This window comes from Marinobacterium nitratireducens (assembly GCF_014645375.1).
GTDB lineage: Bacteria > Pseudomonadota > Gammaproteobacteria > Pseudomonadales > Balneatricaceae > Marinobacterium_A > Marinobacterium_A nitratireducens.
Map to the genome: position 1 here is coordinate 1 of NZ_BMLT01000001.1, position 228,527 is coordinate 228,527.

The following is a 228,527-nucleotide window of genomic DNA, read 5'->3' on the forward strand; positions in this document are numbered from 1 at the left end:
CGTACATCGGGTTGATCGCCGCGCCCGGCAGGCCGAAGGCGGTATCGATGCCTTCGCGCTTCATAACTTCAACCGCGGCTTCTATTGCTCTCATTCTGGCCATTTGTAACCTCTACCTCTTGGATTCCTGGTCTGTCGTCAAAGGAAAAACAGCATGTCCCTTGGCTTTCTTGTTGTCGTTTTCGAATGTTGTTGCCGCTTTTTTCGGCGTCAGGCCTGCAGCAGGCCTGCGTAATCCAGCGTCAGCTGGCGCTCATCGTCGAACCAGTATTCGTCGCAGTTGGATTCGGCGGTGATCAGGTCAACGAGGACGAAGTCCTGGTCCGCCGACAATGCCAGCAGCGAGTGATGCCAGACGCCGGGGTGGTAGTTCACGCCCTGACGCCCGTTGCTGACGAACGCCCGGATGGAGCCCGCGTCTATCTGCTCGCCGGCCGGCGCCACCACCACCACGAACGGGCGCTGATCCTGCGGGATAAAGGCCTGGCTACCCAGTGGATGGCGCTCGAGCATGCGAATGCGCAAGGGCGACGGCAGTGGCTGGGAGCGCGCCAGACTGATGGAGGCGTAGCCTTCGGTGGCCTGTGCGAACACCCGCGCGGTGTCGTGAAAACGCTCTGTAGCCCCGTTATTGATCGGAAAATGGCGGCTGCCTTCCATCTCGATCACGTCACCGAAGGCGCTGAAGCCATCGCGGGACAGGGGTTCGATCTTAAGCTCTCGGTTCATGCTGCGGGTCCTCCAGCAGGTGTTCGGGCGATACCGCTGCTCTGTGTCGAGCGAGTCGGCGCCTCACCTGCATTGCTGTTGTTGTTGTTTCAGGCGTGTCCTTCACCCGGCGTTCGTAACCCTTGATTGAAATCGAGTCTATGACGATCCAGGGCTCGAGGCAATATTAAATTATCAAAAAATGTTTAAGTGAAAATAAAAAATCGGTTTGGGGTTTGCGGCGGTCCAGAGCTACCTGGTCAGGCCGGCAAGGGTCCTTCAACGGGCGGTCGAGTCGAGAGGGACCTCTGTCAGCGAAATATGGTTACAAATGTATACAAAAAATTACTTGAATGAACCCAATATTGTGTCATTTTATTGCTTGTTTTGAATACAAAATGAAAAGGAATTTTTATCTTGAAAATAACTGAAAAAGAAATATCATCTGGTTGAGGTCCTGGGAGTCCCGCCTGCAGATAGGGGCACCCGGTGGCCGTGAACAGCGAAGCGGTCGCATCGGGTCAGAGAGTACCGACACGGCCGAAATCGAATCCGCGGCCGGTGTCAGAGGCAGCGCCGGACCGAGGGACGACAGGTCTTCGCGTTCCAGGGGAAAACAATAAGAACTCGAATTGAGGTAGAGAAAATGGCAGACGCCAACTGCAATACCGATACTGTGAATCAGTGGGGCGATAACGCGCCCAGCTCGAAGGAGACGGCCGTGAAAAAGAAAGGCTTCGAGATGCCGCATATCTACGCCATCCTGTTCGTCTTCAGCGCCATCGCGGCGGTGCTGACCTACTTCGTGCCGGCCGGCGTTTATGATCGGGTCCCGGGGCCCAACGGTCGCGTCACTATCGATCCCGAGTCCTTCAGGATCATCGAATCCACCCCGGTCGGCCTGGTCGACTTCATGCTTGCGGTGCCCAAGGGTCTGATCGATGCCGGAGTGGTGGTGTTCTTTACCTTCATCATCGGCGGCATGTTCATGGTGCTGCGGCGGACCGGCATCATTGAAATCGGCGTCGACAAGCTGACGCGGCGCTTCGCCAACAACAGCATCCTGGTGGTTCCGGTGCTGATGGTGACCTTTGCGGTGATAGCGACGCTGATCGGCACCCAGGAGCTGGCACTTGTTTACGTTCCGGTGATTTTGCCGCTGATGATCGCGCTGCGCTTCGATTCGGTAACCGCCGCGGCGACCGCGCTCTGTGCCACGACCGCGGGCTTCACCGCGGGCGTGCTCAATCCCATCAATACGGGCCTGGGTCAGCAGCTGGCCGGCCTCGAGGTGTTCTCCGGTCTGGGGCTGCGTGCGCTGGCATTCGCCTGCATCCTGATTGTCGGCGTCGTGTACGTTATGCGCTACGCGCTGATGGTGCGACGCAACCCCGAGCTGAGCCTGATGAACGGCGACGCCAAGGAAGCGGATAAGCGCCAGCGCTATGTGCATAATGCGGAGGAAGGTGCGCTGACTGCGACCTCCCGGCAGAAGCTTGCGGCTGTCGCGACTTTCGGTTTCTTCGGGCTGCTGGTCTGGGGCGTACTGACCCAGGGCTGGTTCATGCTGGAAATGGCAGGCCTGTTCGTGATCATGGGCGTGGTGGTTGGCCTCATCGCCGGTCTCAAGACCGCCGATATCTGCGAGGGCTTCAATGAAGGCTTTCGGGATGTGCTGGTCGGCGCCATGATCTGCGGTATCGCCCGCGCCGTGGCGGTGGTGCTGGAAGAGGGCCAGATCATGGATACCCTGGTTTACGGCCTGGGCAACCTGGTGGGTGGCTTCCCGGCGATGCTCTCGGCGATCGGCATGTTCTTTTCGCAGCTCGGCTTCAACTTCGTTGTTCCGTCCGGCAGCGGCCAGGCGCTGGTCACCATGCCGATCATGGCACCGCTGTCCGATCTGGTTGGCGTAACCCGTCAGACGTCGGTCCTGGCTTACCAGTTGGGTGACGGCCTGGGTAACATTCTGTACCCGACCTCGGGCTACTTCATGGCTACCCTGGCGCTGGCCGGCGTATCCTGGAACAAGTGGGTGAAGTTCTTCCTGCCGCTGTTCGCGATTTGGGTCGGTATCGCCATGTGCTTCCTGATCTATGCCCAGGCGACCCAGTGGGTGGGCTGAGCCTATCGCTGCTGGCCGCTTTCTGCCGCGAATCCGGGACCGTGCTTTTCCCTTCGCGGCGGGGAAGTGCCCTTTGGGCATGCCGGCCCTGCTGATCCCTGTCCCCGCACCCCGCAAGGGTGCGGGGATCGGTCGTTTAGGCGGCAGGACTCTGTTACAGTTGACTGAAAATTAATTTTCGGTCAACGGAAGAGGAGGGCAGGATGAAGTTGCCAATCGAGGACCGGTTGCGGGAAATCTACGAGGAGCTGCCACGCAGCGAGCGGTTGCTGGCGGACATCATCATCGATTTCCCCGGCGATCTGGCAACCCATTCCATCTCCGAGCTGGTCGAGCGCGCCAATACCTCCAACGCCGCCGCGACCCGACTGATCAAGCGGCTGGGCTACAAGGATTTTCGCGAGATACGCAAGCAGGCGCGCGACGCCAAGGCCGAGGGCTCGCCGCGCTATCTGAATACCTTCGATCACCACTCCGGCGACTTCCAGAGCGAGATAAAGCAGCATGTCGACTGCGAGATGCAGAATCTGTTGCGCAGCTTCGAGAGCCTTAACGAAGACACGGTCCGCGAGATCACCGGTTGTATCGAAAAGGCACGCAATATCTGGGTCATCGGTTACGGCAACAGCTATATGCCGGCCATGTATCTGCGTCAGCAACTGGTGCAGCTGCGGCCCGGTGTCGAGATACTGCCACGCCCGGGACAGGCGATAGAAAAAGACCTGTCCGGCCTCACCGAGGGCGACCTGCTGGTAGTGGTGGGCTTTCGCCGCCGCAAGGAGGTCATCTACAAGCTGATGAAGTATGCCCAGGAGGTAGGCGCGGGGGTGCTTTACGTCACCGATCAGTCCGAAGACAAGACCTCCGGACTTGCCAACTGGACTCTGCGCTGCGTGGTCAGGAGTACCTCGCTGTTCGACTCCTATATCGCCGCTTTCAGCCTGCTCAATTATATCTGCGCCTCGGTATCGGACCGGCTGGGTCGAGCCGCATCGGACCGGCTGAGCAAGGCCGAGCGACTGCGCGATGTCTTCAGGTGTCCGGACTGATCCTGCAAGCGGATACGGCAGCGGGCAGCGGCCGAAGACCGGTTGCTCATCCTTTCACCGTATCGGTGGGCGCCGTAAGCGCCTGCTTCAGGGCGCGCCACTGTCCGGCGCCGATCACGCCGTCCGGTGCCAGCAGCCAGTAGGTATCCGGGGTTAGCATCTCTTCCTCGCCAAGTCTGACCAGGCATCCCTGAGCCAGGTCATCCGCGCACAGCGGCAACGATGCCAGTACCACCCCCAGCCCTTTTCTCGCGGCCGCCAGCGCCGCGCAGAGCGAGTCGAAACGGTAGCGGGGCACCGGTGTTGCCGGATCACCGGTTTGCCGCACCCATTCCTGCCACCCGGCGCGCGGACCCGAAACGGCAATGCGCGGCAGTTCACGCCAGTCAGTGCCGCTTTGCGCCAGCGTCTTCGACGCCACCGGGGCGATCCTTTCCTGGTACAGCGGTGCCTTGAACCGGTAGGCCCAGTCCCCGGTACCATAGCGTACCCGCAGCACGTCCTCCTGCAGCGCGGCATCGGCCGAGAGTACCATCGTTCTGAAGGTGTACTGGGTGCTGTCGGCCGCCGCCAGCTGCGACAGCCGCTGCGTGATCCAGAGTTCGATGACCGTAGCACTTGCCGATAGCACCAGCTGGTTGCGCTTCATGCCGAAAAGCTGTTCCGAACTTTGCTGCAGCGTGCGCAGCGCGCTGCTGACATAGGGCAGCCAGGTCTCGCCGTCGACAGTCAGTACCACGCCCCGGGCGCCCCGCAGGAACAGCTGGGTGCCGAGCCTGCGTTCGAGGTTGCCGATGCGCTGGCTGATCGCGGACTGGGTCAGTCCGGTTTCCTGAGCCGCGGCGGAAAAGCTGCCGGTGCGTCCGGCGGCCTCGAAGGCGCGGACCCACTCCAGCGGAAGATTGTCCAGTGATGAGCGAGGTATTAGCAAAACGGAGTCTCAGTTGGCAAAAGTCTAATTTGTAATGATGGAGGCTGCGGCGAAAAATGGCATCTCTTTTATTCGATTCCACGAGGATCTCATGTCCAGCGTTTCAATACTCGAACAGGGGCGCTCGCTGTCGCTTCAGCTGGGCGGCAGCACGACCCGCTTCCATGCCGTGTGGCTGCGTGATAACGCCCAGGATGTCGACACCCGCTGTCCCGGCAACGGCCAGCGGCTGATCACCCTGCAGGATATCCCGGCGTACACCCGCATCCTTGCGGCAAGTATCAAGGGCCGGGTGCTGTCGCTGATGTTCGCACCGGAGGCCAAACAGGTCGATTACGACATCGACTGGCTGCTGGCCCATGCCTATGACCGTGACCATTCCCGGGCGCCGGGATGGCTGGGGCCGGAGCTGGAGACCTGGGACTCGGCAATGGCGGGCCTGGTGCCCAGCGCGGACTTTGCGGGCGTGGCGGCCAATCCGCAAGCGCTGCGCGTCTGGCTCGGCCAGCTGGCGCGTTTCGGCGTTGCCAGGCTGGAGAAGGGGCCGGTAGAAGATCGGTCCCTGTTTCGGGTGGTGGATCTGTTCGGATACGTGCGCGAGACCAACTATGGTCGCCATTTCGAGGTTCGCAGCGAGGTCAATCCGACCAGCCTGGCCTACACCAGCCTGGGACTGCAGGCGCATACCGACAACCCCTACCGGGACCCGGTGCCGACGCTTCAGGTGCTTTATTGCCTGGAGAACTCCGCGGACGGCGGTGACAGCCTCGTGGTCGACGGCTTCCGTGCGGCGTTGCGATTGCGCGAGGAGTCGCCGGAGGGCTTCGAGCTGCTGTCCCGCTGCTGCGCCCGGTTCGAATACCGGGGCGAGGATGGTGTCATTCTGCGTGCCCGCCGGCCGATGATCGAACTGGATCCCGACGGGCGTCTGATCGCGGTGCGTTTCAACAATCGATCCGCCGCCGCCATCACCGATGTGCCCTACGACCGGATGGAGGCCTACTATGCGGCCTATCGGCGCCTCGGTGAAATCGTCGACGACCCGGCGATGGCGGTCAGCTTTCGCCTGGAGCCGGGTGAGTGCTTCGTCGTCGACAACACCCGCGTGATGCATGCCCGGACCGCGTTTTCCGGCGCCGGCCTGCGCAGGTTCCAGGGCTGCTACGCCGACAAGGACGCAATGTTGTCGCGGCTTGCGGCGCTGGAGGAAAAACTGGCGCTGGAGGGAGCGGCATGAAAACCGAACCAGCTGCTTTGACGTCTGCCAATATCGTCGCCTTTATCAGCGGTATTTTCGATCGCAGTCACGATGCCTACCTGGGCGAGCAGGTGACGATGCCCCAGCACATGCTGCAGGGCGCAACCATCGCGCAGGAGCAGGGCATGGCCGATGAGGTTGTTGTCGGCGCGCTGTTGCACGATATCGGCCACTTTGCCCCGGAGTTCGGCACCTTCGCGATGTCGGACACCCGGGACCGCTATCACGAACAGCTGGGTGCGCGCTTGCTATCGGACTTTTTCCCCCGGGTGATCCTTGACTGCGTTCGCTACCACGTCGCTGCGAAGCGTTATCTCTGCGCGACCCGACCCGAGTATTTCTCGCGCCTGTCCGAGGCTTCGGTGCATTCGCTGAAGCTACAGGGCGGCCCGATGAGCGATGAAGAGGTTGCCGAATTCGAGCGCTTGCCCCATCTCGAGGCGATTATCCAGGTCCGCTACCTCGACGAAGCCGGCAAGGACCCGAAAATGACGACGCCCGATTTTGCGCACTTCGCGCCACTGGTCCAGCAATTTGTCAACTTGCACTCTGGAGAACACCGATGAACCAGCCGCAATACATCTTTGACGCCGATACCAAGCCTTCACTGCCCTGGCACGAGGTGCCGCTGATCCGGGCCACGGACAGTTCGGTCAAGGGCTACGGTTGCCTGGTCGACGATCCGGACAGCTTCGAGATCGAAATCACCCGCTGGCCTCAGCAGGGCTGGCGTCCGGTGGACGAGGGCACCGGCGACGAAGGCGGCTGGGTCGAGGGGATTTTCCGCGGCGAGTGGAAGGGCGACGTGCTGTACGGGGAAAACGAGGCGGTATCCGGTCATTACGTGCTCGGCTGGTCGGCCGACCCGCAAATTGCACAGACGCGGCGGCAGACCTCACCGCGTAATCAGGTGCTGCTGTGGCACATGAACTATCACCCGGACGGTGGTCAGCTGTTCTATCCGCTGGACCGCAAGCCATTCATCGTGCCGGTGGCGCTGCCGGGCGACGACCTGAAGCCGGAGAAGGTGGTGGCATTCTGGTGCGACGGCAGCCGCGGGCTCTATATCCACGCCGGCGTCTGGCACGAAGGTATCTTCCCGGTCGAGGACGAGCAGCGCTTTCTGGACCGCCAGGGTCGTGTTCACGCCCGCGTCAGCGCCGATATCGGCAAGGAATACGGCGTTTACCTGTCCTGTCCATTGGTTGAGGAGAAAGTCAGGGGCCTGTAACTCTTCGTGGCGGGGAAGTGCCCGTAAGTTTGGGTACGCGGCTCCTGCGATATTGACCCGGGGGTGCCAGCCATAGGAGCCCAGTCCTCTGGGCCAACCCCGTGCCATTCGCTCGCGGAGCGAGCTCCTACAAAAGCGAACCGGGACAGGCCAGCTGTAGGCCCGCCGCCCCGGTGTCAATCGCTGCCCTGTGCCGGCCATATTCGCCGTGGGGCGGGGCCACAATACGCCGCTCCTGCAATCGGGTGGGCGGGCTCTGGATGCTGCCCGTATACCGTTCCGCTTGATGGGTTTACTCGACAAGGGTGTCTTTTCTGTAGCGGAACGGGTGGGCAGGGTAGGTACCCATGATACGCACATTCTTGGCGAAAAAGCCCAGTTCCTGCAGCGCGTACTGCATCGAGCGCTGTTCCGGATGGCCCTCGACGTCGAGGTGGAAGCTGGTCGCCTGCATGGTGTCGGAGGCCATGTAGCTTTCGAGTTTCACCGCGTTGACGCCGTTGGTGGCGAAGCCGCCGAGCGCCTTGTAGAGCGCCGCAGGCAGGTTGCGCACCTCGAACATGATCGAGGTCATGTAGGTGATCGCGGGGTCGAAGGTCGGTACGTGGCTGTCCTTCGACAGAATCAGAAAGCGGGTGGTGTTGCCGCTTTTGTCCTGGAAGTTCTCGCGCAGAATATCGAGCCCGTAGAGCTCGGCGGCGAGGCTGGAGGCGATGGCGGCGCGGGCCCTGTCGGGGCTCTGCGCCAGTTCGGCGGCGGAGCCTGCGGTATCGAGACTGGCGATCGGCTCGATACCGAGTTCCTTGATATGGCCGTCGCACTGCGCCAGCGCCTGGGGGTGGGATGCGACGTAACGGATATCGTCGAGTTTGCTGCCTGGGATGCCGAGCAGGCAGTGGTTCACCGGCTCGAAGTGCTCGCCGATGATATGCAGTTCGGTTTTCGGCATCAGCCGGTAAATTTCCTCGACGCGGCCGGCGGTGGAGTTTTCCAGCGGAATCATCGCCACGCTGGCGTCGCCCCGCACGACCATGAACATCGCTTCACTAAAGGTCTCGCACGGAAAGGCCTCCATCTCCGGATGAACCCGGACGCAGGACAGATGCGAGTAAGCACCCTTGTGACCCTGAAATGCGATGATCTTGTTGCTCATGATGACGATGTCCAACCTTGGAATAGCTGATTGACGAAATGGGCGAATATTATGGCACAGCCCCCGGCGGCGGCATACCGGACCGCGGTAGACAAATCGCTGCACTTTGGTAAGGTCGCGCTTTCGCTGATCAGAAAAAGCCAACCATGACCCCGCAACGCAAGGCCCGCTTGCTGGCGACCCTCAACCGTCGCCAGCCCGACCTGACGCTGATCGCCGAGCAGGTCCACAAGTCCCGGAACATCGCCGCGCTGGTGCGCAACTGCGACGCCGTGGGGATTGCCCGGATGCATATAGTGGCGCCAAAAGAGGGCTATCGGGACTACAGCGGTACCGCGCTTGGCAGTGATCGCTGGGTGCGGCGCCATGTCCACGAGGATGTGGAGCATGCGGTCGCGACGGCGCGGGGGCAGGGCATGAAGGTCTACGCCGCCCACTTTTCCGATCGCGCCCGGGACTACCGCGAGGTCGATTACCGTATCCCCTGTGCGCTGCTGATGGGGGCTGAGAAACAGGGCATCAGCACGCGGGCGGCGGAGCTCGCGGACGAGCACGTAAGCATTCCGATGATGGGTATGGTGAGTTCGTTCAATGTGTCCACCGCCGCCGGGATCATCCTGGTCGAAGCGCAGCACCAGCGCCTGCAGGCCGGGTTCTACGACCAGCCGCGCCTGCCGCGGGACGAGATCCGTCGCACCCTTTTCGAGTGGGGGCAGCGGGAGGTTGCCCGTTTCTGCCGCCAGCGGGGACTCGCCTATCCGCCGCTCGGCGACGACGGCGAAATAATCGACGCCCCGGGCTGGTATGCCTCGGTGCGTGACGGCACCGCGCCGGCGCAAGTCTGGCCCAACGATGAATGGCTGTAACCTTTGCAGCGTCACAGGGATCGGCGATAATCGCGATCTGTCCGGACCGCCCGATGTGGCGGCGTTTCACTGTCAGTCGAGTCTTCCATGAGCCAAGCCATTTCCACCCTGCAGGATCGTTTCGAGCGGCTGCGCGCCAACAAGGCGTTCGAAGCCGTCGTTATCGCCATAATCGTCATTTCGGCACTGCTGATCGGCGCCAAGACCTATGAGGAAACCAATCGCTTCGAGCAGGCGCTGCTGATCGCCGACATGGCCGTGACGGCGTTTTTCCTGGTCGAGATTCTGATTCGCATGGCGGCCGAACGTCGCTTTCTGGACTTCTTCAAAAAGGGCTGGAACGTCTTCGATTTCGTGATCGTGGTGGCCAGCCTGGTGCCGCTGCAGGAAGGTGAAATGGTGCTGCTGGCGCGCCTTTTGCGGATCTTCCGCGTGCTGCGACTGGTGTCGATGATTCCTGAGCTGCGGCTGCTGGTCACGGCCCTGTTCAAGGCGATTCCGCGTATGGGCTACGTCGCCTTGCTGATGTTTATCATCTTCTACATCTATGGTGCTGTCGGCAGCTTTTTGTTCCACGGCGTCGACGAGAAGCTCTGGGGCAATATCGCGGTGTCGATGCTGACGCTGTTCCAGGTCGCGACCTTCGAAAGCTGGGCCACCGCGGTGCTGTACCCGGCAATGGAGCACTTTCCTTACGCCTGGATCTATTTCATCAGCTTTATCTTCCTCAACGCCTTCGTGTTCCTCAACATGATGATCGGTATCGTGCTCGACGTCATGCAGAAGGAAAGCGTGCAGATGGAACTCGAGAGCGGCGAAGGGGAGGCCGCCGAGCTGCATGGTCTGCGTGACGACGTGCGTCAGCTGCGCGAGCAGCTCGATCGCATGGAGACGTTGCTGGCCAAGCGCGGCTAATACGCCACAACGCCCTCTGCACGCGGTGCCCCGGCCCGGGCGGCCGGGCCGTGCGTCGTCCCGCAACTGACCGCTCAGGCGCTGACCTGCGCCGGCGTCTCCGTCACCGTCTCGCTCCAGTAACAGGACTCGCCAATCGCCTCGATCAGGCGTGCCATGTCGGCCGGCTGGATATCGCCGATATTGCCGATGCGGAAGCAATCGGCGTCCGACACCTTGCCCGGATAGATGACAAAGCCGCGGGCCTTGAGCAGCGCGTAGAAGCGCTTGAAGCTGTAGTCCGGGGACTCCGGGCTGTAGAAGGAGGTGATGATCGGGGACATCCGGGCGTCGTCCAGCAGGGTCCTGAAGCCCAGTCGGCGCATGCCCTCGACCAGGGTCCGGTGGTTGTCGCGGTAACGCGCGGCGCGAGCCGCGATCCCGCCTTCCTCATCCAGTTCGTTCAGTGCCTGGGCAAAGGCGCGTACCACGTGCGTCGGCGAGGTGAAGCGCCACTTGCCGTTGTTGTCTTCCATGCATGCCCACTGGTCATGCAGATCGAGGCTCAGCGAACGGGCACGGCCCCCGATCTCCGCCATGCGCTCGCGACGGGCGATAACGAAACCGAAGCCCGGCACGCCCTGGATGCATTTGTTGGCGCTGCTGATCAGGAAATCGATCTGCAGTGCGTCGATGTCCATCTCGATGCCGCCGAAGCTGCTCATGGCATCGACGATGAAGACCTTGCCGGCGGCCCTGGCAATCCGGCCCACCTGCTCGATCGGATTGAGCATCCCGGTGGTGGTTTCGCAGTGCACAACGGCGACGTGGGTGATGGCGGGATCCTCGGCCAGCAGGCGCTGCAATGCCACCAGATCCGCGGACGCTGTTTCACCGGCGTCGATCAGGTGGTGGGGAATGCGAAGGTACTGCGCGATCTGGGCAATGCGCCGGCCGTAGACGCCGTTGGCGACAACCGCCAGCTTGCCGTCTTCCGGGATCACCGAGCCGATGACCGATTCGACGCTGGCGGTGCCGCTGCCCTGCATCAGCACCGAGGTGTAGCCGGGGGCGGACGTGGCGAGTTCCACTAGGCGGGCGCGGACCTGCTGCACGACGTTGTTGTAGTCGTCGTCCCAGGTGCAGGCATCGGTCATCATCCTGCGCTTGACGCTGGCGGTGGTGGTCAGCGGGCCGGGCGTCAGCAGCAGGTAGGGGCTTTCGGGTAGTGCGATCGGCGTCATGTTTTCACCCTCGGAAGTTGGTGCCGGCGGGCCGGCGGATCGGTTTTGCGCTTCGGGAATATTTGTAATAACTTCTGAGACGTCGAACAAATCGATATTTCGTATTCTTGTCATAGGAACTTTCGATGAATTACGCGCAGCTCCGGGCCTTTCACGCCGTCGCCAGCCAGGGCAGTTACACCAAGGCGGCGGAAATGCTGCATGTGACCCAGCCGACACTGTCCGATCACGTCAAATCGCTCGAGGAGCGTTACGGCGTCAAGCTGTTCCGGCGACAAGGGCGTGGCGTGGTGCTCACCGGGCTCGGCCGTGCGCTGCTGGAGATCACGCGTCGCCAGTCCTACCTCGAGGCGGAAGCGGAGCAGCTGCTGTCACGCGCCCAGGGCCTGGTGACCGGCAAGATCAGCGTGACCGCGGACAGTCCCTACCTGGTGGTGCCGCTGCTGGGTGACTTCTACCGCCGCTACCCCGGCATCGAGCTGACGGTACAGTTCGGCAACAGCGAGCGCGTACTGCAGGACCTGTACGAGCTGCGCGCCGATATCGGCCTGATGCCGGAATCCATCGACGACAGCCGGCTGCATGCGCTGGCGTACCGCAAGGACCAGATCGTCATCCTGGTGCCGCGCGGCCACGAGTGGGCGCGACGCAGCAGCATCCATTTCGAGGAGCTCAACGAGCGCAGGCTGATCTTGCGGGAAAAGGGATCCAATACCCGGGCAATTTTCGAACAGGCGATGCGCCGGCACGACATCCGCGCCGGCACGATACTGGAAATCGGCAGTCGAGAAGGCGTGCGCGAGGCGGTCGCGGCGGGCCTCGGCATCGGCCTTATCTCCGACAGCGAGGTAGGTAACGACAGCCGCCTTCATCCCATCAGAATACGGGATGCAGCGCTCAACCTGACCGAGTACTTCGTGTGCCTGCGGGAGGCCTATCCCATGCCGGCGGTGCGTGCCTTTTTCGAGCTCGTCGAGACGCGGGTGAATGCTCCGGCCGGAGGCTTGTGATAGGCTGGCGGACCCCTTTCCGGTTATTGGATCCAATAGGCGCGCCATGTTCGAGTCCGTTTCGCTGCAGTTACTGCTGATACTGCTGGTCAGCTTTGGCCTGGCCGGTTTCATCAAGGGGTTGGCGGGCTTCGGCATGCCGCTGGTGGCGGTGCCCGCCACGACACTGATGGCCGGTGTGCCGGTGACCACCGCGATGGCCTGGAGCCTGGTGCCGATCATGGCGACCAACCTGCTGCAGGCGATTCAGGGGCGGATGCATCTGGCGGTGTTGCGCAGGCTTTGGCCGCTGTTCGCCGGGCTGCTGCTGACGCTGATGCTGTCGACCCGGTTGCTGGCCGAAATCAGCTCGCAGTTGCTGTCCGGGCTGGTCGGCATGATGCTGCTGTTCTCGGTTGCCGCCCAGCTGCTGCGGCCGAAACCGGTCAAGGTCCGCTGGCAGCCGTTGTATCTTGGGGCCAGCGGCGTGATCAGCGGGGCGTTGGGGGGCGTAACGTCCTTTTTCAGCTTTCCGGCGCTGCAGTCGATGCTGTCGGTGGGTATCGGCAAGGATGAGTTCATCTTCGCCGCCAGCCTGCTGCTGATGTCGGGCAGCCTGGTGATCGGCTCGGCGCTCGGCAGTCACGGTCTGATGGTCGGCCGTGATCTGCTGGTGTCGGCGGCGGTCCTGCTTCCGGCCCTGGCCGGTCTGTGGCTCGGCCAGAGGGCCCGCAGTCGCGTTTCGGTGCAGAGCTTCCGGCGCATCGTGCTGCTGGTGCTGCTGGCGACCGGACTCGGCATGATGGCCAACAGCTGGCTGTAAAGGCGAGGCACTGCCGTGTCCACGGAGCGCTGGCGCGGGCGTCATTCGACCTGTCCGGCCACTCGAACATTTCCCGCTAATTCGCGAAGAACCATAAAAAAGGGCGACCGGTGGTCGCCCCAAGGGAGCTACGAACCGGATGCGAGGCCGGTTGCGCAGTGCCGGTGACGGGACGGGGCGCCACCGGGGTAGACGGTCAAGGGCGTACAGCGCCAGGCGCAGGGCGCGGATCACCGCGCGTCCTCTGACTCACCACTGACCGATCACCTGGGCAGCGAGGAAGTCTTAAGGTTGGTGTAGTGCTTCATCGCCTCTAGCACGCCTTCCTTGTAACCCAACCCCGAATCCTTGATGCCGCCGGCTTGGGGGGACGCACATTTCGATGCGTGCCTGTTCAAACGCTGCTCTTACCAGGGCAACGAATAGGTTTTCAGGTTGGTGTAGTGCTTCATCGCCTCCAGCACGCCTTCCTTGTAACCCAGCCCCGAGTCCTTGATACCTCCGAACGGAGACATTTCGATCCGGTAGCCCGGTACTTCCCAGACGTTGACGGTGCCGACCTCCAGGCCCTCGATGAAGCGGGTGATGTACTTAAGATTGTCGGTGCAGACGCCGGACGAGAGGCCGTAGGCCGTCGAATTGGAGATGCGGATCACCGCCTCGATGTCGTTCGGGCAGCGGATAATCGGGATCACCGGGCCGAAGGTTTCCTGCAGCACCACTTCGGCTTCGGGGGCGACCCGGTCGATCACGGTCGGACAGTAGAGGGCGCCTTCGCGCTGGTGACCGTGCTTGAGCTCGGCGCCGGCGGCGATGGCGTCGTCGACACGGCGCTGAAACAGCCGCGCGGCTTCCTCGTCGATCACCGTGCCCATATCGCTGTCCGGCGACATCGGATCGCCGCAGCGTATCGCCCTGGCTTTGTCGGTGACCAGCTCGACGAAGCGGTCGGCGACCGACTCGACTACCAGGATGCGCTTGACCGCGGTGCAGCGCTGGCCGGAGTTCTTGGTGGCGCCATTGACCGCCAGGGTGGCGGCGCGCTCGAGATCCGCGTCCTCCATCACGATCAGCGGGTCGTTGCCGCCGAGCTCGAGCAGCTGGCGCTTGTAGGCGGCCTTGGCGGCGATGTACTTGCCGATCGACACGCCGCCGGTGAAGGTGATCATGTCGGAGTATTCGCTGGTGAGCATCTCGTCGCAGATCTCGGCGGGATCGCCGGTGATGACCGAAAACATCTCCGGCGGCAGGCCGGCTTCGTACAGCAGGTCGGCGAGCAGCAGCGCGGTCAGCGGCGTCTTTTCCGAGGGTTTCAGCACCATGCAGTTGTTGGTGGCGATGGACGGCGCGATCTTGTGCGCTACCTGGTTCAGCGGGTGGTTGAATGGCGTGATGGCGGCGATGGCGCGCAGCGGCGCGCGGGTGGTGTAGATCTTGCGCTTCTGGCCGTTGGGGGTGATATCGCAGGAGAACACCTCGGCATCGTCTTGCAGGCACAGCAGGCCCGACAGCATGAAAACGTCGTAGGCGCGTGTGACCTCGTAGCGCGAGTCCTTCTTGCTGATGCCGGCCTCGAGGGTGATCAGGTCGGAGATATCCTCCTGGTGCGCCAGCAGCAGTTCGGCGGTGCGCTGCAGGATGCGGTGGCGGTCGTAGCGGGTCAGCGTCGGCTGGTAGGCCGCGGCGGTGCGAAAGGCGGCGCGCACGTCGTCGAGCGTGGCCTTGGGCACGGTGCCGACCAGTTCGCCGGTGAAGGGATAGCGCACTTCGATGCGGCGCTGGTTGTCGACGCGGCGACCGGCGATGCGCAGCGTTTCGTGACGCACGTTTATCGTTGTCATGGTTGCGGACTCCTTGGCGGCCGCCCCGGGGCGGCCGCGGTGATGGCGAATGGAACCTCAGGCGTTCAGCGCCGCGAAGTAAATATCGAAATTGCGCAGCCGGTTGCTGTCCCAGTCGATCTGGCGGTTGAGCAGGAAGGGCACGCGCTGCTCGGACAGACCGCCGTGGGAGCGCAGCGGCACGTCGAGACCGGACAGGTCATGCTGATCGGGGCTGCTGCCGAGCGCCCAGCCGGCGCGCGAGACGATCACCAGGTCGCCGATACGGTCCGCGGGCAGTTCGAAGAGGTCGGCGGCCTCGTCGCGGCGGTAGACCGTCTCGATGCCGGCGTATTCCCTGAGCGCGGGGATGACGCGCTCGGCATCCGCCGGGTTGTCGAGGTAGACGGTGGCGAAGCCGCCAAGCGCGCCGTGGTGCACGACATAGGGGTCGGTGATCGGCAGGATCACGCGGCTGCCTGCCTCGCCGAGCAGGGCGTCGAGCTCGCGCTGCAGGTAGAGCACCTCGGGCCGGCCCTCGTCGTTGTGCTTGGCCTTCATGCCATGGTCGGCGGTGACGCCGATGATGGCCCCCATCTCGTGCAGCTGCGCCAGGTAGCGGTCCATCATGGCGTAGAAGGCATTGGCTTCCGGTGTGCCGGGGGCGTGCTTGTGCTGGATGTAGTCGGTAGTCGAGAGGTACATGACGTCGGGGCGCTCCTGGGCCATCAGCTCGACGCCGGCGGCAAACACGAACTCTGAGAGGTCGGCCGAGTAGACCGACGGCACCGGCAGGCCGACACGGTCGAGGATGTTGTCGATACCGTTGTCGGCGACGCTGACGTCGTCGGCCTTCTCGGCGGAGAAGGCGATGGCGTTGCCGCGGCTGAAGTCCAGACCGTTGCCGAGCAGTTTGCGCAGTTTGTCCTTGGCGGTGATCACGGCGACGCTGGCGCCCTCGCGCTGCAGTGCGGCGAACAGGGTCGGCGCGCGCAGGTACTTCGGATCGTTCATCATCACTTCCTGATTCTGCTCTGTATCGAGGAAGAAGTTGCCGCAGATGCCGTGGACCTTCGGCGGCACGCCGGTGACGATGGACAGGTTGTTGGGGTTGGTGAAGCTCGGCACCACCGAGTAGGCGGTGCGGTAGGTACCGGTTTTCATCATCGATTCGAAGAAGGGGGCACAGCCCGCCTCGACGGCACGCTCGATGTAACCGCCGTTATCGCAGCCGTCATAGGCAGGTTCCGAGCCATCAATGCAGACCACTACCACCGGCGCCCGGGTGGGCAGGTGGTACTGGCGGCCGTTAACGTCGAAGGATTTGTCGCTCATATCGTTGTCTCCCTGTGCTGCGTCTTTGCTTTAGCGTGATGGTGTCGAACACGGAATTCACTGTAACCGGCGGCAAGGTATCGAACCAATCGTTAGTACGTATTTTTGGTATAGGTATGGTCGATGTAATGTCGGGCAGCGACCCCTATATTCCGCGACAGCTCAGCATAGGGACGGTTGCCACGAGGCCATAGGGCCAGTTCTGGTCCCGATCTGGGCCCTGGCTGGGGCTCGAGGGACAGATCGCAAAAATGCAAAAGGACGTCCAGGGACGTCCTTTTGCGGTTGGCGTCAGAGGCTGTCACTAAGCGACGCCGCACGACGATGGCGAACTAAAGTCGGTGCTGGATGCCCGTCGATAAAGCATCAGGCCGCTTTATCTCCGGCCTTCGCCAGGGCGCTCGCTACTGGCTGCGACGGCCTTTTTCGGTGCGCTCAGGTGGTCGCGGGTGCCGCCGGTACGCCCAGCGTATCGCCCTGCGCCGGGGCCTGGGAGTTGGGCAACAGGTGCCACAGGGGCAGCAGCAGCAGGCCTCCAATAAAGGTACAGACCGCGAAGCCGGTAAAGATGGCCTCGGTTTCGAAATAGCCCGGCAGCAGGCCCCCCAGTACGGCACCGATGGAGCCGCAGCCGTTGACGAAGCCAGTGGCGGTGCCGGCGCCCCTGCGGGTGCCGAAGTCGACCGCCGCCGAGCCGCTGATCATCGAGTCGGGCCCGTAGAGGGTGATGCCGATCAGGAACAGCATGCCAACCACCAGCGGAATGCTGCCGCTGTGCACCGCCGGAATGAAGGCGGCGAGGGTGGCGGTCAGCAGTAGCAGGCTGATGGCGCACACCGGCATACGCTTGGCGCGGAACAGCTTGTCGGAGAGGAAGCCGAGAATGATCGGTCCGAACAGGCCGGCGAACTCGAAGGCGGCCGGGATCGCCGCCGCTTCCAGCTTGGAGACGTTGTTCAGTTCCTGGTAGACGATATAGGGCCCCCAGAGCAGGATCGCGTAGCGGGCGGGCTTTAGCAGAAAGTAGATAAGGCCGAGCAGCAGCACGATACGGTTCGACAGTACGGCCTTGACCTCGGCCCAGCCGTGCGCCTGTTGCGGTTCGTCGAGGTCGAGCACCTCGGCCGGTTCCCGGTGATAGTCGTCAATGGCCGGCAGCCCGACATCTTCCGGCTTGTTGCGCTGGAACAGCAGGATCAGCAGTGCGACCACGCCGACGACCGCGGCGCAGGCGAAAAAGGCCAGGCGCCAGTCGTTGAAGAGGTCATAGGCGACCCAGCCGGCAAAGGGCGTGGCGACCAGTCCGCCAAAGGCGTAGTTCGTGCACCAGAGCCCCATGACGCGGCCGCGTTCGCGGCGCGAGAAGAAGTTGCCGACGTTCTTGCACAGCGACGACCAGCCGGTCGATTGTGCCAGGCCCTGGATAAACATGAAAATGAGGAAGATCATGGCGCCGTGGAACAAGCCCATCACCACCGCGGCGACGACGGAAGCGATCAGGCCCCCCAGCACCACGGCGCGGGTGCCGAAGCGATCCGCAAACATGCCCCACATGAACTGACCGATGGCATAGGCGATCAGGTAGGAGGCATCGATGTTCGCCATCATCTCGCGGGTCAGTTCGAAGGTACTGTCCTCCTCTATACCGATCTTCGCCACCGAGAACGCCTTGCGGGTGAAGTAAAAGGCGGCGTAGGCCAGCCAGGTGACCGCGAAGATCTGCCAGCGCCAGCGCTCGAATCTCGGGTTGCGAACCGAAAACAAACTGCTCATCTGCGTACCTCGTCTTGTTGTTTTTGTGTGATCTGGACGCACCAAACATCCGCCAACTGGCCCTTGACAACAAATCGTTTGTAGAAATGGTTTTTATAGGTCATTTCTATGACACATCCACATAGTATCGAAACTTATGGGGCGTTCGGGCATTGGATGCGCCCTTCTGGGGCGTTATCGTCCCTGTGCCCGCTTCCGATCCGCTTGGATGCACAGATCTGGTGAATGCACAGACAGCGGCAGGAGGCACGTCCTTCGCCCTGTCCACCCGTCCTGTGTGCCGCAGGATTCCCGGGGCGTCCTGTATTGCCGCAGGCGACTATGCAGGTGGCGTGCCAGGACTGTCGCGATGCCTTCGTCGCGACGTCGGATAACGCGGCACGTTATTTGCCTTCATTTCCGTAACGTCGTTCCGGCGATCCCGAAGGTGGTCGCGACCGGGTGCAACGGCGCGATCGCAAAGCGTCGCAGGTGTCAGGGGGCTGTTAACGGCAATTCATCAGCGTGAAAAAGCGTCCAGGGACTGGAATTCAGCCTGGCAGTTTATACAGATACTGATTCAGAATACGGCGATCATAAAGGGTCTTCGTTTTCTGTTTTATTCCGCTCGCTTTAAGATATAGAAATTTTAAGGCGGGCTTTTTGTTGTTTTAAATTATATGCATTCATTGATCCAGTCTATACGTCGTATAAGTACATACGATTTGTCAGATTTTTAGGGTTTTCCTACAAAATAGAAATAGCGGAAAAACACTGCGCAAAATTCATTTTTGTCACTGGCTAAAAAGGACTGAATCATGAAGGTTTCCTTGGCAATCCCTGAAAAGACTGGCAATAAAAAATATGCAGCGGCACTACTGGCGGCGCTCGCCAGCCTCAGTGCCTCGGCGGAACAGGCGGAATTGACCGTTTACACCGCGCTTGAGGCAAACGACCTGAAAAAGTATGCCGATCGTTTCAATGAGGACCACCCGGATATCAAAATAAACTGGGTGCGTGATTCGACAGGTATTATTACGGCCAAACTGCTGGCGGAGAAAGAAAATCCCCGCGCCGATGTAATCTGGGGACTGGCCGGTACCAGTTTGCTGGTTTTGTCGGATCAAGGCATGCTGCAACCCTACGCGCCGGTCGGTGTTGAAAAACTGGCGAAAGGCTTCCGCGATGCCAATGATCCGCCGGCCTGGACCGGCATGGATGCCTGGGTGGCCGCTCTCTGCGTCAACCGCTACGAGATGGAAAAAAACGGGCTGCCGGTACCCAAGTCGTGGAAGGATCTGCTGGATCCGGTCTACAAGGGCCATGTCATCATGCCGAACCCGGCTTCGTCCGGCACCGGATATCTGGATGTGTCGAGCTGGCTGCAGCTATTCGGAGAGGACGAGGGCTGGAAGTACATGGACGGCCTCCACGCCAATATCAGCCGTTACACCCATTCCGGCTCGAAACCCTGCAAGCTGGCCGCCACCGGCGAGACCGCGATCGGCGTTTCCTATGCCTACCGGGCGGCGAAGCTCAAGAACCAGGGGGCACCGCTGGACGTCGTCGTGCCCGAAGAAGGGGTCGGCTGGGAGCTGGAAGCGAGCGCTATCGTCAAGGGCACCCATAATCTGGACGCGGCGAAAAAACTGATGGATTGGTCCGTCAGCCTCAGGGCCAATGAGCTTTACAACGAAGGCTATGCCGTCGTTGCGCTGCCCGGTGTTGCCAAACCGGTGGCGCATTTCCCCCCCGAAGTGACGGAGCGAATGATCGAGAACGACTTCAGCTGGGCGGCGGCCAACCGCGCCCGGATTCTGGAGCAATGGTCGTCCCGCTATGACGCCAAGTCCGAGGCGGAATAATCGCTAACTCCGGACGATACCGGGGTTCTTCACATATCGTCCGGCTTTTGTCCCGATCTTGGCAGGCTGTTGAAAATCTATCTGCGTTGCCGAATGCTTCGTCAAAACCAGGCTCAAAATGCTCTTTTAGTGCACTAAACTGCGCTTTTTCGCCTGTTTTTTCATTGCCTCGGCGGCCTCGAAAACGTTTTTCAGCACCCTGTTAGGGGCCGCGAATCAGTGCCGGCGGGTCGCTTTTTGCAGCCTGACTCGCGCCGGTCACAGGTTCCCTCAACAATCAGCGGAGTTACCATGTCCCAAGCGCACAGTTTGGATCTGTTTTCAGATCAGCTTTCCGAGGGTCCGGCGGTCGACGGCGGCGCTGCGCAAATGCACCGCACGCCATCCCCTCCTTATCTGCAGGTGTTCGACCTGGTGAAAAAATACGGTACTTTTTCGGCGCTTGACGGCGTCTCCCTCGCCATTGCCGCCGGCGAGTTCATCAGTTTTCTCGGGCCATCGGGCTGCGGTAAGACCACATTATTGCGGGCGATCGCGGGTCTGGACTTTCAGACCTCGGGATCGCTGTACCAGGACGGTGCCGATATCTCCTGGCTGCCGCCTGACCAGCGCGATTTCGGCATCGTATTTCAGTCCTATGCGCTGTTTCCCAATCTGACGGTGGCGGAGAATATCGCCTACGGTCTCGAGAATCAGGGCACGAAAAAGCACCAAATCGCCGAGCGAGTCGCGGGGTTGCTGAACAACGTCGGATTACCGGGCGCGGAGAAACGATTTCCGGGCCAGCTGTCGGGCGGACAGCAGCAGCGTGTCGCCCTGGCCCGGGCGCTGGCGCCGTCGCCAAACCTGCTGCTGCTGGACGAGCCGCTGTCTGCGCTCGATGCCCGCGTGCGTGTGCATTTGCGCCGCGAAATCAAGGCGCTGCAACATCGTCTCGGCATCACCACCATTATGGTCACCCACGACCAGGAAGAAGCGATGACGATGGCCGATCGGATTGTGGTGATGAACCAGGGCCGTATCGAGCAGATCGGTACGCCAAGGGAAATCTATGAGAATCCGGTGTCCGTTTTCGTGGCGCAATTTGTGGGCACCATCAATTTGTTGCCCTTCACGCCGTGCGGCCCCGATACCGTCGAAGTGGCGGGGCTGAAGTTCCGCTGTCCGCACAGCGGGCGGCACAAGGGCACAGGCGGCGTGCTGGCGATCCGTCCCGAAGATATCGAGTGCACCGATGTGCATGACCACGACGCGAACTGCATCGATGTCCGCGTGGAGTCCAGCGAGTTTCTTGGTGCAACGATGCGCCTGAAACTGGTTCAGGGCCCGGATCTTGCGCTGATCGCGGATGTGCCGATACGGGCGTTGCGGGGCAGCGATATCCGTCCCGGTCAGGCGATGCGGGTGCGGCTTGATGCGGAGCGCATCCGTCTTTTCGATGAGGCCGGCAACTGCTAGCGCACTGGAGAACTTCCATGGATACACTGTACAAAAGGCCGTTGCGCGCACCGTTCCGTGCCGGTCCGGTGACGAGCGGCGACCAGCTTCTGCTGCGCGGTCTGGCGTTGCTGTCTGCACTGTTGCTGGTGGTGACGATCCTGTTCCCCCTCTACAGCATGCTGGCCAAGAGCTTCCACGACGCTTCGGGGCTGTTCATCGGACTGGAGAACTTCCAGCGGTATTTCAGTGAGGCTTCGCTCTACAGGGCGGTGTCGAACTCCTTTGTCATCGCCGGGATGGCGACACTGATCAGTCTGTTGCTGGCATTTCTGTATGGTTACGGCCTGACGCGCACCTGCATGCCGTTCAAGCCGCTGTTCCGTGTTGTCAGCCTGATTCCGCTGCTGGCGCCGTCTCTGTTGCCGGCGATCAGCCTCGTGTATTTCTTCGGTAATCAGGGCGTCGCCAAAGAGCTATTGATGGGCCACAGCATCTACGGCCCCATCGGTATCGTCCTTGGGCTGGTGATCTGGGTATTCCCGTCGGCGCTGATGATACTGATGACATCGCTGTCGATGACCGACGCCAGGTTGTACGAAGCGGCGTCGGTGCTGAAGGCAGGACCGATCCGAACCTTCTTTACGGTCACGTTGCCGGGGGTCAAGTATGGCCTGATAAGCGCGGCCTTCGTGGTGTTCACCCTGACACTGACCGATTTCGGCGTCGCCAAGGTGATCGGTGGGCAGTACAACGTGCTGGCGACCGATCTGTTCAAGCAGGTCATCGGCCAGCAGAACTTCCAGATGGGGGCGGTGGTCGGTCTGATGCTGCTGCTGCCGGCGATCCTCGCATTCTTCGTCGACCGCTATGCCAGGCGCAAGCAGGTCGCGATAACCGGCGCGCGGGCGGTACCCTACAGCCCGAAACCGCACGCGCTGCGGGACCGGTTTTTCCTGCTTTACTGCAGCCTGATCGGATGCCTGTTGATCGCGATGCTGGGGATGGCGGCCTACGCCTCTTTCGTCACCTTCTGGCCCTACGACCAGACGCTGTCGCTGAAAAACTACCAGTTCGACATGATGGACGGCGGTGGCTGGGCGGCGTTCTACAATTCGCTGCAAATGGCGCTGCTGACCGCGGTATTCGGGACCCTTTTCATCTTCCTGACCGCCTACGTCAGCGAACGCTGCCACGGCTGGCGGCCTGTCCTGAACCTGATCGGCGGCCTGACGCTGCTGCCGATGGCGGTGCCCGGCATGGTGCTCGGCCTGGCCTATATCTTCTTTTTCAACGCCCCGGACAATCCGCTCAATGGCTTCTATGGTGGCATGACGATCATGGTGATCAGCACCATCGTGCACTATTACACCGTGAGTCATCTCACGGCGGTGACGGCGATCAAGCAGATGGATCCCGAGATCGAGGCGGTCGGGGCGTCGCTCAAGGTGCCGCAGTACCGTACCTTTTGCAGGGTCTCGCTGCCGCTTTGCCTGCCGGCCGTGCTGGATATTTCCACTTACCTGTTCAGCACCGCCATGACCACCATTTCGGCCGTGATCTTCCTCTATTCGCCCGATACCTTCCTGGCGTCGATCGCGATGCTGCACATGGAAGGCGCAGGCGACATTGCACCGTCGGCGGCGATGGCGATGGTGATCGTGCTGACATCGACCTCGGTGAGGCTGCTGCACTGGTTGCTGACCCGGCGTCTCAGCGCACGCCTGCAGCGCTGGAAGGGGGCATGAGCTGAGGTTGGCGGACGCTGCCAGCCGTTGAACTGGCAACGGCGGCGGGGATTGGCCATGTTCAGTGCGCGCCGCGACCTGAGTTTCAGGAGGGCAGGGATGCGATATCGATTGGGTGCGCCGACACCCGACATTGGCGAAAGGTCGCCCGGGAACCTTGCGGGAGTGCGCGACTGATGCCCTTGTCCGCACTGGTGCTGGTGCTACTCTCCTGCCTTCTTCACGTCGGCTGGAACCTGTTCGGCAAAAAGGTCAGCCCGACGCCGGCGTTCTTCACCCTGGCCTTTGCCTTCGGTTCACTGTTGCTGCTGCCCTTGGTCGGCCCGTCGCTCCCGCTGGTGGCACAGGCGCCGCCGCGGTTCTGGGCGCTGCTGGTCAGCTCGGCGCTGTGTCAGGCGCTTTACAGCTGGTCGCTCGCAGGAGCCTACGCCAGCGGCGAGATTTCCCTGTGCTATCCGCTTGCGCGCGCGCTGCCGGTGGTGATGGTGGCGCTGGCCGGCGTCTGGCTTTACCCCTCGGCGCCGCTGACCGCGCTGCAGGTCGGATGCATGTTGCTGGTGGTGGTCGGCGCCCTGCTGCTGCCGATGCGCCACCCGGGCGACCTGCGTCTGGCACACTACCGCAATGCGGCCACCGGCTGGGCACTGCTGGCGGCGCTGGCGACGACCGGCTACTCGTTGCTGGATGCCGTGGCGATCAAACTGCTGCGCGCAGCGGTCAGCGAGTACGCGTCGGACATGGCGCTGGCGCTGCTCTACATCTGGCTGCAGGCGCTAGGCACGCTGCTGGCCCTGTTGACGCTGCAACTGGGGCGCCGTCGCCGCGCGCTGCTGGAGGTCGGCAAGCGCCGCTGGCGCGTCGCCGCGCTGTCCGGCGCCATGATGCTGTTGACCTACTGGCTGATTCTCTGGGCCATGCAGTACGCCGACAACGTCAGCTACGTCGTCGCTTTTCGTCAATTCAGCATTCCCCTGGGCGTTTTGTTGGGCATCTGGCTGCTCGGCGAGCCGGGGCCGCGCATGAAATGGATCGCCGTGCTGCTGATGCTTGGCGGACTGGTGGTCCTGGCGCTGTATCGCCAGGGATAGGCCGGGGCAGGGCAGGCTTCGTTCGGCGTGATCGGCCAACAGCCGCGGTGGCTCCCGATAGAGCACCGCCGGGGAGACTGTCACGGCTGTCCGGTTTGGCTCGCGGGCAGGCGATTGAGATTGACAGCGGCTTGTGTAAGGAATTATTAATTACTTAATTATGTGGATTCGGTATTCATCATCCTGACACCGGGGCTCCTCTGCCGCCACCCCTGGCAACAGAAGCAGGCGCCGAGTGCCAGTCTCTCGAGGCCGTAGAATGAAACTAGTGACATTTTTGAACCCGGTGGGCGTCAAGCGCGTCGGGGCACTGTACCGGGATTCCGATTCCGAAAAGGTGGTGGATCTGAATTACGCCTACGCGGCATATGCGCTCGACGTCAACCGCGACCCGCGCCCTCAGGCGATGGCCGATGCGCTGGTGCCGTCCGACATGCGTGAACTCTTTGCCGGCGACGACCGGAGCCTGGACGCGGCCCGTACCGCCGAGACGTACGTCGTCGAGCGCGATGATCCGCAGCTGCGGGGTGTGAACGGCGAAAAGCTGCGGTTCGCGCGTGACGAGGTCAGGCTGCTGGCGCCGATTCAGCCGACCAAGCTCTGGCATACGGCCGGCAACTTCCTCGAGCATATCGACGAGATGGGCGAAGCGGGTTTCGAGTACGAAGTCGAGAAGCCCTGGATCGGTTTCTACCAGAATACCACCGGGTGCATCGGTCCCGACGACGACATCGTTTATCCGACGCGGCTCACCCGCGAGCTCGATTACGAGCTGGAGATCTGTGCGGTGATCAAGGGCGTCAAACACAAGGATATGACGCCCGGCGAAGCGGCGGCGGCGATTGGCGGCTATCTGATTTTCAACGATGTGACCGCGCGGGATATTCAGGCGACCGAGTTCCCCAATCGCAGCTACGGCTACAGCAAGGCGCTGGATACCTTCTGCCCGATCGGCCCCTGGATCGTGACGGCGGACGAGGTCGGTGACGTCGGCAACCTGAACATGAACCTGAAGGTCAACGGCGAGATCCGCCAGCAGTCGTCGACCGGCCGGATGTGCCGTACCATGCCGGAAATCGTGGCCTACTACTCCGGCCAGGGGTTTGTCGGCGGCGACCTGATTAGTTCCGGCACCCCGAGCGGCTGCGCCGTGTTCCACGAGGATCCGCACGCCTGGTATCTGAAGCCGGGCGACCTTGTCGAATGCGAAGTCGAGAAACTCGGTGTCCTGCGAAACCGGGTGGTGGCGGACAGGGATTGATCGGATTGCCATTTTTGTGACCCTCGCGGTGCCGCGGCACCGCCGAGCCGTCCGCGATGCACCGGGGCGCCTGCTCGCTCCCCTGTTTCCCGCCATCGGCACCCACTGCGACTACTACCAACGAACGAGTTTCGAAGCGCCAAAGTAGAATTCTGGCGAGGCCCCTCCTCACCCTATGATGATCTCAGGCTGGCGGGCAGAGTTTGTGCCCGGCGACGCATGAATACAGTTCTTGAATCGAAAAGGGTGCTAGGTCATGACGAACAACAAGATACTCGGACTTGCCGGAGCTGGAATGCTGACACTGATGCTGTCGGCGCAGGCGCTGGCCCATGGTGACGTTACACCTCAGGCGGTCGATACGGCCGGACTCGACCCGCTGGGCGAGGAATGGCTGGATCAGAACCCCTACGGCGAGGATTACGAGCAGCGCGACCTGGCGGTCGAGATTGGCGCCTCGGCCTACAACCAGAACTGCGCCCGCTGCCACGGTCTTGAAGGGGTTTCGGGCGGTATCGCGCCGGACCTGCGCTATCTGGCCCCGGGCTTCGACGGTGACGAGTGGTACAAGTACCGGGTCGTCAACGGCGCCGTGCGCGATGGCCGCGTCTATATGCCCAAGATGGCCGAGCATCTGAGTCAGGAGGCACTCTGGGCCATCCGTGCCTGGCTGGAGACCAAGTATGTGGAGGAATAGGCTTCGCCGTTGCGCACTCTCGGCCGCGGGCCTGCTTGGGGCCTGCCTGCTGGCCCTGCCGGCCCAGGCCCGCTACTACGACGACGTCATCGACAGCGGCTATATCCGCATCGGGCTTTATCGGGACTTTCCGCCATACTCCTGGCTGGAGAACGGCGAACCCCGCGGCATCGACGTCGAGATCGGCAAGCGCATCGCGGCCGGGCTCGGGGTGCTGTTCGAACCGCACTGGATCACCCCGGATGAGAACCTCGAGGACGATCTGCGCAATAACGTCTGGAAGGGACACTATCTCGACAAGGACGACACCCGGCCGCTGGCGCCGAAGCAGCTCGCCGACATCATGATGCGGGTGCCCTACGACCGCGAGTACGCCTACATGCGCGACTCCACCGGTGAGATCGTCAACGAGCAGGTGGTGATGTTCGGCGCCTACCAGCGCGAACGCTGGCAGGTGGCCTACAACGGCGAGCGCCTGGACAGCGTCGCCACCCTGGCCGTGTTTCAGTACCACCCGATCGGCGTCGAGATCGACAGTCTGCCGGATTTCTATCTGACATCGGCGTTCCAGGGCCGGATGCGTGAACACACCCGCCACTACAGCAATGTCCGCGAAGCCTTCGCCGCGATGCGAAAGGGCGAGGTGGATGCGGTGATGGGAATGCGCGCAGAAATCGACTGGCTCGTCGAAAGCGCCGCAGACGGACGCATTCGTCTGGGCGACAACGGCTTCCCGATGATGGGCAAGCAGGAGTGGGATCTTGGCATGGCGGTCAAGCAGACCTATCGCCAGCTCGGTTACGCCGTCGAAGCTGTGGTCGACGATCTGATCCGCAGTGGCCAGATGGAAAAGCTCTACGCGAACTATGGCCTGCGCTACGAGCTGCCGGGGCTGTACCAGGAGGTCGCCGAAGGCTATTGAGGCGGGTGACAGGCGGACGCTGCCCAGGGAGGAAACAATATGGACAGATGCAGACCGGCATTGCTGCTGGCGTTGCTGTTATCTTGCGGCCTGGCACAGGGCGCCGGTGCGCCCGATCCGCTGGGCTCGCCGATGTGGGACTACCTGCGCGAGCGCTTTCTCGGCGACGACCGCTACCGCTTCGATGACCGTGTCCGTGTGGAGCTGCCGCCCTTTGCCGAGGACCCCACCCAGGTGCCGGTCACCATCGACGCGACCGCGCTGAAGGTGCCGGTCGAGCGCATACTTATCTGGGCCGACCTCAATCCTATACAGCATATTGCGACCCTGTATCCGCTCAGCGATCGCGTGGCGCCGGCGCTGTCGCTGCGCATCAAGGTGCAGCAGGCGACGGTGGTCCGTGCTGCGGTGCTGGCGGCGGACGGCACCTGGTATCTGGGCGGGCGCCATATCGACGCCGCCGGCGGCGGTTGTACCGCGCCCAGCCAGGCAGCCGCCGACCCTTACTGGGAAAGCCACCTCGGGGAAATGCAGGGGCGCCTGTTTCCGCCGCACAGCCCCGATGTCTCGCAACGGGCGCGTTTTCGGGTGGTTCACCCGATGGATACCGGCCTGGTCGATGGAATTCCCGAGTTCTACATCGAGCGGGCCCGGCTCGAGGACGAGCACAGCCATGCATTGATGCGCCTGGAGCTGTCGCCGCCGGTCAGCGAAAACCCGATGCTGAGTTTCGATACCCGTGGCGTTCGTGAACTGCGCCTCTGGCTGCGTGACAACAACGGCAACGAGTTTGCGACCGGCGTTGCCGCGGGAGGAGAGTGATATGCGCGCCTGCCTGCTGTTGATCTGGGTGTTGCTGGTATTACCGGCGCACGGCGCCGCTTTCGACTACGGCCTGGAGCCGCGACTCATCGCCCCCGATACCTGGCTGGTGGAGGGGCGGCGCGAGGCGTTCAGCGAGCACAACGGCGGTCATATCGTCAACGTCGTTTTTCTTGCGACCGATGAGGGTGTGCTGCTTTTCGACACAGGCCCCTCGCGTCGATTCGGCGAGCAGTTGCGGGCGGCCATCGGACGTATCACCGACAAGCCCGTGGTGCATGTATTCAACAGCCATGCCCATCCCGACCATTTTCTCGGCAATCAGGCCTTCGATGACGCTGTCATCTGGGCTCTGCCGGCGGTGCGCGAGCTGATGGCGCGCGACGGAGAGGCGCTGGCCGGGAACCTCTACGGGCTGGTGGGCGACTGGATGCGCGGTACCGCGGTACGACTGCCCGACCGCAGCATCGAGCAGGAGCGCTTCGACTTCGGCGGACACCGCCTGCGTCTGATCGCGCTGCAGGGGCATACGGGTGCGGACCTGGCGTTGCTGGATGAAACCACCGGCGTGTTGCTGGCCGGTGACCTGGTGTTCCATCAGCGTGCGCTGACGACGCCGCAGACGCCGGGAATCGGCGTCTGGCTGGACGATCTGGAGCGCCTGGAAAAGATAGGCTACCGCCTGCTGGTGCCCGGGCACGGTCCGCCGGCCCCTGACGCGCGCGCATTGATCCAGACGCGGGATTATCTGAACTGGCTCGACCGGCTGCTGCGTGAATCGGCCGAGGCCGGCCTGACCATGAACGAAGCGATGCGCGCAGCGCTGGATCCGCGCTTCGAGGGCGTGGCGCTCAGGCGCTACGAGTTGCAGCGCAGCGTTTCCCATCTGTACCCGAGCTACGAACAGCGGGCGCTGACGTCGCCGCCCGGGCCAAAGTACCACGAAAAAGCGCACCGGTAGCTGGATGTGGCACCGCGCTGGCACCCGCTAACAGCGTACGACAGTGTTAAAGCGGCGCAGCCCGTCTCCAGTACCTGCGCCAGACGTCAATTACCGGCAAACCGAGAGAGCCCTATGACTCCCGAAAGCCCCAACTGGGTGCCCAGCCTGGCGCCCGGCATTCGACTTTATTTCGACGACCAGTCCCGGCGCTGGGTAGTCAAGGCCCCGCAGCAGGTGGTGTTTCTGGACCCGCTGTCGCTCGACGTGCTGCGCGCCTGCGATGGCCGGCGTTGCCTGACTCAGATCGCACTTTACATGGACAGTCTTGAGCACCGGCCCGGTCGCGCCTGGCTGGAGGTCGTGAGCGAAATCGTACGGCATTTCGAGGGGCGCGGCATGCTGCGCTGCCGGCTGGCGTCGGCCGCGCTGGCATTGCCAATGCGCTGACTCCATCGGGTCGTACTACCAAGGTACCGGTAATCCGCTACCCGGGATCAATTGTTGCCGGGCATGACGATACGAAGAATGTACAGCAGGATTCGGGGAAATCTTCCGGGTCGACACCAAGAATAAATACTGCTCGAAGGAGACAGCGATGAACAGAATTGGCCGCATCCCAGGCTTTGCCGCAACCGCACTGGTTGTTGCCATGGCCGCGTCCGGCGGGTCCCAGGCCGCCGTTACCGACGAGGATATCATCAACGACCAGGCCACGACGACGGATGTCGTCAGCAATGGCATGGGCTTGCGGGGCCAGCGCTACAGCCCGCTGACCAAGGTCAACGCCGAGACCGTGCAGGAGCTGCGCCCGGTCTGGGCGTTCTCCTTCGGCGGCGAGAAGCAGCGTGGTCAGGAGTCCCAGCCGATGGTCAAGGACGGCGTCATGTACGTGACCGCGTCCTATTCCCGCGTCTTTGCCATCGACGTCGCGACCGGCGACGAGCTTTGGGAATACAACGCCCGCCTGCCGGACGGCATCATGCCCTGCTGTGACGTTATCAACCGCGGCGTGGCGCTGTACGACGATCTGGTGTTGTTCGGCACCCTCGATGCCAAGCTGGTGGCGCTGAACAAGGACACCGGCAAGGTGGTCTGGAAGAAGACCGTCGAGGACTACAAGGCCGGCTACTCCATTACCGCGGCGCCGATCGTGGTCAACGGCAAGGTCATCACCGGCGTCTCCGGCGGCGAGTTCGGTGTGGTCGGCAAGGTCGAGGCCTACGACGCCAAAACCGGTGATATCCTCTGGTCGCGTCCCACCGTCGAAGGTCATATGGGCTATGTCTGGAAAGACGGCGAGAAAGCCGAAGCCGGCATCTCCGGCGGGCAGCCGGGCCAGACCTGGCCGGGCGACATGTGGAAAAGCGGCGGTGCCGCGACCTGGCTGGGCGGCACCTACGATCCGGACACCAACCTGCTGTTCTTCGGTACCGGCAACCCGGCGCCCTGGAACTCGCACATGCGCCCGGGCGACAACCTGTTCTCGTCTTCGCGCCTGGCGATCAATCCGGACAACGGCGAGATCGTCTGGCACTTCCAGACCACGCCGCATGACGGCTGGGACTTCGACGGCGTCAACGAGCTGATCTCGTTCGACTACCAGGATGGCGGCAATACCGTCAAGGCCGCGGCAACGGCGGACCGCAACGGCTTCTTCTACGTGCTCAACCGCGAGAACGGCGATTTCATCCGCGGCTTCCCGTTCGTCGACAAGATCACCTGGGCCAAGGGCCTCGATGACAAGGGCCGCCCGATCCTGATCGAAGAGGGCCGCCCCGGCAACCCGGCCGATGTCGCAGAAGGCAGCAAGGGCGAGTCGGTATTCTCCGCGCCGTCCTTCCTCGGCGGCAAGAACTGGATGCCGATGGCCTACAGCCAGGACACCGGTCTGTTCTACGTACCCTCCAACGAGTGGGCGATGGATATCTGGAACGAGTCGGTATCCTACAAGAAGGGGGCCGCCTACCTCGGTGCCGGCTTCACCATCAAGCCGCTGAACGAGGAGTACATCGGCGTGCTGCGCGCCATCGACCCGAAAACCGGCGAGGAAGTCTGGCGTTACCAGAACTACGCACCGCTCTGGGGCGGCGTGCTGACTACCGCCGGCGGCCTGGTATTCATGGGCAACCCCGAAGGCTACCTGATGGCGTTCGACGCCAAGAGTGGCGAGATGAAGTACAAGTTCAATACCGGCTCGGGCATCGTCGGCTCGCCGATCACCTGGGAACAGGATGGCGAACAGTACGTCTCCGTGGTCTCCGGTTGGGGCGGCGCGGTTCCGCTCTGGGGTGGCGAAGTCGCCAAACGCGTCAAGCACCTGAATCAGGGTGGCACCGTCTGGACCTTCAAGCTGCCGCAGTCGGCTGAAGTCGCCAGCCGCTGATCGACCCCATCGACGAAAAAGGCCGCCGCTGATCCGGCGGCCTTTTTGCGTTTGTCGCGCTTTGGCGTGAAGATGGCGGAGTGGCCTGCGGTCTGGGACGGCGTTGCAAGGTTCCTGCCCGTCTATACCGATTCGACACCGTTCTACGGGATCAGGGAGGAACTCATGGCAATAGCGGCCGGAAGGCAGAGTCAGAGTCAGAGGCGTCTGGCGGTCACCGCTATGGCGATCGCCCTTTGTGGCTGCGGCCCCCAACCGGTCAGTGTGGAGGAGGCCTACCGCAGGGCGGTACAGGACGCCGCGATCGCCGAAGCATCGGAGATCGCAACCGATCTGGTCGCCATCCGCCGGGACAATCCGCAGCTGGTCTGGAATGATGCAGGTGACAGAATTCTGGTGGCCACCTGGAAGTCGCGTCAGGCCTATGAGCAGTTCCTGCAGCCGTACGACAGTACCTCCGAAAATCCGGATTACGCCGTCTGGGTGACAACGGTGCCAGAGGTCAGGGCGCACTGTGCCGCCTGGGCGCGGCAGGCCGGAGTCGGCGAGGTGGGGCTGGACCTTCGACTCAAGCAGTACCTTGGCCTTGCGCCCGCCTGGCACTACGATCTTTTCGTCGAGTTCTGGGTGGAACCGCAGCGACTGTTCCGTCCCTGCGTCGATCCGCAAACCGACGACAGCAGCTGCCGGCTGCATTTCGATGGCGAAACACCCGTTGTGGCGAATATTCCCGACTATCGCGACTTCTATCGCGACCTGTATTTCAGAAGCTTTCGTGGCAGCGACGGAGTTCCCTGGACCGGACTCGGGTACACCTACGACTGGGGCAACCCCGACACCGAGGTCGGCGCCAGCGAATTCATTCTGATGCCCGGCGCACCCTACGAGATCAAGTCAGTGACGCCAACCGCGCATTACTGCGGCGGTTGATGCGCAGCTACGCATGACCGGGTACGCATCGCCCGTAGGAGCGCCTCCCCGGCGCGAATCACCGCCGTGAGATTCCCGTTCGCCGCGGGGCGCGGCTCCTACGCAAAGCCTCACGCCGCCGACCGTAGGAGTGGCGCCTCGCCGCGAACTCATCCCACACGATCCCAAAACAATTCGCCGCGGGGCGCGGCTCCTACGCAAAGCCTCACGCCGCCGACCGTAGGAGTGGCGCCTCGCCGCGAACCCATCCCACACGACCCCAAAACAATTCCCCGCGGGGCGCGGCTCCTGCGAAAGTCCGGCGGCCCCTCCGCGAACCGGTCAGTCGCCGTGCCAGGTGAGGTTCAGCGCGCGATCGGCGACCAGCCGTACATCCTCGTCCTGGTGGGTGACCAGCAACAGTGTCTTCTTGCCGGCGCGGGCAACCTCGCGGGTCCAGCGCGCGGCGGTTTCCCGGCTCTCGGGATCGAGTTCGGCGAAGGGCTCGTCGAGCAGCACGATGGGCTCCGGGCGCAGCAGCGTTCGGATCAGCGCGATGCGCTGGCGCTGGCCGCCCGACAGTTCACCGGGCTTGCGTTGTAACAGCGCGTCGACACCGAGCCGGGTGCAGGCATCGAGCAGCGCGCCTTCAGGCACCCCGTCGCCGAACCCGAGCCGCAGGTTGGCGTCGATGGCGAGGTGTTCGAACAGGTTGTGGTCCTGGAACAGCATGCTGACCGGCCGGCGCTCGGCCGGCAGCTTCAGCAGGGAGCGGCCTTGCCAGCGGATATCGCCGTTACGGGCCTGCTCGAATCCGGCGATGGTATCGAGCAGCGTGGTCTTGCCGACACCGCTGCGCCCCTGGATGGCCAGGATTTCGCCGGCGTCGACGTCGAAATGGTAGTGCAGCGGCATGCCGTCGCGCATCACGTCGAGGCGGTCTATCTCAAGCATCCGGTCGCTCCCGTTCGAATATCAACAATACCAGGGCGCAGAGACCCAGCAGCAGCAGTGACGCGACCGAGGCTTCCTCGAGTCGGTAGGTGCCGGCGTAGCCGTAGATGAGCCAGGGCAGGGTGGTCCAGTCGGCGCTGCCGAAGATCGAGAATATCGCTACATCGCCCATTGCCAGCAGCATCACCAGCCCGAGGCTCGCCAGGCAGGCGCCGCGCGCAAAACGCCATTCCACCGCCAGTCGCGCCCGCACGCCGAGTTTGAGACTGCGGCCCAGTCGGTCGTAATGGCGGTCGAACTGCAGCAGGCGCGGGCGCAGTTGCTGCACGGCAAAGGGTATCACCACGGCGGTGTTGAGCAGCAGCACCAGCAATATGCCGTAGCGGTCGAGATCCAGCCGCGGCAGCAACAGGATATAGAGGCCAACCGAGAGGACCAGCGCCGGTGCAACCAGCGTGTGGGTCGACAGCCATTCCAGTGCCAGGGCCCGTTTGGTCTGGTGCTGTATGCGCGCACGGCGGACGGGCAACAGCATCAGGTAGGCGGCGCCGAGGGCGCCGAAGCCCGCACCAAGGCCCAGTATCAGGGTGATCAGTGCCGGGCGCAGTATCGCCGGCCAGTCAAAGCGCTGCAGGTCCGCGTCGAGCAGGCCCGGCAGGAGCGCAAGGATTGGCAGTGTCAGCGACAGCCAGGCGGTCGCGTACACCAGCAGGTGCAGTGTGCGCGCTGGTGCGGCGGGTCTCGGCGCACGCGTTCTGCGGGCGCTGTCGACGCCCAGCCAGTGCGCGGAACCGAGTCGCGCCAGCAGCAGGAACAGCGAACCTGCAATCAGCAGCTGTATCCACGCCAGGGTCAGCGCTTCAGGGATATTGAAGTCGTACTTGAGTGCCTGATAGATCGCCACTTCGATGGTGGTCGCGCGGGGGCCGCCGCCGAGCGCCAGCACCACCGCGAAGCTGTTGAAGCAGAGCACGAAGATGAAGCCGAACAGCGGCAGCAGGCTGATCTGCAATGCCGGCCACTCGATCAGTCGCAGCCGCTGCCAGGGGCCGAGTTTGAGCTGGGCGGCAAGACGCCAGCTGGAGTCCGGGATATGCTGCAGCGCCAGCAGCAGGGCGCGCACCGCGAACGGCAGGTTGAGGTAGACGTGGGCGATCAGGATGCCGCCCAGGCCGTACAGGTTCCAGTTCTCGCCGAGCAACGGTGTGAGCAGGCCGTTGCGACCGAGCAGCGCTACCAGGCCTGTGATCAGGACCAGCGTTGGCATACAGAAGCCCAGCAGACAAAGCCGCAGAAAGCTGCGCTGCAGCGCCAGGCCGGGATGGTAATACAGGGCTCGTGCGACAGGCCAGGCCAGCAGCAGGGACAGCAGGGCACTGAGACCGGCCTGCTTGAACGAAAACTGCAGCAGCGAATGAAAGTAGGGGTCAGCGAGCAGCCTGGTATCGAGACCGCCGCGTCCGAAACCGATAAGGCCGTAGAACGACAGGGCGGTCAGCAGCAGGCACAGTGCAAGAACCGTGGCGCCGGCCAGCCCTGCCCTTGCCCCACAAATCCCCCTCAGCGAACCGCCAAGGGAGGCAGCCGCACGACGCATTTTTAAAGGCATAGTGGGCCTATGTCGAGAAAATGCAACTAGCGGCTGGCGGCGCTACGCCATTCACGCAGCCAGTCGCGCCGGCTCTGCTCGACCTGCTGTGGCGTGAAGCCGATGCGTTCGGGGCGGATCAGACTGTCGAAGGCGTCGGGGAGCTCGACGTCGTCGACCACCGGCAGCATCCAGTTGGTCACGGGGATGATGGCCTGCGCCTCGGCCGAGATCAGAAACTGCAGGAAGCGGCGCGCCAGTTCCGGATCCTGCGCGTTGCGGGTGATGGCGCCGACCTCGATCTGGGCGACATGGCCTTCGCTGAATGCTGCGGCCCGGTACTGGTTCTTGCCTTCGGCCACCTGGTGGTAAGCCGGGGAGGTGCTGTAGCTGAGTACGTAGTCGGCATCCCCCTCCAGGAAGAGGCTGTAGGCTTCCCACCAGCCCTTGGTCACGGTCACCGTGTGGCTGGCCAGGCGGGTCCAGGCCGCGGCGGCGTCATCACCGTACACCGACTTGACCCAGAGCATGAGCCCCTGGCCCGGAGTGCTGGTACGGGGGTCCTGGTAGATCACCGAGGCGTCGGATTCGATCAGAGCCCGCAGCGAATCGACGGGTTGCCCGACCCGGGTGCTGTCGTAGATGAAGGCGAAATAGCCGTAGTCGAACGGGACGAAGTCACTGTCGTGCCAGTTCAGCTCGGCCTTGAGGCCCGACAGGTCCAGCGCGTGGGGCGCGATCAATGACGTGGCGCGGGTTTCTTCGATCAGAGCGTCGTCGATGCCGAGAATGACGTCGGCCTTGTTGCCTTCGCGTTCGATCCTGAGGCGGTTGAGGATGCTGACGCCGTCTTCCACCGCGATGAACTCCAGGTCACAGTCGCACTGAGCCTCGAAGGCGCTTTCGATTTGCGGCCCCGGACCCCATTCGGATACGAAAGAGTCATAGGTATAGACCCGAAGATCGGCGCTTTCGGCCGCTGCAGAAAGTGCCAGGGTGCCGAGCGCGAGACCAGTGCAGAATGACAACGGTGTTTTCATGCGGATCCTTCGGATTGGGGCAGACGAGCCGACGCCCGGGCGTTACACTGCAACGCCCTGATGGTGTTGGAAAAACAGGGGCGAAATTTTAACGCAGTTGAAGGGTAACCGCCATGCAGGATGAGGTTTTCACCGCCGTTCAGCGTCATATCGGCGCCATTTGCACCTGGCGTCCGCTGGGCCAGGGCTGCAGCAATGGCCTGTACCGCAGCCAAAACGATGGCGGTGCCCGGGTATTGCGGATCAACGCCGGGGCTGAAGCCGTGCCGGGTGTGGACCGCATCAGGGAAGCCCGGCTGCTCGAGCGGCTGCAGGGCTTCGACTGGGCGCCGCGTATCCAGGGATGCGACCCTGCAGCGGGCTGGCTGCTGATGGACTGGCATGGCGACTCACCTGCGGCACCGCTGGCCGGCGACCAGCGCCAGCAACTGCTGCAGGCGGTGCGGGACTGGCAGGTGCTCGAAGACGCCGGAGCGGCGGTCGATTATCCGGCTCTCTACGATCACTATCGCCTCGAACTGCGCGGCCTGCCGCTGGGCAAGGCGTTGCTGCAGCTGATCGAGGCACTGGAGACGAACTGGGAAAGCCTGCCGGACGTGGGGCATCGGTTGACTCACCACGATCTGCACCCGGGCAACCTGTGCTGGATGGACGGACGCCTGGTCGTGGTCGACTGGGAGTATGCCGCGATCGGCAACCCCTGGTTCGATGCCGCGGCGCTGGCCAAGCACTTCGAGGCCTCGCTCGTCGAACTGTCATCGCTGCCGGCTTTCGCGGACCTGGATGCGGACACCCTGGCCGAGGGGCTCGGTCGCGCCTGCTGGATGTTCGATGCCCTCGGCTGCCTCTGGTACTGGGCGCGGGGCCTCTCCGGCAGCGGTTACGATATGGCGTGGCTGATGCGCGAAACCCTGCGCCTGCTGAAAACCTCGGAGCCCGCGGGCTGAACCGGCTTGCGCTGCGCGATGCGGAGCGGGACACTCGTGCACTTCAGGCTTCAGGCTTCAGGCTTCACGAAAGCACTACAATCACTGCAGATTGCGGCAACGTTAAAAGGTGGCAATGAACGTACTGCTGATTCACGGTATGGGGCGCACTCCGGTTTCAATGCTCTGGCTGCGCCACCGGCTGCAGGCCGACGGTCACCGGGTACTGCTGTTCGGCTATTCACCGACACTGGAAACCCTCGAAGGCGTCAGCGGGCGATTATTGCGGCGGATCGGGCAACTGGAGGCCGGCGCGCCCTATGCCCTGGTGGGGCACTCGCTGGGGACTGTGATTATCCGTAACGCGCTGCAACGGCTCGGCGACCGGCCGCCGGCTCTCTGCTTCTTTCTGGCCCCGCCGCTGACCGCCAGCAAGGCCGCGCGACGCTGCTCGCGCTGGTGGCTTTACCGCACCCTGACCGGGGAAATGGGGCAGCTGCTCGCCGACGAGGCCTTCATGGCGCAACTGCCGATGCCGGATCCGGTGCGCATCTACGCCGGTACCGCGGGGCCGCAGCACGACTGGCTGCCGCTCGGGCGCGAACCCAATGACGGTGTCGTCACTCTGGACGAAGCCCGCGGAGACGTTCCCGAGGCGGTGCTCGAAGTGGACGCCGTGCACACCTTTATCATGAACGACGCCGCGGTGATCGCGGATATCCGCGCGCAGCTGCGCGCCTGCCAGCCCGGCTGATGCGCAGCTACCGCGCAGCGGATCAGAGCATCCAGTCGATCGGCAGCAGCGACATGATCGAAACCCCGGTCCGCTTCAGGAAGCCGGTATTGGGTTCGCTGTCGTAGCGGACCTGCTCGTCGCCACGGCGGTCGATCCAGTAAAGGTCGCCATTTTCGTCGAGCATAACCTCGTAGGCGCTCTCGGGAATACGGTTTTCGAACAGCCTGTCAATTCGCTGTGCCAGGTCCGGGCTTTCGATCAGAAAGCCAAGCTCGGTATTGAGTTTGGCGGAGCGCGGGTCGAAGTTGAAGGAGCCGACGAAGACGCGATTGCCGTCTATCGAAAAGGTCTTGGCGTGGAGGCTCGAATCGGAACTCGAGAAGGGCAGCGCGCGTCTGGAGGCGCTGCCTTCGCGGCCGTCGCCCGGCAGGCGCTGCAGCTCGAAGAGGCGGATGCCGGCCTCGAGCAGCGCCTCTCGATGCTTGGCGTAGCCGGCGTGAACTGCGGTGACGTCGGTCGCCTCCAGAGCATTGGTCAGGATCTCGATATCGACGCCGCGTTCTGCAAGACGCCGGAACATGGCGGTGCCGGTATCGGTCGGCACGAAGTAGGGCGATACCAGCCGGATGCTGGATTCCGGCTTGCCCAGCGCCCTGACCAGGCGGTTCATCAGCAGGTCCTGCCGATGGGCGAACCCCTGGCCCTTGGACGGATCGTCGCTGACCATCCGGGTCGGCGCCCAGACGAGTTCCAGCTGGTGGTCACGCAGCTGCTGCATCAGCGGCGAGCGATCGAGCGCGAGCTGGTACTGTTGCGCATCGGGCGTGGCTCTGAGCTTTTCGATACTGGCCTGCAGTCTTTCGCCGTCGCCATCCTCTGGTTCCGGTAACAGGCGCTCCACCGGATAGGAGGACTGGCCGTCCCAGTAGCGGTCGAAATCGCGGGACAGGTCCCGCACCACCGGACCGATTGCCAGCACATCGAGGTCGGCGAACTGAACATCGTCGGTGGCGGCGAAGTACTCGTCGCCGATATTGCGACCGCCAATGATGGTGGCGCTGTTGTCGGCGGTAAACGACTTGTTGTGCATGCGCCGGTTGGCATGGGCGAAGTCGGTGGCGAAGCCGAGCAGGCGAAAGCGCCGGGTGGTAAAGGGGTTGAACAGCCGGACCTCGATATTGGGATGCCCGTTGAGCGTGGCCAGAGTGTGGTCCAGACCGACGGTGTTGGTGTCGTCCAGCAGCAGTCGCACCCTCACGCCCCGTTCGGCGGCGGCATACAGCTCGCCGGCCAGCAGGCTGCCGGTAATGTCGTTGTGCCAGATGTAGTACTGGACGTCGAGCGTTCGCTCGGCGCGCCGCGCCAGTTCGATGCGTGCGGCGAAGGCATCGCGGGGATCGTGCAGGGGGTGGATGCCGCTGAGCCCGGGATTGGCCTCCGTCAGCGGGACCGTCGCCCGGCCCAGGCTGGTCGTGGCAGCGCTGGTCTCGGACAGCGCGATGCTCATTGTCCGGCCTTCCTGCGAAGGCAGCGAGCTGCAGCCTCCGATCAGAGTAACCAGCACGAGCACAAGTACGGAGATGGGCAGGCGGGTGACTGAATGCACGGTCATGGGCAGCTCTTTAATAGGCTTGAAGTCAGGTAAACAGAATAGATGATTTCACGGCTTTAAGCCCGGGGCTCGGCCGCCTGCGGCCCGTTGTCCCGCAAGCGCCTACTATTGAGGGGGACGAATCGGCAGGTCCGGCCGTTGGCAGGGCAGGGAGGAAAGGTGAAATCGATCGTTGCAGGGATTTTGTTGCTGTTGCTGGCTGGCTGCGCGCCGCATCAGCAGTATCGGCCGGACTACGCACCCTGCCAGCTGGCCGATGCCGGCGACCGGGCGCGCTGCGCCGGCCATTCGCGTCAGCGGGTGTCCGTACCGGGGGGCGACGGCTATAGCCTCAGCTTCATCGAATTCGACGACCAGGGCAGTCTCTGGGATCGCACGCAGATGTCGGCGGCGCTGGATACGCTGGCCGAGGACGCCACCCGGGGCGAACTGCTGCTGGTGGTTTTCGTTCATGGCTGGAAGCACAGTGCCGCGCCCGGGGATCCGAATATCGAAACCTTTCGCCAGGTGCTGCAGCGGATCAGCGCCAACGAGACCTACATGGCCGGCCTTACCGGGCAGCCGTTGCGCAAGGTGGCCGGGGTTTACCTGGGCTGGCGCGGGGGTTCGGTACCGCTTCCCTGGCTCGAGAATCTGACCTTCTGGAATCGCAAGAAAACCGCCGAGAAGGTCGGTCACGGTGACGTGACCGAGGTGCTGTCGCGACTGGAAAAGCTGAAACGGGACCGGGGCAGCATCGACGGCGACTACGGGGCGGTCAGGCTGGTGGTAGTGGGACACAGTTTCGGCGGGCTGGTGGTGCAGACCGCGCTATCGCAGATCCTGGCGAACCGCTTCGTCGTGACCACCGGGCCCGACGGCGTGCAGGGGGACGTCGAGAATTTCGGTGACCTGGTGGTGCAGATCAACCCGGCCTTCGAAGCGCAGCTCTACGCTTCGCTGCGCGACATGTCGAGTGAAAGGGGGACCTATTTCGAGTCCCAGCTGCCGGTCCTCGCGATTCTCACATCGGAGGCGGACAATGCCACACGCTATGCCTTCCCGGCCGGGCGGCGGGTATCGACGCTGTTCGAAAAGACGCGGCAGGTCGAGCGCTGGAACGGCGCGACGCAGGACTACGATTCGATCGACGAGGGGGACGCGAACGTGACGGCGGTGGGCCACTTCCGGCCCTATCGCACTCACCGGCTCTATCCGGCGCAAAAGGGAGGCGACGTGTCGGCGATGAGTCCCGGCGAAAGCCTCGACGCCGCCATGGTGGCCGCGCGGGGCTGGCACAACGATGCGCCGGGGCGTCGCATCCCGTTCGGCAGCCTGATGCTGGAGCGGGAAGCCGGCACCGCAGCGCGCAATCCGTATCTGGTGGTGTACGTCGACCGGGCGATCATCCCCGGGCACAACGAGATCGACGACCCGAGGGTTCTCGAGTTCGTAACGCAGCTGATCATGATCTCGACCGTGCCCGATGAGCGCAAGGCGGACCTTTATCGGGCGCTGCGCGCGAACTGAGCGCCGCCGGTCCGCCGGGTGAGCCTTACAGAAGCTTTTCGATCGCGGCTTCGAGACTCGCCGGTGTGGCGGTCGGGCCGAAACGCGTGATTTTCTGACCGTCGCGGCTGACCAGGAACTTGGTGAAGTTCCATTTGATCGACGTGCTGCCAAGCAGACCCGGCGCGGCCTTTTTCAGGCTGTCGTAAAGCGGAGCGGCGTTGGTGCCGTTGACGTCGACTTTGCTGAACATCGGAAAAGAGACGTCGTAATTGAGCGAGCAGAACTCCTTGATCTGCGCCTCGTCGCCCGGCTCCTGGCTACCGAACTGGTTGCACGGGAAGCCGAGAATCTCGAGTCCGCGGTCGTGATACTTTTCATACAAGGCCTGCAGTCCCTTGTACTGCGGGGTGAAGCCGCACTTGCTGGCGACGTTGACGATGAGCAGGACCTTGCCCTGGTACTGTTCGAGACCGACTTTGTCGCCGTCGATTCCGGTGACCTCGAAGTCGTAGAGTTGGGTCATTTTGAGATTTTCCTTTTTAGCAGCGAATTTCGGTCTGATTAAGACCTGTTAGCTGAACATGGTAGCTCATTTCGCACCTGCAGCAAAATCTTGTGTGCAGCTTTTATTGGCGGTTCCGGAAAACGACGGTACCGTGCAAAGCGGCGCTGCTTGCCCGCCGCCGGCGTGGGTGTTACAAGTTGCCTGACTATTTAAAAACTCAATAAGGCCAGGAGTGGCAGTTGAAACGTGAATAGAAGGCTGTTCGATCTCGATCTGCTGCGGACCTTCGTCATGGTCGCGGACTGTGGCAGCTTCACCACCGCCTCGGTCAGGCTGAATTCAACCCAGTCCACGGTGAGTCAGAAAGTGCGCCGGCTGGAAGAGCTGGCAGGACACCGGCTGCTGCATCGCGGCCACCGCGACATCCAGCCGACCGATGCCGGAACCACGCTGCTGGGTTATGCCCGCCGGCTGCTGTCGATCAACGACGAGGCGTTCGAAGTGCTGTCCGGGGCGGCGTCGCTGACCATACGGCTTGGCGTCCCGGACGATTTCGCCGCCGGCAGGACCACCCATGTGATCGCGGCCTTCAACCGTCGCCATCCCCAGGTCAAGCTCGAGGTGACCAGCGGGCTCAGTCAGGACCTGTGCGACGGCTACGATCAGCGGGAACTCGACCTGGTGTTGCTGAAGCAGCGCCGCAACAGCCGCGAGGCCGTCGCGAGCTGGCCCGAAACGCTCTGGTGGATCGACAGCGCCTGCAATCCGGTGTTCGATCAGGATCCCGTGCCGCTGGTGACCTTCCCGCCACGTGGCCTCTATCGCGACGATATCATCGGCGCCATCGAACGGCTTGGCCGGCGCTGGCGCATCAGTTTCACAAGTTCCAGTCTCGGCGGTATCCAGTCTGCGGTCGCCGACGGCATGGGCATCAGCCTGCTGCCGGCGCGAGCGGTGACCGAGGAACACCGCATGCTGACCAACGACAGCGGGCTGGCGTCGGTCGATACCATGGAAATCGCCGTCATCCACCGTCCGACGGCCGACCCCATGGTCCGGGAACTGGGCCAGGATCTGGCGCGAATGCTGGAGCAGGAGCGCCGCTGAACAAAAAAAGCCCGCAGTCGATCGACGGCTGCGGGCTTGGGGGGTGATCTGTTGCTGTTTTAGCGCGGGTTGCTCAGCTGCAGGTTCATATGACGGTTGACGTCCTTGTACAGCAGGTAGCGGAACCGGCCCGGACCGCCGGAGTAGCAGGCCTGCGGGCAGAAGGCGCGCAGCCACATGAAGTCGCCGGCTTCCACTTCGACCCAGTCCTGGTTGAGACGGTAGACAGCCTTGCCCTCGAGCACGTACAGACCGTGTTCCATGACGTGGGTTTCGGCGAACGGGATGACGCCGCCCGGCTCGAAGTTGACGATATTGACGTGCATGTCATGACGCATATCGGCCATGTCGACGAAGCGGGTCGTGCTCCAGCGGCCTTCGGTGTCCGGCATCACCAGCGGTTCGATATCCTGCTCGTTGGTGACGAAGGGCTCGGGATGCGGCAGGCCCTCCACCGCCTGGTAGTGCTTGCGGATCCAGTGAAAGCGCACCGGCTCGTCGCCGTTGTTGCGCAGACGCCAGTCGGCGGCCGGCGGAATGAAGGCGTAGCCGCCGGGCTGCAGGCGATGGACTTCGCCCTTGAGCGTCAGGTCGACCTCGCCCTCGACGACGAACAGCACCGCCTCGGCGTTGGGATCCAGTTCCGGCTTGTCGCTGCCGCCACCGGCACCCACCTCGACGATGTACTGGGAGAAGGTCTCGGAAAAGCCTGACAGCGGGCGGGCAATAACCCACATGCGCATGTTGTCCCAGAACGGCAGGTGGCTGGTGACGATGTCCTGCATCACGCCCTTGGGAATCACGGCGTAGGCTTCGGTAAACATCGCGCGATCCGTCAGCAGTTCGGTTTGCGCCGGGTGACCGCCGTGGGGTGCGTAGTAGCTGGTCTTAGACATAGAGCCCTCTTCGGTTTATTAGTGTCGATCCGCCGTCGCGGCACTGGCGCTCGGTCGGTCGCTTCCCTGCTCGGACGATAGCAGAACCGCCGCCACCGAATACCGGTGGATGGGGCCGCGCTTAACGCCGTCGTTTCAGATAGCCGTTGGCTGCATTAGGTGCTGCCGTTGGGTCAGGCACAGCCGCTTCGTTCGTGCTGGTCAGTCTTGGCTGGATATCCATACCTTATAAAACAACCCTACGAATTCGCAAATTAAATGTTTGGATGGATAGTATTCGATAATTAAATGATTGGTGCCGCACTTCGGAATTCGCGGTTCGCGCTTCGTCAGGAGCAGGGCCTGTGTTGATCTCGACGGGGTGAAAAGGGTTCTGCCTGGCGCTACAAGGCTCGTTCGCAACGGACTGAACCTGGCCGTGCCCCGGACGCGAGTCTGTGGGGGAACCATAAAAAAGGCGAAACCCCGAGGGGTTTCGCCAGCAGGTGCGGCATGAGGTGCTATGCCGGTAAAGCGTGGGTGATTGAGGTGCGGATGACGCCTGGCCTGGTCCCGGGCAGGGGGATCAGAGGTAACCGTCCGCCTTCAGGTCGCTCTGACAGGCGGAGCAGGGGACAGCGCCACCAACCTGGTGGCGCCGACCATCCTGGATGGCGTGACGCCGGATATGCGGGTCGCGCGCGACGAAGTGTTCGGGCCGGTGCCGGCGCTGCAGTTGCCGGACGGTACCCGTCTTTGTGACAGCAGGCTGATTCTCGACTATCTCGACTTTCACCTTTCCGCCATCGACTGGCGTGCCATCTGTCCGCGCCTTGCGGGCTGGTTCGCCACCTACTCTAAGCGGCCGTCAGTGCTGGGGACGGCACCGCGCTGAGGGGCGGGCGCAGAATGGAGAAGGTAAGCCGGCCCTCTTTTGGCAAAGGGGGCCGGATGCACATCGGGGATCAAGTCCTGAAGCGGCCGACCTCGCGCTGCAACTCGCTGGCAAGGCGTGACAGCGCACCGGATGCGTCGCTGGTTTCGCGGGCGCCGTCCGCGCTGTTAGTCGAGAGGTCGCTGATATGGTGCACGTTGCGGTTGATCTCCTCGGTCACACTGCTCTGCTGTTCCGAAGCGGCGGCGATATGGGTGCTCATCTCGCTGATCGAGGCCACCGCGGCGGTGATGGCGGCGAGCGCCTGTTCGGCATCGGCGGCCTGCTCGACGCTGGCGCGCGCGCGGGCCTGGCTGGCTTCCATGACCTCCACCGCGCTGCGGCTGCCGCCGCGCAGCTTCTCGATGCTGCGCTGAATCTCTTCGGTCGACTGCTGGGTGCGGCTGGCCAGTGTGCGTACCTCGTCCGCCACCACGGCAAAGCCGCGGCCGTGTTCGCCGGCGCGGGCGGCCTCGATGGCCGCGTTCAGCGCCAGCAGGTTGGTCTGTTCGGCAACGTTGCGGATGACATCGAGCACCAGGCCGATGCTCTCGCTGTCCTGTTCGACAGTGCGCAGCGCGTCTGTGGCGCGATCCACGTCGTCCGCCAGCTGTCGGATACCGGTTATGGTACGGCCCACCACCTCGCGACCGTGCAACGCATCCTGGTCGGCCTGGCGCGCATGCTGGGCTGCATCACCGGCACCGCGGGCGACTTCCTGCACCGACGCCGACATCTCGTTGACCGCTGCGGCGACCTGATCGATGGCCGCATGCTGGTCATTGATATTGCGGGTGGTGGTGGCGGTAATGCCGTTTAGCTGCTCGGCGGATACGGCGACCTGGGTCGAGGTGGATTTTGCCCGGCCGATGATGCCCTGAAGCCTGGCCAGGAACTCGTTCAGTCCGCCGGCCAGCTGGCCCAGCTCGTCGCGGCTGTTGACCGGCAGGCGTGCGGTAAGGTCGCCGTCGCCGTTGGAAATGTCGTCGATGCGGGCCAGCACCTGCTGCAGCGGCCGGGTGATCAGGCGCGGGAACAGCCAGATCAGCAGAATGCAGATCACCAGGCCGACCGCGAATCCCACCAGTTGCAGGTTACTGCCGGTTTTCGACAGACCGATTGCCTGCTCGACCTCGCTGTTGGCGGCGACCTCGGTCCATTCGGTCAGCTGGTCGATCAGTTCGCGCGCCGACTCGAACTCCTCGGCGCCGCGACCTGTCGCTATTCCTGCGCTGGCCTGGCGAATCACGGACTGGCTGATCTCTTCCCAGCGGTCCAGGCGCTGCTGAAAGCTGTCGGCCAGTCGCTTCGCTTCATTGTCCGTAATCAGTTCGGCAAAGCGCATCACCCGGTCCCGGGCCTGACCGATATTCTCGTCGTGGGCCTTGAGCAGCGCGGCCCGCTCGGAACTGCCGCCCGGCAGCATCCGCAGTGACTGTTCGGCGACCAGTGCCTGGTACAGATCCCGGTCGGCCTGGATCAGCGAGTTGACCGCCGGCAGGTAGACCTTGCCGAGGCGGCTGGTGCCGTCGCTCAGGGAGTGGGTCATGCCGATTCCCAACAGGGCGTTGCCCAGCAGCAGCAGCGCCAGCAGGGCCATCGGTAGTATCAGCTTGGTGCGAAAAGACAGGTTGTTGAACGCGTTCATGGCAAAGTTCCGGCCATCGGTTATTGGCGGTGCGGACGGGCGAGCGGCCGTACCGGGATTCCCTGCTGTATCGGCCGAAAACGGTTGAAATTTAGTGGTAATTTTCGCAAAGCCGCGGCGCTTGCCCAAGCGCCGCGGCCTGACTGCCGGTTGTGGTCAGTTGGCGGTGTCGCCGGCGGTCGCGTCGGCCGCCGGCCGTTGCTTCGCTTCGCTACAGCTGTCGCCAGCCGGCAGCAGCAGACTCAGCAGGATGGCGGCGAGGCCGCCGGTGGTAATCGGCGATCCGAAGATGTTCTGAACAAGCGTCGGCATCTGCGCCAGCAGTTCGGCGTTCATCACGCCCAGGCCCAGACCAAAGGCTACGGCCATGATCAGCAGCTTGCGCCGGTCCAGCTCCTCGTTGGCGAGGATCTTGACCCCGGCCGCGGCGACGGTGCCGAACATCACCAGCGTCGCCCCGCCGAGCACGGGCTTTGGAATCTGCTGCAGCACGCCGCCTATCACCGGGAACAGGCCCAGGAGCACGAGAATGGCGGAGATATAGTAGCCGACGTGGCGGCTGGCGACGCCGGTGAGCTGGATCACGCCGTTGTTCTGGCTGAAGGTGGTGTTGGGGAAGGTGTTGAATACGGCGGCGAGCGCAGAATTGATGCCGTCGCCAAGCACACCCCCGCGGATCCTTCGAATATAGACATCGCCCTGGATCGGCTGGCGACAGATCACGGAGTTGGCGGTCAGGTCGCCGGTCGATTCGATGGCCGTGATCAGGTAGATCAGTGCGATTGGCGCAAAGGCGCCCCAGTCGAACGAAAAGCCGTACCTGAAGGGTACCGGTATGCTGACCAGCGGCAGGTTGGCGAGGTGGTCGAAGCTGATCTTGCCCATGAAGAACGCAATCGCGGATCCCGCCAGCAGGCCGATGACGATGGACGACAAACGCAACCAGGCGTTGCTCGAGAAATTAAGGGCGATGATCAGCACCAGCACGAAACCGCCCAGCGCCAGGTTCGCGGGGCTGCCAAAATCCGGTGCCTTGAAGCCACCGGCCAGGTCCGTCATGCCGACCTTGATCAGGCTGATGCCGATGATGGTAATCACGATGCCGGTTACCAGCGGTGTGATGATGCGTTTGAGCTTGTGCAGGAACTGGCTCAGCACGATCTCGACGAAGGCGCCGAGAAAGCAGACACCGAAAATCAATGACAGAATCTCGTCAGGACCGCCGCCCCTGGCCTTGGCGATGAAGCCGGCCGCCAGCACGGAGCTGAGAAAGGCGAAGCTGGTGCCCTGAACGCAGATCATGCCGGCGCCGACGCCGAAGGGGCGGCGCGCCTGAATGAAGGTGCCGACGCCGGAAACGATCAGCGCCATGCTGATCAGGTAGGGGATGTGCTCGGCCAGGCCCAGGACGCCGCCGATGATCAGCGTCGGCGTGATGATGCCGACAAAGCTGGCCAGTACGTGCTGGATGGCGGCGAAAGTCGCCTCGGCATAGCCGGGTCTGGCGTCGAGGGGGTAGAGCAGTTCGCCGGACGCGTGTTGGGACATGGTGTTCTCCGCTGGCCGTCATGGCCGTTTGTCTACTTGGTCAGTTTTTGTGTAAGCAAAATATAGGCCATTTTGTAGACAATGCGGTTTTCCTATAAAAATAACTATATAACAGTGGCTTAGGTGTTTTGTGTAGTGTCTTCAGGTACTGCTGTTGAGTGTCCGTAGCAGGCTGGAGAGGTGCTTTGCTCAGTATTGGTGCGGAATTTTGTACCGCAGAGGGGCGTCGCGGACCTGTTGCCGCGACGCCCGAGGGGGGAGATCAGGCCGTTAAGGGCCGGGTGATGTGCTTGACCTCCAGGTAGGCCGAGAGCCCCCAGGGGCCGAGTTCACGGCCGATGCCGCTGCGCTTGAAACCGCCCCAGGAGGTTTCCGGGCAGACGACCTGCAGGCTGTTGATCCAGATATGGCCTGCGCGCAGCTGCTCGGCCACGCGTTGCGAGCGGTTCGGGTCGCGGCTGATGATGCCGGCGGCCAGGCCGAAATCGCTGTCGTTGGCCTGCGCGATGGCGTCTGCTTCGCTTGCGAAGGTGCGCACGCAGAGCACCGGGCCAAATATCTCCTCGCGCCAGAGGGCCGAGTCGGTCGGCACGTCGATAAAGATCGTGGGCTCGACGAAATAACCGGTTTCGAACTGTTCTGCGCGCTGTCCGCCGGTCAGCAGCGTCAGGCCTTCGGTCCGACCGCGCTCGATGTATCCCAGTACGGTGTCGAGCTGAGCGCGGCTGGTCAGCGGGCCCATCTGGACACCCGGCGTAAAGGCGTCGCCCAGTTTCAGCGATTCGGCGGCCGACTTCAGGCGCTCGATCAGCGCATCGGCGATCCTCTCGTGCACCAGCAGACGCGAGGTGGCCGAGCACATCTGGCCAGCATTGTAGAAGATGCCGCCAAGGATCCAGTCGCAGGCCTGATCGAGATCGGCATCCTCGAACACCAGCATCGGCGATTTGCCGCCGAGCTCCAGGCTCAAGCCCTTGACCTGTTTTGCCGCGCTCTGCATCACGATCTCGCCCACGCGGTTGCTGCCGGTGAAGGAGATCTTGTCGATATCCGGGTGCCCGGTGAGCGCACTCCCGACCTCCTGGCCGGTGCCGCAGACGATGTTCAGCACGCCGGCGGGCAGGCCGACTTTCTGCGCGATGTTGCCGAGTTCGAGTTCGATCAGCGGGGTGACCTCGGAAGGCTTCAGCACCGCGGTGCAGCCGGCGGCGAGCGCGGGCGCCACCTTCCAGGCGGTGGTGACGAAGGGGAAGTTCCAGGGCACGATCAGGCCGACCACGCCGGCGGGCTCCAGGCGCGTGCGGGCGCTGAAGCCGGGCATCCCCAGGGCGACGTCGGCGTTCTGGCGGCCGTCGAGCTGCTCGGCCAGCCCCGCGTAGTAGTCCCAGGTCGCAACGGCGTCGGCGATATCGAGCTGCGCCTCGGCCAGCGGCTTGCCGTTGTTGCGCGATGAAAGTGCGGCGAGTTCGGCGGCGCGGGCTTCTATTTCCCGGGCGATGGCCCGCAGGTACTGTGCCCGTTCCGCGCCCGAGGTCCTGCCCCAGCCGGCGAAGGCTGCTTTCGCGGCCTGGACGGCGTGATCGACGTCTTCGGCGGTGCAGGCGACGACGTTGGCAAGGGTTTCCTCGGTGGAGGGGTTGATGACCTGAAGACGCTGCTCGGAGCCGGAATCGACCCAGGCGCCCCCGATAAAGGCTTTGCTGTACATCCAGTCTGTCTCCTGACAGTCATGGGACGGGCTGTTGAATGCCAATCCAAGTGACGCTCAGCAGCGGGTCCCATGACCGTGCTTTCAAGTGTTGAGTGCGAGCGCGGCGATAAAATCGGCGTCTTCGCGAATCTCGATCAGCGTCGGTCGGTCGGCTGCGGCTGCCGCTTGAAGTTGTTCACTGAGCTGCTCCAGGCTGCGCGCCGCAACGGCGTTGCAGCCGAACCCCCGCGCGATGGTGGCGAAGTCCGGCGTATAGATATCGACGCCGATGGCCGGGATATCGCGATTGACCATGTAGCGCTTGATCTCGCCGTAGCCGCTGTTGTTCCACAGCAGCACGATGATAGGCGCGCCGGCCTCGACCGCCGAGGCCAGTTCCGGCAGCGTGAACTGGATGCCGCCGTCGCCGATCAGGGCGACCACCGGGCGTTCCGGGCGGGCGAGCTTGGCACCGATCGCGGCGGGCAGGCCGTAACCGAGCGTGCCGTAGCCGGTGGATGAGTTGAACCAGGTGCGCGGCTCCGCGGCTTCGAAGAGGTGGTTGCCGGAGTAAACCGGCTGGGTGGAATCGCCGGCGATAATGACACCGGGCAGCGCCTGTTGAACCGTTTTCAGTACCTGCTGCTGGGCCAGGAAGGCCTGCGGCCAGTCGCGATTGAGCTGCTCGAGTACCGCGGCCGTACGCTCTGAGCCCCTGCGTTCCAGGGTGCCATCGCCGAGGGCGTTCAGCAGCGCGGTGATCGACTCGCCGGCGTCGCCGAGGATGGCGAGATCGGCGGTGAAGTTGCGGCTCAGCTGTTCGGCGTCGATATCGATACGGATCAGCTTGCCGGGAATGTCGAAACCGCCGTCGAATACCACGTCGTAATCGGTTTCGCCAAGCTCGGTGCCGATCGCCAGTACCAGGTCGGCGTCGCGCACCAGTGCGCGTACCGGCTCGAGCGACTGGTTGCTGCCGAGCGACAGCGGATGCCCCGGTGGCAGCACGCCCTTGGCGTTGATGGTCAGCAGGGTCGGGGCGTCGAGCGCTTCGGCCAGGCGCTGTGCGGCCCCGGCGGCATCGGCGCAGCCGCCGCCGAGCAGCAGCACCGGCTTTTCGGCGCCCCGCAGCAGCCGTGCCGCGCGGTCGATTGCGCCCGCCGCCGGCGCGGGCCGGCTCGGCAACGCGGCGATGCGGCGACTGAGGTGATCGGCCGGTGCGGTGATGACGTCGAGCGGAATCTCGATATGCACCGGGCGCGGCCGGGCGCCCGAGAAGATCGCGAAGGCGCGCGCCAGCACCGCCGGCAGTTCGTCCGGGCGCATCAGGGTATGGCTGAAGGCGCTGACACCGGACATCAGCTCACGCTGGCCGGGCAGTTCATGCAGGCGACCGCCGCCGAGTCCCAGCTCGTGGCGGTGGTTGACGCTGGAAATCACCAGCATCGGCACCGAGTCGGCGTACGCCTGCGCCATGGCGGTGGCGATGTTGGTCATGCCGGGGCCGGTGATGATGAAGCAGACCCCGGGCTTGCCGGTGACGCGGGCGTGGCCGTCGGCCATGAATCCGGCACCCTGTTCGTGGCGCGGCGTAACGTGGCGGATGCCGGTGTTCGGCAGGCCGCGATAGAGTTCGACGGTATGCACGCCCGGAATGCCGAAAACGGTATCGACGCCGTAGGCCTCGAGCAGCTCGACCAGTACCTCTCCACAGGTTTTCATCGATCTCTCCAATTAGATGTATCAACGCGGAACGGTGCCGGTGGGTGAAACGAACCGCACCACCACCGCACCACTTATCGTCAGGCGGCCCTGTTGGTCAGAGCCGCAGGGGGGCTTACCGATCAGAACACCAGGGTGTGGGCGATCAGCGCGATGATCGGCAGGGTGATCAGGGTGCGCAAAATGAAGATCGCGAACAGCTCAAGCAGGTTCAGCGGGATCTTGGACTTGAGCAGCAACACGCCCACTTCCGACATGTAGATCAGCTGGGTCAGGGAGACGCAGGCGACGACGAAACGGGTCAGTTCGCTTTCGATGCCCTTGCCCAGGACCGCGGGCAGGAACATATCGGCGAAACCTACCAGCATGGTGGGCGCGGCGGCGTGCGCTTCCGGCAGCTGCAGCAGCTCGAGTAGCGGAATGAACGGATAGGACAGCCAGGTGAAGATCGGGGTGTATTCGGTCAACGCCAGCGAGACGGTGCCGATCGCCATCACCAGCGGCAGCAGGCCGAACCAGATGTCGGTAACGTTCATCAGGCAGGTTTTGCCCAGTGCGCCCGGGCTCGGCGCGGTGGCGGCGCGGCGCACGGCCTGTTCCAGTCCCCAGGAGAACAGCGAATGGCCGTTCGGCAGTTCTTCCTTGATCTGCTTGCCGGCGGATTCGTTGTACTCGTCCTTCTTCCAGCACAGCGGCGGCAGGCGCGGCGTGATGATGGCGGCGACCAGGCCGGCAACGACCACGGTCAGGTAGAAGGGCACGAACAGGTGGTCCAGGCCGATAAAGCTGGAGATCAGCAGGCTGAAGGCGATCGAGGCGATGGAGAAGTTGGTGGCGATGACCGCGGCTTCGCGCTTGGAGTAGAAGCCCTGCTCATACTGCTGGGTGGTGATGAGCACCCCGACGGTGCCGGAGCCAAGCCAGGAGGCGACGGCGTCGATGGACGAGCGGCCCGGCAGCCTGAATATCTTGCGGAAGACGTTTCGTACCAGGGTGCCGATGAACTCCATGAAGCCGAAGTCGACCAGGAAGGGCAGCAGGATGGCGGCGAAGAAAAAGAAGGTGATCAGGACCGGGGTCAGGTCGAGCAGCATGACGCCGCCGGTATTGCGGTTCCAGACCCATTCCGGGCCGACCTGAAACATTGTCATGGCGGCGAAGGCTGCGCCGACGACCCGGAGCCACAGCCAGATACCCTTCGGCGTGAAGATCTCGACCAGGGTACTGTCCCTTTGAGTCCAGCGGGGCTTGAGTAGCGCCGCGTACAGCGATACCAGCGCCGAAATCACCAGCAGGGAGGTGGCGAAGGCCGGCAGGTAGTCCTTGGCCGCTTCCTTGAGCATATCGGCGAGCACGCCCATGCCGATGGTGACCTTGCCGTCGACGACGATGGGGGTCAGGAAGAAAAGAATGCCGATCAGCGACGGTATGATGAACTTCAGGTACGCGGTCAGGCTGTGCTTCGGATGGGGGTCATCGCGGTCGGTGAGCAGCAGGCTGCCGGCTTCTTGTTGGTCCAGATGTTGGTTCATTCGCAAGCCCTTCGGGGTCTAATTATAGGTTGGTGAGCGAAAGTGAGGGCCTCGGACACGGCCGGGGCCCGGATTCTCAGCGGTCGTACTTCACGCCCGGCAGTACGCAGAGCATCTCGAACAGCAGGTTCGCGCCCAGCAGCGCGGTGTTGCCGGTGGTGTCGTACGGCGGCGAGACCTCGACCAGGTCGCCGCCGACGATGTCGAGGCCCTTGCAGCCGCGCACGATTTCCAGGCCCTGGGGCGCGGTCAGGCCGGCGATCTCGGCGGTGCCGGTGCCCGGCGCGTAGGCCGGATCGAGGCCGTCGATATCGAAGCTGATGTAGACGGGGCCGCCGGCGACCTTGGCGCGGACTTCCTCCATCAGCGGCGTCAGGGACCTGTGCCAGCACTCTTCCGCCGGCACCACGCGGAAGCCCTGGTCCCGCGACCAGTCGAATTCGTCGGCGCTGTAGCCGGTGCCGCGCAGTCCGATCTGCACCACGCGTTCGCAATCCAGCAGGCCTTCTTCGACGGCGCGACGGAAGGGGGTGCCGTGGGCGATCTTCTCGCCGAACATATGGTCGTTGATGTCGGCGTGGGCATCGACGTGGATCAGTCCGACCGGACCGTACTTCTTTTTCAGCGCGCGCAGGATCGGCAGCACGATGGTGTGGTCGCCGCCGAGGGTCAGCGGCTTGCAGTCGTGTTCGAGCACTTCATCGTAGAAGGCTTCGATAATGTCCATGCTCTTGAGCAGGTTGAAGGTGTTGATCGGCACATCGCCGATGTCGGCGACCTGCAGGCTCTCGAAGGGCGCCGCGAAGGTGGCGACGTTGTACGGGCGCAGCATGCGCGACTCGTCGCGGATCTGGCGCGGGGCCAGGCGCGAGCCCGGGCGGTTGGAGGTGCCGATGTCGAGGGGCACGCCGATAAAGGCCGCATCGAGGCCCGCCGCGGTGTTCTGGGTCGGCAGGCGCATCATGGTGGCCGGACCGCCGAAGCGCGGCATCTCGTTACCGCCCAGGGGCTGGTTGAAGCGACGTTCTGACATGGTATTTCCTTCTCGCTGGGTATTCTGGTTTTTCGTTACATATGTCTAAGCGAGTATCGTGCCAGTTTTATAATTATCTGAATTTAAACAAAAAATCAGGCTGATCGACGCCAATGATCCAACTTTGAATTGAAAGATTTAATTCAATTGTGAATAATAATTCCAAGTTGAATTGGAGTTTGGCGATGACGCAGTCCTACACCGAGCGTGAACTTGAAATGGTACTCGAGAAGTCGCGCGACAATATCATGATCACCGACGGCGAGGGCGTGATTCTGCGTGCCGGCAGCAACTGTGCCCGTATCTACGGTCGCGAAATCTCGCAGCTGCTCGGTGTCTCGGCACAGCAGCTCGAGCGCGAGGGGCTGTTGAGGCCGTCGGTGACGGTGCAGGTGCTGAAGCGGCGCGAGCCGGTCCAGGTGATGCAGTCGACCGATACCGGGCGCACGGTGATGGCCGAGGGGTTTCCGGTCTTCGACGAGAACGGCACGCTGATCAGGGTGGTGAGTTTCTCCCAGGATCTGACCGACCTGCACCTACTGCAGAAGGAATACGAGCTGCTGCAGCAGAAGCTGGCAAAGCGGCGTTATCCGGGGGACGCCGAGACCGTGCGGGTGGATGCGCTGGGCTTTCGCAGTCCCCAGGTGCGCGAGCTCTACGAGTTGCTGCAGCGTATCGCGCCCACGGACGCCAGCCTGCTGCTGCTGGGGGAATCGGGTGTCGGCAAGACCGCCTTTGCGCAGCTCACGCACCGGCTCAGCCCGCGCCGGGACGGCCCGTTCATCGAGGTCAACTGCAGTGCCATTCCGGAAAACCTCTTCGAATCGGAGATGTTCGGCTACGCCCCGGGCTCCTTCACCGGTGCGGCACGTCAGGGCAAGCCGGGGCTGATCGAGCAGGCGCAGGGCGGCACTCTGTTTCTCGACGAGGTGGGCGACCTGCCGCTGCCGATGCAGGTCAAGCTGCTCAAGGTACTGCAGGACGGCAAGGTGACCCGGCTTGGCAGCACCGAGCCGCGGGCGATCGACTTTCGCCTGATCAGCGCCACCAATCATGCCCTTGACGAGCAGGTGGCGGCGGGCTCCTTTCGTCTCGATCTTTTCTATCGTCTCAACGTGGTGCCGATGACGATTCCGGCGCTGCGCGAGCGTCCCGAGGACATTCCCGTGCTGCTCGAGATCGTGCTGGCGCGCCTCAACGAGCGCTACGGGCAGAGCAAGGTGCTGGACAGCCAGGCGCTGCACCAGCTGGTGCAGTACGACTGGCCCGGCAACGTGCGGGAGCTGGAAAACGTGCTCGAACGCTTTTACGTCGCCAGCCCCGACCAGCTGATCCGCTGCGAAATGGGCAGCGCGACGCCGGCTGCGGTGGCGGCTCCGGTCGAGGTGGCGCCGCAGGCGCTGCAGGGGCGAAGCCTGACCGAGGCGCTGGATGCCTACGAAAGGAAGCTGCTGGAGGAGGCGCTCGGGGGCTGTCGCAGCACTTACGAGCTGGCCGAACGGCTGGGGCTCAGTCAGCCGACGGTTTTCCGGCGGCTGCGCAAGCACGGACTGTCCATCGGCGGTGCCTGAGGCCGGCTCAGGCAGAGTATTAACAGTCTATTGTCAGGACCCTGGTGCGCAACCGATCAATGCGTATGGGGTTATGATCTGTAGTCATGACCCTGGGCGGCGGGGTGGTCGACTCGGTATCGTTAGGCCGGCGACCAGCACAGCTGGTCGCGCCACTGGGGCACGTCGGCCGGTTCGGTGGTAGTGATTTCCCAGGCATCTTCGCGGGCCATCAGCTCGCGCAGCAGCAGGTTGTTGAGGCCGTGTCCGGGCTTGTGGCACTCAAGCTCGGCAAGCAGGTTGTAGCCGCACATGCGCAGGTCGCCGATGGCGTCCAGCACCTTGTGACGCACGAACTCGTCCTGGTAGCGCAGCCCTTCCGGATTCAGCACCCGGTAGTCGTCCAGTACCACGGCGTTGTTGAAGCCGCCGCCAAGCGCCAGGCCCTGGCTGTGCAGGGCTTCTATGTCGCGCAGAAAGCCGAAGGTTCGGGCGCGGCTTATCTCGTCGGCAAAGCGCTGAGGGGTGAGGTCTATGTCGAGGGTCTGGCTGCCGGCGCGCAACGCCGGGTGGTCGAAGTCGATGCTGGCACGGATGCGAAAGCCATTGGCGGGCCGCAACACGGCATACTTGTCTTTCTGCCGCACGCAGACAGGCTTGGTGACACGCAGAAAGGATTTGGGTGCCGGCTGGGTCTTGAGCCCGACTTCGTTGAACAGAAACAGAAAGGGTGCGGCGCTGCCATCCATAATCGGCATTTCCGGGCCCTCCACCTCGACCAGCAGATTATCGAGGCCCAGGCCGCTGATCGCGGCCATCAGGTGCTCGACGGTAGACAGGCGGGCTCCCCGTTCATTGACCAGGCCGGTGTTGAGGGTGGTCTGGTGAACCGCCTCGGCGTTGAGGCTGAAGGACTGAGCCGGTGTCAGGTCGGTGCGCCGCAGGCGGATGCCGCTGCCGACGGGGGCCGGTGATACCTGTACACGGACCTTGCGGCCGCTGTGCAAGCCGATTCCCGAGATCTGGAAAGCCCTTTGCGTCGTGATCTGATGGAGCATCTGGGGTGCCTGTGTGGTCCTGTCGAATTCAACCGCAGCAGGCTACCGCCGAAGCATACCGCGCCGCCAATAAGGACTTTCAATGGTACCCATAGCATAGCGAAGCTTTCAGCTCTCCATGGAATCGAGTTGCTTGTCGAGCTTTTCGAGAATGCGCATCAGGTCGCGGTATTCGCTGGTATCCAGCACCCGGATCAGCCTGCTTTCCCACTCCAGCGCCCGGGGAGCCAGTTCGTGATAGAGCCGGCAGCCGGCTTCCGACAGCGACAGGTAGGTCACGCGGTGGTCCTGTTCATCCTTTTCCTTGATCAGCAGCCCCTTGCCGTCCAGCAGCTTGACGCCGCGGGAAACCTTGGACTTGTCCATCATGGTGATTCTGCCGATATCCCGGGAGTTGAGGCGTTCGTCTTCGGCCAGGCGGGCCAGGATTCGCCACTCCGGGATGGTGACGCCAAAATGCTCGCTGACGTAAATCTTCGACAGGTTGTCGCTGATGCGCTTGGCGGTGTTGACCATCCGGTAGGGGATGAATTGTTGCAGAATAAGCGATTTGCTGGTCTGTTCGGGCACGTTATCGGCCCCCCTCTCATTGACATTAATAGGTAATTCTCTCACCCGAGAATAGTCTCTGCAACGCGGGCAGGCGCCGATCCGGCCTGCGGGCGATGGCATTCGAGCAGGCCGGTGCAGCCTAAAGCCCATGTTGAGGGGATTTTACGGGGGCGTTTCAGGGATTAGGCGTCCGTTTAATCCATGCCCACTGAAAGGGCTTTACAAATAGTCTCATGTGAGACTATTATTGGTTTCACTTGAAACTAAATACAAATCGAGGCCGCCCATGAATATCAAGCAGATTCATCACGTTGCATATCGCTGCAGGGATGCGAAGGAAACCGTTGAGTTCTACCGGGACAATCTCAACATGGATTTCATTCTGGCGATCTCGGAAGACAGGGTGCCCTCGACCAAGGAACCGGACCCCTACATGCACCTGTTCATGGACGCCGGCAACGGCAACATTCTGGCGTTCTTCGAGCTGCCGAATTCGCCCAACATGGGTACCGATCCCAATACACCGGCCTGGGTGCAGCATATTGCCTTCGAGCTCGAGAGCGAAGAGGCGCTTCTCGAAGCCAAGGCGGAACTCGAAGCGAAGGGTATCGAGGTGGTGGGGCCGACCAACCACGAAATAATCAAATCGATCTACTTCTTCGACCCCAACGGGCATCGCCTGGAGTTGACCGTGCGCACTGACAAGCCGGGTCAGATCGACCGGCTGCATGAGCTGGCGCCGGAAATGCTGGAGGCCTGGAGCAAGACCAAGAGAGCGGTCGATCACGCCGCCTGGCTGCATTCGGAAGAGTTTGCCGACTGAGGCAGGTGTTACGGGTTACGCGTGACGAGTTACGCGTCGAAAAAGCACAACCAAAAGGCCCCGCCAGGAAACATCCTGGCGGGGCCTTTTATCTTGCGCGTTCAACGTGCTACGGCGGGAAGCTCAATGCCTGGCTTAATCCCGTCACCCGTCACCCGTCCGCGTCACGCACGTCTAACGCGTCACCTTTCCATCAGCCCGTCGCGTCGGCCTGGTTCTCCGGACGCGCGGCGTCGAATGCGGGCAGTGCGTTGCAGGCATCCCAGACCGAGCGGATTTTCGGGTAGGGCGACATGTCGAGCTCGAAACGCTGGGCGTTGTAAACCTGCGGAATCAGGTAGAGATCCGCCAGTGTTACCTCGGCGCCGTGGCAGTACGGCGCTGCGGCCAGTTGCGGCTCGAGCGCCTTGAAGCCTTCGTGGATCCAGTGATGGTACCAGGCGGTTTTCTCGTCGTCGCTGACGTTCAGCGTGCCCTTGAGGTATTTCAGTACCCGCAGGTTATTCAGCGGATGGATTTCGCAGGCGATCAGGTTGGCCCAGGCCCGTACGGTTGCGGCTTCGCAGGGATCGGCCGGCAGCAGCGGCTTATCCGGAAATTCCGCCTCGAGGTATTCGAGTATGGCGGTGGACTGGGTCAGCAGCCGCCCGTCGTCCAGCTTCAGCGCCGGCAACAGCCCCTGTGGGTTGAGGGCGCGGTATACGTCACCGAGCTGCTCGCCCTTGAGCAGGTTCACCGGCGTCAGCCGGTGTTCGATGTTTTTCAGGTTAAGCGCTATGCGTACGCGGTAGGCGGCGGAGGAGCGGAAGTAGGTAAAGAGTTCCATCGGAGTCCTTCTCAAGCTCGTAGGAGCGGCGCCCCGCCGCGAAGGGCCGAGGCGGCAGTGCATGGTCATGCAGCATTCGCCGCGAGGGCGCGGCTCCTACAGGTTAGACGCGGGCCGGCAGAATGGTGCCGACGACTTCGCCGAAGCCGATGCGTGCTGCGCCGGGCTTGGCGCAGTAGCCGCGCATCACCACCGCATCGCCATCTTCCAGGAAAGTGCGGGTTTCGCCGTTGGGCAGGCTGATGGCCTGCTTGCCGCCGACGGTGAGTTCCAGCAGCGATCCGGCTTCCTCGTGCTCCGGGCCTGACTGGGTGCCCGACCCGAGCAGATCGCCCGGCTGCAGGTTGCAGCCGTTGACGGTATGGTGCGCGACCATCTGGCCGACGGTCCAGTAGCTGTGCTTGAAGCTGGATTCGGACAGCCGGGTCGGCGCTTCGCCGTTGTTGCGCATCTGTTCGGTCTGCAGCAGGCACTCGAGCTGAATATCCAGCGCACCTTCGCGGCTGTTGCTCTCGGAACTGAGGTACGGCAGCGGCTGCGGGTCCTCGGCCGGGTGGGCAAAGGCGGTGCGGTACGGCGCCAGCGCTTCCATCGTTACGATCCAGGGTGAAATGGTCGAGGCGAAGTTCTTCGACAGGAACGGGCCGAGCGGCTGATATTCCCATGCCTGGATGTCACGTGCCGACCAGTCATTGAACAGGCAGATGCCGAAAACGTGATCTTCGGCGCGGTCGATGCTGACCGGTTCGCCCAGTTCATTGCCGGCGCCGATGAAGATGCCGATCTCCAGTTCGTAGTCGAGGCGCTTGCAGGGGCCGAAGCTCGGTTCGGTCGCGTCGGGTGCCTTGGTCTGGCCCTGCGGACGCGGGAATTTCTGGCCGGAGACGCCGATCGACGAAGCGCGGCCGTGATAACCGATCGGCACCCACTTGTAGTTCGGCAGCAGGGGGTTATCCGGGCGGAACAGCGCCCCGACGGAAGTGGCGTGAAAGACCGAGGTGTAGAAGTCGGTGTAGTCGCCGATGGAGCAGGGCAGGCCATACTCGGCATCGGTCTGGGCGATCAGGCAGCCCTGCAGGCTGGCCTGCTGCTCGCTGCCGCTGCGAAGCGCACGGGACAGCGCCAGGCGCAGCGCCGACCAGGCCGCCTGGCCCATGCCCATGAAACGGTTGAGGCGCGGTTCGGCTGCGGCCGCGAGCGCCTCGCCGGCGAGACCGTCAAAGGGCGCGCTGTTGTGCAGCGCCGCCAGGTCGACAATCTGGTCGCCGATGGCGACACCGCCACGAAATGTCTCGTCGCTGCCGGCGCGGCGAAAGCTGGCGAACGGCAGATTCTGGATCGGAAAGTCGGTTTCGCCGTTGGCGGAGGCGACCCAGCTGGTCAGTGAGCTGTCGTGGGTTTCGTTCAGTCTGGTCATGTTTGGGTAACCTTTGCTGTTGCGGCCCTTCTCGCTGGGGCCTTGTCGGTGTGAATCAGGCGCGGGAAAGCCCGGCTGTGCGACCGGGCTTTGCCCGTCAGTCTTTGCTGCCGTTGAAGTACTTCTTGAGCCCGGACCAGCACTCAATATAGTCGTGCTGGCGCGCCTCGGTCTCGAGGGCGAATCGGGTCGGTTCGATCACGTAGCGTGACTCGAACATGAAGGCCAGGGTGTTGGCATAGCGCTCCGGTGCAAGTTCCGCGTTGCTCGCTTTTTCGAATACCTCGGCTTCGGGGCCGTGGGGCGTCATGCAGTTGTGCAGGCTCATGCCGCCGGGCTCGAAGCCCTTTTCCTTGGCATCGTAGACGCCTTCGATCAGTCCCATGAACTCGCTCATGATGTTGCGGTGGTACCAGGGCGGACGGAAGGTGTCTTCGGCCACCATCCAGCGTGGCGGGAAAATCACGAAATCGATGTTGGCCACGCCCTCGGTGTCGCTCTGGGACGTCAGCACCGTGAAGATCGACGGGTCCGGATGGTCATAGCTCACGGTGTTGATGACGTTGAAACGCGACAGGTCGTACTTGTAAGGTGCGCTGGTGCCAACCCAGCCGACCACGTCCAGCGGCGAGTGGCCAAGCGGCGCCTGATGCAGATTGCCGCAGAACTTGGCGACCAGTGCGAACTCGCCCTCACGGTCTTCGAACCAGGCGCTCGGGTACTGGAAGTCGCGGTCGTTGGCGTAACCGTTGGCGCCGACGGGGCCGCGCTCGGGGAGGTGCAGCGGGGCGCCGTAGTTCTCCGCGATATAGCCGCGCACCGGTCCGTCCGGCAGCTCGATCTTGAACTTGACGCCCCGGGGAATCACCAGGATCTCGCCGGGCTTGACGTGCAGGATGCCCATTTCGGTGTAGGCCAGCAGCGCGCCCTGCTGCGGCACGAAAAGCAGTTCGCCGTCGGCATTGTAGAAGAAGCGATCACCCATGCCCTTGTTGGCGCGGTAGACGTGGATACCGATGCCGGTCTGGGCGCGTGCATCGCCGTTGGCGGCCACGGTGATCAGGCCGTCGATGAAGTCGGTCGGCTGTTCGGGGATCGCCAGCGCGTCCCAGCGCATTGCGTTCGGCGGACACACGGCTTCGGTGATCGGTGCGGTGCGGATCAGGCCCTTGTCGATGGGGGCGAAGTCACCCATCGCGATCGACGGACGCAGGCGGTAGGTCCAGGTGCGCCTGTTGCTGTGGCGGGGCGCGGTGAACGCGGTGCTGCTGAACTGCTCGGCGTACAGGTTGTACGGGCACTTCTGCGGGTTGAACTGGCCGATCGGAAGGGCGCCGGGCAGCGCTTCCGTCTCATGTTCGTTGCCAAAACCGCTGAGGTACTGGAGTTCGTTTGGGTTGATCATCGTCGGGCTGCACTCGGGGTTTGGGTTTTTATGGCGCGCTGGCGATCCGGTTCTGCATCTCAGCGCAGTTTTTGTCGGGTTAATAGTTGCAACTGAAACTAACATTACTCGTATGAAGGTCGTTTTTCAAGCGGCTTTGGGCCTTTTACGGTATTTCTGCGAGTTTTGTCCGGGTTTTTGCGCCATTATGGTTGCATCTAAGAAATTTGGTGGTTGCTGCTGTGGCGCGCGTGCCCGGCAGTCATTCGCGTTCGGGTTTGACCGTTGGCGAGATCGCCTTCTTTAATGTAGTTATTCAATCCGCACTTGCGAGGCCCGCCATGGAGTCCGGCCTGCACATCGCCCATCTGGTCGCCGGTATCATCGTGCTGCTGCTCATCGCCGCCGCGACGATGGCGGTGACAGAAAAGCTGCGCTTTCCATTTACCGTGGCGCTGGTTCTGGTCGGGCTGGCGCTGGCGGCGCTGGCCGACTCCTACCCGCATACCTTTGGCGCCTTCGAGGAACTGGAAATCTCCTCAGGCCTGATACTCTACGTCTTTCTTCCGACGCTGGTGTTCGAATCCGCCTTTCACCTCGATGCGCGTCAGCTGCGGCGGGACCTGGTGCCGGTGCTGGTGCTGGCGGTTCCGGGACTGCTGGTATCGACCTTCATCATCGGCGGCGTCGTGTCGCTGGCCACGCCGATACCCTTTCCCGCGGCTCTGCTGCTCGGTGCCATTCTCAGCGCCACGGATCCGGTGGCGGTGATCGCACTGTTCAAACGGCTCGGTGCGCCGCGCCGGCTGACCGTGCTGGTCGAGGGCGAGAGTCTGTTCAACGACGCCACCTCCATCGTGTTGTCGCGGGTACTGGTCGGAATTCTGGTGGCCGGCAGCGTTTCGACAGAGTCGGTGGTCAACGGGGTGGTCGATTTCGTGGTGGTGTTTGTCGGCGGGCTGGTGGTCGGCTGGCTGATGGCGCTGCTGACCGGATACCTGCTGACGCTGGTCGAAGGGCATCATCCGATCGAGATAACACTGACCACTGTGCTGGCGTATGCGTCATTTCTGGTGGCGGAAGAACTGCTGCATGTCAGCGGGGTCATGGCCGCGGTGGCCGCGGCACTGACGTTCAGCGGCTGGGGCTGGATCCGGGTATCGCCTGCGGTGCGGGCCTATCTCGAGCATTTCTGGGAGTACATGGCGTTCATCGCCACGGCGCTGATCTTTCTGATGGTGGGGCTCAAGGTCGAGCTGTCGTCACTGCTGCATATCCTGCCATTGCTGCTCTGGGTCATTCTGGGCATGCTGCTGTCGCGCCTGGTGGTGGTGTTCGGACTGATGCCGCTGGTCGAGCGCCTGCCGGGCGCCCAGCCCGTCGGCTTCGGCTACAAGGCCGTGATCTACTGGGGCGGGTTGCGTGGCGCCATCGCCTTGGCGATCGCACTCAGTCTGCCGGCGTTCGAATACTCCGAGACCTTCACGCCACTGGTCATGGGGGCGGTGCTTTTCACACTGCTGGTGCCGGCGCTGAGCATCGACCGTCTGGTGCATCGGCTGGCGCTGGACCGGCCGTCGCTGGCGGACCGCTTCGCCCGCGTCGAAGGTAATCTGCTGGCGAAACGCCGCGCGCAGAGCCGCATACCTGAACTGATGGAGGGCGGTCTGTTCTCGGGTTCCATTGCCCGGCAGCTGCAGCTCAATTCCGATCGCGAGATGCTGACCATCCGCGAAGAGCTGGCGCAGCTTCGGCGCGCGGAACTCAACCCCAACGAGGAGCGGCGACTGTTGTACCTGCGGGGATTCGCCGAGGAGCAGGCGCTGTTTATCGACATGTTCAACAAGGGGCACCTGAGCGAGTCATCCTATCTGCGTCTGCGTCAGCAGGTGGCGCTCAATCTCGATGCCGTACGTTTCCAGGACGAGCTCGACGACATCGCTTTCAGCGAGAAGCGCCGTACCACGCTGGACCGGCTGCGCCTGAGGCTGCTGGGGCGTTTCTCGTCGCTGGCCGGCTATCTGGAGCGGCTGCGTATCCGCCAGGTGGCGATGGATTACGAGATGGCATGGGGGCGTTACCAGAGCTGCGGTCGGGTGCTGGAGCGATTCGACGAGCTGGTGGAAACCGAGTCGGTGTCCGCTCAGGTGGCGTCCGAGGTACGTGATCAGTACGTCAGCTGGTACGACGGTGCGCGCGACCGGCTTGACCAGATGGCGGAGCAGTTTCCCGAGTTCGTTGCGGATATGCAGGAAAGGCTGGGGCAGCGGCTGATCCTGCTGGCCGAGGTCGAGGCGATCGACGAGCAACTCGAGCATGGAACCCTTCCCCCCGGTATCGCCGAGACGCTGGAGCATGAAATGGCGCGGCAGCTGCGGTCCCTGCGCGGCCACGAGGTCAAGCGTCTGCGGGTCGAGCCCGGTGAGCTGCTGCGCAAGGTGCCCTTCCTGCGTGAGATTCCCGAAGCCGAGTTTGCAGGCCTGGCGGCGCGCATGCGCTCGCTGACGGTAGCGCAGGGGGACGATATCATCACTCAGGGCGAGACCGGCTTCTCGCTGTACCTGATCGCGCGTGGCGTGGTGCGAGTGATCCGGCATGATGGCGGCAAGTCACGCCAGCTGGCGACGCTGATGGCCGGTGACTTCTGCGGTGAAATGGCGTTGCTGCATCAGGCGCCGCGAAGTGCCACCGTGCGCGCGGTCACCCCCTGTTCGCTGTACGAGCTGCGCCGTCAGGACGTGCTTCAGGCGATGCACGAGTATCCGGCTATCCGTGATGCCCTGGAGAAAGCGGCGCGGGACCGCCAGGTCGCGCAGCGTGACGAATAAGGTGGTGGGCTCAGCAATTGTCGCGGGCAGCCGTTAACCGTTCCTGCTGCAGCAGCGGTTCCCAGCGGCTGCCATCGTTCACCAGCCAGCGTCCGCAGGCGTCGCAGCGGGCGATGCACAGCGACGGTCCCTCGAACAGAATGCTGAAGTGCGTGAGATCCAGCAGGCGCGGGTTCCGGTGCATCAGCGTTGTATTACAACCTGCGCATTCCGCCATGGCGTGTCCCCCGGGTTTCGCTTCGGTGTTCTGCAGCGGTCTGTGCTGACCGCTGCGTGCATCCTTGCTTCAGGCGCTTCGCAAAGAATGGCTGTCATCCTGAGTTTGCGGCGGGTAATTGCCGGCGCTGAGAATTTCCCAGCCGTTCAGGTCCAGGTGAAGGTAACTGTTGCAGCAGCGACATTTGAACAGCTGGCTGTTTTCCATCTTGCTGAGGGATATGAGATCCGGGTGTGGAGCTGCCTTGGCCGTCATTCGCTGGCATGGGGGGCAGGATCTTTCCATGATGGTGCCTCCTGTAAAGGATGGATTCTTGCCGGTGTGGCGGGCCTGCGAACAGGCTTTGCCGCCTAGTCGGAAAGGGTTCGCAGCTGTCCATGCGTAAACCGGATCCCGACGGATTTCGTTACTGGGGAAACCTTAGCCAAAAAAATGCCGAAAGGATTTAGGACGAATTCCTAATTTTTGTCGCCAATGTCGTGTTGTTTCGAGCTTTTGTATAAAAGTGGTTGAAATTTAAAGTAATATTACGCTCTTTTTTGGGCGGGTATTACATGACGATGAGGCGAATTTTTTTCGTGCCGACAGGGCTTGGGGCGGTACGCCGCGGTGTGTCGGCCTGTCGCTGGCACGGCGTTAACGCGCTGGCGGCATTGCTGATGCTGTTGCCAGCCTCTGCACCGGCGGACCAGCCGATGTCCTTCTCCACCGCAAAACGAGAACTTGCGGCTATCTACAGCAGCAACGCCCAGAGTTTTTACTGCGGCTGCCGTTTCAGCGCCATTGGCAAGCGCCTGTCGCCGGATCTTGCCGCCTGCGGTTATCAGCCGCGCAAGAATGCCAACCGGGCGTCACGGATCGAGTGGGAACACCTGATGCCCGCCTGGGCCTTCGGGCATCAACGCCAGTGCTGGCAGCAGGGCGGGCGCCGGGCCTGCCGCAAGGACCCGGAATTCAGGCGTATGGAGTCGGACATGCACAACCTGGTGCCGGCAATCGGCGAGGTCAACGGCGACAGGTCCAACTATGGTTATGGGATGGTGGCCGGCGAATCGCGCGCCTACGGCCGCTGCGATGTCGAGGTCGATTTCAAGGCTCGGGTTGCGGAGCCGGCCGAGGGTGTGCGCGGTGATATCGCCCGTACCTATTTCTATATGCGGGATCGTTACGGGCTGAGGCTCAGTCGCCAGGAGACCCGGCTGCTGGAGGCCTGGAACCGCGCCGACCCGGTGGATGCCTGGGAACTCGAGCGCAACCGTCGCATCCGTCTGGTCCAGGGCAACGGCAACCCCCATGTCGAAGCCGGGGCGCACGCACTGGTCAGCGCCGGAGCGGCAGGGGGCGTGCCAACCGGCGCGGGCTCGCTGATGCCGGGGGCAGAGTGAACGGGTGTAGAACCGGAGGGACTTATCATGCGACATATCACCAACGGTGAGATGGCCAATCAGTGGCTTGGGCAATGCGGCATCGAGGGCGGCTTTCTGGCCTGGGATGACGTGCTGCATGAGGGGCCGGTACCGGCCGGGCTCGGTCTCGACGAGCTGTCAGCGGTGCGCGCCGCCTATATCGCCAGTTGTGGCTGGGCCACTGACTTCGAGGCGCAGACCCACTTTCAGGCGCGGGATGCGCTGTTTCGCAGTGCCGCCCGGGACGGCGGCGTGGTGATCTGGAACTCCTTCGAACTCTACGACCAGCTGCACCTGATGCAACTGCTGCACTGGTACGCCGGTGAAGGTCGTGACTGCGCCTGGCCGCAGCTGGTGTTCGTCGAGGACTACCTGGGGCGCGCGGATCCTGTACGCACCCGGGAACTGTTCAACGGTCGCAAGGCGCTGACCGAGGCCCAGCTGCAACTCGGCGCCGAGGCCTGGCTGGCCTTCGGCGCCGCCAATCCGCGGGCGCTCGCAGCGCTGTTGCAGCGCGACCTGTCGGCACTGCCATTTCTGCATCGCGCGCTCGCAAGGCTGCTGCAGGAGTATCCGGGGCCGGACGGCCTCAGCCTCAGTGAACGTCTGACACTCGAGGCGCTGGCGGATGCCGAGCTCGGTCCGGGAGAGCTGTTTCGCGCGGTACGCGAACGCGAAGACGTCGCCTTTATGGGCGACGCCAGCTTCTGGCTGATGCTCGAGCGCCTGCTCGCGTCTCCCTGTCCGCTTCTGAGGGTGCGGGGAGGTCGTTTCGAGCGGCCCGGACTGTGCGGCGGTGGCGACGACTTCCTGGCGCTGCGTATCGGGCTTGCCGCAGCCGGTCGTGAGGTGCTGTGCGGCGAGCGCGACTGGCTGGCGCAGCAGCCGGTCGATCGCTGGATTGGGGGCGTTAACCTGCGGCCGGACAACCTCTGGCGTTTCGATGCCCTGAGCGGCTGCCTGGACCGTTCCGGCTCTGTTGCGACGCGGGGGTGACAGTGGCGTACGGGGCGCGTTAGGATTCGCCTGACGGGGCGGTCCCCGTCGATTTACCAAAATGCTGTTGTTCAGTGCCAATGCTCGAATGTCCATGGCGGGCAGGGTCAATCCGTTGGTGACCTGTGACAGTTTTAATCGATAGCCAAACGGAGAAACACCATGCAAATCGCTGCCAATACCGTTGTGAAGATCCACTACACACTGAAGAACGCCGAGGGCAATGTCATCGATTCGTCCGAGGGTCAGGAGCCGCTGGCCTACCTGCACGGCGGTGGCAACATCGTTGAAGGTCTGGAGTCGGCGCTGGCAGGCAAGGCCGCCGGCGACAAGCTGGACGTCACCGTAGACCCGGAGCGCGGCTATGGCAGCCGTCGTGACGACCTGGTCCAGACCGTGGACCGCAGCAACTTCGTCGGCATCGACCAGATCGAAGTGGGCATGCAGTTCCTGGCCCAGACACCGTGGGGCGAGCAGCCGGTGACCGTGGTTGCCGTTGCAGACGACAACGTCACCCTGGACGGCAACCACCCGCTGGCGGGCGAGGTGCTGAATTTTGCCATCGAAGTCATGGACGTTCGCGCTGCGACCGACGAAGAACTCGAACACGGCCATGCCCATGGCGAAGGCGGTCATCACCACTGATGATCAAAGCGCCGGGCGCCTGCCGCGCGCCCGGTCCCGGCCAGGGAAATGCAGTGCCGCCGCCGCTTGCATCCGGCAGTCGCATGTCCCTGGTGCCGGGATGAGCTGGACTGCCCGCAGGGCGGTCCGGACGCAACCGGAGACCAGGTTGCCCTAATGTTGCGCAAGACGTCGCTGATTTCGGTTACGGTTTTCTTCCTGGTGCTGCTGCTTGGCACCTACTGGAGCCATCTCAATCACAGACTGCTCGTCAAAGAGCAGGAAGCGCTGCTGCGCGACGTTATCAATACCCAGGCCACCGCCATCGAGCGTCTGCTCAACGAGACCCTGCTGTCGACGCAGATGATGGCGCATGAAGTCCGTCGTTATGGTGGCGAACCCCGGGACTTTCCCCGCCGCGCCGAGGAAATCCTCAGGGATTTTCCGGCGGTGTCGAGTCTGCAGCTGGTGCCGTCCGGTGTCATCCGCCGGATTTATCCGCTGGCGGGCAACGAAGCCGCGATCGGCCTTCACCTTTTCAAACACCCTCTGGCCTCGGGTCCGGCACTGCGCGCCCGGCGTGATGCCGTGCTGACGCTCAACGGTCCGCTGGAGCTGGTTCAGGGCGGGATCGGTGTGGTCGGGTACAACCCCGTGTTCCTGCGTACCGGCGATGGTGGCGAGGTCTTCTGGGGATTCGTGTCAGCGGTTATCGATCTTGAGCGGCTGCTGTCAGTAACCGATCTCGGGGCGCTGGCCGCAAACGGATACTTCTATGAACTGCTGCGTCCGGACGGCAAGGCGGTGGATCATCTGGTGGCGGCGGGCGGTCGGCAGGACAGGCCCGATACCGTCCAGTCGCTCGATGTGCCGGTGCCCAACGGCCGCTGGATTCTGCGCATGGGTCGGGACAGTGAAGACGGCACGGCGGGATTTCGTCTCGGCGTACTGATGAGCTTCGCGGTTGGGCTGTTGATCGCCTGGCTGGTGCATTACGTGCTGCGCGAGCCGCAAAGGCTGCGCATGCTGGTGGACTCCCGCACCCAGGAGCTGCACCGGCTGGCGTATCACGACTTCCTCACAGGGCTGGTGAATCGTCGTCTGCTGCAGGAGGAGCTGGAACAGTCGCTGCGGGAACAGGCGCGCTCGGGCGAGCCGCTGGCGCTGCTTTATCTCGATCTCGATGATTTCAAACGCATCAACGACTCGATGGGGCACGAGGTCGGGGATCAGCTGCTGATCGCGGTGGCCCGTCGCCTGCGGGGCCAGGTGAGGGCGAACGATATCGTCGCGCGCCTGGGGGGCGACGAGTTCGCGGTGGTGCTGCAGGGCAGCGGCAGCAGCGATGATCTGCTTCGGCTGGCGGAAAAACTGATCAACGCCATTCGTCAGCCGGTGCAGCTGCACAATCGGGAACTGGTGATCAGTACCTCGATCGGTATCACCGTCGCACCGGTCGATGGCGACAGCGCCAGTCAGCTGTCGCGTAACGCGGACCTTGCGCTTTACGCGTCCAAGCGCCGCGGCAAGAACTGTATTGCCTTCTTCGACCCGGCAATGCAGCAGGAGGCCTCGCGCCTGATGCAGCTCGAAGAGGAGTTGCGCGCGGCGCTCGGCAGGCGCGAACTGGTGCTTGCCTACCAGCCGATCGTCGAGCTGTCGCAGCAGAGAACGGTGGCTTACGAAGCCCTGATCCGCTGGCACCATCCCCGCCATGGCTGGCTGGCGCCGTCGGAGTTCATTCCGGCGGCGGAACAGTCCGGCCTGATCGTAGCGCTGGGCTACCGGGTGCTGGAGACGGTTTGCGAAATGCTGGCCGCAGCGGTGGCAGAGGGCTGCGAGCGGGTGCCGGTCGCGGTGAACATCAGTCCGCAGCAGTTTCGCGACAAGCGTTTTCTGCAGGAAGTCGAACGCATACTGGCACAGACCGGGGCACCGCCAGGGCTGCTGGAGCTGGAAATCACCGAAACCAGCCTGATGGACAATCTCGAGTCGACGGCGGCAATTCTCGATGAACTGCAACGCATCGGGCTGCGTATATCCATCGACGACTTCGGTACCGGCTACTCGTCGCTGGCGCTGCTCAAGCAGTTGCCGGTCGATACCCTGAAGATCGACCGCTGCTTCGTACGCGACCTGGAAGTCGACGAGGGAGACAGGCAGATCATTCAGGCGGTGGTGGCGATGGCTGCCAAGCTGCATCTGGACGTCGTCGCCGAGGGCGTGGAGTCGGATGCTCAGCGTCAGTGGCTTCTGGCGTTCGGCTGTCGCTGTGGTCAGGGCTATCTTTTCGGTCGCCCGCAGATCGTCGAGCGCCCGTTTTCGGGCGCCGTGACGGCCTGAACTATAATTCAGGGTACAGGCGTTCGCGCCTGCAGGGGTCTGCTTCACCCGTTCCGGGTGTAGCAGAGCCGAACAGGAACGGGAGACAGCTCATGCAGATTTCCGAGTTCAAACAGCTGGCGTCCAGTCACCGGCTCAGAACCGTCAATTTCATCGAATCCGGTTGCGGCCCCATGGTGGTGGAGGTCGAGTTCGACGAGGGCAAGGAATTGATTCGCGACAGTCACGGCGAGGTGCTGACCTGCACCAATGTGACACAGGCCTACGATCTCTGTCACAAGGCCGGTATTCACAGCGCCAATCTGGTACAGGTGGTACCGCACGACGAAGCCTGTTCCGGCGCCGTGATGGATTATCACCGCGAGTCCATTCCGCTCAAGTTCTGATCGATCCGGGCACCCGTTCGGCAGCGCTGCCGAACGGGTGCTTTTTTTGTCGGCCGCATGGCGTGCCAGGGACTGCCTGATGGCAGCAATAGCGTATGAGGGAGGGCTGTGGCATGCTGGCGACACCGGCCGACAGGCAACAGGGAACGGCAATGCAGGACAAGATCGAACGCGCTGTCGCCAGCGTCAGCACGCTGGTACTGGGCAAGGATACCCAGGTGAGGATGGCGCTGACCTGCCTGTTCTCCCAGGGCCACCTGCTGATCGAGGACTTGCCCGGTATGGGCAAGACCACGCTGGCCCATGCCCTGGCGCAGGTGCTAGGGCTGAGCTTTCAGCGCGTGCAGTTCACCAGTGACATGCTGCCTGCCGACATTATCGGGGTATCGATCTTCGATCAGCAGGCGTCGGCGTTTCGTTTTCATCCGGGCCCCGTCTTCACCCAGTTGCTGCTGGCCGACGAGATCAACCGCACCACGCCCAAGACCCAGAGCGCACTGCTCGAAGCGATGGAGGAGCGGCAGGTCACTCTCGACGGCGTGACGCACCCCTTGCCCGAGCCGTTTTTCGTCATCGCGACGCAGAACCCGATCACGCAGTTCGGCACCTTCCCGCTGCCCGAGTCACAGCTCGACCGCTTTTTGATGCGTATCGAGCTTGGCTATCCCGACCCTGTGGCCGAACGGCAGCTGCTCAGCGAAGGACGCTACCGGCGCCAGCGCGAGCCGCTGCCGGTCTGCATCGACCTCGAGGACCTGGCGTCGATCCGCGAGTCATGCCGCCAGGTGCGGGTCTCCGACAGCCTGATCGACTACCTGCAGCGGCTGGTGCAATACAGCCGCGAGGCGCCGGAATTCGCCTATGGCGTGTCGCCCCGGGGCAGTCTGGCGTTGCTGCAGTGCGCCCGTACCTGGGCCTATATGCAGGGGCGTGAATACGTCGTGCCGGAGGACATCCAGGCGCTGCTGGAGCCGGTGATCGGCCATCGCCTGCGGGCCGCCGAGCAGGTGGGCGGCCACGGCAGCGAGGCGCTGATCCGGCAGATGCTGGAACAGGTGGATGTGGTCGGCTGATCCATGGGCCGCCAGGGAGGCCGGAGCGGGGTGATTCGCCAGTCGCACAGCCGATTTGCCGCTTTCATGCGTGCCTGGGCGCTGCGTCGCCATGGCCCGGTGCACAGCCTGACGCTGACGCAGAATCGAATCTACATCCTGCCGACCCGTGCCGGCTTCTGGTTCCTGGTCACCTCGCTGATCATTCTGCTGCTGGGCGTGAACTATGAAAACAACCTGGTCTACGGCGCCAGCTTTCTGCTGCTGTCGCTGTTCGTGATCTCGATTCTGCATACGTACAGCAATCTTGCCGGACTCAGTATCACGGCGCTGGGCGCGCGTCCCTGCCTGGTCGGGGAGCAGGCCGAGTTCGAACTGCTGCTGCGCGCTGGCAGTCACCGTGACTACGAGGCGATCCAGCTGTCCTGGGTCGACCAGGCGCCGGTCAGCTGCGATTTGATCGGCGACAGTGAACGCCGCGTCCGGCTCTATGCCCGCGCGCCGCAGCGCGGCTGGTGGCGTCCGGGGCCCTTGCTGGTCGAAACCCTGTATCCGCTGGGGTTGCTGCGCGCCTGGACCTGGCTGGAGACCGATCTGCGGGCGCTGGCCTGGCCGAGGCCCTTGCCCGGCGACAGCTTGCCCGCCGGTAGCGGCAGCGATGGCAGCGGCGCCCTGCTGGATGGGCGTGGCAGCGAGGACTTTCTCGGTCTCGAGGCCTACCAGCGTGGTATGTCGCCGCGCCATATCGCCTGGAAGCAGCTGGCGGCGGGGCAGGGGCTGCACGCCAAGCAGTTCGGTGACCAGGCCGACCGGCAGCTGTGGCTGGACTTCGATCTCTGGCCCGAGCTCGACAGCGAAAGCCGGCTGTCGCGGCTCTGTTACTGGACTCTCCGACTGGCGCGCGAGCGCGTCGAGTATGGCCTGCGCCTGCCCGGCGTCGAGATCCCCCCGGGGCGCGGTGAACGCCACCGGCAGGAGGTGCTGCGGGCGCTGGCGCTGTACGGCAAGGGAAGTCGCTAGATGAAAGGCGTCTACCAGCTTACCCGTCCGGCACTGGTGTGGCAGCTGCTGATGGTGGTGGTGGTGATGATCCCCCACAGTCTGCGTCTGCCATGGTGGCTGCCGCTGATGACGCTCGGAGCCATCGGCTGGCGCCTGCTGGTGCATCTGGGACGCACCTCCTTTCCGCACTGGAGCGTCAAGTTCCTGATGGCGATTACCGCGGGCATCGGCGCCGTGGCGTCCATCGGCCGCGGTAACGGGCCGGAGCTTGCGGTGGCGTTGCTGGTGGCGGGCTTCGCGCTCAAACTGCTGGAGATCTACAAGCGCCGCGATGCGCTGGTGCTGATTTACGTCGCCTACTTTCTGGCGGCGACCGAGCTGCTGTTCGGGCAGACGCTGCTGCACGCGCTCTACGTTCTGCTGGCGTTGCTGCTGATCACCGCCGCGCTCAATGCTGTTTACCAGAGCGAGCGCCATCCCGATTTCCGTCGCCCGCTGCGCGCGGCGCTGCGGCTGCTGTTGCCGGCGCTGCCGTTGATGCTGGTGCTGTTCCTGATCGTGCCCCGCATCGGCCCGCTGTGGTACGCGCCGATGATGCAGGAGGAGTCGGTGACCGGCCTGTCCGATACCCTGTCGCCGGGTGATGTCAGCCAGCTTACCGGCTCCAGCGCGGTGGCCTTTCGGGTCGAGTTCACCAGTGGCAGGGTGCCGCCGCCGGCTCAGCGCTACTGGCGCGGACTGACCTATGACTACTTTGACGGCCGGCGCTGGCAGGCGGAGTCGGACCGCCGAACGCCCCCCGAACTCAGCGATCTGCCGAGCGGGCCCTTGCTGCGCTATCAGATGATCATCGAGCCCAGCGGCCAGCCCTGGGTGTATGCCCTCGACTATCCGGTCTCGGCCAGCTGGCCCCTGCGCATGGCGCCCAACTGGACTCTGCGGGCGCCGTCGCGGCTTCGCCAGCGCGCCGAATTCGCCCTGGTCTCACGGCCGCTCGATGCCCTGCCGCAGGCGCTCAGCGAGTCGGCGCAATCGCGCTACCTGCAGTTGCCGGCGAGCGGCAACCCGAGGGCCCGGGAGCTGGCGCAGCGCTGGCGCGACGAGGACGCCTCGGTCGATTCGCTGGTGACACGCACCCTGGCGCTGTTCAACCGCGACTTTGTCTATACGCTGTCGCCGCCGCGTCTTGGCGCGGACGGCATCGACGATTTCCTGTTCGAAACCCGGCGTGGCTTCTGCGGCCATTACGCCAGCGCCCTGGCGTTCCTGCTGCGCGCCGCCGGCGTGCCGGCCCGGATCGTCGGCGGCTACCAGGGCGGCGAATGGAACCCCTACGAGTCCTACCTGCTGATCCGACAGTACGAAGCCCATGCCTGGGTCGAGGTCTGGTATGCCGGACGCGGCTGGGTGCGTGTCGATCCCACCGCTGCCGTGGCGCCGCAGCGTGTCGAGCAGACCGCCGATCAGCTGCTGGCCGACGAGCCCGGTTTTCTTTCCGACACGCCCCTGTCGCCGGTGCGTTTTGGCCGTATCAACTGGCTCAACCAGCTGCGGCTGCGGGTCGAGGCGATCAACTACAGCTGGCACCGCTGGGTGCTCAGCTTCCATCTGCGCCAGGATGCGCTGCTGCAGCGGCTGTTCGGCGAGCTCAGCCTGTGGAAGCTGGCGCTGGCACTGGCGCTGCCGTTCGGGCTGGTGTTGGGCTGGGTGGCGCTGTCGCTGCTGCGTCAGCGCCGGCCGAAAACCCTCGACAAGGTCGACAGCGCGCTGTTGCGACTGTCTCAGCGTCTCGGCGCCCAGGGGCTTGGGCGCCGCAACGGCGAGCCGGTGGGACTGTACGCGGCCCGCGTCGCCGAAGCGCGGCCGGAACTGGAGCCGCTGATTCTTGCCGTGGCGCGCCACTACGACCAGCTGCGTTATGCCGGCCACGACGACAACGCCGTACGCCGGGCCTACCGCGAAGCGATCCGCGCCTGTATGCGGCGGTTATGATCCCGGTGACGGGTTGGTGGAGATCGCAGAGGACCTGGTCAGCATGGCGGTTGTTCGCTCGCAGAGCGAGCCCCTACAGATGGTGCGGTTAGGCAAGTTACGCAGGAGCCCACTCCGTGGGCGAATCGATATGGCGGGCGGTCATTCGCACTTCCGTCGATGCCCGGGCCGTTGATCGAAGTCGCAGGCTCATTCCAGCCTGGGGTTATTCGAAACGTCGGCGAGGGCGCGGGCGACCCGTTGTTTCAGTTCCGGCAGCAGCTCGGCTTCGAACCAGGGATTGCGTTTGAGCCACAGCTGATTTCGCGGCGATGGGTGGGGCAGGGGCAGGTAATCTTCCGGCAGTTCGCGCCAGTGGGCGACGCAGTCGGTGAGGCGGGTGAACGGTCGCGGCGAATAGGCGCGCTGGGCGTACTGGCCGATCAGCAGTGTCAGCCGGATCCCGGGCAGCTCGGCCAGAAGGCGTGCATGCCAGAGCGGCGCGCACTCGGGCCTTGGCGGCAGGTCGCCGCTGGCGCCGCGGCCGGGAAAGCAAAACCCCATCGGCATGATCGCCACCCGCCCCGGGTTGTAGAAAGTCGCTCTGTCCATTGCCAGCCAGTGGCGCAAACGGTCGCCGCTGGGGTCGTCGAAAGGTCGTCCGGCGGCATCGGCACGGGCGCCGGGGGCCTGGCCGATGATCAGCAGACGGGCGCCGGCATCGGCCTGAATGATGGGCTTTACACCTTCGGGCAGCCCCTGGCAGTGACGACAGGCGCGGATGTCCCGTACCAGTCGCGCGCAGCCGGATGCATGCATTGCGTGAAGAATCCCTATAAGCTTCGGAACTGATTCGCAGGTTCCCCTATTCCTGCAGCTTAGGTGTTCTGAAGTCCCATGTCATCATCACAGCACGAAGCGCCGCTGCCGTTCGACTACCGGGTCGTGCGCAGCCGCCGGCGTCGCACCGCCGCCATCCTGATCAAGAACGATAGGGTTGAAGTCCGGGTGCCGCACTGGGTCGGTAACGACTGGATAGCGGCTTTCGTGCACGAGCGCCGGGACTGGATTGCCACGCGCCTCAGCCGGGTGCTGCTGCAGCGCGAGCTGCACCGGCCCGAGGTGCGGGACGGAGGTCTTGTGCCCTATCGCGGGCGCGAGCTGAGGCTTCGGCTCTGTGCCGGCAACAGCAGCACCTGCAGGGTAATCGACGATCGGCTCGAGGTGAGGCTGTCTCAGCGGATTCGCAGGAGCGCAGAGCAGGTCGCCGACGAACTGGTGCGCGACTGGCTGCAGGCCAGGGCCCGCGAAGTGCTGCCCGAACGGTTACAGCAGTTGTCGAGGGAAACCGGACTTGTTCCCACCGGCGTTTCGGTGCGCGGCTTCCGGCGTCGCTGGGGCAGCTGCGACAACCGCGGCGGTATCGCCCTCAACTGGCGTCTGATCCTCGCCGAGCCGCAGGCCGCGGACTATGTGCTGATTCACGAACTCTGTCATCTGCGCCACTTCGACCACTCGCCGCGGTTCTGGCAGCTGGTCGGCCGCCACTGTCCAGAGCATCGCCAGTGGCAGGACTACCTGCGCGAGCGCGGCTGCTGGCTCGAGTGGTAGCCCGAATGCGACCTTGGTCGTAGAAAGGGACTATGGGATCGGCGGGGCGAATGTGCTTCAATTTTCGCTCGTCCGCGATGGACGACGAGCGCCAGTGACGCTTGCCCCGTACGACGGGGCGGGCCGGCTGTATGATGATAAGAATAACCGAGAGCACCGATGAGTTTCTTTCCCGCCCTCTATACCCGTATCGAGCAGATCTTCTTCCATAGCCTCACCCGCAAGATCGTCGGTAACGTGGTGTTCTTGCTGCTGCCCTCGCTGATGCTGTGCGCCGCAGGATGGCACTACGCCGTCGAGCTCGACGGCATCCTGGCTTCCGGGGCCGTGCCGGCGGCCAGCCGGGACGCCGTCGCGGCCCTGATCGATGACGCGAGCCGGGTTGCCGGTGCGCTGGTGCTGTTCGCGCTGGCGGCCTCTGTATTCAGCATCGGGTTCATGCGGCACCTCTTCCTGCGCCCGGTGCGGACCATGACCGACGTGCTCAGCGCCATAGGCGACCGGGACGGGGATATTTCGGCGACGTTGCCGTCATATACCTACGACGAAATATCCGAGATGGCGGCCCGCTACAACGATTTCGCTGCCAGTCTGCGGCGCATGATCGCCGAAACCCGCCGCAGCAGCGTGCGGGTCGCCATGTGCTCGACGCAGCTGAAGCGGGCGCTCGACAAGGCGCACCGCTCGGTGACCGAACAGGAAGCCCAGGCGCAGCTGGTGTTCCAGTCGAGTCAGGAGGCCACCCTGGCGCTGGACGAAATCGCCGGCAGCACCCTGCGCATCAACGAGCAGAACAGGGACAACCTGCAGGAGGTGCGGGACTCCAGCGAGGAGCTCCTGCGCGTGCGCGAACAGGTCAAGGCCATTCACCGGCGCGTGACCGAGTTCCAGGGCACGGTCGAACAGCTGAGCCGGAATTCGGGCAACATTACCCAGATACTGGCGATGGTGAAGGACTTCTCCGACCAGACCAATCTGCTGGCGCTGAATGCCTCGATCGAGGCCGCCCGTGCCGGCGAAGCCGGGCGGGGCTTCGCCGTGGTGGCGGACGAGGTGCGCAATCTGTCGCGCAAGGTCACGCAGGCTACCGTCGAAATCGACACCAACGTCGGCGAAATGGCCTCGCTGGTGGCCGATACCCACCAGAGTGCCCGGGATATCCTTGGCTACGTCGTCGATACCGACCGCTTCATCGATGCCACCAGCGGCCAGTTCCAGCGCATGGTGCAGGACTTCGAGCAGGTCGGCAGCCAGCTCTCGGGTATAGGCGCAGCGATCGACGAACTGGCGCATACCAACAAGAATTCCCACGGTCACGTCACCCAGATCAGCGAGATCGCCGGGCATATCCAGCAGGAGATGATCGACTCGGACGCGACGGCGGAGCAGCTTGAACTGAGCACCGAGAAAAGTCAGGAGCTGCTGTCACGGTTTATCATTGGTTCCGGCGGGTTCGAGACCATGATCCAGACAGGGCGGCGCTGGGCCGAGGCGACAACCCGGGCGCTGGAAGAGCTGAAGGCTCAGGGGCTGGATATTTTCGACGTTCATTACCGGCGCGCCAATCCGGGGCGGGAGCCGGCGAAGTTCGATGTCAGCTACGCCGACGCCTACGAACAGCGAATGCAACCGCTGTTCGACGGCTTTGTGCGCGAGCAGCCGGCGTTCATCTACGCCATCGGCGTCGACCGCAACGGATATGCCCCGGCACACCACCGCAAGGTTTCACATCCGCCCTGCGGCGATACCGCCATCGACAATACGCAAAGTCGTCACCGCAGGATATTCTTCGCCACCCGTGCCGAACAGCGGCGGGCCACCCATGAAGCGCCGTTTCTGCTGCAGACCTTCGTTCGCGATACCGGCGAGGTGCTGAACGATCTGTCGATTCCGATCCTGGTGGACGGCCGGCGCTGGGGTTCCCTGATCATGGGATTCGAACCGCAGCACCTGCTCGACGAGGCCGGCTGAGGGCCGGCCAGAACACTCAGCGCGATGGTCGTACGCTGCGGAAATCGCCGTCGCCCCAGGACACCGCCTCGTAGCAGCGTTCCAGTCCGCTGCCGCCGCATTCGGCGCCGTGCAGCTGCAGCAGCAGCATGCGGTCGCCATCCCACTCCAGTGTCTGCCACTGCTTGACCAGCCGCTCCAGGATCCTGTCGCCGACGATGACCTTGAGGCCGCAACCGCCCGTGCCGCAGAACAGCGTTTTCGAGCTGGTGCAGCTGTAGGTGCTCTCGTCGATGATTTCGTCGTCGACCCCGTCACCGTTCAGATCGATCAGCCTGACGGTGGACGGCTGATAGCCCAGTTCGCCGCCATCCAGCGAGGCGCACTGCTGGCGGGCCTCTTCAATCAGGCGGCTGGCGGTTTCCGAGGCGCCTGCCGAACCCGCGGCAAGCATCAGGGCCGTACCCAGGCCCAGGGCGCGCAACAGCATTTTCTTCATCTCAGTGTTCCTTTCTTCAGATGCTGACATTTCTGTGCTCACAGCATAGACCAGTCGGCGCCGCAAGGATTGTTGCAGCTGCGTGAAAAACCACCACCAATGGCCGGTGGGGTGGTGAGAGACTTTGGTTCTGCGACGGGGCCGGGTCTGTTCACCGACGTTCAGGCAGGCCCCGTCGGCCAGGACCTATGGCTCGAATATTCAGGGCCAAGAGCCGATTCGCCGGTTTCGGGTGGCTGCCGATAATGGCGCTGCACATAACAACAAACCGACCCGGGGAACCCGATGAAGAACAAGAAACTGCTTTGCACCGCGCTGCCTTTCGCGCTTTCGGCCCTGACCGCCGTTCCTGCCGCCGCCAAAATTCAGCTTTACGATCAGGATGGGACCACCTTCAGTACCGACGGTCTGATCAACGCCTTCTACACCCAGAGCAGTGTCGACGGCGGCCCCAACGGCGACCGCGACCAGGCCCGTGTGCGCATGGGCTTCCTGCCCAACTGGATCGCCTTCGACGCCGGCAAGGAAGCGGGCGAACTGACCCTCGGGGCGCGCTCATCGTTCTGGGTCACGATCAATGACAACGACGTCGTGCGCGGCGCCGAAGGCCTCGGTACCCGCAGCGGTATCGACGTGCGACAGTTCTACGGTACCGTCGATGGCAGTTTCGGTCAGGTGCTGATCGGCAAGGACTTCGCGCTCTTCGGGCGTACCAATATCCTTTCCGACGAGCTGCTGCTCGGGCATGGCCAGGTATCCGATACCCTTGGCCTGATCGATGGCGGCAACGTCTCGTTCGGCAATATCGGCGCCGGTTACCTGTACCCCTTCCCGGTGGCGCAGATCAGCTACCGCACCCCGGAGCGCGCCGGGTTCCAGCTCGCCGCCGGTATCATGGATCCGAACAAGAGCGACGCCGGCTCGTCCGAGGACATGCCGCGCTTCGAGGCCGAACTCAGCTGGGGACGGAGTTTCGAGGGTGGCTCCTTCAAGACCTGGGTCGGAGGCCTGTACCAGAGCTCGGAAACCGACACCAGCGAAGTCGATTCCAGCGGCGTTGCGGGCGGCGCCAACCTGCGCCTTGGCGGATTGTCCCTGACGCTGTCGGGCTTCGACGGCGAAGGTCTCGGCACGGTAGCGGGCCTGACCAACCTGGTGACCTCCGAGGACAATCAGGTATCGGGTTATCTGACCCAGGCCTCCTACACCATCGGTGCCAACCGGTTCGTTCTGTCCTATGGTGAGAACGAAAGCAGCGACGACCCTCTGGTCGGCGCCGACGCGGAATACGACAACACCGCCCTGGCCTGGTTTCACGACCTGAACGACAATCTCAAGCTGGTCGCGGAACTCAACCGCACCGAAGTGACGCTGGACGGCGCCAAATTCGAAGAGACCGATACCATCGCCGTGGGCGCGGTACTGACCTGGTAAAGATCTGTGCCGTTGTGATTGCCCAAGACGCGGCTGCGGGTTCCGGCTTTCCCCCTTCGCCGGTAGCCGCGGCCGCGTTCGTGCGCCCGCCCTGGGGGTGATCCTGACCGGTACCAAAGTAGTAGTTCGCTCTAGGAACACCGGGAGCGGCTGACGCAACCGGAGCGAAAAGTCATTGATTACAATGTCTTAAGGTTTACCTTGCGCGCATTTCTGAAGCGGCGGAAGTCGAATGTCCAGGGCATCCCGGGGCGAGGTACAATCAGGTTGGAACCGATTTCCAGGAGGTAGTGGCGGGTGCACGCTTTTTCTCATTTACCGGCGGTCACGGCGGCGAGTTACAGCCCCGACCCGCAGCTGGCGTCGGCCGAGTTGCGCGCGGCGTTTCGCGACCCCACGCCGGGCTTCGTGCTGTTTTTCTGCTCCGCCGAGTACGACCTCGATGCGCTTGCCGCGTGCCTGAAGCGGGATTTCGACGGCATTGGTCTGGCCGGCTGCACCACGGCGGGGGAAATCACGCCCAACGGGTACGGCCAGGGCTGCATCACCGCGATCGGCTTCGACTGCCGCAGCTTCGCCATCGAAAGCGCCCTGGTCAAGGAGATCGGACGCTTTTCGCTGACCGACGCCCAGGCGGTGGTCGAGTCTCTGACCGCGGGTTGTTTAAGCCGCAAGCTGGCGCCGATCAAGGGCCACAGTTTTGCCCTGACGCTGCTCGACGGCCTCTCCAGTCAGGAGGAGCTGTTTCTGGTGGCGCTGAACTCGGCGCTCGGCAGCATTCCGAACTTCGGCGGCTCCGCCGGCGATGATATCCACCTGGCCAACACCCACGTGTTCTGCGACGGTCGATTTCACACCAATTCCGCCGTCGTGCTGATGTTCAACACCCTCTGTGAGTTCGAGGTGTTCTCCACCCACCATATGCAGGCGCCGGGTGAGAAAATGGTAGTGACGGCCGTCGACAGTGAAAGCCGCACCGTGCTGGAACTGAACGCCGAACCCGCCGCTGCCGAGTATGCCCGCGTGATCGGCGTGCCGGAAGCGGCCCTCGATCACCGTGCCTTCGCGCTCAACCCCATCGCGGTACGGATTGGCGAGGAGTATTACGTACGCTCGATTCAGCGCGTCAATGCCGACCGCAGTCTGACCTTTTACTGCGCCGTGGAGAAGGGCATCGTGCTCACGGCGATGCGCCCAGGTCCCATGCTGCCGGACCTCGAAGCCGAGTTCGCCCGTATCGAACAGGCCATCGGTACGCCGCGGCTGGTAATCGGCTGCGACTGCTTTTTGCGCCGGCTGGAGGCGCAGTACAGCGGCCTGCAGGAGGCGGCGTCGGCATTCCTGCGCGCGCACCGCGTGATAGGCTTCAATACCTACGGCGAGCAGTTCAACGGCATGCATCTCAATCAGACCTTCACCGGGGTGGCGATAGGAGGATTCCGGCATGGCTGGCGCTGACACCCTGAGCGAGGACGAGGTTCGTTCGCTGCGCGCGCAAGTCGAGGCGCTGGAGCGGGACAACCAGAAACTGCGCAAGATCAATCGCGCCCTGATCGAACGGGTTGAGTCCGGCGGCGGTCATCGCGCCGACCCCTACGCGGCGTTCGAGCATTCGGTGGTGCTCGCCGAACAGGTTCGCGAACGCACCGAGGCGCTGAACAGCGCGCTATCGCAGCTCAAGCGCAGTAACCGGGCGCTGACCCAGGCCAACGAGCAGGCGGAGATGTCGCAGCAGCGCCTGTTCGATGCCATCGAGAGTATCTCGGATGCCTTCGTGCTGTTCGACAGCGGGCGGCGCATCCTGCTGTTCAACAGCCGTTTTCGTGCCTTCTGGAACGGAACCGGCGTCAGCATCGAGCCCGGCACCACCATCCAGGATCTGACGCGGCTGGCGCGGGAGCAGGGTCTGGTGGTCGAGGAAAGCGGTGGTGACAGCCCGGTGATGAAGCTTGCCAGTGGGCGCTGGATCCAGATCAGCGAGCGCGGCACCCGCGACGGCGGACTGGTGGTGCTTTACACCGATATCACCGAACTGAAGGCGTTCGAGGAGGCGCGTCGCGAGCGCGCGCTGGCGCAGAAGTCGCGACTGTTGCAGGGGCTGGTGGATCAGCTGTCCCAGGGCGTGGCGCTGGTCACCGCCGACGGCGAGCTGGAGGTCTGGAACCGTCGCTTCATCGAGCTGGGCGGCGTCGACCCGGGACCTGCGCCCGCGACCGGTCACGCCGACCGTCTGCTGGCGCCGGTCGGGCCTATCGATACGGTGCAGGCGCGGGAAACCAAGCTGCCGGACGGCCGCGTGCTGGAAATCCGCACTCACCCCATGCCCACCGGCGGTTACGTCAACACCTACACCGATATCACCGAGCGGCACCGCTACGCCGAAACACTGCGCGAAAGCGAGCAGTGGATCCGCCTGATCACCGACCATGTGCCGGCGCTGATCGGTTACGTCGGCGAGGATCTGCGCTACCAGTTCACCAACAAGGTCTACGACGAATGGTATGGCTGGCCGAGGGGCGGGCTCAACGGCCGCCTGATCAACGAGGTGCAGGGTGAGGCTCAGTTCCAGAAGATAAAACCGTACATGGACCGCGCGCTGGCCGGCGAGAGCGTCACCTTCGAAATCGACGAGAAGAACCTGCACGGCGAGCTGCGCTGCATGCTCAAGTCCTATGTGCCCAACCTCGACAGCAACGGCCATGCGGTGGGCATTTTCGTGATGATTCGCGATATCACCGAGCGGCGGCGTACGGCTCACGCGCTGGAACAGGCCTATCAGCACCTGGAACAGCGGGTGCGCGAGCGCACCGCCGAGCTGACGGCGCTGAACGATCAGCTGCGCCAGGAGATCCAGGAGCGCGCCGCCATCGAGGCGCGCCTGCGGGAGGCCAAGAAAGAGGCGGAACAGGCCAACCTGTCCAAGACCAAGTTCCTCGCCGCCGTCAGTCACGATCTGCTGCAGCCGCTGAACGCCGCGCGGCTGTTCACCGGCGCCCTGCAGGAACAGAGCGTCGCCGAGCCGGTCTCCCGGCTGGTGGCGTCGGTGAGCAACTCGCTGGCGGACGTCGAAAGCCTGCTCAGCACCCTGGTCGATATATCCAAGCTCGACGCCGGGGTGATCCGTCCCGATATCAATGCCTTCTGCGTGCGCGCACTGCTCGAGAATATCGCCAACGAGTATCGCCAGGTCGCCAGTAACCAGGGACTCGAGCTGCACTTCGTCTCCAGCGGTGCCGTGATCGAATCCGACAGTCAGCTGCTGGCGCGCATACTGCGCAACTTCCTTTCCAACGCCCTGCGCTACACGGAACACGGCCGCATTCTGTTCGGTTGCCGGCGCCGCCGGCACAGTCTGGTGATCGAGGTCTGGGATACCGGCATTGGCATACCGGAAGAAAAGCTGACGGAAATTTTCCTCGAGTTCCGGCGCATCGCGCCGCCGTCCGGGGCACCCCATGACAAGGGCCTCGGCCTCGGGCTTGCGATCGTCGACAAGATTTCACGCATTCTCGGGCACCAGGTGGCCGTCACTTCGGTTGAGGGGCGCGGGTCGGTGTTTTCGGTCGAGGTGCCGCTCGGCAAGCTGCGGCTGATGCCGCAGGCCGATACCCAGGCTGCCGCGGTTACGGAGTCCTGGCTGCTGGGTGCGCGGCTCTGGGTGGTGGACAACGACCGGGCGATCTGCGAGGGCATGGCGACGCTGCTGCGGGGCTGGGGCTGCGAAGTGGTGACCGCGCTGTCGCTGGCGGATCTGGAACGGCAACAGAATGTGGCGCGTGGAGCGGTCGACCTGCTGATCGTCGACTACCATCTCGACGACGACGAAAACGGCGTCGACCTGGTGGCGGCGATTCGCGCACAGCGCCGCGACCGCCTGCCGGTGTTGATGGTCACCGCCAACTACAGCCACGAGCTGAAGCAGCAGATCCGGGATCTGGGCTATTTGCTGATGCACAAGCCGGTCAAGCCGATGAAGCTCAAGACCACACTGAATCACCTGCTGAACGGAAATGTGAAGCGGTAGGGCACGGCGGTGGTTCGCGCCGGGGCGGCGCTCCTACGGTGGATGATCCGCGTACCCAAACTTACGGGCACTGCCTCGCAGCGAACGGGGTGGTGCGTGCGGGAGGCAAAATGCTCCCGCTATGCGGGGGCCGAGGCTCGGTACGGCCACAAGGTCTCAACCGGCAAGACCTACCGGCTTAGACTTCCTTACAGGTCCCGGTCGAGCACCAGTTGCTGAATCAGCTGCTTGGCGTTGTCGTAGCCAAAAGGCTTGCTGCAGATGGCCGACACGCCGGCGGCCTGGATCGCGGCGAGGCGACTGCTGTCCTGTTCGGACGTGACCATCAACACCGGTACCGAAGGCTGCTCGCTGTGGTGGCGAATATGGGTCACCAGTTCCTCGCCGTTGATATGGGGCATGTTGTAGTCGGTGACAACCAGGTCGAAGGTTTCCGTGCGCATGATGCGCAGGGCTTCGGCGCCGTCACCGGCTTGGTGCAGGCAGCGGATTCCGAGGTTCTGCAGGAGCTGTGCCAGATACCGCCGTGACATGCCGCTGTCGTCGACCAGCAATACCCGCAGATGCTCGAAATCGTCGATTTCGGGCGGCTCCGCATCGCTGTCGTTGAGATAAAGCAGGGTGCTCTGCAGCGCCGTGCGCAACTCGTCGCGGTCGAAGGGTTTGGGCAGAATGGCGATGGCGCCGGCCTGGCGGACCGGCTCGAGGTAACGGTAGTGGGTTTCCGAGGACACCAGCAAAAAGGTGATGTCGGCAAGGCTGGATTCGCGCCGCATGGTCGTCACCAGCTCGGTGCCGGTCATGTCCGGCAGGTGCATCGACGACAGCACGATATCGGGAGTCTCGCGGCGCATCCGCTCCAGTGCCGCGGTGCCGCTGTCGAACGGCTCGATATGTCGGACACCCAGGCCACGCAAGGCGTCGGCAATTATGTGCCGCTGCACGCGGGAGGGCTCTACGACCAGAACCAGCAGCGAATCTAGCTTCATGAACAAGAGTCCATTCAGTGCCGGCAGTCCGGCCCTTGGTGATCAACCGCGTGCGCCGTGACGCGGACGTGGGCCGATAGTCTCCTTCAGATGATGCGTCTGATGCAAGTGATGTCAGCCTTCAATGGCCCCGATCGGCCCCGAAGGACCTCCCGGAGCGCGGCGCCTGTTCACAGCGGCTTCAGCGCCGCAGATACTGGCTGAAATCGATATTGCCGGCCGACAGCACCGCCTGGATGCGGTTGTGAACGCCGAGCTTGCGCAGTATCGCCGAGACGTGGGCCTTGACCGTGGTTTCGGCGATATGCAGGTTCCAGGCGATCTGCTTGTTGGACTCGCCCTTGGACATGCGCTCGAGCACCAGTAGCTGGCGCCGGGTCAGCGAAGACAGCAGTTCCGGCGGAATCTGGTGCTCGTCGTTGCGCTGGTTGCGGCGGCTTTCCGTTTTACCGGTGCGTATGATGTCGGACGGCAGGTAGACGTTGCCGTCGAGGATCTGCTGCAGGGCCTCGGTCATCTGCTCCCGCGGCGACGATTTCGTAATGAAGCCGACCGCGCCATAGGTGATCGCCTGCAGCACCACCTGCTTGTCCTCCTCGGCCGAGACGATGACGACCGGAACCGTGGGGGAGTCGTTGCGAAGAGTGATAAGTCCGTTCAGGCCGTTCATGCCCGGCATATTGAGGTCGAGCAGAATCAGGTCGAGGTCGTCGTGCTCGGCGGTCAGCGCCAGAGCCTGGTCGAGATCTTCGGTTTCGAAGGTTTCGCAGCCGGGAAAGCTGTTGTGAATGACACTGACTATGGCCTCGCGAAAGAGGGGATGATCATCTGCAATCAGTATCTTGTACACGCCGTTTCTCCATTTATAGTTATAGTGCGCCGCTAAAGGGGCCGGTCGGGCGGGTGCCCCGCGCAGGTGGCCGTCGCGGCGAAGCTCAGGGCACTGCAGAACACATCTTAACGCCTGCCGGGAAAAATTACTGCGTTTGCGACAGGGGTACCGGATGAGCGGCTTCCAGGGGCAGCCCGGACTCGCGCCAGCCATCGGTGCCCTGCGGGTACCAGTAAAGGCCGCTGTAACCCCAGCGGGCCGCCCGGCGCACCGCATTCCACGACATCCAGCAGTCGGCGCGGCAGTAGAACACCAGCGGTGCGCCGAAATCGCCGCCGGTCACCGCTTCGAGGTGGCTGCGAAAATAGCGCTCCCAGCGCGGCTCCAGCCGGCCCTTGCCGACGTTGGGCAGCCAGTGGCTGCCGGGTATCTGATGGTACGGATGTTGTTCGATGAATATGCCTTCGCGCCAGTCGAGTGCCTGGACGTTGAGCAAAACCGGTGGCGGATTCTGCTGCAGCAGTGTCTGCAGGGTCGCGGTATCGACGGTGCGCCCGCCGTCGACCCGGTCGGGCGTCGGGCTGCGGTAGCGGTCAATGCGGTAGCCATCGGGCGAGAAGAGCGCCCCGGCCCAGGCCAGCGATATCGGGAAACAAAGTGACAGCAGCAGCATTATTGTTCTCATACCCTCATTTAAGCTCGCGGGCGAGGGCGATTTGAATGCTACGTTGGAGCGGAACCAGCGGTACCAAAGTAGTATTTTTAGATCCGACCCTGGCGCTTGAGCCGACGCCGCACGCTCGCGTGATAGAGCCTGGCCAGCAGTGGCCTGAGCACCGGCAGCGATATGATCCAGGCCAGTGGTCGCAGCCTGGGCACGCGCCGCATCAGCAGGATGTAGGCATCGAGCTCGCGGTGGATCCGCTGCGCCTCGTCCCCGACATGCAGTTCGGTGAGCGCCAGCTGAGGGTCCACGCCGAGCTGGCGCAGGTCGTCTTCCCGGCCGTTGATATCGAACCAGACGACCTCGTCGCCGGCGGCGCGTGCCAGGCGTTCGTAGCGCGCGCGCTGGCGCCGGCACAGCGGGCAGGCGCCGTCGTAGAACACCGTCAATTTTGCACTCTGTCCTGTCATCGGCGAAGATGCTCCTTGCCTCGAATAGCTGTCGCACACTCTTTGGACAGCACCAGGGGCCTGTATTTCCCGGACGACTGGAGGGACCCGGATGTCACGCCTGATACTGATCATCCTGGCCTGTGCGCTTGCGCTTTTGATGTTGCTGCGCGGCGGCGAGCCGGAGCTGCCCGACGGCGTTCTGGTTCCCGGTACACCGCAACAGACGGCGGTGCAGGCGAAGACATTCGAATTCGACGGCCACCGGGTCGAAGTACTGGCGGGCTTCGAGCTGGATGCCCGGGTGCTTGGCAAGGAGCGGTACTGGCTCGACCGCGAGTCGGAGCTGTCAAAATACGACCTGGCGCTGGGCTGGGGGCGGATGTCCGACAGTCGTGTGCTGGAGCAGATCGATATCTCCCAGTCCGGGCGCTGGTATCGCTGGCGTGCCGAGCGCATGCCCATTCCGCGTCGCGAGATCGAGCGTTCCAGCGCCAACATGCACCTGATTCCCGCCGATGACTGGATAGAGAAGCAGATCGCCAAGGCCGGGCCGGGTACACTGGTGCGTATCAAAGGCTATCTGGTGAAGGTGACGAGCCCGGACGGCTGGCGCTGGAAAAGCTCGCTGACCCGTGACGATACCGGCAACGGCGCCTGCGAGTTGATATTCGTCGAGCAGTTCGAGATTCTGTAGGGTGCACTGAGCGCAGCGAACTGCACCTCGGGTTCCCTCACGACTTACCACTTACCACTTTCCTTCAATGAACTACGATCAGGCGCGTGACTATCTGCTGAGCCGGCCCGAAGCCTGGGAGGACTATCCCTTCGGCCCGGGAGCCGCGGTGTTCAAGATCCGCGACAAGCTGTTCGCTATCCTGATGCGCGATCAGGGACTTGCGCGCGTCAATCTCAAGTGCGATCCGGTCGAGGCGCAGATGCTGCGAGATGTTTTCGATGCGGTTCGGCCGGGTTACCACATGAACAAGCGTCACTGGAATACGGTGTCGCTGGATGGCTCGCTGCCGCGTGGCGAACTGGAGCGCATGATGGACAGATCCTACGCTCTGGTGGTCCGGGGACTTCGCGCATCGGAGCGGCGGGCGCTGGAGCTGGCCTGGGGCCCCGAGGTTTTATACCGCTGAGAGCGAGTGGTGTGGGGTGAGGCGTCTGCCCGCCGCGAAAGCCCTCAGGTTTTGCGCCGGGCGGTCCGCTCGGGGCTGAACCCCATCACCGCCAGCATCGTGAAAACGGCGGTGGTGCCGGCGGTAATCGCCAGGGCCTGAAGGTTGAGCTCGAGGTAGAGCGCGTGCCGCACCAGCTCGACGGCGTGGCTGAACGGATTCAGCAGGCAGGCCCAGTACAGCCATTCACTGGCCTCGCGCATTTTCCACAGCGGGTAGAGCGCCGAGGAAATGAAAAACATCGGAAAAATCACGAAGTTCATCACCCCGGCGAAGTTCTCCAGCTGGCGGATACGGCTGGACAGCAGCAGGCCGATGGCGCCCAGCATCAGCGCGGTCAGCAGCAGAGCCGGCAGCACGGTCAGCAGGCCGGCGAGCGGCGGTTCGAAGCCGACCAGCAGCCAGGCCAGTGCCAGGAAGCCGTAGACCTGAATCAGCGAGATCAGGGCGATCGCCAGGAGCTTGCAAATCAGCAGCCAGGTGCGGGGCAGGGGACTCATCAGCAATACCCGCATGCTGCCCATCTCACGGTCGTATACCATCGACAGCGAGCTCTGCATGCCGTTGAACAGCAGGATCATGCAACACAGGCCGGGGGCGATGTAGGTTTCATAGGTGATGTAGGTCTGGTACGGCGGAATGATGGCGACGCCGAGGGCGGCGCGAAAGCCGGCGGCGAACACCACCAGCCAGAGCAGGGGCCTGACCAGGGCGCTGAGAAAACGGCTGCGCTGCTGCAGAAAACGGTAAAACTCGCGCTCGAGGATGCCGCGCAGGCTGTGCCAGTAGGCCCTGGGGTCGATCGGTGGGGGCTGCTTCATGCGGCCTGCTCCGGTGTGGCCGTAAGGCGTTCGAAGGCCTCCGCCAGGCTGTCGCAATCGGCGCGGCGGCACAGCTCCAGGGCGCTGGCGTCGGCGCGCAGGCGCCCCCGGTGCAGCAGCAGTACGCGATCTTCGGGGGCGATCTCTTCGATCAGGTGCGTGGCCCAGAGCGCGCACAGCCCAAGGTCGCGACAGAGCCCCCGGACATAGGCATTGAGGTCGGCGCGGGTGCGGGTATCCAGTCCCACCGTGGCTTCGTCCAGCAGCAGGATCGCCGGTCGATGCAGCAGTGCCCGGGCGATCTCGACGCGGCGCCGGTGTCCGCCGTTGAGGTTGCGCACGCGCTCGTGCAGCCGTTCGGCCATCTGCAGACGTTCAAGCTCGGTGCGCGCGCGCTGGCGAATCTCGCGCCGCGACAGGCCGTGCAGTGAGCCGTGGTACTCGAGGTTCTGCATCACCGTCAGATCGAGATCGAGGGTGCTTTGCTGGAACACCACGCCCAGGTGTTGCATGACGCTGGCAGAGTGCCGGCGAATGGACTGACCGAGCAACCGTATCTCGCCGTCCTGCAAGGCATAGAGCCTTGTCAGCAGTGCAAACAGGGTGCTTTTGCCGGCGCCGTTGGGCCCGAGCAGCGCGGTGAAGGTGCCTTGTCCGAGCCTGAAGCCGATGTCGGTCAGCGCCTCCCGGCCGCCATAGCGAAAGCCCAGCCCCTCGACTTCAATTGCCATCAGGACTTCACCGCCAGGCCCCAGGGATAGCGGCCAACCTTGACCGATTTCACGACCTTGAGGGCGGCGACGTCGATTATCGACACGTCGCCGCTGACGCCGTTGGTGGTCAGCAGTTTCGATTCGTCGGCGTTGAACTCCAGATGCCATACCCGGCGTCCGACCAGCAGGTAGTCCAGTACTTCGTAGGTCTTGGCGTCGACCACGGCGACGTGGTTGGCCGGTCCCAGCGCAACAAAGGCGTAGCGGCCATCCGAAGTCAGCTTGACACCGACCGGCTGGACCTTGTCCGGATGCACGCCGCGAATCTGGAAGGTCAGCTTTTTGCTGATCTGGCGGGTGGCGACGTCGACCACCGAGACGGTACCGCCAATTTCCGCGCTGGCCCAGAGGGTGCTGCCGTCGTCACTGAACTCCACATGGCGCGGTCGCTGATCGACCAGGGTGTTGTCGACCAGCTGGTGGGTTTCGGTATCGATCCAGTGCAGCATGTTGGTGGTTTCGCTGGTGTTGACCGCCCATTTGCCGTCGGGGCTGACCGCCATGCCCTCGGGCTCGACACCGACGTCGATCTGCGCCAGCACTTCGTGGCTGTCGACGTCGACCACCGTCACCAGGGCGTCGTCCTCATTGGCGATATACAGCAGCTTGTTGTTGGGGTGCAGCGCGAACTGTTCGGGGTCCTCGCCGGACGGCAGGCTGGCGATGATCTTGTGGCTGGCGACATCCATGACCTGAACGGTATCCGAATCGCTGGCGCAGATATACAGCCGGGTACCGTCCTTCGACAGCGTGATGCCGCGTGGCCGCTGACCGACCGCGATGGTTTCGATCACCTCCAGGCTGTCGAGATCGATCAGCGACAGGGTGTCGTCCTTTTCGTTGGAGACATAGGCGACCTCGGCGAAGGCCGCCGGGGTCAGCAGCAGGCTGCAAGCGAGGCTGATAAGGGTTCTGCGCAGTGTCATTGTTGTTCTCCTTTGGCGGCATAAAGCTCGGCGCACTGGCTTTCGGGCGCGTCGAAGCCCAGGCTGTCGAGGTCGGTATGGGGGTGCAAAATGCCCTCCTGCGGCGACTGGGAAACCAGCGCGCGGGGGTGGACCAGCGCAATCGGCTGGCGCAGCTGGCCACTCCAGGGGCGGTAACTCAGCTTGCGACCCTTGAAGGCCGCGAGCTGGAAACGCTCGGACAGCAGGAAGTCGCGGATGGCGCCGCTATCCGTCGATTGCAGCTGGGTTACCGCCTCGGCGATCGAACGCACGCCTGCCCAGGCGGCGTAGTCGCGCGAGTCCATCCAGCGCCCGGTCTTGTCCTCGAAGCGGGACTGCAGCTGGGCGGCGCCCCACTGTTCGACAACCCGGTGCCAGGCGACGGGGGTCAGGCCCTGGGTGCCGGCCACCGGGCGCGGGAGCCAGCTGTTGTAGAGCACGTACTCGCCAAAATCGCCGCGTTCATCGGCGACCAGCACGACGTCGTAGTCCTTGCCCTGGGTGAACAGCGGCAGCTCTTTCTGGGCGCTGCGGCGCAGGTCGGTATCGAAACTCCAGGCTTTTTCGTCGACGATGCGCCCGCCATAGCGTTTGGCGGCGCGATGCAGGGCTTGCGCGTAGGCCAGGTCCTGGGGCTGGTTGCCGACGATCAACAGCCAGTCCCGCCACCTGCGTGCCGCCAGCCACTGCGCCAGGGCATCGGTCAGCATCGCCCGGCTTGGCAGGGTATGCAGCACGTTGGCCAGACACTGGTCCCGGCGCAGCGCATCCTCGCTGCTGCCGGCATTGAAGATCAGGGCATCCTGGCCCAGTTGCTCGCTGAGCGCGGTCAGCTGGGCGGCGGGCAGGTCGGCGACGAACAGCGAGACGCCGGCCTGCGCCAGCTCCGACGCCTGCTGCAGCAGCGCCCGGGGCTCGTCGTCCACGCGGCTGTGCAGCCGGTACTTCTGTTGCAGAAAGCGCCCGGTGGTGTTGCTGTCGTCGATGCCGAGCTCCGCCCCCCGAAGGCCGGTATCGCGCGGCTCGGGCAGGATGTTGGAAAGTGCCGGCGGTGTTGCCGGGCGGTAGCTGAGGTAGCCGATATCGACCTCGATCGGCCCGGCTCCCCGTACCGCGGTGCCGATCAGCGCCAGCGCAAGGCCGCAGCTTCGGGCAAGTGTCGGGATTGTCATGGCTGTGGCTGCTGTTGTTGTTTGGCTTCAGCTTAAGTCAGCCTGAGCTGTGGGCAAAATATACAGAAAGTAGCGTTCGGCTGGTACCGAAGTAGCATTTGGCCCGGTGGTCGGCCGCTATAGGCTGGGAACAGCGCCGGAGCGGCTGCGCGGGCAGTGGGCTTCGGGACTGCGTTCGCAAACAGCCAACAGAAGGATAAGTATAATGCGCGCTTCAATGATTGCCGGCGCCCTGCTGGCGGCCAGCCTGGCCAACGTTTCAGTGGTGCTGGCCGAAGGCGATCTGACGACCCGGCCGGTTGAGCTGCCAGCGCTGGTGCTGGGCAGTGAAGAAAGCGACTACTCGATGTCGCAGCACCGTTACGAGCTGGAAACCGGCCAGGCCTACAAACTCGGCATCATTTCGACCGGGCGCAAGGAGTACGCCATTCGCGCGCCGGAATTCTTTGCATCGATCTTTCTGCGCAAGGTGGAAGCCGGCGATATGGAAATCAAGGCGGTGAGCCTGACCGAACTGGAGTTCGAGCAGGAAGGGGAGGCCGAAATCTATTTCGTACCGGTGAAACCCGGAGACTTCGAATTCCGCTCCGCAGGTCTCGAAGGCAAGGGCATGGTGGGCACCTTCAGCGTGCGCTGATCGGCAAGGCCCGGGGCTGGTTTCGCTGTTACTGCGGATCCGGGCGCCGGGCGGTCCAGTAGTGCCGTGACCAGTAGGGATTGTCGAGGCGCGAAATAATCACGCCCTTGCGGCTCGAGGCATGCAGGAAGCGGCCGTCCTCGATGTAGATTCCGGCGTGGCGCGTGCGACGGCCGGTGCGGAAGAACACCAGATCACCGGCGGCAAGTTCTTTTTTGGGAACCGGGGCGCCGATTTTCACCAGGTCCGCCGTGGTGCGCGGCAACTCGAGATCGAACTGATCACGGAAAGTGAGCTGGATCAGCGCCGAACAATCGATGCCGCTGCGGCTTTCACCGCCCAGCCGATAGGGCGTGCCGCGCCAGCTTTCGTGCTGGGCATACAGGCGGGAGATGATGTTGTTGCCGACGTTTTGCTGTTTTACGGCCACCGGGCGCGCCGAGGTGGTGTCGGCGGGGGAGGGCGCCTTGCCGGCGCAGCCCTGCAACAGCAGGGCTGCGAGTGCAACGGGCACCAGCGCCCGCCAGCGATACCCCGGCTGTGACGATGGTTGCGTGGCTGCAGTGGCCGCTTTGTCGTCGTTGCTCAACATCCGTTGCGAACAGGTCCCTGATGACGAAGGCGTCGGTTTCAGTGGCCGCTCCGACAGTACTGCAGCAATTGCCGGGGCGTTCAGCTTCGATTAATGATTGAAAATGTAGCCGGATGCCGGGGAAAGTTAAAGTGCTTTATGCGGTTTTGCGTTTACCCGCCGGTTTTTTGGCGGATGCCGTTCCCCTGGCGGTCGCTTTTTTCCCGGATTTGGCCTTTCCGCTGGTTTTGCTCTTGGGCTTTTTGGTCTTGCGCGGAGCCTGCGGCTCGCTCTTGGACGGTTCCAGTCCCTTGAGCGTCAATCGTGGTAGCGCCTGCTTCAGGTAGCGCTCGATACGCCCGACCTTGGGCCAGTCCGGAGTATCGACGATGGACCAGACGGTGCCGGCGCTGCCGTCACGTCCGGCGCGACCGGCACGGTGCACGTAGGTGTCGGCCTTGAGCGGCAGGTTGAGGTTGATCACGTGGCTGATTCGCGCCAGGTCAAGCCCGCGGGAGGCGACGTCGGTGGCGATCAGTACCTTGAGCCGTCCGCGGCGCAGCTGCTTGATGTGCAGGGTGCGCTCGCCCTGGCCCATCTCGCCGTGCAGGCCGTCGCACATGATTCCCAGATCCCGCACGATCGCCACCCATTGCTCCACCTGCCTGCGGCTGGCCACGAATACCAGCGCCTGGTCGATACCGGGGTCCGTGATCAGCGCCTTGAACAGCGCCAGCTTGTGCGCTTCGTTGTCGGCGCGCAGGATGGCGTGATCGATATGGCCGGCGACGGCGCGCGCTTCGCTGACGGCGATGCGGGCGGCGTCGGGTCGCAGCAGCGCGCCGGCCAGATTGGCGATGGCATCGGACTCGAGCGTGGCCGAGAACATCAGCGTCTGGTGCTCGAGCGGCAGCAGCGAGGCGACCGCCTTGAGCGGGTCCTGGAAGCCGAGGTCGAGCATGCGGTCCGCCTCGTCGACCACCGCGAAGCTCGCGTCCGACAGGTCCAGCCAGGCTTTTTCATCGAGCTCCAGAAGGCGTCCGGGAGTCGCTACCAGCAGATCCATGCCGTCTTCGAGCAGCTGCTTCTGGTTGCCGTAGGGAACTCCGCCGACCACCTGCGCGCAGACCAGGCCGAGCGCCTCGCACAAAGGTGCGGCCACGCGCAGAATCTGGCTTGCCAGTTCGCGGGTCGGCGCCAGCACCAGCGCCCGGGGTGACGCGCCCTCGCGCGGCGGCTGGTCGAGCAGATGCTGCAGCGCCGGCAGCAGGTAGGCCAGGGTTTTGCCGCTGCCGGTCGGAGCGGTGGCCAGCAGGTCCTGACCGTCCAGAATGGCGGGAATGGCTTGGCGCTGAATCGCGGTCGGTTCGGTAAAACCGGTTTCGATCAGCTGTTGTTGGAGTTCAAGATCCAGATCCAGGTCGAGAAAGGACATCGTTCGGGAGTTCGCCAGCTAAACTGTTTGGATGGCTGCATAGGATAGCGCAATCGCGCGGTTGCGAGCGCGCATTAATTTGCCTGTTTCGCACCGGCTCGCGAAGGCGCCTCAATTTCGTTGCGCGCCGGATTCGACTTGTTCGGCGCTGCCACAGCCCCTATCATGCGCAGCCCTCCGATACACAGCAGCGAAAGCGAGTAGAGTACATTGGCAAGGTCGCAGTTTTTTCCCGGTCAGCGCTGGATCAGCAACACCGAAGCGGAGCTTGGACTCGGTGTGGTGGTCGAACAGACCGGACGTAGCGTCACCCTCAATTTTCCGGCGGTCGACGAGCAGCGTACCTACGCGGTCACCAACGCGCCGCTGAGCCGGGTCGAGTACCCGGTCGGCGACCGCATCCAGAGCACCGGCGGTATAGAGCTGCAGATAACCGAGCGCCAGGAGCTCAACGGTTGTCTCTTCTATCACGGTATCGATCAGAACGGCGAGCAGCAGACGCTGGCCGAGCTCGAACTCGACAGCCGGGTGCGTTTCAGCAAGCCGCAGGATCGCCTGTTCGCCGGCCAGATCGACAAGAACAGCGCGTTTCGGCTTCGCGTCGAAACGCTCGAACACCAGTACCGTCACCGCCGCTCCGAGGTTTACGGCCTGCTCGGCGGGCGCGTCCAGTTGCTGCCGCACCAGTTCTACATCGCCAGTCAGGTGACGCGGCGCGCGGCGCCGCGGGTGCTGCTGGCCGACGAGGTGGGGCTTGGCAAGACCGTCGAGGCGGGGCTGATCATGCATCAGTTGCTGTTCAGCGATCGCGCCCGCCGCGTGCTGGTGGTGGTGCCCGACAGCCTGGTGCATCAGTGGCTGGTGGAAATGCTGCGGCGCTTCAACCTGCGCTTCAGCATTCTCGATCCGCTGCGTTGCACGGCGATGGAGATGGCCGATGACGGCAACCCCTTCGAGAGCGCCCAGTTGGTGATCTGCAGCCTGTCATTCCTGGCCGGCGACGACGACCGTCGCCGGGCCGCGCTCGAGGCCGGCTGGGACCTGATGGTGGTCGACGAGGCGCACCACCTGGGCTGGAGCGAAGAGGCCGCCAGCCACAGCTATCTGGCGATCGAGGAGCTGGCCCGGGCCGTTCCGGGTCTGTTGCTGCTCACGGCAACGCCCGAGCAGCTGGGGCAGGACGGCCACTTCGCCCGTCTGCGCCTGCTCGACCCGGACCGTTACCATGATCTGCGGGCCTTTCGCGAGGAGGAGTCGGAGTATCGCACCATCAGCAATCTGGTCGAGCGGCTGCAGGCCGAGGATGTGCGCAGCCAGCTGCACGATGCCCCGGATCTGGTCCGCGCGCTGGAACACTACCTTGGTGGCGAGGCGGTCAGGCGCCTGCAGGACGAACTCGAGCAGGGCGATATCGAGGGCCTGATCGAGGATGCCATCGGCAACCTGCTGGACCGTCATGGCACCGGGCGGGTGCTGTTTCGCAATACCCGCGATGCGGTCAAGGGCTTTCCGCGTCGCGAGCTGTACCGCTACCCGCAACGGTTGCCGCAGGGGTACGTCGAGCGGCTGCAGGATGCGGCGGCCGATGACGCCCTGCATCCCGAAGCGCTGTTCGACGACGAAGACTGGCTCGACTGGGATCCGCGCGTGGCCTGGCTGGTGGACTGGCTGCGCGATCATCGCGACGACAAGGCACTGGTTATCTGCGCCCGCAAGGAAACCGCCAAGGCGCTGGAAAAACAGCTGCGGCTGTACGAGGGGGTAAGGGCCGCGCTGTTCCACGAAGGCCTCAGTCTGCTGGAGCGTGATCGCGCGGCGGCCTATTTCGCCGAGGAGGACGACAGCGCCCAGGTGCTGATCTGCTCCGAAATCGGCAGTGAAGGGCGCAACTTCCAGTTCGCGCATCATCTGGTGATGTTCGACCTGCCGCTGAACCCGGACCTGCTGGAGCAGCGCATCGGCCGTCTCGACCGCATCGGCCAGCGCCATGATGTCCAGATCCACGTGCCCTATTTCGAGGACAGCCCCCAGACGGTGCTGCTGAACTGGCTCGACCTCGGTATCGATGCCTTCAGTCGCAGCTGCCCGGCGGCGCAGGCGCTGTTCCAGACCTTTGCACCTCGACTTCAGACACTGATGGCCGAATTCGACGATGCCGGCCTGCAGCAGCTGCTGGACGATACCCGACATCGCGCGCAGGAGCTGGAAGCCGAACTGCAGGCCGGCCGCGACCGGCTGCTGGAACTCAACTCCTGTCAGCCGGTGCCCGCCGCGCGCATTCTCGACGAGGTTGCCGAGGCATCCCGCAGTCTGGAGCTGGCCGGGTACATGGAGCGCGTTTTCGATCTGTTCGGTGTCGAGCAGCAGACCCATGGCGCCGACAGCGTGGTGCTGACGCCGGGCGATCACATGCCGGTATCGAGCCTGCCGGGGCTGCCCGAAGACGGTATCACCGCGACCTACCAGCGCAGTCTGGCGCTGTCGCGCGAGGACATGCAGTACCTGACGTGGGAGCATCCGCTGGTCAGCGGCGCGATGGAACTGCTGGCCGACGGCGATTATGGCAACACCAGCCTGTGCAGCCTCAAGCTGCCGCCGCTGCCTGCCGGTACACTGCTGGTCGAAACCTTCTACCGCCTGCACTGCGTGGCGCCGAAGTCGCTGCAGCTGCAGCGTTACCTGCCCCAGGGCTCGGCGCGACTGGTGCTCGACAGCAACGGCAACGATCTCACCGGCATCATCGCCCACGCCCACCTCAACAAACTGGCCGAGCGTGTGCCCCGGCGTACCGCCCAGAACGTGGTCAACCATGCCCGGGCGCAGATCGCCGAGCTGGTGGAGAAGGCCGATCACCGGGCGGCGGCGCAGAACGACGGCCTGAGGAGCGAAGCCCGGGCCCGCGCCGAAGCCCTGTTCGACGCCGATATCGAGCGCCTGAAGGCGCTGGCCCGGGTCAATCCGGCCATCCGCGACGATGAAATCGAGGCGCTCGAGCGCGCGCGCGACGAGGTGCTGGCGCAGATCGACCAGGTCGAACTCAAGCTCGATGCGCTGCGGGTCGCCGTGGTGGAATAACAGCATGACAATGGGCGGCGGGGTGCCTGACGACGGCATTAGGGCCCCGTCCCCCAATCTTTGATGGGAGTCTCAATTTGCATTTTTCCGATCTGTCGCTCGATACGCGGCTGCTGAAGCTGCTCGAACGGCTCAATTTCGTCGAGCCCACCGAGATTCAGCGCCAGGCGATTCCGTTTGCGATCGCGGGGCGCGATCTGATCGCCTCGTCCAAGACCGGCTCCGGCAAGACGCTGGCGTTCCTGCTGCCGGCGCTGCAGCGGGTGATGCGACAGAAGGCGCTGAGCAAGCGCGACCCGCGGGTGCTGGTGCTGGTGCCGACGCGTGAGCTGGCCGGGCAGGTATACGGCCAGCTTCGGGCCTTGCTTGCCGGAACCTCTTTCAAGTGCGCGCTGGTGCTGGGTGGCGAGAACTTCAACGATCAGGAAAAGCTGCTGCGGCGCGATCCCCATTTCGTTGTCGCCACGCCGGGCCGTCTGGCCAACCATCTGGAAGGGCGCAGCCTGGGGCTCGACGGGCTCGAAATGCTGGTGCTCGATGAGGCCGACCGCATGCTCGACCTCGGTTTTGCCGAGCAGTTGCGGCAGATCAACGCCGCCGCCAGTCACCGCCTGCGCCAGACGCTGATGTTTTCGGCGACGCTGGACCATGCCGAGACCGAAGCGCTGGCGGCGGACCTGCTCAAGGACCCCAAGCGTATCGCGGTGGATGCCGTGACCCGGCCCCACGAGGATATCCGCCAGCGTTTCCTCCTCAGCGACAACCTCGATCACAAGCAGGCGCAGCTCGAACGGCTGTTGTCCGTCGAGCGCTACCAGCAGGCGATCGTCTTCACCGCCACCCGGGGAGACACCGACCGGCTGGCGGACTGGCTGTCGCAGCGCGGCCTGAAAACCGTGGCGCTCAGCGGCGAGCGTTCCCAGGCCGAGCGCAACCGTATCATGGATGGCTTCAGCCGCGGGCAGCAGCAGGTGCTGGTGACCACCGATGTGGCGTCGCGCGGTCTGGATCTGCTCAACGTCTCGCTGGTGATCAACTTCGACCTGCCCAAGCACAGTGAAGAATACGTACACCGTATCGGACGTACGGGTCGTGCCGGCGCCAAAGGCGATGCCGTGTCGCTGGTCGGACCCAAGGACTGGGACAGCCTGACGCGGATCAGAAAGCTGCTTGCGCACTCGATCGAGTTCGACGTTCTCGACGGACTCGAGGCCCGGTTCAAGGGGCTCAGGCCCAAACCGGTCGACGCACCGCGCGGTCCGCGGCCGGTGAAGAAGCGCCCGGCGCCCAACGCCAATGCCGCCAGGGCCAGGGACACCGCCGCGCCGGCTCGCCGGCGCCGGGCGCCCAGTACGGTGGTGTCCAGCGACGGTCTGGCGCCGATGAAAAAGCGCAAGCCCGCGGCCGAGGACTAGGGAGCCTGTTCAGAGGCTCCGTCGCTTGCCGCCCGGCGGGCATTATCGGATACTCAGCGGCTTTTACCCAGAGACAGTTTCATGCAGATCACCAAGAACAAGGTCGTGCAGTTCCACTACAGCCTGCGCGACGCCGATGGCAAGGAAATCGAGAACAGCCGCAGGGGTGAGCCGATGGCCTATCTGCACGGCCATCAGAACATGCTCGCGGGTCTCGAGAAAGCGATGGAAGGCCGCAGTGCCGGCGATACCTTCAGCGTCACGCTGGCGCCGGAAGACGCCTACGGCAAGCGCGTCGAGGGCAGCGAGCAGCGAGTTCCGGTCAAGCATCTGCAGGGCGCGAAGAAATGGCGCCCCGGCATGGTGGCCCAGGTGCAGACCGAGCAGGGCGCGCGCCAGGTCCAGGTGGTCAAGGTCGGCAAATTCATGGTCACCATCGATACCAACCATCCGCTGGCCGGCAAGACCGTGACCTTCGACGTCGAGGTACTCGAGGTGCGGGACGCCAGCGCCGAGGAGCTGGACCACGGCCACGCCCACGGCGTCGGCGGTCATCATCACTGACCGCGGTGCGGTAACGGTTACCTTGCAGTACGGTCGGAACTCCGAACCGGAGGGTGGGTTTAGCGATGCCTCCGTATCTGAATAAACGAATGCCACGGAGGTCGGGCATCGCGTAACCCGCCATATCGATCGCTGTACAGATCGATTGGTTTCGGCGGGCACGGGGTCTGTCGGGTTGTGGCCTTCGCCGACCCCCGCAACCCTTGCCAGCGCAAAATCGATCAATCAAGCTGGTAAGCCCAGCGCAAACCTATAACGAAGAGGAAAGAGAGCATGGCAACAGCAAGCGCACGTCATATCCTGGTACCGAGCGAAAGCGAGTGCCAGCAGCTGAAGAGCCGGATCGAAGGTGGCGAGGACTTCGCGACCCTGGCGAAGCAGTTTTCCCAGTGTCCCTCCGGCGCCCGCGGCGGCGAGCTCGGTAGTTTCGGCCGCGGCCAGATGGTGCCGGAGTTCGATCAGGTGGTGTTCAGCGCGCCGCTCAATCAGGTGCAGGGACCGGTCAAGACTCAGTTCGGCTACCATCTGCTGGAAGTGACCGAGCGTCAGGACTGATCACTCCGTTGTTGCGGTCGCCTTCGCCGAGCTGGCGGCCGCGCGCTCGCTGCAGTAATCCTTCGCCTCGGTCGCCGACGTGAACCAGATGTAGTCTGCAACGGCGGGCGACAGCACTTCCTGAGCGCCGGCCACCTTGCCGTCGTTTTCAACCGGCACCAGCAACAGCACCGCGCTGGCGCCATCCTTCAGATGCATCGGCACGCCGGTATCCTTGCGCGCATGATAGCTGCCGCTGAGCAGTACCGCCTGTTTCGGGCCCCGGTAGGACTCGAGACGGTTCGCCATCCGCGCGTCCCGGGCCAGCTGAATTTCCACCATGCGTTCAAGCCGTTCGGCCGGAATGTCATTGCAGTGCTGCTCGCCGATGACTTCGGCGGTGCGGCGTCGGACCTCATCGTCGATGGCGGCGCGGCTGTCGAGTTCGCCCTGGGGCAGATTGTCATCCTCGCCGCGGTAGATGGCCTGGATTTCCTCGCCGCTCAGATTGCCGCTGACCAGCTTGCCGCCCTGTTGCAGTATCTGATAGTAGATATGGCCGTAGCTGTCCCAGTTCCAGCCCCTGGTGCCGTCCCGCAGCGCCGCTTCGAGTTCGTCTTTGGAGGTCGTCACGCCAAGATCGGCCAGCGGCAGGTTTGGTGTCAGCATTTCCAGCACGGCGTGGGAGCCGGGCGTGACCAGTGCTTCGAGCAGCAGCGACTCGACGGCGTGGTGTTCTGGGTTGTCGTGCTGTTCGCCGATCAGAATCAGCTGCTGGCGCTGGAGTCGTTCATACAGGTCGTTGGGCGAGAGCGTTTCGCCGCGTTGCAGGTCGAGAATTTCGCCCGGGCGCCGTTGCGCCGGCGCATCCTGCGCACTAGCCGGAGGTGACGCCAGGCACAGCCCCAGCAGCGAAACGGCGGTGGTCCGCGCCAGCAGTGGGCGCAGGACGGAGCGGAAGACGGGCATTTCGTGTCTCCTGTTGCGTATCGGGTCCGTTGCGCGCCATGATGAATCCTCCCGACGGACAAAACAAGGACAGGGGCATGAGCAAGTCGATCAAGGTGGTAGTGAAGCGAAAGGGCGAGGATGGCGCGACCGAGGACCCGGCGCTGGCGGCGAAAACCGAAGAAGCCCTGCAGTTCGTGCGCGGGCTGCGCAAGAAGGGCGACAACCTGAAGGTGATGGTGGACAAGCTCAACGAGCACGACCATCTGCAGCCGGGCGGCGAGCCCTGGGACTACGCTAGTCTCAACGATTTCATCCACCGGCACGGTCTTTGACCGCCTGCCTTCGCCAAAACCTGCCGAGGCTTAGCGATCTGCCCGCATCGCTATCGGAAACCCCATGAAATTCAGTAGAATATCGCACTTTTCTGTCGCCAGGGCGACGCGGAACGAAGGATCAGTTGGATGAACGAACTCTGCTTCCAGCTCAAGGGAACTGTGGTCACCGCCATAGTGCTGGAGCTGTACCGCTTTAGTCGTGATGAATTCGCGGCACAACTTGCCGACAAGGTTCGCCAGGCGCCGATGTTTTTTCAGCAGACGCCGGTGGTGATGAGCCTGGAGAAGCTCGAGTCGGACGCGGAGTCGATCGATTTCGACGCGCTTTTCGCCCTCTGCCGGGAGTTCGGTCTCAGACCGATGGCGATCAAGGGGGCTGCCGGTGAGCTGGCGGCGGAGCTGGAATCGCGCGGACTGGCGTTGCTGCCGGCCGGTAATGGCGGGCGGGCGGCGATGCCGGAGGTCAAGGCGCCTGCCGAACCTGCCGCCGAGCCCGAAGTGGTGGTCAGGACCGTGGTGGAGGAGAAGCTGGTCCAGCGTCCGAGCAAGGTGGTGACGAAACCGGTGCGCTCGGGGCAGCAGGTATACGCCGAAGGCGCGGATCTGATCGTGCTGGCGGCCGTGAGCGAAGGCGCCGAGATACTGGCCGACGGCCATATTCATGTTTACGGCGCGCTCCGGGGCCGGGCCCTTGCCGGCGTGCGGGGTGACGAAAACGCGCGTATCTTCTGCCAGAGCCTGGAGGCCGAGCTGGTGTCGGTCGCCGGTAATTTCAAGCTCAGCGACGCGCTGCGCGAAACCGTCTGGAAGGCGCCGGCGCAGCTGTATCTTAAAGACGACACCTTGTTTGTTAAGCCGCTTTGATTGATACTCGCGACTTGGGCGAGGCGGTGATTCCGAAGGAGACGATGTTGGCCAAGATCATAGTAGTGACCTCCGGTAAGGGTGGGGTCGGCAAGACAACGAGCAGTGCCGCTATCGGTACCGGTCTGGCGCTCAAGGGCTTCAAGACTGCGCTTATCGATTTCGATGTGGGCCTGCGCAACCTCGACCTGATCATGGGCTGCGAGCGCCGCGTGGTGTACGATTTCGTCAACGTGATCAACAAGGAAGCCACGCTCAATCAGGCGCTGATCAAGGACAAGCGCACGCCGAATCTGTTTATCCTGCCGGCGTCCCAGACCCGGGACAAGGACGCGCTGACCGAAGAAGGCGTGCAGGCGGTCCTCAACGAGCTGTCCCGCGATTTCGACTACATCGTCTGCGATTCGCCGGCCGGCATCGAGAAGGGCGCCCAGATGGCGCTGTACTATGCCGATATCGCCGTCGTCGTCACCAACCCCGAAGTCTCGTCCGTGCGCGACTCCGACCGTATTCTCGGCATTTTGCAGAGCAAGACGCGCCGCGCCGAATCCGGTGAGGATCCGGTCGAGGAGCATCTGCTGCTGACCCGCTACAACCCCTCCCGGGTTCAGGGCGGCGAAATGCTCAGCGTGCAGGATGTCGAGGAAATCCTGGCGATTCCGCTGCTGGGTGTGATCCCGGAGTCGGAAGCCGTGCTGAAGGCGTCCAACCAGGGCATGCCGGTGATTCTCGATGAAGGTGCCGAAGCCGGTCAGGCCTACGCCGATGCCGTCGCCCGTCTGCTGGGCGATCAGGTGGACCACCGTTTTCTCGAAGTGCAGAAGAAGAGCTTCCTCAAGCGACTGCTGGGAGGTAAGTAGTGGGTATTTTTAGTTACTTCCGCAGCAAGTCGAAGCCTTCGTCTGCGGCGGTTGCCAAGGAGCGGTTGCAGGTCATCGTCGCCCATGAGCGAGGTCGCCGGCAGCAGCCGGACTACCTGCCGCAGATGCAGGAAGAAATCCTGGCGGTGATTCGCAAGTATATTCAGATCGACCAGGACGACATCAGTATTCAGCTCGAAAACAACGACAGCTGTTCGGTGCTCGAGCTGAACGTCACGCTGCCGGAGCGCGAGCCGGCCGAGGCCAACTGACGACTCCTTTCGCGGCGGGGCGCCGCTCCTACGAAATTCGCGGCGGGGCGCCGCTCCTACGGAATGCGTGGCGGGGCGGGGCGCCGGTTCTGCGAAATTCGCGGCGGGGGCGCCGCTCCTACAGGTGGTAAAGTCGCTTTTCGTAGGCGCTCGCTTCGCGAGCGAACCACCCCGGTGGCCGCGAAACTATCGGCAGAGATCGCCCACGGAGTGGGCTTCTACAGGTGTCGCCTGCGCTTTTTGTAGGCGCTCGCTGCGCGAGCGAATCCCCCCCCCGATGCCTGCGCAACGATTGCCAGAGATCGCCCACTTCGCTGGCGATTCGCTTTGCAGTCCTGCGGGTTCGCCCGCAAAGCGGGCTCCTGCGGCTGATGCCTGTCTCAACCGGGCGCGACGTCCTGCCGTGCATGCTGCAGCCATTCCCGCACCCGTTCTATGCTGCGGTTCGGAAACTGCCGGTAGTCGGGGTAGGGCGTCAGCAGGACATCGTCCCGGGCGAAGAGCGTGCCGCTTTCGTCGAGCGGGGCGAAGTCCCGATAATCGAAGCCCAGCCGTTGCCAGCTGGCCTTGCCGGCGACCAGGTGCCGCCTCGCCGCAGGATCCGGGCTGTCGGCAAAGCTGATCGCCTCGGTTCGGGTCAGCAGTGACGCGTCGCGATAGTGGCGCCAATCTTCCCCCTCCTTCGCAGCAAGCTTCGCCAGAATCGTCAGTATCTTGCGCCAGTGATTGCCGTTGGCGGCGACCAGGGCGGCCACGTCGGTGTGGCCGGCGTGCGCCGGGCAGACTGGCGGGTTGGGCAGGTACAGCACCAGCGGCGCCCGGGCGGGACCAAGGCGGCTGGCGCCGACGGCGAAGGTGCTCATCGGCTGCGCCGTTTGACGCCGCTGCCCGGCGTGGCCGTCATCGGATCATCGGGCCAGTGGTGCTTGGGGTAACGTCCTTTCATATCTTTCTGCACCTCGCGGTAGCTGTTGTTCCAGAAGCTGACCAGATCCTGGGTGACCTGCAGAGGCCGCTGTGCCGGGGACAGCAAGTGCAGCTTGAGCGCCACCGTGCCGACTTTGGGCGTTTCGGTGCAGCCGAACAGCTCCTGCAGCTTGACCGCCAGCACCGGCGGATCTTCAGCGTAGTCGATGCGGGCGCGGTGTCCCGAGGGCAGCCGGAAATGGGTCGGCGCCCGTTCATCGAGCAGGCGCGGCAGGGGCCAGGGCAGCAAGCCCTCCAGAATGGCGCCAAGGTCAAGCCTGGCGAAGTGATTGCGGTGGCTGACATTGTCGAGCCAGGGCGCGAGCCACTGTTCCAGGTCGCCGAGCAGCGCGTCGTCGGATAAATCGGGCCAGGCGGGCTCCGCCTGGGTGTCGTGGTGGCGCAGAAAGGCGACTCGCCGGCGCCAGCGGTGCAGCTCGTCCGTCCAGGGCAGAAGCCCCAGGCCCTGTTTGCGGATCAGTGCGCACAGTGCGGCGTTGCGGGTGTCGGCCGCCGGCTCCGGGAGCGGTTCGCGTCTGACGATCAGCTGTCCGGTGCGCAGTTGGCGTTCGCAGACGAGGCGGTTTTCGCTGTCGCTCCATTCGACCCGCTCCTCGCGTGACAGCATTGCCCTAAGGGGGCCCTGAAACAGCGCCGGATCCAGCGGTGCCGCCAGGCGGATGCGGTCCACCGCTTCGCCGCTGCGTCCGGAGACCTGGGCCAGCGCGAGCCAGGGGCTGTTGCGCAACGGGTCGTCGGCATCCAGTCGGGCGGCGCGGCCGTTGGCGAGGCGGAAATCCAGTCCCTGTGGCTGGCGCCGCGTGGCGATGCGGTCGGGGTAGGCGGTGGCGATGAGCGTGGCGATGGCGTCGTCCCGCGATAGCGGCTCGGCCGTTTTCTCGGGGCTGTCGAGGCGCTCACACAGGCGCCTGAACTGATCTCGCTGCTGACGCAGCCGCTGCCACTGGCCGCGCTCGGCCGATCCTGGCCGGACTTCGCCGCCAATCCAGGCCAGGCGATGGCCGATATCGGCGTCGTTTTGGCGCAGCGGGTCGCGATCGGACAGCAGTGCTGCGATTTCGCAGGCCAGCGCCTGAACGCCCAGCCGGCGCCCTTCCAGCAGCAGATGCGCTATGCGCGGGTGGGCTGGCAACCGGGCCATTCGCTCGCCGTGCCGGGTCAGTGACCGGTTGTCGCCGGCGGCGGTCACGGCCCCGAGTTGCGTCAGCAGGTCCAGCGCCTGGGCATAGCGGCCGGGCGCGGGCGGATCGAGCCAGCGCAATTCGCCGGGGTCGCTGACGCCCCAGGCGACCAGTTGCAGCGCCAGCGGCGCCAGGTCCGCCTGCAGGATTTCGGCGCTGCGGCGCGGGCTCAGTGCCTGCTGCTGCGACTCGGACCAGAGGCGATAGCAGATACCGGGCTCGAGCCGTCCGGCGCGTCCGGCGCGCTGGACGCTGGCATCGCGTGACAGGCGTCGGGTCTGCAGCCGCGTCATGCCGGTGGCCGGGTCGAAAATCGCCTCGCGGCTAAGACCGCAGTCGATTACCACCCGCACTCCCTGGATGGTGAGACTGGTTTCGGCGATCGCCGTTGCCAGGACCACCTTGCGCACGCCTGCCGGCGCTGGTGCGATGGCCTGGCGCTGGGCCTCGAGCCCCAGGTCGCCATAGAGTGGCGCCAGCAGAATGTCCCGGCGCTCGCCGAGGCGTTCGCGCAGCAGGCGCTCGGTACGGCGGATTTCCCGCTGTCCCGGCAGGAACACCAGTACACTGCCGGTGTCGCTGGCCAGTGCGTCGAGTATCGTTGCGACGGCCCGCGGCTCGATACGCTCGTGGCTTTGCGCCGCGGCGCCGTAGCGCACCTCTACCGGATAGGAACGGCCTTCGCTGCGCACAATCGGCGCGCCGCCCAGCAGGCGGGCGCTGGCCTCGCCGTCGAGGGTCGCGGACATCAGCAGCAAACGCAGCGGCGGATCCTCGCGCAGCAGCTCCCGGCCCTGCAGCGCCAGCGCAAGCCCAAGGTCGGCGTCGAGACTGCGTTCGTGGAATTCGTCGAAAATCAGAAGGCCCGTACCTTCGAGAGACGGGTCCGATTGCAAAAGCCTCGTCAGGATACCTTCGGTGACGACTTCGATGCGGGTGTCGGGACCGACGCGGCTGTCGAAACGAATCCGGTAGCCGACCGTCTGCCCGACCGGCTCGCCCAGGCTTGCCGCCAGGCGCTCGGCGGCGGCCCGTGCGGCCAGTCGCCTGGGCTCCAGCATCAGGATCTTCTGTCCCCCGAGCCAGGGCTCGTCCAGCAGTGCCAGCGGTACCCGCGTGGTCTTGCCGGCGCCCGGCGGGGCTTCGAGCACGGCTTCGGTGCAGGTGCGCAGCGCACGGCGAAGCTCGGGCAGAATCTCATCGATAGGCAGGGGTAACATTGCGGCCTCGTTCGAATTCGGGGTCGATATTGTAACAGTTGCCGCCGCGCTTTTAGCGCCTGCAAAAACCCTGATACAAATAGGGCTAAAGGTTTGGCGGCCGATGCCGCTACACAGCGAAAGAGTAAAGAGGCCTTCCCGGGCCTGATTCCGGGAGGCCGCAGCGGCTGTATCGCAACGGCGGGTACGGCTTGTCTTGGGGGTGCCCCCTTTGGCGTGTCAAACGGAAGCAGTAGTGTGAATCAAGCGAACAGACAGGTGACCGGCGTCGAATGCCGCTATGGTGCGGATCAGCGGCTGATTTCCACCACCGATCTCAGCGGTCGAATCGTCTATGCCAACCAGGCCTTCATCGATGTATCCGGCTTTACCGCCGAGGAGCTTCGGGGGCAGCACCACAATATCGTGCGACATCCCGATATGCCGAAGGAGGCGTTCGCCGATCTCTGGAATCACCTGAAGTCTGACCGCCCCTGGATGGGGATGGTCAAGAACCGCTGCAAGAACGGCGACCACTACTGGGTGCAGGCATATGTGATGCCGCTCTACGACGAGCAGGGCGCCAAGACCGGTTATCAGTCCGTGCGCACCCGTCCGTCCGAGGCTCAGATCGAACGCGCGGAAAAGATCTACGCCCAGCTGCGCGCCGGCAAGGCTCGGGTGCCGGGGCAGCCTGCGCGCCTTGCGTTGCCGGTGGTCGGTCTGATCGGCGTGGTCATGGCGGCAACCTGGGCGCTGTTGCTGGCATTACCCCAAGGCTGGCTGCAGTACGGGCTGCTGGCGGCGTTGACGGTCGCTGCCATATCGGCGGGGTACTGGCTGTGCCGTCCGTTGTCTGCGGTTCGGGGGCTGACCACGGATGTCTATGACAACCCGCTGGCGCAGCTGGTAATGGCGCCGCGCATGGACGAGTGCGGTAGTGTCGATCTTGCAGTTCGCATGATGAACGCCAGGTTGCGAACGCTGCTCGGCCGTGTCGAAGACAGTATCACCACCCTTGGCAATGCGGTGACGAAAACCCGCCAGGCCCTCAGCACCACCCACGAGGGCGTATCCCGTCAGAATTCAGAAACCGACCTGCTGGCATCGGCGGCGACGGAAATGTCGGCGACGGCGCACGACATTGCCAACAATACGGCGCAGACGTCGGACGCGTCGCGTCAGGCGTCCGACGAGGCGGTGCGCGGCCGCGAGATGGTCAACGATATGGTCGCGGCGATCCGCAGTCTGGTGGATGAAGTGGTGGTGGCGTCGGAATCGTCCAGTCGGCTCAAGGAGCATGCGGAAGCGATCGGCGACATCGTCGTGATCATCAGCGATATCGCCGAACAGACCAACCTGCTGGCGCTCAATGCGGCCATCGAGGCGGCGCGCGCGGGCGAGCAGGGGCGCGGCTTCGCCGTGGTGGCGGACGAGGTGCGCACCCTGGCCAAGCGTACCCAGGACTCCACCGGACAGATTCGTCGCACGATCGAAACCATTCAGCACCACGTCACCGGTACCGCCGAAACCATGCAGCGCAGCCGCACCCAGGCCGAGAATGGCATCGAGCGGGCGCAGAATGCGGGGCAGGCGTTCGAGCGCGTCGTGGAAGCGCTGTCGGAAGTGTCCGATCGCTGCATCCAGGTCGCCAGTGCCTCGGAGGAGCAGAGCGCGGTGGCTGACGAAATCAGTCAGAACATCCTAAAGATTCGCGAGATCGCCGAGTCCAACGTTAACGCCTCGGACGTCACCGATCGCGCCACGGGCGATATCGAACAGCTGGTCACCGAGCTGCGATCGGCCGTGAAGGCGTTTTCGAGGTAGGGGACTTCGTGGGCGATCCGGTCCGTCAGGCTGGTTGATCGCCCGCGCAGCGAGTTAGGTCGTCAGCCTGCTGATCCTCGAGGTGATATAGAGGGTCAGCAGCACCGCAGCAGCGAAGGCGTAGAGCCCCCAGTGGACCTGCACTTCGGCGACGGCGCGCAGTTTCACCGCCACCACCATCACCGCCACGACAAACACATCGAGCATCGACCAGCGGCCGTAGCTATGCATCAGGCGCAGATAGCGGGGCAGCCGGCTGTCGTGTCGTATCGCCGCGCCGGTCAGTCGCAGCAGCACCAGCAGCTTGAGTACGGGCAGCAGTACGCTGAAGCAGACAATCAGTAGGAACAGAGCGAACTCTCCGTCCCGGGCCAGTTGCCAGACACCGGAAAGCAGCGAGAAGCGGTTATGGATGAAGACAAACTGTTCGAGGGTGAACATCGGCGCGAAGAAGCCGGCGATAAGCAGGCCGGCGGCGACGGCGAGCAGCGCCCGCAGGCGCCAGGCGACGGCGGGTGTCAGGTTGTTGGCAGTCATTGGCGATCTGGATGCGTAGGCGAAACAAGGTTGCATGATAACGGATTTCGGAGGCTCGGGGCGCCGACCCGAAATCTCGACTAGCGGCAGGGGTTCCGCTGTGCTGGGTTTTGTGGCAGACTACAAGTTCCGTGCCAAAATCCGTGTTGCTTATGTCTTTGTTTCGATATATGAAAAAGCTGCGCCCTGCTTTGGCGAGCACGCCGGTGCTGGTGTCACTGTTGTGCTTCAGTCTCTCCGGCGCAGCCCTGGCGACCGAGCGAACCGACGAGGTGGTCAAGCTCAAGGTCACGGCGACGGCATACAATTCGCTGCCAGGACAAACCGTCGGCAATCCCAGCATAGGTGCCTGGGGGCATCGCCTCAAACCCGGCATGAAGGCGATTGCGGTATCGCGCGATCTGCTGGCGATGGGCCTCGAACCCGGAGCCGAAGTGACCATCGAGGGCTTGCCCGGGCGCTACAAGGTGCTCGATAAAATGGGCAGCCGCTGGCGCAAGAAAATCGATATCTACATGGGCGTCGATCGCGATGCCGCCCTCGAGTGGGGCCGCCGTCCTGTGGTGATCCGCTTCAACAGCGAAAACTCCTGAATTCCCTCCTGATGCGCGCCTGATCAAGGGCGCGCGTATCTTTTGGCAAAGATTTCCCGGTCTTTGACAAGTAATTTCCGCCTTAAGCGCCTAGAGTTTATAGCGTCGCATGTATCGCATGCGCCGGGTTCCGGGCCTGTGCACGCGTCCTGTCCGGAGCCTTTTCAATATCGACAAGGCAAGAAAGCTAGGCGGGGTTAAAGGAATCGATGTCGGAGCAACGGGGCGAGAACAAGCACAAGATTCTGCAGCAGCTGGATGAGCTCTACCAGAGTCGGCTGGCGCCAGAGGTGGCCGCCAGAGTGGAGGATTTCAGCGCGCGTTATTACCGCGTGTCGCCACTGCAGGAACTTGGTGAGCGCAGGATCGACAATCTCTACGGTGCGACGCTGTCGTGCTGGGAGTTTCTCAACGAAAGCGAAGGCTGCACGCCGCGGGTCAGGGTATTCAACCCTGATCTGGAGCAGCACGGCTGGCACTGCAATCACACCGTGATCCTCATCCTGCATCCGGATATGCCGTTTCTCGTCGACTCCGTCCGTATGGAGCTCAACCGCCGGGAGATGGCCATTCACGTGGTCCACAGCAGTGTGCTCGGTGTCGTGCGCGATGAGGACGGCAACTTCGAGGAGCTGGTCGAGCGCAAGGATGAGCGCGGCAGTGCCGAAGCGCTGATGTACTTCGAGGTCGACCGTCACTCCGCCGCGGACGAGGTCAAGCAGCTGCGGGCGCACCTGCTCGAGGTGCTGGGCGAGGTGCGGGCCTCGGTGGCGGATTTTGATGCCATGCGCAAGCGCCTGAGCCAGGCCTGTGTCGAGCTGGGTGGGGCGCCGGATTCGGTCGATCCCGAGCGAATCGCCGAGGCCCGCGAATTCTGCGACTGGATGCTCAGCGACCGCTTCACCTTTCTCGGCTTCGACGAGCTTCGGTTCGAAGGCGAGGGCGACGGTTTTCAGGTCAGTCGGGTCGATGCCAGCGAACTCGGTACCCTGAAGCTGAGAGTGCAGGCCGGCGCCACGCGCGTTTTCGAAGACCTGCGCAGCGAAGAATATGACTTCATGGTCTGCCCGGAGCCGCTGATGTTCGCCAAGGACGCGAGCCGGGCGCGGGTGCACCGGCCTGCCCATCAGGATGTGGTGGTGATCAAGCGTTACGGTGACGACGGGCGCGTCAGCGGTGAATACCGCTTCTTCGGGCTCTGGACCTCGCCGGTCTATTTCGAGCCGCCTGGCCAGATTCCGATTCTGCGCCAGCGTGCCACGCGTTTGCTGCAGAGCGCCGGGTTCGATCGCCGCGGCCACAGCGGCAAGGCCTTGATGCAGATCCTCACGGACCTGCCCCGTGACGAGCTGTTCCTTGCCAGCGACGACGAGCTGTTCGAGATGGTGATGGGAATCTTCACCTTGCAGGAGCGTCGCAAGATCAAGCTGCTGATTCGCCGCGATGCCTGCAGCAAGTTCTTCACCTGCCTCTACTTCGTTCCCCGCGATCTCTACACCACGGCGTTGCGGCTGCAGGTACAGCAGTTGCTGATCGATCATTTCGGGGCGCTCGACTGCGAGTTCACCACCCGCTTCAGCGAGTCGCTGCTGGCGCGGGTGCACTTTGTGCTCCAGGTCGATCCGGGCCGGGTCGAGGGTATCGATCCCCATGCCATCGAGGCCGAGGTCGTCGATATCTCCCGGGCCTGGAGCGAGGAACTGCACGAAGCGCTGATCGAGAGCAGCGGCGAGGAGCAGGGCAATGCGCTGGCCAATAGCTATCGGCACGCCTTCCCGTCCGCCTATCGCGAGAACTTCCGCCCTAACGCGGCGGTTTACGATATTCAGCGTATCGAACAGCTCGATGGCGGACAGGCGCTGAACCTGAGCTTCTATCGCGTGCTCGAACAAACCCGCGAGGTGCTGCGCTTCAAGCTGTTCCATCCGCAGCAGCCGCTGGTGCTCTCGGACGTCATTCCGGTGCTCGAGAAACTCGGCATGCGGGTGGTCGGCGAACATCCGTACAAGATCAAGCGCCGTGACGGCTCAAGGTTCTGGATTCACGACTTCACGCTGCAGTATGACAGCGAGGAGCCGGTCGAACTCGAGGACGTGCGGCAGAACTTCCAGGAGGCGTTCTCCAGTATCTGGAACGGCCGCGCCGAGAGCGACGAGTTCAACCGCCTGGTGATCGGCGCCAATCTGACCTGGCGCGAGGTGGCCATGCTGCGGGCCTACGCCCGCTACAATCAGCAGATCCGTTTCGGTTTCAGTCAGCCCTACATCGCCGATACGCTGGCGCGCCATCTGCACATTACGCGGCTGCTGGTGGCGCTGTTCCGCGCCCGCTTCGAACCGGGGAGGCAGAGCAGCAAGAAGATCCAGGCGCTCACCGAGCGTATCGCCGGCAGCATCATCGACGGTCTCGACAAGGTCGACAACCTCAATGACGACAAGATACTGCGTCGCTTTCTCGAGCTGATCCGGGCGACGCTGCGCACCAACTACTACCAGCGTGGCGACGACGGCGAGCTCAAGGACTACTTCGCCTTCAAGCTCGATCCGCACGCCATCGGCGATATTCCGCTGCCAAGGCCGATGTTCGAGGTGTTCGTCTATTCGGCGCGGGTCGAGGGCGTGCATCTGCGCGGTGGCCGGGTTGCCCGCGGCGGGCTGCGCTGGTCCGACCGGCGCGAGGACTACCGCACCGAAGTGCTGGGGCTGGTGAAGGCGCAGCAGGTCAAGAACGCCGTGATAGTGCCGGTAGGGGCCAAGGGCGGCTTCGTCGCCAAGCAACTGCCGGCCGGCGGCAGCCGCGACGAGATCCAGGCCGAGGGCATTGCCAGCTACCGTACCTTTATCCGCGCGCTGCTGGACGTGACCGACAATCTGGTGGCGGGGGAGCTGCAGCCGCCGCCGGACCTGGTGCGGCACGATGGCGACGACCCCTATCTGGTGGTCGCCGCCGACAAGGGCACCGCGACCTTCTCGGATATCGCCAACGGCATCGCCGAGGAGTTCGGCTTCTGGCTGGGGGATGCCTTCGCCTCCGGCGGCAGCCAGGGGTACGACCACAAGAAGATGGGGATCACCGCCCGCGGTGCCTGGGAGTCGGTCAAGCTGCACTTTCGCGAGCTCGGGCTCGATACCCAGTCGCAGGACTTCACCGTCGTTGCCATTGGCGACATGGCCGGCGACGTGTTTGGAAACGGCATGCTGATGTCGCAGCATATCCGCCTGGTGGCGGCGTTCAACCACCTGCACATCTTCATCGACCCGCAGCCGGATGCGGCCAGCAGCTTTGCCGAGCGTCAGCGCCTGTTCGAACTGCCACGCTCGAGCTGGACCGATTACAACGCCGAGCTCATTTCCGAGGGCGGAGGCGTCTTCGCCCGCAGCGCCAAGTGGATACCGATAAGCCCGCAGATGAAACAGCGTTTCGATATCGACGAGGACAGGCTGGCGCCGAACGACCTGATCTCGGCACTGCTCAAGGCTCAGGTCGACCTGATCTGGAACGGCGGCATCGGCACCTACGTCAAGGCGGCGAACGAGACCCACGCCGACGTTGGCGACAAGGCCAACGATGGCCTGAGGATCGACGGCCACGAGCTGCGCTGCCGGGTGCTCGGGGAGGGCGGCAATCTCGGATTCACGCAGCTTGGACGCATCGAGTACGGTTTGAGAGGCGGGGCCTCCAATACCGACTTTATCGACAATGCCGGCGGGGTCGACTGTTCCGACCGCGAGGTCAACATCAAGATACTGCTCAACGAAGTGGTCGCCAATGGCGATATGACTCTGAAGCAGCGCAACAACCTGCTGCGGGACATGACCGAAGATGTTTCCCGCCTGGTACTGAAGAACAACTACGATCAGGCCCTCGCCATCAGTATCGCGCAGCGCCATTCGTGCTATGCGCTCGATGACTACATCCGTCTGATCCACCGGCTCGAATCGGCCGGACGTCTGGTCCGCTCCCTGGAGTTTATTCCCGGCGACGAGGTGCTGCAGGAACGCAAGACCCAGCGCCTGGGGCTGACGCGTCCGGAGCTTTCGGTGCTGATCTCCTATGCCAAGTCCGAGCTCAAGGAGCAGCTCACCGACTCCTGGATCACATCGGACCCGCTGATGTCGCGGGAAGCGGAACGTGCCTTTCCGCCGCAGCTGGTCGAACGCTTCCCGGAGCAGGTTCAGGGGCACCGTCTGCGCGCCGAGATCGTTGCGACCCAGGTTGCCAACGGCATGGTCAACCGCATGGGCATAACCTTTGTGCAGCGTCTGCAGCAGGCCAGCGGGCGCGATCAGGCGGCAATCGCCGCCGCCTACGTGATTGCCCGTGAAGTCTACGATATCGAGCCGATCTGGAAGCAGATCGAGGCGCTGGACAACCAGGTTGACGCGCGGCTGCAGCAGGGCATGATGCTCGACCTGATCCGTCTGGTACGTCGGGCAAGCTACTGGTTCCTGTTGCGCCAGCGCGCCGAACTGCAGGTCGCGGCGACAGTTGAGCGTTACCAGCCGGGCGTGCGCGAGATCGGTGACAGCATCGGCGACCGTCTGCAGGGGCAGCCGCGGGAAGTCTGGCAGCAGCGCCGCGACGAACTGGTGGCGGCCGGTGTATCCGAGGCGCTGGCCTCGCGCGTCGCCTCAGCCGACAGTCTGTACGCGCTGCTCGGGGTGATCGAGGCGGCCGCCGAAACCGGCCAGGCACTGGAGCGGGTCGCGGCGGTCTATTTCGACATCGGCGAGCGTCTCGATCTGCACTGGTTCGACCAGCAGGTGCGGGCGATCGAGGTCGCCAACCACTGGCAGTCGATGGCGCGCGACGGACTGCGCGAAGACCTCAATGCCCAGATGCGGGAACTGACCGTCAAGGTGCTGGCCGAAGCCGGCGAGACGGAGGACGGCGAGGCGCCCGATGCGCTGGTCAGTGGCTGGCTCGACCGGCGTGCGGACATGCTCGAGCGCTGGCAGCAGATGCTTGCGGAACTGCGCGGCGCCAATCTGAACGATTGCGCCATCTTTACCGTTGCGCTGCGGGAGCTGCTGGACCTGGCGCAAGCCAGTGTCTGAGCTCGGGGGTGGTGAGCGGTGAGGCCTGTGGATGCGGCGCTGCGCCGCGAACACTGATGCAGGATGGGTTAGCCGCCGACGGCAGTGCCTGTCGGAATACCAATTTCGTTTGCCGGCGGCGTAACCCATCATGGGCGGCGAAGCCGCCTTGCCTGCGCCCGGCACTTCCCGCCGCGAATAGCCGCTTTACGCCCGCCGCTCCCATAAGCACAATAGGTCCCTGATTTTTCGAACCCGGATCCATTGTGCCCCTGCTCAAACGCTATCTGTTTCGTCCCGTTGGCAAGGCGCTGCTGTGGCTGGCTGGTGGCTGGATACTGTTCAGCCTGCTGCTGGTGCTGCTGCTGCGCTTTGTCGATCCGCCAATCTGGTCCTGGCTGATCCAGCGGGAACTCTTTCCACCGCAAGGTTACCCTGAGTCTTTCGTCCATGACTGGGTTGCGCGCGAGCGCATCTCACCGTCGATGCAGCTTGCGGTGATCGCGGCCGAGGACCAGCGCTTTCCCGAGCACAGCGGCTTCGACTTCAAAGCCATCAAGCGCGCCCTGGAGCACAACCTCGACGGAGGGCGTGTTCGTGGCGCCAGCACGCTGACGCAGCAGACCGCCAAGAACCTCTTTCTCTGGTCCGGTCGCAGCTGGGTCCGCAAGGGGCTCGAGGCCTGGTTCGCGCTGCTGCTCGAACTGTGCTGGGACAAGGGGCGCATTCTCGAGGTGTACCTCAATATCGTCGAGTTCGGTCCCGGCATCTACGGTGTCGAGGCCGCGGCCCGGCACTTCTACGGTGTGCCGGCCGCCAACCTGAGCGCCTGGCAGTCGGCCCGGCTGGCGGCGGTTCTGCCCAATCCGTACCGCTATCGCGCGCAGCCGCCATCGTCCTACGTTGTGCGGCGCGGGCGCTGGATTGGCCAGCAGATGCGTCAGCTCGGTTCGGTAACCCTCAAGGCCGTGGATGGCTGAAAGTCGGCCGCACGGCGGCCCACAAGGAATTTCCATGCGCGTACTGCACAGCTCCGACTGGCATCTCGGACAACATTTCATGGGCAAGAGCCGGGAACCCGAGCACCGGGCTTTCCTGCGCTGGCTGATCGACCAGGTGAGAGAGCTTGGCGTCGACGCCCTGATCGTGGCGGGCGACATCTTCGATACCGGCACGCCGCCGAGCTATGCCCGGCGACTCTACAATCACTTCATCGTCGAGCTGCGCGAGACCGGCTGCCAGCTGGTGGTGCTTGGCGGCAACCACGACTCGGTGTCGACTCTGCACGAGTCCCGCGAGCTGCTGGCCTGTCTCGACACCCGCGTCATCGGCGGGGTGACGGAGGATCCCGGCGATCAGGTGATCACCCTGCACCGGCAAGACGGAACGCCGGGGGCGGTCCTCTGCGCGATTCCGTACCTGCGCCCGCGCGATCTGCTGGAAAGCCATGCGGGCGAAAGCCGGGAGTACAAGCGCGATGCACTGGCGTCCGCGATTCGTGAGCATTATACCGTTATCTATGAACTGGCCCGCGCTCAGCGGGAGGCGCTGCTGGCCAGTCAGGCGGCGGAGTCGGGAGCGGAGCAGGCTCTGCCGATCATTGCCACCGGACACCTGACAACGGTGGGCGGGCAGATCTCGGAGTCGGTGCGGGAACTCTACATCGGTACTCTGGAGGCCTTTCCGGCAGCGGCGTTTCCGCCGGCCGATTACATCGCCCTCGGGCACCTGCACCGGGCGCAGAAGGTTGCCGGCACCGAACACATTCGCTACAGCGGTTCGCCGATCGCGCTGAGCTTCGACGAAAGCACCCGTGGCAAACAGGTGTTGCTGGTCGACTTTGCCGGCGGTGCTCTTGATAGCGTGAAAGAAATCGAAGTGCCGGTCTGGCAGCCGCTGCTGTCGCTTCGCGGTAGCCTCGAAGAGCTGGCCGATCAGCTGGTCGCACATTTCGAGGGGGAGCCTGAGCGCGAAACCACCACCTGGCTGGAGGTCGAGGTCGAGACGGACGACTACCTCAGCGATCTTCAGCTCAGGGTGCAGGAGCTGCTGGCCGATCTTCCGGTGGAGATACTGCGCATTCGTCGCAAGCGGGCCGGGGCGGCGGCGTCGTTGCAGACGCAGGCGCGGGAAACTCTGCAGGAGCTTTCGGTGGATGAGGTTTTCCGGCGTCGCCTGGCACTGGAGGAATTAGATGACGTCACCCGGGCGCGGTTGTCCGTAGCCTTTGAGAACCTCAGGGCCGAGCTTGACGAGTCGGATGTCGGGGAGGCGCCATGAAAATACTCAGCCTGAGACTGCGCAACCTGAATTCGCTCAAGGGCGAGTGGTTCATCGATTTTCGCTCGCCGGAGTTTGTCGACAACGGACTCTTCGCCATCACCGGACCCACCGGGGCCGGCAAGACCACGCTGCTCGATGCGGTCTGTCTGGCGCTCTACCACGCGACCCCGCGTCTGAGCGTATCGGCGGGCAGCAACGAGCTGATGACACGACATACCGCCGACTGCCTCGCCGAAGTCGAGTTCGAGGTCAGGGGGGAGGCGTATCGGGCGTTCTGGTCCCAGCATCGGGCGCGGGGGCGCCCCGAGGGCAAGCTGCAGCCGCCTCAGGTCGAACTGGCCCACGGCGATGGCCGGCTGATTACCAACCGTATAGGCGACAAGCTCAGCCGGGTCAGTGAACTGACCGGTCTCGATTTCGCCCGCTTCACCAAGTCGATGATGCTGGCGCAGGGAGGATTCGCGGCCTTTCTCAATGCCAGCGCCAACGAGCGGGCCGAGCTGCTCGAGGAACTCACCGGGACCGAGATATACGGCGAGCTGTCGCGCCGCGCCTTTGATCGCAGACGCCGGGAAGAGGAAGCCCTGGCGCTGTTGCGCGTCCGGCTCGAGGGGCTGCAGTTGCTCGATGAGGATAGGCTGCTGGCGCTCAAGCAGGAGCGGCAGGCGCTGGACGAGGCGCTGGCGGCAGCGCAGCGGCGCGAACAGACACTGGGCGAGGCGGCCCGTGGGCTCGAAAGTCTGGCCAGGGCGCGGGAGACGAAAGCGCGCAGGCTGCAGGAGAGTGCGGCGCTGGAGGCACGACGCGAGGCGGCGGAGCCCGATCTTGCGCGTCTGGCGGCGGCGTTGCCGGCGCTCGAAATCCAGCCTTTGTTTCGCCAGGCCCGCAGCGATGCGGATCAGCTGGCGGCGTTGTCCGGGAGTATCGACAACGAAACCGCCCACCGCCTTGAAAGTGCGGAGCAGGTTCGGCAACTGGTCGCACGCGAGGCGACGGCGGCCGCAGAACTTGCGGCTGCAGGCGAAGCCAGGGAGCAGACCGAAACCCGGTTGCACGAGGAAGTGGTCCCGCTCGACCAGCGCCTGTTGAGCCTTGCGGAGCGTCAGTCTGAGCTTGGGCAAACACTGAATGATGGCGCCCAAGCATGCCGGCGTCTCGATGCGGAGCTGGAGCGGACGCGGTCCCGGCAGCGCGGTGCACAGGAAGCCCTGGCCCGGGCCGGGGAATATCTCGATGCTCATCCGCACCATGCCGGGCTCGGCGAACAGCTGCCATTGTGGCGGGCTGAGCTGACGCGACGCGCCCGTCTTTGCGCCGAGGCCGATGAGCGGCGGAGGCGTTCGAAGGAGCTTCAGCGCCAGCGGGAGGCGCTGATCGAGCGCGGCGGCGAGGCGGAAAGGGAGCGAAGCCGCAGCGCTGAAGCCGTCGCCGCACTGCTGCAGCGCCAGCAGGAGCTGGATGGGCAGTGGCGAAGACTGCTGGGCGAGCGGGAGCCTGCCGCGCTGCGCGACGATTTGCGCCGGCAGCAGCGCCGCTGCGCCGGGCTGGAAAAGCTCCGGGACCTGGTTGGCCGCCTCCATCAGAACCGCTTGCAACAGCTGCAGCAACGCCAGCAGGAGAACCGGCTTCACACCCTTCTGAACGAGCGCTCCGAGGCGCTCGAAGCCGCACGCCAGCGCTTCAGGCAGTGCCGGCAGCACCTGGACGACCTGGAGCGGCTGCTGGTGCAGGAGCGGCGCGTGGTCGAGCTCAGCAGCTACCGTGAGCAGTTGCAGCCGGATCAGGCCTGTCCGCTGTGCGGCTCAACCCATCATCCGTTCGTGCAGGAGTATCGCCTGCCGGAGCCCGATGACACCGAACGCCGGCGCGATGACAAGAAAGCCGAGCTGGACCGCCTGCAACGCCAGGGTGAGCAGGCGGGCGCGGAACTGGCGACCGCGCGGGCGCAGTTGCAGGGCGTTCAGGATCAGCTCGGGCGTCTGGATGACGAGTGCCGCCGCCTGGAGACCGAGGCGATGCCACTGTTGACGGAGCTGTGCGAGAGCGGACTTGAGCTGGCGGTCGAAGGTGCGGGGCTGCTGCCCGAGCCTGCGGTGCTGGCGGCGCTGCTGGATCGGCAGACGAGTGCGCAGGTACAGCTCGAAGCCAAGGTAGAACAGCTTTCGGAGCTGGAGGTGCAGCGCCAGAAGCTCGCGGCGGAGCTTGCGCGCGAACAGCAGCGCAATCGCGACGTCGAACACCGGCTGAGCATGTTGCAGGCGCAGCGCGTTACGCTTGAAGAGCAGCTCGAAGGGTTGCAGCAGGAGCGCGAAAAAAGCCTCGAGACCCTGGCGCAGCTGGAGGCGGGTATCGCCGGATCTCTGGCCGAAGGCGCCCTGCCTGAACTTGCCGGCCAGGACGAGTGGCTCGAGGCGCAGGCGCACCTCTGGCAAATCTACAATGGCATGCGCGAGCAGTCGCAGGCGCAGCAGCGCGAGTACGACAGGGCGGTCGAACGACTGGCTGCGCAGCAACGCGAGCGCGATCATCTTGCAGCGGAACTGCAGACCCAGCAGGCGCTGCAGCAGCGCCTGGGCATCGAGCGCGAAGAGCTTTTGCGGCAAAGGCGTGAGCTGTTCGGCGGCGACTCAGTGGCGACGATCCGGCGTCAGCTTCTGGAGCGCGTTCAGCAGGCCGAGTCGGCGCAGCGACAGGCGGCCCGGGCACTCGCCGCGGCCCGCCAGCGGCTGGACGGTCTGGACGGGCGGCTCGAGGAGCTTCGCAGCCGCCATGCGGCGCAGCAGATGCAGGCAGCAGACTCGCGTGAGGGCTGGCGGCGGGCGCTGGAAGCAAGCGTCTTCGAAACCGAGCAGGCGTTTGAGTGCGCGCTGATCGATCGCAGCGAGCGGGACCGGCTGCAGGCCCTGCGCGACGAGCTCGATCGCGAGCGCAGCGGCCATGCATCGCTGCTGTCGCAGGCGCAGTCCGAGCTGGAAGCGCTTGAGCGGCAGCCGTTCGCGTCGCTCGACGCGGCGCAGGTCGCCAACGAACTGGCCCAGGTGCGCGAGGAGCTGGACAGCAACCGCCAGCGCCAGGGCGCTCTGTCGCAGCAGCTGGAGCAGGATGCGCGGGTTCGGCAAAGCCAGCAATCGCTGGTGGCGCAGATCGAGTCGCAGCAGCGGCAATATGACACCTGGGCACAGCTTTCGAGTCTGATCGGTTCGCAAAAAGGCGATCGCTTCCGGCGCTTCGCCCAGGGGCTGACGCTGGATCACCTGATCTATCTGGCCAATCGCCAGCTCGGGCGCCTGGACGGACGTTACCGTCTGCAGCGCAAGGATGGCGACGAGCTGGAGCTGGAGGTCATCGACGGCTGGCAGGCCGACACCCTGCGCGATACCCGGACCCTGTCGGGCGGCGAAAGTTTTCTGGTGAGTCTGGCGCTGGCGCTGGCGCTGTCGGATCTGGTCAGCCACCGGACCCGCATCGACTCGCTGTTTCTCGACGAGGGCTTCGGTACCCTGGATGCGGATACGCTCGATGTGGCGCTGGACGCCCTGGACAGTCTCAACGCAAGCGGCAAGATGATCGGCGTTATCAGTCACGTCGAGGCGCTGAAGGAGCGGATTCCGGTGCAGATAAGGGTGCGCAAGGGCAACGGACTTGGCTACAGTCGTCTCGATACGAGGTTCAGGTTTGGGGGTGGTGAGGCGTAAGTGCGTAGAATGGGTGGAGCCGCCATCCGCATAGGGTCGTCGTTTGGCATCGACTCATTACGGCGGCGCAACCCATCAACCGATCCGATATCCGTGCTGACGTCAGTTGGGTTACACGGCTTCCGGCCGCGGCAGGGCCGGACGTCCCGTCCCGGGGTGCCGTTCCACCCATCCTGGGGAACTCAGCAGCCTTCAATCACTGCTCGAGTTCGGCCTTCAGGGTCGCGAGGTGGGTGCGCACCCAGTTGCGCCGGATCGGCCCCCAGTCGGTTATGCGATAGAGCCCGAAATTGTTGCGTTCACCGTCGTTCTGTTCGAACACGCAGCGGATGCCGATGTCCTCGAGGTCTTTCAGGCTGTCCTGCAGCGTGCGCCTGGGCATGCCGGTTTTTTCCTGCAGCGTGCGCAGGTTGTGGCGGCCGGTATCGATCAGCCAGGCGAGATAGAGCTTGCGGAAAAAGGCTCGCTGAGATCTGCGGGTCATGGGGCGTTTCCTTTCCTCCGTCACTGCAAACAGACTAGGCCATGGATGGCCTGTGTGCAGCAAATGCAGGAGCAATTTGCTGTCTAGGCCATGGATAGCCTGTGTGCAGCAAATGCAGGAGCAATTTGCTGTCTAGGCCATGGATGGCCTGTGTGCCGCTCTCCACAAAAGTATGGCAGGAGCAATTTTCGATCTAGGCCATGGATGGCCTGTGTGTCGCTCTCCACAAAAGTATGGCAGGCGCAATTTTCGGCCTGGGCCACCGATGGCGGGAGGCCGCCCCGCCTGTGTGCAGCAAGGCAGGGGCTGTTTGCAGTGCAGCAGGGGCCTTTTGCGCTATTTACATGGCGCCGGCGCCCGGTTTCCGGTAAGCTGCGCCGCTTAACCCAGAAGGGTCGGGCGGTGGTCAGGTTGTGGCCGGAACCGATATCGATCCCAGTTGACGGATATACATGACTGCTTTTTCCTCTCTAGGACTTTCCGAACCGCTGTTGCGCGCCGTGCAGCAGCAGGGGTACGAAACCCCATCCCCGATCCAGGCCCAGGCAATACCGGTGGTGCTCGAAGGTCGCGACCTGCTGGCCGCGGCACAGACAGGCACCGGCAAGACCGCCGGTTTCACCCTGCCGATGCTGCAGCGACTCAGCGAGCACCGGCCACCGGAGGGGCATCTGCTGCGTGCGCTGGTGTTGACGCCGACGCGCGAACTGGCGGCGCAGGTGGGCGAGAGCGTCAGTACCTACGGCCAGCACCTGCCGCTGCGCTCGGCGGTCGTCTTCGGCGGCGTCAGTATCAACCCGCAGAAAGACCTGTTGCGCAAGGGCGTCGATATCCTTGTGGCGACGCCGGGCCGGTTGCTGGATCTGCACGGACAGGGGGCCATCGATCTGTCCCATATTCAGATGCTGGTGCTCGATGAAGCCGACCGCATGCTGGACATGGGTTTCATTCATGATATCCGTCGGGTGCTCAAGCTGTTGCCGGCGAAACGTCAGAACCTGCTGTTCTCGGCGACCTTCTCGCCGGAGATCAAGCGCCTGACCCAGGATATCCTGCATAACCCCACCAGCGTGGAGGTGGCTCGCAACGCCACCGCGCACCGTATCGAGCAGGCATTTTACGAGACGGAGAAGGGCGACAAGATGCCGGTACTGGCACAGCTGATCCTGAGCGGCGACTGGTCACAGGTGCTGGTTTTCACCCGTACCAAGCATGGCGCCAACCGTCTCAGCCAGCAGCTTGAGAAAAACGGCATCAGTGCCGCGGCGATCCACGGCAACAAGAGCCAGAACGCCCGTACCCGGGCGCTGGCGAATTTCAAGAGCGGCGAGACCCGGGTGCTGGTGGCGACCGATATCGCTGCCCGCGGCCTCGATATCGACCAGTTGCCGCATGTCGTCAACTACGAGCTGCCCAACGTGCCGGCGGACTACGTGCACCGTATTGGCCGCACCGGCCGGGCGGGGGCCAGCGGCGAGGCGATTTCGCTGGTCAGCCGTGACGAAAGCAAGGAATTCCGGGCCATCGAAAAGCTGCTGCGCCGCAAGTTCGAGGTGTTGCCGGCACCGGTTGTCGATCTCGAGCTGCTGCGCCGCAGCGCGGAAAGCTACGTGCCGCCGGCGGCGGCCGAGCCGCAGCCGAAGAAGCCTGCTGGCGGTGACGGTCAGCGCCGTCGCCGTGGCGGTAACTCGGGCGGCGCCGGCAAGGGTGGCAACAGTGGCAAAAGGGCTGGCAACGCCCGTAACGAACGCCAGGCCAGCGGTAACAGGGCGCCGGGTAGAAGCGACGAGGGTGCGGCGGCCAAGCCCCGCCGTCGACGCCGTCCGCGCAGAAGTCCCGCCCCCTCTGCTCACTGACAAGACCCCAAGAAACCCGCCTCCCGGCGGGTTTTTTATTGCTTCGGCGCCGGTTAGCGCGGGCTTTCGAAGCGTTGTCCGGATACCGCCGGGTGGTAGAGCGGTTGCACCGCATTGCCGGCGGGGTCGAGGCAGTAGAAGCTGCGCACCCCCGGATCGTTGCTGTGATCATGCGGCCGGCTCAGTATCGGTACGCCCTGTGCCTCGAGATACTCGCACCAGGCGTCAACGTCTTCGGGCCTGTCGCAGATAAAGCCGAAGTGATCCATGCGCTGAGCCCCGCTAGGATCCTCCCCGTCGCCCGAGCGGCTCAGGGAAAGGTTGTCGTTGCCCAGTGTCAGGTACACCAGATCCGCGTGCGGCCGGTGCAGAACCGCCATGCCGAGCAGTTCGACGTAGAAGCGCTCGACCTGCTCCAGGTTGGGTACGGCAAAGGCGATATGGCGCATGCCATTGAGGGCGCTGGGTCGCGGTGTCACGGGAGACTCCTCTTCAGAAGGTTGTGTTGGCGGTCTGTTGTGTCTAAAGTCACTGCAAACTGTACACAAAAATATGACCTAATGTCGACATTAACCGGGAGGGCACATGTACTGTATTTTTATCAGCGTCGATCTGAAACCGGGAAGCCGTGACCGCTACCTCGAAGTGATATCCGAGAACGCCCGGGCGTCGGTGCGCGACGAGCCGGGCTGCCATACCTTCGATGTGCTGGCCGACCGGGAAAACCCGCTCCGTTTCTACCTTTACGAGGTTTATGAAAGTCCCGAGGCGTTGCAGGCTCACAAGGAAACGCCGCATTACCTGCGCGACCGCCCGGAAATCAACAGCCTGATCGCGAAGCAGGAGGTACTTCGGGCCGATGTGCTTGCCTGCTGCCCGCCGCGGCGTCATGCCCAGGACGCCGCGCTCGATCCCAGCCTGTAGCGGTGGCTGTGGTAAAGTGTGAGTTCCGATATTGAGGTATCCGCCGTACCCGATGAATTATCTGGCGCACTTTCATCTGGCCGATCGGGTCGACAGCGACCTGACCGGCAACTACCTCGGCGACTTCGTCCGCGGTCGCGATCTTGACGACTGGCCTGCCGCGGTCGAGTCCGGAATCCGTTTGCACCGCCGTATCGATGCCTTCACCGACCGCCATCCGGCGGTGCAGCAGGCGGTACGGCTGCTGAGTCCCGACCGGCGTCGGGTTGCGGGCATCGTCGTTGACGTTGCCTTCGACCACTTTCTCAGCCGCCACTGGCAACGCTTCGACGACCGGTTGCTGCCCGAGTTTACCCGCCAGGTCTATTGCAGCCTCGCCGCAAGGGCGAGCCTGATGCCCGAGAGCGCACGGCGGCGTTTCGAAGGGATGCGGCGTGATGACTGGCTGGTCAGCTACCGCGAGCTGGCGGTGATCAGTCAGGTGCTGGACGCGATAGCGGCAAGAATGAGCCGTAGGACGGCGCTCTATGGCGCGGGAGAGGAGGTCATCCGGCACTACGCCGAGCTGGAAGGCTGCTTTCTCGATTTTTACCCGCAGTTGCTGGAGTGGGTGCGGCAGGATGCCGTTGGGCGTGAGGCGTGAGGCGTGAGGCGTTACGGGTTACGCGTTACACGTGACAGGTTACGCGTCACACGTCACCTGTCACCTTTGGCTTTGGCAATCCGTCAGAGATTCGCTGTCGCTGCGGATGCGACAGCTTTCGGCTGCAGCTTCGGAATGCCGGTGATGATTGCCAGAATGGCAATGACTCCCAGCAGCCAGCAGTAATAGGTTGTGCCTATCAGCTCCAGCGGCGACAGTGCGGCGATCGAGCCGGCCAGCAGCATCTGGGCGCCGTAGGGCAGCATGCCCTGAATCACGCAGGAAAAAATGTCCAGCAGACTGGCGCTGCGGCGCGGGTCGACGCCGTGGCGACTGGCGATATCGCGTGCCAGGCTGCCGCTGATAATGATCGCCACGGTGTTGTTGGCGGTGCACAGATTCGTCAGCGCCACCGATGCGGCGATGCTGGTTTCGCCGCTGCGGCGTTCCGAACTGCCGCGGGTAAGTCTGTCGATGCTGCGTGCCAGAAATTCCAGCCCGCCCTGCTGTCTCATCAGGGCGCCGAGGCCGCCGATCAGCAGCGACAGGATCAGGATCTCCTGCATCCCGGTATAGCCGGCGTAAATATCCTGGGACAGCTGCGCGATGCTGTAATCCGGCACCTGCATCAGGCCGACGATGCCGGCCAGCACGATGCCGGTAAAGAGCACCAGCATTACATTGAGCCCCGACACCGCCAGCACCAGCACGGCCACGTACGGCAGCACCCGCAGCAGATCGTAGTCGCCGGGCTGGCTGATCTGTCCGCTGCTGCCCAGGACGAACAGCAGTATCAGAGTCGCGATGGCGGCCGGCAGAGCGATCACCAGGTTGAGGCGGAACTTGTCCTTCATGTCGCAGCCCTGGGAGCGGGTGGCGGCGATGGTGGTGTCGGAGATGATCGACAGGTTGTCGCCGAACATGGCGCCGCCGATGACGGTGCCGACGGTCAGCGCCAGCGACAGATCGGTAGCCTCCGAGAGGCCCACGGCGACCGGCGCGATGGCCGCAATGGTGCCCATCGAGGTGCCCATCGAGGTCGCGACGAAGGCGGTGATCACGAACAGACCCGGCAGCACCAGCGAATCGGGAATCACGCTGAGGCCGAAATTGACCGTCGCATCGACGCCGCCGACTGCCTTGGCGACGCTGGCGAAAGCGCCGGCAAGCAGGTAGATCAGGCACATGGTGATGATGGTGTGATCGCCAACGCCTTCGATAAAGGTTTCGATGCGCTTGTTCAGCGCGCCGCGTCCGAGGATCAGCGCCAGCACGATGGCGGGCAGTATCGCCACGGGTGCGGAAATCTGGTAGAAGGCGAATTCGACATTCTGGTATTGATAGTAGAGGCCGCTGCCGATGAACAGTGTCAGGAACAGCAGCATGGGCAACAGGGCTATAGCGCGCGGCTGCATCGCATCTCTCCATGGAATCGAGTCGCCGGATAGGCGACGGCTGTACGGAGGGCACTCTTGTGAAGCGCCATTTGGACCCCGGCGGCCGGTTTGAGCGGGCATGGGAGTCATAAAAGCCGGGCATTATACCGGTGTAAGTGATCAGTAAACAGTCACAAGTGAACAGATTCGTCGCATGCTCAAGGTGCGGTTGGCACTTGCGTCTCAGCTGCGCTTGAATTGCGCCAAGTCCTCGTTTTGGGACTGGCCTGCGGCGTTATATATCGCTAAAGTTACTGTTCATTTATCCAGTAAATGGTTTTCTGTTGCCGAAGTCCGGTCTCAGCCTGGTACCGGCTGGCAACTGTTAACTGTCGACTTGCAACGGTCATCTATGCGCTTATTCATCGCCGAGAAACCGAGCCTGGGGCGCGCCATTGCCGATGTGCTGCCCAGACCCCATCAGAAAGGCGAAGGCTTTATCCGCGCCGCCAACGGCGACACTGTCAGCTGGTGCATCGGCCACCTGCTGGAGCAGGCCGAACCGGACGCCTACGACCCCGCCTACAAGCAGTGGCGACTGGAGCACCTGCCGATCCTGCCGCAGCAGTGGCAACTGGTGCCCAAGCCGAAAACGCGCAAGCAACTGACGGTGCTGCGCAAGCTGGTCCGGGAGGCCGACCAGCTGGTGCACGCCGGCGACCCGGACCGCGAGGGCCAGCTGCTGGTCGACGAGGTGATCGACTACCTCGGGGTCAAGGGCGCAAAGCGTGATGCCGTGCAACGCTGCCTGATCAGCGATCTCAACCCGCCGGCGGTACGCCGGGCGCTGGAGCGACTGCGTCCGAACCGTGAATTCGTGCCATTGGCAACCTCCGCGCTGGCCCGTTCGCGTGCCGACTGGTTGTATGGCATCAATCTCACCCGGGCCTATACCATTCAGGGGCGCAAGGTCGGCTACGACGGCGTGCTGTCGGTCGGTCGGGTGCAGACTCCGGTGCTCGGGCTTGTGGTGCGTCGTGATCGCGCGATCGAGGACTTCGTGCCAAAACCTTTCTATGAAGTGCTGGCGCACCTGCTGACCGAAGACGGCGAGCGGTTTCACGCCAAATGGCAGCCGAGCGAGGCTTGCCGGCCTTTCCAGGACGAGGATGGCCGGGTGTTGTCGCGCAGGCTGGCGGAAAACGTGGTATCACGCATCGATGGTCAGCCGGCAACGGTTCTGGTGGTGGACAGGAAGCGCAAACGTCAGGCACCGCCGTTGCCGTACAATCTCTCGAACCTGCAGATCGACGCCGCCAAACGCTACGGGCTCAGCGCGCAGGCGACGCTCGATGCCGCCCAGAGCCTGTATGAAAAGCACAAGCTGATCACCTATCCGCGTTCCGATAGCCGTCATTTGCCGGTGGAGCATCACGCCCGGGCTCCCCGGGTTCTGCAGGCGATCGGTGCCAGTACCGAAGCCTTCGTCGAAGCGCTGAAAGTGGCGGATCCCGGGCGGCGCAGCAAAGCCTGGAACGACAGCAAGGTCGATGCCCATCATGCCATTGTCCCTACCGAGAAAAAGTTCGATATCGCCCGGCTGTCGCAATCTGAACGCCAGCTCTACGAACTGATCGCACGTCAGTATCTGGTTCAGTTCATGCCGGACCACGAGTACTACGAAACCCGCGTCGAAGTGGAGATCGCCGGTGGACGCTTCGTGGCACGGGCGCGGCAGCTGATCGAGCCGGGCTGGAAAGCGCTGTACGGTCAGAAGGCGCTCAAGGACGATGCCGAGGACGCGCAGCAGCTGTTGCCGGCCCTCAGTGTCGGCCAGGTGCTGCAATGCGAGCGCGGCGAGCTGGTGGAAAAGATGACCCAGCCGCCCAAGCCCTTTACCGACGCCACGCTGCTGGCGGCGATGACGGGCATTGCGCGCTTTGTCGAGGATGCTGAGGTGCGTCGTATTCTCAAGGATACCGATGGCCTCGGCACCGAGGCTACCCGGGCCGGCATCATCGAGTTGCTGTTTCGCCGCGGCTTCCTCGAACGCCAGGGCAAGAGCATTCGCTCGAGCGCGGCGGGCCGCGGCTTGATCGACAGCCTGCCGCAAGCGGCTACGCTGCCCGACATGACCGCCACCTGGGAGTCGCGGCTCGAGGCCATTTGTCAGCGCGAGGCCGGCTACGGCGATTTCATGACACAATTGCTCACGGCGTTGCAGGCGCTGGTCGAGGGGGCGCGCAGCAGTCTGCCGCACTCGCTGGCCGGGGTTGCGGCGGCGCCGTCGTCCCGGCGGCGCCGGCGCCGCGGTTCGAGCGCAGGCAAAGGGGCGAAACGGCGCCCGCGCCGCACGTCAGCCGCCGGGGCCGATACCCAAGCCGGATAAGCGGCGCGGCGGCACAATGCCAATCAGCTTTGCGGAGATACCCTGCAGATGGATCCGCTGTCCCCCGAAATACTGTCGCTGCTTTTCACCGTCGCGCTGGTGGCGGGCTTTATCGATACCGTTGCCGGCGGCGGCGGGCTGCTTACGCTGCCGGTACTGCTGCTGACGCAGATGCCCCCGGTCGCCGCGCTGGCCACCAACAAGCTGCAGGGCAGCTTTGGCACCCTGACCGCGGCGCTGAGCATGCTGCGCCGACGCCTGGTGCGCCCGGAGGAGGTCCGCGGCCTGTTCGTGGCCAGCCTGGTCGGCGCGTCGCTGGGCACGCTGCTGGTGCAGTTCACCGATCCCGGTCTTCTCGAGGTGCTGATTCCGCTGGTGCTGGTGCTGATATCGGGTTATTTCCTGTTCGTACCGGGCGCTGGCCGGGAGGAGACCAGACCACGACTGAGCCGCAGGCAATACGCTATCAGGGTGGTGCCGCTGATAGGCTTCTACGACGGTTTTCTGGGTCCGGGAACCGGGTCCTTTTTCGCCTTCAGCAAGGTGTACTTCCGGGGCCGCAACCTGATCGGCGCCACGGCGATGGCCAAGGTGCTCAACTTTGCCTCTAACATCGCATCGTTGCTGGTGTTCGTGGCCGGGGGCAAGGTGGTGTGGAGTTTCGGCGCGGTGATGATTCTGGGTCAGATAGCGGGCGCGCTGATCGGCAGCCATACCGTGGTACGCCATGGCGCCAGAATCATCAGACCGCTGGTGGTGCTGATGTGCCTGCTGATGGCGGTCAGCTATCTCTGGCAGCGACTCGGATAAGGGGAGCTGGCGGGACGCTACCGACCCGCCGGACAATCCTGACCGTCACTGCCCGAGAAGGGACTGCAGGCTCGGGGTGCGCTTGAATTTGAGGATGCGGGCCAGTATTTCTTTGAACTGAGCCTGTCTGACACGGCGGCGTTCGGCCTTTTCTGCATCGGCTTTCTCGCGTGCGACGCGGAAGATGTACTCGATCTCGGTTTCGCGACGGCTGTTGGGTGCGCTGATCGGCGACTGCATGTGGGCGCTGTAATAGGCGAAGCTGTGGTTCATGGCGTTGTCTCCTCGCGGACCGGCCTGCCGATTCAGCAGTTTGTGCCGCGCTTGCGGTTTCAGATGCTGTCAGGTTAGCGGTATCACGCAGGTGCAGCAAATGATCCTTTTTCTTCAAAAAGATGAGAAAAAATAACCAAGTCATCGGTCGGAGAGTGGCTCGTTATCGGTAAGCGAAAGGCATTGGTATTAGCGATAAAGCAGGAATTTTGACGACATAAGCCATAGTTTATGGAAACTATGCGCCACCTTTCTGTTCTGCGGCCTGTTCCAAAAATAGAATACAGTTCATCTAAAAGGTCTTCCCGTACGCCCTGCAGGCGCCCTCCCTGGCACCGGTACCGAACCAGAGGCTCAGGCGGCCAGTTCCCGCCATAGCCGCAGTTCCTGTTGCATCCGGACATCCAGGCCGTTGCCGCTCGGGGCTTCCGGGCGCCGGGCGGTTGCCGGGCGGGGAGTGCGGACTGTCAGGGCCTTCAACTTTTTCAGCAAGCGCATTGTTCTGCTCCGTTGGCCCGGCCGGCTCCAGGCGCCGGACCGGGCAAGGGTCTTGACTCAGGCGGCAACCGGCGCCGGCTCGAAGGCGGCCATGATCGGCGCCAGAGCCGTGTTGATGCGCTCGCGCTGCGCCTGCGTAGTCAGTTCCTCCAGTACCCGCGCGAAGTGCGGGTGCTGAACGCCCGAGACGATGAACTGCCAGCGATAGGCCTTTTTCAGGGTGGCGGCAATGCACGCGCGCTGTTCGCTGTCGCATTGGTGCTGGCAATGCCGGCAGAAGTAGTCGGTATCGGCTTCGGCCTGGGCACACACGATGGCGTCCAGGGCGGCCACCAGTTCGATCAGCTCGTCGACACCCCGCTCACGCCCGGTGCCGTCCAGCCGGGCGTCCTCGCGGCGCCATTCGAGCTCGTCCATCACCGCGTGCTGGCACTCTTCCTTCCAGTGATACAGAAACAGATCCTTGAACAGCGGCGACAGACCCAGATCGGGCGCGATGCTCTGGCGATAGTGCATCTGGGTAAAAAGCTCGATATGACAGGTCAGCGCCAGCACCGCCCAGGTGCCTTTGCCGAGCACAACCTGTGCCACGTCGTTGGGGTCGGCGGCGAAGTGGTAGCCCTCCGGCATGACCGAAGCCGCCATCTGCTCGACGCGGCGGAACAGTTCCTGGTGCTTGAGTTCCTCGTCGCTGAAGCGGATCAGGCCTTCCAGTGCGACCTGGTTGTCGAACAGGTAGTCGCGGCTGAGCTCGATCACCTTGGCGCAGATGAACCGCTCGGCAAGGCCGAAGACGTTGGCGTAGGTACGCCCCTGCACCTGGCTGAGAAAGCGCTTGTCGTCGGCATTGAGAAACCCGGCCTCCTGGACGCAGGACAGTCCGTCCGGCAGGAACTTCATCCGGTTATCGAGGCGCCGGCCCCGGATAACATCGCGTTCGATCTCCCAGCGGACCCGTTTCGAAGCGTCGATACAGCGGGCGAAGCGTTCGGTATAGGCGTACATGACGGAACCTCTTTATATTGTTGTGTTACCGGCGTCTGGCAGAACTCAGGTGGTGTTCTGCGCTGACAGGTCCAGATTAGGCTCCGGCTGTATCGCCACTATGTCATCAAGGTTGGGATTTGTTGCGGTTTTGTATCCGTTCGCGGCAGGCTGTTTCAGCTTGCGGCGAGGATTTCGCCAAGGGTATGGCGCAGCCGGTCGCTGTCGACGGGTTTGCGGAAAAAGGCCTGGATGCCGCACTGTCGCCAGCGCGCCTCGTCGACGCCTTCGGCGAAGCCGGTGTAGAGGATCACCGGCAGTGAAGGGCGCAGCGCCATCAGGTCGGCGGCAAGCTCCAGCCCGCTCATTCCGGGCATGGTCTGGTCGGTAATCACCGCATCGAAGGCATCGGGGCTGGCGGTCATCGCGGTTAGCGCTTCCTGAGCGCTGTAGCGAATATCGACCTTGAGTCCCCAGCTGCTGAGGAGGTCCGCCATGAATTCCGCGACTGTTGCCTCGTCGTCAACCAGCAATATCTGCCCGTGCAGCTGACCTTCGTTGCTGGCGGCCGGACGGGTGCTGTCGGGCAGCCGATGCCCGCTGGGCGGAAACAGAATGCGAAATCGCGCGCCGGTTTGCGGTGTGCTGTCGAGCAGTATGTGTCCATGATGCTCGTGCACGATGCCATGGATCATGGCCAGGCCCATGCCGCTGCCCTGACCCGTGGGCTTGGTCGAGAAAAAGGGTTCGAAAACCCGTTCCTGGTCTTCGTCGCTGATTCCGGGACCGGTGTCGGCGACCTGCAGTTCGACGTAATCGCCACCGAGGCAGCGATGACAGGATGAGCAAATCTGGTCCTCGAGGTGGACTTCACGCAACGAGACATGAATTTCTCCGCTTCCGTTCATGGCGTCGCGGGCGTTGAGACAGAGGTTCATCAGGATCTGCTCGACCTGGGTGGGATCCGCCAGCACCGCCGGCAGCCTCGAGCCCAGTTCCTCGCTCAGGTCGATGCCGCCGGGCATGACCGCTTCGAGCATGCGCAGGGCGTCGTATACAGGGTCCGATAGTTGCAGCGGCCTGCGCTGGCCCTGCTGGCCGCGACTGAAGGTGAGCATTTGCTGGATCTGGTGGCTGGCGCGCTGGCTGGCGGCCTGGATCCGGTCGAGATACTTGTCCAGTGTGGGATCTTGATGCCGGTTTGCCTGCTCCTGCGCCATCAGGATATAGCCCAGCACCGTCGTAAGGATGTTATTGAAGTCGTGGGCGATGCCGCCGGTGAGCTGGCCAATGGCCTGCATCTTCTGCGCCTGACGCAGCTGAGACTGCAGTCGCTTTTCCGTTGCGGCGGCCTGCTGCCGGTCGCGAATATCCCGCATATAGCCGATGAAGATATCGCTGCCGTCGGGGTCCTGCGCCACTTCAATGGTCAGTTCGACCGGGATTTCTTCGCCGCTGGCGTTCATCGCACTGACCTCGACACGTCGACCGACGTAGTCGCCGCGTCCGGTGCGGATGAAGTTGGAAAGGCCATGATGGTGTGCCTCGCGATAGCGCGCCGGAATCAGCACCTCGGATAGCATACGCCCGACCACTTCATCGCGCTTGTGGCCGAAGCAGGCCTCGGCGGCCTGGTTCAGGTCGAGGATCCGGCCGCTGGCGTCCATGCTGATGATGGCGTCCATCGATGCCTCGAAAATGGTTCGATAGCGCGCCTCTGAGCGGCGGTGGGCGTTCTCGTAACGGCGCCGTTCCAGTTCGAGCGCCGCGCGGGTGGAGAAGATGCGCATCACCGACTCCAGACTGCCGTCATCCTCGAGCGGCTCACCGTGCATCATGACCAGCAGGCCAAGGGTCTGGCCGCCGGAGTCGAACAGCGGTATCGCGGCATAGCTTTCGATGTCGAGGGACCTGAGCACCGGATCGGCAAACATTTCGCGAACGTGGCAAGCAAAGAAGCGGTAATGCTGTCCGACCACCTGCTCGCAGGGCGTGCCGGCGAGGTCGTACTGGAAGGGCTCGATAAATTTGCCGCGACCGTAGCCGGCGATCAGCTGGACGCGACCGGGATTGGCCGGCAGCAGCATGCCGATCAGGGCGTAGTCGACCCCAAGCGCCCGGGTCAGTTGCTGCACCAGGGAGCGGAAGATGCAGGCGTCGGCCGGGGAGGTTACGGCATCGGCCGTATGGGCCAGCGCGCGGCGAAGGCGTTGTTCGCGTTGGTCGTCCATAGCGTATTACCCCGGGAGCCAAGGCTGCCTCAAGCGTCAGTCATTTCAGTGTAACAGCCCGGGCCGGGGGCATCGGGCGCTGAAACCGATCGCAACAATTGATACAGAACTGAAACAAAGAGGCCCTCGTCAGCGACCGGGGTCTGACGGACTTTTCCGCCGCCGTCCGGTGCCGGTCCTGTCCGATGGCAAGTCGATCGGTGTCAGGTCCGGCAGGCCGCTAGCTCTCCGGCACGTACATGTAACCGCCGCCGCGCACGGTGCGGATGCTACGGGGGTGTTCCGGGTCCACCTCGATCTTGCGGCGCAGCCGCGCGATCCGGATATCGACGCTGCGATCGTTGGGGTCCCAGTCCCGGTTCTGGGTAAGATTGAGGATCTGGTCACGGCTCAGCACCCGGTTGGGCCGCTCGATCATCACCCGCAGCAGATCGAACTCCATCTGGGTGATCGGCAGCTCCTGACCGTCGCGGTCGAACAGTTGCTGTGACTGCAGTTGCAGCCGGCAGCGGCCGATCGAGACCATTGCGGGCGTATCCGGGGCTGCCGACACCGCGATCGGGTGGTCGTAGCGGCGGATCACGCTACGAATGCGCGCCAGCAGTTCACGCAGGTCGAAGGGCTTGGCGACGTAGTCGTCGGCGCCTATCTCGAGCCCGATGATGCGATCGACCGCTTCCCCCGAGGCTGAAACGATGATGATGCCGATGTCAAGATGCTCGCGGATATAGCGCGCCAGCGACAGGCCGTCTTCTCCGGGCATACCGATATCGAGCAGTACCACCCCCGGAGTGTGCTGCTGCAGAAGCTCGCGCGCCTCGCCTGCGTTGGCGGCCTGGAGTACCCGAAAACCCTGATGGCCGAGATACTCGTCGATCATTTCACGCAGTGCGGCATCGTCATCGATGGCCAGTATCAGCGGGTCGGGCGCGGTTGTCATATCGGGCCCCATCAATCCGATATGCGGCGCAGGCGGGCGGTGATCTTGCGGTTCATGCTGCCGTCCAGAAAGCGAGTGAAGGCCAGGTTGAGGTCGCCGTCGTCACGCAGCTCGCGGTCATAGACCTGCATATCGTAGGAGCCTTCGTCGGTGATCATCAGAGCGTAGACGGTCAGCGTTTTGCCATGGATGCGAGCCCAGACGAAGGGGTCGCCGGCGAGGGGGTCCAGCGGAATCTGTTTGCCGAACACATTGATCCGCATTGCGGATGCGTAGACGTTGCCGCGCCTCGTGGACTGGAACAATACCCGGTAGTGCTGGTCCTTGAGCGACTGGTCCTCACGGCGTACGCGGGTGCTCCAGTCGACCAGAAAATTGTCGTCCTGCGGCTCGATGGTGACGGTGAGGCGCCGTTTTTCCGCCTCGCCATCGAGGTTCTGATCGGCAACGCCCGCATAATGGCCGTAGAAGTCTTCGATCTCCAGTCCGGCCGCGTTGACGGGCATGGCCAGCAGCACGAGCAACGCCATCAGCAAGTTACGGCAAGACTTCATGTTTCCTCCTGCTTGGTCTGCAACAGCCCCACCGGCCCTCTGGGGCGGGGTGTGCTCAGTCATTATAGTGGCACCGACGGCCTTCAGAGATGACTGCTGGCCAGGCTTTGCTGCAGGCCGTTGGCGTCCAGGGGTTGCAGTTTGCCATCGCAGATCTCGTAACGGTTGTCGAATACGTCGCCCGGCGGTATCTCCTTGTCGAGGTAGAGCAGCAGCATATCGGGCAGCCGTTCGCGGATGCGCCTCACCACCGCGGCTCTCTCGTCGAGGCTCATCGCCGTGAGCGCCTCGTGCATGATCAGGAGGCGCGGGTGCTTGACGATGGCGCGCAGCAGCTGAATGCGCTGCTTGGCGATCGGGGCAAGACCTGCGCCGCGGATACCCACCTGAGTGAAACAGGCCAGCACCATGACCATGGAATCGGCGTCTTCCTGACGCATGGTATCGTCGATCAGCTGCTGCAGGCGGGCAAGCTCGGTCCTGTCGGTGCCGACCAGGGTACCGTAAAGCACATTTTCGCGAACGCTGAGGCCGGAGCTGATGCGTTGCTCGTCGAGGTGCTCGAAGCTCGAGCAGAGCGGGCAGTCGGTGCGTGACAGGACAACGGCGCGTGCCGTCATCAGCCGGTCGATGACATCGTCGTCCAGCAGGTCGTTGCCGTGGCGCAGGGGGACGGTGCGCAGGAACAGCTCGCGCAGCAGGGTGCGACCCTCTTCGTCGTCCCGCAGCTTGTAGCGCCGCCGCTCGAGGATCCGGTGGCGGAAGGCGCGATTGTCGAACTCGATGAAGTCGTCCGGCAAAGGCGCCAGCGGTCCGGCAGAAAGCAGCAGGCCGCTGAGCCGACGGGCCAGGCGCTCGCCGCAGCGGTACGCGGCTTCGGTGAGGTTGAACTGATCGAGCAGCTCGGCCATCAATGGATGGTTCGCCATGGCCGACACCGAGTCGATGGGCGGTCGCGGAAAGCCAAAGCCCAGGTTCTGCGCCACCGACAGACCGCTGTTGTAGCGGCAGGGGTCGAAAGGCTCGATCAGCTTGTCCAGGCCTTCCGCCGTCAGCTGTTTTTTCAGCGACTGCCGCACCCTGAGCAGACCGTCCGACAATTCGCGGGGACGGGTTTCGGGATCGTAATGAACCTCGAGCCCGACGCTGTAGATGAGCTGGTCGGCGCCGACCACCCTCAGGCCTTCGTACAGCCAGTGGCGCATATCCTGCCAGTTTTCCGCGTGTGCCAGCGCAAAATCGGTCCAGATTCCGTCGAAACGGTCGGTGCTGTTGCCGGAGGCGAGCGCCTCGCGGACCTCCCAGCGACGCCTGGCATCGCGCTGGCTCTCGGTTTCCTGAGGCGGTTTCAGGCGCATGCTGTAATTGATGTTCTGCAGCATGTTGCCGGAGAATAGGAAAGCGTCGGGGCCGACGTAGGTCAGCTCGCGTGCCAGCAGCTCGCTCGGTACCTCTTCCAGCGCCACGTCGCCGATGCAGATGCCGCCGCTTTCCGGCTCGTGCATGCGGATCAGGGTACGGGCGAGGGCGCGCAGCCGCGCCGGGTCATCGTCGCGAATCGCCGTTGCCGAGCCCTCCGGCAACGTCAGGCTGACGGCGCGAATCAGGCGGTTGCCGGCGTCGTCGCAGATCACCAGGTTGTCGAGCTGCAGGCGGTTGTCGAGGTGCTTCGGGCTGTCGTCCCTGGTGGGAACATCCGGCATCAGGTCCTCGCTGTGGAACTGTTCGAGGATCTGTTCGTACTTGATCAGGGAGTCCTGGTACTGCTGATAGTAGTCCAGCAGTTCCTTCCAGGGCGCGGTCAGGTCCTTGTGCGCGGCAATGGCGGCAACCAGCGCGCCTACGGTCAGGTTGCCCTGAATCGCCAGTATGCCGCCGATGGAGTAGAACATCAGCGGGGTCAGTTGATTGATGAAGTTGTTGAGGAACTTCATGAAGAATTTTTTCTTGTAGATATCGAGGCGGATGCGGAACAGGTCGCCGAGAATCTTGGAAAACTCCGCCAGGTGGTAGGCGCGTGTGCCGTGCAGCCGTATTTCCAGCGCGCCGTCGACGTTCTCGCCGATACGCTCGGAGAGGTGGCGAACAGCGCGTACCCGTTCCTTTTTCAGCAGGTTGATCTTGCGCTGCAGCCGCGGAATGACGGCGATTTGCACCGGTATCAGGATGACGGAGGCGAGCCCGAGAATCGGGTCCTGCATGAACATGAACAGCAGAATGGTCAGCATGGTGCCGCCCTGAAAGGCCGGCAGTGCGATGCTGTCGCCGATGTAGCCGGCCAGCGGCTCGGTTTCCGCCGTCACCGTGGAGATCAGCTCGCCCTGGCTGATCATCTGAAAGCGGCGCGGCTGGAAGCGCAGGATGCGTTCGATCAGCTGGTAGCGCAGCCGTCGCACCAGGCGCTCGCCGACGATACCCTTGAAGGTGTTGATGCGCATCTTGAACAGGCCGTTGACCACGATCAGTGACAGCAGCACGCCGCACAGGCCGAGCAGGTAGGGGATGGGTTCCAGGGGCAGACCGAACAGCATCTTGAGGCTGCTGGAATCACCGATGGCATCGTTGATGATGATCTTGGGCAGTTCGAGGGAGGCGTAGAGAATCGGAAAGGAGCAGAACGTCAGTATCAGCAGCTTGACCTGCTGCGGCAGGCTGTAGCGGAGGATGAAGCGAATGATTGAACGTTCCATGCGCCGAACTCCGGTTCGGTGATCGCTACGGTGTAGGCAGACTCAGATTTCAGGGGCTCATGTTGCTTTGCAACATAAGCGTGATAACAGTGTAGACGCTTACGCCGCAGATGGAGACAGGGTCATCACTCTGCCGGTGTACGGCAAGGCCCGGGTCGGCGGATCAGCCCGGCAGGCTGATCAGACCGCTGTCGGTCCAGGGGTGTCTCTGCAACGCGGCGAACAGATGATCGAGAAACAGGCGGGTGCGCAGACTCAGGTGGCGACGGCTCGGATACAGTGCGTTGATGCGGATGCTGGGAACAGGGTAGCCGGTGAGTACTGCCTGCAGCTTGCCCGAGTCGACCAGCGGCTGGGCATAGAAGCGCGGCAGGCGGGCGATGCCGAAACCGCGGGAGGCCATGTAGCGCATGAAGGTAAGGCTGTTGGTGCGCAGGGGCGTCCCGGCCATCATCGCGTCGCTGCCGTCCCAGCCCTCGAATCTGAGGGGGTCGTTGCGCAGCAGGAGGCCAAGAAAACGGTGATTCGGCAGGTCTGCGGGCGTCATCAGCGGTGCCGATGCGGCGAGATAGGCCGGCGAGGCGTAGAGGCCGCGTACGACGCTGGCGACAGGACGGGCGATAAGGCTCGAGTCTTCCAGCGGACCGACACGGATGGCCAGGTCGATGCCATCCTCGACCAGGTCGATGACGCGGGACGTGAGTTCGACCTCGAGCTGGATCCTCGGATACTGTTCGAGAAAGCTGGCCATGACGTCGTCGAGCAGCGCCAGCGCCAGTTCCGGCGGGAGGGTTATGCGCAGTCTGCCTTGGGGTTCGGGTTGCGCGGCGCTGAGATTGTGGCGCGCATCTTCGAGATCTTCGATCAGCGGTCGGCAGCGCTCGTAGAGTTCTTCGCCGTCCGGGGTCAGGTGCAGCTTGCGCGTCGTCCGTTGCAGCAGCCGGATTCCCAGCGCGTCTTCGAGCTGGGAAATTCGGCGGCTCAGCGTCGACTTCTGGGTGCCGAGACGTTCGGCGGCGGCGGTGAAGCTGTTGGCTTCGACCACGCGCACGAAGTAGCGAAGATCGTCGAGGTTCATGCGGCGGCTTCGATGGCGGCGAAAAGCCTATTATTGCGCTCGGCGGAACAATTCGGAAGTACCCGGCGCTAATATCGCAACAAACTACAGCGCCTTCTGGTGTCGTGCCGCTTCCCTGACTGCGTCGACGATGGCGCGCAGGCCGTTGCCGCGGGAAGGCCCGAGGTGGCGCATCAGATCCAGCCGCTGGAAACTGGCCTCGAGGTCGCTGTCGAGAATTTCCTGCGCGGTCTTGCCGTCAAAGGCGCCGAGCACCAGTGCGATAAGTCCGCGGATGACCCGGGAATCGGCGTCCAGGTTCAGTTGGAAGCGGCCGTCGGGCCCGACCTGGGCGCAGAACCAGACCCGGCTCTCGCAGCCGTGCAGGCGATTTTCGTCGCGCCGCATCGCCTCCGGCATCGGTTTCAGCTGCTTGCCCAGCAGCATGATCTGGCGGTAGCGCTCCTGCCAGCCACGACACTGTTCGAGCTGCGCCAGCGGGTCGGCGGCGGCGGGCGCCGTAACGGTCGCCTCTCGCCGCTGCTCGGCGACGATTCGCGCCAGAGTCCGGGCAAAGAACTCGACTTCCTCGAGGCTGTTGTAAAAGGCAAAAGAGGCGCGCAGCGTGCCGGGCAGGCCGAGACGCTGCATCAGCGGCATGGCGCAGTGGTGCCCGGCCCGGACCGCGATGCCGTACTGGTCCAGTAGCAGGCCAAGGTCCTGCTGGTGCAGGCCGTCGACCTGGAACGACATCAGGCTGACGCGTTCGGGAGGCGCTCCGACCGCCCGGAACCCGGGTATCTCGCGGCACAGCTCAAGCGCGTACCCGAGCAGGCGCAGTTCATGCGCCTCGAGCTCGGCGCGGTCGAACTGTCCGAGATAGCGGATGGCGGCTGCAAGCCCTATGGCACCGGCGATGTTGGGGGTGCCGGCTTCGAACCGAAACGGCAGGCCGCCGTAGCGCGTGCCGTCGAAGCTGACGTGCTCGATCATCTCGCCACCTCCCTGCCAGGGCGGCATGGTTTCCAGCAGCGCCTCGCGGGCCCAGAGCGCACCGATGCCGGTGGGGCCGAACAGCTTGTGCCCGGAGAACACGAAGAAGTCACAGCCCAGTGCCTGCACGTCAATGGCCCGGTGCGGCGCCGACTGGGCGCCGTCGACCAGCACCAGAGCGCCGGCGTCCTGGGCTTCCCGTGTCATCCGCACCACCGGATTGATGGTGCCGAGGGCATTGGAGGCGTGGCCGATGGCGACCAGCTTGGGTGACCGGCGCAGCAGGGAGCGGTAGGCGTCCTCGTCGAGGGTGCCGTCATCCAGCAACGGAATCGGCTCGATGCGGGCGCCGCTTTGTTGCGCGAGCATCTGCCAGGGCACGATATTGGCGTGGTGCTCCAGGGTGCTGACCAGGATCAGATCGCCCGACGCCAAGTTGGCGCGTCCCCAGCTCTGCGCCACCAGGTTGATCGCTTCGGTGGCGCCGCGGGTCCAGACGATTTCCCGCGCACTGGCGGCGCCGAGAAAGGCCGCGACGCTTTCCCGTGCCTGCTCGAAGGCGGCGGTGGCGAGGCTGCTCAGCGCATGGGCGGCGCGGTGCACGTTGGCGTTGCCGTGGCGGTAGTAGTCCGCCACCGCCCGGATCACCGCTTCCGGCTTCTGGGTGGTGGCGGCGTTGTCGAAGTAGACCAGTGGCTGCCCGTTGACGCGGCTGTCGAGTATCGGGAAGTCTCGCCGCACGGCGCGGGGATCGAACATCAGCCGGCGTTCTCGCTGCGCAGCAACTGACCTTTCCAGCGGGCGTAATACATGGCGGCGACGAACAGCACGCCGACCAGCAGGCTATATGCAAGGCCGAGCCCGAAGGTGGCCGGATTGGTCGCGGCCAGGATCGCCTCGATGAACAGGATCAGCAGGAAAAAGCACAGCCAGGCGTGGGCCCGGGGGCGGCCGCGGATGATCGATGGCGCGAAGGCCAGCAGCGGTAGCAGATGCCAGAGCCAGACCACCCAGGGATGGTCGCCCGGTGCCGGTCGCAGCACCATGAACCAGAGGGTCAGCAGTGCCAGAAGGGCACCGAAGCTGGCGAGCGTGAGCAGACGGGCGAGCCGCACACGGCTTTGCAGCTTGCGAATATCGGTGGTCATCGGGCACTCCCGGGCAAAAGCTTCAGCGCCAGCTCGCCGAGACGGCGACCCTGGGCCTGACAGAGTTTGGTTTCGGTTTCGTCCAGCTTGCGGCTCCGGCTATGGCCGGCAACGTGGGTCGGGCCGTAGGGGGTGCCGCCGCTTTCGGTGGTCATGAGATCCTGCTCGCTGTAGGGCAGGCCGGTGATCAGCATACCGTGGTGCAGCAACGGCAGCATCATCGTCAGCAGCGTGCTCTCCTGGCCGCCATGCAGGCTCGATGAGGCGCTGAACACGGCGGCCGGTTTGCCGATCAGTGCCCCCGACAGCCATATCGAGCTGGTGCCGTCGAGAAAATACTTCAGCGGCGCGGCCATGTTGCCGAACCGCGTCGGGCTACCCAGCGCCAGACCGGCGCACTGCGCGAGATCGTCCTCGCTGCAGTAAAGGTCGCCTTCGGCGGGAATGCTGTCGGAGGTGGCTTCGCAGACGGTGGAGACCGGCGGCACCGTGCGCAGGCGCGCCTCGATGCCGGCCTGCTCCGCACCTCGGGCGATTTGCTGCGCCATGGCGCGGGTCGCGCCGTTGCGGCTGTAGTAAAGCACCAGCAGGTAGGGGCGCTCGGTGGTGGCCTGGCTCACCTCAGAGAATCTCCTTTACCGACTCGGGCGGGCGGCCGATGCGGGCGCGGCCGTCGCGAATGACGATGGGGCGCTCGATCAGCTTCGGACACCGCACCATGGCGGCGATAACAGCGTCGTCATCCAGGCTGGCGTCGTCGAGGCCCAGTTCCCGGTACTCCGTTTCCTTGGTGCGAAGCAGGGCGCGCGCTTCGATGCCTAGCGCCGCCAGTACCGCTCTGAGTTCGTCCGCGCTGGGGACGTCCTTGAGGTATTCGCGGATCTGCGGCTCGATGCCGTTGTCGCGCAACAGCTGCAGGGTTTCTCGGGACTTGGAGCAGCGTGGGTTATGATAAATGGTAACCTGAGTCATGGCGCTTCCGTTGATTCTGTTGGCGGCGCCTATTGTAAAGGAAGCCGCGGCCAAGTCCCAACGGGTCTGTGACTCCCGGGCCCGTTGGCAGCAGACCGGCCGGCGACCTGTAACCTGCAACCCTCGAGCAAAAGGATTTCACCATGGACGCCTTGTGGCAGAGCGTTCCGCTGCGGTTTCTGCGTTATCTGTTCGCGCAGTTTTTCTCCAACCAGGGCATCCTCAATGCCTCGGCGTTGACCTACACCACGCTGTTCGCGGTGGTGCCGCTGATGACGGTGTCCTACGCCATGCTGGCGGCGGTGCCGGCTTTTCAGGGACTGGGCGAGGAATTGCAGGGCTGGGTGTTCCAGAACTTCGTGCCGGCCACCGGAGAAGTGATCCAGGACTACCTGCAGAGCTTCACCAGCCAGGCGCGCAAGCTGACCGGGGTGGGGGTCGCCCTGCTGGCGGTGACCTCGATCATGATGATGAAAAACATCGAGGCGGCGTTCAATCGCATCTGGCGGGTCTCGATACCGCGCAAGGGGATGTCGAGCTTTCTGCTGTACTGGGCGGTGCTGAGCCTCGGTCCCGTGCTGATGGGCCTCGGGATCGCTGTCAGTTCCTACATCGTCTCGCTGCCACTGATCAGCAGCGCCACCGACCTTGTCGGCCGTGCGCAGCTGCTGGCGCTGCTGCCGCCGTTGCTCTCCGCCGCGGCCTTTACGCTGCTGTACGCGGCGGTGCCGAACTGCCGCGTGCCGCTGCGCAACGCCCTGGTCGGGGGCGTGGTGGTGGCGCTGCTGTTCGAAACCGCCAAGCGGGGCTTCGCGCTGTTCGTCACTCAGTCGTCGTCCTATCAGCTGATCTACGGCGCCTTCGCCGCGGTACCGCTGTTCCTGCTCTGGATCTATATCTCCTGGGTGATCATTCTGCTCGGAGCGGAACTGACGCGCGCACTGACGGTGTTTCAGCCGGTACGGCGGCAGCATTCGAGTTCTCATCTGGCCACGGTGGTGGCCGTGCTGCACCGGCTGTGGAAGGCGCAACAGCAGGGACAGGCGCTCTCCGACCGCGTGCTGCTGCAGGAGGTGGCCGGACTCGATCAGGGGCGCTGGGACGATTACCAGCAGCTGCTCAGTGACGCCGGCGTGATACAGCGCACCGAGCAGGGCGAATTCCTGTTGTGCCGGGATCTGTCCCGCTTCAGCCTGCTCGAACTGAGCAACACCTTGCCTTGGCCGCTGCCGGAGGCATCGGCTCAGGAGTCGCTGTGCAGCTGGCAGCGGCGTCTCGACCTGCGTTTACAGGCGCTGTCCCATCAGCGCAGCAAACAGCTCGAGGTTCCGCTGGAGTCGCTGTTTGCGGATGCCGACGACGGCCCGGCGGCACCCGTTCGGCAGCAACCGTCACCCGCGTCGCGGGAAGGAGGAAAGGATGGCTGAGGTGGCCTTCGAGGTTTTGGTTACGGGACGCGTCCAGGGCGTCTGGTTTCGCCAGTCCACTTGCGATCAGGCGCGGGTCGAGGGCGTACTCGGCTGGGTGCGCAATCTGCCCGATGGTAACGTCGCGGCCTGGCTGCAGGGCGAGGATGCGGCGGTCGAGCGCCTGCATGACTGGCTGCACAGCGGACCGCCGCAGGCGCGGGTGGACGAAGTCCGGGCCCAGGCGCGCAGGCCGGATCCGGACCTGGAGAGTTTCGAGATCCGTGACTGAAGTGGCCGTTCGTGGTCGTCAGCTGTCAACCGACGCGGCTTCGCTCGTCAACAGTTGCGCCAGGTCGAAGGCGTCGACCTGGGACGGCGCCAGGAAACGGCGGGCATAGTCCAGGCAGACGCCGCTTTCGACGAAAAGCCGCAGCAGCTGCGGATCGAGATGGCCGCGTCGGCCCATGCCGAACATGATACCGAGCGCTTCGCTCAGGGGTTTGGGGGTCTTGTATGGGCGGTCGCTGGCGGTCAGCGCCTCGAACACATCGGCGATCGCCATCATGCGTGCACTGAGCGACATCTGTTCGCCGTGCAACCGCTTGGGATAACCCTGGCCGTCCATGCGTTCGTGATGCCCCCCGGCGATTTCCGGCACCCGGCGCAGGTGGCGCGGGTACGGCAGTTTCTCCAGCATGATGATGGTCTGCACGATATGGTCGTTGATCTTGTAACGCTCCTCGGGCGTCAGGGTGCCGGCCGGAATCTGCAGGTTGTAGAGTTCCCCGCGGTTGTAAAGGTGCTCGGGTGTGTCAAGGCGAAAGCCCCAGGGATTGTCGGGTTCTATGCGGTCCGCCTCTTCACGGGGAATGATGTGGACCGGCTTGTCGGCCAGCAGCTTTTCCTCCACCGGCAGGCGCCCGGACCTATCGGCCTGGCGCTGGCGCTCCTCCCAGGAAACTCCGAGGCGCTCGTCGAGGGTTCGCATCCAGGTGCGCCCGGCGATGCGCTGCAGGCGGTCCTGGTCCGCCTCGGCCATCCGTTCGCTGCCGAGATTGCACTGGGCGACGAAAGCGTACTCTTCGTCCAGAGTGCGCCATTCCCGCTCCAGTGCCTGGCGTAGTTCCGCTTCCTCGCCGCCGGCCATAACCGCCCTCAGGTAGCGGATTTCGGCGTCGCGCTTGAGCACCTCGAAACGGGTGCGGATTTCGTGGATGCGGTCGTACAGCGTTTCCAGCTTGGTTGCCTTGTCGACGACGTACTCGGGGGTCGTGACCTTGCCGCAATCGTGCAGCCAGCTGGCGATGTGAAGTTCCTCCCATTCCTCGCGGCTAAGGTGAAAATCGCGAAACGGGGGCGCCTGGCTGTCGCAGGCCGCCTGTGCCAGCATCCGGGTCAGTTCCGGTACACGCTGGCAGTGACCGGCGGTGTGCGGGGATTTGGCGTCGATGGCGCCGGCGATCAGTTCGATAAAGGCTTCGAGCAGGGCCTTTTCCATGCGAATCAGCTGCCGGCTTTCCAGGGTGATGGAAGCGAAGCCGGACAGCGTTTCGATAAAGGCCAGGCGGTCCGACACCGGCCTCCGGTCGGTATCGGCATAGAGCAGGCAGAGTACGCCGACGGGTTCGCCCTTGCGGTTCTTCAGCGGCAGTGAGATGACGCTGAACGAGGGCAGCGAGAGGGCGTCGAGCAGCGCGCGCATCGGATGAGCCCCGTCCGGACCGACCGCCTGCTGCAGGCTTTGCTGCTGCTGCAGGCAGCGGCCAAGCGGGTTGCCGGAATCGAGGTTGCAGGACTCCAGCAGCGCCGGGCTGACGGCGTTGCCGGCGACCTTGAGGCTTACCGGCTGCAATTGTTTCTCGTCTTCGCTGACCAGATAGATGGCGGCGCCGGCAGCCTGGCTGACGTTCATGGTTTCGTCGGTGATCAGTTCGATCAATGGCTTGAATTCGGTTTCCTCCGACATCGATTGCAGCAGACCGAGAAAGCGTTTGAGGGTGTCGCGCATCAGGCTCATGCTGGCCTCGAGATCGTCGATTTCGCGAATCTTCGAGCGCATTGGGCGCGGTTCGGTGAAACGAAAGCGTCTGATGCGTCGCGCCTCGGAGGCCAGTTGCCGCAAGGGACGCGAGATCTGCCGCGCCAGCAGCCATGACAGCGGCAGCGCCAGTATCAGGATTGCGGCGGTGATGAGGCTGGACTGGCTGCGCATCTGCAGCGCCTCGCCGAGCAGCTCGCGTTCCGGTGTCAGTGTCAGCAGCTCAAGCGTAATGCCCTTGGCGGGCGCGAGCCGGTAAAGCTGGCCCCGCCAGCGCTGACCGTCGACCTCCAGTGCAAAGGCCCGTCGTCCGGCCTCGACCTCGCGACTGGCGGCGACCAGTACCCGGGAGCCGAGGGTATCGAGGCGCGCCACCTCGACGACTTCGTCGTCGTGCAGCAGTACCAGCTTGCCCGGATCCCGGTATGCCAGTGCATTGAAGTGCTGATCCAGCAGCACCACTTCGCTGTTGGGGCTGATATCGATGCTGGAAATGGTTTGCGACAGACTGTCGAGTGCGACGTCGGCGGCCACCACGGCGGTACGGTCCGGCGTGCGGCTGGACAGGGTGATGCCGACCCGTCGTACGCGGTCGAAGAAGTAGGGGGCGGTGGAGAGGTGGCCGTCGCTTGCGATAGCGCCGCGATACCAGGGCTGGGCGCGCGGGTCTTCGTCGCTGAAACCCGCGCTCTCCCGGCGGATCGGCTGCAGTCGCCGGTCGAAGAAAAAGCGTTCGACGGCCCGGCGGCCAAGGTCGTCGAGCTGGGTGTTGACCGCCATCAGCCGGGCATCGTCCGGCGCATTGAAGGTGCGGCGCATGTCCGGGCTGTCCAGCGGGCGCACGGTGAAGACATCGCCGTTCTCGTAGCCCAGGTGCAGTCCGATCACCTGGGGCCGCAGTTCCAGCGCCTTGGCCAGCAACGGCAGCTGCGCCAGTCGCTCGTCGAGGCTCCAGGCGCTGGCGACGGCGTCGAGGGTGAGCATGTTGACCGTTTGCACGATCGGCTGATAGGTGCGCAGAAAATCGAGGCTGATTTCATTGCCGTAACGCTGGAACAGCTTTTCCGAGGCGCTGAGCGCCATTGCACTGGATTTGCGGTAGTTGTACCAGCTCAGTGTGGCGCCGAGGGCGATGATCAGCAGTGCGAACAGCGCGGTTATCTGCAGGTGCAGCGGGATACGGCGGCGGTGGGCCATCGGATTGGGTCGCTAGGTGTGAGAAGCCCTCACTATAACGCAACTGCCATGCGGCGGGGAGGGCGCTGTCAGTGTACCTCCGCCCCGAGATAATCCTCGATGTGCACCTCGTCAATCTGCTTGGGATCGAGATAGCGCTCGGCATAGCGCAGATAGACACCGCTTTCCAGGAAAAGGCGCAGCAGGTCGGGGTCGAGATGGCCGCCGTCGCGCATGCTGGCCATGATGCGCAGCGACTGGCTCAGCGACTTGGCTTCCTTGTACGGCCGGTCCGCGGCGGTCAGCGCCTCGAAGACGTCGGCTATGGCCATCATCCGTGCCGCCTGAGACATCTCTTCCCCGCGCAGCCGTTTCGGGTAGCCGTTGCCGTCCATGCGCTCGTGGTGGCCGCCGGCGATTTCCGGCACCCGGCGCAGGTGGCGTGGGTAAGGCAGCTTCTCGAGCATGATGATGGTCTGCACGATATGGTCGTTGATCTTGTAGCGCTCTTCCGCGGTGAGGGTGCCGGCCGGAATCTGCAGGTTGTACAGCTCACCGCGGTTGTAGAGATGCTCCGGCGTGTCGAGGCGAAAGCCCCAGGGGTTGTCCGGCCCGTAGCAGTCGCCTTCGGCGCGTTTGACGATATGCACCGGCTTGTCGGCCAGCAGCTTTTCTTCCACCGGCAGCGGTTCCCGTGCGGCGCCGCGGCGCTGGCGCTCTTCCCAGGAAATGCCGAGACTGTCGTCCAGGGTACGCAGCCAGGTACGGTCGGCGATACGGTGCAGACGGGCCTGGTCGTCGGGCTCCATGTACTCGCCACCGAGGTTGCAGTTGGCGATAAAGGCGAAGTCGTCGTCGAGGGTTTGCAGCTCACGCTCGAGTTCGCTGCGCAGTGTGCTGTCGTCACCGCCGCCATAGCGCGCTTTCCAGTAGCGGATCTCGGCATCGCGCTTGAGTACCTCGAAGCGGGTGCGGATTTCGTGGATACGGTCGTAAAGGGTTTCGAGCTTGGTAGCCTTGTCGACCACGTATTCCGGGGTGGTCACCTTGCCGCAGTCATGCAGCCAGCTGGCGATGTGCAGCTCTTCCCACTGCTCGGTGTTGAGGCGAAACTGCCGGAACTCCGGCGCATCGCTCTCGCAGGCGGCGCGGGCCAGCATCTTGGTAAGGGTCGGAACACGCTGGCAATGGCCGCCGGTATGGGGGGACTTGGCGTCGATCGCGCTGGCGATCAGCTCGATAAAGGCTTCGAGCAGGGCCTTTTCCATGCGGATCAGCTGGCGGCTTTCGAGGGTGATGGATGCGAAACCCGACAGCGCTTCGATGAATGCCAGTCGGTTGGAGTCCTCGCGCACGGAAAGATCCTCGAACAGCAGGCAGAGAACGCCCACCGCTTCGCGTTTGCGATTGAGCAACGGGATGGCGGCGACGTTGATGCTGTCGTGCTGCAGCGCCTTGAGCAGCGGGAACAGCGGATGCTCGGGGGTGTCGCGGCTGACGGTTTCCAGCAGGGTCTCCTGCTGCTGCACGCAGCGTGCCAGCTGCGATGTGCCGTTGAGGCTGCAATGTCTCAGGCTGCCCTGGCCGACGGCCTGCTCCGGCATGCGCAGACTGGCCGCTTCCAGCGTTTGCTCATCTTCGCCGACCAGGAATATTGCGCTGCCGTCCGCCTGGCTGGCGGCGCGGGTTTCATCGCCGATCAGCTCGATCAGAGGGCCGAACTTGGTTTCCTCGGTGATCGACCGCAGCAGGCCGAGGAAGCGGTTCAGGGTGTCCTTCATCACGCCCATGCTGCTGCTGAGATCGTCGATTTCGCTGATCACCGAGCGCAGTCCAAGCGGCTGGTCGAGCTGGAAATGGCTGATCGCCGTGGCTTCGCGTGACAGCTGACGCAGGGGTCGCGAGATCTTCTGCGCCAGCGTCCAGGTCAGCGGAATGGCGCACAGCAGCAGAATGGCGGTGATGATCAGAGACTGCCGCCGCATGGCGAGCGCCGCGCCCAGCAGTTCGCTTTCCGGCACCAGTGTCAGCAGGTGAAAGCCCATCTGGCCGTCGCCGAGCAGATTGACGCGGCCGTACCAGCGGTCGTCGTTGTAGTCGAGCGTAAAGGTGGAATCGTCGGCCCTGACCTGTGGGGCTGCGGCACGAAGCACATCGGAGCCGAGGCTGTCGAGATCGGCAAGCTCCACCGCGTCGTTGTCACCGCGAATAATCAGCTTTGACGGGTCGCGGTAGGCGACCGCATTGCGCTGACTGTCGAGCAGCACCACCTCGCTGCTGGGTGTGATGGTGACCTGGGATATGGAGTCGGACAGTATATCCAGGGAGACATCGGCGGCGATGATGGCGCTTTGGTCCGGCGTGCGAATGGCCAGGGTGATGCCAACCTGCTGAATGAAGCGATAGAAGTAGGGCTGGGTGCCGATCTGCCTGTCGCTGGCCATCGCCTGCTGATACCAGGGACGAAGGCGCGGGTCGTAGTCCGACGGGCCGGCATCGGTGCGGGCGAGCAGGGCAAAGTTTTCGTCGAAATAGAAACGGTCGATACGGCGGCTGCCGTCCGCTGCGCTCTGAATGTTGTCTGCCATGGCCACGGCGTTGTCGGGGGCATTGAAAATGCCGCGCATATGTTCGGTGGTGGTGGGGCGCATGATGAAATAGTCGCCATTGTTGTAGGCAACGGCGAGCCCGGTTACCTGGGGCTTCTGCCTCAGAATCATGCCGAAAAGCGGCGCCTTCTGCAGCCGGCTGTCGAGGTCCCGGCTCTCGATCAGCTGTTTTTCCAGCGTCAGCAGCTGAATGGTCTGGACGATGGGCTCGTAGGCGCGGATAAAATCGACTTCTATGCGCGCGTTGAACTGGTCGAACAGCTGGCTGGAGGCTTCCAGTATGATGTCGCTGGTTTTGTGGTAGTTGTACCAGCTCAGCAGACCGCCGAGAACGCTGATCAGCGCGACGAAGACCGTGGCAATCTGCAGATGAAGGGGGTAACGCCTGTGATTGAGGCTGGCGATCATCGACTGTTGATTCCTGTGGGTATGATTGCCGGTTCAGGAACTATAGCCGAACAGCCGTTTCAAGGGGGGGGAGGTGACAGCATTTTTTTCGCAGTTGCGGTAGGATTTTTCGCGGCTGAGTGGGCAGGGGCGGAGCCGGGCTCCGCCCCCGGTGCAGCGGTCAGATATTGACCCTTTGCGCAAGGCTGGCCAGCAGCTCGTCGATCGCGATGTGCTGGTTGTCGGCGTCGCGGCGGCCCTTGTACTCCAGGGTGCCGGCGGCGATGCCGCGATCGGAGATCACCACGCGGTGCGGGATGCCGATCAGTTCCATATCGGCGAACTTGACCCCCGGGCGCTCCTTGCGATCGTCCAGCAGGACATCATAGCCAGCCTGGCGCAGTTCGGCGTAAAGCCTGTCGGCAAGCGCCCTGACCTCGTCGGACTTGTCGTAGTTCAGCGGTACCAGGGCGACGTGGAAGGGGGCGATGGCGTCCGGCCAGATAATGCCGCGCTCGTCATGGTTCTGCTCGATGGCCGCGGCCACCACGCGGGTGACGCCGACACCGTAGCATCCCATGTCCATCACCTGGGACTTGCCGTTTTCGTCGAGTACGGTGGCGCCGAGGGCCTCGGAGTACTTCTGACCGAGCTGGAAAATGTGGCCGACTTCGATGCCGCGGCGGATCGCCAGGGTGCCCTGACCGTCCGGGCTCGGGTCGCCCTCGACCACGTTGCGCAGATCGGCCACCTGGGGCAGCTCGACATCGCGCCCCCAGTTGATGCCGAAGTAGTGCTTGCCGTCGATATTGGCGCCGGCGCCGAAATCCGATGCATGGGCCACGGCGCGGTCGACGATGCAGGGAATCGCCAGGTTGACCGGGCCCAGGGAGCCGGGACCGGCTCCGATGAGCGGACGGAATTCGTCTTCGGTGGCGAATTGCAGCGGCGCTTTGACCTCGGGAAGCTTTTCCGCCTTGATCTCGTTGAGCTCGTGATCGCCGCGGACCAGCAGCGCGACGAAATCGGCCTCGCACTCGTCGCTGGCGTGCACGATCAGGGTCTTGACGGTCTTCTCGATCGGTTGTCCGTGCTGCTCGACGAGGTCGGCAATGGTCTTGGCGTTCGGTGTGTCGACCAGGTGCATCTCGAGGCTCGGTGCCGCGCGTTCGCCGGCAGGCGCCAGCGCTTCGGCCAGCTCGACGTTGGCGGCGTAGTCGCTGCTGTCGGAGAAGGCGATGTCATCTTCGCCGGAGTCGGCCAGTACGTGGAATTCGTGCGACGAGCTGCCGCCGATGGAGCCGGTGTCCGCCAGAACCGGGCGGAAGTCGAGGCCGATGCGGGTGAAGATATTGACGTAGGTGTGGTACATCACCTCGTAGGTGTCCTGCAACGATTCGCGGCCGAGGTGGAAGGAGTAGGCGTCCTTCATGATGAACTCGCGCGAACGCATGACGCCGAATCGAGGACGGATCTCGTCACGGAACTTGGTCTGGATCTGGTAGAAGTTGGCGGGCAGCTGCTTGTAGCTTTTGACCTCGCGACGGATCAGGTCCGTGATCACTTCTTCATGGGTCGGGCCGACGCAGAACTCGCGCTCGTGGCGGTCGCGAACGCGCAGCAGCTCGGGGCCGTACTGCTCCCAGCGGCCGGATTCCTGCCACAGCTCGGCCGGTTGAATAGCGGGCATCAGCACTTCCTGGGCGCCGGAACGATCCATTTCCTCGCGCACGATGCGCTCGACCTTGCGCAGGGTGCGCAGGCCCATCGGCAGCCAGTTGTAGAGGCCGGCGGCGACCTTGCGGATCAGCCCGGCGCGCAGCATCAGCTGGTGGCTGATGACTTCGGCGTCGGACGGTGTTTCCTTCAGTGTTGCTATCAGGTATTGACTGGCTCGCATAGATCCTAAACCCATGAAATGGATGAAATACGGAAAATCGGACCATTGTAGGGAGGCGACCTGCATCAAACAAGCCTGATGGCGAGTGGTAGGGCGTTAAGCGTAAGGCGGTAAGGTTCCAACCGCGCGTAACCCGACAAATCGATCGCAGTACAGATCGGTGGGTGTCGGTTGGCGACGTACGTTCCCGACTCCTTCGGTGTTGGGTTACGCGCCTTCGGCGCTAGACCCAACCTACAAGAGCTGATGGTGAGTGGTAAGGCGTAAAGCGTCAGGGCGCAAGGGGCGGCGGCCGATAGATGTGTAGGAGCTCGCTCCGCGAGCGAACCGAAGATTGGCCGCGTGCTGCAAGGCTGTTCGCCCACAGAGTGGGCTCCTACACCGACGCCTCACGCCTCACGCCTGCGCAAATCGACGATGGGATAGGGTATCTGAATGCCTTCGCGGGCGAGGGCGTCGAAAATCGCCTGGTTGACCTGGTACTGCAGTTCGAAGTAACGCCGGGTCGGCACCCAGTAGCGGTAACCGATGTTGATCGAGAAGTCGCCGAAGGTTTCGATGCCGACCTGGGGGGCGGGCTCGACGGTAACGCCTTCGATTTCGCCGATCACCGTCCGTATCAACTCGCTGGCCCGCCGCGGATCGCTGTCGTAGCTGATGCCGACGCAGGCTTCGACGACCCGGTTGGTGTAGGAGTTGGTGATCACCTCGCCGACGATGTGCTTGTTCGGGATGGTGATCTTCTCGCCATCCTCGTTGGTCAGTACCGTGTAGGAGAGGCGGATTTCCTCCACCACGCCGCTGATACCGTTGATGCAGATGGTGTTGCCGACCACGAAGGGGCGCGTGAGGACAATGGTGAAACCGGCGCCGTAATTGGAAAATACGCCCTGCAGTGCAAGTCCGATACTCAGGGAGATGGCGCCGATGGCGGCGACGAAGGGCGCGACGCTGATGCCGAACTTGCCGAGGCAGATGACGATCACCATCGCGACCACCAGCAGTCTCACGGTACTGGCGATAAAGAGGCGCAGGGTGACATCGACGTCGTGACGTTCGCACAGGCGCAGGGTGATACCGGCGATCCAGCGTGCGACCAGCAAGCCGAGAATGAAGATCAGGATGGCGCCGATCACCTGGAAGCTGTAGTTGACGAAAAAATCGACCACCAGGGTGTAGATCTTGCCGGCCGACTCGAACTCTTCCTCGAACATGCTGGTGCCTCCGTTGCGGCGTTATCGCTGGCCGCTCAGGCGGCGCGTACTTCCTGTGAGTCTATGAAGTCTATCAGCTCAGCCAGCTGGGTTTCATCGAATACCGGAATACCGTGGCGCATCAGCTCAGCGGCGGCGAGACCGGGGCCTTCGGTCAGAGTGTTGTTGAAGTTTCCGTCGTACACCCGGCTATTGCTGCAGGAAGGGCTGTTGGCTTTCATCAGCGCGCAAATGCAGCCTTCCCGCCGTGCCGCTTCCAGCGCCCGTTCGGCGCCATCGAGAAACGCCGGGGTGACATCGTCCCCGCTGCGGCTGCGCACCAGAATCGGGAAGCGCTGGTGAATTTCTGCCGCGGCACGGGGTGTCGGCAGACCGCCGGCAGTTTCCGGACAGAGTGCTACCAGGCGGCCCTCGCGGCGCCAGCGTGCGATGATCGGGTGGTCCAGCAGGCTGTGTCCGCCGTCGTAGCGTACCCTGTCGCCCAGCAGGCAGGCACTGATCAGTATCTTGCGCATCCTGTTTCTCAGCTTTGCAAAGTCCAAGACAGAACGCCGGAGCCATCTGTGGTCGGGCCCGGCGTTCGCTATACGGGCGCGCATCTTAGGTGTTGAATGTTAAGAAACGGTGATATCAGCCGGCCGCTTCGACGCGGTTGCGCCCGCCTTCCTTGGCGTCGTACAGCGCCTGATCGGCTCGGCCTATGAAGTCGTCGATACTGTCGCCGTCGCGGTATTCGGCGACGCCGAAGGATGCGGTGATCGAGCTGATGACCTCGCCGGACTTCTTCAGTTTGATGCGGATGGCCTGGATTTTCTCGCGCAGCAGCTCGGCGGTGTCCAGACACTGCTCGAGACCGGCGTTGGGGATCAGCACCGCGAACTCCTCGCCGCCGAAGCGAACCGGCAGCGCCGGATCCTGCAGCTGTTCCTTGAGCAGCTTGCCGACGTATTGCAGCACCTTGTCGCCCATCAGGTGACCGTATAGATCGTTGAAGGCCTTGAAATGGTCGACGTCGAGCATGATCAGGGTAAGTCTCGGTCTGTCGGCGGTGCCAAGCAGCTGTTCGATTTCGGCGTCGAAGACGCGGCGGTTGAACAGGCTTGTCAGCGGGTCGATCCGGGCATCGTGCCGGCTCTGCACGAGTTCGGCCCTGAGCGCGTCGATTTCCGCACGCGCCTCGTCGATTCGCAGCTGAAACTGACGGGTTTCGGCGCTTATGGCCGCGGTATTGAGCGCCAGGTTCTGGATGATCGATTCCAGCGGCAGGCGTTCGTTGTCGCTTTCGTTGAGGGCATCCAGACTGTCCTGCAGCACCTCGCTGTAGCTGCTGGTACGGCGTGCGGTGGCGTCGGCCTGGTGGTGCAGATCGTTCATCAACGAGATCAGATTGGCCTGCATGTCCTTTGCCGATTCCAGCTCATCGCGCAGCATGTGGTCACGAAACAGCTGCTCGCTGATCATCATCGGGCAGGTGCCGTAGGTTACGAGAGCCTCGTCGAGTTCGCTGTTGAGATCCGGCAGGCGGTTGGAAACGTACGTATACCAGAGAGCATAGTTCAGCGGATTCGGCGGTATGTTGTACTTCACCATCATCGGCACTGCCTGACGCAGGTAGGCCGCGGCCTGGCTCGAATTCTCGACGAACTTCATAGCATTCCTTCAATAACGGCTTGAGGACTTCACATGCATGTCGGGCGCAACATCCAAACGGTCGTTCGAATTGCCCGGAACGCCAAATATATAGGACACCCATGGCTCTGTGCCAGCGTCCAGTCCAGAGCCTGGGGCCTTTATGCTTCCCGCCGCGACCGTCTTGAGGTAGTTTCAAGTCCAGTGTCGGCCGATTCGCGTATAAGCAGGGTTATCGGCTAGATGGGTTAATCTTTAAGAGTAAGTTCGGGGGGGCCTGTGCGCTATCTGATCCGTTCCTGCCTGTGCCTGCTGCTTTTGCTGCCGGTCACGACGTCTGCGCGGGCGCAGTTCGCCGATGACTCCGGCACAGAACCTGCCGCCACGCGATTCGCATCCTACGACGAGGCGCTGACCTTCTATCGTCAGCTCGCCGAAACCTACAGCTGGCCGGCGCTGATGCCGTCCGGTGTGCTCCGGCCGGGTGACCAGGATCCGGTGATCGCCGAAATCCGGCAGCGGCTGGTGCTACTTGGAGACCTGCCTTTCGTCGATCCGCAGGCGCAGGCCAATCCGTTTTATTTCGACGAAGCGCTGCGCCAGGCGCTGGTGGCATTCCAGACGCGTCATGGTCTTGCGCCGGATGGCGTCTGGGGGCCCCGCACGCGCGAGGCGCTCGAGGTCAGCCCTCTGGCCCGCTATCGCCAGCTGAAGCTCAATCTCGAACGTCAGGAGCAGTTCGCGCAGCAGAGGGCGGCGCAGGGCCGCTATGTGCAAATCAACATTCCGGCCTATGAAATGCGCTACTTCGAGCAGGGGCAGGAGGTACTGCGCATGCGCGCCATCGTTGGCAAGCTGAAGGCCAAGACGCCATTGGTGGCAAGCGAGATCCGTACACTCGAACTCAATCCCGACTGGAACGTGCCAAGCGGTATTGCCTACCGCGATATCGTGCCCGATATCCAGGCGTCTGCGGATTACCTGGATCATTCGGAGCTGCAGCTGGTGGAAGGTTATGGCGGCTCGATGCGGGTGCTGGCGCCCTGGCAGCTCGACTACAGCCGCCTGTATCGGGGACCTGCGCCGCAGCAGCGGTTCTGGCAGGCGCCGGGACCCCAGAACCCCCTGGGACAGCTGAAGTTCAACTTCCCCAACGACTATCAGGTCTACATGCACGGCACGCCCAGCCACAGTCTGTTTGGCCGCCCGGTACGGAATTTCAGCTCCGGCTGCATCCGCATCGAGTATCCCGAGACGCTGGCACGGCGGTTGTTCGGCGACGCCGGCCTCACGCCCGAGGGCACCTGGCGGTTCGAGGACATCATTGCCAGCGGCAAGAACCGGGTCCTGCGGCTGCCGCAGCCGGTGGCGGTGTACACGACGTACTGGACAGCCTGGCTGGACGAAAACAGGCAGCTGCAGTTCCGTGGCGACGTCTACGGGCTCGACCGCGAGGCGCTTGCCGCACAGCGCTCGGCAGGGGATCTCGCCGGTCCCTGACGGAATTTAGTCCGCCACCAGGCGGACGTCGGGAAAGGGCGCAAGGCGTTGTTCGAGGGCTTTGTGCTGATCCTCTGTCAGTTCCAGCGACAGTTCCAGCTCCTCGCCCCAGTGGCGATCGGAGACCTCGAGCCCCAATTGTCGCAGCAACTGCTCGACGCTGCCGGTTTGGCGGTGCGGCGCCAGCAACCGCAGATTCCGGGTCGGTATCACGGCCTCGGTCGTCAGCTCGCTGAGGCAGTTCTGTACCGCCAGGCTGTATGCACGCACCAGGCCGCCGGCGCCGAGCTTGATGCCGCCGAAATAGCGCGTCACGACGACGGTGACTTCACCGAGCCCTGAGTGTTGCAGCACATTGAGCATGGGCTTGCCCGCGGTCCCCCTGGGCTCGCCGTCGTCACTGCTGTTCCAGAGGTTGTAGTCCCCCGGCGAGCCGGCAACGTAGCACCAGCAATTGTGGCTGGCGTCCGGGTAGCGGCCGCGGATGTCGTCGATAAACGCCTGTGCGGCTGCGGCGCCGCGGGTCGGCGCTGCGTGGCAGATGAAGCGGCTGTTCTTGATTTCCAGCTCGACGGTCAGCGCCTGCGCAGGCCGCTCGTACACCTCAGCCATCGACCGGCGCCTGCCACAGTTGCAGGCGCCCGAACCAGTACAGCTGGTTCAGCGCGTCGTCGAGACGCCGTTGCAGGTCTCGGCCGCTGAGCCGGCATTCCGCCAGCGTCAGGCCGTCGATCTTGAGCTCGAGCTCGATGCGGGCGTTGACGTAGTGCAGTGTCAGCGACTCCCAGCGCAGTTGCGGGTCGATGGCGTCGAGCGCCTGGCGCAGCGACGCTTCGACCTCGGCACGTGTCGGCAGCGTGCTGCAGAACAGCTGGTCGTCGTCGTTGTAGGTGTCGATATGGAAAATGACCTGGTCGATATCGTCGAAGCGGCGCTTGAGCGTGCGCACCACGGCATCGCCGATGTAGTGACCCTCCGAGGCACTGAGGTGGCTGTCGACCTGGATATGCATTTCCAGCAGGCTCTGGCCACCCATCAGGCGGCTCTTGAGGCTGTGGACGCTGATGACGCCGTCGACTTCATGCACCGCATCCTCGATCTCGCGGACCTGGTCCTCGGGCAGCGCGGTGTCGACCAGTTCCTTGATGCTCTTCCAGCACAGGTCCCAGCCGATCTTCGCCACCAGCAGGGCCACCAGCACCGCGGTCAGCGCGTCGAGCCAGGAAGCACCCAGCATGGTGCCGGCGATGCCGATCAGCACGACGATCGACGAGAAGGCGTCGGTACGGCTGTGCCAGGCATTGGCGATAATCAGGTCTGACTTGAGTCGTTTGCCGGCGGCAAGGGTGTAGCGGAAAATCCACTCCTTGCTGACGACGGATATCCCCGCCACCAGCAAAGCGGCCCAGCCCGGCGTCGCCAGGAATTCGCGGCTGAGGATGACATCGATGCTGTCATAGGCCATGGCGCCCGCGACGGCGATCAGCAAGCCGCCGAGCATGACCGTGCCCAGGGTTTCGAAACGGGCGTGACCATATGGATGGTCCTGGTCCGGCTCCTTGTGCGCCAGTTTCAGTACCAGGATGACCATGAAGTCGGTGCCGAGGTCCGACAGCGAATGGATGCCGTCGGCGACGAGCGCGTGGGAGTGCGCCAGCAGGCCGACAATGATCTTGGCGATGCCGAGAGCAGCATCCAGAGCGCTCCCGATAAGGGTGACCCGACGGGCTTCTCGTTGTCTCTGTTCGGCGCTGAGCATTGCAATTCCGTTTTCGTAGATGCGCTGATTCTACCGCCCGGATGCCGGACGGACCATAGAGCGGCGGGTGCCGTATGACGCACTGCAGCAGGGCGGGGCTGTAACGGGGGCTTTACATAGCAAAAACGCCCCGAAAGCGTCTGTATTTCAACCCTGTTGCCAATTATAGCCGCTATGTTGTTGTATTTTATGAAAAAACAACAGGTGTACAAAAAGTAATCAATTTGTAGGAAGCGACCTAGCCATGGGAAATGGAGGCCATTTTTGGCCTCTGGCCCACAGGCTTATCCACAGTTGGTGTGGGTATACTGTCGCACCGGCGTAACAACTGCGCTCAAGTAACTGTTGATGGTTTTGCGGCCGCCGCCCGGCCGGCCAGGGCTCAGTCGATCCCCAGTATCTTGTGGGACTGCAGGCTCAGCTTCCACTGCGGGTGCGCCAGACAATATTCGATACACTGCCGCTGGTGGCGTGGTGCATCGGGACCGTCCAGCGCCTGCAGGTAAAAGTGTTCGAATTCGAGCCGGTCGAAACGTTCGGGCGGCGCCAGCAGCTGCGGATAGACCAGTTTGAGCTCCTGACCGCGGGTTACCACCAGTTCGGTGCCAGCCTTGGGGCTGACGCAGATCCAGTCGATACCATCGGGCAGAGGCCTTGTGCCGTTGGTTTCAACGGCGATCTCGAAACCTGCGGCGTGGAATGCCTCGATCAGCGCGGCATCGAGCTGCAGCGCCGGCTCGCCGCCGGTGCAGACAAGGTAAGGCTTGCCGCCGCCATGCGCAGGCCAGAAGGATCTGGCGGCAGTTGCCAGTTCCTGCGGCGTGGCGAATTTGCCGCCGTTCTGGCCGTCGGTACCGACAAAATCGGTATCGCAGAAGTCGCAGATGGCTCCGCTTCTGTCCTGCTCCCGGCCTGACCACAGATTGCAGCCGGCGAAGCGGCAGAATACCGCCGGCCGGCCACTCTGGGCGCCTTCGCCCTGCAGGGTGTAGAACATTTCTTTGACGCTGTACATGTTACTGTCCTGCGGTGTTTTCCCCGCCGAAGGCCTGCAGCAGGTCCGGCATCAGGCGCGTCAGCTCGAGGCCCAGCTGAGCAACGTCGGCATCGAAGCGCGCCAGTTCGTCGTCGGCCACGTCCTGCTGCTGTTCCCGGAACTGGTCGGTCTGCTTGAGGCGATGGACGCTGAGGTCTTCGTGCAGCATGAAACGCAGGTTCTCGTCCCATTCCAGTGCAAGTTTGGCGACTCTTTTGCCGGCTTCCAAGTGGGCGACGATTTCGCTGCTGGTCAGGTCCTGCCCCTTGATGCGGATCACACCGCCCTCGACCAGGTTGTCCTTGAGCTCGGCTTCGTCGAGCAGCTGCAGCGATACCGGCAGCGGCTGCTGCTGTTCCAGCCAGTGGCTCATGACCGCCGACGGCGACTGCTTGACGTCCGGCAGTACCACCGGCAGGCTGCCGATGCTGGTGCGAAGCTGGCTGAGCAGTTCCTCGGCGCGTTTGTGGCTGGAGGCGTCGACCAGCACCCAGCCGGCCTGAGGCGCGATCAGGGCCCAGGTCTGCTGGCGTCGGCTGAACGCCCGCGGCAGCAAATCCAGAATGATTTCGTCCTTGAGCTGATTGCGCTCACGACGATAGACCTTGCGTGCCTGCTGGTGTTCGATTTCCTCGACCTTCTCCTCGAGGATTTCCCTGATCACGCCGCCCGGCAGAATCTTTTCCTCTTTCTGGGCGCAGATCAGAAAGTATCCCGCACAGTGATAGACCAGCTGATCGGGCAGGCCCTTGCAGGGCGGTATCCAGCCGTAGCGGCTCATCTCCTGACTGCCGCAGGGCTGAAATGCATGTTCAGCGAGGGCGGTCTCCAGGCTTTGGGCGTCCTTGTCGAAAGTGCCTGTCAGGCGATAAAAGATCAGATTTTTGAACCACATAGTCTTCTTTGCCGGCTTGATGAGGCAGCTATTCTAACGGCTGGGGCGGGAAATGCCATGCGTCGGGAGAGTCATTTATCGAGGCTCGGGAAAGCGCTCGGTACAGGTAGGGTTCTAAAATGCGATTGAGGCTGGCGCGTGACAGGTGACAGGTGACAGGGTGGCGGGTCACCCGTAACGCGTCACCTGTCACCGCTACTCAGAGCCCTTCGTAGGCCAGCAGCGTGTGCACCGGTATCCCGGCGTCCTGAATGCGTGTGGAGCCCTCGAGATCCGGCAGGTCGATCAGTGCGGCGGCTTCGTAGACGCTGGCGCCGAGCTCCTTGATCAGGGTGCTGGCGGCCAGGATGGTGCCGCCGGTGGCGATCAGGTCGTCGAAGATCAGCACCTTGTCGCCCGGTCCTACCGAATCCGTCTGCATTTCCACCGCCGCGGTACCGTATTCGAGCCTGTATTCGGCGTGGATGGTCTCGCCGGGGAGCTTGCCCTTCTTGCGTACCAGCACCAGCGGGATGTTCAGGTGGTAGGCCATGATGGAGCTGATCAGGAAGCCGCGTGCGTCGATACTGGCGATATGGGTAATTTCGGTACCGATATAGCGCTGAATAAAATCGTCGGCGACCATCCGCAACGCCTTGGGATCCTTGAACAGCGGCGTGATGTCCCGGAACATGACACCTTTTTCGGGCCAGTCCGGAATGGTGCGAATCACGGATTTTACGTAGCACTCGTCATAGGACATGCAGCTGACTCCTTGGTGCGAAAATGCATTCAAATTGATATGGCTCAATGTCGGCGATGCTATCACAGGTTTTAATGCAGGTGTTGGGTTACCGGCCAGAAATGGCCTTTCAACTGTGCAGCTTGCGCCGCATTCTCCGGCAACGGGGAATGCGGTTTTTTTATGAATAGCGAAATGCGAAAAGCGTGACAGTTGACGTATCGGGAGGGCGTGTGGGTTCTTTAGCCGCGCCCCGCGGCGAACCGGAGGCGAATCGGTCGGCACGCTGTGTGACTCCCTTCGCGGCGGGGCGCCGCTCCCACGCTTTCGTAGGAGCTCGCTCCGCGAGCGATTTGCCAGGACGAAGGAGGAGGCCTCGTAGGGTTCGCCCACGGAGTGGGCTCCTACGAATCGATCAGTCGGCTGAGGATGCGTGATAGGTGACGCGTCAGCCGTAACGCGTCACCGCCTTGCCTCAGGCGTTTTTTACTTCGAGGTCGCTGTTCTCGGCCGGACACTCGCCGGAGAGGCGGTAGAGCTCGGGGAGGTCCAGCACTTCGACTTCCTTGCCTTCGACCTGAATCAGACCGCTTTTCTGGAAGCGGGTAAAGATGCGGCTGACGGTTTCGACCGCGAGGCCGAGATAGTTGCCGATCTCGTTGCGGGACATCGACAGGCGGAAGCGGGTCTTGGAATAACCGCGCACGTCGAAACGCTGCGACAACTTGATCAGGAAGGTGGCGATGCGCTCCTCGGCGGTTTTTTTCGACAGCAGCAGCATCATCTGCTGGTCGTCCCGAATTTCCTTGCTCATGGTGCGCATGATCTGGCGCCGCAATTCAGGCAGCTCGCCAGCCAGTTCGTCCAGGCGGGTGAAGGGGATTTCGCAAACGGTGGTGGTTTCCAGAACCTTGGCCGAGACCGGGTAGGTGCCGGAGTCTACGCCGCTCAGGCCCACCAGCTCGCCCGGAAAATAAAACCCGGTAATCTGCTCTTCGCCCTCGTTGGTGATGGAGTAGCTCTTGATGGTGCCGGCTCGCAGCGCGTACAGCGACGTGAACGGCTGTCCCTGGCGGAACAGGTGTTCGCCCTTCTTGAGCGGGCGGCTCTTGTCGATGATATTGTCCAGACGTTCTATCTCGGTCATGTTGAGCGAGACCGGCAGACAGAGCGAGCTCAGAGTGCAGTTGCTGCAGTGTGCCTGCTGCAGGCTGCGGAGCTTTCCTTCGGTTTTGCTTTCGGCCATCGTGGGGTCCTGTGCATTCGGGAGAGGGCGGCGTGGCCCTTATCCTCGTTATTATGCGTGAAGCTGGGGGCGGGGTGAAGGCGCAGGCCCGTAAAGCGCCTGCGACAAAAGTCTAGTTGATCGTCGTAATGCGCCGGATACCGGGGGCTCAAATGATTTTCGAGAAGCCCTGTACCGGCTGAGATTTCGGGATATAGGCATCGAACGTCATGCAGATGCGGCGGATCAGCAGGCGCCCGGCATCTTCGACAAGCCAGCGGCGCTCGTCCCGGCGTATCAGGCCGTCCCGACGGAACTGTTCGAGCTCTGCAAGTTCCGCAGCGAAATAATCGCCGAAGTCGATGCCGTGCCGGCGCTCGATGGCGCTCTCGTCAAGCTCGAAGTGGCAGATCAGGGCCGCGATGATATCGCGGCGGACATGGTCGTCGCGGTGCATGATTAGTCCGCGCCTGACCGCCGAGCCGCGGCTCTCGATGGCTTGCCCGTAGGCGCCGATTTCGTGCTCGTTCTGGAAGTAGACATCGCCGATCTGGCTGATGGCGGAAACCCCCAAAGCGACCAGGTCGCAGTCGCTGTGCGTGGTGTAGCCCTGAAAATTGCGGTGCAGCTGTCGCTCGCGCTGGGCAATGGCGAGGCTGTCGTCCGGCTTGGCGAAGTGATCCATGCCGATGTAGACATAGCCGGCTTCGAGCAGGCGGTCGATGCTTTCGTGCAGTATCTGCAGTTTTGCGTCCGGGCCCGGAAGATCTTCGGCGCGAATATGCTTCTGCGAGCGGAAGCGATCCGGCAGGTGGGCATAATTGAACACCGACAGGCGGTCCGGCGACAGCTCGATGACCTGTTCCAGCGTAGCGGCAAAGGACTCCGGCGTCTGGTGCGGCAGGCCGTAAATCAGGTCGAGGTTGATCGAGCGAAAGCCTTCGCGCCTGGCGCTCTCGAGTAGACTCGAGGTCATTTCCAGCGGCTGAACGCGGTTGACCGCCACCTGAACTTTCGGGTCCAGGTCCTGTAATCCGAGGCTCAGTCGGTTAAAGCCGATATGACGCAGCACGGCGAGGGTTTCGGCATCTGCTTCGCGCGGGTCCACTTCGATGGAATAGTCGCCAGCGTCGTCATCGCGGAGGCGGAAATGCCGGCGCAGCTGCGCCATCAGCTCGATCATTTCGTCGTTGCTGATGAAGGTGGGCGTGCCGCCGCCCCAGTGCAGTTGATTGACCTGCCGGCCGGCGCCGAAGCGCTCGGATGCCTGCGCCATTTCGAGGTAAAGGGTGTCGAGGTAGTCGCGGGCCTTGCCGCGGTTGCGGGTGATGACCTTGTTGCAGGCGCAGTAGTAGCAGACATGCGCGCAGAACGGGATATGCACGTAGAGCGACAGCGGAGCCGAGGGGTCTGCACTGGCCCGGGCCTGTTCGAGCAGGCTGTCGGGGGAGAGCAGCGGATCGAACTGTACCGCAGTCGGATAGGAGGTGTAACGGGGCCCGGACAGGTCGTAACGCCGGATCAGTTCGGCATCCCAGCGTACGTTGAAGGCTTGGCTCACAATCGGGCTTCCTCTGGCGGTGAACGGTAAAAGGTTCACTCTAAAGGCAGCTTTGAGTTTGCGCATTGATATCGGTCAAGAAAGTTTCGATCCCGGTTGCCGGGGCGCTGACGCAGGAGCCCGCTCCGCGGGCGATCTTTTCCTGCTAGCAGCGCCCCGCCGCGATTAACGATCGTGCCGAATCTATTCGCTCGCGGAGCGAGCTCCTACGCCTGCTGCAGCAATCCCTGCAGCGGCAGCGTATAGACGCCGAACGCAATGATCAGCAGGCCGGCTATCTGCTGCGTCAGGCGCTGCGCCAGCAGACGGCGAAGCTGGTCGGCCAGCAGGCCGGTGGTCAGCATTGCCGGGAGGGTGCCAAGGCCGAAACAGAGCATCAGCAGGGCGCTCTGGCGCCAGTCGGCGGCGGCCGAGGCCCAGATCAGGGTGCTGTAGATCAGACCGCAGGGAAGCCAGCCCCAGACCAGTCCCAGCAGCATGGCCTGGGCAGGGGTTCTGGCCGGCAGGAGCCGCGAGGCCAGGGGGCGAAGATGGCGCCAGAGCAGATTGCCGGCGCGCTCCAGCCTGACCAGCCCCTGCCACCAGCGGCCGATGTAAAGCCCCATGGCTATCAGCATCAGGCCGGCAAGTATGCGCAGCATCAGTGTTGCCGTGCCGCCTGCTGCGAGCAGTCCGAGGCCGCCGAGCAGCGCGCCGGCGCAGGCGTAGCTGAGGATGCGGCCGCCGTTGTAGCTGAGCAGCATGACGAGCGCCGGCGCACGGGTCTGAGGGCCCGCGATACCGACCGTGGCGGCGATGCCGCCGCACATGCCGATACAATGCGCACCGCCGAGCAGGCCCAGGCTCAGGGCGGTGAGAACGGATAGTGAATCAGTCATCGCGCGGGTGGTGGGACTCTTTCTGCGCCGCACCGCGGGCTTGTTTGGCGTCGTCCGGAATCAGCTCGTCGTCATCGTCGAACAGGATCTTGTGGGCCGGTGATTCCAGGTCGTCGAACTGGCCGCTGTTGACGCTCCAGAAGAACGCCCAGAGCGCGCAGGCCACGAAGATGATGGCAATCGGGATCAGCAGGTACAGAATATCCATGCTCAGTCTCGGTTCAATGCAGAAGAGGGGCGGCGCACCAGTTTCGACAGCCGCAGGGCATTGCCGACGACGACCAGGGAGCTTGCCGCCATACCGATGGCGGCGCACTTATAAAGAGCGGGGCTATGAACCCTGGCGTTATGCATGTTCGCGCGCCTGTGTTGAGGGTTTGCGGCGCACCAGTTTCGACAGCCGCAGGGCATTGCCGACGACGACCAGGGAGCTTGCCGACATGCCGATTGCAGCCATATACGGTGCAATGAAACCGGTGGCGGCCAGTGGCAGCGCCAGCAGGTTGTACAGCAACGCCCAGCCGAGGTTTTCGCGGATGATGGCGCGGCACTTGCGTGCCAGCAACACGGCGTCGACCAAACGGCCAAGGCTGCCGGTGAGCAGCACCGCATCGGCGCAGGTCTTGGCCAGATCCGTGGCCGAGCCCATGGCAACCGAGGTCTGGGCGCCGGCCAGCACCGGGATATCGTTGATACCGTCGCCGACCATGACCAGCTGGGCACCTTCCTGCTGCAGCCGGCGTATATGGGCCAGTTTCTGCTCGGGGGTGACACCGGCCTGGATGCGCTCGATGCCGAGCCTGCTGGCAACCTCATGTGCGGCGGGCGAGCTGTCGCCGGTGAGCATTTCGACCTCGATGCCGAGTGATTTCAAGGCGCGTACGCTGTCGACGGCGTCCTGGCGCAGCTGATCATCCAGCCCGAACCAGGCGAGAGGCCCGTCTTCGGCGCACAGCAGCAGCCAGTGCCCGTGCTGATCCGGCATGGCGGGCAAGGCCTCCCCGGCAGCTAGTTCAATGGCGAATTCCGGCTTGCCGATACGGTAGCGGCGGCCGTCGATCAGGCCCTCCAGGCCCTGTCCGAGATGGGACTCGAGGTCGGTGGCCGGGGGTGCACCGAAGCCGCGGAAGGCGCGTGCGATCGGGTGCTCGGAATGGGCCTCGAGGGCTGCCGCCAGTCGCAGGGCGTCGTCACGGGAGCCTTCTAGGGTAATGACATCGCGCAGCGAAAGGTTGCCTTCGGTCAGGGTGCCGGTCTTGTCGAACACCACATGGGTGGCTTTGGCGAGGCTCTCGAGCACGTGTCCGCGGGTGATCAGCAGTCCGTTCTGGCGCAGGGTGCCGGTGGCGGCGGTCAGGGCGGTCGGCGTGGCCAGCGACAGCGCGCAGGGGCAGGTCACCACCAGTACCGACAAGGTGACCCAGAAAGCGTCGGACGGCTCGATCTGCCACCAGATCAGGCTGACGCCGGCGGCCGTCGCCAGTACCGCGGCGACGAAGTAGCTGGACACCCGGTCGGCGATGCGTGCGGTGCCGGGTTTTTCCGCCTGGGCCCGGTCCAGCAGGCGTACGATCGCGGAGAGCTGGGTATCGCCGCCGGTGCGGCTGATCTCGATCTCGATCGGGTTCTCGACGTTCAGCGTGCCGCCGACCACCGTTTCGCCCTCGCGATGGCGCACCGGCAGGTACTCGCCGGTCAGCGCCGATTCGTCGATCGACGAGTGTCCCCGGCGGATGATGCCATCGGCGGGGATGGTATGGCCCGGTTTCACCAGTACCCGGTCACCGACCACCAGCTCCGTGGCGGCAACCAGCTGCTCGCCGCCGTCGGTCAGGCGCAGTGCGCTGGTGGGCAGCAGGTTCAGCAGCGCATTGCCGGCGCGACCGGTACGGTGGCGAGCCTGCATTTCGAGATAGCGGCCGATCAGCAGGAAGAAGGTGAACATGGTCACCGAGTCGAAATAGACTTCGCCGCTGTCGGTCAGGGTGGCCCAGACGCTGGCGCAGTAGGCCCCGAGAATGGCGATCGAAACCGGTACGTCCATGCTCAGGTTGCGGCTGCGCAGATCCCGGATGGCGGCGACGTAAAAGGGGCGTGCGGCGTACAGCGCCACCGGCGTGGCGATAATCAGGCTGGCCCAGCGCAGGAAGACGACGAAACGCTCCTCCATGTCCTGCATGGCGCCGGCATAGAGCGCGATGGCGTACATCATGACCTGCATCATGCCGACGCCGGCAACCCCAAGGCGGCGTATTGCACGCTTCTTTTCCTGCTCGAGCAGCTGCTCTTCGCGGTCCGGATGATAGGGGTGGCCCTGGTAGCCGATGCGATAGATGGCCGCCAGCAGCTGGCTCAGGCTGGTCCTGTCGTTGTCCCAGCACAGGCGCATGCGGTGGCTGCTGAGGTTGACAGAGGCCTGTTCGACGCCCGGCTGTCGCCCGAGGTGGTGATCGAGCAGCCAGGCGCAGGCCGCGCAGGTGATGCCTTCGATGACCAGGCTGGCTTCGCGACGGCTGTCGTCGAGGGCGTGGACGAAGTCCTTCTGGATGCTGGGCTGGTCGTAAAGCGCCAGTTCCGCCAGCATCGCTTCGGGCAGCTGTCGTCCCGGGATCTCCGGGGCGCTGGCGTTGCTGCTGCGGTGGCGATAATAGTTGTCGAGGCCGCTTTCGACGATGGTCTGGGCCACGGCCTGACAGCCCGGGCAGCACATCGGTCGGGACTGGCCGTCGATCTGGGCAACGAAGTCGCTGCCCGGGGGTACGTCGCGGCCGCAGTGAAAGCAGCTGCAGACCTGTTCGGCGGTGGCGGCGTTGGTCATCATGGCGCTCAGAGCTGGGGCACAAGCCTGATCGTCAGCGGATCGTAGGGTGGCAGCGCCTCGGCGCGAAGGTTCCACTCATGGCCGGCAGGGCGCAGCAGCAGATAGCGTTTGCCCTGGTGCAGCGGCTTCTGCAGATTGCCGCTGAAGCGGTCGCTGCCGGCAAGTCGGCGCAGGGTGATGAGCTGGTCGTACTGCTGGTGGGTCGGATGCACGACTTCCAGCTCCAGCTGCTCGAGATCGGCGGGGAGCGCGCCGGCGAGGGTCAGTGCAATGTCGCCGGTGACGTCATCGATCAGCAGGTCGCCGCTGAGCCCCAGGCGCTGGGCATTTTCCAGCGGTTCGGTATTGAGGTTGAACCCGCGGGCGACCTTGTAGTAGTCGTCCTTGACGATACCGTCAGCGCTGACGATGGAAAAATACAGGAAGGTGCCGCCGGAAATGACCGACGCGATCACCGGCGCGAGGATAAACCACAGCCAGGGCTGCTTGTACCAGGGGGCGGTGGCGAGTTGGTCTTGCTGCATGCTACATCTCTTCTGCTGTAATGCGGCCCCGTGGCCGGGTGTTGGAAGGCCGCTATTCTAAAACAAATCGGCGGGCATTGCCGCCCGCCGATGTTCGAAATTGCCGGGGTCAGAGTCCGGAGGTTGGACCGATAAAGCGGCTTTCAGTTTCAAGGCTGATGCCTTCGCCATCCAGCGCCTCGACCCGGAAGTGGATTTCGTAGTTGGGGCGTGACAGCCATTTGGGATTTATCTGCAGCCTTACCGGCACATCGATCAGGTCGCCGGCGGAAACCGGGACTTCGGACGCTGTGACCATCTGGATACCGTCGAGACCGGTGACGGTGATGCGATAGCGATGATCGCGCTGTTCCTTGTTGGCGAGCTTGAGGGTGTAGCTGTTCTCGATCAGGCCATCGGGGGTGCGGGTGAACAGCTGGCCGCGGTCGCGCAGTACATCGACTTCGAGCGGGACGCGGCTGACCAGGGTGTAGCCGAAGGCGATGATCATGACCATCAGCACCGCGAAGTAGCCAATCAGGCGTGGCCGGAACAGCTTGGTCCTGTTGCCTTCGAGCGCATGCTCGGTGGTGTAGCGGATAAGGCCGCGGGGGTAGTTCATGCGGTCCATGATGTCGTCGCAGGCGTCGATGCAGGCACCGCAGGCCACGCACTCGTACTGCAGGCCGTCACGAATGTCGATGCCGACCGGGCAGACATGCACGCAGTTGCCGCAGTCGATGCAGTCGCCGAGGCCCTGGGCCTTGTAGTCGCTGCCTTTCTTGCGACTGCCGCGGTGTTCACCGCGCTTCTCGTCGTAGGAGATGACCAGGGTGTCCTGGTCGAACATCACGCTCTGGAAGCGGGCGTAGGGGCACATGTAGATGCAGACCTGTTCGCGCAGCCAGCCGGCGTTGCCGTAGGTGGCGACGGCGAAGAAGCCCAGCCACCAGGTTTCCCAGGGGCCCAGGTTCCAGGCGAAAACATTGGGCACCAGCTCGCGGATCGGGCTGAAGTAGCCGACGAAGGCGATGGAGGTGGCAATGGCGATGACCAGCCAGAGTGCGTGCTTGGCCGTCTTGCGCAGAAACTTTTCCCGGCTCCAGGGTGCCTTGTCGAGTTTCATGCGCTTGTTGCGGTCGCCCTCGGTGATGCGCTCGGCCCAGATAAAGAACCAGGTCCAGACGAACTGCGGGCAGGCATAGCCGCACCACAGCCGGCCGGCGAACACCGTGACGAAAAACAGTAAAAAGGCGAGGATGATCAGCAGCCAGGACAGCAGCATGAAGTCCTGGGGCCAGAAGGTGGTGCCGAACACGTGGAACTGGCGATTCGGCAGATCGAACAGCACCGCCTGGCGGCCGTCCCACTGCAGCCAGGAAAAGCCAAAGAACATCGCCAGCATCATGAAGCCCGCGGCGGTACGCAGGTTCTTGAACAGGCCCTTGTAGTACTTGACGTAGATATGCTCGCGCTTGGCGTAGAGGTCGTAGGTCTCGACCGACTCGCCGCCGCTCTTGCTCCTGGGGGTCACGTCTTTGACCGGTATCTGATCCATGCCCATACTCACCCGTTTACTGCTGTGGCGCTGAGGCCGAAATATTCGTAGTACCGCATGTTGTTATTCTAAGAACGGATACAAAAAAGGCGATATGACCTGAATCATATCGCCTCGGTTTAGTGCCTGCCAGGCATTAGTTCTGCGACAGGCTGTACACGTACGCCGCGATCAGGTGGATCTTGTCATCGCTGAGCAGATCCTTCTGCGCCGGCATCACGCCGTTACGGCCCTGGCGGAGGGTGTGCGCCACCTGCTCGAAGCTGCCGCCGTAGAGCCAGATGTCGTCGGTCAGGTTCGGCGCGCCCAGGGCGTGCATGCCCTTGCCGTCCTGGCCGTGACAGGCGGTGCAGAGCGCCTGGAACTGGGTTTCGCCGCGGGCGGCCGCTTCCTGATCGACTTCACGGCCGCTCAGACTCAGCACGTAGCTGGCGACGTCACGAACGCCTTCTTCGCCCAGCACCGCTCCCCAGGCCGGCATGCCGCCGTTACGCCCGTTGACGATGGTCTGCTTGATGGTGTCCGGCTCGCCGCCGTACAGCCAGTCGTTGTCGGTCAGATTCGGGAAGCCGTAGGCGCCGGTGCCGCCGGTGCCATGACAGACGCTGCAGTTGTTCTGGAACATACGCTGGCCCATCTGCAGGCCAGCCTGGTTCTCGGGCTTCTGCAGGTCTTCGACCGACAGCGCGGCATACTTCGCGAATACCGGCTTGTAGACCTCTTCGGCGTGCTGCATTTCCTCTTCCCACTGGCCGTGGGAAGACCAGCCCAGCAGGCCCTGGAAGTTGCCCAGACCCGGGTACAGAGCCAGGTAGCCGAGACCGAAGATGACGGTCGCAACGAACAGCTGGAACCACCAGCGTGGCAGCGGGTTGTCATACTCGGCGATGCCGTCGTACTCGTGGCCGACGGTTTCGCTGGTGGATTCCTTGTAGGCCTCGCTCTTGCGAGTCTGGAACAGCAACCATGCACAGCCGAGGATCACGGCCAGGGTAATCACTGTTACCCACGCGCTCCAAAAAGCACTCATTTTTCCTTTCTCCCGTTATCGGCCTTATCTTCCTGCTCCCCTTCATCGTCGAAGGGGAGGTGGGCGGCATCGTCGAACTTCTTCTTGTTCTTCGGGTGCAGTACCCAGACGAACAGTGCGATGAAGGTGACGAGCATTATCACCGGAATATAAGGACCATAAACCTCGTAACTCACCAGTTGCTTACCGCTTGTTGGTGTATTCGGAATGGGTCTTGCCGAGCGCCTGGAGATAGGTGACCAGAGCGTCGATCTCGTACTTGCCGTTCACTTCGTCGGCAGCGTTGGCGATCTGCTCGTCGGTGTACGGTACGCCCATCTTGCGCATGACTTCCATCTTCTTGGCGGTATCGGCGCCGCTGACGCGGTTGGTGAACAGCCACGGGTAGGACGGCATCTTCGACTCGGGCACGACGTCGCGCGGGTTGTACAGGTGCGCGCGGTGCCAGTCGTCGGAGTAGCGGCCGCCGACACGGTCAAGGTCCGGCCCGGTACGCTTGGAGCCCCACAGGAACGGGTGTTCCCAGACGTCTTCGTTGGCGGTCGAGTAGTGACCGTAACGCTCGGTCTCGGCGCGGAACGGACGGATCATCTGGGTGTGGCAGACGTGGCAGCCTTCACGGATGTAGATGTCGCGGCCTTCAAGCTCCAGTGCCGAATACGGGCGCATGCCCTCGATCGGTTTGGTGGTGGACGAATGGAAGAACAGCGGCACGATCTCCGCCAGGCCGCCGCCGCTGATCACGAGGATGATCAGCAGCACCATCAGGCCGATGTTCTTTTCGATTGTTTCGTGTTTGATCATTGTGAATAGCTCCTATCGGCCTCAGGCTGGCTGCGCGGCCGTATCGGCGGCCGGCGCACGGCTGCCCTTGCGAACGGTCTGCCAGGTGTTGAATGCCATCAGCAGCATGCCGGTCAGGAAGAAGGCGCCACCCATCCAGCGGACGAAGTAGCCCGGGTGGCTGGCCGCGAGCGCTTCGACGAAGCTGTAGGTCAGGGTGCCGTCTTCGTTGACCGCGCGCCACATCAGGCCCTGCAGGATGCCGTTGACCCACATTGCGCAGATGTAGAGAACGGTACCGATGGTGGCGAGCCAGAAGTGAACGTTGATCAGGCCGACGGAGTACATCTGTGCCTTGCCCCAGAGGCGCGGGATCATGTGGTAGATGGCGCCAATGGAGATCATGGCAACCCAGCCCAGAGCGCCGGCGTGTACGTGACCGACGGTCCAGTCGGTGTTGTGGGACAGCGCGTTGACGGTCTTGATGGACATCATCGGGCCTTCGAAGGTGGACATGCCGTAGAAGGACAGGGATACCACCAGGAAGCGCAGGATCGGGTCGGTGCGCAGTTTGTGCCAGGCGCCTGACAGCGTCATCATGCCGTTGATCATGCCGCCCCAGGACGGCGCCAGCAGGATGATGGACATGACCATGGCGACGGACTGGGTCCAGTCAGGCAGCGCGGAGTAATGCAGGTGGTGGCCGCCGGCCCAGATGTAGGTGGCGATCAGCGCCCAGAAATGGACGATGGACAGGCGGTAGGAGTAGATCGGGCGCTCTGCCTGCTTCGGTACGAAGTAGTACATCATGCCCAGGAAGCCGGCGGTCAGGAAGAAGCCAACGGCATTGTGGCCATACCACCACTGTACCATGGCGTCGACAGCGCCCGGGTAGACGGAATAGGACTTGAACGCCGAGACCGGGATCGCCAGGCTGTTGACGATGTGCAGGACCGCCACCGTGATGATGAAGGCCATGTAGAACCAGTTACCGACATAGATGTGGGAGGTCTTGCGCAGCTTGACCGTTCCCAGGAATACGATGCCGTAGGCAATCCAGACCAGCGCGATCAGAATGTCGATCGGCCATTCCAGTTCGGCGTATTCCTTGGAAGACGTCAGGCCCATCGGCAGGGTGATGATCGCCGAGACGATAACCGCCTGCCAGCCCCAGAAGGTAAAGGAGGCAAGAGCGTCGGAGAACAGCCGTACCTGACAGGTACGCTGAACGACGTAGTAGGAAGTGGCGAAGAGGGCACATCCGCCGAAGGCGAAGATGACCGCGTTGGTGTGAAGCGGACGGATGCGTCCGTAGGTCAGCCAGGGGGTATCGAAGTTCAGCGCAGGCCAGACCAGCTGGGCTGCGATCAGGACACCGACGGCCATACCGACAATGCCCCAGACCACCGTCATGATGGCGAACTGCCGGACCACCCTGTAATTATACGTCGGGTGTTCAGTTGCTGTGCTCATGTCAGGCTCTCATCAACAAGCTAATGGATAGGTAAATTCGTTCCGGCGGCAATTATCTGGGAACATTCCAGTGTTTTCAATGAGCTGTAGGTTTTAGATGCGGTACTTTGTCGCACCCCGCCGCGGGGGCATTAATTATAGATCAACACTTGCATTTTTAATGCTTGTTTTTATAAGTCTATGATATATAAGTGAAATTGTTTTAACGGCCGGGGGCGGTGCCGGTGCTGTCGCGTCGCTGTTATCCGTCATGCGCGGGCTGCGGGGGGAATTTACCGGCGCCTGTGGCATGGAAATATTGCGATTGTTTGATACAGGTCAAGCGCCGCCGCAAGGCGGTCAGAGGGTAGGATTGTGCATTTAATAACCGGAAGGCCCGATCGAGGCCGCATATTGTTTGCCCACGGCGCAGGCGCGCCGATGGACTCGGAATTCATGGATACCGTCGCCGGGGGGCTTTCCGCGCGGGGCTTCGAGGTGGTGCGCTTCGAATTTCCGTACATGCAGGCGCGGCGCGCGGACGGGCGCAAGCGCCCGCCCAACCCCATGCCGAAACTGCTGGCGGCCTTTGCCGAGGAGGTGGCGGCGCTGGACGACGGTGTGCCGCTGTGGCTGGCGGGGAAGTCGATGGGCGGTCGTGTCGCGACCCTGCTGCTGGAACAGACGCAGGCCGAAGGGGCACTGGTATTCGGCTACCCCTTTTATGCGGCCGGCCGTCCGGAAAAGCCGCGCACCGAGCATCTGGAATCCATGTCGCGGCCGGTGCATATCTTCCAGGGTACCCGGGATCCCATGGGGTCCCGCGAGCGCGTCGAGGGTTACCGCCTGTCGCCACAGGTGCACCTGCACTGGTGCGAGGACGGCGACCACGACCTCAAGCCCCGCAAGGCGTCGGGCCTGACGCAGCGCCAGCATCTCGAGGCGGTGTTCGACTCGGTTCTGGACATCTGCGCGGCAGGCTGAGCCTGCATGTTAGCGCAAAGGGGAATTGCTGCGTTGCATGAAGCCTTTGGTGGCGGCGACGAAGATGGGTTATGCCGCGGTAGGCCCGCTGCCAATCGATAGCGACTGTCATTGCGGCTCCACCCATCCTACCTTCTCACCACTCACCACTCACCACTCACCACTCACCACTCACCACTCACCACTCACCACTAGTGTTCCAGCAGTGTGATCTTCTCGGCGGTTTTCAGCATCGGGTTGATGGTCGCCATCATGTCGAGACGCTGCGAAGACTGCGCCCAGCGCTGCCAGTCCGCGAGGGTTCGGTAGGTTGCGAGGATTACGCGGTGTTCGGGGTCGTCGACATCATGGAGTGCTTCGCCGGAAATGAATCCGTGCGCCTGCATCGCCTTCACCAGGGTTTCGCGTGCGGCTTTTTCATAGTGCTCGATCAGTCCGTCTGCAACATGACGTTCAATCAACACACGTATCATCGGTGTATCTCCCTTGAGCTTTCCTGTTCTCTAAGCGTAATAAGAAAGCGGGCAAGCGCAACCCGGGCCGTACCAATTGCGTGTGTCAACAGCTGTTGTCCGGCCTTGTCCTGGCGGGAGCCCCGGCGTCCAGGTCTGGCGCTTTCTCTGGCCGGGCATATTTGCGACAATGGCCGGGTTCGACAATAACGGGGAACTGAAAGGTGACGATCAAGCCCGATCATGTGATGGATGCCTGCGGACTCTTTTGTCCGGAGCCTGTAATGCTGCTGCATAACCGCGTACGCGAACTGGCGCCGGGCGAGGTGTTGCAGGTGCTGGCCACGGATCCGTCGACACAGCGGGATATCCCGAAGTTCTGTAATTTTCTGGGGCACGAGCTGCTGGCCCAGGAGGTCGAGTCGGACCAGTACAGTTATCTGATTCGCAAGGGAGCCGGTTGAAGTTGGCCAGTCTGGATGTAAACAGTGCGATCGCACAGACCGAGCAGCTGCTCGGCGAGCTCGATCAGCTACTCGAAGCGCGCGAACGGGGGCGCGAACAGCAAAAAATGCAACAGTCCGAGAGCAGTAAAGTGAACGAAGCCACGACGACCGAAAGTGCCAAGGCGAAGCCGAAGTCGAAAAACCGCGCTGCCAACCAGGCAGCGGTGCAGTTGCTGATCGACACCTATCCGAAGACGTTCAGCCGCAGCCAGGTGCGTCCCCTCAAGATCGGTATTCAGGAAGATCTGCTGGCCGACGACAAGGTCTCCAAGAACAAGATCAAGCGTGCGCTGGCGTCCTACGTCCGCAGCCTGGCCTACTACCGCAGTCTGCAGGCCGGCGCCGATCGCATCGACCTGAACGGCGCTGCGGCCGGTCAGGTGAGCGACCAGGAGGCAGAGCACGCCAAAGGCAAGCTCAAGGAGCTGAACCGTCAGCGCCGGGAGCGCGAAAAGCAGCGTCGTCAGGATGAACGCGAGCGTGAAAAGAGCGAGCGTATCAATAACAAGCTCGAGCAGCTGATGCAGCTCAACAAGCGCTGAGCGCGCCCTCAGGGTGCCGGCGCGTCCGGCACTTGAAATACCCCTCCGGGCCCCCCAGATAATGGAGAGACTGCCTGCAGATCCCGAGGGATCTGCAGGCAGTGTTTCATTCGCGCCTGCGCCGGGAGGTCACGCCTTGTCCCAGATCCTCAGTATCAGCTGCCCGCACTGCGTCGTCACCAACCGCGTGCCGTCCGAGCGGCTGGCACAGTCGCCCCGGTGCGGGCGCTGCAAGCAACCCCTTTTCACGGGCATCCCGGCCGAGCTGTCGGTGCAGGAGTTCGACCGCCTGGTGGCTTCTACCGACATTCCGGTGGTAGTGGACTTCTGGGCCGAGTGGTGCGGACCCTGCAAAATGATGGCACCGGTCTTCGCCGCTGTTGCGGCCCGGCTCGAGCCGCATTACCGCTTCGTCAAGATCAACACCGAGCAGGCGCCGGCGCTGGCGCAGCGCTTTGGCATCCGCAGTATCCCGACCCTGATGGTGCTGAAAAACGGCCGTGAGGTCGCGCGGCAGGCCGGCGCCCTCGATCAGCGCAGCCTGGAGCACTGGCTGCGCGGCTAATGTGCCTGTCAGTCCAGCGCCGTGGGAGCGCCGTGGAGGTAACCCTGGGCGCCGTCGACCTTCAGCTGCAGCAACTGGTCGAGCTGACTCTGGCGCTCGATGCGTTCGGCGTAGGCCCGGATGTCCAGGCTGTGCGCCACGCTGATCAGGCTGCTGACGAAGAAGCGGTCCTGCGCTTCTTCGTCTACACCGCGTGAGAGCGAACCGTCGATCTTGATGTAGTCCGGCTGCAGGCGATAGAGGTATCCAAAGCCGCTCGGGTGCACACCGAAATTGTCGACGCCGAAGGGACAGCCCAGGGTTTGCAGGGCGCTGCGCAGCGCCTCGATGCCCTCGAGGTTGTTCAGTACCGATGTCTCGTTTATCTCGATGCAGAAGCGCTCGCGCTGTTCCAGTGAGCTCAGGCGCTGCAGCAGCCAGTCGTGGAAGCCAAGATCCTGAACGGCTTCATTGGACAGGTTGATGGCGATCGCATCCCGATGGGACTGCAGGTGGCTCAGAACGTGTTCCACCACGGCACGGTCCAGTTCCACCATCAGGCCCAGTTCCCGCACCACGCTGATGAACTCGCCGGCGCTGCAGGGTTCGTTTTCACGGTTCAGGATGCGGGCGAAAACCTCTTTGTGCAGCGGGTCCCCGGTGCTATCCAGCACCGGCTGCGCCTGCAGAAATATCTGCCGGTTGCCGATGGCGGTGGCGACATGCTGCTGCCAGCTTTCGTCGATTCTTTCGGCTTCCTGCTGCAGGTGGTGCTGTTCGCGACGACCGGTCCGTTCGGCCTCCTCCAGTGCCAGTCGGGCATTGGCTAGCAACTGGGAGGCGTGGCTGCGGTCGCTGCCGTGGGCAATACCCAGACGCACCGGTGCCTCTGCGGTCTGGCTGCCCTGCAGCAGCTGCCGGTAATCCCGGTCGAGTGCGCCAAGCAGGCTGTCGTTCAGGCGGTGCAGGGTTTCTGGCGGCAGGCGCCGGATCAGCAGCACGAAGTCTGCGCCGGTAAGCCGTCCGATGATGTGCGGGCCTGCGCTGTCTGCGTTCTGGCGCAGGTGCTCGGCCACCCGGCGGATGAAGTTGTTGGTCTTTTCCTGTCCGAGTTCGCGGTTGAGTTCCTGCAGCCGGCCGATGCGCAGATACAGCAGGGTGCAGGGGCCGAAGTCTTCGCGCTGATCGAGGCGGTCGCCCAGCTGGGCCTGGGTGGCGCGGGCATTGGGCAGGCCGGTCAGCTCGTCCTGGTAGGCGCTGCGTCTGAGTTCCTCGATGTTGTGGCTCTGTTCCTCGAACATCTGGTGCACCTGGCGCACCATCTGGTTCATTGCCAGCACCACCCGGCGCAGTTCCCGGGTATGGGGTACACGCGGTTGCTCGATATAGCGTTTTTCGCTCAGCGCCTGCGCCTGCTGTTCGACGCGTTTGAGCGGTCGCAGTATCAGCCGTACCAGCGACGTGATCAGCAGGGTGGCGCCGAGGGCCAGCAGCACGAACATCACCAGCATCACCTTGGCGGTTTTCCAGTAGGCCTCGTAGGCGTAGCCCGGGTGGCCCTTGACGAAGATGCTGCCGGTCTTGCTCCAGCCGAAGGTGACTTCGCGCTGCATCGACGGCGGATTGATCTCGACCAGATTGACGAACCACTGCGGCACGGTGTCTTCCACCACGGCGTCGACCGATTTGCTGAACAGGGTTTCGCCGTTTTCGGTGACCACGTCGATGCGGGCATAAAAGCCGCTGTCGAAGATGGCATTGACGGTCGTCTCGACCGTGGCGCGGTCGCGCTTGGCGATGTACGGCGCCAGATAAAGGCCGAGGTGGGTCGCGGTGTCCAGCGCATGGGACTCGAGCTGGTTGGTCAGCATGCGCTTGGACTGGTCGGACACGATGTACAGGGTTCCGCCGGTCAGGCCGAGCATGACCGCCAGGATTGCGGCGATCAACTGGTTCACGAGAGACATGGGGTTTTCCTTGGTCTGCAGGGCATCCTATTGTCCTATCCTTGATTGCAGCTGAACCCAGGGCTTGAGGCGGTCCGAGGTGCCGACCAGGTCGGCCCGCCGGCCCTTTTTCGAGAGCCAGAGGCTGTCACCGTTGAAGCTGTAAACGTGCTGCAGGTCGGGCCGCTGATCGGCACTTTTTATGCCCGGCTTGAGGTTGTCGAGCACCAGCGGAATCTTGTCAGGCGCCTCGTAGTAGGTTAGCACCATGTGCGCCTGGTTATACTCCAGTGCCTTGACGTAGGCGATGCTCATTTTTTCGATCGGGACCCCGAGTTCGCGCAGGGTGTAGTACTTGGCGATCGAAAAGTCCTCGCAGTCGCCACCGTTGCTGACGAGGAACTCGACCGGCGTGGCCCAGTAGTCCTCTTTTTTCCAGTGCTCGATGTCGTCGACGAAACGTACCTGATTGAAAAACCGGTTGACCTCGCGCAGCTTGGTCATTTCGTCTGCGTCGGCAAGATCGTCCAGCAACTGCTGCCACCGGGTCAGGCGACGACGGGCGGATTCGCCGTAGGTGCGCGCCAGCTCGTTGATCTGCTCCTGGCTCAGGCGCACGCTGCCGCTGTCCGCGGCAAGCAGCGCAATACTGGCGGCGGCGGCGAAAGCAAGGCATAGAAACAGCGAAACCCGGAGCTTGCGCCCGGGTCGCTGCGATTCCCTTTGCTCTGCGTTAGGCATCGGTGCCATTGCTTTCCTGTGTCCTGTTGCTGTCAATAGTGGATCAGGACGGTGGAAGTCTCAAGCCTGCTTCGGCGGGGACTGCGTGAGCCGTGAAACCCGGGGCAGTTCAGTTTCCGGGGCCGAACCTGTCGCGGTCGTGGGGCTTGTCCAGTTCCATGAGCGGGCCGGCCGGCACGATCCGGGTGGGATTGATCGTGGCGTGGCTGCCGTAATAGTGGTGCTTGATATGCCGGAAATCGGTGGTTTGCGCGATGCCCGGCTGCTGATACAGGTGGCGCAGGTAATTGGACAGGTTGGGGTAGTCGGCGATACGGCGCTGATTGGTCTTGAAGTGGCCGAAATAGACCGGATCGAAGCGCACCAGGGTGGTGAACAGGCGCCAGTCTGCCTCTGTGAGGTCATTTCCCGCCAGGTAGGCCTGTCGGGCCAGTCTCGCCTCGACCTCGTCGAGGGCCTCGAACAGCTCGCCAAACGCCTCCTCGTAGGCCTCCTGGCTGGTGGCGAAGCCGCAACGGTAGACGCCATTGTTGATGCCGGCGTATACCCGCTCGTTCACGGCGTCGATTTCCCGCCGCAGCGCCTTCGGGTAAAGGTCCGGACCTGCCGGCGCCAGCGCCGAGAACGCGCTGTTGAAAATGCGCAGAATATCGGCGGATTCGTTGTTGACGATGGTCTCTTCCTTGCGGTCCCAGAGCACGGGTACCGTGACGCGGCCGCTGTAATCGGGGCGGGCGCGGGTGTACAGCTGGTGGTGAAAGCGGCTGTTGTACAGGGGGTCGCCAAGGGTGTAATGCGGGTTCTGGAATACCGGGTCCTGCCGGTATTCCCAGCCGTGCTCGAGCATCAGCGGGTGTACGCTGCTGATGCTGACGATGTTGTCGAGTCGCTTGAGCCTGTGGGCTATCAGGGTGCGGTGCGCCCAGGGGCAGGCGAGGGAAACATAGAGGTGGTAGCGGCCGGCCTCGGCGCGAAAAGGGCCTTCGCCGATGCGGTCACGAAACCGTGACTGGTCACGCTCGAAACGGCCGTTGTGGCTTTTGGTGTCGTACCACTGGTCGTGCCAGTGTCCGTTGATCAACAGTCCCATGCTGCCTCTCCTGTGCTTCCGGTTTCGGTTTGCCCGGCCGGGGTGCTTCCCGGGGCCGGGCGTTCAGGCGGTGCCGGGCGACCTCAGATGCGTTCGATAGCCTCGAGCGCAAGACCGATGGAGGTTTCCTTCTGGTCGCTCATGCTCATGCCTTCGGCCTGGATTACCTCGACGTTATCGATGCCGATGAAGCCGAGGAAGGTCCTGAGGTACGGCGCGACGAAATCCCGCGGGGTTCCGGCGTGGACGCCTCCGGTGGCGGCGACGATGTAGGCCTTTTTGCCTTCGACCAGGCCAACCGGGCCCTGTTCGGTGTATTTGAACGTGATGCCCGCCCGGGCGATGTGGTCAAGATAGGCCTTCAGAGTCGAGGGTACGCCGAAATTGTACATCGGTGCGGCAATCACCAGCACGTCGTGAGCCTGCAATTCCGCCACCAGCCGGTCGGACGTGGCAACCGCCGCGCGCTGTTCCGGCGTGCGCTGCTCATCGGGCGTGAAAAAGGCGCCGAGGAGCGACTCGTCAAGGTGCGGCAACGGCTCGGCGGCGAGGTCGCGGCTGGTCACCTCGAGCTGTTCATCACGGCCGAGCCGCTCGATCAGTTTGGCGGTGAGGTAGCGGGTGTTGGAGCCTTCGTTCAGTGCGCTTGATTGAATTACGAGTGCCTTGGTCATATCGGTTTCTCCGCTTGTGTATCGCTGATGAGCGCATTATCGAGCCTGCGGTGGGGAGGAAAAAGCGGAAAGAAATGATGCTAATATTCAAAAAAATTGAATGGTTAAGGGTAACCCGTAACCCGTAACCCGTTCCCGTCCTAGCTTCCCGGCATCAGCTGGCAGCGGCGCAGAACGCTCTGCCAGGCCTGCGTATGGTGCTCGCGCGCGGCGGTGTAGCGTTGCCACAGGCTGGAGGGGTTGTCGCCGGAATATACCTGGTCCCAGTAGTCGAGCATTGCGGGCGTTGCGGGCAGCGAGCGAAGCAGCTCCGCATGCAGGCTGCGCCAGCGCTCTCCCTGACGGTGGACGCGGGCGAGATAGGGTTGTACCTCGCCGGCGTAAAACTTGCCAAAAACGTTGAGCAGAATTTTGGCGTCCGGTGTCGCACGGTCCTGCGGACATAGCGGGTATCGCTGCTCCCGGCGCTCGAGTGCCAGGGCTGTACTCTCCAGGGTGCGGGTGAGCAGCACTACGGATTTCAGCAACTGGCTGCCGAAATGGTCGCGGTGCAGCGCCTCATAAGGCTCCTCGATCCTGGCGAGCAGCTCGGGGGGGCGCCAGTCGGGGCGGGTTGTCAGTCGCACGATGTCGGTCAGCTGTTCCAGCGCGCCGATCGCCGGCGGCGTGGCATCGGTTTCACTCAGCGGCAGCGGCGCATCACCGCGGGAGAAATTCGCCTCCATCTCTTGCGATGCATAGATGGCGTTCCATAACGCGCGAGGCAGCTCGCGCAGTTTCACGGCATAAATGGCGTTAACCTGTTCGAGCAGCTCCACGTCGGATTCGTCGGCACGGTAAAGGCGCTTGCGACAGGCGCGCAGGCGGTCGAAAAAACGCAATTCGTAAACCAGCTGCTGCGATGGAGCCATGAATTTGCCGAGCGAGCTGTTGCGCTCGGCGATTAGATGCAGCAGATCGCAGTGGCGCAGCGCCAGTACCTCGATCAGGCCTTGGCGCAGGTCGCTCAGCGGCTGCACGCGATCGCGGCGCGCAGGAAAAAGCGGCAGTGCGTCGGCGACCTCGAGGTCCGGGTCGATGGTCTCGTCGATGGTCCTGGCGACCCGGGTGCTGTAGTTGTCGAGCATTGCCTCGGGGCTGGAACGGTCGCACCCCGCCAGTAGCACGAGCATCGCCAGTGTCAGCCAGCGGACCCGGGGGCGATGTCGGGCGATAGCGAACATTGCTTGGGCCTGTCGTTTGTCAGAGTGGGACCGAAGCTTCGCCCGCCGGTATGGATGAGAAGCTTCGCCTGATGGTGGCCAGCAGTCTCAGGCCCAGCAGCAGGGCTCCAAGCGTCAGGCCGCCGATAAGACCGTACCAGAATCCGGCGGCTCCCTGCGCCGGAACCAGCAGGTCCGTCAATCCCAGTACGTAGCCGACGGGCAATCCGATCGCCCAGTAGGCGACGAAGACCAGGGCGAGCGGTACGGCGGTGTCCTTGTAGCCGCGCAAGGCGCCGGCGGCGCATACCTGTATGGCATCGGAAAACTGAAAAAATGCCGCTATGACCAGCAATTGCGCCGCCAGCCCCACCACCTCGGGGTTGTCGGAATACAGCTGAGCGATGGGGGTGGCGAAAATGAGGATGGTCAGGCTCGAGCAGGCGGCGCAGGCGAGCGCCAGCAGCAGCCCGGTGCTGGCGGCCAGGCGGGCGGCCGCGGGATCGCCGGCGCCGCAGTGCCTGCCGACGCGGATGGTGATCGCCAGCGCGACGCTCAGCGGCAGCATGAAGGTCAGGCCGGTAAAGCTCATGGTGATCTGATGGGAGGCGACGGTGATATCGCCCAGGCGGGCCAGCAGCAGTGCGATCAGAGTGAACATGCTGACTTCTATCAGCAACGCGAAGCCAATCGGAAGCCCCAGGCGCAGAAAGCGCAGGCTGCTCTCGGCCCGGGGGCCGCGCCAGTCGCGAAAGGGCAGGCTTTCCTGAAGTTCTGCATTGCGGCACAGGTAAACCAGCCCCCACGCCAGCATGATCAGCATCACCACGGCGGTGGCCCAGCCACAGCCGGCGCCGCCCAGCGCCGGCAGGCCCAGTTTGCCGTGAATGAAAATGTAATTGAGTGGCACGTTGCAGGCGAGGCCGAACAGACCGATCCTCATGATGGCCCGGGTATGGCCGAAGCCTTCACAGAAACTGCGAATCAGCTGATAGACGAGAATGGCGGGAAGGCCCCAGGAGATGCCGCGCAGATAGCTTTGAGTCAGCTCCGCCAGCGGCGGCGACACCTCGAGCATGATCAGCAGCCAGTGGCAGTGGCGCACGGCGAAAAATGCCACTAAGCCGGCCGCCAGGCTGATCCAGAAACCCTGTTGAAGTACGCGACCCGCCTCGCGCGGGCGGTTGGCGCCGATGTGATGCGCCACCATCGGCGTCGTGGCCATCAAGAGTCCCGAGAGGGCGAGAAAGATCGGCAGCCAGATGCCGTTTCCGAGTGATACGGCCGCAAGATCGCGGGCGCTGACACGGCCGGCCATCAGGGTATCGACAAAACCCATGGCGGTTTGCGATAGCTGGGCGACAACAATGGGCGCGCCAAGCCGGATCAGCGCCCTTGCTTCGAGGCGACGCGCGCAGGTGGCGTTCAAGGTCAGCTGCGGGCGTTGAAGAACTGGCGGGCGACGCGGCCGCTGCGCACGCCGCGACCCTGCGCGAAGCGAATCGCCTCGGCGTGCAGCGCTTTGCGGTCGCCTTCCCAGGCGGCGAAGTAGTGGTCGACGATGGTCAGGTATTCCGGCTGGCTGATCGGGTAGAAAGACAACCAGAGGCCGAAGCGGTCGGACAGCGAGATCTTCTCCTCGATGGCGTCACCGAAATGAATCTCGGTATTGTGTACGCGCGCCTGATCGTTGTCCTGCATGCGTTCCGGCAGCAGGTGGCGGCGGTTGGAACTGGCGTAAATCAGCACGTTTTCCGGCGGCAGCTCGAGTGAGCCCTCAAGCACAGATTTCAGTGGCTTGTAGCTGCTTTCGCCTTCCTCGAACGAAAGGTCGTCGCAGAAAATGACGAAGTATTGCGGCAGCTCGCGGATGTCGTCGACGATGTCGGGAAGGTCGACGAGGTCGTCCTTGTCCACCTCGATCATGCGCAGGCCGTCGTCGTGATAGCGGTTGAGCAGCGCCTTGATCAGTGACGATTTGCCGGTGCCGCGGGAGCCCCACAGCAGGGCGTTGTTGGCAGGCTTGCCGGCGAGAAACCGCTCGGTATTCTGGCACAGCAGCGACTTCTGTCGTTCGACGCCGAGCAGCTGGTCGAGGCCGATGGGATCGAGACGCCGGATCTCGCGAAGGTGCGCGTTGCGGGCCCGCCAGACGGCGGCCTTGGTCCTTGTCCAGTCGATCGTATCCATAGCGGCCTCCTTGAGTTGGGGCGCTCAGGATAATGCCGCCCGGGCCCGCCGGCAAGGGCGGCTCCGTCGCGGCAGTGCCGGCGGGACATGGGGCTGGCGGCCGGGGGCCGGTGTCCCGGATCGGATCCGGCGCTTGAGCACGGGATAGCCAAAAAAAAGCGGCAGGCCCGAAGGCGCTGCCGCTTGCTGGCTTGTCGTGGTCCGGGTATCAGTCGAGACGCGCCTGGACGTAGCGGCCAGGGGCGGGCTCGATGGCCTTGAAGGTGGCGTTACCGAACGACACCGGGGCATCGACGGTCTTGCCCTGGCGGCGCTTGAGCCATGCCGACCAGTGATTCCACCAGGAACCTTCGTGCTGCGTAGCGGTGTCGAGCCAGTGATCGGCGTCCTTGCCCAGTTCGCCATCGGTCCAGTAGTGGCGACGGTTCTTGGAGGCCGGGTTGATCACGCCGGCTACGTGGCCGCTGGCACCGAGCACGAACTCGACGTTGCCGCGGAAGTTCCCGGCGCCCTTGAAGGTTCCCTTCCAGGGGGCGATGTGATCCTCGACGGTGGACAGGAAGTAGCAGGGAATGCGGATCTTGCCCAGGTCGATCTTCTCGCCGCACATGGTCAGGGCGTTGGGCTCGACCAGCTTGTTCTCCAGGTACATCCGGTTCAGGTAGTAGGTGTACATGGTCGCCGGCAGATTGGTGGAGTCGCTGTTCCAGTACAGAATGTCGAACGGCGGCGGCGTCTGCCCCTTGAGGTAGTTGTTGACCACGTAGGACCAGATCAGGTCGTTCGAGCGCAGCATGTTGAAGGATGTGGCCAGCTCGCGTCCGTGCAGGATGCCCTCGGTGGTGACCTTGTTCTCCAGTCGCTTGATTTGCTCTTCGTCGATAAATACGCGCAGATCGCCCGGATCACTGAAGTCGGTCAGGGTGGTGAGGAAGGTCGCGGAGGCAACGGTGGTATCCTTGCGTGCCGCCAGCACCGCCAGTGCCGAGGCCGACAGGGTGCCGCCCACGCACCAGGACAGCAGGTTGATTTTGGGGCTGCCGCCGATTTCCTTGGCCACTTCGATCGCCTTGATGACGCCCTCGCCGACGTAGTCGTCCCAGCTCAGGTGGCTCTGCTGGGAACTCGGGTTGACCCAGGACACCAGAAACACCGTCTGGCCCTGTTCGACGCAGAAGCGCACGAAGGAGTTGTGTTCCTGCAGGTCCAGAATGTAGAACTTGTTGATGCTCGGCGGCACGATCAGCAGCGGACGTTCGGCAACTGTTTCAGTGGTCGGCTTGTACTGAATCAGCTGGAACATCTGATTCTCGAACACCACCTGGCCTTCGGTCGCGGCGAGGTTCTCGCCGATGACGAAGGCGTCCTCGTCGGTCATGGAGATATGACCCTTGTCGATATCGCCGAGCAGGTTCTTGAGACCGTCGATCAGGCTCTGCCCCTTGGACTCCAGCGCCTGCTGCAGCACTTCGGGGTTCGTAAGCGCGAAGTTGGTCGGCGACATGGCATCGATGTACTGCTGGGTATAGAACTCCAGCTTCTGCTGTTCCTTGTCGGACAGATTGACGTTGGCGGCCATATCGTTGAGCAGCTGGGAGGTCAGCAGGTACGATTGCTTGATGTAGCTGAATACCGGGTTCTTCGACCATTCCTCGGCCTGGAAACGACGGTCGCCGCGGCTGGGCTCGACCACCGAGGATTCATGATTGCCGGTAAACAGGTTGCGCCAGAGGTTGAACTGGGCCTGCTGGTAGTCGGTGATGGCGCGGATCCAGACCGTCGGGTCCTCGAAGGAGCGGGTGGCAAGTTCGGTCCAGGACTGGGCGAACTGGCTGAAGATATCGTCACCGCCGGTGGCGGAGAACATCTCCAGGACCTTTTGCGTTTCCTTGTTCAGGTAGTCGATGAATTCCTGGGGATTGGCAAGTGAATTGCTGTTTTTTTCCATCAGTACCGCCTTCTGCTGCGATGGACCGGCGACGCTGGCGCGTGGCTGGCTCTGGATATGGAACCTTCGCCGACTGTGAATGGTTTTTGTGCATCGGCTAAAGGATCGAGCGAGGTTAAAGCATATATCCCCGTTAACCGGGGTGACAAGCCCATAATGCCGGGGCCTGGCCCCGGAACGGCCTTCGGGGCGGCAATGCTGCGCCGCGCAAGTGGGGCCATATTCTGAGGCACTTCTGTGGCGGTTTTGTTACGTCGGCTTTTGCCCGGCAGGCACCTAGCTTATAGAATGCGGGCTCCATCGAACAGCGGAGGCGGTCACAATGCGACATTTTCTTCTGATGAGCACCAGTGGCTGTCATCTGTGCGACGAGGCGGTCGAGTTGCTGGTAACGGGGCTCGATCCGCAGCGCCATAGCGTCGACGAAGTCGATATCGCTTTTGACGACGCCCTGATGGAGCGCTTTGGTGTACGTATACCGGTACTGGTGGACGAAGCCAGCGGCGCCGAACTTGGCTGGCCCTTCGATGCGCAGGGGTTGCAGCGCTTCGTGGCGTCGCTGGAGTGACGCGAAACCCGCTACAGGCCGAAGAACGCCTCGCTGTTAGCGAGCACGCGCGCGCGCAGCGCCGCTTCCGTTTCGCCGGTCTCGCTGGCGACCCGGCGGGCGATATGGGGCAGGTAGGCCGGTTCGTTGCGGCCGGATTTCGGTTTCGGGCGCAGATCCCGCGGCGTCAGGTAGGGAGCGTCGGTTTCCAGCAGCAGGCGTCCGGGGGGAATGTCGCGCAGCAGCGGTAGCAGGTGCGCGCCACGGCGCTCGTCGCAGATCCATCCGGTAATGCCGATATGCAGGTCCAGGTCGAGGTAACCGTACAGCTCCTCCCGGGTGCCGGTGAAGCAGTGTGCTACGGCGCGCTCGAAATCATCGCGACAGGCGCGGAGCATGTCCAGCTGGCGGCTATGGGCCTCGCGTTCATGCAGAAACAGCGGCAAGCCGGTGCTGCAGGCCAGCTCAAGCTGGCGTTCGAAGGCCGCCGTCTGCTCGGCGGGCGTGGAAAAGTTACGGCAGAAGTCGAGTCCGGTCTCGCCGATGGCGACGCAGGCGGGATGCGCGGCCAGGGATTCCAGGGCGCGCTGGCTGTCGGCGCCGAATTCGCTGGCGTGGTGCGGGTGTACGCCGGCGGTGAAGTACAGCTGGCCCTCGAAGCGCTCGCACAGAGCGAGGGCGCGCTCGCTGCACTCAAGGCTGGTGCCGGTCAGAATCAGCCGGCTGACACCGGCCTCCCGGGCCCTCTCAATCACAGCTTCGCGGTCGTCCGCGAAGCGCTTGTCGGTCAGGTTGACCCCGATATCGATCATCGCTGGCAGCATCACTGGCTCTATTACCCGGTTGGCGATTTTGGCGGAAGGCCATTATGCCGGTTGCCGGCGCGATTGCCAGCGGGACGGCGCCGGCGGGCGCCGCCCCGCAGACTCAGGGCTGGTAGAGCGCCAGTTGAGACGATTCGGCGGGGCTCAGCATGCTGGTCTTGCGATTGGCGCGCACGTCGTAGATGACGCCGAAGGCGAGTACGTTCTGCACGTAGTTTCGGGTCTCGTCGAACGGGATGGTCTCGATCCAGATGTCGAGAGGCAGTCTGCCGCGCTCTGCCAGCCACTGGGACACCCGGTACGGGCCGGCGTTGTAGGCGGCCGTCGCGTGCACCCGGTTGCCGTTGAAGCGTTCCAGCATCTGTGACAGGTAGGCGGTGCCCAGGGCGATATTGGTGCGGGGGTCATCGAGCTGCGAATTCGAGCGGTAGGGCACCTGGTAGCGCTTGGCGGTCAGCGACGCGGTCTTTGGCATCAGCTGCATCAACCCGCGGGCGCCGGCGTGCGACTTGACCCGGGCCTGGAAGGCGCTTTCCTGGCGGGCGATGGCGATTGCCCAGGTTCGGTTGATGTTCCGGTTGTCGGCGTAGTGGTCGAACAGCTCCCGGTAGGGTTGCGGGAAGCGGATGCTGAGGTCGTTCCACTGCTTGCTGCTGATGGCGCCGCGAATGCCCTGATCGTACCAGCCCCAGCGGTGCGCCACATGGGCCGCGGCATGGCGCTCCTCGGGGTCGAGCAGCGTCTGGGCATGGTTCCACTCCGAACGTGCCGGATATTCCTGGCCCAGGTGCAGAAATTCATTCATGCGCTGAAACGGCGGGCTCTGTTCCAGTCGGTCGAGCAGCTGCTTGTCGAAGCGGGGCGCCTCGTCGTTGAGGTCGTAGGGCAGGTTGTGCGTCTCTGCCGCGAGAAAGCCGTAGAAGCTTCGCTCGGCGGTCAGCTTGGCGAAGTTGTCCTTGAGCGCGGAGACCGGCTGGCCCCCCACGGCTTCGGCAGCGACGTTGCGCCAGTAGCGCCAGCGGTCTTCCTGCTGATACTCCTGCGGGAGCCTGTCGATCTGTCGCAGGACGCCGGCCCAGTCCCGGCGAATCAGCGTATTGCGGATCCGCCACTCGGTCACTTCCGGATAGCGGTAGTCCGGATCCAGACGCTGCATTCGCTGCTCATGATCGGGGAAGAAGTTCTTGCCGATGCGCACGCCGAAGTAGGTATCGAGCCGGGTGCGGTGTTCGTCGTCGATGGTCAGGCGGTCGCGGTCGCGAAGCCAGAGCGAGAACGACTGTTCCAGGTCACGTCGCGCCAGCTGGCGGATGCCATAGGCGGCGATGCGGCCCTGGTCCGCGCTGCCGGGTTTCAGCAGCGAACGGTCCGCGAGCAGGGCCGGGTTGGCGCTGACTTTCAGCAGGGCGCTGGTGACGGCTTTCTGGTCGGCGCGGGTCACGTGGCGGTCGGCGTAGCGGGCCAGCGACAGGCGGCCATTATCCACCGCTTTCCAGAAACGGCTGTAGGCGATATCGGAGGTCAGCTTCCCGGCGGCGATCCAGCTGTCGAACAGCGGGTCGCAGGCTTGCGGCTGGGATTCGCCAACATTCCACATCTGTTCTGCGCCGCGGTAGGCGCTTTTACGGTCGCCGGTGTTGAGGCGGGCGCGCAGCACCAGGCACTGGTAACGGTTGCCGTCCACCTCGAGACGGGATTCGGCCTTCAGCAGGCCGCTCCAGTCGTTGCGGCTCGCCAGTTCCTGCAGCCAGCGCCGCTGCAGGCGCTGCGCCAGCAGGGTATCGCCGTAACGGTCGAGAAATTCATCGATCTGCGGCTGCTGTGCGGTGGAAAGGCTACGCTGGAGCTCGGCGTACTCGAGGTAGGGGTAGAGCGGATACTGGCGCAAACCCTGCTTGAGCGCGCGATAGCTGTTCATGTCGCCCGTTTCGAGCGCGATACTGGCCTGCTGGTAGCGGCTGCGCTCGGGTCCGAATCGGTCCGGGCCGGCGGCCTGACTGGCGGTGGCAAGCAGCCCGAGAGTTGAGAAAACCACAGGAAGGAGCTTCGGAGCGAGGAGGTTCATAGCCAATCCACTGCCTTGTTTCATTGGTGTTATTGATCAGTTTAAAGCAGTCCGACATGGAAAAAACAGTCGTGAACAGCTTTCATCTTGGGGGACTGAATGCGGTAGAATGGCGTCCCCCCTTTTATAGACGAATTCCTTATCTATGCCTTTGATACGACTTGACAATATCTCGGTGGCCTTCGGTGCCAGGACGCTGCTGGATAAGGTCGGCTTCCAGATCGAGCCGGGCGAGCGCGTGGCGCTGGTCGGGCTGAACGGCGCGGGCAAGTCGACGTTGCTCAAGCTGGTCTGCTCGCAGCTGCAGGCGGACAGCGGCGAGTTCTGGACCGACCCGGCCTGCCGCATCGCGCAGTTGCCGCAGGCACTGCCGGCGGCGGACGAACGGCAGGTGCGGGATGTGGTGATGGCGGGACTGGCGGATATCGTTGAACTGCGCCAGCGTTACGACCGGCTGGTACAGCACCACGACGAGGCTGACATGGCGGCGCTCGAGTCGCTGCAGCAGGAGATCGAGGCCCGGGACGGCTGGCATCTGGAACAGAAAGTGCAGCGGGTGCTGGATCGTCTTGGTCTGCCGGGGGAGCGGCGCATGTCGCAGCTGTCCGGAGGCTGGCGCCGGCGCGCGGCGCTCGGAGCGGCCCTGGTGCAGGAGCCGGATCTGCTGCTGCTCGACGAACCGACCAACCACCTCGATATCGATACCATCGAATGGCTCGAGCAGCAGCTGCTCGAGTTTCGGGGCGGGCTGCTGTTCATTTCCCACGACCGCGCGCTGGTCGATGCGCTGGCGACGCGTATCGTCGAGCTCGATCGCGGCATGCTGACGTCTTTTCCCGGCAGCTATCGCGAATACCAGGCGCGCAAGGAGCAGCTGCTGGCGGAGGAGGCGCGCCACAACGCCGAGTTCGACCGCAAGCTGGCGCAGGAAGAGGTCTGGATACGTCAGGGAATCAAGGCGCGCCGTACCCGCAACGAAGGCCGGGTGCGGGCGCTGGAACAGATGCGCCGCGAGCGGGGCGAGCGTCGCAACCGTCAGGGGCAGGCCAAATTCAGCCTCGACGAAGCGCAGAAGTCGGGCAAGCTGGTAGCGGAGCTCAAGGGGGTGTGCCTGGCATACGAGGGACGCACCCTTATCGACCATCTCGATCTCACCATTCAGCGCGGCGATAGAATCGGTCTGATCGGGCCCAACGGCATTGGCAAGAGCAGCCTGCTCAAACTGGTGCTGGGGGAGGAAACGCCGGACAGTGGCGAGATCCGTCGCGGCACCAAGATCGAGGTCGCCTATTTCGATCAGCTGCGCGGCCAGCTCGACCCGGACAAAACCGTGATCGACAACATCTCCCAGGGGCGGGAAAGCATCTCCATCAACGGCCGCGACCGTCATATCATCAGCTATCTGGGCGACTTCCTGTTCTCCGCCGAGCGTGCCCGCACGCCGGTGCGGGCACTTTCCGGCGGTGAGTGCAACCGGGTACTGCTGGCCAAGCTGTTCAGCCAGCCGGCCAACGTGCTGGTACTCGACGAGCCGACCAACGATCTCGATGTCGAGACGCTGGAGCTGCTCGAGGAAATACTGCTGGAATTCAAGGGCACCGTGCTGCTGGTGAGTCACGACCGTTCCTTCCTCGACAACGTCGTCACCAGCACCGTGGCCTTCGAGGGCAACGGCCGGGTACGGGAATATGTCGGCGGCTATCATGACTGGCTGCGCCAGCGGCCGGCGCCGGTGGAGCCTCAGGAAGCTTCCGGTGCCGTGCGCCCCGAGTCGAAAAAGCCCGAACCGGAAAAGCCCAGGGGGCAGCGCAAGCTCAGCTACAAACTGCAGCGCGAGCTCGACGCGTTGCCGCAGCAGCTGGAGCAAGCCGAGCAGCTGCTGGCAACCCTGCAACAGGAAGTATCCTCAGCGGCCTTCTACGACCGGCCCCACGGCGAGGTCAGCGAGAAGCTCGAAGCGTTGCAACGTCAGGAGCAGCATGTCGAGCAGCTTATGGAGCGCTGGGTGGAGCTGGAGGCGATGCAGGAGGAGTAGCGGGGCGCTGCGGGCGCGGTTTGCCGTGCCCGCAGCCCGCGAGTGCTCAGTCCTTGTCTTTCTCGACCGGCTGCACGCGAATGGCCAGCACGTCGCAGTGGGCGCCGTGCAGCACGCCGTTGGCGGTGGAACCCAGCAGCAGCGACAGGCCATGCCGGCCATGGCTGCCGACGATGATCAGGTTGATGTCGTGCTCGTCGGCGATGCGGTGTATTTCGGATTCGGTGTGGCCGCTGACGATGAGCTTGTTCTTCACCGGGTGGCTCAGCTTGGCGGCAAAGGCATCGAGTTTGCCGCGGGCGTGTTCGTCGAGCTGCTCCTGTATGGTCGTCAGGTCCATCGGCACGTCACCGCCATAGGCGAAGCTCAGAGGTTCAATGACGTGTATGAGGCTCAGTTCGGCGTCGTTGCGCCCTGCAATCTCGCAGGTCTTGTCGATCAGCTGGTCCGATTCTTCCGACAGATCGACAGCCATCAGGATTCGTTTGTAAGCGCTCATCTTGGGAGGAGTCCTCTTGAGGGAGAAGAGAGTTACCCAGAGATTAGCACAAGGGCGCACCGAACAACCTACTGCGCGACTCACAGGCTGCGTTGCGCGGTGCTCGGATTCCTCATGTATAAACCATACACTGCGGACCCTGTGCGCCGTGCGCCTTGCCTGTAGGTCGCTCGCTACGGCTTTTCGGGGCGCCCGCAGCCTATCGCGGCTGGTGTGACTTCGATCAAGGCGCTATGTATCACGGCCCGGCTGCGGAACGGGCCCTTTCAGGACTGGATAAATGTGGAAGTGGACAATAATCGTACTGATCATGATGTCGCTGATCGGCTCCGTCATGTGGGCGATGCCGACGCGGCGCCAGACCGAACAGGCGCAGTTGCGCAGCCGGGCCCGGACCTTCGGGTTCCAGGTGCAGCTGGTGACCCTCGAGGGCCCGCGAGCAAGCGGTGAGGCCGAACCCGAGGAGTTCCGCAGGCCCGCCTACCGCCTGCTGCGTCACGGCGTCGACTCCCGGGTGCGGGAGCGCCTGCAGCCCTGGCGCGTATTTCGGGTGCGCGCGCTCAGTTGTGACGGTCTGCCGGATGGCTGGAGCTGGACCATCGGCGAGCGCATGCTCGACGCCGGCCGGCTGGAGTTGCTGGCGGAGGTATTGCAGAGCCTGCCGCACGACGTGGTGGCGGTGGAGTCTACGCCGATTCACGTCAGTGCGCTCTGGGGCGAAAACGGCGGCGTCGACGAGCTGGAGCGGATTCGCGACGGCCTGCAACGGATAATCGAGGGGAATTTCTAGCGATGCAGCAAACTGCGCAGCCCGTGCCGGGGCGTTACCGGCACTACAAGGGACAGGAATACGAGGTGATCGGCAACGCCCGACACTCGGAAACCGAAGAGTGGCTGGTAGTCTACCGCCCCTGTTACGGCGACGGCGGTCTCTGGGTCAGGCCACTGGCCATGTTCGTCGAAGAGGTGGTGCTGCCGGATGGCCGTCGGGTGCCGCGCTTCGCGCCGCTCAGCGATTGCTGAAATACTACTAACGTTTTAGGAAGTAAAGTCAGTCTCAGAGTCATTACTTCCTGAAACGTTAGTATTTGTCCACCTCGTCGGCCAGGGTTCCCGCCGAGCGTTGCGGCCGGGGCTCGAGGCTGTCGAGCAGCGACTGGATCTGTTGTAATCGGTCCTGTTTGAGCTGCTGCGGCACCATGGCCCGGGTCAGGACCGCCTTGGCGTGCTTGAGGTGCGACAGCGCGGCGGGCCGGTCTTCGGCGCTCAGGCTCTTCTGGCCCTGCGCCAGGTGGGCGGTGGCGACGATGGATACGTTGAGCCAGTGCAGGTCCTGGGCGTAGGCGGCGGCGAGCTGACTGCTGATCTGCCTGGCCTTGGCCAGCTCTTCGAGCAGGCGCCCGGCGAAGCGGATGTAGATCGAGGCGCGCTTGATGGCGCGGTCGCTGTTGAGCGGTACGCTCGAAGGGGTGGCGCGGTCGGCGCCGGCCTTCAGGTTGCGCGTCGTCTGCAGTGTTTCGGAGTCGGGCGCCAGTACCTCCATTTCATCGATGAGGGTCTGGGTGTGGGCGTCGATGCGGTCGATGATTTCACTTTTGCAGCCGGCCGCGCGCATCACCATCAGCGCATTGCAGCAGTGTTCCGCCTGTTGCTGCAGCCACCGCAGGCGCTCGCGGCGTGCGCTGGCGTCCTTTTCGCGGTTGCTGATGACGTGGCTGGTCAGCAAAGCGACCAGCCCGACAACGGCAATCAGGATGATGTAGGTCAGATTGTCTTGCAGCATCGTCGCCAACGTGGTTGGTTATAAATAAGTGTATGAATTATAAAGCCTGGTTGCGCACATTTTCATCCTGTTCGTGAGCCATCTTCAGACCGGTCGCTGCGGTTTTTTTTCGGGGTCGCGGCTTGACCCCTGAAAACGCAGCACTTATATATGCACGCTGATTGAGCCTGCGAACCCCGTCCGGCTAGACGCCAGGGACTTTGTGACCGACGACGGTCGCAGGGTACGCAGGTCCCAAGCCCTTTCCGCGCCAAGGAACAGAACTCTATGGGTAAGTCTCTCGTTATCGTCGAGTCCCCGGCAAAGGCAAAGACGATTAACAAATATCTCGGCAGCCAGTTCGTTGTGAAGTCGAGCGTCGGTCATATCCGCGACCTTCCGACCAGCGGCAGTGCGACCAAAAGCGACCCCAAGGAGCGGGCACGGCAGGCGGCGCTGACACGCAAAATGTCTCCGGAGGAGAAAGCCGAGTACAAGGCGCGCAAGTCGCGCGAGCAGCTGATCGCGCGGATGGGTATCAATCCCGATCATGACTGGCAGGCGCATTACGAGATCCTGCCGGGCAAGGAAAAGGTCGTCGATGAGCTCAAGCGTCTGGCCAAGAGTGCCGACGAAATCTATCTCGCGACCGACTTGGACCGTGAAGGGGAGGCCATCGCCTGGCATCTGCGCGAGTCGATCGGCGGGGACGACAGCCGCTTTCGCCGCGTGGTGTTCAACGAGATCACCAAAAAAGCCATCAAGTCGGCGTTCGAGAAGCCCTCGGATCTGGATATGGCGCGGGTCAATGCGCAGCAGGCGCGGCGCTTTCTCGACCGCGTCGTGGGCTACATGCTGTCGCCGCTGCTGTGGGAAAAAATCGCCCGTGGCCTGTCCGCCGGGCGGGTACAGTCGGTGGCGGTGCGGCTGGTGGTGGAGCGTGAGCGCGAAATTCGCGCCTTCGTGCCGGAGGAATACTGGGAAGTCCATGCCGACACTCTCACCTCGCTGAGTGAGGCGGTTCGTCTGCAGGTGACGCGTCACCAGGGGCAGGCGTTCCGCCCCACCAGCGAAAGCGAGACCAGTAGCCATCTGGAGCAGCTCAAAAAGGCCGCCTTCGAAGTCGTCAAGCGCGAGGACAAGCCGACCAGCAGCAAGCCCGGTGCGCCCTTTATCACCTCCACGCTGCAGCAGGCGGCGAGCACCCGGCTGGGGTTCGGCGTCAAGAAAACCATGATGCTGGCGCAGCGCCTGTACGAGGCCGGTTACATCACCTACATGCGTACCGACTCCACCAACCTCAGCACCGAGGCGGTGGCGGCCTGTCGTGAGTTCATCGAACAGCAGTACGGCAGCGAGTATCTGCCCGAGGCGCCGGTGGCCTACAGCAGCAAGGAGGGCGCTCAGGAGGCGCACGAGGCCATTCGTCCGTCGGATGTCGCCATTGCGCCGACCTCGCTTTCCGGCATGGAGCGCGACGCCGAACGCCTGTACGACCTTATCCGGCGCCAGTTCCTCGCCTGTCAGATGAAACCGGCCGAGTACCTCAGTACCCGTATCCAGGTGAAGGCCGGCGAGTTCGAGCTGCGTACCCGGGGCCGCATTCTCAAGTTCGACGGCTTCACCCGTGTGCTGCCGTCCAAGGGCAAGAACGACGAGGATATCATCCTGCCGGACCTCAAGGCCGGCGACACCCTGAATCTCGAGCAGCTCGATCCCAAGCAGCACTTTACCAAGCCGGCGCCGCGCTACACCGAGGCGAGTCTGGTCAAGGAGCTGGAAAAGCGCGGTATCGGGCGACCCTCGACCTACGCCGCGATCATTTCGACGATTCAGGATCGCGGCTATGTTCAGGTACAGAATCGCCGCTTTTACGCCCAGAAGATGGGCGATATCGTCACCGAGCGCCTGACGGAAAACTTCTCCGACCTGATGGACTACGGCTTCACTGCCCGCATGGAGGAAGCCCTCGATGACGTGGCGGCCGGTGGCAAGGACTGGAAAGCGGTGCTGAACGGCTTTTATGGCGACTTCGTGCTCAAGCTGCAGGACTCCCAGAGCCCGGAGCATGGCATGCGGCCGAACACACCGACCGAAACCGATATTCCCTGCCCGGACTGCGGTCGACCGATGATGATCCGTACCGCCAGCACCGGGGTGTTCCTCGGCTGCTCAGGCTATTCGCTGCCGCCGAAAGAGCGTTGCAAGGCGACGATCAACCTGGTGCCGGGCGACGAGGTGGTCAGCGAGGATGCGGACGACGAGGCGGAATCCCGTCTGCTGCGCAAGAAACACCGTTGCGCCAAGTGCGGCGCGGCGATGGATTCCTATCTGATCGACCAGACCCGCAAGCTGCACGTCTGCGGCAACAACCCCGACTGCGACGGTTTCGAGGTGGAAACCGGGAGTTACCGTCTCAAGGGCTACGAGGGACCGACCATCGAGTGCGACAAGTGCGGCGCTGAAATGCAGCTCAAGACCGGCCGCTTCGGCAAGTACTTCGGTTGCACCAACAGCGAGTGCAAAAATACCCGCAAGCTGCTCAAGAGCGGTGAGCCGGCCCCGCCCAAGATGGACCCGGTGCCGATGCCCGAGCTTGCCTGCGAGAAGGTCGAGGATACCTACGTGCTGCGGGACGGGGCCAGCGGCCTGTTCCTGGCTGCGAGCCAGTTTCCCAAGAATCGCGAAACCCGGCCGCCCAAGGTCAGCGAACTGCTGCCGCACAAGAACGAAATCGACCCGAAATACAGCTTCCTGTTTTCGGCCCCGGTGGCGGACGACGATGGCAATCCGGCGCAGATCCGCTATAGCCGCAAGACCAAGGAGCAGTATGTCATGACCGAAGTCGACGGCAAGGCGACCGGCTGGCGCGCCTACTACGAAGGCGGCCGCTGGGTGGTGCAGGACAAGGCCAGCAAGAAGTAATTTTGGGCTGGCGATGCCTCAGGCATCGCCAGCGGGAGTCGCGAGATGAGTCTGTATATTACCCGCACCAGTCAGAAGCTAAACTTCGCCCGCCTGCACCTGGAGCGTCTTGAAGAAGCCCAGGCGTCGACCGGCTGGAGCAAGCATGCGCTGGTGGAGTCCTTTCAGGAGTCGGTGCTGTTTCATCTGGCATCCGGCTATCAGGCGTTCCTGCGGGAAATTGCCGAGCGTTACCGGCTCGATGCAGCGCAGGTCGGATGCTTTGCCGATCTCGATGCCCGGCTGGAGGCAGCCGGGCTCGAATCTCCGGAGCGCAGCGAGTTGGGTGTGCTGGAAGGCAACGCTGACAGCTGGTTGAAGCAGATGCTGCTGGCTTACGAAGCTTGCTGGCAGGCTAGCGAGCGAAGCGCGCCGCAGGTCCCACCGCAGCACAGCCTGTCGGAGATACAGGTGCGCCAGGTCAATCCGAGTCACCGCGAAGATGGTGCTGTGCTGGAAGAGTGCCGGCGCTGGTTTTCGCAGTTTTCACACCTTGTCGAGCGCCTGCGCGCCGGCATGGAGGAGTGGTAGGAAAAGAAAGTTTCAAGCGGCAAGCGAAAAACTGCACCCACCCGAATCCCTGGACCGGAGGGTGGGTCTAGCGATGCAATGGCACTTGCTTACCCATTACTCCAGTCGCTCGGGCATCGCGTAACCCGCCATATCGATCGCAGTACAGATCGATTGGTGTCGGCTGGCACTTTGCCGCCCCGGCACTCCACTTGTTGGGTTACGCGGCTGCGCCACTAGACCCAACCTACGGGACACAGGTCGCACAACCCGCCATAGCGATCGCCGTACAGATCGATGGGTGTCGGCTGGCGCGAAGGGTGTTGGGTTGCGGTCGTTCCGACCTTCACCCAACGGTCTTAACGCTTCGCTTACGCGTGCTGCCGGCCGCGAATCAGAATGCCGTGGCTGCGTCCGCTGGCGGCGGCCTGCTCCAGTGCCTGGAGCTCCTGCTCCGGCAGATACCCCGGCCAGGAGATAACCACGTGACAGGTGCCGGCACGCAGCGCGCGGCAGGCCAGATCAAGCACGCTGTGCTCGACGTCGCGGTGAAGCAGTATGACCTTGTTGAGGTCGATGCCGGCCTCGCTCAGCAGCGTTTTCGGCAACCGGGGCGGCGGGGCGACCCAGGCGAACCAGCGCTCGTCACGGCTCAGTTGCGCCAGCAGCGGCATCAGCAGCGGCATGCTTGCAAGATCGGTATCGTGGGTGACGATCTCGGTCAGTTTCCCGTCGAGCCCTCCCGTACGGTGCTGTTGCGGGGTGGTCTGTGGGCGGGGGCGGAACCCGGCTGCGTTGCCGATGCTGTTCGAGCGGATCATAACGACTCTCCTGTGCGGCGAATGACGCCGACGCCCAGTCCTTCGATTGCCAGTTCCTGCTCGCGCAGGTCCACCACTATGGGTTCGTAATCTTCGTTTTCGGCGATCAGGTAGACCTTTTCACCTTCACGCTTGAAGCGCTTCACCGTTACTTCGTCGTCGATGCGGGCCACCACAATCTGGCCGTTACGCGCTTCGCGACACTGGTGTACAGCAAGCAGGTCGCCATCCATGATGCCGATGTTGCGCATGCTCTGGCCACGGACCCTGAGCAGGTAGTCGGCGCTGGGGTGGAAAAAATCCGACGAGATGGTGCAGTGGTCCTCGATATGCTGCTGCGCCAGAATCGGCGAACCTGCCGCGACCTGACCGACGATCGGCAATCCCTCGTTGGCGGCTTCCTGCTCGATTTCCGGCAGCCGGATACCGCGGGAAGTGCCCTTGATGATCTCGATTGCGCCTTTCTTGGCGAGCGCCTTGAGGTGTTCCTCGGCGGCATTGGCGGAGCGAAAACCGAGTTCGCGGGCGATATCGGCGCGGGTAGGGGGATAGCCGGTGGTTTCGATATGGTGCTTGATGCACTCGAGCACGTCCGTTTGTCGCCGGGTCAGTTTCATGATCGGAACCTGTTTGTATGTACAGTATGTGTAAGTATATACAGTAACCGTTCCGGGTAAAGCAAATTCTGTCTATGCATCCAGTGGTTTGGTAGAATCGCTCGCCTTCACGGGCTATGGCGGACGTCGATGTGCTGACCGAGGCGTTAAAGAACGAAATACAACAGGCTTACCGCGACTTTCTCGCGGCCAAGTCGCTCAGGCCGCGTCAGGGTCAGCGCCTGATGATCGCGCACATCGCCCGGGTGCTCGGCAATATCGAGGCCGACGCGTCGGGCGTGCGTCAGCAGGGGCCCCACGTCTGCCTCGTCGAGGCGGGCACCGGTACCGGCAAGACGCTGGCCTATCTTCTGGCAACGCTGCCGCTGGCGAGGGCCGCCGGCAAAAAGCTGATTCTGTCGACGGCCACCGTGGCGTTGCAGGAGCAGCTGGTGATGAAGGATCTGCCCGAAATCTCCCGTCACGCCCAGTTGCCGGTCAAGTTCAGCCTGGCCAAGGGGCGCGGGCGCTATCTGTGCATCAACAAGGCCGAACGGCTGCTCGACAGCCAGGCAGCCATGGGGCAGATGGCGCTATACGAAGACGAGCTGGCGGCAAAACTCGACGACGAGTCGGTGGCCCTTTATCGCGACCTGCTGAACGAATTCGCCGCCGGACGCTGGGACGGCGACCGCGACAATCTGCGCCAGGAGCTGGAAGAGCCCCTCTGGCAGCCGCTCACCAGCGATCATCTGCAGTGCAGCAACCGCCGCTGCGCCAATTTCAGCGCCTGTCCGTTTTACCGCGCCCGCGAGTCGCTCGATCAGGTGGAGGTGGTCATCGCCAACCATGATCTGGTGATGGCCGATCTCGCGCTCGGCGGCGGCGCCATCCTGCCGGATCCGGTCGACAGCATCTATGTGTTCGACGAAGGACATCACCTGGCGGCCAAGGCCATCGGTCACTTCGCCTACAGCATGAGGGTCGGCTCCAGCAGCCGCTGGCTGTCCACGGCGTCGCGCCAGCTCGAGCGGATGCGCGGCGAATGCGGTGACCACTCGGTGCTCAACACCTATGTCGGTCAGCTGGATGTCCCCTTTGCCGAGCTGCACCAGTGCCTGGAAGGCCTGCAGCGCAGCCTCAGAACCATGCTCCACGATGCCGACGGCAGCCCCGGCGCCGAGCGTTTTCGTTTTCCCGGCGGCAAACTGCCCGAAGCGCTGCGCATCGAGGCCGGCGATATTGCGATGATCGCGGACAAGGCCTCGAGCAAGATCGAAATGATCGTCGATCTGCTCAAGGAGGCCATGGACGGCGGCATTCCCGAGCTCGACAAGGCTTCCGCGGAGCGCTGGTACCCCCAGGTCGGGGTGCTGCTCTCGCGCATGCAGTCGATCTGCTGGCTGGCGCGTTCCTACCGCGAGCCCGACCCGGAGGGCGCATCGCCGACGGCGCGCTGGATCAATATCGTCGAGGGCAGTGACGGTATCGACTACGAGTGCCGTTCCAGCCCGGTGTCGGCGGCCGGCACGCTTGGCGAGCACCTCTGGGAACACTGTTATGGCGCTGTGGTGACGTCGGCGACACTGACGGCGCTCGGACAGTTCGATCGTGTGCTGGTGGATCTGGGCCTGGCGCCGGATACGCCCTGCGAGCGACTGCAAAGTCCCTTCGATCACCAGCGCAGTGCCGAGCTCTGGGTGCCGCCGATGCAGGCGGATCCGTCAGACCCCGAGGGGCATACCCGGGAAGTGGCGGAATTTCTCGGTCAGCGGCTATTAAGCGCCAAGGCAACTCTGGTATTGTTCAGTTCCTGGCGCCAGATGCGCACCGTGCTTGAACAGTTGGACGAATCCATCAAGAATACGGTGCTGTCCCAGGGCCAGTATTCGAAGAACGAAATTCTCCAGCAGCACCGCGCCGCCGTCGACAGGGGCGAGCCCAGCGTCATCTTCGGCCTGGCCTCGTTCGCCGAGGGCGTGGATTTGCCCGGCGGCTATCTGACCGAGGTGATCATTGCCAAGCTGCCGTTCAGCGTCCCGGACGATCCGGTCGATGCGACGATGGCAGAGTGGATCGAACAGCGCGGCGGCAACGCCTTCATCGACTGGTCGGTCCCGATGGCGTCAATGCGGCTGACGCAGGCCGTCGGCCGGTTGCTGCGGACGGAGCAGGACAGTGGCACTGTGATACTGCTCGATCGCCGGGTGGTGACGAGGCGCTACGGCCGCCAGCTGCTGGATGCCTTGCCGCCGTTCAGGCGCAAACTGAACTAACAGGATTTAAGGGTTAAAGTTGAGCAACGAAGAGAAAAGCACCAAGCGCAGGCGCCCGCGGGGCTCGTCCCGCAAACGTGGCGGATCACGGCGGCGTCGGGACGGCGCTGCAGCCAGCTGGACTCCGGCCGATTTCGTCGTGCCCGAGGTCGAAGGCAAGCGCCGCTTTCACGACTTCAACCTGCCGGACGCGGTATTGCACGCGATCCAGGATCTGGGCTTCCAGTACTGCACGCCGATCCAGGCCGCGACCATCGAGCCGGCGCTCGAAGGCAAGGACATCATCGGCAAGGCCCAGACCGGCACCGGCAAGACCGCGGCGTTCCTGACCGGTATCATCACCGACCTGCTGGACTTCCCGCTCGGCGACGAGCGCAAGCTCGGCGAGCCGCGGGCGCTGATCGTGGCGCCGACGCGCGAGCTGGCGCTGCAGATTGCCTCCGATGCCGAGGGGCTGGGCAAATACGCCGATATCGGCGTGGTGGCGCTGGTCGGTGGCATGGACTACGACAAGCAGCGCGCCCAGCTGCGCGAGCGTCCGGTCGACATCCTCGTGGCCACCCCGGGTCGCCTGATCGACTTCGTGCGCTCCAAGGAAGTGGATCTCTACAACGTCGAGGTGCTGGTGCTGGACGAAGCCGACCGCATGCTGAGCATGGGCTTCATCCCGGATGTGCGTACCATCATCCGCCAGACGCCGCGCAAGGGCGAGGATCGTCAGACGCTGCTCTACAGCGCCACCTTCTCCGACGACATCATGAACCTGGCCAAGCAGTGGACCCTGGAACCGGTCAAGGTCGAGATCGAGTCGGAGCACAAGACCACGGATAACGTCAGCCAGACGGTCTTCCTGGTGTCGAGCAAACAGAAGTACCGTTTGCTGCGCAACTACATCCGCGTCAACAATATCGAGAAGGTGATCGTGTTCGGCAACCGCCGCCACGAAACCCGGGCGCTGGCCGAGCGTCTGCAGAAGGACGGCCTGAAAGCGGCGCTGATGTCCGGCGAGATCCCGCAGAACAAGCGTCTGCGCACGCTCGAGGACTTCCGCAGCGGCAAGATTCAGGTGCTGGTCGCCACCGATGTCGCCGGTCGTGGCATTCATATCGATGGCGTCACGCACGTTATCAACTACCAGCTGCCGGAAGAGCCGGACGACTATGTGCATCGCATCGGCCGTACCGGCCGCGCCGGGGCCAGTGGCGAGTCGGTCTGCTTCGCCTGCGAGAACGACTCCTTCCTGATTCCGGAGATCGAGGCCGAAACCGGGGTCAAGCTCGATTGCGTGCACCCCGATGCCGAACTGCTCAAGGATGTGCCGGAGATGCCTGCGGCGCCGTCCGCCGACGAGCAGACGGCGGAATCGCCGCTGCAGGAGTCGGCGGAAGACTCCGCACAGGAATCCGCGGAGCCGGCAGAAGAGTCCGCGCCGGGGGACGAGCAGGAGCTTGCGCAAGCGCCCGCCAAGCAGCCCGAACCGCAAGCCGAGCCTGCCAGGGCGGAGGCTGAAGCGGCGCAGGATCGGCCGGCAGAGGCTGAAGCGGAAACCGCTCCGGCCGTTAACGAAAAGAGCCTGGCAGCCGAGGCCCATGAGCCCGAGGTGAAGACGGATGCGGTGCATGACGCGGCGGCGTTGAAGCAGGCCGACGCGGGTTCCGCTTGCGAAACGGCGGCAGAAGCGCAGGCAAACCCCAGCGCTCAGATACCGGCAGACGCGGGTGCCGATGCCAACGACGAAGCCGAAGGCGCGGTGAAGCCCGAAGCCGGGGCCGCGGCTGTCGAGATCGAGCCGCGCAAGGCCGACGAGGCCGCCGATGAGCTACCCGCCCAGAGCAAAACGGGCGCAGCGGCAAGCGAGCCGGCGCAAGACGCTGCCGCCGCAGCGCAGCCGGAACAGCCTGCGGACGACGCCGGCAAGCGCGATGAGCCGGAGTTTCGGGAGCCGCGATGAGTCGTGATGATCGCCACGGCACCCGGCGTATCAGTCGGATAGCCGCGACGCTGGTGGCGTTGTTCTTCGCCGCCATCGGTGTCGTCGGCTACCAGCGAACCGGCGACTCGGGGCTGCTACTGGCCTTTCTGGTCATGGCGCCGGTGGGGTTCGGCCTCGTCACGCTGCTGTTTCGCGGCGTGGACTGGGTGCTCGACAGCCTCGATCGCCGTCGTTGACCGGCGGCGCCGGGCGCCCGTGCGGCGTCCGTCATCGCCAAAAATAACAAGGAGTTTCTTGCAATGAGTGGCAATACGCAGGTCGCGGTACTGGGCGGAGGCAGCTTCGGCACCGTGCTCGCGAATCTGGTTGCGGAAAAGGGATTGCCGGTGCGCCTCTGGCTGCGGGATCAGCAACAGGTCGCCTCGATACGCAACAGCCGCGAAAATCCCAAGTATCTGCCGGGCTACCGGCTGGCGGACGGTCTCGAAGCCGACTCCAGCCTGGAGCGGGTGCTCGACGGCGCAGAACTGGTATTCGTCGCCATCCCCAGCAGCGCCTTTCGCCAGGTGGTCCGGGATGCCAAACCCTATCTCCGGCCCGGCCAGATGGTGGTCAGTACCACCAAGGGCATCGAAGCCGACACCTTCAGCCTGATGAGCGAGATCCTGCGCGACGAGCTTCCCGAGGCGCTTATCGGGGTACTGAGCGGGCCCAATCTCGCCAAGGAAGTGGCGGCGCGCCAGTTGACCGCGACCGTCATCGCCAGCGAGGACCCGGCACTTCGCGACACGGTGCAGAAGGTGCTGCACACCGAATATTTTCGCGTCTATGCCAGCACCGACATGTATGGCGTCGAGCTCGGCGGTGCGCTGAAGAATATCTACGCCATCGCAGCGGGTATGAGCGCGGCGCTCGGCATGGGCGAGAATACGCGCAGCATGCTGATGACCCGCAGCCTGGCCGAGATGAGTCGCTTTGCCGTCAGCATGGGCGCCAATCCGCTGACGTTCCTTGGTCTCGCCGGTGTCGGCGATCTGATCGTGACCTGCATGTCGCCGCTGTCGCGCAATTATCGCGTCGGTTTTGCGCTGGGCGAGGGCAGGACGCTGGACGAGGCGGTCGAGGCGCTCGGTGAGGTGGCCGAGGGCGTCAACACGCTACGCCGGGTGAAGGAAAAAACCGACCAGCTGGGCATTTACATGCCGCTGGTGTCCGGTCTCTACGAAGTGGTTTTCAACGGGCTGCCGGCCGCTGCAGTGGCGAAGATGCTGATGCTCAACGAGCAGAGCAGCGACGTCGAGTTCGTGCTGCCGCGCGAGGGCTGACGCCGGATGCACCCGCTTACGCGTTAGACGAGACCCGTTACCAAACCCATCGATGAAACTCTACCTGATGCGTCACGGCGAGGCCGGCTTCAACGCCGCCTCCGATTTCGAGCGCAGCCTGACCGAGGCCGGCGTGGCCGCGCTCGATCGCCTGCTGGAGCGGGAACACGAGACCCTGCGTGACATCCGTCTGATCGTATCGAGCCCCTATTTGCGGGCGCGGCAGACGGCCCAGCGCCTCGCCGCGCACCTCGGCGCGGTGCAGCTGGATCCCGTGGGCGCCTTTACCCCTGAGTCCGAGGTCACGACCGCGCTTGCCGCACTGGAAACCTGCGCCACGGATGGCCTGCTCCTGGTGGCTCATCAACCGTTGCTAGGCAAGCTGGTGGCGACGCTTTGCGACGGGGATGCCCGTTACCCCGAGCCGATGCTGCCGGGCAGCATCGCCATCCTCGAGCTCGACTGGCCGGCCGCGGGTCTCGGCGTGCTGGTGAAAAAGCTCGACTGCTTTTGACGGTGTCCAAGTGCCGAATCGGCGCCCAAGATGGGTTGCACGACGCCCTGGCCGCATCGGTGACCGATACGCCATACCGATGCGCCGCTCCACCCATCCTACGATTTACGTTTGTCCCGCTTAAGCGCGATGAGCCTTATTGTTGTGCCTGACTGGCGTTGGCCTTCAGGCGCTCGGCGTACTTTTCGGCGAGCTGCCTGAGGTAGGCGTCGATCTGGCCGCTCTCGAGTGCCTTCATGGCGTTTTCCAGCTTGCCGTTGTGACGGTAGATGCGCAGCCCCTCGGCCAGGGTGGCCCTGGCCTTGTCGCGCTCGCCCAGATGCACGTAGGCACCGGCGAGATCGTAGTAGAGCTGAATGTCCGGCGTCTGCTTGAGGTACTCGTTGGCCCAGTCGGCGAACAGCTGCGAGTTGGCCTTGCTGTCCAGGCTGTAACCGGCGATCAGGGTGTTTTTCATTTGCAGATAGGTGGCGGGGCCGGAGAAAAACAGGTTGTTGATCGCCGGCTCCAGGTAGGCCGGCTGCTGGCCCCGGCTTTTCATGTAGCTGACGATGCCGCTGTTGGCCACCAGCGACTGTAGCAGGAAGGTGGAGGCGCCGGCTGGCACCAGGATCAGCAGTGCGGTGCAAAGCCCGCGCGCGGCCTGCGACAGTCTCAGGGTATAGCGCCGGGTACCCTGGCTGAAAGTGACATACAGCAGGAACAGCAGCAGGAACCAGTGCGGCGAGGAAATATAGAACGGCAGCTCGACCTGAGTGTGCAGGGTAATGGGTATCAGGGTGCCGGCGAGCAGCAGGCCCCGCTGCGGCCCCAGCCGAACCAGCTGCCACAGAACCGCAAGGGCGCACACCAGAATACCGGCAAGGGCGACGATTCCGCCTTCGACCAGCCAGAACAGCAGTTCGTTGTGCGGATGCGAGTAGCGCGGTCCGAGCTTCGCCTCCGGGTGGCTGTCCTGGTAGTGGCCGCGCTGATCCTGCCACACCGACTGAAAACTGCCGATGCCGTGACCGAACAGCGGTGCATTGGCGATGGTTTCGAAGCTGATGGCATAGACCGAGAAACGCACGTCGGCGATGCCGCCTTCCTGCAGCCGCTCGATCTTGCTCAGCGCAGCGGACGAGCCCCGCTCGACCTTCTCCGACAGCAGAAAGGCGCCGCCGAGTGCCAGCGACAACGCCAGTCCCAGCGCGATACGACGGTGGTTCAGCAGGAAGCGGAAGCGCGCGGCAAGGGCCAGCAGCAGCCCCAGTCCGCCACCGAGAAGGCCCACGCGCGAGCCGCAGGAGAGCAGGACGCCGGTGCAGACCACCAGTCCGAAGTAGGGCAGCAGGCGCACCATCAGGCGGGCATTGAGGGCGCCGGGGCGGGTCGCCAGATAAATCGCCAGGGGCAGGCCTGTGGCGAGGTAGCTGGCGGTCAGATTGACCTGCTGGAACATGGCGATCGGGCGCTTGCCGCTGGATACCGGCAGCAGTTCCTTCAGTAACGGCAGCTGCTGTATCTGGATCCAGCCGATCAGTGCCTGCAGCAGAATGCCGCAGAAGATGACGATCAGCGCGATATCGCGGTGGTGGCGGTTGAGGCGGAACTGGAACAGCGCCAGCAGCAACATAAAGCCGCCCAGCACGTAGCCGAGCCGGATCAGCCATTCAGTGGGGTTGGCGACGCCGGTGACGAAGCCGCTGATGACAAGCCCCGCAGGCAGTGCCGCCAGGGCCGGCCAGTAACGGGGCATGTCGAGTGTTCCGCGCCGGAACACGTAGAGCCAGCCGGCGCCGATGAGCAGCAGGGCCGCGCTCCAGGTGCTGGCGTTGTAGGGCAGGTAAAGGCCTTCACCGCCGAGGTTCTGCTGGTAATATAGCGGCGCTGCGAGAAACAATAGCCCGAACAGCAGGAAGAACAGCTTGTGAGAGCGCTCGAGCTCGGGATTGCGTTCGAGCTTCAGCGTGAAGGTGCCGGGTTTGCTGCGGTGGCGGTTCTTTCTGCGTTTGTGTTTACGCGACATCGGGCTTTCCTTGCAAGCGTGGCGGGTTTTGGACGGTTCCCTGTGTCTGGGATGGTAACCTATTTGCCCGTCGATGTAATTTCACAGCAACCAAAGGACTGCGGATGCACAACTCCCTGAGTTTCGAGGTCAACGGACGCCGTATCGCGGCCATGGAATGGGGGCAGCCGGATGGCGTGCCGCTGCTGGCGCTGCATGGCTGGCTCGACAATGCCGCCAGCTTCACGCGGCTGGCAAGGATGCTGCCCGGGGTGCGCCTGATCGCGCTGGATCTGTGCGGGCACGGTCTGTCCGATCATCGTCCGGCCGGCATGCCGTACTATATCTGGGACAATGTCCCGGAGGTGCTGGCGGTGGCCGATCAGCTGGGGCTGCGGCGATTCGACCTGCTCGGACACTCCATGGGGGCTGCGGTCTCGACCCTGCTGGCAGGGGCCTTCCCCGGGCGCGTCCGGCGCCTGTTTCTGATCGACGGCCTGATGCCGCTCGATTACGAGGCCGGTCAGCTCCCCGAGCTGATGGCCGAGGCGCTGCAGAAGCGTGCCCGCGCCGGGCGTCGCGTGCTGCGGCCCTACGGCAGCTTCGAACAGGCGGTACAGGCACGCATGGGCGGGCGCTGGCCGGTGTGCCGGGAGGCCGCTCAATGGCTGCTCGAGCGCGGTATGCGCGAGCAGGACGGCAACTGGCACTGGCGCAGCGACAGCGCCCTGACGCTGCCATCGGTGGTTCGCCTGTGCGATGCGCAGATCGACGCTTTCCTGGGCCGTATCGGCTGCCCTGTGGACCTGGTGATGGCGGAGCAGGGACTCGGTCTCGATCGCGTGCAGCAAAAGCTGCCGCTGATCGACGATATCGAGCTGCACATCTATCCCGGAGGGCATCATCTGCATCTGGAAGCGGATGGCGCCGCACGGATTGCTAAACTGATCAGCGACAGGTTGCAAATCGAGCCTGATCAAGGCATCGGCTGATTTGACCCTAATCGCGGCCCGGCACGTAAAAGCCGGGACCGCCCCGGGTTTTCCGGGAGCGACGGAATGGATGAACGGAGTCTGACTGTGCGCAATAAAATCTCCTGGTTGTTGATCGGCCTGCTGTTTTCCACCGGTCTGCTGGCGCAGACGGATGTCAGCGGCAGCGCCGACTATCCGCTGCTCGAGCGCTTTCCATTGTCCTGGATCGAGAGCTATCAGCGCCGGCAGACGCCGGAATACCTGCTGATGCTGTCGGAGCTGAAGAAGGTCAACAATGTGGTGGTCGCCGATCGGCGCCAGTCGCTGCAGGGGGATTTGAGGCGCATTACCTATCGTATTCCGGAACCGCACCTGCCGGACGATGCTTTCCGTCACTTCCGCGAACAGATCGAGAAGAAGGATGGCGAGATACTGTTCAGCTGTACCGGGCGCGACTGTGGCAGCAGCCATTACTGGGCCAATGACTTTTACGGTATATCCCAGCTATACGGTCTCGATCGCACCCAGTACTACCTGGCCGCCAGGCTCGGCAACGATTATCTCGCCCTGTACGCGGTGCAGCGTGGCAACCGGCGCGTCTATCTGCAGCTCGATGTGGTATCGCCAGAGGGTGCGGACGACCTCAAGCAACAGCTGGAGGTGGCCGGGTACGCCACCCTGTCCCTGGAGGGGCGTGAGTCCGTCGAAGTCGCGGACCGCCTGGTGCAGCTGCTGGCGGAGTTTTCGCCTCAGGACCGGTTCTGGTTCGTGGTTCACTGGCGCGGGGATGACGCCAGCGAGGCGATCGCCGCGTCGGAGGCCTTCGGCCGCGAACTCGTCGACGGTGTCCGGCAGGCGGGTTACGAGAACATAGAATCGTTCGGCGTAGGGCCGCTGGTGCCGCCGGTGCTGAGCGGGCGCGATCGACTGCTGATGGTGGTCAGGCGCACACAGGAGTAGAGCTATGAAGGTCACAGTATCCTTGGTTCTGGGGAGCGGCGGCGCCCGCGGCTACGCCCATATCGGTGTGATCGAGGAACTGGAACGCCGTGGTTACCGCATCAAGGCGATTGCCGGCAGTTCCATGGGGGCGCTGATCGGCGGGCTTTACGCGGCGGGGTCGCTGGCCGACTATCGCGACTGGGTACTGGGGCTCAAGCGTATCGATATACTGCGGCTGATGGATGTCACGTTCAGCCGCGGCGCTATCCGCGGCGACCGGGTCTTCGCGCGCCTCAAGGGCATCGTCGGCGATCCGTTGATCGAGTCCCTGCCGATTCCCTTTACCGCGGTGGCCACGGATCTGGCGCACCAGAAAGAGGTCTGGTTTCAGTCCGGCCCGCTGCTGGAGGCGCTGCGCGCATCCGTTGCGGTGCCGGGGTTCTTCACGCCGGTGATCAAGCACAACCGTGTGCTGGTCGATGGCGGGGTGCTCAACCCGTTGCCGATCATTCCGACCGTTGCGGCCCATGCCGATATCATCGTGGCGGTGGACCTCAATACCAGCCGTTACCGCATGCCGGTGGTGGAAATGCCGCACAATGCCCACCTCGATCAGACGGGTTTCGGCGACGACAAGCCAGGCGAAAGGCAGGATAGCGATTCCGAGCGGGTCGAGCGCAATCACAAGGAGCGTTTTGCCGGGCGCATGGACATCCTGCTCAGCTCGGTCGAGGCCATGCAGAGCTCGCTGAGCGAATACAAGATCGCCGGTTATCCGCCGGACCTGACCATCAACGTTCCCAAGGAGGCGGGCAGCTTCTACGAGTTCCACCGCGCCGCCGAAATGATCGAGCTCGGCCGCGAGATCGCCCGCGAACGGCTCGCGGCGCTGGAGCAGGGGCGGCTGGTCGAGGAACTCGGGTACTGACAGGCTGATGGGTTACGCCGCATCTGGCCTGGAATGGCCCGATACGAACTGCCGCTGCGGCTCCACCCATCCTACCGGGCTTTTCGTCTGCTCAGCTGTGAACCAGCGCCATGAATTCGTTGCGGGTGGCGAGGTTGTCGCGGAACGAGCCGAGCATCATCGAGGTTTTCATCCAGGCGTTCTGTTTTTCCACGCCGCGCATCATCATGCACATGTGCTGGGCTTCAATGACGACGCCGACGCCGGCGGCATCGGTCACGTTCATGATCGCCTCTGCGATTTCCTTGGTCATGTTTTCCTGAATCTGCAGGCGCCGCGCGTACATGTCGACGATGCGGGCGACCTTGGATAGCCCCAGCACCTTGCCCTGGGGGATATAGGCGACATGCGCCTTGCCGATAAAGGGCAGCAGGTGGTGCTCGCACAGCGAATAGAGCTCGATGTCCTTGACCATCACCATTTCGCTGTTATCAGATGGAAACAGCGCGCCGTTGACGATTTCCCCGAGGGTCAGGCCGTAGCCGCGGGTGAGAAACTTCATGGCCTTGGCGGCGCGTTTGGGCGTATCCCTCAGGCCTTCGCGGTTAACGTCCTCGCCCAGGGCGGCGATTATCTCTGCAAAGGCTTTGTCCATGGTTGTGGCCTCCCGGCGGCGTTGGCAGCAAGGCTCGCCATCGGTGAGCCTGTTTCCGCAGTTCGGTCTCGCTCCGCAGTCGGGGCGAAACGGTACTTTAGGGGTAGGCTATTTTCGTTGTTTAAGCAAGACGTAGAGCGCGCCGGTGCCGCCGTCGCGCGGCTGTGCGGAGCAGAAGGCTAGCACACCGTCGAGCCGGCGCAGCCAGTCGTTGACGTGGGATTTCAGCAGCGGCTGGCGCCCGGCCTGGGAGTACGCCTTGCCATGCACCACCAGCACCACCCGCGCCCGGTTGCGCAGTGCGTCGCGGATGAAGGTGCTGAGTTCGTCCCGGGCCTGCTCGACGGTCATGCCGTGCAGGTCCAGGCCCTGTTCCCACGGCAGGTGGCCCTGGCGCAGGCGCTTCATCAGCCGCAGCTGAATACCGGGCGCGGCGAACAGCAGCTCCTCGCCGGATTCCACGATATCGACGGCCTCGCTCGACAGACCGTCGATGACCCGCTCCGGCTCCTCGGTGGCGGCGGCGCGGCGCAGTGCCAGGCTGTCGGGATCCGGGCTTGCGACGCGGGCGGTATCGGCGCGGTCGTGGTGGTGGCGCTCCACTCCCTGCATCAGGTCTTCGAATGACTGCGCCCCGTCGTCGGCGGGGCTTTGAGAGTCCGTCATGGCGTCACTTCAATATTTTCATTAACATAGGCGGCCTTCATGAGCCGATTCCGTCGTGGCGTCAGGCGCCCGGGGCGGAAGGCGGAAAGCGGCACCCGACAACGAGGGGTGCCATTTATCACATTATCGGTTTTGCAATGAGCATCGATCAAGAACAGGTTGTCAATGAGCTCTTCACGATCCGCGACTTCGTACGCTGGAGTCTGAGTCAATTCCACCGCCACGAGGTGTTTTTCGGTCACGGTACCGACAACGCCTGGGACGAGGCGGTGCAACTGGTACTGGGCGCGGTCGACCTGCCCTGGAGCACGGACCCCGCGGTGCTGGACGGACGTCTGACCTACGGCGAGCGCAAGCGTGTGGTGGACTTCCTGCGTCAGCGTGTCGAGGAACGTCGCCCGTTGCCCTATATTGTTGGCGAGGCCTGGTATCTCGACATGCCGTTTTATGTCAACGAGTCGGTGCTGATCCCGCGCTCGCCGATTGCCGAACTCATTCGCGGCCGCTTCGAACCCTGGCTGCGTCCGGGGCCAGTGGGGCGCATTCTGGATCTGTGTACCGGCAGCGGCTGCATCGGCATCGGTTGCGCCTATGCGTTCGAGGAGGCCGAGGTCGATCTGGTCGACATTTCGGTCGAGGCGCTCGAAGTGGCGGCGCGCAACGTCGCGCGTCACGGACTGGAAGACCGGGTGCACCCGATCCAGAGCGACATGCTCAGTGCGCTGCAGGGACGCTGTTACGATCTGATCGTCTGCAATCCGCCCTATGTCGATGCGGCGGATCTGGCGAGCATGCCGGCGGAATACCGCCATGAGCCCGAACTTGCGCTGGGCAGCGGTGACGACGGCCTGGATCTGACCCGGGCGCTGCTGCGCCAGGCCTGCGACTTCCTCGCCGACGACGGTCTGCTGGTGGTCGAGGTCGGCAACAGCGAAGTGCACCTGATGCAGCAGTATCCGCAGATCCCCTTCATCTGGGTCGATCTGGAGCACGGCAACGGAGTCTTCACCATTACCGCCGACGAGCTGCGCCGACACCGCGACGAGATCTGAGCGGGACTCGACGGAACCCGGGGGTTCCGAGCAGGAATTGCGATTACAGGAATATCACATGTCTGGAAATAGTTTCGGTAAGCTGTTTACCGTTTCCACCTTCGGCGAAAGCCATGGGCCGGCGCTCGGTTGCGTCGTCGACGGCTGCCCGCCGGGTATCGAGCTGAGCGAAGCCGACCTGCAGGCGGATCTGGACCGCCGCAAGCCCGGAACCTCGCGCCATACCACCCAGCGCCGGGAGCCGGACGAGGTGCGGATTCTGTCCGGTGTGTTCGAAGGGCGGACCACCGGCACCTCGATCGGTCTGCTGATCGAAAACACCGACCAGCGCTCGAAGGACTATTCCAATATCCAGGACACCTTCCGGCCGGCCCACGCCGACTATGTCTACAGCCACAAGTACGGTTTTCGCGACTACCGTGGCGGTGGCCGTTCGTCGGCCCGGGAAACGGCAATGCGGGTCGCCGCCGGCGCCATCGCCAAGAAGTTTCTCGCCAGCAAGGGCGTCGAAGTGCGGGGTTACCTCAGTCAGCTCGGCCCGATTCGCATCGACGAGACGCGTTTCGACTGGGACGAAGTCGGGCGCAACCCCTTCTTTTCGCCGGATGCGGCGGCGGCCGCGCAGATGGAACAGTACATGGACGAGCTGCGCAAGGAAGGCAACTCCATCGGCGCGCGTATCTCGGTGGTGGCCCGCGGCGTCCCGGTCGGCCTCGGCGAGCCGATTTTCGACCGCCTCGACGCGGATCTGGCCCATGCGCTGATGAGCATCAATGCGGTCAAGGGCGTCGAGATCGGCGACGGCTTCGCGGTCGTCGAGCAGAAGGGCACCGAACACCGTGACGAAATGACCCCGGAGGGTTTCCTGTCGAACCACGCCGGCGGCGTGCTCGGAGGGATTTCCACCGGCCAGGATATCGTCGCGCACATCGCCCTCAAGCCGACATCGAGCCTGCGTCTTCCGGGGCGCAGCATCAACAGCCGGGGCGAGCCGATCGAAGTGGTCACCAAGGGGCGGCACGACCCCTGCGTGGGTATCCGCGCGACGCCGATTGCAGAGGCGATGATGGCCATCGTGCTGATGGATCACTACCTGCGCAACCGGGGCCAGAACGCCGACGTCAGTCACGACCTGCCGGTACTTTGAAACATTCTTTGAATGTTCTTGTTAGTTGTTGTTTTTAAAGAGTGATCATTCGCCAAACGGGGCGTTGATGGCTCGACAAGGATCCTTGATTGAGATGACCAAGACTTACACCGAAAAACTGTATCAGGGCTACGGCCAGAGCTTCGAGATCGACGAGGTGCTGTTCGAGCAGCAGACCGATTCCTGGCACCTGATCATTTTCCGTAACTCCAAGTTCGGTACCGTGATGGCGCTCGATGGCATCATCCAGACCACCGAAAAGGACGAGTTCGTCTACCACGAGATGCTGACCCACGTGCCGCTGTTCGCCCACGGTCAGGCAAAGAAGGTGCTGATCATCGGTGGCGGCGACGGCGGTATCCTGCGGGAAGTGCTGCGTCACCCGGAAGTCGAGCAGGTGACCCAGGTCGAGATCGATCAGTCCGTGATCGAGATGTGCAAAACCTACCTGCCGAATCACTCCCAGGGGGCCTTCGAGGACCCGCGGGCCAATATCGTCATCGCCGACGGCATCGAGTACGTGCAGCAGTGCCAGGATACGTTCGACGTGATCATTTCCGACTGCACCGACCCGGTCGGTCCGGGCGAGGTGCTGTTTTCCAGCGCCTTCTACGAGAGCTGCAAGCGTTGCCTCAATGACGGCGGCATCTTCGTGGCGCAGAACGGCGTCGCCTATATGCAGGTCGACGAGGTGGTCACCACCCGTCGTCGCCTCGGCCCGTACTTCGCGGATCAGTCGTTCTACTGCGCCGCGGTGCCGACCTACGTCGGCGGGGTCATGACCCTGGCCTGGGGCTCCGACGACGACAGCCTGCGCAAGCTTCCGCAGGAGGTGATCGAGCAGCGCTTCGCCGCCGCCGGCTTCAAGACCCGCTACTACAATCCTGCGGTGCACTGCGGCAGCTTCGCACTTCCGCAGTTCGTCGTCGATGCGCTGGAAACAGCCTGACCACGCTTATGGGGGCCGCCGGCGCGATGCCGCGCGGCCCTCGTTTTCAGTGCCGCTCGTTTTTCCTGCCTCCGGGGCATTCTGAGCGATGCCGGACAAGATCCCCTATATCCGCCTGTCGGGTTTCTACCTGTTCTATTTCGCGCTGCTCGGCGCCATCGTGCCGTTCTGGCCGCTGTATCTGAAAAGTTTCGAGTTCGATGCCCGCACCATCGGCGTGCTGATGGCGATATTTCAGGCGTCTAGGATCGTGGCGCCCAATCTCTGGGGCTGGATTGCCGATCGCACCGGGCGTCGTATCGAAATTGTGCGTTTTGGCAGCGGCATGACGGCGCTGGTGTTTCTGGGTATCTTTCAGGCCGACTCGGCCATCGGCATTGGCTGGGTGATGCTGGGTTTCTCCTTCTTCTGGAATGCGGTGCTGCCGCAGTTCGAAGTCATAACCTTGCGTCAGCTCGGCACACGTCACACGCGTTACAGTCAGGTGCGGGTCTGGGGATCGGTGGGCTTCATCGCCGTGGTACTGGGTCTTGGCTGGCTGCTGGACATCACCGGAATCGATGCGCTGCCCTGGGTGATGCTGTTGCTGATGCTGCTGATCTGGTTCAACAGCTGCCTCGTGGGTCAGCCGCCGGCTCGCGCGGATGCCCCGCAGGGCGGTGACGGCTTTCTCGCCACGCTTGTCCGGCCGCAGGTGCTGGCCTTTTACGCCGTCTGCTTTCTTGTGCAGTTCGGACACGGACCCTACTACACCTTTTACAGCCTGCTGATGGAGTCGCTCGGTTACAGCCGCGGCGAGATCGGTCTGCTGTGGTCGCTGGGGGTCGTAGCCGAGGTCGTGATCTTCCTGTACATGCACCGGCTGGTGGCGCGGTTCGGGCTGCGCCGTCTGATGCTGGCCAGCCTGTGGCTCTGTGTGCTGCGCTGGAGCCTGATTGCCTGGCTGCCCGGGGTGGTGCCGCTGATGCTGCTGGCGCAGGTGCTGCATGCTGCGACTTTCGGCGTGCTGCACGCCACCGGCATTGCGCTGGTGCAGCAATATTTCGACGATCGCAGTCACGGGCGCGGCCAGGCGCTGTTTTCGAGTCTGGGCTTCGGCGCCGGGGGCGCATGCGGCGCTCTGGTCTCGGGGCTGCTGTGGGAGTCAGGCGGTGCGGGGGGCACTTTCACGGTGGCGGCGATGGCAAGCGCTGTCGCGATCATGCTGACAACACTGTGGATTTATCCGGAAAAAGCGCAGCAAAAAGCACGATAGGTTTATATTGCACTGCCGTTATACTATAGTTTCCGCTTAGGTAGATGGAGCGGAGCTGGAAATGAACTTCAAGATCGATATCGAGATGACGCCGGAGGAATTTCGGCGCGCCCTGGGGCTGCCGGATGTCGCCAGTCTGCAGGACGAGATGCTCGCCAAGGTTCGCGAGCGGATGCTGGCGGGGGTTGAGGGTTATGACCCGATGGCGCTGTTCAAGCAGCAGCTGACCGGCGGCATGGGCTCGCTCGACAGCCTGCAGCAAATGATGATGGCGATGTTGTCCAGCTACCAGGGTAGTCAGAGCGGGAGCAAGGCAAAGGGTACCGACAAGAAGTAACCCGGCCCCCGTTTCATTGTGAAGGACAAGTGGAAGCAACCAGAGAGTAAGCGTCTTGCGAATTTTACGAAAATATACCAACCGCCGGCTGTATGACACGTCTAAAAGTTGCTACGTCACCCTCGAGGACGTCAAGCAGTTGGTACTCAGCGGCGAGCCGTTTCAGGTGCAGGACTCGAAGACAGGGAACGACCTGACGCGCAACATCCTGCTGCAGATTATCGCCGAGCAGGAAGCCGAAGGGCACGGTACCCTGCTCACCAATCAGGTGCTGCAGCAGCTGATTCGTTTTTACGGCGACAGCATGCAGGGCATGATGAGCCAGTATATCGAACAGAGCGTCGGCGCCTTTCTCGAGCATCAGGAGCGGATTCGCGAACAGATGCAGAACGTCATTGGCGCGACTAACCCGCTGACGGTGATGAACCGGCTGGCCGACCAGAACATGGCGATGTGGAACCTCTTCAGCCCCGGGCGCAAGAAGCCGGGAACCGAAGCGGAGCCCGAGCAGGAAGCCCCGGCCAGTGCCGAGAAGGAATCCGAAAGCAAGAAATGAGTATCGCCGCCGTTGGCTCGGGGCAGGGTGCCTGGTGAGCCTTCGGCCGCTGTCCTCGATCAAGCCGCAGTACGAAAAAGCCCCGATCCCGGGGCTTTTTCGTTTTCTGCTCAGGCGTCGCGGGCGATCAGCCAGTCGGCTATCTTCGGGGGCACCAGTGCCTGCGAACGGCCGGAAACGAAAACGCCGATATGGCCCGCCGGCACCGACAGCTCCTCGTAGTCGGAGGAGCTGGTGAGGCCCGCGAGGGCTTTGGAGGCCGACGGCGGCACCAGGTGATCCTGTTCGCCGTAGACGTTGAGTATGGGGTGGTTGATGCGATGCAGTTCGACCGCCTGGCCGCCGATGGTCATTTCGCTCTTCATCAGCTTGTTCTGCTGGAAACAGTCCTTCACGAATTGACGGAAAGCCTCCCCCGCCTGGTCCGGGCTGTCGTAGATCCATTTCTCCATACGCAGAAAACTCAGGGCGCTTTCGCGGTCCTTGAGCAGGTTCGGCATCGCCAGGTTCTTCTGGATGCCGAGTCGCATCGGCATCAGCGAATTGTAGGAGTCGTTGAGCATTTCGCCCGGAATGTTGCCGTAGGTATCGACCGCGAGGTCTGCATCCACCTGGCGCGCCAGGTGACTGAGCAGGTTGTCGGGTGTCTGGAAGTCCACCGGCGTCACCAGCGTGATCAGGTTGCGCACTTTCTCGGGATGCAGGGCGCTGTAGCACAGACTGAAGGTGCCACCCTGGCAGATGCCCAGCAGGTTGATGCGATCCTGTCCACTGTGGGCCCGGACCTGTTCGACGCAGTTGTCGAGGTAGCCGTTGATGTAGTCGTCGAGGTCGAGGCAGCGGTCGGCGGCGTCGGGATAGCCCCAGTCGATCAGGTAGATATCCAGGCCCAGCCCGAGAAGGCGCCGAACCAGCGAGCGGTCCGGTTCCAGGTCGACCACGTAGGGCCTGTTCACCAGTGCATAGCAGATCAGCAGCGGCGTGCGGCAGCGCTTGGGCGTGTCGCTCTGATAGCGCACCAGCTTGAGCTTGTCCTCGCGATACAGGGTTTCCGTGGGCGTCTGGCCTACGTCGATCTCGTCGATGTTCAGCAGCGTACTGTAGCTGCTGGCGACCTTGCGATTGAATTCCGTCAGCTCGCCGATCACGCCGGAGACGGTGAAATTCATTCCTTTCATTGCCGGGACTTCCCGGCGCCGCTCTCGACGGCGGCCTGGCGGACTTCAGCGCGCAGCGCGTCGAATTCGGCACGCAGGGCCTCGAACTCGGACAGCGGCACCGAGGCGCCGAGCTGCGCCCGCGTCTGCTGCAGCTCCCGTTGCAGCTGCTTGACCTGCTTGCGCAGCTGATGCTGTCGCTCGAGCGCGGTATTGAGACCCTCGCGTGTGGCAAGCCCGACTGCCTCGAAATAAAAGTCACGGACATCCTGCAGAAACTTGCGCAGTTTCATCAGCGCGTTCGAGACCTGACCGTGGGCCGTCTGGTACTCGCTGGTGAAGGCGGCTTCGGCGTAGGCGGCTTCGTAGCAGTCGACCCAAAGCGCGTGAAGCTCGCCGACGCTGTCTAGGTCGTTGTCGCTATCGCGCAGCGCCTGCAGCAGTCGCTTGCCGGCCAGCTGGTTGATCGAGCCGTACTGTGCGGTATAGCGGTGCAGGGCTTCCTGATAATCGAGCAGCAGCTTCAAGGCGTCGCGGGCCTGTTGCTGCAGCTGGCGGTTGCTGCCGAAGGCCGGGGTATCCAGCAGGCTTTTCAGGCCGCTGACGAAGGGGTTTTCGAACAGCGGGTCATCGGCAAAGCTGTGGCTCTTGAACAGCGCGGCGAAATGCTGCGGCAGTTGCCACTGCTGCAGCATCGCGGACGTGGTGTGTTGCTGCAGGTAAGCCACCAGCTGTTCCACGGTTTCTTCCAGTGCGGGCGACGCGGCGGAGGTCTTCAGAGCCGTGAGTATCTGTTCGCCGAAGCGGTTGAAGAGGCCCGCGTTGCTTGCCAGCAGCGCGGCCAGTCTGGCGTTCTGCTCCGGCACGTCCCGGAAGGCCGAGGCCTGATACTCGCTGAGCAGGCGTTGCCAGGTCGAAGGCGCATCGCCAGCCTCTTCACCGGCCGCCAGCTGCGACCAGTAGGCTTGCTGCTGCTTCAGCCAGGCCTCCATCTGCTTTTGAATATCGTCGCTCAAAACCCCAGTATCCTTGTGTTTACCCAATCGGTACTCAAATACCGTTCATATTGTCGGGACTCATGCCCGACGTTTTTCCGCACAGCCTCAATCATGCCGCCATTTTATTACACTGGCGGCAGCCGGTTAAGGACCCTTAGCGGCTTTGCTCCTGCAGCATTTCGACCAGATGACGGGCGGCATTCGAAAGGGTGCGGTTGCGATGGTAGATGTATCCGAGCTGGCGCACAATCGGCGCGGATCCTATTTCGAGAATCTGCAGACGGTCGTCGATCAGCGTCTCCGGCAGCAGGCTCCAGCCCAGTCCGATGCTGACCATCATGCGGACCGTGTCCATGTAGTTGGTGGTCATGCCAACGTGAAGCGGCAGCCCGGTCTGGGCGAACTGGGTCTCCACGATCTGCCGGGTGAACGTGGAGGCACCGGGCAGTATGGCCGCGAAATGGGTGAGCTCTTCCAGATCCGGCGCACGGCGCCCGGCCAGGGGATGGTCGCGGGAGACAACGTATCGCAGCGGGTCCTGCCATACCGTTTCCTGGCAGATGGAGGCCGGGGGGTTGGGCGCCAGCGTAATCAGCGCCAGTTCCAGTTCGCCCCGGATGATGCCGTCGAAGGCGCGTTCCGATTCGTCGAAGCGCAGCTCCAGGGATACGTCCGGAAAACGCTGACTGTAGGCCCGCAGTATCGGCGGCAGGCGGTGCAGGCTGATATGGTGGCTGGCGGCCAGCTTCAGAGGCCCCCGAACCTCGCCGGAAAGGTTGCCGATCAGCCGCCTCGCATCGTCCAGTTCCAGCAATATCCTGCGTGCCCGCGGCAGCAGTGCATGCCCCGCCTCGGTGAGGCTGACGGTACGACCGATGCGGTCGAACAGCCGCGTGGCGAGCTGCTCCTCCAGCAGTGATACCCGTTTGCTCACCGCAGACTGGGTCAGACAGAGCGCGGTGGCCGCCTGAGAGAAGGAGCCGGTTTCGGCAACCGTGACGAATGCGTGCAGGTTATGGGTTTCCACTTGAGTCCCGAAGGTCAGCTGGCGCGTGCGATAAATACGGCGATGGCAGTCAGCGGATCATAACATACAGGGGGGAGGACCGGCTTACCGGCAGCTTGATGCCGGAGACGCGGGTACCGGTGCAGGCATTCGTTATTGCGGTTTCCGGCACAGCGCCCGGGGCGCCGCGCAGACCCAAACAGGCGAAGAAGCGCAAGTAGGAGGATGGCTGAAACGGCGCCTGGTATTCAGGATCCGAGGCTGCTGAGGTAATCCCTGAGTGTCTGCTCGTCAGCGGCCTTGACGGTCATGCCATTGGGACCGGAGCCGATATCGGTGTACTGCCTGGCTGGTGCTCCGCTCTCCTGAAATGCCCTGAGTTCGGCGGAGTTTTCACGGAATACCCAGAGGCGGCCGTCCTCGACTTCGGTGACGAAGCCCGGCTTGTCGTAGTCGCCGGCGAATGCCGGAATGGTGGACAGAGTGCCGAGCGCGAGGGCGGTGGCCAGGCTCAGTTGTTTCATCGTTCAACTCCTGCTTCGGTGCGTTTGCGCAGGAATCTAAAAGACAATGATGTCAAACGTATTACCGGCATGGCCTGCCGGCAGGACGGTAACGCCGCCCGACGGAACGCCGCCCGGACCCAAACAGGCGAAGAAGCGCAGTCGTAGGATGGGTGGAGTCGCGCCGGCCCCCTGCATCCGGATAGCGCCGGGCTTGTCGCGACGTAACCCATCACCAACAGCATTCGGCAACGCAGATAGATTTTCAACACCCTGCTAAGCTACCAGGGAGCCTGCCGGTAGGCCGCTGCTATCGTATATCGCGGCTCTTGCCGACAATGACGCCAGGGGCAGGTATCGTCCGGCACCGGTCCGGTAGCAGAGGAGGCGACCCGGGATGTATCTGAAACTGCGCGAGCTGTATGCCGGCAATCCCCGTGAAGCCAACCTGCTGTTCCTGATGCTGGCAGTTTTTCTTGCTGTCTATTTCGTGCCGGCGGGCACTGCCCGTTTCGACAACGCGGTGCTGGAAGCGGTAAGGCTGACCAACTGGTATGCCCGCGAGCACGTAGTTCTCTGCCTGTTGCCGGCATTCCTGATCGCCGGCGCCATGTCGACCTACATCAGCCAGGGATCGGTGATGCGCTACCTGGGACCCGAGGCGTCCAAGCCCGTGGCCTTCGGCGTCGCTTCGGTCTCGGGTACCCTGCTGGCGGTCTGTTCCTGCACGGTATTGCCGCTGTTCGGCGGCATCTACCGGCGCGGCGCAGGTCTCGGCGCGGCGATCGCCTTTCTGTATTCGGGCCCCGCCATCAACGTCATGGCGGTCGTCGTGACCGCCAAGGTGCTCGGTGCGGAAATCGGCATCGCCCGCGCACTGGGCGCCATCGGTTTCGCGCTGGTGATCGCAACGCTCATGCACTGGCTGTATCGCCGCGAAGAGTCCGAACGCAGCGCCGGCAGCACGCGCGGCTTTGGCGGTGAGGAAGCGGAACAGCCGCTGGGAGTGACGGTGACGTTCTTCGCGCTGATGGTCGGCATACTGGTATTCGCCAACTGGGCGGCGGCCGACAGCGCCGCCTGGATGCGCATCTACCAGTGGAAATGGCAGATCACCGCACTGTTGGGTACGGGGTTTGCGGCCCTGCTGATCTGGCGCTGGGGATGGCCGCCGGCGCAGCTCGCCTGGGTTGCCCTTGCGGTGGTCGTGTCGGCGTTGTTGCTGCCGGCTGTTCCCGAGCTGCCGTTCGCTCTGGCCATTGCCGGCGTCATGCTGATCGCGGTGCAGCGCGAGCGTGATCGGGAATGGGCGCAGCAGAGCTGGGATTTCGCCAAGCAGATCCTGCCGCTGCTGATCGGTGGTGTCTTCATCGCCGGCTTCGCGCTCGGGCGTCCGGGTCACGAAGGCATTATCCCGTCCGGGTGGGTCGCCGCGGCGGTCGGCGACAACAGTCTGACCTCGACCGTTATCGCCTCGGTGCTGGGGGCGCTGATGTATTTCTCCACCCTGACCGAGGTGCCGATCGTCGAAGCCCTGATGGGGGCGGGCATGGGCAAGGGGCCTGCTCTGGCGCTGCTACTGGCGGGCCCGGCGCTGTCGCTGCCCAACATGCTGGTGATTCGTACAATCCTGGGCACCGAGAAGACGCTGGTGTACTGCGTGCTGGTGGTCATCATGGCGACGATCACCGGATTCATCTACGGTAATCTGTGGTAATGGGATTTTCCGTGCAAGCGACGAGGATGCAGCGATGAAGTTCACGATCTACGGCAGCGGCTGTGCCAAATGCAAACAGCTCAGCGACAACGCCGAACAGGCAGCCAGATCCCGGGGCATCGACTTCGAGGTCGAGAAGATCACCGATACCAACGCCATCATCGACGCCGGCATCCTGCGCACTCCGGCTTTGGCGATCGACGGTGAGGTCATGCTCGAAGGCAAGGTCGCTACCACCGACGAGATCGATCAGCTGCTGAGCTGAGCCGAAAATACCGGGCGTCTTTTGCCGGGTGGCATAGACGCTGCCGGTTCAATAACGCGGCTTCGATCAGGCCCGTTGAGCATCTGGAAATGCGATTGACCCAACTGACAGAGAGGGCAGAGCGATGAAATTGGCTGATATCGTACAGCGAGGCTGGGATGCCCTGGGCGCGGGGGAATTCGATACCCTGGTGGCCGACTACGTCGACGACATGACGCTCGTCATGCCGGGGCAGACCGACGTGCTAGAGGGGCGTGAAGGGTTCCGCGCGGCGCTCGATGGTCTTGCCGGGATTCTTCCGCCGGGCTTCGAAATCACCGGACTGCGGCAGATCGAAGGGGAAAACGAAGTGATGTCGGTCGTGGAGTGGCGCTCCGACAAGATCGCCGGCTCCCAGTTGTCCGTCCTGTTCCGGTTCAGAGGCGACAAGATTTACGAGGAGCGCTGGTTTGTCGATACCGAGCAATGGAAGAGCGGATTCTGAGTGCGGGTAACAGGCGGGTTTGACTGGTTGCGGGTAAAGTAAACCAGGCCGCCTGGAAAGCCTCGGTGAGACGACCGGTGAGAGGAGGGTCTTTAGAAACCTCGGAAGCCAGGTCGTTGCCGGTGCTGCTTAATTCTGAAGCCCCGAAGCTCTGTTTCAGCGAAACAGAGTCGTTTCAAATCACACGATTACGCGGGTTTTACTGTGCTTTGTTAACCTTTTATGTCCGATTAATTGCTGAGCTACAGTGGTTTCAGAAAAATCGGCAATGCTCTCCTTGTTTGCTTTTCTGGGTCTGTTGTCGACCCAAAGCGGTCATTGATGCGTCAGCTAATAGGTATACTGTCCCCAGAATTCCTCGGAATCCCGACGATGCCCGTCGTTTTCTCGACTTTCTGCTGTCGGACGAGGGGCAGCAGGTGCTGGCCGACGAGGCCAGCCTCTATCCGGTGCGCGGCGACATCGTCGGCGAAACCGGCGCAAGCCGGCTCCGGATCAACTTCAACAGCCCGTTGCGACCGATTCCTCTGGGCGTGCCGCTCCTGGTGCAGACCGACGAGATGAAGCGGGAGCTGATACTGGACGAGTGGCGCCGCGCTTTCGGTGCAGCCAATTGATGCTCGGCGCGCTACGGTAGGGCCTTACGCAGCCGTCGCTTGAAAGCTACGGAGTTTGGATTGAACAGAAAAGGATGGAGCGGCCGGGACGAATATGGAACTGCGGCAGTTGCGATATTTTCTCAAGGTGATCGAGTGCGGCAGCCTGGGCAAGGCTGCCCTCGAGTTGGGCATCGGCACCTCGGCGCTAAGTCAGCAGATCGGCAAACTGGAAAACGAACTTGCCGTGCGACTGCTCAGCAGGACAAGTACCGGTGCTGTACCGACCAGCGCGGGTCTGGCTTTCATGCATCACGCCAGGCTGACGCTACGGCAGGCCGAGCAGGCGGTAGTGGCCGCTCAGAAGGGGCGTATGAGTGGGCATGTCAGTGTCGGGCTGGCACCGACCACGGCCAGCGTGCTGGCGCAACCGCTGATCAGTGCCATGCGCGAACGCTATCCCGATATTCAGTTGCACCTGGTGGAAACCCTGTCCGGCCACCTGGCCGCGATGTTGAATGCCCGGCAGCTTGACCTGGCGGTGCTGTTTCAGTCCGATGCCGCCCGCCGCTGGAGCGTTATGCCGCTGCTCGACGAGAAGCTGTTTGTCATAGCCTCCCCGAACCTGGCAGGGGCACCGGCTGCCTCTTCGATTTATCTGGCGGAACTTGCGGATCTCGCACTGATCATGCCCAGCGCTCAACATGGGCTGAGAGCCAGCCTGATGGCGTCGTTCGAGCGCAGCGGGGCGAGTCCCAATGTGGTCATGGAGATTGACGGTCTTGCAGTGTTGATGGAGGCGGTGCGCGCTGGCCATGGTGCAACGATCCAGCCCGGTGCAGCTACGGCTCGTGTCGATGACGCAGCGCTGCGAATTGCGCAGATTGCAGACGAGCATGTGGGGCGTCGAAACCTCCTGGTCAGCCTGTCGGATGACGAGTTATTCCCCAGTGCACTGGCGGCCCGCGTCGTAATTGCAGATGTCGCCCGTGAACTGGTACGTGCCGGGCGCTGGCCCGGTGCCCGCCTGATCGGCGATGTCTCTCGCTGAGATTCAAAGTATTTATTTTTTCTAAACACCTCTCTGGTGCAGCCTCCTGTCGGCTGCCGGTTGCCCTTCGCTAAAGTCTCCCTGCGTTCAGAGGCTGTCTTACGGACCTCTGCACCCAGAGGAGACAACATGATCGACGTACTTGTAATAGGCGGCGGTAACGCCGCTCTCTGCGCCGCCCTGATGGCGCGCGAAGCCGGCGCCAGCGTGATGCTGCTCGAGGCATCGCCGCGGCAGTGGCGTGGCGGCAATTCGCAGCACACCCGCAACCTGCGCTGCATGCATGAGGGGCCACAGGATGTGCTGGTGGATGCCTATCCGGAAGAGGAGTTCTGGCAGGACCTGCTCAAGGTCACCGGCGGCGCGACTGATGAAAAGCTGGCCCGGTTGGTGATTCGGGCATCGTCCAAATGCCGCGGCTGGATGCGCAAGCATGGCGTCCGCTTTCAGCCACCCTTGTCCGGGGCCCTGCATGTGGCGCGCACCAATGCCTTCTTCATGGGCGGGGGCAAGGCCCTGATCAATGCCTACTACCGCAGCGCCGAGCAGCTGGGTATCCAGATTCGCTATGACAGCCCGGTTGAGGCTATCGAACTGCACGACGGCCGTTTCGTCGCCGCACGGGTTCCGGCGCGGGATCTTGACGGTGGCCGGCGTCCGGCAGAGCGGATCGAAGCTAGAAGCTGCGTGCTGGCGGCGGGGGGCTTCGAGTCGAATCGTGATTGGCTGCGCGACGCCTGGGGACAGAACGAACGCGGCGAATGGGCCGCGGACAACTTCCTGATCCGTGGCACCAGGTTCAATACCGGCGTGCTGCTGCGGGACCTGCTCGAGCAGGGCGCCGATGCCATCGGCGATCCGACCCAGGCCCATATGGTGGCGATCGATGCGCGGGCGCCGCTCTATGATGGCGGTATCTGCACCCGTATCGACTGCGTGTCCCTCGGGGTGGTCGTCAACCGCGACGGTGAGCGCTTCTACGACGAAGGCGAGGACTTCTGGCCCAAGCGCTATGCCATCTGGGGGCGGCTCGTGGCCGGACAGCCCGGGCAGATCGGTTATTCGATCATCGACAGCAAGGCCGTCGGCCACTTCATGCCGCCGGTGTTTCCGGGCGAGCAAGCGCACAGTCTCGACGAACTTGCGCGCAAGCTGGGGTTGCCCGAGGCGTCATTCGTGCAGGCGATTCAAGCCTACAACGCTGCCTGCCGCCTGGGTACCTTCGATCACACCGTACTTGACGACTGCCACACCGAAGGGCTGGTGCCGGCGAAAACCCACTGGGCGCGACCGATCGATACCCCACCGTACTTCGGCTATGCGTTGCGCCCCGGCGTGACCTTCACCTACCTGGGGCTGAAAACCGATGACACCGCGGCGGTGCGCTTCGGTGGCAAGCCCAGCCCGAACCTGTTCGTCGCCGGCGAGATGATGGCCGGCAACGTGTTGGGCCAGGGCTATACCGCCGGCGTCGGCATGTCGATCGGTACGGCCTTCGGCCGCATTGCCGGTGTCCAGGCCGCGGCAGCCAGCCGCGGTGCCCATTCCAGCCACAACAGAGGTAAACACCATGCCATCAGCTGATGTCCCCATTCAGGCGGAGAAGGCCCGGGCGGTCGAGACCGTCGACCTGATCCCGCTGCTCAACGAGGATGAAGCCGAAGTCGCGCGGCAGATGCAGATCTGCAACGCCTGCCGCTATTGCGAGGGCTTCTGCGCGGTGTTTCCCGCCATGACCCGGCGGCTCGAGTTCGGCAAGGCCGATATCCACTATCTCGCCAACCTCTGCCACAACTGCGGTGCCTGTCTGCATTCCTGCCAATATGCGCCGCCCCACGAGTTCGGGGTGAACGTACCCCAGGCAATGGCGAAGGTCCGGCTCAACACCTATGGCGACTATGCCTGGCCGGCCGCCTTCGGCAGGCTGTACAAGCGCAATGGCGTCACGCTGTCGGTGGCGACGGCGGCGGCCCTGTCGCTGTTTCTGCTGCTGACCATCGCCATGCAGGGCGAGTTGTTCCCGCAGGGGTTGAACGGCAATTTCTACGCGCTGTTTCCGCACAATACCCTGGCACTGATGTTCGGCGCGGTATTCGGCTTTTCGCTGTTGTCGCTCGGGATCGGCGTACGACGTTTCTGGAACAATCTCTCGCCGGGTAGCAGCGAAGGCCGGGCAAAGCCGGCAGCCGCTCTCGAAGCCGGTGGGGCCGTGCTGACGCTGAAATATCTGGACGGCGGCCATGGCGAAGGCTGTACCAACGAAGGCGACAAATTCACGCTTTGGCGGCGGCGTTTCCATCACTTCACCTTTTACGGTTTCATGCTCTGTTTCGCCGCCACCGCGGTGGCCACCCTGTATCACTACCTGCTCGATCTGCCGGCCCCCTATCCGGTCACCAGCCTGCCGGTGCTGCTGGGTATCGCCGGTGGCATCGGGCTGCTGATCGGCCCGGCGGGGCTGCTGGCATTGAACCTGCGTCGTCACCCGGATCACGGCGATGCCAGGCAGCGCCCAATGGACAGGGCCTTCATCGTGCTGCTGTTTCTGGTCAGTCTCAGCGGGCTGGTGCTGCTTGCACTGCGTGACACCTCTTGGCTGGCACTGACGCTGGCCATCCATCTGGGACTGGTGATGGCGTTTTTCCTGACCATGCCCTACGGCAAGTTTGCCCATGGCATCTACCGTGCGGCGGCATTGTTCAAATCGTCGCTGGAAAGTCGGTGACTGGCATTCGCTCCCGGTGCGATTTCGTGCGGCGTCCCTCAGGGTGTCTCCCTGGAATATGAAAAAACAATATAAAACAAATAAATAAGGTGATTGAAAATGCGTGTGAAAACCTCCCTGGCGCTGGTAGCCACCTGTGCCTCTCTGGGTTTCCTGTCCGAGCGGGTCGTCGCGCAAGCGCCGGTATCCGGCAAGGTCGACTGTATTGCGCCGGCAGGCCCGGGAGGTGGCTGGGACTTCACCTGTCGCAGCATAGGCCGCTTGCTGGACCGTTATTCCGATAACGAGATCGTCGTGCAGACCATCAATATGCCCGGGGCGGGCGGCGGTGTCGGCTATGCCCACCTGATCACCAAGCGAGCGGCGGACCCCAAGGTGATTGCCGCCGCCAGTACCGCCACCACGGCACGGTTGGCGCAGAACCAGTTTCCGGGCATGACCGCCGACATGGTGCGCTGGGTCGGTGCCATCGGAGCGGATCCGGGCGTGATCGCGGTGGCAAAGGACTCCGGGATCGGCTCCCTGGATGATCTGATTGCCAGGCTGAAATCGGATCCGGCGTCGGTCACCTTTGCCGGGGCGAGCGCCATTGGCGGCTGGGATCATCTGAAGATCCTCATGGTCGCACACGCGGCTGGCATCCAGAACCTTAACCAGATCAAGTACTTGTCCTACAACAACGGTGGTGCAGCCGTGACCCAGGTCGTCGGCGGTCATATCGATGTGCTGGTGGGTGTCGCCTCGTCGTCGAAGGGCTTTATCGAATCCGGCGACCTACGGGCGCTGGCGGTGCTCGGAAACGAGCGCCTGACGCCGCCGCTCGACCAGATCCCGACGTCGTTGGAACAGGGGCTCGAGGTCGAGGCCAGCAACTGGCGCGGCTTCTATATGTCGAAGGACGTCTCCGATGCCGAGTACGGCTGGTGGGTCGATACCCTGGAAAAGGCCAGCCACACCGAGGCGTGGCAGCAGGTTATGCGCCAGAGTGGACTGGAACCTTTCAGCGTATTCGGCACGGACTTCGACCGCTTCGTCAAGAGGCAGGTCGACACCCTGAATACGATTTCCCGTGACATCGGGCTGATCAAATGAAGGCGACAGACCGCGTTCTGGGAATTCTGCTGCTCGTCCTGGCCGTCGCGTACGGTTGGGGGGCGACGCAGTTTCCGGTTCCATTCGCCGGTCCCGAATCCGTAGGTCCTTCGACCTTTCCCAAGGCGTTGGCGGTGATCATGGGGCTGTGCAGTCTCTATCTCGTCGTCAAACCCGATGAAAGCCAGCCTTGGGGTGGTCTGCGGGTGCTGGGGGAACTGGGGCTGGCGCTGACGATACTGGCAGCCTATATCCTGCTGCTTGAGCCGTTCGGCTTCATTCCCGCAACGACGCTGGCCGTCGGGGCGCTGTGCTGGCGGATGGGTGTCAGGCCTCTGAAAGCCTGCATGACGGGGCTGCTGAGCGGTACCTCGGTGTTCTTGCTGTTCACCTTCGGTTTAGAGCTGGCACTGCCCACCGGAATTCTGGAGCTACATTGATGGAAGTCCTGCACTACCTTCTGGAAGGTTTCGGCACCGCGCTGGCGCCCGAAAACCTGATGTATGCGCTGATCGGCTGCTTTCTCGGCACCCTGATCGGCGCGCTGCCGGGGCTTGGACCGGCGAATGGTGTCGCTATCATGATACCGCTGGCGTTTACGCTGGGGTTGCGGCCAGAAACGGCCTTGATCATGCTGACGTCCGTTTATGCCGGTGCCATGTATGGGGGCCGGATATCGTCGATCCTGCTGAACATTCCCGGCGACGAGCCGGCCATGATGACCTGCCTCGATGGCTATCCGATGGCGCGAAAGGGCAAGGCTGCCGAGGCGCTGGCACTGTCCGCGCTGGCCTCCTTCATCGGCAGCCTGGTCGCCACCGTCGGGCTGATCCTGCTGGCACCGATACTGGCGCGTTTCGCGCTCAGTTTCGGTCCCGCCGAGTATTTCGCGCTGTTCATTCTCGCCTTCGCGACCCTGGGCGGCGTGACCGGCAAGAATCCGGTCAAGTCGGCGCTCGCCGCGGCAATCGGTCTGGCAATCGCCACCATCGGCATCGACCTGTCGACCGGCACCCAGCGCTATACCTTCGACGTGCTCGAGCTGTTCGAGGGGGTGGACTTCATCGTCGCCATCGTCGGCCTTTTCGCCATCTCGGAACTACTGCTGTTCATCGAGGATCATCATGGTTCGGCGCCGCGCGCCGGCGTGATCGTCAACCGGCTGGCACTGTCCTTTCGCAGCGTGCTGCAGATCCTGCCGACCTCGATCCGCGGCGGCCTGCTGGGCTTCATTGCCGGCGTGCTTCCGGGTGCCGGCGCCTCGTTGGGCAGTTTCGTCAGCTACACGCTGGAGAAGAAGCTCGTCGGAGCCAAGGGCTGTTTCGGCGAGGGCGATCCACGCGGAGTCGCGGCGCCCGAGGCCGGCAACAACGGTGCGGCGTCCGGCGCGCTGGTGCCGATGCTGACCCTCGGTATTCCGGGCAGTGGCACCACCGCCGTGCTGCTGGCCATGCTGGTGTCGTTCAACATCACCCCTGGACCGATGATGTTCACCCAGCATGCCGATATCGTTTGGGGTGTGATCGCGGCCCTGCTGGTGGGCAACATCCTGCTGTTGCTGCTGAACATTCCGCTGGTCGGTATCTTCGTCAAGCTGTTGTCGGTACCGCCACGCTATCTGATGCCGGTGGTGACCATGGTGGCCTTTGTCGGGGTCTATTCGATCAGTCACTCGGCCTTTGATCTGTTCTTCATGGTGGCATTCGGCGTGCTCGGCTATATCTTCCGCAAGGCCGACATACCGCTGGTACCGGTGATTCTCGGTATGCTATTGGGGCCCGAGATGGAGAAAAATCTCAGGCATGTGCTGCAGATTCACGACGGTGATTGGACGATGCTCTGGGACAGCGGGCTGTCGCTCGGCCTCTGGGGCGTTGCCCTCGCGGGTCTGGTGCTGCCTGTACTGCTGGGCGCGCGTCTGCGCCGGCGTATGCGGCCTTCTCTCCAAGACTGACCCTCTGTGCATGTCCGGGCTGGCCTGAAAAGGGCCGGCCCGTTCTCCGGTTCCCCGCCTTTAGGTCCGGGACTCCTGTTACCCTGCTCGGCTTGCGGCTGTGCCTATTACACTGTCCTTAGCGCAAGAACGCCGATTAGTTCCACGAGGCGTCTGCATGATCGGGTGCAGTTTAAGGCGCGGGCTGTTGCTGTTGTGTCTGTTGGCAATGATGCCGGTGCTGATTCTGTGACCAACACACAGCGTTCCCGCTAAAGCGCGATGAACCTTTTTTATTGCTGCAGGGTAAGGGGGTAGGTGTAATGGTGGGAAGATGATAGGGCGAACAGAGACTGTTCGCTCAGGCCAGTTCAGAAATGGGATTGAACGAACTCGGTATTCAGCGTCTCGATCGAGGCGCAGCCCAGATTGGCCAGGGAAGCTGTGATCAAGTCCACGTCATGAGACAATTGTTGCCTCAACTGTATCAAGGAAAGGTCAGATGGATCAGCAGCTCACATTCGCCGACAGTGACTTCAGCAACAAGCGCCGCCAGACGCGAAAGGGAGTGTTCCTTGGCCGGATGGAGAAGCTGGTCCCTTGGGCCAGATTGGAGGCGTTGATCGAGCCGCATTATCCAAAGGCTGGTAATACCCATAGGGCACTTTGGGCGCCGGCCCTATCCGATGGCGACCATGCTCCGGATTCACTGCATGCAACAGTGGTACAACCTCAGTGATCCGGCTATGGAAGATGCACTGTACGAGATTGCCTCCATGCGCCTTTTTGCCGGTCTATCCCTGGACAAGGCCATCCCTGATCACTCCACGATTCTGAAGTTCCGTCACCTGCTAGAGCGGCACGGATTGGCGCGCCAGATCTTCGACGACGCCAGTCAGTGGCTATTCGAAGCGGGTGTACTGCTCAAGGAAGACTCCCTGATCGATGCCACCATTTTCTAGGCTCCCAGTTCAACAAAGAACCGCAGCGGAGCGCGCGACCGCAACGGCGGACCGCCCGAGATGCACCGAACCAAGAAAGGCAACCAATGGCACTTTGGCCTTAAAGCACATATCGGTGTGGATGCGCGTACCGGTATCACGCATAGCTTCACCACTACAGCAGCCGATGAGCATGACCTGAACCAGGCTGAACATCTTCTCCATGGCGATGAAGCGTTCATCTTTGCCGATGCGGGTTATCGGGGTGCCGAAAAGCGGGACGAGTTGAAAGATGTGCGTGCGGATTGGCATATCGCTGAACAGCCAGGGAAGCTGAGGGTCCTGAAAAAGCATCCCCGGATCAACAAGGTCAGGATCCGCACCGAGTATCTGAAGGCCAGCCTCCG

General features: G+C 63.4%; 201 protein-coding genes and 2 pseudogenes (1 of these 203 running past the window's edge). 103 read left to right on the forward strand and 100 right to left on the reverse strand.

The window, feature by feature from the left end; translation table 11 throughout:
- Positions 1–210: 210 nt before the first annotated feature.
- Positions 211–729, reverse strand: coding sequence for an ureidoglycolate lyase (locus tag IEX85_RS00010; RefSeq protein ID WP_188857176.1), 519 nt, complete (start codon positions 727–729; stop codon positions 211–213).
- A gap of 700 nt (positions 730–1,429) precedes the next feature.
- Here IEX85_RS00010 and IEX85_RS00015 point away from each other — a divergent pair.
- Together IEX85_RS00015 and IEX85_RS00020 are read left to right on the forward strand one after the other, a co-directional pair.
- A complete protein-coding gene (locus IEX85_RS00015; protein WP_229721716.1) occupies positions 1,430–2,833 on the forward strand; it encodes a YfcC family protein in 1,404 nt (467 codons plus the stop codon).
- A gap of 203 nt (positions 2,834–3,036) precedes the next feature.
- Positions 3,037–3,882, forward strand: a complete 846-nt coding sequence (locus IEX85_RS00020) for a MurR/RpiR family transcriptional regulator (protein WP_188857178.1) — start codon at positions 3,037–3,039, stop codon at positions 3,880–3,882.
- A 46-nt stretch (positions 3,883–3,928) separates the two neighbouring features.
- Here the strand turns inward: IEX85_RS00020 and IEX85_RS00025 are convergent, their stop codons facing one another.
- Positions 3,929–4,813 (reverse strand): LysR family transcriptional regulator, encoded by an 885-nt coding sequence (locus tag IEX85_RS00025; RefSeq protein ID WP_229721717.1) that lies wholly within the window; start codon positions 4,811–4,813, stop codon positions 3,929–3,931.
- 91 nt (positions 4,814–4,904) lie between these two features.
- Here IEX85_RS00025 and tmpA point away from each other — a divergent pair, with 91 nt between their 5' ends.
- The 3 genes from tmpA to IEX85_RS00040 are packed head-to-tail and all read left to right on the forward strand — an operon-like array spanning position 4,905 to position 7,302.
- Positions 4,905–6,050 carry a 2-trimethylaminoethylphosphonate dioxygenase gene (gene tmpA, locus IEX85_RS00030; protein WP_188857180.1) on the forward strand — a complete coding sequence of 382 codons (1,146 nt, stop codon included), beginning with the start codon at positions 4,905–4,907 and terminating at the stop codon, positions 6,048–6,050.
- Entirely contained in the window at positions 6,047–6,637 is a 591-nt protein-coding gene (tmpB, locus tag IEX85_RS00035; protein WP_188857181.1) for a (R)-1-hydroxy-2-trimethylaminoethylphosphonate oxygenase, read from the forward strand. The genes tmpA and tmpB overlap by 4 nt, the downstream gene beginning before the upstream one ends.
- Positions 6,634–7,302, forward strand: coding sequence for an ureidoglycolate lyase (locus tag IEX85_RS00040; RefSeq protein ID WP_188857182.1), 669 nt, complete (start codon positions 6,634–6,636; stop codon positions 7,300–7,302). Before tmpB ends, IEX85_RS00040 begins: the two co-directional genes overlap by 4 nt.
- A 292-nt stretch (positions 7,303–7,594) precedes the next feature.
- Here IEX85_RS00040 and IEX85_RS00045 read toward each other — a convergent pair whose 3' ends face one another.
- Positions 7,595–8,455, reverse strand: a complete 861-nt coding sequence (locus IEX85_RS00045) for a prephenate dehydratase (protein WP_188857183.1) — start codon at positions 8,453–8,455, stop codon at positions 7,595–7,597.
- 146 nt (positions 8,456–8,601) lie between these two features.
- Between IEX85_RS00045 and trmH the strand changes: the two genes are divergently transcribed.
- Both trmH and IEX85_RS00055 read left to right on the forward strand, forming a co-directional pair.
- Positions 8,602–9,321: a tRNA (guanosine(18)-2'-O)-methyltransferase TrmH gene (gene trmH / locus IEX85_RS00050; RefSeq protein ID WP_188857184.1), complete on the forward strand. Its 720-nt coding sequence runs from the start codon at positions 8,602–8,604 to the stop codon at positions 9,319–9,321.
- Between the two features lie 87 nt (positions 9,322–9,408).
- A complete protein-coding gene (locus tag IEX85_RS00055; protein ID WP_188857186.1) occupies positions 9,409–10,236 on the forward strand; it encodes an ion transporter in 828 nt (275 codons plus the stop codon).
- A gap of 74 nt (positions 10,237–10,310) precedes the next feature.
- On the opposite strand, the gene phnW is transcribed toward IEX85_RS00055, so the two are convergent.
- Positions 10,311–11,459, reverse strand: a complete 1,149-nt coding sequence (gene phnW, locus IEX85_RS00060) for a 2-aminoethylphosphonate--pyruvate transaminase (RefSeq protein WP_188857188.1) — start codon at positions 11,457–11,459, stop codon at positions 10,311–10,313.
- Between the two features lie 125 nt (positions 11,460–11,584).
- On the opposite strand from phnW, the gene IEX85_RS00065 reads away from it, so the two are divergent.
- Both IEX85_RS00065 and IEX85_RS00070 read left to right on the forward strand, forming a co-directional pair.
- On the forward strand, positions 11,585–12,469 hold the full coding sequence (locus IEX85_RS00065; RefSeq protein ID WP_188857189.1) for a LysR substrate-binding domain-containing protein: 885 nt from the start codon (positions 11,585–11,587) through the stop codon (positions 12,467–12,469).
- 46 nt (positions 12,470–12,515) lie between these two features.
- Positions 12,516–13,271, forward strand: coding sequence for a sulfite exporter TauE/SafE family protein (locus tag IEX85_RS00070; protein ID WP_188857191.1), 756 nt, complete (start codon positions 12,516–12,518; stop codon positions 13,269–13,271).
- Between the two features lie 407 nt (positions 13,272–13,678).
- Here the strand turns inward: IEX85_RS00070 and phnY are convergent, their stop codons facing one another.
- The 3 genes from phnY to IEX85_RS00085 form a co-directional block, all read right to left on the reverse strand.
- Entirely contained in the window at positions 13,679–15,112 is a 1,434-nt protein-coding gene (phnY, locus tag IEX85_RS00075) for a phosphonoacetaldehyde dehydrogenase (RefSeq protein ID WP_188857192.1), read from the reverse strand.
- Positions 15,113–15,169: 57 nt separating this feature from the next.
- On the reverse strand, positions 15,170–16,426 hold the full coding sequence (phnA, locus tag IEX85_RS00080) for a phosphonoacetate hydrolase (protein ID WP_188857194.1): 1,257 nt from the start codon (positions 16,424–16,426) through the stop codon (positions 15,170–15,172).
- Between the two features lie 435 nt (positions 16,427–16,861).
- Positions 16,862–18,199: an MFS transporter gene (locus IEX85_RS00085; RefSeq protein WP_188857196.1), complete on the reverse strand. Its 1,338-nt coding sequence runs from the start codon at positions 18,197–18,199 to the stop codon at positions 16,862–16,864.
- 797 nt (positions 18,200–18,996) lie between these two features.
- Here IEX85_RS00085 and IEX85_RS00090 point away from each other — a divergent pair.
- The 12 genes from IEX85_RS00090 (at position 18,997) to IEX85_RS00145 (ending at position 32,274) form a co-directional block, all read left to right on the forward strand.
- On the forward strand, positions 18,997–20,043 hold the full coding sequence (locus IEX85_RS00090) for a putative 2-aminoethylphosphonate ABC transporter substrate-binding protein (RefSeq protein WP_188857197.1): 1,047 nt from the start codon (positions 18,997–18,999) through the stop codon (positions 20,041–20,043).
- A gap of 291 nt (positions 20,044–20,334) precedes the next feature.
- Positions 20,335–21,501, forward strand: a complete 1,167-nt coding sequence (locus IEX85_RS00095) for a putative 2-aminoethylphosphonate ABC transporter ATP-binding protein (RefSeq protein ID WP_229721718.1) — start codon at positions 20,335–20,337, stop codon at positions 21,499–21,501.
- A gap of 17 nt (positions 21,502–21,518) precedes the next feature.
- The gene (locus tag IEX85_RS00100) at positions 21,519–23,228 is read left to right on the forward strand and encodes a putative 2-aminoethylphosphonate ABC transporter permease subunit (RefSeq protein WP_188857199.1); all 1,710 of its coding nucleotides are present in this window, start codon (positions 21,519–21,521) and stop codon (positions 23,226–23,228) included.
- A 176-nt stretch (positions 23,229–23,404) separates the two neighbouring features.
- Positions 23,405–24,316 (forward strand): EamA family transporter, encoded by a 912-nt coding sequence (locus IEX85_RS00105; RefSeq protein WP_188857200.1) that lies wholly within the window; start codon positions 23,405–23,407, stop codon positions 24,314–24,316.
- Between the two features lie 259 nt (positions 24,317–24,575).
- Positions 24,576–25,577, forward strand: coding sequence for a fumarylacetoacetate hydrolase family protein (locus IEX85_RS00110; RefSeq protein WP_229721719.1), 1,002 nt, complete (start codon positions 24,576–24,578; stop codon positions 25,575–25,577).
- Between the two features lie 256 nt (positions 25,578–25,833).
- A complete protein-coding gene (gene pedF, locus IEX85_RS00115; RefSeq protein WP_188857201.1) occupies positions 25,834–26,274 on the forward strand; it encodes a cytochrome c-550 PedF in 441 nt (146 codons plus the stop codon).
- A complete protein-coding gene (locus IEX85_RS00120) occupies positions 26,261–27,196 on the forward strand; it encodes a substrate-binding periplasmic protein (RefSeq protein WP_188857202.1) in 936 nt (311 codons plus the stop codon). The genes pedF and IEX85_RS00120 overlap by 14 nt, the downstream gene beginning before the upstream one ends.
- 39 nt (positions 27,197–27,235) lie before the next feature.
- Entirely contained in the window at positions 27,236–28,018 is a 783-nt protein-coding gene (locus IEX85_RS00125) for a quinoprotein dehydrogenase-associated SoxYZ-like carrier (protein ID WP_188857203.1), read from the forward strand.
- Between the two features lies 1 nt (position 28,019).
- A complete protein-coding gene (locus IEX85_RS00130) occupies positions 28,020–28,979 on the forward strand; it encodes a quinoprotein relay system zinc metallohydrolase 1 (RefSeq protein ID WP_188857204.1) in 960 nt (319 codons plus the stop codon).
- Between the two features lie 114 nt (positions 28,980–29,093).
- Positions 29,094–29,408, forward strand: coding sequence for a hypothetical protein (locus IEX85_RS00135; protein WP_188857205.1), 315 nt, complete (start codon positions 29,094–29,096; stop codon positions 29,406–29,408).
- Between the two features lie 148 nt (positions 29,409–29,556).
- Positions 29,557–31,344 carry a PQQ-dependent methanol/ethanol family dehydrogenase gene (locus tag IEX85_RS00140; protein ID WP_188857206.1) on the forward strand — a complete coding sequence of 596 codons (1,788 nt, stop codon included), beginning with the start codon at positions 29,557–29,559 and terminating at the stop codon, positions 31,342–31,344.
- A gap of 72 nt (positions 31,345–31,416) precedes the next feature.
- Complete coding sequence (locus IEX85_RS00145) at positions 31,417–32,274, forward strand: hypothetical protein (RefSeq protein ID WP_188857207.1); 858 nt, start codon at positions 31,417–31,419, stop codon at positions 32,272–32,274.
- Between the two features lie 321 nt (positions 32,275–32,595).
- Here IEX85_RS00145 and IEX85_RS00150 read toward each other — a convergent pair whose 3' ends face one another.
- The 3 genes from IEX85_RS00150 to thiB are packed head-to-tail and all read right to left on the reverse strand — an operon-like array spanning position 32,596 to position 35,835.
- The gene (locus tag IEX85_RS00150; RefSeq protein ID WP_188857208.1) at positions 32,596–33,207 is read right to left on the reverse strand and encodes an ATP-binding cassette domain-containing protein; all 612 of its coding nucleotides are present in this window, start codon (positions 33,205–33,207) and stop codon (positions 32,596–32,598) included.
- A complete protein-coding gene (locus tag IEX85_RS00155) occupies positions 33,200–34,804 on the reverse strand; it encodes an ABC transporter permease subunit (RefSeq protein WP_188858145.1) in 1,605 nt (534 codons plus the stop codon). The genes IEX85_RS00150 and IEX85_RS00155 overlap by 8 nt, the downstream gene beginning before the upstream one ends.
- 38 nt (positions 34,805–34,842) lie before the next feature.
- Positions 34,843–35,835: a thiamine ABC transporter substrate binding subunit gene (thiB, locus tag IEX85_RS00160; RefSeq protein WP_188857209.1), complete on the reverse strand. Its 993-nt coding sequence runs from the start codon at positions 35,833–35,835 to the stop codon at positions 34,843–34,845.
- 113 nt (positions 35,836–35,948) lie between these two features.
- Between thiB and IEX85_RS00165 the strand changes: the two genes are divergently transcribed.
- Together IEX85_RS00165 and IEX85_RS00170 are read left to right on the forward strand one after the other, a co-directional pair.
- On the forward strand, positions 35,949–36,782 hold the full coding sequence (locus IEX85_RS00165; RefSeq protein WP_188857210.1) for a phosphotransferase: 834 nt from the start codon (positions 35,949–35,951) through the stop codon (positions 36,780–36,782).
- A 115-nt stretch (positions 36,783–36,897) separates the two neighbouring features.
- Positions 36,898–37,515 (forward strand): esterase/lipase family protein, encoded by a 618-nt coding sequence (locus tag IEX85_RS00170; protein WP_188857211.1) that lies wholly within the window; start codon positions 36,898–36,900, stop codon positions 37,513–37,515.
- A 22-nt stretch (positions 37,516–37,537) separates the two neighbouring features.
- Here the strand turns inward: IEX85_RS00170 and IEX85_RS00175 are convergent, their stop codons facing one another.
- On the reverse strand, positions 37,538–39,004 hold the full coding sequence (locus tag IEX85_RS00175) for a phospholipase D family protein (protein ID WP_188857212.1): 1,467 nt from the start codon (positions 39,002–39,004) through the stop codon (positions 37,538–37,540).
- Between the two features lie 264 nt (positions 39,005–39,268).
- On the opposite strand from IEX85_RS00175, the gene IEX85_RS00180 reads away from it, so the two are divergent.
- A complete protein-coding gene (locus IEX85_RS00180) occupies positions 39,269–40,618 on the forward strand; it encodes an alpha/beta hydrolase family protein (RefSeq protein ID WP_188857213.1) in 1,350 nt (449 codons plus the stop codon).
- Positions 40,619–40,643: 25 nt separating this feature from the next.
- On the opposite strand, the gene IEX85_RS00185 is transcribed toward IEX85_RS00180, so the two are convergent.
- Positions 40,644–41,123 (reverse strand): glutathione peroxidase, encoded by a 480-nt coding sequence (locus IEX85_RS00185; RefSeq protein ID WP_188857215.1) that lies wholly within the window; start codon positions 41,121–41,123, stop codon positions 40,644–40,646.
- A 228-nt stretch (positions 41,124–41,351) separates the two neighbouring features.
- Here IEX85_RS00185 and IEX85_RS00190 point away from each other — a divergent pair, with 228 nt between their 5' ends.
- Positions 41,352–42,212: a LysR substrate-binding domain-containing protein gene (locus tag IEX85_RS00190; RefSeq protein ID WP_188857216.1), complete on the forward strand. Its 861-nt coding sequence runs from the start codon at positions 41,352–41,354 to the stop codon at positions 42,210–42,212.
- 59 nt (positions 42,213–42,271) lie between these two features.
- On the opposite strand, the gene IEX85_RS00195 is transcribed toward IEX85_RS00190, so the two are convergent.
- Positions 42,272–43,108, reverse strand: a complete 837-nt coding sequence (locus IEX85_RS00195) for a bifunctional allantoicase/(S)-ureidoglycine aminohydrolase (protein WP_188857218.1) — start codon at positions 43,106–43,108, stop codon at positions 42,272–42,274.
- Between the two features lie 595 nt (positions 43,109–43,703).
- On the opposite strand from IEX85_RS00195, the gene IEX85_RS00200 reads away from it, so the two are divergent.
- Positions 43,704–43,982, forward strand: a complete 279-nt coding sequence (locus tag IEX85_RS00200) for a glutathione S-transferase family protein (RefSeq protein ID WP_268238058.1) — start codon at positions 43,704–43,706, stop codon at positions 43,980–43,982.
- A gap of 70 nt (positions 43,983–44,052) precedes the next feature.
- On the opposite strand, the gene IEX85_RS00205 is transcribed toward IEX85_RS00200, so the two are convergent.
- The 6 genes from IEX85_RS00205 to speB all read right to left on the reverse strand — a co-directional run bounded on the left by IEX85_RS00205 (position 44,053) and on the right by speB (position 53,194).
- The gene (locus IEX85_RS00205) at positions 44,053–45,669 is read right to left on the reverse strand and encodes a methyl-accepting chemotaxis protein (RefSeq protein WP_188857219.1); all 1,617 of its coding nucleotides are present in this window, start codon (positions 45,667–45,669) and stop codon (positions 44,053–44,055) included.
- A gap of 156 nt (positions 45,670–45,825) precedes the next feature.
- Entirely contained in the window at positions 45,826–47,217 is a 1,392-nt protein-coding gene (locus IEX85_RS00210) for a nucleobase:cation symporter-2 family protein (protein WP_188857221.1), read from the reverse strand.
- 262 nt (positions 47,218–47,479) lie between these two features.
- The gene (locus IEX85_RS00215) at positions 47,480–48,925 is read right to left on the reverse strand and encodes an aldehyde dehydrogenase family protein (RefSeq protein ID WP_188857223.1); all 1,446 of its coding nucleotides are present in this window, start codon (positions 48,923–48,925) and stop codon (positions 47,480–47,482) included.
- An 84-nt stretch (positions 48,926–49,009) separates the two neighbouring features.
- Positions 49,010–50,629, reverse strand: a complete 1,620-nt coding sequence (locus IEX85_RS00220; protein ID WP_188857225.1) for a 5-guanidino-2-oxopentanoate decarboxylase — start codon at positions 50,627–50,629, stop codon at positions 49,010–49,012.
- A gap of 122 nt (positions 50,630–50,751) precedes the next feature.
- Positions 50,752–52,161: a YjiH family protein gene (locus IEX85_RS00225; protein ID WP_188857226.1), complete on the reverse strand. Its 1,410-nt coding sequence runs from the start codon at positions 52,159–52,161 to the stop codon at positions 50,752–50,754.
- 76 nt (positions 52,162–52,237) lie between these two features.
- A complete protein-coding gene (gene speB / locus IEX85_RS00230; protein ID WP_188857227.1) occupies positions 52,238–53,194 on the reverse strand; it encodes an agmatinase in 957 nt (318 codons plus the stop codon).
- 185 nt (positions 53,195–53,379) lie between these two features.
- Here speB and IEX85_RS00235 point away from each other — a divergent pair, with 185 nt between their 5' ends.
- Complete coding sequence (locus IEX85_RS00235; protein ID WP_188857229.1) at positions 53,380–54,765, forward strand: sigma-54 interaction domain-containing protein; 1,386 nt, start codon at positions 53,380–53,382, stop codon at positions 54,763–54,765.
- 122 nt (positions 54,766–54,887) lie between these two features.
- Here IEX85_RS00235 and lpxC read toward each other — a convergent pair whose 3' ends face one another.
- Together lpxC and IEX85_RS00245 are read right to left on the reverse strand one after the other, a co-directional pair.
- Complete coding sequence (lpxC, locus tag IEX85_RS00240) at positions 54,888–55,802, reverse strand: UDP-3-O-acyl-N-acetylglucosamine deacetylase (RefSeq protein ID WP_188857230.1); 915 nt, start codon at positions 55,800–55,802, stop codon at positions 54,888–54,890.
- 108 nt (positions 55,803–55,910) lie between these two features.
- The gene (locus IEX85_RS00245) at positions 55,911–56,372 is read right to left on the reverse strand and encodes a MarR family winged helix-turn-helix transcriptional regulator (protein WP_188857232.1); all 462 of its coding nucleotides are present in this window, start codon (positions 56,370–56,372) and stop codon (positions 55,911–55,913) included.
- A gap of 268 nt (positions 56,373–56,640) precedes the next feature.
- Between IEX85_RS00245 and IEX85_RS00250 the strand changes: the two genes are divergently transcribed.
- A complete protein-coding gene (locus IEX85_RS00250) occupies positions 56,641–57,177 on the forward strand; it encodes a VOC family protein (RefSeq protein WP_188857234.1) in 537 nt (178 codons plus the stop codon).
- A gap of 193 nt (positions 57,178–57,370) precedes the next feature.
- Here the strand turns inward: IEX85_RS00250 and maiA are convergent, their stop codons facing one another.
- The 3 genes from maiA to hmgA form a co-directional block, all read right to left on the reverse strand.
- Positions 57,371–58,003, reverse strand: a complete 633-nt coding sequence (maiA, locus tag IEX85_RS00255; RefSeq protein WP_188857235.1) for a maleylacetoacetate isomerase — start codon at positions 58,001–58,003, stop codon at positions 57,371–57,373.
- A 103-nt stretch (positions 58,004–58,106) separates the two neighbouring features.
- On the reverse strand, positions 58,107–59,420 hold the full coding sequence (fahA, locus tag IEX85_RS00260; protein WP_188857237.1) for a fumarylacetoacetase: 1,314 nt from the start codon (positions 59,418–59,420) through the stop codon (positions 58,107–58,109).
- A gap of 97 nt (positions 59,421–59,517) precedes the next feature.
- On the reverse strand, positions 59,518–60,825 hold the full coding sequence (gene hmgA / locus IEX85_RS00265; protein WP_188857238.1) for a homogentisate 1,2-dioxygenase: 1,308 nt from the start codon (positions 60,823–60,825) through the stop codon (positions 59,518–59,520).
- A gap of 320 nt (positions 60,826–61,145) precedes the next feature.
- On the opposite strand from hmgA, the gene IEX85_RS00270 reads away from it, so the two are divergent.
- On the forward strand, positions 61,146–63,632 hold the full coding sequence (locus tag IEX85_RS00270) for a cation:proton antiporter (RefSeq protein WP_188857240.1): 2,487 nt from the start codon (positions 61,146–61,148) through the stop codon (positions 63,630–63,632).
- Positions 63,633–63,642: 10 nt separating this feature from the next.
- On the opposite strand, the gene IEX85_RS00275 is transcribed toward IEX85_RS00270, so the two are convergent.
- Positions 63,643–63,816, reverse strand: coding sequence for a hypothetical protein (locus IEX85_RS00275; RefSeq protein ID WP_188857242.1), 174 nt, complete (start codon positions 63,814–63,816; stop codon positions 63,643–63,645).
- A gap of 120 nt (positions 63,817–63,936) precedes the next feature.
- Here IEX85_RS00275 and IEX85_RS00280 point away from each other — a divergent pair, with 120 nt between their 5' ends.
- From IEX85_RS00280 to IEX85_RS00320, 9 genes are all read left to right on the forward strand, one after another.
- Complete coding sequence (locus tag IEX85_RS00280) at positions 63,937–64,203, forward strand: hypothetical protein (RefSeq protein ID WP_188857243.1); 267 nt, start codon at positions 63,937–63,939, stop codon at positions 64,201–64,203.
- Between the two features lie 206 nt (positions 64,204–64,409).
- The gene (locus IEX85_RS00285; protein WP_188857245.1) at positions 64,410–65,234 is read left to right on the forward strand and encodes an endonuclease; all 825 of its coding nucleotides are present in this window, start codon (positions 64,410–64,412) and stop codon (positions 65,232–65,234) included.
- A 27-nt stretch (positions 65,235–65,261) separates the two neighbouring features.
- A complete protein-coding gene (locus tag IEX85_RS00290; RefSeq protein WP_188857246.1) occupies positions 65,262–66,251 on the forward strand; it encodes a hypothetical protein in 990 nt (329 codons plus the stop codon).
- A gap of 162 nt (positions 66,252–66,413) precedes the next feature.
- The gene (locus tag IEX85_RS00295; RefSeq protein WP_188857248.1) at positions 66,414–66,896 is read left to right on the forward strand and encodes an FKBP-type peptidyl-prolyl cis-trans isomerase; all 483 of its coding nucleotides are present in this window, start codon (positions 66,414–66,416) and stop codon (positions 66,894–66,896) included.
- A 156-nt stretch (positions 66,897–67,052) separates the two neighbouring features.
- Positions 67,053–69,218 carry a putative bifunctional diguanylate cyclase/phosphodiesterase gene (locus IEX85_RS00300; protein WP_188857250.1) on the forward strand — a complete coding sequence of 722 codons (2,166 nt, stop codon included), beginning with the start codon at positions 67,053–67,055 and terminating at the stop codon, positions 69,216–69,218.
- Between the two features lie 92 nt (positions 69,219–69,310).
- Complete coding sequence (locus tag IEX85_RS00305) at positions 69,311–69,604, forward strand: DUF6482 family protein (protein WP_188857251.1); 294 nt, start codon at positions 69,311–69,313, stop codon at positions 69,602–69,604.
- Positions 69,605–69,717: 113 nt separating this feature from the next.
- Positions 69,718–70,677 (forward strand): AAA family ATPase, encoded by a 960-nt coding sequence (locus IEX85_RS00310; RefSeq protein WP_229721721.1) that lies wholly within the window; start codon positions 69,718–69,720, stop codon positions 70,675–70,677.
- 3 nt (positions 70,678–70,680) lie between these two features.
- Complete coding sequence (locus IEX85_RS00315; RefSeq protein WP_229721722.1) at positions 70,681–71,676, forward strand: DUF58 domain-containing protein; 996 nt, start codon at positions 70,681–70,683, stop codon at positions 71,674–71,676.
- Positions 71,677–73,650, forward strand: coding sequence for a transglutaminase TgpA family protein (locus IEX85_RS00320; RefSeq protein ID WP_188857253.1), 1,974 nt, complete (start codon positions 71,677–71,679; stop codon positions 73,648–73,650).
- A 189-nt stretch (positions 73,651–73,839) separates the two neighbouring features.
- Here the strand turns inward: IEX85_RS00320 and IEX85_RS00325 are convergent, their stop codons facing one another.
- Positions 73,840–74,448 carry a uracil-DNA glycosylase family protein gene (locus IEX85_RS00325; RefSeq protein ID WP_188857254.1) on the reverse strand — a complete coding sequence of 203 codons (609 nt, stop codon included), beginning with the start codon at positions 74,446–74,448 and terminating at the stop codon, positions 73,840–73,842.
- A 78-nt stretch (positions 74,449–74,526) separates the two neighbouring features.
- On the opposite strand from IEX85_RS00325, the gene IEX85_RS00330 reads away from it, so the two are divergent.
- Both IEX85_RS00330 and IEX85_RS00335 read left to right on the forward strand, forming a co-directional pair.
- Positions 74,527–75,240 carry a M48 family metallopeptidase gene (locus tag IEX85_RS00330; RefSeq protein WP_188857256.1) on the forward strand — a complete coding sequence of 238 codons (714 nt, stop codon included), beginning with the start codon at positions 74,527–74,529 and terminating at the stop codon, positions 75,238–75,240.
- Positions 75,241–75,399: 159 nt separating this feature from the next.
- Complete coding sequence (locus IEX85_RS00335; RefSeq protein WP_229721723.1) at positions 75,400–77,211, forward strand: methyl-accepting chemotaxis protein; 1,812 nt, start codon at positions 75,400–75,402, stop codon at positions 77,209–77,211.
- Positions 77,212–77,227: 16 nt separating this feature from the next.
- On the opposite strand, the gene IEX85_RS00340 is transcribed toward IEX85_RS00335, so the two are convergent.
- Positions 77,228–77,689: a hypothetical protein gene (locus tag IEX85_RS00340; protein WP_188857257.1), complete on the reverse strand. Its 462-nt coding sequence runs from the start codon at positions 77,687–77,689 to the stop codon at positions 77,228–77,230.
- A 285-nt stretch (positions 77,690–77,974) separates the two neighbouring features.
- Here IEX85_RS00340 and IEX85_RS00345 point away from each other — a divergent pair, with 285 nt between their 5' ends.
- From IEX85_RS00345 to IEX85_RS00355, 3 genes are all read left to right on the forward strand, one after another.
- Positions 77,975–79,123, forward strand: a complete 1,149-nt coding sequence (locus tag IEX85_RS00345) for a porin (protein ID WP_188857259.1) — start codon at positions 77,975–77,977, stop codon at positions 79,121–79,123.
- A gap of 297 nt (positions 79,124–79,420) precedes the next feature.
- On the forward strand, positions 79,421–80,581 hold the full coding sequence (gene nosP, locus IEX85_RS00350) for a nitric oxide-sensing protein NosP (protein WP_188857260.1): 1,161 nt from the start codon (positions 79,421–79,423) through the stop codon (positions 80,579–80,581).
- Positions 80,568–83,147 (forward strand): hybrid sensor histidine kinase/response regulator, encoded by a 2,580-nt coding sequence (locus IEX85_RS00355; RefSeq protein ID WP_188857264.1) that lies wholly within the window; start codon positions 80,568–80,570, stop codon positions 83,145–83,147. Before nosP ends, IEX85_RS00355 begins: the two co-directional genes overlap by 14 nt.
- 188 nt (positions 83,148–83,335) lie before the next feature.
- Here IEX85_RS00355 and IEX85_RS00360 read toward each other — a convergent pair whose 3' ends face one another.
- The 4 genes from IEX85_RS00360 to IEX85_RS00375 all read right to left on the reverse strand — a co-directional run bounded on the left by IEX85_RS00360 (position 83,336) and on the right by IEX85_RS00375 (position 86,102).
- Positions 83,336–84,136, reverse strand: coding sequence for a response regulator (locus tag IEX85_RS00360; protein ID WP_188857265.1), 801 nt, complete (start codon positions 84,134–84,136; stop codon positions 83,336–83,338).
- A 181-nt stretch (positions 84,137–84,317) separates the two neighbouring features.
- A complete protein-coding gene (locus tag IEX85_RS00365; RefSeq protein ID WP_188857266.1) occupies positions 84,318–84,986 on the reverse strand; it encodes a response regulator in 669 nt (222 codons plus the stop codon).
- 127 nt (positions 84,987–85,113) lie between these two features.
- Positions 85,114–85,641: a PQQ-dependent catabolism-associated CXXCW motif protein gene (locus IEX85_RS00370; RefSeq protein ID WP_229721724.1), complete on the reverse strand. Its 528-nt coding sequence runs from the start codon at positions 85,639–85,641 to the stop codon at positions 85,114–85,116.
- Positions 85,642–85,730: 89 nt separating this feature from the next.
- A complete protein-coding gene (locus tag IEX85_RS00375) occupies positions 85,731–86,102 on the reverse strand; it encodes a thiol-disulfide oxidoreductase DCC family protein (protein WP_188857268.1) in 372 nt (123 codons plus the stop codon).
- A gap of 91 nt (positions 86,103–86,193) precedes the next feature.
- Between IEX85_RS00375 and IEX85_RS00380 the strand changes: the two genes are divergently transcribed.
- Positions 86,194–86,778, forward strand: coding sequence for a hypothetical protein (locus IEX85_RS00380; protein ID WP_188857270.1), 585 nt, complete (start codon positions 86,194–86,196; stop codon positions 86,776–86,778).
- Positions 86,779–86,845: 67 nt separating this feature from the next.
- Positions 86,846–87,226, forward strand: coding sequence for an MmcQ/YjbR family DNA-binding protein (locus IEX85_RS00385; protein WP_188857271.1), 381 nt, complete (start codon positions 86,846–86,848; stop codon positions 87,224–87,226).
- A 44-nt stretch (positions 87,227–87,270) separates the two neighbouring features.
- On the opposite strand, the gene pedC is transcribed toward IEX85_RS00385, so the two are convergent.
- Genes pedC through pedA1 form a run of 4 tightly spaced genes read right to left on the reverse strand, consistent with a single transcriptional unit; the run spans position 87,271 to position 90,978 of the window.
- On the reverse strand, positions 87,271–88,086 hold the full coding sequence (pedC, locus tag IEX85_RS00390) for a lanthanide ABC transporter permease protein PedC (RefSeq protein WP_188857272.1): 816 nt from the start codon (positions 88,084–88,086) through the stop codon (positions 87,271–87,273).
- The gene (gene pedB, locus IEX85_RS00395; RefSeq protein ID WP_188857273.1) at positions 88,083–88,817 is read right to left on the reverse strand and encodes a lanthanide ABC transporter ATP-binding protein PedB/LutE; all 735 of its coding nucleotides are present in this window, start codon (positions 88,815–88,817) and stop codon (positions 88,083–88,085) included. The genes pedC and pedB overlap by 4 nt, the downstream gene beginning before the upstream one ends.
- Entirely contained in the window at positions 88,817–89,785 is a 969-nt protein-coding gene (locus IEX85_RS00400; protein WP_229721725.1) for a YVTN family beta-propeller repeat protein, read from the reverse strand. The genes pedB and IEX85_RS00400 overlap by 1 nt, the downstream gene beginning before the upstream one ends.
- Entirely contained in the window at positions 89,782–90,978 is a 1,197-nt protein-coding gene (gene pedA1, locus IEX85_RS00405; protein WP_188857274.1) for a lanthanide ABC transporter ABC transporter substrate-binding protein PedA1, read from the reverse strand. The genes IEX85_RS00400 and pedA1 overlap by 4 nt, the downstream gene beginning before the upstream one ends.
- Positions 90,979–91,183: 205 nt before the next feature.
- On the opposite strand from pedA1, the gene IEX85_RS00410 reads away from it, so the two are divergent.
- Entirely contained in the window at positions 91,184–91,615 is a 432-nt protein-coding gene (locus IEX85_RS00410) for a cupredoxin domain-containing protein (RefSeq protein ID WP_188857275.1), read from the forward strand.
- A 28-nt stretch (positions 91,616–91,643) separates the two neighbouring features.
- Here the strand turns inward: IEX85_RS00410 and IEX85_RS00415 are convergent, their stop codons facing one another.
- Together IEX85_RS00415 and IEX85_RS00420 are read right to left on the reverse strand one after the other, a co-directional pair.
- Complete coding sequence (locus tag IEX85_RS00415; RefSeq protein ID WP_188857276.1) at positions 91,644–92,207, reverse strand: NlpC/P60 family protein; 564 nt, start codon at positions 92,205–92,207, stop codon at positions 91,644–91,646.
- Positions 92,208–92,343: 136 nt separating this feature from the next.
- The gene (locus tag IEX85_RS00420) at positions 92,344–93,621 is read right to left on the reverse strand and encodes a DEAD/DEAH box helicase (RefSeq protein ID WP_188857277.1); all 1,278 of its coding nucleotides are present in this window, start codon (positions 93,619–93,621) and stop codon (positions 92,344–92,346) included.
- Between the two features lie 210 nt (positions 93,622–93,831).
- Here IEX85_RS00420 and rapA point away from each other — a divergent pair, with 210 nt between their 5' ends.
- The 4 genes from rapA to IEX85_RS00440 all read left to right on the forward strand — a co-directional run bounded on the left by rapA (position 93,832) and on the right by IEX85_RS00440 (position 99,230).
- Positions 93,832–96,696 (forward strand): RNA polymerase-associated protein RapA, encoded by a 2,865-nt coding sequence (gene rapA / locus IEX85_RS00425; protein ID WP_188857279.1) that lies wholly within the window; start codon positions 93,832–93,834, stop codon positions 96,694–96,696.
- A gap of 77 nt (positions 96,697–96,773) precedes the next feature.
- Positions 96,774–98,111 carry a DEAD/DEAH box helicase gene (locus IEX85_RS00430; RefSeq protein ID WP_188857281.1) on the forward strand — a complete coding sequence of 446 codons (1,338 nt, stop codon included), beginning with the start codon at positions 96,774–96,776 and terminating at the stop codon, positions 98,109–98,111.
- Between the two features lie 81 nt (positions 98,112–98,192).
- Positions 98,193–98,675 (forward strand): FKBP-type peptidyl-prolyl cis-trans isomerase, encoded by a 483-nt coding sequence (locus IEX85_RS00435; protein ID WP_188857282.1) that lies wholly within the window; start codon positions 98,193–98,195, stop codon positions 98,673–98,675.
- Positions 98,676–98,927: 252 nt separating this feature from the next.
- Positions 98,928–99,230 carry a peptidylprolyl isomerase gene (locus IEX85_RS00440; protein ID WP_268238059.1) on the forward strand — a complete coding sequence of 101 codons (303 nt, stop codon included), beginning with the start codon at positions 98,928–98,930 and terminating at the stop codon, positions 99,228–99,230.
- Here IEX85_RS00440 and IEX85_RS00445 read toward each other — a convergent pair whose 3' ends face one another.
- Positions 99,231–100,178: a ChaN family lipoprotein gene (locus IEX85_RS00445; protein ID WP_188857285.1), complete on the reverse strand. Its 948-nt coding sequence runs from the start codon at positions 100,176–100,178 to the stop codon at positions 99,231–99,233.
- A 77-nt stretch (positions 100,179–100,255) separates the two neighbouring features.
- On the opposite strand from IEX85_RS00445, the gene IEX85_RS00450 reads away from it, so the two are divergent.
- From IEX85_RS00450 to minE, 4 genes are all read left to right on the forward strand, one after another.
- Complete coding sequence (locus IEX85_RS00450) at positions 100,256–100,492, forward strand: hypothetical protein (protein WP_188857286.1); 237 nt, start codon at positions 100,256–100,258, stop codon at positions 100,490–100,492.
- Positions 100,493–100,621: 129 nt separating this feature from the next.
- Entirely contained in the window at positions 100,622–101,359 is a 738-nt protein-coding gene (gene minC, locus IEX85_RS00455; protein ID WP_188857287.1) for a septum site-determining protein MinC, read from the forward strand.
- 47 nt (positions 101,360–101,406) lie between these two features.
- The gene (gene minD, locus IEX85_RS00460) at positions 101,407–102,219 is read left to right on the forward strand and encodes a septum site-determining protein MinD (protein ID WP_188857288.1); all 813 of its coding nucleotides are present in this window, start codon (positions 101,407–101,409) and stop codon (positions 102,217–102,219) included.
- Complete coding sequence (gene minE / locus IEX85_RS00465; protein ID WP_188857289.1) at positions 102,219–102,491, forward strand: cell division topological specificity factor MinE; 273 nt, start codon at positions 102,219–102,221, stop codon at positions 102,489–102,491. The genes minD and minE overlap by 1 nt, the downstream gene beginning before the upstream one ends.
- Positions 102,492–102,871: 380 nt before the next feature.
- On the opposite strand, the gene IEX85_RS00470 is transcribed toward minE, so the two are convergent.
- Both IEX85_RS00470 and hrpB read right to left on the reverse strand, forming a co-directional pair.
- Positions 102,872–103,354: a DUF6942 family protein gene (locus IEX85_RS00470; RefSeq protein ID WP_188857290.1), complete on the reverse strand. Its 483-nt coding sequence runs from the start codon at positions 103,352–103,354 to the stop codon at positions 102,872–102,874.
- Positions 103,351–105,879 (reverse strand): ATP-dependent helicase HrpB, encoded by a 2,529-nt coding sequence (gene hrpB / locus IEX85_RS00475; protein WP_188857291.1) that lies wholly within the window; start codon positions 105,877–105,879, stop codon positions 103,351–103,353. The genes IEX85_RS00470 and hrpB overlap by 4 nt, the downstream gene beginning before the upstream one ends.
- A 237-nt stretch (positions 105,880–106,116) precedes the next feature.
- Here hrpB and IEX85_RS00480 point away from each other — a divergent pair, with 237 nt between their 5' ends.
- Positions 106,117–107,685 (forward strand): methyl-accepting chemotaxis protein, encoded by a 1,569-nt coding sequence (locus IEX85_RS00480; protein ID WP_188857293.1) that lies wholly within the window; start codon positions 106,117–106,119, stop codon positions 107,683–107,685.
- 54 nt (positions 107,686–107,739) lie between these two features.
- On the opposite strand, the gene IEX85_RS00485 is transcribed toward IEX85_RS00480, so the two are convergent.
- The gene (locus IEX85_RS00485) at positions 107,740–108,222 is read right to left on the reverse strand and encodes a paraquat-inducible protein A (protein WP_188857295.1); all 483 of its coding nucleotides are present in this window, start codon (positions 108,220–108,222) and stop codon (positions 107,740–107,742) included.
- Positions 108,223–108,392: 170 nt separating this feature from the next.
- Between IEX85_RS00485 and IEX85_RS00490 the strand changes: the two genes are divergently transcribed.
- The 5 genes from IEX85_RS00490 (at position 108,393) to IEX85_RS00510 (ending at position 119,829) form a co-directional block, all read left to right on the forward strand.
- Positions 108,393–108,815 (forward strand): 3D domain-containing protein, encoded by a 423-nt coding sequence (locus tag IEX85_RS00490; RefSeq protein WP_188857296.1) that lies wholly within the window; start codon positions 108,393–108,395, stop codon positions 108,813–108,815.
- A 209-nt stretch (positions 108,816–109,024) separates the two neighbouring features.
- A complete protein-coding gene (locus tag IEX85_RS00495; RefSeq protein ID WP_188857298.1) occupies positions 109,025–113,872 on the forward strand; it encodes an NAD-glutamate dehydrogenase in 4,848 nt (1,615 codons plus the stop codon).
- A 245-nt stretch (positions 113,873–114,117) separates the two neighbouring features.
- A complete protein-coding gene (gene mtgA, locus IEX85_RS00500; protein ID WP_188857299.1) occupies positions 114,118–114,831 on the forward strand; it encodes a monofunctional biosynthetic peptidoglycan transglycosylase in 714 nt (237 codons plus the stop codon).
- A gap of 34 nt (positions 114,832–114,865) precedes the next feature.
- Positions 114,866–116,131: an exonuclease subunit SbcD gene (sbcD, locus tag IEX85_RS00505; RefSeq protein ID WP_188857300.1), complete on the forward strand. Its 1,266-nt coding sequence runs from the start codon at positions 114,866–114,868 to the stop codon at positions 116,129–116,131.
- Complete coding sequence (locus IEX85_RS00510; protein ID WP_188857301.1) at positions 116,128–119,829, forward strand: AAA family ATPase; 3,702 nt, start codon at positions 116,128–116,130, stop codon at positions 119,827–119,829. The genes sbcD and IEX85_RS00510 overlap by 4 nt, the downstream gene beginning before the upstream one ends.
- Positions 119,830–120,025: 196 nt before the next feature.
- On the opposite strand, the gene IEX85_RS00515 is transcribed toward IEX85_RS00510, so the two are convergent.
- Positions 120,026–120,313: a helix-turn-helix domain-containing protein gene (locus IEX85_RS00515; protein WP_188857302.1), complete on the reverse strand. Its 288-nt coding sequence runs from the start codon at positions 120,311–120,313 to the stop codon at positions 120,026–120,028.
- A 452-nt stretch (positions 120,314–120,765) separates the two neighbouring features.
- On the opposite strand from IEX85_RS00515, the gene IEX85_RS00520 reads away from it, so the two are divergent.
- A complete protein-coding gene (locus tag IEX85_RS00520) occupies positions 120,766–122,169 on the forward strand; it encodes a DEAD/DEAH box helicase (RefSeq protein ID WP_188857303.1) in 1,404 nt (467 codons plus the stop codon).
- Between the two features lie 53 nt (positions 122,170–122,222).
- Here the strand turns inward: IEX85_RS00520 and IEX85_RS00525 are convergent, their stop codons facing one another.
- Positions 122,223–122,648 (reverse strand): VOC family protein, encoded by a 426-nt coding sequence (locus tag IEX85_RS00525; RefSeq protein WP_188857304.1) that lies wholly within the window; start codon positions 122,646–122,648, stop codon positions 122,223–122,225.
- Positions 122,649–122,754: 106 nt separating this feature from the next.
- Here IEX85_RS00525 and IEX85_RS00530 point away from each other — a divergent pair, with 106 nt between their 5' ends.
- Together IEX85_RS00530 and IEX85_RS00535 are read left to right on the forward strand one after the other, a co-directional pair.
- On the forward strand, positions 122,755–123,093 hold the full coding sequence (locus IEX85_RS00530; RefSeq protein WP_188857305.1) for a putative quinol monooxygenase: 339 nt from the start codon (positions 122,755–122,757) through the stop codon (positions 123,091–123,093).
- A 52-nt stretch (positions 123,094–123,145) separates the two neighbouring features.
- Entirely contained in the window at positions 123,146–123,736 is a 591-nt protein-coding gene (locus IEX85_RS00535) for an acyl carrier protein phosphodiesterase (RefSeq protein ID WP_188857307.1), read from the forward strand.
- 83 nt (positions 123,737–123,819) lie between these two features.
- On the opposite strand, the gene IEX85_RS00540 is transcribed toward IEX85_RS00535, so the two are convergent.
- On the reverse strand, positions 123,820–125,151 hold the full coding sequence (locus tag IEX85_RS00540; RefSeq protein WP_188857309.1) for a Na+/H+ antiporter NhaC family protein: 1,332 nt from the start codon (positions 125,149–125,151) through the stop codon (positions 123,820–123,822).
- 373 nt (positions 125,152–125,524) lie between these two features.
- On the opposite strand from IEX85_RS00540, the gene IEX85_RS00545 reads away from it, so the two are divergent.
- Entirely contained in the window at positions 125,525–127,501 is a 1,977-nt protein-coding gene (locus IEX85_RS00545; RefSeq protein WP_188857310.1) for a DNA topoisomerase III, read from the forward strand.
- Between the two features lie 48 nt (positions 127,502–127,549).
- Positions 127,550–128,311, forward strand: a complete 762-nt coding sequence (locus IEX85_RS00550; RefSeq protein ID WP_188857312.1) for a TSUP family transporter — start codon at positions 127,550–127,552, stop codon at positions 128,309–128,311.
- 45 nt (positions 128,312–128,356) lie between these two features.
- Here the strand turns inward: IEX85_RS00550 and IEX85_RS00555 are convergent, their stop codons facing one another.
- The 12 genes from IEX85_RS00555 to arsC form a co-directional block, all read right to left on the reverse strand.
- Positions 128,357–128,584, reverse strand: coding sequence for a hypothetical protein (locus IEX85_RS00555; protein WP_188857314.1), 228 nt, complete (start codon positions 128,582–128,584; stop codon positions 128,357–128,359).
- A 354-nt stretch (positions 128,585–128,938) separates the two neighbouring features.
- Positions 128,939–129,082, reverse strand: coding sequence for a hypothetical protein (locus tag IEX85_RS00560; RefSeq protein WP_188857315.1), 144 nt, complete (start codon positions 129,080–129,082; stop codon positions 128,939–128,941).
- A 57-nt stretch (positions 129,083–129,139) separates the two neighbouring features.
- Complete coding sequence (locus tag IEX85_RS00565; protein WP_188857316.1) at positions 129,140–130,087, reverse strand: hypothetical protein; 948 nt, start codon at positions 130,085–130,087, stop codon at positions 129,140–129,142.
- 155 nt (positions 130,088–130,242) lie between these two features.
- A complete protein-coding gene (locus IEX85_RS00570; RefSeq protein ID WP_188857317.1) occupies positions 130,243–132,297 on the reverse strand; it encodes a hybrid sensor histidine kinase/response regulator in 2,055 nt (684 codons plus the stop codon).
- A gap of 220 nt (positions 132,298–132,517) precedes the next feature.
- Positions 132,518–133,237, reverse strand: coding sequence for a response regulator (locus IEX85_RS00575; RefSeq protein WP_188857318.1), 720 nt, complete (start codon positions 133,235–133,237; stop codon positions 132,518–132,520).
- An 11-nt stretch (positions 133,238–133,248) separates the two neighbouring features.
- Entirely contained in the window at positions 133,249–133,791 is a 543-nt protein-coding gene (locus tag IEX85_RS00580; protein WP_188857319.1) for a hypothetical protein, read from the reverse strand.
- 83 nt (positions 133,792–133,874) lie between these two features.
- Positions 133,875–136,481, reverse strand: coding sequence for an ABC transporter transmembrane domain-containing protein (locus tag IEX85_RS00585; RefSeq protein WP_188857320.1), 2,607 nt, complete (start codon positions 136,479–136,481; stop codon positions 133,875–133,877).
- 163 nt (positions 136,482–136,644) lie between these two features.
- A complete protein-coding gene (locus IEX85_RS00590; RefSeq protein WP_188857322.1) occupies positions 136,645–137,559 on the reverse strand; it encodes a LysR family transcriptional regulator in 915 nt (304 codons plus the stop codon).
- An 84-nt stretch (positions 137,560–137,643) separates the two neighbouring features.
- Positions 137,644–139,290 (reverse strand): SufS family cysteine desulfurase, encoded by a 1,647-nt coding sequence (locus IEX85_RS00595; RefSeq protein ID WP_188857323.1) that lies wholly within the window; start codon positions 139,288–139,290, stop codon positions 137,644–137,646.
- Complete coding sequence (locus IEX85_RS00600) at positions 139,290–139,679, reverse strand: DUF2069 domain-containing protein (protein WP_188857325.1); 390 nt, start codon at positions 139,677–139,679, stop codon at positions 139,290–139,292. Before IEX85_RS00600 ends, IEX85_RS00595 begins: the two co-directional genes overlap by 1 nt.
- Complete coding sequence (wrbA, locus tag IEX85_RS00605) at positions 139,676–140,299, reverse strand: NAD(P)H:quinone oxidoreductase (RefSeq protein ID WP_268238052.1); 624 nt, start codon at positions 140,297–140,299, stop codon at positions 139,676–139,678. The genes IEX85_RS00600 and wrbA overlap by 4 nt, the downstream gene beginning before the upstream one ends.
- 1 nt (position 140,300) lies before the next feature.
- A complete protein-coding gene (gene arsC / locus IEX85_RS00610) occupies positions 140,301–140,651 on the reverse strand; it encodes an arsenate reductase (glutaredoxin) (protein WP_188857327.1) in 351 nt (116 codons plus the stop codon).
- Between the two features lie 143 nt (positions 140,652–140,794).
- On the opposite strand from arsC, the gene IEX85_RS00615 reads away from it, so the two are divergent.
- Positions 140,795–142,078, forward strand: coding sequence for a YihY family inner membrane protein (locus IEX85_RS00615; protein ID WP_188857328.1), 1,284 nt, complete (start codon positions 140,795–140,797; stop codon positions 142,076–142,078).
- Positions 142,071–142,349, forward strand: coding sequence for an acylphosphatase (locus tag IEX85_RS00620; RefSeq protein ID WP_188857329.1), 279 nt, complete (start codon positions 142,071–142,073; stop codon positions 142,347–142,349). Before IEX85_RS00615 ends, IEX85_RS00620 begins: the two co-directional genes overlap by 8 nt.
- Positions 142,350–142,367: 18 nt before the next feature.
- Here the strand turns inward: IEX85_RS00620 and IEX85_RS00625 are convergent, their stop codons facing one another.
- The 6 genes from IEX85_RS00625 to IEX85_RS00650 form a co-directional block, all read right to left on the reverse strand.
- Positions 142,368–145,295, reverse strand: coding sequence for an HD domain-containing phosphohydrolase (locus IEX85_RS00625; RefSeq protein WP_188857330.1), 2,928 nt, complete (start codon positions 145,293–145,295; stop codon positions 142,368–142,370).
- A 68-nt stretch (positions 145,296–145,363) separates the two neighbouring features.
- Positions 145,364–148,291 carry an HD domain-containing phosphohydrolase gene (locus IEX85_RS00630; protein WP_188857331.1) on the reverse strand — a complete coding sequence of 976 codons (2,928 nt, stop codon included), beginning with the start codon at positions 148,289–148,291 and terminating at the stop codon, positions 145,364–145,366.
- Positions 148,292–148,451: 160 nt separating this feature from the next.
- A complete protein-coding gene (locus IEX85_RS00635; RefSeq protein WP_188857332.1) occupies positions 148,452–150,170 on the reverse strand; it encodes a proline--tRNA ligase in 1,719 nt (572 codons plus the stop codon).
- Positions 150,171–150,559: 389 nt separating this feature from the next.
- Entirely contained in the window at positions 150,560–151,384 is an 825-nt protein-coding gene (locus tag IEX85_RS00640; RefSeq protein WP_188857333.1) for a mechanosensitive ion channel family protein, read from the reverse strand.
- Between the two features lie 35 nt (positions 151,385–151,419).
- Positions 151,420–151,899, reverse strand: coding sequence for a 2-thiouracil desulfurase family protein (locus IEX85_RS00645; protein WP_188857335.1), 480 nt, complete (start codon positions 151,897–151,899; stop codon positions 151,420–151,422).
- A gap of 115 nt (positions 151,900–152,014) precedes the next feature.
- On the reverse strand, positions 152,015–153,034 hold the full coding sequence (locus IEX85_RS00650; RefSeq protein ID WP_188857341.1) for a GGDEF domain-containing protein: 1,020 nt from the start codon (positions 153,032–153,034) through the stop codon (positions 152,015–152,017).
- 258 nt (positions 153,035–153,292) lie between these two features.
- On the opposite strand from IEX85_RS00650, the gene IEX85_RS00655 reads away from it, so the two are divergent.
- On the forward strand, positions 153,293–154,513 hold the full coding sequence (locus tag IEX85_RS00655) for a L,D-transpeptidase family protein (protein WP_188857342.1): 1,221 nt from the start codon (positions 153,293–153,295) through the stop codon (positions 154,511–154,513).
- A 6-nt stretch (positions 154,514–154,519) separates the two neighbouring features.
- Here IEX85_RS00655 and IEX85_RS00660 read toward each other — a convergent pair whose 3' ends face one another.
- The 16 genes from IEX85_RS00660 to ccoN form a co-directional block, all read right to left on the reverse strand.
- Positions 154,520–155,125: a YigZ family protein gene (locus IEX85_RS00660; RefSeq protein ID WP_188857344.1), complete on the reverse strand. Its 606-nt coding sequence runs from the start codon at positions 155,123–155,125 to the stop codon at positions 154,520–154,522.
- Entirely contained in the window at positions 155,118–156,272 is a 1,155-nt protein-coding gene (locus IEX85_RS00665) for a cation diffusion facilitator family transporter (RefSeq protein ID WP_188857346.1), read from the reverse strand. Before IEX85_RS00665 ends, IEX85_RS00660 begins: the two co-directional genes overlap by 8 nt.
- 382 nt (positions 156,273–156,654) lie before the next feature.
- Complete coding sequence (gene queE, locus IEX85_RS00670) at positions 156,655–157,287, reverse strand: 7-carboxy-7-deazaguanine synthase (protein ID WP_188857348.1); 633 nt, start codon at positions 157,285–157,287, stop codon at positions 156,655–156,657.
- 1 nt (position 157,288) lies between these two features.
- Positions 157,289–158,203, reverse strand: coding sequence for a recombination-associated protein RdgC (rdgC, locus tag IEX85_RS00675; protein ID WP_188857349.1), 915 nt, complete (start codon positions 158,201–158,203; stop codon positions 157,289–157,291).
- Between the two features lie 199 nt (positions 158,204–158,402).
- Positions 158,403–158,945: an adenine phosphoribosyltransferase gene (locus tag IEX85_RS00680; protein WP_188857351.1), complete on the reverse strand. Its 543-nt coding sequence runs from the start codon at positions 158,943–158,945 to the stop codon at positions 158,403–158,405.
- A gap of 454 nt (positions 158,946–159,399) precedes the next feature.
- On the reverse strand, positions 159,400–160,170 hold the full coding sequence (fnr, locus tag IEX85_RS00685) for a fumarate/nitrate reduction transcriptional regulator Fnr (protein WP_188857353.1): 771 nt from the start codon (positions 160,168–160,170) through the stop codon (positions 159,400–159,402).
- A gap of 148 nt (positions 160,171–160,318) precedes the next feature.
- Complete coding sequence (hemN, locus tag IEX85_RS00690; RefSeq protein WP_229721726.1) at positions 160,319–161,710, reverse strand: oxygen-independent coproporphyrinogen III oxidase; 1,392 nt, start codon at positions 161,708–161,710, stop codon at positions 160,319–160,321.
- Between the two features lie 206 nt (positions 161,711–161,916).
- Complete coding sequence (locus IEX85_RS00695; protein ID WP_188857356.1) at positions 161,917–162,588, reverse strand: sulfite exporter TauE/SafE family protein; 672 nt, start codon at positions 162,586–162,588, stop codon at positions 161,917–161,919.
- Positions 162,581–162,796 (reverse strand): cbb3-type cytochrome oxidase assembly protein CcoS, encoded by a 216-nt coding sequence (ccoS, locus tag IEX85_RS00700; protein WP_188857358.1) that lies wholly within the window; start codon positions 162,794–162,796, stop codon positions 162,581–162,583. The genes IEX85_RS00695 and ccoS overlap by 8 nt, the downstream gene beginning before the upstream one ends.
- Before the next feature lie 138 nt (positions 162,797–162,934).
- Positions 162,935–165,409, reverse strand: coding sequence for a heavy metal translocating P-type ATPase (locus IEX85_RS00705; protein WP_373290880.1), 2,475 nt, complete (start codon positions 165,407–165,409; stop codon positions 162,935–162,937).
- Between the two features lie 5 nt (positions 165,410–165,414).
- Positions 165,415–165,933, reverse strand: a complete 519-nt coding sequence (locus IEX85_RS00710; protein ID WP_188857359.1) for a FixH family protein — start codon at positions 165,931–165,933, stop codon at positions 165,415–165,417.
- A gap of 109 nt (positions 165,934–166,042) precedes the next feature.
- Positions 166,043–167,470 carry a cytochrome c oxidase accessory protein CcoG gene (ccoG, locus tag IEX85_RS00715; RefSeq protein WP_188857360.1) on the reverse strand — a complete coding sequence of 476 codons (1,428 nt, stop codon included), beginning with the start codon at positions 167,468–167,470 and terminating at the stop codon, positions 166,043–166,045.
- A 136-nt stretch (positions 167,471–167,606) separates the two neighbouring features.
- Complete coding sequence (gene ccoP, locus IEX85_RS00720; RefSeq protein ID WP_188857361.1) at positions 167,607–168,500, reverse strand: cytochrome-c oxidase, cbb3-type subunit III; 894 nt, start codon at positions 168,498–168,500, stop codon at positions 167,607–167,609.
- Positions 168,497–168,676 (reverse strand): cbb3-type cytochrome oxidase subunit 3, encoded by a 180-nt coding sequence (locus IEX85_RS00725; RefSeq protein WP_188857362.1) that lies wholly within the window; start codon positions 168,674–168,676, stop codon positions 168,497–168,499. The genes ccoP and IEX85_RS00725 overlap by 4 nt, the downstream gene beginning before the upstream one ends.
- A 7-nt stretch (positions 168,677–168,683) precedes the next feature.
- Entirely contained in the window at positions 168,684–169,304 is a 621-nt protein-coding gene (gene ccoO / locus IEX85_RS00730; RefSeq protein ID WP_188857363.1) for a cytochrome-c oxidase, cbb3-type subunit II, read from the reverse strand.
- A gap of 21 nt (positions 169,305–169,325) precedes the next feature.
- Positions 169,326–170,756, reverse strand: coding sequence for a cytochrome-c oxidase, cbb3-type subunit I (ccoN, locus tag IEX85_RS00735; RefSeq protein ID WP_188857364.1), 1,431 nt, complete (start codon positions 170,754–170,756; stop codon positions 169,326–169,328).
- Between the two features lie 354 nt (positions 170,757–171,110).
- Here ccoN and IEX85_RS00740 point away from each other — a divergent pair, with 354 nt between their 5' ends.
- On the forward strand, positions 171,111–171,719 hold the full coding sequence (locus tag IEX85_RS00740; RefSeq protein ID WP_308425609.1) for an alpha/beta family hydrolase: 609 nt from the start codon (positions 171,111–171,113) through the stop codon (positions 171,717–171,719).
- 191 nt (positions 171,720–171,910) lie between these two features.
- Here the strand turns inward: IEX85_RS00740 and IEX85_RS00745 are convergent, their stop codons facing one another.
- Positions 171,911–172,192, reverse strand: coding sequence for an antibiotic biosynthesis monooxygenase family protein (locus IEX85_RS00745; RefSeq protein ID WP_188857366.1), 282 nt, complete (start codon positions 172,190–172,192; stop codon positions 171,911–171,913).
- 203 nt (positions 172,193–172,395) lie between these two features.
- Here IEX85_RS00745 and tusA point away from each other — a divergent pair, with 203 nt between their 5' ends.
- The 3 genes from tusA (at position 172,396) to trxC (ending at position 173,784) form a co-directional block, all read left to right on the forward strand.
- On the forward strand, positions 172,396–172,635 hold the full coding sequence (tusA, locus tag IEX85_RS00750; protein WP_188857367.1) for a sulfurtransferase TusA: 240 nt from the start codon (positions 172,396–172,398) through the stop codon (positions 172,633–172,635).
- A gap of 2 nt (positions 172,636–172,637) precedes the next feature.
- On the forward strand, positions 172,638–173,219 hold the full coding sequence (locus IEX85_RS00755) for a ProQ/FINO family protein (RefSeq protein WP_229721728.1): 582 nt from the start codon (positions 172,638–172,640) through the stop codon (positions 173,217–173,219).
- 136 nt (positions 173,220–173,355) lie between these two features.
- Entirely contained in the window at positions 173,356–173,784 is a 429-nt protein-coding gene (gene trxC, locus IEX85_RS00760) for a thioredoxin TrxC (protein WP_188857369.1), read from the forward strand.
- Between the two features lie 8 nt (positions 173,785–173,792).
- On the opposite strand, the gene IEX85_RS00765 is transcribed toward trxC, so the two are convergent.
- The 8 genes from IEX85_RS00765 to IEX85_RS00800 all read right to left on the reverse strand — a co-directional run bounded on the left by IEX85_RS00765 (position 173,793) and on the right by IEX85_RS00800 (position 183,554).
- The gene (locus tag IEX85_RS00765; RefSeq protein WP_188857371.1) at positions 173,793–175,730 is read right to left on the reverse strand and encodes a bifunctional diguanylate cyclase/phosphodiesterase; all 1,938 of its coding nucleotides are present in this window, start codon (positions 175,728–175,730) and stop codon (positions 173,793–173,795) included.
- A gap of 27 nt (positions 175,731–175,757) precedes the next feature.
- On the reverse strand, positions 175,758–176,459 hold the full coding sequence (locus tag IEX85_RS00770; RefSeq protein ID WP_229721729.1) for a transglutaminase-like cysteine peptidase: 702 nt from the start codon (positions 176,457–176,459) through the stop codon (positions 175,758–175,760).
- A gap of 100 nt (positions 176,460–176,559) precedes the next feature.
- Entirely contained in the window at positions 176,560–177,540 is a 981-nt protein-coding gene (locus IEX85_RS00775) for a glutathione S-transferase family protein (RefSeq protein ID WP_188857372.1), read from the reverse strand.
- 83 nt (positions 177,541–177,623) lie between these two features.
- Positions 177,624–178,214: an FMN-dependent NADH-azoreductase gene (locus IEX85_RS00780; protein ID WP_188857374.1), complete on the reverse strand. Its 591-nt coding sequence runs from the start codon at positions 178,212–178,214 to the stop codon at positions 177,624–177,626.
- Positions 178,215–178,354: 140 nt separating this feature from the next.
- Positions 178,355–179,437: a DUF3080 family protein gene (locus tag IEX85_RS00785; RefSeq protein WP_188857376.1), complete on the reverse strand. Its 1,083-nt coding sequence runs from the start codon at positions 179,435–179,437 to the stop codon at positions 178,355–178,357.
- A gap of 19 nt (positions 179,438–179,456) precedes the next feature.
- Positions 179,457–180,845 (reverse strand): MATE family efflux transporter, encoded by a 1,389-nt coding sequence (locus tag IEX85_RS00790; RefSeq protein ID WP_229721730.1) that lies wholly within the window; start codon positions 180,843–180,845, stop codon positions 179,457–179,459.
- Between the two features lie 2 nt (positions 180,846–180,847).
- Positions 180,848–181,606, reverse strand: a complete 759-nt coding sequence (locus IEX85_RS00795; protein WP_188857377.1) for an ATP-binding protein — start codon at positions 181,604–181,606, stop codon at positions 180,848–180,850.
- Between the two features lie 208 nt (positions 181,607–181,814).
- On the reverse strand, positions 181,815–183,554 hold the full coding sequence (locus IEX85_RS00800) for a PHA/PHB synthase family protein (RefSeq protein WP_188857379.1): 1,740 nt from the start codon (positions 183,552–183,554) through the stop codon (positions 181,815–181,817).
- Between the two features lie 322 nt (positions 183,555–183,876).
- On the opposite strand from IEX85_RS00800, the gene IEX85_RS00805 reads away from it, so the two are divergent.
- On the forward strand, positions 183,877–184,122 hold the full coding sequence (locus IEX85_RS00805) for a glutaredoxin family protein (RefSeq protein ID WP_188857380.1): 246 nt from the start codon (positions 183,877–183,879) through the stop codon (positions 184,120–184,122).
- Positions 184,123–184,133: 11 nt separating this feature from the next.
- On the opposite strand, the gene IEX85_RS00810 is transcribed toward IEX85_RS00805, so the two are convergent.
- The gene (locus IEX85_RS00810) at positions 184,134–184,925 is read right to left on the reverse strand and encodes a TatD family hydrolase (protein ID WP_229721731.1); all 792 of its coding nucleotides are present in this window, start codon (positions 184,923–184,925) and stop codon (positions 184,134–184,136) included.
- 103 nt (positions 184,926–185,028) lie between these two features.
- On the reverse strand, positions 185,029–186,990 hold the full coding sequence (locus IEX85_RS00815) for a transglycosylase SLT domain-containing protein (protein WP_188857382.1): 1,962 nt from the start codon (positions 186,988–186,990) through the stop codon (positions 185,029–185,031).
- Positions 186,991–187,135: 145 nt separating this feature from the next.
- Between IEX85_RS00815 and IEX85_RS00820 the strand changes: the two genes are divergently transcribed.
- Positions 187,136–189,025 (forward strand): ATP-binding cassette domain-containing protein, encoded by a 1,890-nt coding sequence (locus IEX85_RS00820; RefSeq protein ID WP_188857383.1) that lies wholly within the window; start codon positions 187,136–187,138, stop codon positions 189,023–189,025.
- Between the two features lie 46 nt (positions 189,026–189,071).
- On the opposite strand, the gene IEX85_RS00825 is transcribed toward IEX85_RS00820, so the two are convergent.
- The gene (locus tag IEX85_RS00825) at positions 189,072–189,524 is read right to left on the reverse strand and encodes a universal stress protein (RefSeq protein WP_188857385.1); all 453 of its coding nucleotides are present in this window, start codon (positions 189,522–189,524) and stop codon (positions 189,072–189,074) included.
- A 280-nt stretch (positions 189,525–189,804) separates the two neighbouring features.
- Here IEX85_RS00825 and IEX85_RS00830 point away from each other — a divergent pair, with 280 nt between their 5' ends.
- Positions 189,805–190,314, forward strand: a complete 510-nt coding sequence (locus IEX85_RS00830) for a hypothetical protein (RefSeq protein WP_188857386.1) — start codon at positions 189,805–189,807, stop codon at positions 190,312–190,314.
- Between the two features lie 2 nt (positions 190,315–190,316).
- Positions 190,317–190,547 (forward strand): DUF1653 domain-containing protein, encoded by a 231-nt coding sequence (locus tag IEX85_RS00835; RefSeq protein WP_188857388.1) that lies wholly within the window; start codon positions 190,317–190,319, stop codon positions 190,545–190,547.
- Positions 190,548–190,605: 58 nt separating this feature from the next.
- On the opposite strand, the gene IEX85_RS00840 is transcribed toward IEX85_RS00835, so the two are convergent.
- The gene (locus IEX85_RS00840; protein WP_188857389.1) at positions 190,606–191,307 is read right to left on the reverse strand and encodes a DNA topoisomerase I; all 702 of its coding nucleotides are present in this window, start codon (positions 191,305–191,307) and stop codon (positions 190,606–190,608) included.
- A gap of 267 nt (positions 191,308–191,574) precedes the next feature.
- Here IEX85_RS00840 and topA point away from each other — a divergent pair, with 267 nt between their 5' ends.
- The gene (gene topA / locus IEX85_RS00845; RefSeq protein ID WP_188857391.1) at positions 191,575–194,211 is read left to right on the forward strand and encodes a type I DNA topoisomerase; all 2,637 of its coding nucleotides are present in this window, start codon (positions 191,575–191,577) and stop codon (positions 194,209–194,211) included.
- Between the two features lie 45 nt (positions 194,212–194,256).
- Positions 194,257–194,781 carry a DUF6586 family protein gene (locus tag IEX85_RS00850; protein WP_188857392.1) on the forward strand — a complete coding sequence of 175 codons (525 nt, stop codon included), beginning with the start codon at positions 194,257–194,259 and terminating at the stop codon, positions 194,779–194,781.
- 350 nt (positions 194,782–195,131) lie between these two features.
- Here IEX85_RS00850 and IEX85_RS00855 read toward each other — a convergent pair whose 3' ends face one another.
- Both IEX85_RS00855 and lexA read right to left on the reverse strand, forming a co-directional pair.
- Positions 195,132–195,581: a cell division inhibitor SulA gene (locus IEX85_RS00855; protein WP_188857393.1), complete on the reverse strand. Its 450-nt coding sequence runs from the start codon at positions 195,579–195,581 to the stop codon at positions 195,132–195,134.
- Positions 195,578–196,198 carry a transcriptional repressor LexA gene (gene lexA, locus IEX85_RS00860; protein WP_229721732.1) on the reverse strand — a complete coding sequence of 207 codons (621 nt, stop codon included), beginning with the start codon at positions 196,196–196,198 and terminating at the stop codon, positions 195,578–195,580. The genes IEX85_RS00855 and lexA overlap by 4 nt, the downstream gene beginning before the upstream one ends.
- A gap of 116 nt (positions 196,199–196,314) precedes the next feature.
- Here lexA and dinG point away from each other — a divergent pair, with 116 nt between their 5' ends.
- The 5 genes and pseudogenes from dinG (at position 196,315) to sixA (ending at position 202,225) form a co-directional block, all read left to right on the forward strand.
- Positions 196,315–198,453, forward strand: a complete 2,139-nt coding sequence (gene dinG, locus IEX85_RS00865) for an ATP-dependent DNA helicase DinG (protein WP_229721733.1) — start codon at positions 196,315–196,317, stop codon at positions 198,451–198,453.
- Positions 198,454–198,472: 19 nt separating this feature from the next.
- A pseudogene (gene rhlB / locus IEX85_RS00870) lies at positions 198,473–199,762 on the forward strand (ATP-dependent RNA helicase RhlB); the annotation flags it as partial.
- A 638-nt stretch (positions 199,763–200,400) separates the two neighbouring features.
- Positions 200,401–200,622 (forward strand): hypothetical protein, encoded by a 222-nt coding sequence (locus tag IEX85_RS00875; protein ID WP_188857395.1) that lies wholly within the window; start codon positions 200,401–200,403, stop codon positions 200,620–200,622.
- Between the two features lie 63 nt (positions 200,623–200,685).
- The gene (locus IEX85_RS00880) at positions 200,686–201,711 is read left to right on the forward strand and encodes an NAD(P)H-dependent glycerol-3-phosphate dehydrogenase (protein ID WP_188857396.1); all 1,026 of its coding nucleotides are present in this window, start codon (positions 200,686–200,688) and stop codon (positions 201,709–201,711) included.
- A 52-nt stretch (positions 201,712–201,763) separates the two neighbouring features.
- On the forward strand, positions 201,764–202,225 hold the full coding sequence (sixA, locus tag IEX85_RS00885) for a phosphohistidine phosphatase SixA (protein WP_188857398.1): 462 nt from the start codon (positions 201,764–201,766) through the stop codon (positions 202,223–202,225).
- A gap of 136 nt (positions 202,226–202,361) precedes the next feature.
- Here the strand turns inward: sixA and IEX85_RS00890 are convergent, their stop codons facing one another.
- Complete coding sequence (locus IEX85_RS00890; protein WP_188857399.1) at positions 202,362–204,233, reverse strand: PglL family O-oligosaccharyltransferase; 1,872 nt, start codon at positions 204,231–204,233, stop codon at positions 202,362–202,364.
- 104 nt (positions 204,234–204,337) lie between these two features.
- Between IEX85_RS00890 and IEX85_RS00895 the strand changes: the two genes are divergently transcribed.
- The 3 genes from IEX85_RS00895 to IEX85_RS00905 all read left to right on the forward strand — a co-directional run bounded on the left by IEX85_RS00895 (position 204,338) and on the right by IEX85_RS00905 (position 207,056).
- Positions 204,338–205,204 (forward strand): alpha/beta fold hydrolase, encoded by an 867-nt coding sequence (locus tag IEX85_RS00895; protein WP_188857401.1) that lies wholly within the window; start codon positions 204,338–204,340, stop codon positions 205,202–205,204.
- A gap of 87 nt (positions 205,205–205,291) precedes the next feature.
- Positions 205,292–206,146, forward strand: a complete 855-nt coding sequence (locus tag IEX85_RS00900) for a DUF4892 domain-containing protein (protein ID WP_188857402.1) — start codon at positions 205,292–205,294, stop codon at positions 206,144–206,146.
- A 4-nt stretch (positions 206,147–206,150) separates the two neighbouring features.
- Complete coding sequence (locus tag IEX85_RS00905) at positions 206,151–207,056, forward strand: patatin-like phospholipase family protein (RefSeq protein ID WP_188857403.1); 906 nt, start codon at positions 206,151–206,153, stop codon at positions 207,054–207,056.
- A gap of 91 nt (positions 207,057–207,147) precedes the next feature.
- On the opposite strand, the gene folE is transcribed toward IEX85_RS00905, so the two are convergent.
- Together folE and IEX85_RS00915 are read right to left on the reverse strand one after the other, a co-directional pair.
- The gene (gene folE / locus IEX85_RS00910) at positions 207,148–207,690 is read right to left on the reverse strand and encodes a GTP cyclohydrolase I FolE (RefSeq protein WP_188857405.1); all 543 of its coding nucleotides are present in this window, start codon (positions 207,688–207,690) and stop codon (positions 207,148–207,150) included.
- 108 nt (positions 207,691–207,798) lie between these two features.
- A complete protein-coding gene (locus tag IEX85_RS00915; RefSeq protein WP_188857406.1) occupies positions 207,799–208,356 on the reverse strand; it encodes a Smr/MutS family protein in 558 nt (185 codons plus the stop codon).
- 137 nt (positions 208,357–208,493) lie between these two features.
- Between IEX85_RS00915 and prmB the strand changes: the two genes are divergently transcribed.
- The 6 genes from prmB to phaR all read left to right on the forward strand — a co-directional run bounded on the left by prmB (position 208,494) and on the right by phaR (position 213,652).
- A complete protein-coding gene (gene prmB, locus IEX85_RS00920; RefSeq protein ID WP_188857408.1) occupies positions 208,494–209,408 on the forward strand; it encodes a 50S ribosomal protein L3 N(5)-glutamine methyltransferase in 915 nt (304 codons plus the stop codon).
- Positions 209,409–209,466: 58 nt separating this feature from the next.
- Complete coding sequence (gene aroC, locus IEX85_RS00925; RefSeq protein WP_188857413.1) at positions 209,467–210,555, forward strand: chorismate synthase; 1,089 nt, start codon at positions 209,467–209,469, stop codon at positions 210,553–210,555.
- A 94-nt stretch (positions 210,556–210,649) separates the two neighbouring features.
- Positions 210,650–211,504, forward strand: a complete 855-nt coding sequence (gene speE, locus IEX85_RS00930; protein WP_188857415.1) for a polyamine aminopropyltransferase — start codon at positions 210,650–210,652, stop codon at positions 211,502–211,504.
- Between the two features lie 88 nt (positions 211,505–211,592).
- Complete coding sequence (locus IEX85_RS00935; RefSeq protein WP_188857417.1) at positions 211,593–212,759, forward strand: MFS transporter; 1,167 nt, start codon at positions 211,593–211,595, stop codon at positions 212,757–212,759.
- A gap of 61 nt (positions 212,760–212,820) precedes the next feature.
- Complete coding sequence (locus IEX85_RS00940) at positions 212,821–213,096, forward strand: DUF6489 family protein (RefSeq protein ID WP_188857419.1); 276 nt, start codon at positions 212,821–212,823, stop codon at positions 213,094–213,096.
- Between the two features lie 55 nt (positions 213,097–213,151).
- Complete coding sequence (gene phaR / locus IEX85_RS00945; protein WP_188857420.1) at positions 213,152–213,652, forward strand: polyhydroxyalkanoate synthesis repressor PhaR; 501 nt, start codon at positions 213,152–213,154, stop codon at positions 213,650–213,652.
- Between the two features lie 110 nt (positions 213,653–213,762).
- Here phaR and phaC read toward each other — a convergent pair whose 3' ends face one another.
- The 4 genes from phaC to IEX85_RS00965 all read right to left on the reverse strand — a co-directional run bounded on the left by phaC (position 213,763) and on the right by IEX85_RS00965 (position 217,337).
- Complete coding sequence (phaC, locus tag IEX85_RS00950) at positions 213,763–214,830, reverse strand: class III poly(R)-hydroxyalkanoic acid synthase subunit PhaC (RefSeq protein WP_188857422.1); 1,068 nt, start codon at positions 214,828–214,830, stop codon at positions 213,763–213,765.
- On the reverse strand, positions 214,827–215,825 hold the full coding sequence (locus tag IEX85_RS00955; RefSeq protein ID WP_188857423.1) for a poly(R)-hydroxyalkanoic acid synthase subunit PhaE: 999 nt from the start codon (positions 215,823–215,825) through the stop codon (positions 214,827–214,829). Before IEX85_RS00955 ends, phaC begins: the two co-directional genes overlap by 4 nt.
- A gap of 136 nt (positions 215,826–215,961) precedes the next feature.
- A complete protein-coding gene (locus IEX85_RS00960; RefSeq protein ID WP_188857425.1) occupies positions 215,962–216,834 on the reverse strand; it encodes a LysR family transcriptional regulator in 873 nt (290 codons plus the stop codon).
- A gap of 227 nt (positions 216,835–217,061) precedes the next feature.
- On the reverse strand, positions 217,062–217,337 hold the full coding sequence (locus IEX85_RS00965; protein WP_188857427.1) for a hypothetical protein: 276 nt from the start codon (positions 217,335–217,337) through the stop codon (positions 217,062–217,064).
- A gap of 376 nt (positions 217,338–217,713) precedes the next feature.
- Here IEX85_RS00965 and IEX85_RS00970 point away from each other — a divergent pair, with 376 nt between their 5' ends.
- The 11 genes and pseudogenes from IEX85_RS00970 to IEX85_RS01020 form a co-directional block, all read left to right on the forward strand.
- The gene (locus tag IEX85_RS00970; RefSeq protein WP_188857428.1) at positions 217,714–219,033 is read left to right on the forward strand and encodes a permease; all 1,320 of its coding nucleotides are present in this window, start codon (positions 217,714–217,716) and stop codon (positions 219,031–219,033) included.
- A gap of 34 nt (positions 219,034–219,067) precedes the next feature.
- On the forward strand, positions 219,068–219,298 hold the full coding sequence (locus tag IEX85_RS00975) for a thioredoxin family protein (protein WP_188857430.1): 231 nt from the start codon (positions 219,068–219,070) through the stop codon (positions 219,296–219,298).
- A 124-nt stretch (positions 219,299–219,422) separates the two neighbouring features.
- The gene (locus tag IEX85_RS00980; protein WP_188857431.1) at positions 219,423–219,782 is read left to right on the forward strand and encodes a nuclear transport factor 2 family protein; all 360 of its coding nucleotides are present in this window, start codon (positions 219,423–219,425) and stop codon (positions 219,780–219,782) included.
- 419 nt (positions 219,783–220,201) lie between these two features.
- Complete coding sequence (locus IEX85_RS00985) at positions 220,202–220,399, forward strand: hypothetical protein (RefSeq protein ID WP_188857433.1); 198 nt, start codon at positions 220,202–220,204, stop codon at positions 220,397–220,399.
- 94 nt (positions 220,400–220,493) lie between these two features.
- Positions 220,494–221,429 (forward strand): LysR family transcriptional regulator, encoded by a 936-nt coding sequence (locus tag IEX85_RS00990; protein WP_188857434.1) that lies wholly within the window; start codon positions 220,494–220,496, stop codon positions 221,427–221,429.
- Between the two features lie 129 nt (positions 221,430–221,558).
- Entirely contained in the window at positions 221,559–223,013 is a 1,455-nt protein-coding gene (gene tcuA / locus IEX85_RS00995) for an FAD-dependent tricarballylate dehydrogenase TcuA (protein ID WP_188857436.1), read from the forward strand.
- Positions 223,000–224,154: a tricarballylate utilization 4Fe-4S protein TcuB gene (tcuB, locus tag IEX85_RS01000; protein ID WP_188857441.1), complete on the forward strand. Its 1,155-nt coding sequence runs from the start codon at positions 223,000–223,002 to the stop codon at positions 224,152–224,154. Before tcuA ends, tcuB begins: the two co-directional genes overlap by 14 nt.
- A 99-nt stretch (positions 224,155–224,253) precedes the next feature.
- Positions 224,254–225,246, forward strand: coding sequence for a Bug family tripartite tricarboxylate transporter substrate binding protein (locus tag IEX85_RS01005; RefSeq protein WP_188857443.1), 993 nt, complete (start codon positions 224,254–224,256; stop codon positions 225,244–225,246).
- Entirely contained in the window at positions 225,243–225,686 is a 444-nt protein-coding gene (locus tag IEX85_RS01010; protein WP_188857444.1) for a tripartite tricarboxylate transporter TctB family protein, read from the forward strand. Before IEX85_RS01005 ends, IEX85_RS01010 begins: the two co-directional genes overlap by 4 nt.
- The gene (locus IEX85_RS01015) at positions 225,686–227,200 is read left to right on the forward strand and encodes a tripartite tricarboxylate transporter permease (RefSeq protein WP_188857446.1); all 1,515 of its coding nucleotides are present in this window, start codon (positions 225,686–225,688) and stop codon (positions 227,198–227,200) included. Before IEX85_RS01010 ends, IEX85_RS01015 begins: the two co-directional genes overlap by 1 nt.
- A 481-nt stretch (positions 227,201–227,681) precedes the next feature.
- Positions 227,682–228,527: pseudogene (locus tag IEX85_RS01020) on the forward strand (IS5 family transposase); it runs 157 nt beyond the window's last position.

Excerpts from the sequence above, each read along its gene's own strand:
- IEX85_RS00310 (WP_229721721.1), top strand. The coding sequence starts at position 69,718 with ATGCTGGCGACACCGGCCGACAGGCAACAGGGAACGGCAATGCAGGAC.
- IEX85_RS00285 (WP_188857245.1), top strand. The coding sequence starts at position 64,410 with ATGAGGCGAATTTTTTTCGTGCCGACAGGGCTTGGGGCGGTACGCCGC.
- speE (WP_188857415.1), top strand. The coding sequence starts at position 210,650 with ATGACCAAGACTTACACCGAAAAACTGTATCAGGGCTACGGCCAGAGC.
- IEX85_RS00215 (WP_188857223.1), bottom strand. The coding sequence starts at position 48,925 with ATGTACAGCAAAGCCTTTATCGGGGGCGCCTGGGTCGATTCCGGCTCC.
- IEX85_RS00435 (WP_188857282.1), top strand. The coding sequence starts at position 98,193 with ATGCAGATCACCAAGAACAAGGTCGTGCAGTTCCACTACAGCCTGCGC.
- IEX85_RS00875 (WP_188857395.1), top strand. The coding sequence starts at position 200,401 with ATGAGTCGTGATGATCGCCACGGCACCCGGCGTATCAGTCGGATAGCC.
- IEX85_RS00555 (WP_188857314.1), bottom strand. The coding sequence starts at position 128,584 with ATGAACCACAGCTTCGCCTATTACAGCGCCCACATGCAGTCGCCGATC.
- topA (WP_188857391.1), top strand. The coding sequence starts at position 191,575 with ATGGGTAAGTCTCTCGTTATCGTCGAGTCCCCGGCAAAGGCAAAGACG.
- IEX85_RS00210 (WP_188857221.1), bottom strand. The coding sequence starts at position 47,217 with ATGTCCCAACACGCGTCCGGCGAACTGCTCTACCCCCTCGACGCCAGA.
- IEX85_RS00320 (WP_188857253.1), top strand. The coding sequence starts at position 71,677 with ATGAAAGGCGTCTACCAGCTTACCCGTCCGGCACTGGTGTGGCAGCTG.
- IEX85_RS00840 (WP_188857389.1), bottom strand. The coding sequence starts at position 191,307 with ATGCTGCAAGACAATCTGACCTACATCATCCTGATTGCCGTTGTCGGG.
- IEX85_RS00905 (WP_188857403.1), top strand. The coding sequence starts at position 206,151 with ATGAAGGTCACAGTATCCTTGGTTCTGGGGAGCGGCGGCGCCCGCGGC.
- IEX85_RS00975 (WP_188857430.1), top strand. The coding sequence starts at position 219,068 with ATGAAGTTCACGATCTACGGCAGCGGCTGTGCCAAATGCAAACAGCTC.
- aroC (WP_188857413.1), top strand. The coding sequence starts at position 209,467 with ATGTCTGGAAATAGTTTCGGTAAGCTGTTTACCGTTTCCACCTTCGGC.
- IEX85_RS00665 (WP_188857346.1), bottom strand. The coding sequence starts at position 156,272 with ATGCTCAGCGCCGAACAGAGACAACGAGAAGCCCGTCGGGTCACCCTT.
- IEX85_RS00565 (WP_188857316.1), bottom strand. The coding sequence starts at position 130,087 with ATGTACGCCTATACCGAACGCTTCGCCCGCTGTATCGACGCTTCGAAA.
- IEX85_RS00010 (WP_188857176.1), bottom strand. The coding sequence starts at position 729 with ATGAACCGAGAGCTTAAGATCGAACCCCTGTCCCGCGATGGCTTCAGC.
- IEX85_RS00770 (WP_229721729.1), bottom strand. The coding sequence starts at position 176,459 with ATGGCACCGATGCCTAACGCAGAGCAAAGGGAATCGCAGCGACCCGGG.
- IEX85_RS00195 (WP_188857218.1), bottom strand. The coding sequence starts at position 43,108 with ATGTCTAAGACCAGCTACTACGCACCCCACGGCGGTCACCCGGCGCAA.
- IEX85_RS00625 (WP_188857330.1), bottom strand. The coding sequence starts at position 145,295 with ATGGCCCACCGCCGCCGTATCCCGCTGCACCTGCAGATAACCGCGCTG.
- IEX85_RS00275 (WP_188857242.1), bottom strand. The coding sequence starts at position 63,816 with ATGCACCGGAACCCGCGCCTGCTGGATCTCACGCACTTCAGCATTCTG.
- IEX85_RS00335 (WP_229721723.1), top strand. The coding sequence starts at position 75,400 with ATGAGTTTCTTTCCCGCCCTCTATACCCGTATCGAGCAGATCTTCTTC.
- IEX85_RS00165 (WP_188857210.1), top strand. The coding sequence starts at position 35,949 with ATGCAGGATGAGGTTTTCACCGCCGTTCAGCGTCATATCGGCGCCATT.
- IEX85_RS00850 (WP_188857392.1), top strand. The coding sequence starts at position 194,257 with ATGAGTCTGTATATTACCCGCACCAGTCAGAAGCTAAACTTCGCCCGC.
- IEX85_RS00695 (WP_188857356.1), bottom strand. The coding sequence starts at position 162,588 with ATGACTGATTCACTATCCGTTCTCACCGCCCTGAGCCTGGGCCTGCTC.
- IEX85_RS00415 (WP_188857276.1), bottom strand. The coding sequence starts at position 92,207 with ATGTTGAGCAACGACGACAAAGCGGCCACTGCAGCCACGCAACCATCG.
- IEX85_RS00530 (WP_188857305.1), top strand. The coding sequence starts at position 122,755 with ATGTACTGTATTTTTATCAGCGTCGATCTGAAACCGGGAAGCCGTGAC.
- IEX85_RS00355 (WP_188857264.1), top strand. The coding sequence starts at position 80,568 with ATGGCTGGCGCTGACACCCTGAGCGAGGACGAGGTTCGTTCGCTGCGC.
- IEX85_RS00485 (WP_188857295.1), bottom strand. The coding sequence starts at position 108,222 with ATGACTGCCAACAACCTGACACCCGCCGTCGCCTGGCGCCTGCGGGCG.
- phnW (WP_188857188.1), bottom strand. The coding sequence starts at position 11,459 with ATGACGCCGATCGCACTACCCGAAAGCCCCTACCTGCTGCTGACGCCC.
- tcuA (WP_188857436.1), top strand. The coding sequence starts at position 221,559 with ATGATCGACGTACTTGTAATAGGCGGCGGTAACGCCGCTCTCTGCGCC.
- IEX85_RS00045 (WP_188857183.1), bottom strand. The coding sequence starts at position 8,455 with ATGAGCAACAAGATCATCGCATTTCAGGGTCACAAGGGTGCTTACTCG.
- IEX85_RS00810 (WP_229721731.1), bottom strand. The coding sequence starts at position 184,925 with ATGCTGCCAGCGATGATCGATATCGGGGTCAACCTGACCGACAAGCGC.
- IEX85_RS00820 (WP_188857383.1), top strand. The coding sequence starts at position 187,136 with ATGCCTTTGATACGACTTGACAATATCTCGGTGGCCTTCGGTGCCAGG.
- IEX85_RS00855 (WP_188857393.1), bottom strand. The coding sequence starts at position 195,581 with ATGATCCGCTCGAACAGCATCGGCAACGCAGCCGGGTTCCGCCCCCGC.
- IEX85_RS00940 (WP_188857419.1), top strand. The coding sequence starts at position 212,821 with ATGAACTTCAAGATCGATATCGAGATGACGCCGGAGGAATTTCGGCGC.
- IEX85_RS00185 (WP_188857215.1), bottom strand. The coding sequence starts at position 41,123 with ATGACCCAACTCTACGACTTCGAGGTCACCGGAATCGACGGCGACAAA.
- IEX85_RS00680 (WP_188857351.1), bottom strand. The coding sequence starts at position 158,945 with ATGTCCTATGACGAGTGCTACGTAAAATCCGTGATTCGCACCATTCCG.
- IEX85_RS00785 (WP_188857376.1), bottom strand. The coding sequence starts at position 179,437 with ATGTTCGCTATCGCCCGACATCGCCCCCGGGTCCGCTGGCTGACACTG.
- IEX85_RS00560 (WP_188857315.1), bottom strand. The coding sequence starts at position 129,082 with ATGCGCTTGCTGAAAAAGTTGAAGGCCCTGACAGTCCGCACTCCCCGC.
- IEX85_RS00300 (WP_188857250.1), top strand. The coding sequence starts at position 67,053 with ATGTTGCGCAAGACGTCGCTGATTTCGGTTACGGTTTTCTTCCTGGTG.
- pedC (WP_188857272.1), bottom strand. The coding sequence starts at position 88,086 with ATGAAGCAGCCCCCACCGATCGACCCCAGGGCCTACTGGCACAGCCTG.
- ccoG (WP_188857360.1), bottom strand. The coding sequence starts at position 167,470 with ATGGATCAGATACCGGTCAAAGACGTGACCCCCAGGAGCAAGAGCGGC.
- IEX85_RS00570 (WP_188857317.1), bottom strand. The coding sequence starts at position 132,297 with ATGGACGACCAACGCGAACAACGCCTTCGCCGCGCGCTGGCCCATACG.
- IEX85_RS00360 (WP_188857265.1), bottom strand. The coding sequence starts at position 84,136 with ATGAAGCTAGATTCGCTGCTGGTTCTGGTCGTAGAGCCCTCCCGCGTG.
- IEX85_RS00645 (WP_188857335.1), bottom strand. The coding sequence starts at position 151,899 with ATGCGCAAGATACTGATCAGTGCCTGCCTGCTGGGCGACAGGGTACGC.
- IEX85_RS00535 (WP_188857307.1), top strand. The coding sequence starts at position 123,146 with ATGAATTATCTGGCGCACTTTCATCTGGCCGATCGGGTCGACAGCGAC.
- IEX85_RS00065 (WP_188857189.1), top strand. The coding sequence starts at position 11,585 with ATGAATTACGCGCAGCTCCGGGCCTTTCACGCCGTCGCCAGCCAGGGC.
- folE (WP_188857405.1), bottom strand. The coding sequence starts at position 207,690 with ATGGACAAAGCCTTTGCAGAGATAATCGCCGCCCTGGGCGAGGACGTT.
- ccoN (WP_188857364.1), bottom strand. The coding sequence starts at position 170,756 with ATGAGCACAGCAACTGAACACCCGACGTATAATTACAGGGTGGTCCGG.
- hrpB (WP_188857291.1), bottom strand. The coding sequence starts at position 105,879 with ATGTTACCCCTGCCTATCGATGAGATTCTGCCCGAGCTTCGCCGTGCG.
- IEX85_RS00630 (WP_188857331.1), bottom strand. The coding sequence starts at position 148,291 with ATGATCGCCAGCCTCAATCACAGGCGTTACCCCCTTCATCTGCAGATT.
- IEX85_RS00915 (WP_188857406.1), bottom strand. The coding sequence starts at position 208,356 with ATGACGGACTCTCAAAGCCCCGCCGACGACGGGGCGCAGTCATTCGAA.
- IEX85_RS00135 (WP_188857205.1), top strand. The coding sequence starts at position 29,094 with ATGACTCCCGAAAGCCCCAACTGGGTGCCCAGCCTGGCGCCCGGCATT.
- IEX85_RS00315 (WP_229721722.1), top strand. The coding sequence starts at position 70,681 with ATGGGCCGCCAGGGAGGCCGGAGCGGGGTGATTCGCCAGTCGCACAGC.
- IEX85_RS00070 (WP_188857191.1), top strand. The coding sequence starts at position 12,516 with ATGTTCGAGTCCGTTTCGCTGCAGTTACTGCTGATACTGCTGGTCAGC.
- IEX85_RS00225 (WP_188857226.1), bottom strand. The coding sequence starts at position 52,161 with ATGAACCAACATCTGGACCAACAAGAAGCCGGCAGCCTGCTGCTCACC.
- lexA (WP_229721732.1), bottom strand. The coding sequence starts at position 196,198 with ATGAAACTGACCCGGCGACAAACGGACGTGCTCGAGTGCATCAAGCAC.
- IEX85_RS00495 (WP_188857298.1), top strand. The coding sequence starts at position 109,025 with ATGTCGGAGCAACGGGGCGAGAACAAGCACAAGATTCTGCAGCAGCTG.
- IEX85_RS00175 (WP_188857212.1), bottom strand. The coding sequence starts at position 39,004 with ATGAGCATCGCGCTGTCCGAGACCAGCGCTGCCACGACCAGCCTGGGC.
- IEX85_RS01015 (WP_188857446.1), top strand. The coding sequence starts at position 225,686 with ATGGAAGTCCTGCACTACCTTCTGGAAGGTTTCGGCACCGCGCTGGCG.
- IEX85_RS00650 (WP_188857341.1), bottom strand. The coding sequence starts at position 153,034 with ATGAAGTTCGTCGAGAATTCGAGCCAGGCCGCGGCCTACCTGCGTCAG.
- IEX85_RS00980 (WP_188857431.1), top strand. The coding sequence starts at position 219,423 with ATGAAATTGGCTGATATCGTACAGCGAGGCTGGGATGCCCTGGGCGCG.
- IEX85_RS00220 (WP_188857225.1), bottom strand. The coding sequence starts at position 50,629 with ATGAAAACCTGTGGAGAGGTACTGGTCGAGCTGCTCGAGGCCTACGGC.
- IEX85_RS00590 (WP_188857322.1), bottom strand. The coding sequence starts at position 137,559 with ATGAACCTCGACGATCTTCGCTACTTCGTGCGCGTGGTCGAAGCCAAC.
- IEX85_RS00515 (WP_188857302.1), bottom strand. The coding sequence starts at position 120,313 with ATGACCCGCAGATCTCAGCGAGCCTTTTTCCGCAAGCTCTATCTCGCC.
- IEX85_RS00835 (WP_188857388.1), top strand. The coding sequence starts at position 190,317 with ATGCAGCAAACTGCGCAGCCCGTGCCGGGGCGTTACCGGCACTACAAG.
- IEX85_RS00540 (WP_188857309.1), bottom strand. The coding sequence starts at position 125,151 with ATGCAGCCGCGCGCTATAGCCCTGTTGCCCATGCTGCTGTTCCTGACA.
- IEX85_RS00130 (WP_188857204.1), top strand. The coding sequence starts at position 28,020 with ATGCGCGCCTGCCTGCTGTTGATCTGGGTGTTGCTGGTATTACCGGCG.
- IEX85_RS00585 (WP_188857320.1), bottom strand. The coding sequence starts at position 136,481 with ATGGAACGTTCAATCATTCGCTTCATCCTCCGCTACAGCCTGCCGCAG.
- minC (WP_188857287.1), top strand. The coding sequence starts at position 100,622 with ATGAACGAACTCTGCTTCCAGCTCAAGGGAACTGTGGTCACCGCCATA.
- pedA1 (WP_188857274.1), bottom strand. The coding sequence starts at position 90,978 with ATGACAATCCCGACACTTGCCCGAAGCTGCGGCCTTGCGCTGGCGCTG.
- IEX85_RS00120 (WP_188857202.1), top strand. The coding sequence starts at position 26,261 with ATGTGGAGGAATAGGCTTCGCCGTTGCGCACTCTCGGCCGCGGGCCTG.
- IEX85_RS00935 (WP_188857417.1), top strand. The coding sequence starts at position 211,593 with ATGCCGGACAAGATCCCCTATATCCGCCTGTCGGGTTTCTACCTGTTC.
- IEX85_RS00125 (WP_188857203.1), top strand. The coding sequence starts at position 27,236 with ATGGACAGATGCAGACCGGCATTGCTGCTGGCGTTGCTGTTATCTTGC.
- IEX85_RS00550 (WP_188857312.1), top strand. The coding sequence starts at position 127,550 with ATGGATCCGCTGTCCCCCGAAATACTGTCGCTGCTTTTCACCGTCGCG.
- IEX85_RS00170 (WP_188857211.1), top strand. The coding sequence starts at position 36,898 with ATGAACGTACTGCTGATTCACGGTATGGGGCGCACTCCGGTTTCAATG.
- IEX85_RS00140 (WP_188857206.1), top strand. The coding sequence starts at position 29,557 with ATGAACAGAATTGGCCGCATCCCAGGCTTTGCCGCAACCGCACTGGTT.
- phnA (WP_188857194.1), bottom strand. The coding sequence starts at position 16,426 with ATGAGCGACAAATCCTTCGACGTTAACGGCCGCCAGTACCACCTGCCC.
- IEX85_RS00825 (WP_188857385.1), bottom strand. The coding sequence starts at position 189,524 with ATGAGCGCTTACAAACGAATCCTGATGGCTGTCGATCTGTCGGAAGAA.
- IEX85_RS00800 (WP_188857379.1), bottom strand. The coding sequence starts at position 183,554 with ATGGAAAAAAACAGCAATTCACTTGCCAATCCCCAGGAATTCATCGAC.
- IEX85_RS00545 (WP_188857310.1), top strand. The coding sequence starts at position 125,525 with ATGCGCTTATTCATCGCCGAGAAACCGAGCCTGGGGCGCGCCATTGCC.
- ccoS (WP_188857358.1), bottom strand. The coding sequence starts at position 162,796 with ATGGATATTCTGTACCTGCTGATCCCGATTGCCATCATCTTCGTGGCC.
- tmpB (WP_188857181.1), top strand. The coding sequence starts at position 6,047 with ATGAAAACCGAACCAGCTGCTTTGACGTCTGCCAATATCGTCGCCTTT.
- IEX85_RS00250 (WP_188857234.1), top strand. The coding sequence starts at position 56,641 with ATGAATATCAAGCAGATTCATCACGTTGCATATCGCTGCAGGGATGCG.
- IEX85_RS00020 (WP_188857178.1), top strand. The coding sequence starts at position 3,037 with ATGAAGTTGCCAATCGAGGACCGGTTGCGGGAAATCTACGAGGAGCTG.
- IEX85_RS00095 (WP_229721718.1), top strand. The coding sequence starts at position 20,335 with ATGTCCCAAGCGCACAGTTTGGATCTGTTTTCAGATCAGCTTTCCGAG.
- IEX85_RS00615 (WP_188857328.1), top strand. The coding sequence starts at position 140,795 with ATGGACGCCTTGTGGCAGAGCGTTCCGCTGCGGTTTCTGCGTTATCTG.
- IEX85_RS00090 (WP_188857197.1), top strand. The coding sequence starts at position 18,997 with ATGAAGGTTTCCTTGGCAATCCCTGAAAAGACTGGCAATAAAAAATAT.
- IEX85_RS00510 (WP_188857301.1), top strand. The coding sequence starts at position 116,128 with ATGAAAATACTCAGCCTGAGACTGCGCAACCTGAATTCGCTCAAGGGC.
- IEX85_RS00235 (WP_188857229.1), top strand. The coding sequence starts at position 53,380 with ATGACGCAGTCCTACACCGAGCGTGAACTTGAAATGGTACTCGAGAAG.
- IEX85_RS00795 (WP_188857377.1), bottom strand. The coding sequence starts at position 181,606 with ATGGATACGATCGACTGGACAAGGACCAAGGCCGCCGTCTGGCGGGCC.
- IEX85_RS00970 (WP_188857428.1), top strand. The coding sequence starts at position 217,714 with ATGTATCTGAAACTGCGCGAGCTGTATGCCGGCAATCCCCGTGAAGCC.
- tmpA (WP_188857180.1), top strand. The coding sequence starts at position 4,905 with ATGTCCAGCGTTTCAATACTCGAACAGGGGCGCTCGCTGTCGCTTCAG.
- IEX85_RS00805 (WP_188857380.1), top strand. The coding sequence starts at position 183,877 with ATGCGACATTTTCTTCTGATGAGCACCAGTGGCTGTCATCTGTGCGAC.
- IEX85_RS00990 (WP_188857434.1), top strand. The coding sequence starts at position 220,494 with ATGGAACTGCGGCAGTTGCGATATTTTCTCAAGGTGATCGAGTGCGGC.
- IEX85_RS00305 (WP_188857251.1), top strand. The coding sequence starts at position 69,311 with ATGCAGATTTCCGAGTTCAAACAGCTGGCGTCCAGTCACCGGCTCAGA.
- pedF (WP_188857201.1), top strand. The coding sequence starts at position 25,834 with ATGACGAACAACAAGATACTCGGACTTGCCGGAGCTGGAATGCTGACA.
- IEX85_RS00880 (WP_188857396.1), top strand. The coding sequence starts at position 200,686 with ATGAGTGGCAATACGCAGGTCGCGGTACTGGGCGGAGGCAGCTTCGGC.
- pedB (WP_188857273.1), bottom strand. The coding sequence starts at position 88,817 with ATGGCAATTGAAGTCGAGGGGCTGGGCTTTCGCTATGGCGGCCGGGAG.
- IEX85_RS00890 (WP_188857399.1), bottom strand. The coding sequence starts at position 204,233 with ATGTCGCGTAAACACAAACGCAGAAAGAACCGCCACCGCAGCAAACCC.
- trmH (WP_188857184.1), top strand. The coding sequence starts at position 8,602 with ATGACCCCGCAACGCAAGGCCCGCTTGCTGGCGACCCTCAACCGTCGC.
- IEX85_RS00105 (WP_188857200.1), top strand. The coding sequence starts at position 23,405 with ATGCCCTTGTCCGCACTGGTGCTGGTGCTACTCTCCTGCCTTCTTCAC.
- IEX85_RS00640 (WP_188857333.1), bottom strand. The coding sequence starts at position 151,384 with ATGTTCGAGGAAGAGTTCGAGTCGGCCGGCAAGATCTACACCCTGGTG.
- dinG (WP_229721733.1), top strand. The coding sequence starts at position 196,315 with ATGGCGGACGTCGATGTGCTGACCGAGGCGTTAAAGAACGAAATACAA.
- IEX85_RS00575 (WP_188857318.1), bottom strand. The coding sequence starts at position 133,237 with ATGACAACCGCGCCCGACCCGCTGATACTGGCCATCGATGACGATGCC.
- IEX85_RS00400 (WP_229721725.1), bottom strand. The coding sequence starts at position 89,785 with ATGACACTGCGCAGAACCCTTATCAGCCTCGCTTGCAGCCTGCTGCTG.
- hmgA (WP_188857238.1), bottom strand. The coding sequence starts at position 60,825 with ATGATCAACCCAAACGAACTCCAGTACCTCAGCGGTTTTGGCAACGAA.
- IEX85_RS00775 (WP_188857372.1), bottom strand. The coding sequence starts at position 177,540 with ATGGGACTGTTGATCAACGGACACTGGCACGACCAGTGGTACGACACC.
- phaC (WP_188857422.1), bottom strand. The coding sequence starts at position 214,830 with ATGAAAGGAATGAATTTCACCGTCTCCGGCGTGATCGGCGAGCTGACG.
- sixA (WP_188857398.1), top strand. The coding sequence starts at position 201,764 with ATGAAACTCTACCTGATGCGTCACGGCGAGGCCGGCTTCAACGCCGCC.
- IEX85_RS00345 (WP_188857259.1), top strand. The coding sequence starts at position 77,975 with ATGAAGAACAAGAAACTGCTTTGCACCGCGCTGCCTTTCGCGCTTTCG.
- IEX85_RS00660 (WP_188857344.1), bottom strand. The coding sequence starts at position 155,125 with ATGGCTGAGGTGTACGAGCGGCCTGCGCAGGCGCTGACCGTCGAGCTG.
- IEX85_RS00270 (WP_188857240.1), top strand. The coding sequence starts at position 61,146 with ATGGAGTCCGGCCTGCACATCGCCCATCTGGTCGCCGGTATCATCGTG.
- IEX85_RS00635 (WP_188857332.1), bottom strand. The coding sequence starts at position 150,170 with ATGCGAGCCAGTCAATACCTGATAGCAACACTGAAGGAAACACCGTCC.
- IEX85_RS00340 (WP_188857257.1), bottom strand. The coding sequence starts at position 77,689 with ATGAAGAAAATGCTGTTGCGCGCCCTGGGCCTGGGTACGGCCCTGATG.
- IEX85_RS00780 (WP_188857374.1), bottom strand. The coding sequence starts at position 178,214 with ATGACCAAGGCACTCGTAATTCAATCAAGCGCACTGAACGAAGGCTCC.
- thiB (WP_188857209.1), bottom strand. The coding sequence starts at position 35,835 with ATGAAAACACCGTTGTCATTCTGCACTGGTCTCGCGCTCGGCACCCTG.
- IEX85_RS01010 (WP_188857444.1), top strand. The coding sequence starts at position 225,243 with ATGAAGGCGACAGACCGCGTTCTGGGAATTCTGCTGCTCGTCCTGGCC.
- lpxC (WP_188857230.1), bottom strand. The coding sequence starts at position 55,802 with ATGCTCCATCAGATCACGACGCAAAGGGCTTTCCAGATCTCGGGAATC.
- IEX85_RS00410 (WP_188857275.1), top strand. The coding sequence starts at position 91,184 with ATGCGCGCTTCAATGATTGCCGGCGCCCTGCTGGCGGCCAGCCTGGCC.
- IEX85_RS00150 (WP_188857208.1), bottom strand. The coding sequence starts at position 33,207 with ATGCTTGAGATAGACCGCCTCGACGTGATGCGCGACGGCATGCCGCTG.
- IEX85_RS00145 (WP_188857207.1), top strand. The coding sequence starts at position 31,417 with ATGGCGGAGTGGCCTGCGGTCTGGGACGGCGTTGCAAGGTTCCTGCCC.
- IEX85_RS00040 (WP_188857182.1), top strand. The coding sequence starts at position 6,634 with ATGAACCAGCCGCAATACATCTTTGACGCCGATACCAAGCCTTCACTG.
- ccoO (WP_188857363.1), bottom strand. The coding sequence starts at position 169,304 with ATGATCAAACACGAAACAATCGAAAAGAACATCGGCCTGATGGTGCTG.
- IEX85_RS00100 (WP_188857199.1), top strand. The coding sequence starts at position 21,519 with ATGGATACACTGTACAAAAGGCCGTTGCGCGCACCGTTCCGTGCCGGT.
- IEX85_RS00110 (WP_229721719.1), top strand. The coding sequence starts at position 24,576 with ATGAAACTAGTGACATTTTTGAACCCGGTGGGCGTCAAGCGCGTCGGG.
- IEX85_RS00385 (WP_188857271.1), top strand. The coding sequence starts at position 86,846 with ATGAACTACGATCAGGCGCGTGACTATCTGCTGAGCCGGCCCGAAGCC.
- sbcD (WP_188857300.1), top strand. The coding sequence starts at position 114,866 with ATGCGCGTACTGCACAGCTCCGACTGGCATCTCGGACAACATTTCATG.
- IEX85_RS00445 (WP_188857285.1), bottom strand. The coding sequence starts at position 100,178 with ATGCCCGTCTTCCGCTCCGTCCTGCGCCCACTGCTGGCGCGGACCACC.
- IEX85_RS00580 (WP_188857319.1), bottom strand. The coding sequence starts at position 133,791 with ATGAAGTCTTGCCGTAACTTGCTGATGGCGTTGCTCGTGCTGCTGGCC.
- IEX85_RS00325 (WP_188857254.1), bottom strand. The coding sequence starts at position 74,448 with ATGCATGCATCCGGCTGCGCGCGACTGGTACGGGACATCCGCGCCTGT.
- tcuB (WP_188857441.1), top strand. The coding sequence starts at position 223,000 with ATGCCATCAGCTGATGTCCCCATTCAGGCGGAGAAGGCCCGGGCGGTC.
- speB (WP_188857227.1), bottom strand. The coding sequence starts at position 53,194 with ATGTCAGAACGTCGCTTCAACCAGCCCCTGGGCGGTAACGAGATGCCG.
- fahA (WP_188857237.1), bottom strand. The coding sequence starts at position 59,420 with ATGACCAGACTGAACGAAACCCACGACAGCTCACTGACCAGCTGGGTC.
- rdgC (WP_188857349.1), bottom strand. The coding sequence starts at position 158,203 with ATGTGGTTCAAAAATCTGATCTTTTATCGCCTGACAGGCACTTTCGAC.
- IEX85_RS00280 (WP_188857243.1), top strand. The coding sequence starts at position 63,937 with ATGGCTGTCATCCTGAGTTTGCGGCGGGTAATTGCCGGCGCTGAGAAT.
- IEX85_RS00470 (WP_188857290.1), bottom strand. The coding sequence starts at position 103,354 with ATGAGCACCTTCGCCGTCGGCGCCAGCCGCCTTGGTCCCGCCCGGGCG.
- maiA (WP_188857235.1), bottom strand. The coding sequence starts at position 58,003 with ATGGAACTCTTTACCTACTTCCGCTCCTCCGCCGCCTACCGCGTACGC.
- IEX85_RS00595 (WP_188857323.1), bottom strand. The coding sequence starts at position 139,290 with ATGTTCGATCCCCGCGCCGTGCGGCGAGACTTCCCGATACTCGACAGC.
- IEX85_RS00155 (WP_188858145.1), bottom strand. The coding sequence starts at position 34,804 with ATGCGTCGTGCGGCTGCCTCCCTTGGCGGTTCGCTGAGGGGGATTTGT.
- IEX85_RS00295 (WP_188857248.1), top strand. The coding sequence starts at position 66,414 with ATGCAAATCGCTGCCAATACCGTTGTGAAGATCCACTACACACTGAAG.
- IEX85_RS00705 (WP_373290880.1), bottom strand. The coding sequence starts at position 165,409 with ATGATGACCAACGCCGCCACCGCCGAACAGGTCTGCAGCTGCTTTCAC.
- queE (WP_188857348.1), bottom strand. The coding sequence starts at position 157,287 with ATGTACAGCGTCAAAGAAATGTTCTACACCCTGCAGGGCGAAGGCGCC.
- phnY (WP_188857192.1), bottom strand. The coding sequence starts at position 15,112 with ATGACAACGATAAACGTGCGTCACGAAACGCTGCGCATCGCCGGTCGC.
- IEX85_RS00490 (WP_188857296.1), top strand. The coding sequence starts at position 108,393 with ATGAAAAAGCTGCGCCCTGCTTTGGCGAGCACGCCGGTGCTGGTGTCA.
- ccoP (WP_188857361.1), bottom strand. The coding sequence starts at position 168,500 with ATGAGTGCTTTTTGGAGCGCGTGGGTAACAGTGATTACCCTGGCCGTG.
- IEX85_RS01005 (WP_188857443.1), top strand. The coding sequence starts at position 224,254 with ATGCGTGTGAAAACCTCCCTGGCGCTGGTAGCCACCTGTGCCTCTCTG.
- IEX85_RS00520 (WP_188857303.1), top strand. The coding sequence starts at position 120,766 with ATGACTGCTTTTTCCTCTCTAGGACTTTCCGAACCGCTGTTGCGCGCC.
- IEX85_RS00765 (WP_188857371.1), bottom strand. The coding sequence starts at position 175,730 with ATGTCTCTCGTGAACCAGTTGATCGCCGCAATCCTGGCGGTCATGCTC.
- IEX85_RS00375 (WP_188857268.1), bottom strand. The coding sequence starts at position 86,102 with ATGACAGGACAGAGTGCAAAATTGACGGTGTTCTACGACGGCGCCTGC.
- IEX85_RS00815 (WP_188857382.1), bottom strand. The coding sequence starts at position 186,990 with ATGAACCTCCTCGCTCCGAAGCTCCTTCCTGTGGTTTTCTCAACTCTC.
- IEX85_RS00745 (WP_188857366.1), bottom strand. The coding sequence starts at position 172,192 with ATGATACGTGTGTTGATTGAACGTCATGTTGCAGACGGACTGATCGAG.
- IEX85_RS00370 (WP_229721724.1), bottom strand. The coding sequence starts at position 85,641 with ATGCTGCTGCTGTCACTTTGTTTCCCGATATCGCTGGCCTGGGCCGGG.
- IEX85_RS00085 (WP_188857196.1), bottom strand. The coding sequence starts at position 18,199 with ATGAGCAGTTTGTTTTCGGTTCGCAACCCGAGATTCGAGCGCTGGCGC.
- IEX85_RS00420 (WP_188857277.1), bottom strand. The coding sequence starts at position 93,621 with ATGTCCTTTCTCGACCTGGATCTGGATCTTGAACTCCAACAACAGCTG.
- IEX85_RS00965 (WP_188857427.1), bottom strand. The coding sequence starts at position 217,337 with ATGAAACAACTGAGCCTGGCCACCGCCCTCGCGCTCGGCACTCTGTCC.
- IEX85_RS00330 (WP_188857256.1), top strand. The coding sequence starts at position 74,527 with ATGTCATCATCACAGCACGAAGCGCCGCTGCCGTTCGACTACCGGGTC.
- IEX85_RS00710 (WP_188857359.1), bottom strand. The coding sequence starts at position 165,933 with ATGCAGCAAGACCAACTCGCCACCGCCCCCTGGTACAAGCAGCCCTGG.
- IEX85_RS00895 (WP_188857401.1), top strand. The coding sequence starts at position 204,338 with ATGCACAACTCCCTGAGTTTCGAGGTCAACGGACGCCGTATCGCGGCC.
- IEX85_RS00290 (WP_188857246.1), top strand. The coding sequence starts at position 65,262 with ATGCGACATATCACCAACGGTGAGATGGCCAATCAGTGGCTTGGGCAA.
- IEX85_RS00055 (WP_188857186.1), top strand. The coding sequence starts at position 9,409 with ATGAGCCAAGCCATTTCCACCCTGCAGGATCGTTTCGAGCGGCTGCGC.
- IEX85_RS00380 (WP_188857270.1), top strand. The coding sequence starts at position 86,194 with ATGTCACGCCTGATACTGATCATCCTGGCCTGTGCGCTTGCGCTTTTG.
- IEX85_RS00620 (WP_188857329.1), top strand. The coding sequence starts at position 142,071 with ATGGCTGAGGTGGCCTTCGAGGTTTTGGTTACGGGACGCGTCCAGGGC.
- IEX85_RS00830 (WP_188857386.1), top strand. The coding sequence starts at position 189,805 with ATGTGGAAGTGGACAATAATCGTACTGATCATGATGTCGCTGATCGGC.
- prmB (WP_188857408.1), top strand. The coding sequence starts at position 208,494 with ATGAGCATCGATCAAGAACAGGTTGTCAATGAGCTCTTCACGATCCGC.
- arsC (WP_188857327.1), bottom strand. The coding sequence starts at position 140,651 with ATGACTCAGGTTACCATTTATCATAACCCACGCTGCTCCAAGTCCCGA.
- IEX85_RS00205 (WP_188857219.1), bottom strand. The coding sequence starts at position 45,669 with ATGAACGCGTTCAACAACCTGTCTTTTCGCACCAAGCTGATACTACCG.
- IEX85_RS00600 (WP_188857325.1), bottom strand. The coding sequence starts at position 139,679 with ATGACCACCGATATTCGCAAGCTGCAAAGCCGTGTGCGGCTCGCCCGT.
- fnr (WP_188857353.1), bottom strand. The coding sequence starts at position 160,170 with ATGGCCGAAAGCAAAACCGAAGGAAAGCTCCGCAGCCTGCAGCAGGCA.
- IEX85_RS00450 (WP_188857286.1), top strand. The coding sequence starts at position 100,256 with ATGAGCAAGTCGATCAAGGTGGTAGTGAAGCGAAAGGGCGAGGATGGC.